Origin of the sequence: Agarivorans sp. 1_MG-2023 (assembly GCF_030548385.1) — a bacterium.
Classification (GTDB): Bacteria; Pseudomonadota; Gammaproteobacteria; order Enterobacterales; family Celerinatantimonadaceae; genus Agarivorans.
In genome coordinates this window covers 1-175,369 of the sequence record NZ_JAUOSJ010000011.1, presented here as the reverse complement: position 1 = coordinate 175,369, position 175,369 = coordinate 1, and the positions used below count along the sequence as shown (strand labels likewise).

The 175,369-nt window shown below is 44.3% G+C and carries 145 protein-coding genes and 1 pseudogene; 87 read left to right on the top strand and 59 right to left on the bottom strand.

What is annotated here, in order from left to right:
- Positions 1–177: 177 nt before the first annotated feature.
- The 6 genes from Q4592_RS16355 to Q4592_RS16330 all read right to left on the bottom strand — a co-directional run bounded on the left by Q4592_RS16355 (position 178) and on the right by Q4592_RS16330 (position 8,298).
- A complete protein-coding gene (locus tag Q4592_RS16355; protein WP_303515088.1) occupies positions 178–762 on the bottom strand; it encodes a Swt1 family HEPN domain-containing protein in 585 nt (194 codons plus the stop codon).
- Between the two features lie 3 nt (positions 763–765).
- Entirely contained in the window at positions 766–1,413 is a 648-nt protein-coding gene (locus tag Q4592_RS16350) for a DUF5343 domain-containing protein (protein WP_303515086.1), read from the bottom strand.
- A 454-nt stretch (positions 1,414–1,867) separates the two neighbouring features.
- Positions 1,868–3,364, bottom strand: coding sequence for a sodium/proline symporter PutP (gene putP / locus Q4592_RS16345; RefSeq protein WP_303515083.1), 1,497 nt, complete (start codon positions 3,362–3,364; stop codon positions 1,868–1,870).
- A gap of 49 nt (positions 3,365–3,413) precedes the next feature.
- Positions 3,414–4,118 carry a hypothetical protein gene (locus Q4592_RS16340; protein ID WP_303515080.1) on the bottom strand — a complete coding sequence of 235 codons (705 nt, stop codon included), beginning with the start codon at positions 4,116–4,118 and terminating at the stop codon, positions 3,414–3,416.
- 1 nt (position 4,119) lies between these two features.
- On the bottom strand, positions 4,120–7,272 hold the full coding sequence (gene putA, locus Q4592_RS16335) for a bifunctional proline dehydrogenase/L-glutamate gamma-semialdehyde dehydrogenase PutA (protein WP_303515078.1): 3,153 nt from the start codon (positions 7,270–7,272) through the stop codon (positions 4,120–4,122).
- 243 nt (positions 7,273–7,515) lie between these two features.
- Entirely contained in the window at positions 7,516–8,298 is a 783-nt protein-coding gene (locus tag Q4592_RS16330) for an AraC family transcriptional regulator (protein ID WP_303515075.1), read from the bottom strand.
- A 247-nt stretch (positions 8,299–8,545) separates the two neighbouring features.
- Here Q4592_RS16330 and Q4592_RS16325 point away from each other — a divergent pair, with 247 nt between their 5' ends.
- From Q4592_RS16325 to Q4592_RS16305, 5 genes are all read left to right on the top strand, one after another.
- Positions 8,546–10,198 carry an ABC transporter transmembrane domain-containing protein gene (locus tag Q4592_RS16325; RefSeq protein WP_303515073.1) on the top strand — a complete coding sequence of 551 codons (1,653 nt, stop codon included), beginning with the start codon at positions 8,546–8,548 and terminating at the stop codon, positions 10,196–10,198.
- 1 nt (position 10,199) lies between these two features.
- A complete protein-coding gene (locus tag Q4592_RS16320) occupies positions 10,200–12,251 on the top strand; it encodes a peptidase domain-containing ABC transporter (RefSeq protein WP_303515070.1) in 2,052 nt (683 codons plus the stop codon).
- 2 nt (positions 12,252–12,253) lie between these two features.
- On the top strand, positions 12,254–13,579 hold the full coding sequence (locus tag Q4592_RS16315) for an HlyD family type I secretion periplasmic adaptor subunit (protein WP_303515067.1): 1,326 nt from the start codon (positions 12,254–12,256) through the stop codon (positions 13,577–13,579).
- Between the two features lie 12 nt (positions 13,580–13,591).
- Positions 13,592–25,681: a VCBS domain-containing protein gene (locus Q4592_RS16310; RefSeq protein ID WP_303515064.1), complete on the top strand. Its 12,090-nt coding sequence runs from the start codon at positions 13,592–13,594 to the stop codon at positions 25,679–25,681.
- A gap of 187 nt (positions 25,682–25,868) precedes the next feature.
- Complete coding sequence (locus Q4592_RS16305) at positions 25,869–26,477, top strand: hypothetical protein (protein WP_137672751.1); 609 nt, start codon at positions 25,869–25,871, stop codon at positions 26,475–26,477.
- On the opposite strand, the gene Q4592_RS16300 is transcribed toward Q4592_RS16305, so the two are convergent.
- The 15 genes from Q4592_RS16300 to phnC all read right to left on the bottom strand — a co-directional run bounded on the left by Q4592_RS16300 (position 26,450) and on the right by phnC (position 38,900).
- Positions 26,450–27,682 carry an MFS transporter gene (locus Q4592_RS16300; protein WP_303515060.1) on the bottom strand — a complete coding sequence of 411 codons (1,233 nt, stop codon included), beginning with the start codon at positions 27,680–27,682 and terminating at the stop codon, positions 26,450–26,452. The genes Q4592_RS16305 and Q4592_RS16300 overlap by 28 nt on opposite strands.
- 13 nt (positions 27,683–27,695) lie before the next feature.
- Positions 27,696–28,343, bottom strand: coding sequence for a DapH/DapD/GlmU-related protein (locus Q4592_RS16295; protein WP_303515058.1), 648 nt, complete (start codon positions 28,341–28,343; stop codon positions 27,696–27,698).
- A gap of 22 nt (positions 28,344–28,365) precedes the next feature.
- The gene (gene phnP / locus Q4592_RS16290) at positions 28,366–29,118 is read right to left on the bottom strand and encodes a phosphonate metabolism protein PhnP (RefSeq protein ID WP_303515055.1); all 753 of its coding nucleotides are present in this window, start codon (positions 29,116–29,118) and stop codon (positions 28,366–28,368) included.
- Positions 29,115–29,720, bottom strand: a complete 606-nt coding sequence (gene phnN, locus Q4592_RS16285) for a ribose 1,5-bisphosphokinase (protein ID WP_303515053.1) — start codon at positions 29,718–29,720, stop codon at positions 29,115–29,117. Before phnN ends, phnP begins: the two co-directional genes overlap by 4 nt.
- Positions 29,720–30,856 (bottom strand): alpha-D-ribose 1-methylphosphonate 5-triphosphate diphosphatase, encoded by a 1,137-nt coding sequence (gene phnM, locus Q4592_RS16280; RefSeq protein ID WP_303515050.1) that lies wholly within the window; start codon positions 30,854–30,856, stop codon positions 29,720–29,722. The genes phnN and phnM overlap by 1 nt, the downstream gene beginning before the upstream one ends.
- 4 nt (positions 30,857–30,860) lie before the next feature.
- On the bottom strand, positions 30,861–31,562 hold the full coding sequence (gene phnL, locus Q4592_RS16275) for a phosphonate C-P lyase system protein PhnL (protein WP_303515047.1): 702 nt from the start codon (positions 31,560–31,562) through the stop codon (positions 30,861–30,863).
- A 38-nt stretch (positions 31,563–31,600) separates the two neighbouring features.
- Positions 31,601–32,437, bottom strand: a complete 837-nt coding sequence (gene phnK / locus Q4592_RS16270) for a phosphonate C-P lyase system protein PhnK (protein ID WP_303515045.1) — start codon at positions 32,435–32,437, stop codon at positions 31,601–31,603.
- Positions 32,430–33,320 (bottom strand): alpha-D-ribose 1-methylphosphonate 5-phosphate C-P-lyase PhnJ, encoded by an 891-nt coding sequence (locus Q4592_RS16265; RefSeq protein WP_303515043.1) that lies wholly within the window; start codon positions 33,318–33,320, stop codon positions 32,430–32,432. Before Q4592_RS16265 ends, phnK begins: the two co-directional genes overlap by 8 nt.
- The gene (locus Q4592_RS16260; RefSeq protein WP_303515041.1) at positions 33,307–34,407 is read right to left on the bottom strand and encodes a carbon-phosphorus lyase complex subunit PhnI; all 1,101 of its coding nucleotides are present in this window, start codon (positions 34,405–34,407) and stop codon (positions 33,307–33,309) included. The genes Q4592_RS16265 and Q4592_RS16260 overlap by 14 nt, the downstream gene beginning before the upstream one ends.
- Positions 34,398–35,003, bottom strand: coding sequence for a phosphonate C-P lyase system protein PhnH (phnH, locus tag Q4592_RS16255; protein ID WP_303515039.1), 606 nt, complete (start codon positions 35,001–35,003; stop codon positions 34,398–34,400). The genes Q4592_RS16260 and phnH overlap by 10 nt, the downstream gene beginning before the upstream one ends.
- Entirely contained in the window at positions 35,003–35,476 is a 474-nt protein-coding gene (gene phnG / locus Q4592_RS16250; protein WP_303515037.1) for a phosphonate C-P lyase system protein PhnG, read from the bottom strand. Before phnG ends, phnH begins: the two co-directional genes overlap by 1 nt.
- Complete coding sequence (gene phnF / locus Q4592_RS16245; RefSeq protein ID WP_303515034.1) at positions 35,473–36,171, bottom strand: phosphonate metabolism transcriptional regulator PhnF; 699 nt, start codon at positions 36,169–36,171, stop codon at positions 35,473–35,475. Before phnF ends, phnG begins: the two co-directional genes overlap by 4 nt.
- A 12-nt stretch (positions 36,172–36,183) precedes the next feature.
- On the bottom strand, positions 36,184–36,972 hold the full coding sequence (gene phnE / locus Q4592_RS16240) for a phosphonate ABC transporter, permease protein PhnE (RefSeq protein WP_303515031.1): 789 nt from the start codon (positions 36,970–36,972) through the stop codon (positions 36,184–36,186).
- Positions 36,973–37,041: 69 nt separating this feature from the next.
- On the bottom strand, positions 37,042–38,049 hold the full coding sequence (phnD, locus tag Q4592_RS16235) for a phosphonate ABC transporter substrate-binding protein (protein WP_303515029.1): 1,008 nt from the start codon (positions 38,047–38,049) through the stop codon (positions 37,042–37,044).
- 26 nt (positions 38,050–38,075) lie between these two features.
- Positions 38,076–38,900, bottom strand: coding sequence for a phosphonate ABC transporter ATP-binding protein (gene phnC / locus Q4592_RS16230; RefSeq protein ID WP_303515027.1), 825 nt, complete (start codon positions 38,898–38,900; stop codon positions 38,076–38,078).
- 299 nt (positions 38,901–39,199) lie between these two features.
- Here phnC and Q4592_RS16225 point away from each other — a divergent pair, with 299 nt between their 5' ends.
- The 5 genes from Q4592_RS16225 (at position 39,200) to Q4592_RS16205 (ending at position 44,336) form a co-directional block, all read left to right on the top strand.
- Positions 39,200–39,652, top strand: a complete 453-nt coding sequence (locus Q4592_RS16225; protein ID WP_303515025.1) for a hypothetical protein — start codon at positions 39,200–39,202, stop codon at positions 39,650–39,652.
- A gap of 163 nt (positions 39,653–39,815) precedes the next feature.
- Positions 39,816–41,603, top strand: a complete 1,788-nt coding sequence (secD, locus tag Q4592_RS16220) for a protein translocase subunit SecD (protein WP_303515023.1) — start codon at positions 39,816–39,818, stop codon at positions 41,601–41,603.
- Between the two features lie 8 nt (positions 41,604–41,611).
- Positions 41,612–42,508 carry a protein translocase subunit SecF gene (gene secF / locus Q4592_RS16215; RefSeq protein ID WP_303515098.1) on the top strand — a complete coding sequence of 299 codons (897 nt, stop codon included), beginning with the start codon at positions 41,612–41,614 and terminating at the stop codon, positions 42,506–42,508.
- The gene (locus Q4592_RS16210) at positions 42,505–43,596 is read left to right on the top strand and encodes a calcium:proton antiporter (protein WP_303515021.1); all 1,092 of its coding nucleotides are present in this window, start codon (positions 42,505–42,507) and stop codon (positions 43,594–43,596) included. The genes secF (Q4592_RS16215) and Q4592_RS16210 overlap by 4 nt, the downstream gene beginning before the upstream one ends.
- Before the next feature lie 65 nt (positions 43,597–43,661).
- Entirely contained in the window at positions 43,662–44,336 is a 675-nt protein-coding gene (locus Q4592_RS16205; protein WP_303515018.1) for a DedA family protein, read from the top strand.
- Between the two features lie 71 nt (positions 44,337–44,407).
- On the opposite strand, the gene yidA is transcribed toward Q4592_RS16205, so the two are convergent.
- On the bottom strand, positions 44,408–45,241 hold the full coding sequence (gene yidA, locus Q4592_RS16200) for a sugar-phosphatase (RefSeq protein ID WP_303515015.1): 834 nt from the start codon (positions 45,239–45,241) through the stop codon (positions 44,408–44,410).
- A 446-nt stretch (positions 45,242–45,687) separates the two neighbouring features.
- Between yidA and Q4592_RS16195 the strand changes: the two genes are divergently transcribed.
- From Q4592_RS16195 to Q4592_RS16185, 3 genes are all read left to right on the top strand, one after another.
- Complete coding sequence (locus Q4592_RS16195; RefSeq protein ID WP_303515013.1) at positions 45,688–46,263, top strand: YdeI family protein; 576 nt, start codon at positions 45,688–45,690, stop codon at positions 46,261–46,263.
- Positions 46,264–46,412: 149 nt separating this feature from the next.
- Complete coding sequence (locus Q4592_RS16190; RefSeq protein WP_303515011.1) at positions 46,413–46,910, top strand: GNAT family N-acetyltransferase; 498 nt, start codon at positions 46,413–46,415, stop codon at positions 46,908–46,910.
- Between the two features lie 66 nt (positions 46,911–46,976).
- A complete protein-coding gene (locus Q4592_RS16185; RefSeq protein ID WP_303515008.1) occupies positions 46,977–48,311 on the top strand; it encodes a bifunctional GNAT family N-acetyltransferase/class I SAM-dependent methyltransferase in 1,335 nt (444 codons plus the stop codon).
- A 96-nt stretch (positions 48,312–48,407) separates the two neighbouring features.
- On the opposite strand, the gene Q4592_RS16180 is transcribed toward Q4592_RS16185, so the two are convergent.
- The 3 genes from Q4592_RS16180 to Q4592_RS16170 all read right to left on the bottom strand — a co-directional run bounded on the left by Q4592_RS16180 (position 48,408) and on the right by Q4592_RS16170 (position 53,690).
- Positions 48,408–50,933: a glycoside hydrolase family 9 protein gene (locus Q4592_RS16180; RefSeq protein ID WP_303515006.1), complete on the bottom strand. Its 2,526-nt coding sequence runs from the start codon at positions 50,931–50,933 to the stop codon at positions 48,408–48,410.
- A 322-nt stretch (positions 50,934–51,255) separates the two neighbouring features.
- On the bottom strand, positions 51,256–52,278 hold the full coding sequence (locus Q4592_RS16175; RefSeq protein ID WP_303515004.1) for a YcjF family protein: 1,023 nt from the start codon (positions 52,276–52,278) through the stop codon (positions 51,256–51,258).
- The gene (locus tag Q4592_RS16170) at positions 52,275–53,690 is read right to left on the bottom strand and encodes a YcjX family protein (RefSeq protein ID WP_303515003.1); all 1,416 of its coding nucleotides are present in this window, start codon (positions 53,688–53,690) and stop codon (positions 52,275–52,277) included. The genes Q4592_RS16175 and Q4592_RS16170 overlap by 4 nt, the downstream gene beginning before the upstream one ends.
- A gap of 353 nt (positions 53,691–54,043) precedes the next feature.
- Here Q4592_RS16170 and Q4592_RS16165 point away from each other — a divergent pair, with 353 nt between their 5' ends.
- Both Q4592_RS16165 and Q4592_RS16160 read left to right on the top strand, forming a co-directional pair.
- The gene (locus Q4592_RS16165; protein WP_303515002.1) at positions 54,044–55,276 is read left to right on the top strand and encodes a MalY/PatB family protein; all 1,233 of its coding nucleotides are present in this window, start codon (positions 54,044–54,046) and stop codon (positions 55,274–55,276) included.
- Between the two features lie 689 nt (positions 55,277–55,965).
- Positions 55,966–57,684 (top strand): carbohydrate-binding module family 20 domain-containing protein, encoded by a 1,719-nt coding sequence (locus Q4592_RS16160; protein ID WP_303515000.1) that lies wholly within the window; start codon positions 55,966–55,968, stop codon positions 57,682–57,684.
- Between the two features lie 231 nt (positions 57,685–57,915).
- On the opposite strand, the gene Q4592_RS16155 is transcribed toward Q4592_RS16160, so the two are convergent.
- A complete protein-coding gene (locus Q4592_RS16155) occupies positions 57,916–59,076 on the bottom strand; it encodes a 3-phenylpropionate MFS transporter (RefSeq protein WP_161985120.1) in 1,161 nt (386 codons plus the stop codon).
- A 298-nt stretch (positions 59,077–59,374) separates the two neighbouring features.
- On the opposite strand from Q4592_RS16155, the gene Q4592_RS16150 reads away from it, so the two are divergent.
- The 4 genes from Q4592_RS16150 (at position 59,375) to Q4592_RS16135 (ending at position 63,905) form a co-directional block, all read left to right on the top strand.
- Positions 59,375–61,546, top strand: coding sequence for a bifunctional 2',3'-cyclic-nucleotide 2'-phosphodiesterase/3'-nucleotidase (locus Q4592_RS16150; RefSeq protein ID WP_303514997.1), 2,172 nt, complete (start codon positions 59,375–59,377; stop codon positions 61,544–61,546).
- A gap of 243 nt (positions 61,547–61,789) precedes the next feature.
- Positions 61,790–62,410 (top strand): ABC transporter substrate-binding protein, encoded by a 621-nt coding sequence (locus tag Q4592_RS16145; protein WP_303514995.1) that lies wholly within the window; start codon positions 61,790–61,792, stop codon positions 62,408–62,410.
- Between the two features lie 159 nt (positions 62,411–62,569).
- Positions 62,570–63,442, top strand: coding sequence for a methylated-DNA--[protein]-cysteine S-methyltransferase (locus Q4592_RS16140; protein ID WP_303515096.1), 873 nt, complete (start codon positions 62,570–62,572; stop codon positions 63,440–63,442).
- Positions 63,426–63,905 carry a GNAT family N-acetyltransferase gene (locus Q4592_RS16135; RefSeq protein ID WP_303514994.1) on the top strand — a complete coding sequence of 160 codons (480 nt, stop codon included), beginning with the start codon at positions 63,426–63,428 and terminating at the stop codon, positions 63,903–63,905. The genes Q4592_RS16140 and Q4592_RS16135 overlap by 17 nt, the downstream gene beginning before the upstream one ends.
- A gap of 65 nt (positions 63,906–63,970) precedes the next feature.
- Here the strand turns inward: Q4592_RS16135 and Q4592_RS16130 are convergent, their stop codons facing one another.
- Both Q4592_RS16130 and Q4592_RS16125 read right to left on the bottom strand, forming a co-directional pair.
- The gene (locus tag Q4592_RS16130) at positions 63,971–64,177 is read right to left on the bottom strand and encodes a cold-shock protein (protein ID WP_137672783.1); all 207 of its coding nucleotides are present in this window, start codon (positions 64,175–64,177) and stop codon (positions 63,971–63,973) included.
- 255 nt (positions 64,178–64,432) lie between these two features.
- Positions 64,433–65,089 (bottom strand): tRNA-uridine aminocarboxypropyltransferase, encoded by a 657-nt coding sequence (locus Q4592_RS16125; RefSeq protein ID WP_303514992.1) that lies wholly within the window; start codon positions 65,087–65,089, stop codon positions 64,433–64,435.
- A gap of 258 nt (positions 65,090–65,347) precedes the next feature.
- Between Q4592_RS16125 and Q4592_RS16120 the strand changes: the two genes are divergently transcribed.
- Together Q4592_RS16120 and Q4592_RS16115 are read left to right on the top strand one after the other, a co-directional pair.
- A complete protein-coding gene (locus Q4592_RS16120) occupies positions 65,348–66,460 on the top strand; it encodes a hypothetical protein (protein WP_303514990.1) in 1,113 nt (370 codons plus the stop codon).
- Positions 66,457–67,302, top strand: coding sequence for a hypothetical protein (locus tag Q4592_RS16115; RefSeq protein ID WP_303514987.1), 846 nt, complete (start codon positions 66,457–66,459; stop codon positions 67,300–67,302). Before Q4592_RS16120 ends, Q4592_RS16115 begins: the two co-directional genes overlap by 4 nt.
- 197 nt (positions 67,303–67,499) lie before the next feature.
- Here the strand turns inward: Q4592_RS16115 and Q4592_RS16110 are convergent, their stop codons facing one another.
- Entirely contained in the window at positions 67,500–67,865 is a 366-nt protein-coding gene (locus Q4592_RS16110) for a hypothetical protein (RefSeq protein WP_137672785.1), read from the bottom strand.
- Positions 67,866–68,042: 177 nt separating this feature from the next.
- Positions 68,043–69,653, bottom strand: coding sequence for a glycoside hydrolase family 43 protein (locus Q4592_RS16105; protein WP_303514983.1), 1,611 nt, complete (start codon positions 69,651–69,653; stop codon positions 68,043–68,045).
- 169 nt (positions 69,654–69,822) lie between these two features.
- Between Q4592_RS16105 and Q4592_RS16100 the strand changes: the two genes are divergently transcribed.
- Together Q4592_RS16100 and Q4592_RS16095 are read left to right on the top strand one after the other, a co-directional pair.
- Positions 69,823–70,620: a helix-turn-helix transcriptional regulator gene (locus tag Q4592_RS16100; RefSeq protein ID WP_303514980.1), complete on the top strand. Its 798-nt coding sequence runs from the start codon at positions 69,823–69,825 to the stop codon at positions 70,618–70,620.
- A gap of 125 nt (positions 70,621–70,745) precedes the next feature.
- Complete coding sequence (locus Q4592_RS16095) at positions 70,746–72,185, top strand: DUF2867 domain-containing protein (protein ID WP_303514977.1); 1,440 nt, start codon at positions 70,746–70,748, stop codon at positions 72,183–72,185.
- Positions 72,186–72,243: 58 nt separating this feature from the next.
- Here the strand turns inward: Q4592_RS16095 and Q4592_RS16090 are convergent, their stop codons facing one another.
- Positions 72,244–73,296, bottom strand: coding sequence for an aldo/keto reductase (locus Q4592_RS16090; protein ID WP_303514974.1), 1,053 nt, complete (start codon positions 73,294–73,296; stop codon positions 72,244–72,246).
- A gap of 163 nt (positions 73,297–73,459) precedes the next feature.
- Between Q4592_RS16090 and Q4592_RS16085 the strand changes: the two genes are divergently transcribed.
- Positions 73,460–75,829, top strand: coding sequence for a helicase-related protein (locus Q4592_RS16085; RefSeq protein WP_303514971.1), 2,370 nt, complete (start codon positions 73,460–73,462; stop codon positions 75,827–75,829).
- A 20-nt stretch (positions 75,830–75,849) separates the two neighbouring features.
- Here the strand turns inward: Q4592_RS16085 and Q4592_RS16080 are convergent, their stop codons facing one another.
- Positions 75,850–76,386 carry a cytochrome b gene (locus tag Q4592_RS16080; protein ID WP_303514968.1) on the bottom strand — a complete coding sequence of 179 codons (537 nt, stop codon included), beginning with the start codon at positions 76,384–76,386 and terminating at the stop codon, positions 75,850–75,852.
- Between the two features lie 206 nt (positions 76,387–76,592).
- Between Q4592_RS16080 and Q4592_RS16075 the strand changes: the two genes are divergently transcribed.
- The 9 genes from Q4592_RS16075 to Q4592_RS16035 all read left to right on the top strand — a co-directional run bounded on the left by Q4592_RS16075 (position 76,593) and on the right by Q4592_RS16035 (position 84,524).
- Positions 76,593–77,249: a vancomycin high temperature exclusion protein gene (locus Q4592_RS16075; protein ID WP_303514965.1), complete on the top strand. Its 657-nt coding sequence runs from the start codon at positions 76,593–76,595 to the stop codon at positions 77,247–77,249.
- Between the two features lie 7 nt (positions 77,250–77,256).
- Positions 77,257–78,204, top strand: a complete 948-nt coding sequence (locus Q4592_RS16070; RefSeq protein ID WP_303514963.1) for a serine protease — start codon at positions 77,257–77,259, stop codon at positions 78,202–78,204.
- Positions 78,205–78,281: 77 nt separating this feature from the next.
- Positions 78,282–79,328 carry a tRNA preQ1(34) S-adenosylmethionine ribosyltransferase-isomerase QueA gene (queA, locus tag Q4592_RS16065; protein WP_303514961.1) on the top strand — a complete coding sequence of 349 codons (1,047 nt, stop codon included), beginning with the start codon at positions 78,282–78,284 and terminating at the stop codon, positions 79,326–79,328.
- A gap of 92 nt (positions 79,329–79,420) precedes the next feature.
- Positions 79,421–80,545 carry a tRNA guanosine(34) transglycosylase Tgt gene (gene tgt, locus Q4592_RS16060; RefSeq protein WP_303514958.1) on the top strand — a complete coding sequence of 375 codons (1,125 nt, stop codon included), beginning with the start codon at positions 79,421–79,423 and terminating at the stop codon, positions 80,543–80,545.
- Between the two features lie 105 nt (positions 80,546–80,650).
- Positions 80,651–80,989 carry a preprotein translocase subunit YajC gene (gene yajC, locus Q4592_RS16055; RefSeq protein WP_137672795.1) on the top strand — a complete coding sequence of 113 codons (339 nt, stop codon included), beginning with the start codon at positions 80,651–80,653 and terminating at the stop codon, positions 80,987–80,989.
- Positions 80,990–81,017: 28 nt separating this feature from the next.
- A complete protein-coding gene (secD, locus tag Q4592_RS16050) occupies positions 81,018–82,871 on the top strand; it encodes a protein translocase subunit SecD (RefSeq protein ID WP_137672796.1) in 1,854 nt (617 codons plus the stop codon).
- A 49-nt stretch (positions 82,872–82,920) separates the two neighbouring features.
- Positions 82,921–83,832: a protein translocase subunit SecF gene (gene secF, locus Q4592_RS16045; protein ID WP_303515093.1), complete on the top strand. Its 912-nt coding sequence runs from the start codon at positions 82,921–82,923 to the stop codon at positions 83,830–83,832.
- A 49-nt stretch (positions 83,833–83,881) separates the two neighbouring features.
- Positions 83,882–84,253 carry a rhodanese-like domain-containing protein gene (locus Q4592_RS16040; protein ID WP_303514953.1) on the top strand — a complete coding sequence of 124 codons (372 nt, stop codon included), beginning with the start codon at positions 83,882–83,884 and terminating at the stop codon, positions 84,251–84,253.
- Between the two features lies 1 nt (position 84,254).
- Complete coding sequence (locus Q4592_RS16035; protein ID WP_303514951.1) at positions 84,255–84,524, top strand: hypothetical protein; 270 nt, start codon at positions 84,255–84,257, stop codon at positions 84,522–84,524.
- Here Q4592_RS16035 and Q4592_RS16030 read toward each other — a convergent pair.
- Both Q4592_RS16030 and suhB read right to left on the bottom strand, forming a co-directional pair.
- Positions 84,521–85,054: a hypothetical protein gene (locus tag Q4592_RS16030; protein ID WP_303514948.1), complete on the bottom strand. Its 534-nt coding sequence runs from the start codon at positions 85,052–85,054 to the stop codon at positions 84,521–84,523. The genes Q4592_RS16035 and Q4592_RS16030 overlap by 4 nt on opposite strands.
- Before the next feature lie 100 nt (positions 85,055–85,154).
- Complete coding sequence (gene suhB, locus Q4592_RS16025) at positions 85,155–85,958, bottom strand: inositol-1-monophosphatase (protein WP_137672801.1); 804 nt, start codon at positions 85,956–85,958, stop codon at positions 85,155–85,157.
- A 173-nt stretch (positions 85,959–86,131) separates the two neighbouring features.
- Here suhB and trmJ point away from each other — a divergent pair, with 173 nt between their 5' ends.
- The 20 genes from trmJ to Q4592_RS15925 all read left to right on the top strand — a co-directional run bounded on the left by trmJ (position 86,132) and on the right by Q4592_RS15925 (position 103,397).
- A complete protein-coding gene (trmJ, locus tag Q4592_RS16020) occupies positions 86,132–86,863 on the top strand; it encodes a tRNA (cytosine(32)/uridine(32)-2'-O)-methyltransferase TrmJ (protein ID WP_303514946.1) in 732 nt (243 codons plus the stop codon).
- A gap of 89 nt (positions 86,864–86,952) precedes the next feature.
- Positions 86,953–87,426, top strand: a complete 474-nt coding sequence (iscR, locus tag Q4592_RS16015; protein ID WP_137672803.1) for a Fe-S cluster assembly transcriptional regulator IscR — start codon at positions 86,953–86,955, stop codon at positions 87,424–87,426.
- A gap of 35 nt (positions 87,427–87,461) precedes the next feature.
- Positions 87,462–88,676: an IscS subfamily cysteine desulfurase gene (locus Q4592_RS16010; RefSeq protein WP_137672804.1), complete on the top strand. Its 1,215-nt coding sequence runs from the start codon at positions 87,462–87,464 to the stop codon at positions 88,674–88,676.
- Positions 88,677–88,707: 31 nt separating this feature from the next.
- Positions 88,708–89,091 carry a Fe-S cluster assembly scaffold IscU gene (gene iscU / locus Q4592_RS16005; protein WP_137672805.1) on the top strand — a complete coding sequence of 128 codons (384 nt, stop codon included), beginning with the start codon at positions 88,708–88,710 and terminating at the stop codon, positions 89,089–89,091.
- Between the two features lie 17 nt (positions 89,092–89,108).
- The gene (gene iscA, locus Q4592_RS16000) at positions 89,109–89,432 is read left to right on the top strand and encodes an iron-sulfur cluster assembly protein IscA (protein ID WP_137672806.1); all 324 of its coding nucleotides are present in this window, start codon (positions 89,109–89,111) and stop codon (positions 89,430–89,432) included.
- 12 nt (positions 89,433–89,444) lie between these two features.
- Positions 89,445–89,963: a co-chaperone HscB gene (gene hscB, locus Q4592_RS15995; protein WP_137672807.1), complete on the top strand. Its 519-nt coding sequence runs from the start codon at positions 89,445–89,447 to the stop codon at positions 89,961–89,963.
- 5 nt (positions 89,964–89,968) lie between these two features.
- A complete protein-coding gene (gene hscA / locus Q4592_RS15990) occupies positions 89,969–91,822 on the top strand; it encodes a Fe-S protein assembly chaperone HscA (protein ID WP_303514941.1) in 1,854 nt (617 codons plus the stop codon).
- 1 nt (position 91,823) lies between these two features.
- Complete coding sequence (gene fdx, locus Q4592_RS15985; RefSeq protein ID WP_303514939.1) at positions 91,824–92,162, top strand: ISC system 2Fe-2S type ferredoxin; 339 nt, start codon at positions 91,824–91,826, stop codon at positions 92,160–92,162.
- A 12-nt stretch (positions 92,163–92,174) separates the two neighbouring features.
- On the top strand, positions 92,175–92,375 hold the full coding sequence (gene iscX, locus Q4592_RS15980; RefSeq protein ID WP_137672810.1) for a Fe-S cluster assembly protein IscX: 201 nt from the start codon (positions 92,175–92,177) through the stop codon (positions 92,373–92,375).
- Between the two features lie 43 nt (positions 92,376–92,418).
- The gene (pepB, locus tag Q4592_RS15975) at positions 92,419–93,708 is read left to right on the top strand and encodes an aminopeptidase PepB (protein WP_303514935.1); all 1,290 of its coding nucleotides are present in this window, start codon (positions 92,419–92,421) and stop codon (positions 93,706–93,708) included.
- Between the two features lie 67 nt (positions 93,709–93,775).
- Complete coding sequence (ndk, locus tag Q4592_RS15970) at positions 93,776–94,201, top strand: nucleoside-diphosphate kinase (RefSeq protein ID WP_303514932.1); 426 nt, start codon at positions 93,776–93,778, stop codon at positions 94,199–94,201.
- 155 nt (positions 94,202–94,356) lie between these two features.
- The gene (locus tag Q4592_RS15965; RefSeq protein WP_137672813.1) at positions 94,357–95,475 is read left to right on the top strand and encodes a bifunctional tRNA (adenosine(37)-C2)-methyltransferase TrmG/ribosomal RNA large subunit methyltransferase RlmN; all 1,119 of its coding nucleotides are present in this window, start codon (positions 94,357–94,359) and stop codon (positions 95,473–95,475) included.
- A gap of 22 nt (positions 95,476–95,497) precedes the next feature.
- On the top strand, positions 95,498–96,271 hold the full coding sequence (pilW, locus tag Q4592_RS15960) for a type IV pilus biogenesis/stability protein PilW (RefSeq protein ID WP_303514929.1): 774 nt from the start codon (positions 95,498–95,500) through the stop codon (positions 96,269–96,271).
- Entirely contained in the window at positions 96,261–97,292 is a 1,032-nt protein-coding gene (rodZ, locus tag Q4592_RS15955) for a cytoskeleton protein RodZ (protein ID WP_303514928.1), read from the top strand. The genes pilW and rodZ overlap by 11 nt, the downstream gene beginning before the upstream one ends.
- Before the next feature lie 15 nt (positions 97,293–97,307).
- Entirely contained in the window at positions 97,308–98,399 is a 1,092-nt protein-coding gene (ispG, locus tag Q4592_RS15950) for a flavodoxin-dependent (E)-4-hydroxy-3-methylbut-2-enyl-diphosphate synthase (RefSeq protein WP_137672885.1), read from the top strand.
- 91 nt (positions 98,400–98,490) lie between these two features.
- Entirely contained in the window at positions 98,491–99,768 is a 1,278-nt protein-coding gene (gene hisS / locus Q4592_RS15945; RefSeq protein WP_303514926.1) for a histidine--tRNA ligase, read from the top strand.
- A gap of 13 nt (positions 99,769–99,781) precedes the next feature.
- Positions 99,782–100,417 (top strand): tetratricopeptide repeat protein, encoded by a 636-nt coding sequence (locus Q4592_RS15940; protein ID WP_303514923.1) that lies wholly within the window; start codon positions 99,782–99,784, stop codon positions 100,415–100,417.
- Positions 100,410–101,600 (top strand): outer membrane protein assembly factor BamB, encoded by a 1,191-nt coding sequence (gene bamB / locus Q4592_RS15935; RefSeq protein ID WP_303514921.1) that lies wholly within the window; start codon positions 100,410–100,412, stop codon positions 101,598–101,600. Before Q4592_RS15940 ends, bamB begins: the two co-directional genes overlap by 8 nt.
- Before the next feature lie 84 nt (positions 101,601–101,684).
- Entirely contained in the window at positions 101,685–103,154 is a 1,470-nt protein-coding gene (der, locus tag Q4592_RS15930; RefSeq protein WP_137672819.1) for a ribosome biogenesis GTPase Der, read from the top strand.
- A gap of 12 nt (positions 103,155–103,166) precedes the next feature.
- Complete coding sequence (locus Q4592_RS15925) at positions 103,167–103,397, top strand: zinc ribbon domain-containing protein (RefSeq protein WP_137672820.1); 231 nt, start codon at positions 103,167–103,169, stop codon at positions 103,395–103,397.
- Positions 103,398–103,441: 44 nt separating this feature from the next.
- On the opposite strand, the gene Q4592_RS15920 is transcribed toward Q4592_RS15925, so the two are convergent.
- Both Q4592_RS15920 and xseA read right to left on the bottom strand, forming a co-directional pair.
- Entirely contained in the window at positions 103,442–105,277 is a 1,836-nt protein-coding gene (locus Q4592_RS15920; protein WP_303514916.1) for an alpha/beta fold hydrolase, read from the bottom strand.
- A 214-nt stretch (positions 105,278–105,491) separates the two neighbouring features.
- Positions 105,492–106,826, bottom strand: coding sequence for an exodeoxyribonuclease VII large subunit (gene xseA / locus Q4592_RS15915; RefSeq protein WP_303514913.1), 1,335 nt, complete (start codon positions 106,824–106,826; stop codon positions 105,492–105,494).
- A 131-nt stretch (positions 106,827–106,957) separates the two neighbouring features.
- Between xseA and guaB the strand changes: the two genes are divergently transcribed.
- The 6 genes from guaB to rlmM all read left to right on the top strand — a co-directional run bounded on the left by guaB (position 106,958) and on the right by rlmM (position 114,253).
- A complete protein-coding gene (gene guaB / locus Q4592_RS15910; RefSeq protein ID WP_137672823.1) occupies positions 106,958–108,418 on the top strand; it encodes an IMP dehydrogenase in 1,461 nt (486 codons plus the stop codon).
- 74 nt (positions 108,419–108,492) lie between these two features.
- Positions 108,493–110,073, top strand: coding sequence for a glutamine-hydrolyzing GMP synthase (gene guaA, locus Q4592_RS15905; protein ID WP_303514909.1), 1,581 nt, complete (start codon positions 108,493–108,495; stop codon positions 110,071–110,073).
- A 228-nt stretch (positions 110,074–110,301) separates the two neighbouring features.
- Positions 110,302–111,468 (top strand): MFS transporter, encoded by a 1,167-nt coding sequence (locus tag Q4592_RS15900; RefSeq protein WP_303514907.1) that lies wholly within the window; start codon positions 110,302–110,304, stop codon positions 111,466–111,468.
- 436 nt (positions 111,469–111,904) lie between these two features.
- Complete coding sequence (locus Q4592_RS15895) at positions 111,905–112,831, top strand: transcriptional regulator GcvA (RefSeq protein WP_137672826.1); 927 nt, start codon at positions 111,905–111,907, stop codon at positions 112,829–112,831.
- Positions 112,828–113,199 (top strand): DUF423 domain-containing protein, encoded by a 372-nt coding sequence (locus tag Q4592_RS15890; RefSeq protein WP_303514904.1) that lies wholly within the window; start codon positions 112,828–112,830, stop codon positions 113,197–113,199. Before Q4592_RS15895 ends, Q4592_RS15890 begins: the two co-directional genes overlap by 4 nt.
- Positions 113,192–114,253, top strand: coding sequence for a 23S rRNA (cytidine(2498)-2'-O)-methyltransferase RlmM (gene rlmM / locus Q4592_RS15885; RefSeq protein ID WP_303514902.1), 1,062 nt, complete (start codon positions 113,192–113,194; stop codon positions 114,251–114,253). Before Q4592_RS15890 ends, rlmM begins: the two co-directional genes overlap by 8 nt.
- A gap of 69 nt (positions 114,254–114,322) precedes the next feature.
- Here rlmM and Q4592_RS15880 read toward each other — a convergent pair whose 3' ends face one another.
- A complete protein-coding gene (locus Q4592_RS15880) occupies positions 114,323–115,330 on the bottom strand; it encodes an isocitrate dehydrogenase (RefSeq protein ID WP_137672829.1) in 1,008 nt (335 codons plus the stop codon).
- A 192-nt stretch (positions 115,331–115,522) separates the two neighbouring features.
- Positions 115,523–117,409 carry a methyl-accepting chemotaxis protein gene (locus Q4592_RS15875; protein ID WP_303514900.1) on the bottom strand — a complete coding sequence of 629 codons (1,887 nt, stop codon included), beginning with the start codon at positions 117,407–117,409 and terminating at the stop codon, positions 115,523–115,525.
- Positions 117,410–117,581: 172 nt separating this feature from the next.
- Between Q4592_RS15875 and Q4592_RS15870 the strand changes: the two genes are divergently transcribed.
- Complete coding sequence (locus Q4592_RS15870) at positions 117,582–118,403, top strand: LysR family transcriptional regulator (protein WP_303514897.1); 822 nt, start codon at positions 117,582–117,584, stop codon at positions 118,401–118,403.
- A gap of 42 nt (positions 118,404–118,445) precedes the next feature.
- Here Q4592_RS15870 and Q4592_RS15865 read toward each other — a convergent pair whose 3' ends face one another.
- The 7 genes from Q4592_RS15865 to queF all read right to left on the bottom strand — a co-directional run bounded on the left by Q4592_RS15865 (position 118,446) and on the right by queF (position 127,143).
- Positions 118,446–119,477, bottom strand: a complete 1,032-nt coding sequence (locus Q4592_RS15865; RefSeq protein ID WP_137672832.1) for an HlyD family secretion protein — start codon at positions 119,475–119,477, stop codon at positions 118,446–118,448.
- Positions 119,478–119,480: 3 nt separating this feature from the next.
- On the bottom strand, positions 119,481–119,858 hold the full coding sequence (locus Q4592_RS15860) for a magnesium transporter (RefSeq protein ID WP_303514894.1): 378 nt from the start codon (positions 119,856–119,858) through the stop codon (positions 119,481–119,483).
- A 257-nt stretch (positions 119,859–120,115) separates the two neighbouring features.
- A complete protein-coding gene (xni, locus tag Q4592_RS15855) occupies positions 120,116–120,895 on the bottom strand; it encodes a flap endonuclease Xni (protein ID WP_303514891.1) in 780 nt (259 codons plus the stop codon).
- 27 nt (positions 120,896–120,922) lie between these two features.
- On the bottom strand, positions 120,923–122,284 hold the full coding sequence (gene ppnN / locus Q4592_RS15850) for a nucleotide 5'-monophosphate nucleosidase PpnN (RefSeq protein WP_137672835.1): 1,362 nt from the start codon (positions 122,282–122,284) through the stop codon (positions 120,923–120,925).
- A gap of 93 nt (positions 122,285–122,377) precedes the next feature.
- Positions 122,378–123,973, bottom strand: a complete 1,596-nt coding sequence (locus Q4592_RS15845; RefSeq protein WP_303514889.1) for a GGDEF domain-containing protein — start codon at positions 123,971–123,973, stop codon at positions 122,378–122,380.
- A gap of 114 nt (positions 123,974–124,087) precedes the next feature.
- A complete protein-coding gene (locus tag Q4592_RS15840; protein ID WP_303514887.1) occupies positions 124,088–126,265 on the bottom strand; it encodes a hypothetical protein in 2,178 nt (725 codons plus the stop codon).
- A gap of 14 nt (positions 126,266–126,279) precedes the next feature.
- The gene (queF, locus tag Q4592_RS15835) at positions 126,280–127,143 is read right to left on the bottom strand and encodes an NADPH-dependent 7-cyano-7-deazaguanine reductase QueF (RefSeq protein ID WP_303514885.1); all 864 of its coding nucleotides are present in this window, start codon (positions 127,141–127,143) and stop codon (positions 126,280–126,282) included.
- A gap of 60 nt (positions 127,144–127,203) precedes the next feature.
- Between queF and syd the strand changes: the two genes are divergently transcribed.
- Complete coding sequence (syd, locus tag Q4592_RS15830) at positions 127,204–127,746, top strand: SecY-interacting protein (protein ID WP_303514882.1); 543 nt, start codon at positions 127,204–127,206, stop codon at positions 127,744–127,746.
- Here syd and Q4592_RS15825 read toward each other — a convergent pair.
- Genes Q4592_RS15825 through Q4592_RS15815 form a run of 3 tightly spaced genes read right to left on the bottom strand, consistent with a single transcriptional unit; the run spans position 127,743 to position 129,863 of the window.
- Positions 127,743–128,516, bottom strand: coding sequence for a Zn-ribbon-containing protein (locus tag Q4592_RS15825; protein WP_303514881.1), 774 nt, complete (start codon positions 128,514–128,516; stop codon positions 127,743–127,745). The genes syd and Q4592_RS15825 overlap by 4 nt on opposite strands.
- A gap of 2 nt (positions 128,517–128,518) precedes the next feature.
- Positions 128,519–128,806, bottom strand: coding sequence for a hypothetical protein (locus Q4592_RS15820; protein WP_303514878.1), 288 nt, complete (start codon positions 128,804–128,806; stop codon positions 128,519–128,521).
- 10 nt (positions 128,807–128,816) lie between these two features.
- A complete protein-coding gene (locus Q4592_RS15815; protein ID WP_303514876.1) occupies positions 128,817–129,863 on the bottom strand; it encodes a DUF3549 family protein in 1,047 nt (348 codons plus the stop codon).
- Positions 129,864–129,996: 133 nt separating this feature from the next.
- On the opposite strand from Q4592_RS15815, the gene Q4592_RS15810 reads away from it, so the two are divergent.
- The 4 genes from Q4592_RS15810 to Q4592_RS15795 all read left to right on the top strand — a co-directional run bounded on the left by Q4592_RS15810 (position 129,997) and on the right by Q4592_RS15795 (position 133,881).
- Positions 129,997–130,311 (top strand): YqcC family protein, encoded by a 315-nt coding sequence (locus Q4592_RS15810; RefSeq protein WP_303514874.1) that lies wholly within the window; start codon positions 129,997–129,999, stop codon positions 130,309–130,311.
- Positions 130,308–131,069 (top strand): tRNA pseudouridine(65) synthase TruC, encoded by a 762-nt coding sequence (gene truC / locus Q4592_RS15805; protein ID WP_303514872.1) that lies wholly within the window; start codon positions 130,308–130,310, stop codon positions 131,067–131,069. Before Q4592_RS15810 ends, truC begins: the two co-directional genes overlap by 4 nt.
- Before the next feature lie 420 nt (positions 131,070–131,489).
- Entirely contained in the window at positions 131,490–132,782 is a 1,293-nt protein-coding gene (locus Q4592_RS15800; protein ID WP_303514869.1) for a carbohydrate porin, read from the top strand.
- A gap of 91 nt (positions 132,783–132,873) precedes the next feature.
- Entirely contained in the window at positions 132,874–133,881 is a 1,008-nt protein-coding gene (locus Q4592_RS15795) for a MalM family protein (RefSeq protein WP_303514866.1), read from the top strand.
- Between the two features lie 117 nt (positions 133,882–133,998).
- On the opposite strand, the gene lamB is transcribed toward Q4592_RS15795, so the two are convergent.
- Positions 133,999–135,294 (bottom strand): maltoporin LamB, encoded by a 1,296-nt coding sequence (gene lamB, locus Q4592_RS15790; RefSeq protein WP_303514864.1) that lies wholly within the window; start codon positions 135,292–135,294, stop codon positions 133,999–134,001.
- A 553-nt stretch (positions 135,295–135,847) separates the two neighbouring features.
- Here lamB and ptsG point away from each other — a divergent pair.
- Positions 135,848–137,281, top strand: coding sequence for a PTS glucose transporter subunit IIBC (gene ptsG, locus Q4592_RS15785; RefSeq protein WP_303514862.1), 1,434 nt, complete (start codon positions 135,848–135,850; stop codon positions 137,279–137,281).
- 62 nt (positions 137,282–137,343) lie between these two features.
- Here the strand turns inward: ptsG and Q4592_RS15780 are convergent, their stop codons facing one another.
- The 4 genes and pseudogenes from Q4592_RS15780 to map all read right to left on the bottom strand — a co-directional run.
- Positions 137,344–137,721 (bottom strand): DUF3461 family protein, encoded by a 378-nt coding sequence (locus tag Q4592_RS15780; RefSeq protein ID WP_137672848.1) that lies wholly within the window; start codon positions 137,719–137,721, stop codon positions 137,344–137,346.
- Between the two features lie 189 nt (positions 137,722–137,910).
- The gene (gene dapD, locus Q4592_RS15775; RefSeq protein WP_303514859.1) at positions 137,911–138,948 is read right to left on the bottom strand and encodes a 2,3,4,5-tetrahydropyridine-2,6-dicarboxylate N-succinyltransferase; all 1,038 of its coding nucleotides are present in this window, start codon (positions 138,946–138,948) and stop codon (positions 137,911–137,913) included.
- Between the two features lie 35 nt (positions 138,949–138,983).
- Positions 138,984–141,593: a bifunctional uridylyltransferase/uridylyl-removing protein GlnD gene (glnD, locus tag Q4592_RS15770; protein WP_137672850.1), complete on the bottom strand. Its 2,610-nt coding sequence runs from the start codon at positions 141,591–141,593 to the stop codon at positions 138,984–138,986.
- A gap of 26 nt (positions 141,594–141,619) precedes the next feature.
- Positions 141,620–142,429: pseudogene (map, locus tag Q4592_RS15765) on the bottom strand (type I methionyl aminopeptidase); the annotation flags it as partial.
- 293 nt (positions 142,430–142,722) lie between these two features.
- Between map and rpsB the strand changes: the two are divergent.
- The 18 genes from rpsB to tilS all read left to right on the top strand — a co-directional run bounded on the left by rpsB (position 142,723) and on the right by tilS (position 162,953).
- Positions 142,723–143,457, top strand: coding sequence for a 30S ribosomal protein S2 (rpsB, locus tag Q4592_RS15760; protein WP_137672852.1), 735 nt, complete (start codon positions 142,723–142,725; stop codon positions 143,455–143,457).
- Between the two features lie 101 nt (positions 143,458–143,558).
- Positions 143,559–144,407 carry a translation elongation factor Ts gene (gene tsf / locus Q4592_RS15755; protein ID WP_303514854.1) on the top strand — a complete coding sequence of 283 codons (849 nt, stop codon included), beginning with the start codon at positions 143,559–143,561 and terminating at the stop codon, positions 144,405–144,407.
- Between the two features lie 76 nt (positions 144,408–144,483).
- A complete protein-coding gene (pyrH, locus tag Q4592_RS15750; RefSeq protein ID WP_137672854.1) occupies positions 144,484–145,233 on the top strand; it encodes a UMP kinase in 750 nt (249 codons plus the stop codon).
- Between the two features lie 11 nt (positions 145,234–145,244).
- The gene (frr, locus tag Q4592_RS15745; RefSeq protein WP_137672855.1) at positions 145,245–145,802 is read left to right on the top strand and encodes a ribosome recycling factor; all 558 of its coding nucleotides are present in this window, start codon (positions 145,245–145,247) and stop codon (positions 145,800–145,802) included.
- Positions 145,803–145,870: 68 nt separating this feature from the next.
- A complete protein-coding gene (locus Q4592_RS15740; protein ID WP_303515090.1) occupies positions 145,871–146,662 on the top strand; it encodes an isoprenyl transferase in 792 nt (263 codons plus the stop codon).
- On the top strand, positions 146,655–147,497 hold the full coding sequence (locus Q4592_RS15735; RefSeq protein ID WP_303514852.1) for a phosphatidate cytidylyltransferase: 843 nt from the start codon (positions 146,655–146,657) through the stop codon (positions 147,495–147,497). Before Q4592_RS15740 ends, Q4592_RS15735 begins: the two co-directional genes overlap by 8 nt.
- A gap of 6 nt (positions 147,498–147,503) precedes the next feature.
- Complete coding sequence (gene ispC, locus Q4592_RS15730; protein ID WP_303514850.1) at positions 147,504–148,706, top strand: 1-deoxy-D-xylulose-5-phosphate reductoisomerase; 1,203 nt, start codon at positions 147,504–147,506, stop codon at positions 148,704–148,706.
- On the top strand, positions 148,703–150,055 hold the full coding sequence (gene rseP / locus Q4592_RS15725) for a sigma E protease regulator RseP (protein WP_303514849.1): 1,353 nt from the start codon (positions 148,703–148,705) through the stop codon (positions 150,053–150,055). The genes ispC and rseP overlap by 4 nt, the downstream gene beginning before the upstream one ends.
- A gap of 27 nt (positions 150,056–150,082) precedes the next feature.
- On the top strand, positions 150,083–152,512 hold the full coding sequence (bamA, locus tag Q4592_RS15720) for an outer membrane protein assembly factor BamA (RefSeq protein ID WP_303514848.1): 2,430 nt from the start codon (positions 150,083–150,085) through the stop codon (positions 152,510–152,512).
- A 23-nt stretch (positions 152,513–152,535) separates the two neighbouring features.
- Positions 152,536–153,045 carry an OmpH family outer membrane protein gene (locus Q4592_RS15715; RefSeq protein ID WP_303514847.1) on the top strand — a complete coding sequence of 170 codons (510 nt, stop codon included), beginning with the start codon at positions 152,536–152,538 and terminating at the stop codon, positions 153,043–153,045.
- Positions 153,046–153,047: 2 nt separating this feature from the next.
- Complete coding sequence (gene lpxD / locus Q4592_RS15710) at positions 153,048–154,073, top strand: UDP-3-O-(3-hydroxymyristoyl)glucosamine N-acyltransferase (protein WP_303514846.1); 1,026 nt, start codon at positions 153,048–153,050, stop codon at positions 154,071–154,073.
- 14 nt (positions 154,074–154,087) lie between these two features.
- The gene (fabZ, locus tag Q4592_RS15705) at positions 154,088–154,543 is read left to right on the top strand and encodes a 3-hydroxyacyl-ACP dehydratase FabZ (protein ID WP_303514844.1); all 456 of its coding nucleotides are present in this window, start codon (positions 154,088–154,090) and stop codon (positions 154,541–154,543) included.
- Positions 154,544–154,552: 9 nt separating this feature from the next.
- Entirely contained in the window at positions 154,553–155,341 is a 789-nt protein-coding gene (gene lpxA / locus Q4592_RS15700; protein WP_303514843.1) for an acyl-ACP--UDP-N-acetylglucosamine O-acyltransferase, read from the top strand.
- Positions 155,341–156,483: a lipid-A-disaccharide synthase gene (lpxB, locus tag Q4592_RS15695; RefSeq protein ID WP_303514840.1), complete on the top strand. Its 1,143-nt coding sequence runs from the start codon at positions 155,341–155,343 to the stop codon at positions 156,481–156,483. The genes lpxA and lpxB overlap by 1 nt, the downstream gene beginning before the upstream one ends.
- Before the next feature lie 37 nt (positions 156,484–156,520).
- On the top strand, positions 156,521–157,117 hold the full coding sequence (rnhB, locus tag Q4592_RS15690; RefSeq protein ID WP_303514837.1) for a ribonuclease HII: 597 nt from the start codon (positions 156,521–156,523) through the stop codon (positions 157,115–157,117).
- Between the two features lie 2 nt (positions 157,118–157,119).
- Positions 157,120–160,605, top strand: a complete 3,486-nt coding sequence (gene dnaE / locus Q4592_RS15685; protein WP_303514834.1) for a DNA polymerase III subunit alpha — start codon at positions 157,120–157,122, stop codon at positions 160,603–160,605.
- 12 nt (positions 160,606–160,617) lie between these two features.
- Positions 160,618–161,574 (top strand): acetyl-CoA carboxylase carboxyl transferase subunit alpha, encoded by a 957-nt coding sequence (accA, locus tag Q4592_RS15680; protein ID WP_137672867.1) that lies wholly within the window; start codon positions 160,618–160,620, stop codon positions 161,572–161,574.
- A gap of 56 nt (positions 161,575–161,630) precedes the next feature.
- The gene (tilS, locus tag Q4592_RS15675) at positions 161,631–162,953 is read left to right on the top strand and encodes a tRNA lysidine(34) synthetase TilS (RefSeq protein WP_303514833.1); all 1,323 of its coding nucleotides are present in this window, start codon (positions 161,631–161,633) and stop codon (positions 162,951–162,953) included.
- Here the strand turns inward: tilS and Q4592_RS15670 are convergent.
- The 6 genes from Q4592_RS15670 to rcsF all read right to left on the bottom strand — a co-directional run bounded on the left by Q4592_RS15670 (position 162,931) and on the right by rcsF (position 168,604).
- Positions 162,931–163,812: a GGDEF domain-containing protein gene (locus tag Q4592_RS15670; protein WP_137672869.1), complete on the bottom strand. Its 882-nt coding sequence runs from the start codon at positions 163,810–163,812 to the stop codon at positions 162,931–162,933. The genes tilS and Q4592_RS15670 overlap by 23 nt on opposite strands.
- An 81-nt stretch (positions 163,813–163,893) precedes the next feature.
- Positions 163,894–165,039, bottom strand: a complete 1,146-nt coding sequence (locus Q4592_RS15665; protein ID WP_303514829.1) for a patatin-like phospholipase family protein — start codon at positions 165,037–165,039, stop codon at positions 163,894–163,896.
- 104 nt (positions 165,040–165,143) lie between these two features.
- Positions 165,144–166,844, bottom strand: coding sequence for a proline--tRNA ligase (locus Q4592_RS15660; protein WP_303514827.1), 1,701 nt, complete (start codon positions 166,842–166,844; stop codon positions 165,144–165,146).
- Positions 166,845–166,904: 60 nt separating this feature from the next.
- Positions 166,905–167,525 carry an acyltransferase gene (locus Q4592_RS15655; RefSeq protein ID WP_303514825.1) on the bottom strand — a complete coding sequence of 207 codons (621 nt, stop codon included), beginning with the start codon at positions 167,523–167,525 and terminating at the stop codon, positions 166,905–166,907.
- On the bottom strand, positions 167,515–168,234 hold the full coding sequence (gene tsaA / locus Q4592_RS15650) for a tRNA (N6-threonylcarbamoyladenosine(37)-N6)-methyltransferase TrmO (protein WP_303514823.1): 720 nt from the start codon (positions 168,232–168,234) through the stop codon (positions 167,515–167,517). Before tsaA ends, Q4592_RS15655 begins: the two co-directional genes overlap by 11 nt.
- Positions 168,235–168,238: 4 nt before the next feature.
- Positions 168,239–168,604, bottom strand: a complete 366-nt coding sequence (gene rcsF, locus Q4592_RS15645; protein ID WP_303514821.1) for an Rcs stress response system protein RcsF — start codon at positions 168,602–168,604, stop codon at positions 168,239–168,241.
- A gap of 171 nt (positions 168,605–168,775) precedes the next feature.
- Here rcsF and Q4592_RS15640 point away from each other — a divergent pair, with 171 nt between their 5' ends.
- The 3 genes from Q4592_RS15640 (at position 168,776) to gmhB (ending at position 175,141) form a co-directional block, all read left to right on the top strand.
- On the top strand, positions 168,776–172,444 hold the full coding sequence (locus Q4592_RS15640) for an ATP-binding protein (protein ID WP_303514819.1): 3,669 nt from the start codon (positions 168,776–168,778) through the stop codon (positions 172,442–172,444).
- A gap of 102 nt (positions 172,445–172,546) precedes the next feature.
- The gene (locus Q4592_RS15635) at positions 172,547–174,547 is read left to right on the top strand and encodes a methyl-accepting chemotaxis protein (RefSeq protein WP_303514817.1); all 2,001 of its coding nucleotides are present in this window, start codon (positions 172,547–172,549) and stop codon (positions 174,545–174,547) included.
- Between the two features lie 36 nt (positions 174,548–174,583).
- Complete coding sequence (gene gmhB / locus Q4592_RS15630; RefSeq protein WP_137672877.1) at positions 174,584–175,141, top strand: D-glycero-beta-D-manno-heptose 1,7-bisphosphate 7-phosphatase; 558 nt, start codon at positions 174,584–174,586, stop codon at positions 175,139–175,141.
- The last annotated feature ends 228 nt before the right edge of the window (positions 175,142–175,369 follow it).

Sequence of the window (175,369 nt, the reverse complement as noted above, 5' to 3'; positions counted from 1 at the left end):
CATTCAAGTTTTCTATGCCGGTGCCAATCGGTAGGAATAGACTTGTGCGAGTTGACAGCGGGGATCATATCAACGCCTCGTTAAGAGGCAATAAAATAGTTGGCTAAAATTAGCGGCGAAGGAGCAAAAGCCAACCGTTTTTTGTCCTTTTAAACGACTTGTTAGAAGAATTTACACCTAGCTAACCAAACGAAACCAGTCTCTAAGAGCTAACTCTAAACGCAACTCTTCATCTTCTGCTAGTGGAGAGCAGTGAGCAATTGGATTTCGTAAAGAGTTTAAAGCAGACATAACCTTTTCCATTGCCTTTAGGTCGTTAAAAACCACCCCACCAAATAAAGACCAATTGGATTTAATTATTTCTCCTAACTCACCAAATGTTGTGTAATCAATAGAATCTGCCGACCTAGGTGTTACCGCGGATTCCTTTTCTCGTTTTATACTTTTTTTAGCATTAGCTTTAACGATTTCAGGAACTTGGTTTTCCCACCATTCTTTATCCCCAGATCCTTCAAACACATCAACAATTAATTGCCTGATTGATTTTTCTAAACAATAAAATAATTCGTAATGTGCTGACATTTTCTTGGCCTCAGCTCTTAAAGCAGAATCAAATTGAGGATAATATTTATCTTCAATTTTATTCCCAACTTGATTTCGCCGACCTAAATCCAACTGGTATTTATCTTCTATAGAATCTAAATCCGCTTCTAAAAGCATATTAGTCATACCAAACGACTTAATTACCGATGATCTTCTCATTGATCACTCCTGCATTAAATGTGTTTTAAGACTTTTAAAAATAGCATTAAAGACTTCAATATCCGTAGTAGCAGGAAGGTTGAGATTAATAGTATATGACAGGTTTATACCTTCATTTTTAGGTGCAGATTGTTGGTGGGTATGTTGATAAACGGGTTGTATAACAGGAGAAGTCTTAATTTCATCTTGTTCCACTTCAGTAGTCTCTTCTGAATTATTTTCAACAATTTCAAAATCAGCCATACTGCACAATGCCTGAAAAGTTGAAACTACTTTTTTTACAGGTGTTGAGCCTGGTTCTGCTCCTGTTGCTTCTACTACAAGAGCTTTAAGTTCAGCTGCTTCCAATTCGTACACATACTCATTCATTTCAAACAGTGTTTCGTATACTTCACGAATCGCATCAGCTATTGCTGGAGCAAATTTATTTGGATTTCTAATTTGTTTATAACGTTCAGTTGGAGTTCCATCAGCTGAAACTAACCCCATTTTTTTTATGAATGGAATAATAGCTCTGCCACTTCCACCTTTCATCAATAATTTGGTTGAAACAAAATCTGGTGAAAAATTATCAGGTACAGACGCTGTTTTTATCTTATTCAGCATTGTTTCTAAAGTACCTGCTCCCTGTGCATATGGTAAATTTGCCATTCGACAACTCCTTTTTATTTATTCTTCTAACAGCATATTAAGAGGAAAGTGTCCTTGTTTAAACAAGGAAATTTTCCTCTTATCATACATTTGATAAAAGACAGATTATCACCTTTTCTAAGCCTCATCAGCCGCCTAGCTCGGAAAATAACAAAAACATCAGCAGAAAAGGATGCAAGCACTTGTGGAAAGGAGGAATGACTAGTTATGTGTATATAGTTGCAGTGTTTTTGCACAGCCAAAGAGAGAAAAATTAAGGGTAAGTAAGTTTATCTGGAGTGTTTATGAGGGCTGCTGAAACTGGTAATGGTGCATGAGTGTGTTAGAAGTCGGTACTTGAGCGTGATGATGTTGTGCTTTTATAGCGAGGTGGATTGTTTTCGCTTTGTTGTAGATAACGGGCATAAAAAAACCGCTAACCCAAAGGCTAGCGGTTGTTCATTGGCTTGAGAATTTAGTCTAAGCTAATCAACTGTTTCTCGTATTCTTCGTGTGTTTTTTGCACTGAGGCTTCAGCGCCTCCAGTGGCTTTGCTCACGGCAATAATTGCAATACTGGCTAACATAAAGCCTGGAACAATTTCATAAATATCGAAAATGCCACCGCTAAGTTGCTTCCAAACCACCACTGTTACGCCACCTAATACTACACCGGCTAATGCGCCATTGCGGTTCATGTCTTTCCAGAACAGGCTTAACAATAAGGCGGGACCAAAGGCTGCACCAAACCCAGCCCAAGCGTAAGACACTAAGCCTAGCACTGAGCTTTCGGGGTTCATTGCTAACACCAGCGCTACAATGGATAACGCGACTACTGCTACGCGGCCTACTTTAACAATTTCTTGTTGGCTGGCTTGCGGGCGAAATACCTGCTTGTAAAAATCTTCTGCTAGGGCAGATGATGACACTAACAGTTGTGAATCGGCAGTACTCATAATGGCTGCTAGGATAGCGGCCAACAAAATACCGGCAATCACTGGGTGGAAGATAGCGTTTACCAACAACATGAAGATGGTTTCGCCATCTTTAATGCTGCCACCCAGTTGGGCATCTACGTAGGTAATGCCCACTAAGCCAATTAGCAGTGCGCCAGCCATTGATAAGGCTGTCCACGTTACTGCGATACGGCGAGCGGTACCAATGTCTTTATTGCTGCGAGTGGCTTTAAAACGCGCCAAAATATGCGGCTGGCCAAAGTAGCCCAACCCCCATGCCACTAACGAGATAATAGCAATGGCAGATAAAGGTTCGCCTTTTACATCTGTCCATAGATTAAGTAGCTCTGGATTTTTTAGTTCTAGAGCTTGGCTTAAATCACCAAATGAACCTTCCATCGCGGCTATTGGCACTATCATTAGCGCTGCCGACATTAACAAGCCTTGCACTAAGTCTGTCCATGATACGGCTAAGAAACCACCAAAGAGGGTGTAAGACACTACACAAACAGTACCCACTATTACGGCGGTGGTGTAGTCCAAACCAAATACGGTTTCGAATAACTTGCCACCTGCTACTAAGCCCGAGCTTGTGTAGAACAAGAAGAACAGCAGGATGAAGAATGCTGAGATTGATTGCAGCAGTTTTGATTTGTCTTCAAAACGGCGTGCAAAAAACTCAGGAATGGTGAGCGCATTGTCTACCACAATGGAATAGGTGCGTAGGCGTTTGGCGCAAATCAGCCAGTTTAACCATGTTCCTATTAACAGGCCGCCGGCTAGCCAGAAGGCTTCAATGCCTGCGGCGTAGGCGTAACCCGGTAAACCTAGCAGTAACCAACCACTCATATCTGAGGCGCCAGCAGATAAGGCTGCTGGCCATGGGCCTAAAGAACGGCCACCCAAGAAGTAGTCTTCAGAGTTTGAGGTGCGTTTATAAGCGTAAATACCAATTGATAGCATAACGATGAGATAGGCTATAAATGTGGCACTGATAGCGAAGCTATTTTCAATCATTCCTTGTTCCTTTTATTGCTCAAATGAGCATTTGGGGCTTTATCGGTTATTATTCGCCGCTGCCTAGCTCTAGCAGACTAGCGTTACCACCAACGGCGGTAATATTTATGGTGCGTGTACGCTCTGTGATAAAGCGTAAACACAAGCTTGAATCGCTCAACTGGCTAAAGTTAAGAGAATCGGTTTCGTAAATCAGCTGAGCCAGTTGCCCTTCGCGCTCTGCCAATATTTGGTTAAAGCGCTGGCAAGTTGCAGGTGCAGCGGCTAAGGCTACGCCCGCTAACTGCGGCTGTTTAGCTAAAGGCTCGCAGGCTTCTGCAGCCACTTGAGTGGCTACTCTGTTTGGGCAGCCCGCTCGCAGTAATTCACTAAGCAAGCTATCTAGCTCAATATTTGTGTTAGCTGCACTACAAATAACGGTATTGCCAGCGACTAAAGCGGCGCTAATTAAACCTACTAGTGCGGCGGTATTAGCGGCTTCGTCGGCAAACACTAAAAAGCTGCCACGGCCAACACAATATAGCTGGTTGGTTTCACCAGTAGGCCCTTGCAACGTGTGGGTCTGCGCTATTGTTGCTAAGGCTTGCTGGCATTGAAAGCGGATCATAGCAACGCTTTGGCTAAACTTATTATCACGCTGGTCTAACAATGTTGCCCAACGCTGAACAATAGCGACCCGTTGCTCCACACTTTGTTGTTGCCAAGTTTCTAATACCGCTAGGCTTTGGTTCAACTGATTCATATGCATAGTCATGTTATTGCTCCTCGCCGTAACTCAATGGAGTGACTTGCGCTTTTACAAAGCGATATAAGTAGTGTGGTCCACCGGCTTTAGGGCCTGTGCCAGATAAGCCTTGGCCACCAAAGGGTTGTACCCCCACCACTGCGCCTACTTGGTCTCGGTTGATGTAGCAATTACCCACACGTGCGCGTTGTTCTATGTGTTGATAGGTGCTTTCATTACGACTATGCACCCCCAATGTTAAACCAAAACCACTTTGGTTTATTTGATCAATTACCCTATCAAGTTGATTTGCTTGATATTTAATCACATGCAAAATAGGACCAAAGTGTTCTTGGTTGAGCTGGTAAATATTTTCGATTTCAAATGCACAGGGGGCAACAAAGGTGCCTTGCTCACATTGCTTGGGTAGCTCAAGCTGGTAAATAAGCTGGGCATTTTTCTTTAGCCACGCAACATGGGTAAGTAATTTGTTTTGCGCGAGGGCATCGATGACTGGGCCAACATCGGTACTTAAGCGCTCGGGGCAAGCCACGCTAAGCTCTGCCATCGCTCCTTGAATCAATGTAATAATTCGGTCTGCAATATCTTGCTGAACATACAATACTCGCAGCGCAGAGCAGCGTTGGCCAGCAGACGCAAACGCGGAGCGAATAACATCACGTACTACTTGCTCGGGTAGGGCGGTGCTGTCGACTAACATGGCATTTTGTCCGCCAGTTTCAGCAATAAATGGCACTGGCATCGCTTCTCGCTTAGCCAGTTGGCGGTTAATTGTTTGCGCCGTGGGAGTTGAACCAGTGAAAGCTACGCCGGCAATGCGTGGGTCACTGCTTAAGCTCTCGCCTAGTTCTGCACCACTGCCAATCACTAACCCAATAACAGAAGCCGGAATGCCCGTGTCTAACAAAAGCTCAATACATCGCGTTGCGATTAACGAGGTTTGCTCGGCGGGTTTGGCAACAACAGTATTGCCCGAGACAAGCGCTGCCGAGATTTGGCCAATAAAGATAGCCAATGGGAAATTCCATGGGCTGATGCATACAAATACGCCTCGCCCCTGATACTCCACATGTTGAGTGTGACCATTAAAGCCTGTTTGCTCGCAGGCCTGGCTAAAATTGGCGACTGCTTGTTGTGGGTAGTAACGTAAAAAGTCTACTGCCTCGCGAATTTCGTCGATGCTGTCTAATACGGTTTTGCCTGCTTCGCGATGACATAAAGCCACTAGCTCAGCCATGTTTTGCTCTAGTTTGTCGGCCAAGTAAAGCAGAAAAGCAGCACGCTGTTTAACCGGTGTATCTCGCCAGCTAGCAAACGCTTGTTGGCCGGCACTAATGGCTTGTTCTGCTTGTTCACTGCTCGCCCACATTACACTGCCAACATGTTGCTGGTGATGGTAAGGTGCGGCAATTTGTTTGGCTTCGCCATACTGCTTCTCGCCATTAATTATCGATTGCGCCTGCCATGTATAGTCACCTAAAAAGGCGCTTATTTGGCGCTCAAAGGGTTGCCATTCACTTTCAATATCGGTGGCTACACCGCTGGAGTTTTGGCGTTGCTCGCCAAACAACTGTGGAGGCTTAACAATTCTAGGGTTATGCAAACAGCTACGTGAGCGTAATAAAGTCACTGGGTGAATGGTTAGATCTGCTACTGGGCATCGCGCATCGACTAAACGATGTACAAACGAACTGTTCGCGCCATTTTCTAATAAACGTCTCACTAAATATGGCAGCAGATCTTTATGGCTACCCACGGGGGCGTAGATGCGTACATCGCTAGCCAATAAGCTTTTAGCATGGTTGTACAGGGCATCTCCCATGCCGTGCAAACGTTGAAATTCAAACTCTTTATGGTTGGCCATTGCTGATATGGCGGCAATGGTTTGTGCGTTATGGCTAGCAAACTGCGGAAAAATTAAGCCCCGTAAGTGCTCGCTAAGCAGCAGGCGAGCGCAGGCTAAATAGCTAACGTCGGTGGCTTCTTTGCGGGTATACAAGGGGTAGCCATGATGACCATGTTGCTGAGCAAGCTTTAGTTCGGTATCCCAATAAGCACCTTTAACCAAGCGCATCGGAATAACATCACCCTGTTTTTTAGCCAAACCTGCAAGCCACGCTATTACTGGCAATGCTCGTTTTGAATAGGCTTGCACGACCAGCCCAAATTTACCCCAGCCGCGCATGGCGGGATCTTGATACAGCTTAGCAAAAAGCTTGAGTGATATTTCTAAGCGGTCGGCTTCTTCAGCATCGATGGTGATAGCCACTTCTTGTTCACGAGCATGCACAAGCAGGGCTAACACACTGTTAAACATTTCGTTCATTACCCGGGTTTGATTGGCAGCTTCGTAACGCGGGTGCAATGCCGATAACTTAATCGATACAGAAGGGGCAGGAGCCGAATGCGTATTACCTTGTTGGCTTTGGGCTACTTGGCTAATAGCGTGGTGGTAATCGTTAGCATATTTGCTGGCATCTTCTGCGGTAAGTGCAGATTCTCCCAACATATCAAAGGAGTAGCTAAAGCCTTGGCTGCGTGGTTCATCACCATTTTTTAGCGCTTCTTGAATGTTCCTGCCCAGCACAAATTGATGCCCCATAATTTTCATGGCTTGGTGCATGGCTTGGCGAATAACTGGCTCAGAGAACTTGTTCACTAATCGGTTGAGTATGCTACTGGGTTGGCCGTTAGCGGGCTCATCTAAACTGACTACTTTACCTGTGAGCATTAAGCCCCAGGTAGAGGCATTTACAAATAATGAGTCTGAACTCTTAAGGTGAGACTTCCAATCGGCCACACTCATTTTATCGCGAATTAGCGCGTCGGCAGTGGCTGCATCGGGTACTCGCATGAGCGCTTCGGCCAAACACATTAACAATATGCCTTCGCGCGTATCTAGGCTGTATTCAAGCAGCAGGGCGTCGATCATTTGTACGGCTTTTTTGTCGGCGCGTACTCGCTCGATTAATTGAGTGGCTAGCACAGTGCTGGTGCTTAATTCGGTTTCGCTGGGCTGGGCGATAGGCAGCAATTGCTTTAACCAAGTGGACTCATCTACCGAATACAAAGGAGAAATATGCTGCCACAGCTGATCTACGGGTTGGTCGATAAATGAAGCGTGTAGCATTTGTTGAGCATCTAGGTGCGTTGAATTCAGCATGCTATGTCCTCGTATTGCCAACCTCTGCGAGGGGACAGAGGATGTTACGGCTTTGTTATTGAGCGACTGATTGTAGAGTGCTTTTTGCCTTGGGTATTTCGAAAAACTCCGAGATTTTTTAGAAAAACTCCGCTGATTAACAAACGTTGAACTGAAGTGTTAACAAATCCAAAGACTATTGCTGGCAGCTTTTAGCATTAAGTGTAGTAACGGCAAGCAATGATTAAAAACTCAGTGAGCTAATTAATGATGTTGGCGACGATAGCGCGCGGGAGATTGACCAAAAAAAGTGCCAAATGCACTGGTAAAGCTGCTTTGGCTAGCAAAGCCGCAACTATCGGAGATTTGCTGCAGGCTTAGGGTAACATCGGCCAATAGTTGTTTGGCCAATTCGAAGCGTTTACGCAATACATATTGGTGAGGAGTAATGCCATTTTGTTGGCGGAACCGCTGGTAGAATTGGCTTTCTGCCAAGTAAACACAGCCAGCGAGCTGGGTCACGCTAATTTTTTGATGTAAGTGCTGCTGAATGTAACGGTCAACAATATCCATTTGTAAACGGGCGCCACGCTGCTGATGGTTGTTTGCTAGGGCCAGTTGATTTTGCAGTACGCAGACTAAAGTATTGGCGCAAGCCTCGCCGAGTAACAAGTCTTGTGGTTGGCTAACAATTTCGTGGCACAGGGCAGCAATTAGTACTTGAGATTGGTTGGATAGCTGAAAAAAGGCCTTGCGTTCAAATAGCTGGCAAACTTTATCTTGATAGTTTTGCAGCGGGTTTACGTGCTGTTGATGTGACGGTAGGTTTACCACCAATATCTGATTGCGACCTAAGCCGGTAAAGGCGTGGTCTGTTGCTACCGGCACTAAGCAGCCTTGCCCCGGACCCACTAAATTACCTTGGCCCTGAATGTCGAATTCAGTCTGTCCTTGCAGCCCAATCACTACTTGGTAGTAGCTGTGGCTGTGATGGTGTGACTGGCTAGGGAGGGCCAGCACTTGCGCTAAGCTAGATGATTCATTCATATCTGTCTGTTTAACAAAGTGATATTAGTTATAAATGACTACTTAGTCATTCAGGATGAAGTCTTGAGCTGTTTACTGACTAAAAGATAGTGAATTAGTTTGTTTGATGTGTCAATTATGTTAATGAATATGTGGGGTGATTTCTCGAACACTCAAATAAACGCCAACTGAAAAAGAAAAAAGCAGATTATTTGCTAGGCTTATCAATAACTCATCGCAGTGTTTATTGAGAAAGGAAGCTAGCTAAATGAGGTATGCGTTAAGCCTGTTGTTTCGAAATCGGTCAGCAATAGATGTATTGCTTTCTTCTATGTTTATTAACTTACTTTCCCTCGCTCTACCTTTTGCAATGCTGCAGATTTACGACCGCATATTACCTAACCAAGGCTATGGCACTGCAACGGTTCTTATGCTCGGAGTAGCGGTGGCTATTCTGCTCGAATTAGTATTGCGATATGTTCGAAGTTGGTTGTTAGCGTCCGCTGCTGCTAATTTTGAATTACATACGACTATTGATGCAGTAAAAGCTTTATTAGCCAGCCGCTTTGAGCCGGTCACTAAACTTGGCAGGGGCGGTATTTTCAATGGCTTAAATTCGATTGCGGGGATGCGTGATCTTTATTCTGGTCAAGCTGCGTTAGCACTTATAGATTTCCCATTTGTCATTATTTTCTTAGCTTTAGTGGCTTACATTGGAGGAGCATTAGTATTTATCCCCATTGTTGTATGGGGCTTAATTAGTCTATTAGTCGTCCTTCTTGGTAAACAACTTTCACACGCAACTCAGGAGCTTGCGCTAAGTGAAGCAGAGCGTTCTCGTTTACTCATTAATGTCCTTTCAGGTTTAACTACTACTAAGGCTTTAGCCTTAGAGAATGGTATATCTAGCGATTATCGTGAGGTGAACTTCAAGCGTTTACAACAGCAGCAACAAGTGGACTGGCTATCGGCTAAGCTGCAAGAGCTTATTCAAGGAGCCTCGCAAGGCACCACCTTGGTATTGGTGCTGCTGGGTTGCTTAATGGTACTCGATGGGCAGTTAACAACCGGTGGTTTAGCTGCTTGTTCTATATTAGCGGGGCGAGCGGTGGCACCGTTAAGCGCTATTATCAGCTTGCGCTCCAGAATGGTCACTGCTAAATCTGCAATGCATCAGGTCAGTCAGCTTACTGCACTAAAAGGAGAGAACTTTAGTGCAGAGCGTTGTTACCAGCAAAAGCTACCTTTAGGTCCTGTTACCTTTAATCAGCTAAGTGCTCAAACAGCAGTTGCTACCCTCTGCCAAGCTAACTTTAGCTTGCCTGCAGGCTGCTTAGCGGTAGTGCAATCTAATCCTCTTAGCCATGCAAGTTTGGTGTTAAGTATGCTGGCTGGGTTTCATCAGCCTAAGCAAGGAAGCATCAATATCGCTGATGTGGAACTTAGTCAACATGATGCCAATGAGTATCGACAATCCGTTATTTATCTTGCTCCCTGGCCAACCTTGTTTGCTGGGAGCTTGATTGAAAATATGACTTTGTTTCGACCGGAACTAGAGGCACAAGCCATGGTTTTAGCAGAAGAACTTGGGTTAAGTACTGCTATTGCATTATTGCCTGCAGGTTATCAAACTCGAGTGGGGGATAGCGGGAATCAAATGCTTAACAAAGGCGCGATTAAGCTAATTGCTTTGGTGCGTGCTTTAGCACAGCAACCCTCAATTCTGTTATTAGATGAACCGATGCTGTCATTAGATGTTGATGCTCAGCAACGATTGTTAGCATTACTCAATAAGCTAAAGGGCGAGATGACAGTGATAGTCGCTTCGCACTTTGATGAAATAAAAGCCTATAGCGATATTCAACTACGTATTGCTGAAGATGGTTTGGTTAGCCTGCTAAACCAAACGAAGGAGGCATAACATGGAGCATCAAAATAGTGATTTGAAACCTACCTTAATCAACTTACTGCAGCAACTAGGTTTGTACTCGCAAGCGACCAATGTTGCCGAGGATAAGCGCGTAGATTCATTAAACGTTATGGATTTTGTCGCCTTGCTTAAAAAGCATCATGTAAGCTTTTCTGTGCATCGCCATCTACCTTCTTTAGTCTCCCAAACCGCTCACCCTTTTGTAATGATATCTGAACATCAAGCACCAACATTGTTGCGTCGACACGGTGAACAATTGGAGCAGTTTGACCAGCAGTGGCAGCCTTGTGACCCGGCTATTATCGGTGATGATTCTCACTTAATTATCATTGATAAAGTACCGCAACAGGGATCTTCTGCTAAAGCTTTTGCAGAGCAAGTTAGCAAGCGAAGTAAATGGTATCGACCCGTGTTTTGGCTAAGTTTACTGTCTAGTTTGACCGGACTCGCTGTGCCCTTATTCACCATGGCTGTTTATGACCGAGTGATTGGCGGGCAAACGCCAGAAGTATTACCGAGTATTGCCTTAGGTGCGGCGTTGGCCTTAAGTATTTTGGTTGCATCACGCTTAATTAGGGCAAAAGTCATGTCTTCGGCGAGTAATCGCATGGCGAGAGACTTATCAGAGTTAACCTTTCAACGCTTGCTCAACATGCCGTTAATGGTGTTGTCTCGAGTGGGTATTTCGAGTCATGTCGCTCGTATGCGCAATGCTGAAAAAGTACGTACTGTGCTGTCTGGTCCCGCTGCGGGAGGTTTGGTAGATTTACCGTTTACCTTTATTGCCTTAGCTACCATTACCTTGCTAAGCGGCTGGTTAGTGCTAGTGCCTTTGGTAATGTTGCTGGTGTTTTATTTGTTTATGCGTTTAATGCGTCGCTACATTCAAGGCGCGTCTCCCACTGTATCTAATGAATATCAGAATGCGCTTAACGAGTTAGCAAAAAATCTCACTCAATTAAAAGCGGCGGGCCAAGTAGACGCTTGGACTACCAAATTTGCCCGATTATGCCGTGAGAATAGCCGACAAAACTTCCGCTTTGCTGTACGCAACGGCTTAATGGCAGCGGTTGCTCATGCTTTGAGTTTATCAACAGCGTTAGTGACCGTTTTTTGTGGCATTTTCTTAGTACTCAATCAGGCAATATCCGCAGGGGCACTGATTGCTTGCGTTATGCTTATCTGGCGTATTACGGGCCCCGCGCAATTAGCATTTAGCTCTAGCCAAAAGTTCACCTTGCTTAAAGGGGCTGCTGAGCAATTTGACCGATTTATGCAGGTTAAAACTGAGAATAGTGAACTTCGATTAGATGTGCCGAATATGACTCAGCCTCCCAGTTTGTCCTTTCAGCATTTAACTCTACGTTATAGCGCGGAAATGGAACCTGCATTATCAGCCGTCAATGCTGAAATTGATGCAGGTGAAATAGTTGCAGTTATTGGCCCTAATGGCTGTGGCAAAACGTCGCTGCTGTTGTCAGCACTTGGCGTGATTGAGCCTCAAGCTGGCTATGTAGCATTAAACAACAAAAACATTCGCCAGTACGATCCTGAGCTATTGCGTTCATGGGCGGCTTATTGCCCCGCTGAACCTGACTTATTTCCAGGTACTTTGGCAGAAAACCTACGAGTAGCAAATGCTGATGCCAGTGATGAGCAGCTAATTGATGCTTTATTCGCAGCTGGCGGGCGAGCTTTATTTAGCGCGTTAAATGAACAGTTAGATGCGCCAATTGCTGGTGATGATAGTGCCATGCTGTCGGCGGTAGAAGGTGGCTACATTTCTTTAGCGAGAGCACTGCTAAAAGGTTCTCAGTATCTGTTATTAGATGAGCCTTTAGCAAACCGAAATCCCAGTGCCAAACGCCAGTTTATTCAAACGCTAGAAAGCTTGCGTGGCAAAGTTACCCTTATTTTCTCTAGCCATGACCAAGAACTAATTCAATTGGCCGATAAGGTAATAATTTTAGATAAAGGCACCGCTGCATACGTTGGCCCTATTCCTTCGCAGCAACCTCAAACCAATAGTGAAACGGAGCAGTAAATATGGAACAGCGTCAATTGGCTAATCGTATTTGGCCAGAACATGAGTTTACTGATGCCATTGAAGCACCTGCAGAGCGGAAGCTTATACGCCGTATTGCTTGGTTTATCGCACTTTCAATTATGGGAATGCTGTTGTGGGCGGTGTTTACGACAGTAGAGGAAATAGCCAAGGCTAAAGGGCAGGTTGTTCCCTTGGGTCACCGGCAAGTTATTCAAAGTCAGCTAGGTGGAACCTTAGCCTCTGTGAGTGTAGAGGAAGGTGATGTGGTTAAACAGGGCGATGTACTCGCCAATTTTGTGGCCATTGATAGCCAGTCTTTAGAGGAAGAATTAGCCAGTAAACAAGCCAATTTAGAATTACGTATTGAGCGTTATAACGCCTTTGTTGAGCAGCGCCAAGCTGACTTCTTGGCGTTTCAAACTGAGTATCCTAAATTAGTGGCGCAGCATGTTTCAGCGCTCAAAAGGATGAATGCTGAATTAGCTGCTACCTCAGCCTTAACAGAATCGGAGATAGCTAAGGCTAAAGCTGAATTGACTGCTGTAGAGAATGAAGTGCCAGCACTAAGTGACCAAATATCGGCCTCTCGTAAAACCATCAACATGATGAAATCACCAGGTGGAATTCAAGTGGTGTCTAAGCTACAAGTGCTTGAAGCTCAACAAAAGCTCGACTCTTACATAAGAGAGTTAAAATCTTTAGAGGGAAAGGAGCAAGTGTTAAGTAAAAGCCTAACCAATTTAAGCAAGCAGCTAGAACAGAAAAATGCCGCTTTGTTTAATCAAGTTGGCGAAAAACGTGCCGAGGCTCAAGCTGAGCTGTTAGGCGTTGAGGCGCGCTTAAAATCTTCCGGATCACAAGTTTCTCAAACTACCGTGTTAGCCCCGGTTGATGGCATTGTTCAATCTATTCCTACTACCTCTTCAGGCAGCGTTATTGCTCCCGGAGGAACGGTTGCAGTTATTGTCCCTACCACCAAAGAAGCACTGATTGAGGCTAAATTGTCTCCTCGAGATATTGGTTTTGTGGATGTAGGTCAAAGCGCAAGAGTCAAAATAGACGCCTTTGATTACAGCCGTTATGGGGCTTTAGATGGCATTGTTCAAAGAATCTCTCCTTCTACTGATACTGATGAGAAAGGGGGCGTTTTTTACAAAGTAAAAATAAGCATTGAAGAGCCGTTTTTTAACGATGATCCAGAGCGCTTTGGTTTGATACCGGGTATGACCGGTGAAGTAGACATTGTGACTGGCGATAAAACGGTATTTCAATATTTATGGAAACCAGTATTTACCAACATCACCACTGCCTTTGGCGAACGTTAAGGGAGTTTTATTATGAAAGATGTTCATAACAAGCCTAAAGATAAAGCAGTGAAAAGTGCTTCAGATAAGCAAAGCAAACCAGATAAAAGCATCAACAAAGCTAAACGCTTAGATCAAGATGTAGAGCGTTTGAAAGCTAAAGAACTGCGAGATGTTAAGGGGGAGGGGCTTAAAAATCAGGATTTAGTGGCTGATAAGTCCCATCAGCAACTTCTAAGTGAGCAGCAAGCCATCGAAAAAGAAGGTTATGTTACTCAAGACGTAGTCGATGAACCCTTGAACCCTCAACATTCTGATGCAACTTCGAACAAGGTAAATACTGAGGATCAGCAAAGGGCTGCTGAAGTTCCTGTTGCGCAACCGTCAGCTGCCGACCAACTGGCTGGTGCAGCACTTGAACTAACTGAACCTAATAACAAGGCCGCAGTTCAAGCTGATAGAGTTGGCCAAGGCGGTGGTTTAAGTGAACAGGGTTATGGTAACTGGTACTCACCAAGTTCATTGATTAAGCATGTTACACCTCATGTAACAGCGGACCATCAAGCGACCAATTCGACTATTGTACAAGCGCACCCTAGTTTGTCTGTTCATCAAAATAGCAATTTTCCGGAGACTGGCGCCCCTGTTCTTCATGCTGAAGGCAGTCAACAACAAAGCGGTACGGTTAAAGAAGATAATGTTAGTGAAGTAAGTGGCAATTTACATGTGGCTGGAGCAGGTTCATCAGCCGCTGTTTGGTCGGTAGAGTCTGGTGCAGGTTTGTATGGTCAACTTACTGTGGATCCTAGCACGGGAGAATGGCGCTATAGGCTAGATAATTCGCTAAGCTCTACCAACGCTTTAGCTGAAGGAGAGCATCACACCGAACAGTTCGTGGTGTTGGCTAAGGATAGTTCGCAGAATCAAGTGAAAATGGTAGTGTCTGTCGAAGTTGAGGGCAGCAATGATAAACCCCAAATTTCTGGTTTACATCATGCCAATGTTACTGAGATGGCTGCACTTTCAGAAGTTGATGGCCAGTTGTTCGCGAAAGATCCTGACCATAATGAACAACTACAATGGGCAGTTAGCCACTCTCTAGGTCAATATGGCCGATTAACCATTAATCCAGATAATGGCCAGTGGCAATATCAGCTTGATAACAAACAACCAGCAACACTTGCTTTAGTAGAGGGGCAGAAGAGTGTTGAGCACTTTGTTGTGAGCGTAACCGACAGTACTGGTGAAATGGTTAAGCAAGACCTCAGTATTCAAGTTGTTGGCACGAATGAACACGCAGTTATTGGCGGAGGGTATAGCGGCGTTCTCACCGAAGATAAAGATGTTCATTCAGGGCAATTAAGCGTTGCAGGCGCACTCACCGTCACTGATGTCGATAACGGCCAAAACCAATTTCAAGCGGAATCGATTCAAGGCCAGTTTGGTACCTTTTTAATTAGTAATATCGGTCATTGGACTTACACCGCCGATAACTCACAAACGGTCATTCAAGGCTTAAAAACTGGTGACTCGATTACTGATACTGTAATGGTTCACTCGGTTGATGGCACGACTCAGAAAGTCATCGTGACCATTAACGGTACTGACGATAAAGCGGTGATTGCAGGTACTTCAACTGCCAGTCTTACTGAAGATAAAGACCTTCACTCAGGGCTATTACGTGTTGATGGTGCGCTCACCGTCACCGATGCAGATAACGGCCAAAATCAATTTCAAGCGGAATCGATTCAAGGCCAGTTTGGTACTTTGAGTATCAATAGTTTAGGCCATTGGATTTATACAGCAGATAATTCACAAACCAGTATTCAAGGCTTAAAAACTGGTGACTCGGTTACTGATACTGTAATGGTTCACTCGGTTGACGGCACATCGCAAAAAGTCACCGTGACCATTAACGGCACTGACGATAAAGCAGTTATTGCAGGCACTTCGACAGCAAACCTTAGTGAAGATAAAGACGTTTATTCAGGACAATTGCGTGTTGATGGCGCACTCACCGTCACTGATGAGGATAACGGCCAAAACCAGTTCCAAGCCGAATCAATTCAAGGCCAATTTGGTACCTTAAGTATCAATAATCTCGGCCATTGGACTTACACCGCCGATAACTCGCAACCTGGCATTCAAAGCTTAAAGACCGGTGATTCAGTTACTGATACTGTGCTGGTGCATTCGGTTGACGGCACTGAACAAAAAGTTTCTGTCACCATTAACGGCACTGACGATAAAGCGGTGATTGCAGGCACTTCAACCGCTAGTCTTACCGAAGGTAAAGACCTTCACTCGGGACAACTTCGTGTCGATGGTGTATTCACCGTCACCGATGTGGATAACGGCCAAAACCAATTCCAAGCTGAATCGATTCAAGGCCAGTTTGGTACTTTGAGTATCAATAATTTAGGCCATTGGACTTACACCGCTGATAACTCGAAAACCAGTATTCAAGGGCTGAAAACCGGTGACTCGGTCACTGATACTGTAATGGTTCACTCGGTTGACGGCACATCGAAAAAAGTTACCGTGACTATTAACGGCACTGACGACAAAGCCGTGATAGCAGGTACTTCAACTGCCAGAATTACCGAAGATAAAGACGTACACAGCGGTCTATTACGCGCGGATGGCGCGCTAACCATAACCGATGTCGATAATGGTCAAAACCAATTCCAAGCTGAATCGATTCAAGGCCAATTTGGTACCTTAAGTATCAATAATCTCGGCCATTGGACTTACACCGCCGATAACTCGCAAACCAGTATTCAAGGGCTGAAAACCGGTGACACGGTTACTGATACTGTAATGGTTCACTCGGTTGACGGCACATCGGAAAAAGTGACAGTGACCATTAACGGTACCGACGATAAGGCGATAATTGCTGGTGTAGATACCGCAAGTGTGGATGAAGGGCATGGACATTACTTTGATATGTCACCTGACTATGGCAAAAGCCAGTTAACTTCCGAAGCGCTTTATGCCGATGGGAAATTAGACATCACCGATCCAGATTCGGGTGAAAATAAGTTTGATACCCATGGCGGTGGTTATAGCTACAGTGGCCAATATGGCCGTATTAATCTGCATGAAGACGGCACTTGGCACTATATGGTTGATATCGGCCATAATGGATTTACCAGTGGCACAGCGACTACCAATGTCGGTACAACCATTGATAAATTAGGAGATGGTGACTCGTTAACGGATACCATCACTGTCTACTCAAAAGACGGTACAGCGCACGATATTGTGGTGACCATTCATGGTGATAATGATGCCCCGTATTGCTCATCTGAAGTTCAATTAAATTCAGGCAAAGAAGATATTGCTCAAACCTTAACGCTAAATCAATTACTGCAAAATACAGTAGATGTTGATACAAATGATGCGGGTCAGCTAGCTATTGCTAACCTACAAGTTGATCACGGTTCAATTGCAATAAATACCGATGGCACGTTTACCTTCACACCTGCTAAAGATTATAACGGTCCCGTCCATTTTAATTACGATGTAAAAGATGCACACGGTGGGGTAACGCATACGGGGGCAAGTCTTGATTTAGCTGCCGTTGATGATGCTGCAATAATCTCAGGCCAATCAACCGGTGATGTGGATGAAGGTTATGGTACTTTTGGAAACAGGTCTCCAGATTATGCCCAAGCTGGCATGGCGAAAATAGGGCAAGGTGCATTAACAGCCGATGGCAAGTTGGATATTGTTGACCCGGATACTGGTGAATCTCAGTTTGACCCTAAAGGCGGAGCTTGGAATAACTCCTATCACGGGCAATATGGGCATTTACTATTAAATACTGATGGCACTTGGCATTACGATGTCCCCGTAGGCAGTGTTGATTGGGTTGGTAATCGTAAAACAACAGTCGGCACTACCATAGATAAACTCGGTGAAGGGCAGACGCTCACTGATACAATCACCATTCAATCTAAAGATGGCACAACTCACGACATAGTGATTACCATTCATGGTGATAACGATAAACCTTATTGCTCATCTGAAGTTCAGCTAAATTCAGGTAAAGAAGATACTGCTCAAGTATTAACGTTAAATCAGTTATTACAAAACACAGTGGATGTTGATGCTAATGACGCAGGCAAGCTCACCATTGAAAATTTACATGCGGACCATGGTTCAATTCTCGATAACAAGGATGGCACGTTTACCTTTACCCCAGCTAAAGACTACAACGGTCAAGTTAACTTTAATTACGATGTTAAAGATGCGCATGGTGGTGTAACACATACAGGGGCAAGTCTTGATTTAGCTGCCGTTGATGATGCTGCCATCATCAGTGGCTTAGACACCGGCGATATTAACGAAAGTAGCAGACCTGACCGCTCTCCCGATCATGCACATCCAGGCATGGGGGAAATTACCAATGATCTTTTATATGTTGATGGGAAGCTCAATATTATAGACGGTGATAGCGGAGAAAATACCTTTGATAGCAAAGGCTTAGGTTATGCTTATCACGGCCAGTATGGCAATCTCATGTTACTCAAAGATGGCACTTGGCATTATAATATCGAAGTAGGTCAACAAGCTTCAGGTGTTGGCAGAGCAATTGATAAATTAGGGAAGGGAGAATCATTAACTGATACCATCACTGTCTACTCAAAAGACGGCACAGCGCATGATATTGTGATTACCATTCATGGTGATAACGATAAACCTTATTGCTCATCTGAAGTTCAGCTAAATTCAGGTAAAGAAGATACTGCTCAAGTATTAACGTTAAATCAGCTTTTACAAAATACCGTGGATGTTGATGCTAATGATGCCGGTCAACTCACCATAGAAAATTTACATGCGGACCATGGTTCAATTCTCGATAACAAGGATGGGACCTTTACCTTTACCCCTGCTAAAGATTACAACGGCGACGTACATTTTAATTATGATGTAAAAGATGCGCACGGTGGTGTAACACACACTGGCGCAAATATGACTTTAGCAAGCCAACAAGATGCGGCAACCTTTAGCGGTGTTGACACTGGAAATATCACCGAAGATAAACATGTTGGGCATAGCTCGGCGCAAACGATTGCGGTGTCTGGTTCTTTGGCGGTTACCGACCCTGACGCAGGACAAGATCATATCGACTATTCCCAGTTAGGCGAACAAGCTATTCATGACCCATTTCATGGAAGCTTACACATAACCCCACAAGGTAGTTGGGGCTACTCGGTTAAAAACAGTGCCCTTCAATACCTGCATGAAGGTGATGTTGAAAATGTTGTGTATCGCGTTTACTCCGCAGATGGGACATCTCATGATATTACAATCACAGTGACTGGGACTAATGATGCACCTGTACTAGCAGCTCAAACACAGTCCGTTATTGAAGATGGTAGTGCGCTTCAAGGGCAAATGCAGGCGACTGATGTCGACTACAATTCGCATCCGATTCTTTCTTATGAGATTGCAAACCCTGTGGATGGTTTGACCTTTAATGCCGATGGTAGTTATACCTTTGACCCAACTCATGCTTCATACCAACATCTGGGCGCTGGCCAGGAGCAAACGATTACTATTCCTGTGACGGTAAAAGATGAGGTAAATGCAACATCAACACAGAATTTAACGATTACCGTTCATGGCACTAATGATGCTCCCACAATCAGTGGAATCGATACTCACATATTAAAAGAAGATGTTGGTGTTAATCCTCAGAGCCATAATCTGACTGCGACGGGCAAATTAGATATTGCTGATATAGATGCAGGTGAAAGTAGTTTTGTAGGCCATGGGTTTAACAAAACCGCCCTACAAGGTCATTACGGTCATTTACAAATTAGTCCCGATGGTAGCTGGGGTTATTTTGCTGATAACTCGCAAACCGCTATCCAAACGTTAGGTAACAATGAGTATTTAACTGACACGCTGCAAGTCACTTCTATAGATGGTACAACTCACGATATCGTCATCACCATAAATGGCACCAATGATGCGCCAACAATTACCCCTGTAGCAACGCAAACCGTAACAGAGGATGGCAGTAAAACCATTACCTTCCATGCAACGGATGTGGATACCACAGATACACTAACACCAAGTGTTTCTGCAACACATGGTACTGCTGCATTGAATGCCCAAGGTCAAGTCGTCTTTACACCTGATGCTAATTACAATGGTCCCGCTACGGTTGTACTTTCGGTTACTGATGGTCAAACAAGCACCAGTCAAACCATTACTGTTGATGTTACATCTGCAAACGATGCCCCTGTTATCAATACAATTGCACCTATCAGCGCAACCGAAGATGGCTCAGTAGTCACAGGTCAAATCGCTTCAACCGATACCGATACGGGTGATACAGCTTCGTTTAAAACCACATTTACAAAGGGTGGTTTTACATTAACTACCGATGGTAGTTACAAGCTCGATCCGACCGATGCGAGTTTTCAGCATCTTAAAGCGGGCGAGATAGAAACCTTAACTATTCCTGTTACTGTGACTGATTCAGCGGGGGCAACGGATACCAAAGATTTAGTCATTACGATAACAGGTACCAACGATATACCTATAATCACTGGCGTAGATACAGGCAGTATTACAGAAGATATCAATGTTCAAGGTATGCAGCATGTATTGGCATTTGATGGACAGTTACAAATAACCGATCCTGATACAGGAGAGTCAAAGTTTGACCCTAACGTGGTTAAAGATGCAGCAGGCACACATGTTGGTTACAGCTCAAGCTTAGGGGGTAGTTTACTCATTGACCCTGATACTGGTGATTATAGCTACCGTATTGATAATGCAAATCCGAAGATTCAAGAATTAAAAGCCGGAGAAACCATTATCGACCATATAACTGTAAGTTCAGTTGATGGCACTTCACATGAAATTTCCATAACGATACATGGTACTAATGATGCGGCAGTAATTTCAGGAACTGACTCTGGGGCTGTTACTGAGGATTTAAATTCAGCCCACTCTGTTGCGGGCACCCTTTCTATTACTGATGCTGACACCGATGAAGCGCATTTCTCTAACACAGATATACCAGGTTCTTTCGGCACACTGCACTTAATAAAATCTGGAGCTTGGGTATACGATTTAGACAATAACAACCCAGCGGTGCAAGCTTTGGGGAAAGGCACAACTGCAACTGATATTATCACTGTCACTTCGGTAGATGGTACAACACATCAAGTGACGATTACCGTTAACGGGACTAATGACAGCGCGCTTATTTCAGGTGTTGATACTGGTACTCTCACTGAAGATATAACAACCTCAAATAATAATTTGATAACCAGTGGGCATTTGACTGTTTCTGACAGTGATACTGATGAGGCAATTTTTCAAGTTAGTGGGACGGGGAATGGTGCGCAGGGAATCCGTGAAAGGGGGAGCTTAGTCGTTAGTGATACTGGCTTAGGCAGTTACCGAATGCATGCTAATGGTGAGTGGGATTACACCGCGAATAACCATAATCCAAAAATTCAAAGCTTGGCTGCCAATGAAGTGTTACAAGATACACTCACCATTCACAGTGCAGATGGCACTGCACATACAATCACTATCAATATCCACGGCACTAACGATGTACCAACACTTTCTGTCACGCAGACTACGCCAACAACAGGTACGCTGACTGAAACAGATATCGATTTAACAGACACGCATTCTTTCTCTGTAGTACACCCTACTGGGCAATTTGGCGTTCTATCGGTTGATCCAAACTCTGGCGCTTATGTTTATACGCCAAACGCTTCTGTTTCAGGCATGAGCTATAACTCTGCCACTCACACCTACCATGGCGCAGATGTGTTTGAAGTTAAAGTTGTAGACAATCATGGCGGCGAGTCATCAAGGTTTGTTACTTTTGATACTAATGGACAGGTTACATCGACTAATGGACAGCCGCCTAGTATCTCTACAACCGTTCCACAAAACCCAATCGTGACTACGGCACAGCCAACTCTCCCAGCAGGCACTAATACGCCACCAAGTAATACGGTTACCGTCGATTTAGCGGCATCAACAGATACTGGAACATCTGATACTGATAACCTGACGAATAACAATACGCCAACCATAACCGGTCAAACTGATATTCCCTATTCGCAAGTCACGATTTACGATGGTTCCATCCCAATCGGACATGCAGTGTCTGACGCATCTGGTCAATACAATGCCGTAGTAAGCAACTTAGCCGATGGCGATCATAATCTATCGGCTAAAGCGCTCGCACCTTCATCAGTACTACCGGCAACATCTTCACTGCTTTCTGTTCATGTTGATACCACGATTGCCCCGCTGACAATCGAGTTAACTCATGACACAGGAAGCAGTACTTCTGACTTGATTAGTAGTGATGGCGCATTAACAATTAGCGGACAAGAAGCAGGCGCAGCCGTAGAGTATTCAACAGACAACGGACAAACATGGACGTCGAGCTTTACGCCACAACCAGGCTCAAACACCGTTAGCGTGAGACAGACGGATATTGCGGGGAATATATCAACTTCGACATCATTAAGATTCACTCTTGATGACCAAATTGCAGCCCCTTCTATTGATTTGAAATCCTCTACCGACTCAGGTATTTCCGCTACAGATAATCTCACTAATATCCATACACCAATCATTACCGGCAGCGCAGAAGCAAACTCTATCATTACCATTACCGATGAAACAGGCAAAGTGATTGCGACAGGTACAGCTAATAACAATGGTATTTATCAGCTCACCACATCCGATATTACTGAGGGAAAACATACCCTAACAGTAGAAGCCACTGATATAGCTGGCAACCATCAAAGCAATGCTCTGGCACTTGAAGTTGATTACACTGCGCCAAATATCTCTAAAGTAAACTTAAAAACAGAAACCACCCATCAACCAACATTCAGTGGCACGGTTAGTGTAGACACAGCCCATGTCGATATTGTCATTAAACAGGGTAATACGGTAATAGAGACCTTGCATGCTAGCCTTGATGGCAAAGGAAGCTACAGTGTTGATGCCAATAATTTACCCGATGGACATTACACCGCTTATATTCATGCAACAGATAAGGCAGGTAACCAAACTCCTTCCGGCTATAATGGCGAATATGATAATTTTTCTGTGGATACACACGCCAAAGCGCCAACCATTACCTTTGAAAGCACTGGCAGCGATAATAGCTACAATGCAGCTGAAGTTGCGGTAGGTGCAGCCAATACCATAACTGCCAGTATTCATCTTCCCGATGATGTCTATGCAGCAGATACATTAATAATCAATGGCGTGTCCCATGTGATTAGCAACACTGATTATGTTGCTGGGCTAGTGAATGTTGAGGTTTCGCCGGGCTCAACTCTCAGCGCGAGTATTATTGATTCAGAGGGCAATCAATCCACACTCATCAGCCAAATTGCTCCCGTAGCTGACTTGAGCGCTGCCCCTTTAACCCTGTCTTTAACCCATGACACAGGAAGCAGCACTGCCGACTTGATCACTAACGACGGTACATTAACGATTAACGGCCAAGAAGCAGGCGCAGCCGTTGAATATTCGTCTGACGGTGGACACACATGGACATCAAGTTTCACGCCGCAACCCGGTGCGAATAATGTTAGCGTGAGACAAACTGATAGCGCTGGTAATATTTCTCCGACAAGCTCATTGAGTTTCACATTAGACAATCAAGTTACCGCACCAAGTGTGAGTTTACGCAGCGATACCAGCGGCGAGCTTCATCCAACGGCTGACCTTGTAACCCAAGATGCTCGCTTGTCAATTCAGGCTGAAGCGGGCGCGCAAGTTGAGTATTCTAATGACGGTGGTCATAGCTGGAGTAGTATGTTCAACCCAGTAGAAGGCGTAAATAACCTACTGGTTAGGCAAACAGATATCGCTGGCAACCAATCGGCAACGACCCATTTCAGCTTCACTTTAGACACGACTCCAGGCACCGTTTCGGTAAACCCAATTTCAACAGACAATGCGCTTAATGCCGTTGAAAACAATCAAGCATTAGTCATTACAGGAACCACCTCCAATATTGCAGCAGGAGATCGCGTATACCTCAATTTCGGCAACAATCATTTTCGTGAAGCGAGTGTGCATAGTGATGGGACTTGGAGCTTAACGGTCAGTGCTAGCGATCATCAAAGGTACTTTAGTGCCGATGGAAGCTACCCCATTAAAATTGGTACTGTCGATCTTGCAGGAAACGCGACCCCTGAGATATCAACTCACTTAATCGTGGATACTCAAAATCCTATCCCGCATATTAGTGTCGACAGCGTGACTCGCGACAATATAATTAATCTTGCAGAGTCAGGACAGAACATTGATATCACAGGGCATGTCAGCGGTGACTTTAATGTAGGAGATGTTGTCAGTCTCAGTGTTAATGGCGCAACGATAAGCGCCTTAACAGGTGTCGTCGATAGCCAAGGCAATTACAGTATTTCTGTTCCAGCTCAAACGCTTATAAAAGCGAATATTCATAGTATTTATGCCTCTGGCCAGCAACCCGTTCATTCAATTGAAGCCACTGTTATCACCACAGATCAAGCCGGCAATATTGGTAGTGCCACAACCGGTACCCAAGCATTCTCAATCGATAAGGTCGCATCCGCCAATATTCAACTTGATCCTGTCACCGCAGATAATGTGATTAATGCAGCTGAATCTAATCACAATGTCAGTATTACAGGCCATGTGAGTGGCGATGTGCAGCAAGGAGAAATTGTCAATATTCTTGTAGGGCAGCAGACACATACAGGCATTGTTGATCAACACGGGCAATTTAGTATTGATGTCGCCGGCTCAGAGTTAACAGCACAAACGGTGATAACAGCAACGGTGGACACAACCGATAATGCAGGTAACCTCGCTCATGCGAGCCAAACCTTAAGTTACGCTGTCGATACCCAAGTCGATATGCCCACCATTACCTTCGAGAGCCCAGGTAGTGATAATGCCTATAGCAAGGCAGAAATAGCACAGGGACATGCAGGCACTATAACCGCAACGGTACATGCCGCAGCGGATGCAAAAATTGGCGAGCATATCAATATCAATGGTGTTGACCATATAATTGATGCCAATAGTTTAAGCCATGGTATTTCGTTGGAGGTCGCACCAAGCACTATCGTTAAAGCCATCATGACTGATGAACATGGCAACGTAAGCTCTAACTTAAACATCGCAGCAGGTGCCAAACCTGAGCCAATTGTCGTTAAAGCGCCATCTGGCAGTCATCAAATCAGTGCATCTTTAGGCATACCAACGTTAATACCGACACAAACTCCAGTCCCTGTTGCTGAACAAGGCTGGAAAATTTTAGTCAACGGACACTACGAAACAACCTATAACAGCCAATGGGGAACCCTGTCGATACACCCTAAAACAGGCGAACTCAGTTACCATGAGCATGCCAACACTTACACTGGACCGCACGGTTCAGCGCAAAGTGTAGGCATACACGAAGACAGATTTGAAGTTGCGCTGCAAGGTTCTCATCATGATGACGTCATTATGCATGTTCAAGTGAGTATTTTAAGTCATGGGCCAGGGCATAGCGGGAAGTTAACCCTAGGCTCAGAAGTACTCGATATGACGGTTACCCCAGTAGTTGGCCACCATGCTCAACCTTCGGCTGCTGCAAATGCCAGCGATGCTCCCTTAGACGATGATGTTGTGGATGTTGACCTAGTTTTAGCACCAAGCGATGAGTTCGTAAGTGGTGAGCAGGTTGAGCAGCTGGATCACCATCACGAGTCTAAAGATGAAATGGCTGCTTCAGAGTTAGTTATTACTGTCCAGCATGTTGCTTCACCAGTAGAACACTATTTTCAAATGGTGGGTATGAATAGAGATGAGCTGTCTTTAGAGCCTGTAAGCAATCAGCAAGCTGAGTCTTTGCCTGAATTGAACCTAGATAATCCCTTAGCTGATGATGCCTCACTTGCTGCTCAATCGACAGATCCTTTTGATAATCCCTTGGCTGCTGATGAACACCATCACCAACTACTTGATGATAGTGATGAGTCAAATCATATGAACGATGATAACGCTAATGTAGATAACCATGATGATGAGTTATTACATTCGGCGCTCAATAATATGCACAATCAATGGTAAGTATGGAGAGTGTTTTGTTAGCTAAAGATATTATCTATATATTGCAGTAATATACGGCTATTAGTTAATTTTCAGCAAATTAAACTAAATAGACCTGCTTGATTAGCTTTTTCTCTTGGCGTTAAACAATGCTCATGGCAGAATGCCGCCTTACCCTCATAGATGTTGTTTAGTTAAAGGACTCACCATGAAATTTCGCCTAGCGATTGGCGCTGCAATGTTCGCTGCACTTCCCGTTCAAGCTGATTTACTTGGCCTGACTGTTGCCAGCCACTTAGCTCAAACCAATACCGACCCTAAAGCCTCTTCGGCATGGCAAGGTGATATTGAAGTACGCTTTAAGCATCCTATCCCGTTAATTCCAAATGTTGCTGTTGGCGCTAACAAGCGTAAACAAGGCGATGCGGCTGACGGTTCTAGCTACCAAGGTGAGCTTTACTACAACTTATTTGATACTGCCGGTTTGTACTTAGACTTAGGTGCAGGTTACGAAAGTTGGGACAGTGCTGATTCGTTTTTAGCGGGTACCGACTCTGGCGAGCAAGTATATGCGGTGGGCCGCGTAGCGTGGCGTTTCCCTGGTTCAGGTCTTGGCTTAGAAAGTGATCTTAAATTGTCACTAACTGACGAAGATTACAAAGCAAACCGTTTTCGTGCGGGTGTTAACTACGAATTGTTTGATTTAGTGGCGAGCACTATCGACATTTCAGCCGGTTATCAATACGAAGACATTGCAACACGTAGCTACAGCACAAGCGACAGCGGTGCTTACCTAGGTTTAGCAGTTAACTTCTGATAACTGTTGGTAGTGGCAGTGTGTTGAAAATAACATGCTGCCATTGCGACTAAGCCCAGCAGAGCACTGAGATTAATGACCGCAAAAATGGCCTGCTGTTGGTGTAACTGCCAAACAAAAGCGCCTAAAAATGGCGCGCTGGCAGTAGCGAGCAAATAGGGTACCGCTAGGTAACCAGAAATAGCGCCAAAGTTTTCGCTGCCTAAGAGTTGTTTGGTGAGCACCGGCCGCATAATGCTAGTAACACCATAAGCCGCACCCTGTAGCACTACCACTCCCCATATCACTATTTGCCATTGCGCTAACCACCACATTAATGTCGCCGCACTAAACATACTGATAAAACACAGCATTGCTATCATTGGATTGCTGAGTCGCCTGTCTACACTCATCATCACAATCCTGCCAATGACTTGCATTGGGCCAATCATCGACATCACTAATACTGCCTTGTTGGGCGAGAAGTTTAGTGCGTGCATGGCGGGTAATAAGTAGTTCACTACAAGAGTATGGTTAAGCGCACTAAGTGAAAATGCGATAGCAATTAGCCAAAAGCTGAGGGTTTTAAGCCTACCAGACGCTGACGTAGAAGCTTTATGATTGTCTTTATTAAACCCAGCTTTGTTAGCTTTTTGAATGCTGACGCTGCTAAACCACAGCAGTGGCAAGGCCACAAACAACACCACAAACCCTAGCGTACTTACCGTAAACGGCCATGAAAAGTGACTAACCAAGTAAAAACACGCGGGAAAACTAATGGTACCGGCGAAGCCAGCATAAAGCGTTACTTTGGTGATTGCCGATTTAGCGTTTGCGCCAGTATAACGGGTTAAAAATGCAAAGCAGGGCTCATATAAACAACCCGCGCTGGCGCAGCCGATGAATGCCCACACCACATAAAACTGCCAAAGTTGTTGAACTTGTCCAAGTAACAGCAAACCCAAGCCGCCGGCAGCGGCACTTAGTGCCAATACCTTTGCGCCCAAGCCTTGATCAATTAAGCGGCCAATTAACGGCGAACAAATTGCCGACATCACTAAGGCGAGCGTAAAGGCTAATGATAAGTCGGCTAAAGACCAATTAAGTTGAGATTGCCAGGTTAATAGCAAGGCAGGAAAACTGTAATACAAGCTTGCCCAAAGTAAGGTTTGGGCAATGGCCATAGCGTGAGTGGCAAAGCGAAGCTTTTGCGCGCTGACTAGCACCTTACTGGGCTCATTACACCGTTTCCGCTTGCTGCTCGTAGTGCTCTAAAAAGGCGAGGCAGTCTTGTTGGAACAAGGGCAAGGCTTGGGCTAGTTGCTCGTGAGACCAGTTCCACCACGCCAGTTTGTCTAAGCGCTCGCCAATGTCGGCCTGTTCAAAGCGCGACCTAAGCACTTTAGCTGGGTTGCCCACCACGATATGCCACGCTGGAACGTCTTTCGTTACAACGCTACCAGAGCCTACAATGGCGCCATTGCCAATGTTGACTCCAGGCATAATGATTGCGCCATGACCAATCCAAACATCATGACCAATACTCACTTTGTTGTCGGCTCGCCAGCTAAAAACCTCATCGTCAACACTGTTCGCCATGCCATATTTTTGCGGACGATAACTAAAATGATGCAAGCTAGCGCGCCACCAAGGGTGGTTGCTAGGATTGATCCGCACGCTAGAGGCAATGGAGACAAATTTGCCTATATCGCACAGGGCTAAGTCGACATCGTTTTGGGCGTAGCTATAATCGCCAAACATTACATTGTCTAATAAGCAGCGTTCCCCAATCTCTGTCCATAGGCCTAGTTGGCTGCTGCTAATTTTGGCGCTTGCTGCAACTGATGGGGACGAGCTTAGGTTGTTTCCAGGATCAACAATGGCCATCTTGGCCTCCTTGCAGTATTAGTTAAAGGATTAGCTGCATACCGTCTGCACCCACTTGGACATTGGCACTCAAATAGTCGGGATGCTGCATCAGGTAGTGGTCTAGCTCATGACTAATGTGGGTAAGCACCCACTGGCTGTCGGGTAGGGCATGCGCCAGTTCTAATACATCACTTAAATTATTATGGTTACTAGAGCGATGCAGCGGCGAATGGCTGCAATCAATGACCACATAATTAGGAGGATGGCGAAGCAGTTGCTGCCAGCTTTGGTCTGGAATACCCAAGGTATCGGTAAGGTAGGCGATACGGCCATGCTCGCTGCAAAATAGATATCCCAAGGTGGGTTTTGAGTGATGTAAGGCCAGTGGAATAATGTTGATGTTGGCTAACTCAAAGGCCTGGTTTTCACTTAGTGGTGGCTGAAACTGCAATATGCCCGGATGTTTGAATAAATCGTCACAGCCTTGTTTATCATTGGGTTGGTAAACAGCAATGGGCTCAGCCACTCCCCAGCGCAGTTCAAACAGGGCTTGGACATGATCCATGTGGTAGTGAGTGAGAACAATGGCATCAATTGAACCGGCTGGAAATAGGCTTTGCAATTGCGGGTGGTTAGCATCTATGAGTATCTGTTTACCATTAACTTCTAGTACCGCAGAACATAAATGCCTGGCTTTGCTAGGGTCTTTAACCGCTCGCTGGCAGGCTAAACAGTCGCAGCCATACAGCGGACACGCTTGCACATTGCCAGTGCCTAACAAGGTTAACTTCATTGGATATACAACTCTGTGGTTTGATTGTCGATGTATTTAAGCAGCTTGTTTACAGTGTTTTCTATGCTGCGATTATTGTCTAAGCGCCAGCATTGCTCGGGCAAGTTTGCTTGAAATTTGGCGCTGCGGCGCAAGCGCGCTTCAATATCGCGTTGCTGTTCGCGACCTCGTTTTTGCAAGCGCTGGGCGAGTATTTCTGGTTCAACATCTAAGGCTATCACTCTAAGGCGCTCGCCAAACAGCTCTTCCGCTAGGTCAATGTGTTGACGAGAGCCGTTAAACAACACCGAAAAACCCATGCTTAGCCAAGTATTTACCTCGTTACCCACGGCGTAATTGCAACCATTGGCTTGCCAATCCATGGCGAATAAGCCGCTGTGTTTACGGTGGGTAAATTCGGGCACACTTAAGGCAATATGGTTTTCACCGCTGTCATCCACTGCTCGCGTTATATAGCGATGAGCAATTAATAAATTGCTGTTAGTTTGTAGCTGGCTACGCAACAAGTTAATAATACTGTCCTTGCCTGAGCCAGAAGGACCAACCAAGTAAAATAGCTTGGCTTCGCCGCTTAGCTCAGTGGGTTGGCTGAGAGTAATCATTAAAACACTCGCTCTCCTTCGCGCCATACTTGCATTACTTGCAAGCGGTCGTCATTGGGTTTTGCTAGCACTAAGTCGGCGCGCTTGCCTTCGCAAATGCTGCCTCGGTCATCCATACCTAAGGTTAGCGCAGGCGTTAAGCTCACCATTTGAATCGCTTGGCAAAGGTCGTAATGATTATCTTCCATATTGGCCACTTGGTAGGCGGCATCTAACATGCTCATGGGGTAATAGTCTGAAGAAAGAATATCTAATACACCTTCGCGCGCCAGCTCTGCTGCCGCCACATTGCCTGAATGAGAACCGCCGCGAACAATATTTGGTGCGCCCATCATCACTTGTAAACCACCTTCATGAGACGCTTTAGCTGCAGCGACGGTAGTTGGGAATTCGGCAACTGCACAGCCTAGTGCTGCTGACTCAAGCGCGTGTTCTACGGTGGCATCATCATGGCTGGCTAAGGCTATACCGCGTTCTCGTGCCGATGCAGCAATGTGTTTGCGATTCTTATCAGACCATAGTTCTGAAGCCTCGGTTTGTTCAGCTTCAAAACGTGCCATCTCTTGGTCGTTAAGGCCATATTTGCCCATGTAGTAGGTACGGTATTTTTCACTATCTACAAATTGGCGTTGCCCAGGTGTGTGATCCATTAGTGAGACCATGGCTACTGGCCCTTGCTCTACTAAGGTTTCGAAGATGTTGGCGGTATCTGCATTGGGTAACTCACAACGTAAATGCAGTAAATGCTCTGCGCGGTTATCTCCTCGCTGCTGGCTATTTACAATGGTATGTAACATCCGTTCTAGGTTGGCCAAACGGGTGCCGTGGTCATTAATGTAACCAAGTGCGATAGCGTCTAACACCGTAGTAATGCCACTCGATACCATCAGCGCATCATGACTGGCCATGGCTGAACCGCTGGGCCAATTTACTTTTGGCCGAGGGGTAAAAAACTTTTCTAGATTGTCGGTATGTAACTCAATTAAACCCGGCAGCAAATAAGCGCCATCGCCATTAACTGCGCTGCTGTGTTGGCTAAGCGTATCGCTAAGTGCCACAATTCGGCCTTCGCGTACTTCTAATGAACCTTTCACAACCTCGTGTTCCAGAATCATATTTACATTGGTAATAATCATGGGTTTATCCTGCTAGTTGAGAGGGTTCTTGCATGTTGTGCAATCGGTCGGCGACTAACTCTCGCACCCATACATCATGGAAAATTCCCACAATGGCTGCACCACGTTGTTTTGCGGCAAGTATCAACTCAACCACTTGCTGGGCATTGTGTTTGTCTAGTGATGCTGTAGGTTCGTCGAGTAATAAAATTGGATAGTCGAGGGCAAAGCCACGGGCAATATTCACCCGTTGCTGCTCGCCACCAGAGAAAGTAGCAGGCGCTAAGCTCCAAAGGCGCTCGGGCACGTTAAGTTGGTGCAGTAAGGTTTGTGCTTTGGGTTTGGCAAGGTGCTCGCTAATGCCGTTCTCTAGCATTGGCTGCATCACAATATCTAGGGCTGACAAGCGAGGAATAACCCGTAAGAATTGGCTTACCCAACCTATGGTATTGCGTCGCAGTGTAATAATTTGGCGTGGCTCAGCCTTGGCCATATCTAGCCATTGCTCGCCTTGGCGAATCAGCAGTTCGCCTTGGTCTATTTGATAGTTGCCATAGAGCGAGCGTAATAAGCTCGATTTACCTGAACCAGAGCTGCCGTTTAGTACTAGGCATTCTCCGGCAAAAATCTCTACATTTTGTTGGCGTAAAACCGGTAAGCGTGCAGCCCCTTGGTTGTGTAACACAAAGGTTTTGTCGATGTTTTTAGCAATCATTAGCGGTTCCATGAAAACTCCTTGTTAGCTAAGCGTTATTGTTGATGTACCTATTGTTGAAGTACCGATGAAACCAGTAGTTGTGTATAGGGGTGACGCGGGTCATCTAATACTCGGTCGGTAAGGCCACTTTCTACAACTTGGCCTTGTTTCATCACAATAATTCGATGTGCCAACAACCTCGCTACCGCTAGGTCATGAGTAACGATAACCACCGCGAGTTGCAGTTCGGTGACTAAATTGCGAATTAAATCTAACAAGCGCGCCTGTACCGAAACATCCAATCCGCCGGTGGGTTCGTCCATAAATACCAGCTTGGGGTGAGTGACCAAGTTGCGGGCAATTTGCAGGCGTTGTTGCATGCCGCCAGAAAAGGTGAGGGGCATGTCGTCGATGCGACTTTCATCAATCTCAACGGCTTTTAGCCAGGTGAGTGCTTGTTGGCGAATGTCGCTGTAATTGCGCGCGCCCACTTCCATTAAACGCTCACCAATGTTGCCACCCGCCGATACGCGAGGGCGTAAACCGTCCATGGGGTGTTGGTGCACAATGCCAAAATTTTCGCGAATTAAGCGACGGCGCTCGGCTTCGGATATTTGATAGAGTGAGGCTTCACTGTTTGCTTCAGCGTTAAAGCCAACGCTGCCCGTTTGCGGCGCTAAACGTCCCGACAAGGATTTTAACAAGGTGGTTTTGCCTGAACCTGATTCACCAACAATGGCTAATACTTCGCCGGGGAATAGCTCCAAATCCACCGCTTCAAAACCCTTGCCTGGCGCATATAACATGCTTAAATTAGTGGTTTTTAATAGCGGAGTTTCCTGCTCTGCGTATAGCGCTGCGGCTTGTGGTGTATTGGTGTTCAATGCGCTGGCTAGCTTAGTCATGATTAACTCCTTGTGCTGCGGCTTGCTGCTTCTGGCAGAAGTCGGTATCCGAGCAAATAAACATGCGTTGGCCTTGGTCGTCGATAAGTACTTCATCTAAAAAGGTATCGTGACTGCCGCACAAGCTGCATGGCTCGTCCCACTGCTGAATGCAAAATGGATGGTCTTCAAAATCGAGACTGTGCACATCGGTATAGGGCGGTATGCAGTAAATGCGTTTTTCACGACCGGCACCAAAAATCATCAAGGCTTCCGATTGATGTAACTTGGGATTATCAAACTTAGGGATTGGCGAGGGATCCATTAGGTAGCGACCATGCACGTTCACTGGGTAGGCGTAGCTGGTGGCAATGTAACCGTACTTAACAATGTCTTCGTAGAGCTTTACTTGCATTGAGCCGTATTCCTCAAGCGCGTGCATTTTCTTGGTTTCGGTTTCGCGTGGCTCAATAAAGCGCAAAGGCTCAGGAATAGGCACTTGGAACACCAAGATTTGGTCATTACTTAAGGCTTGTTCTGGAATGCGGTGGCGGGTTTGAATGACGCTGGCTTGCTCGGTTTTTTCGGTGGTGGCAATGTCACACACTTTGCTAAAAAACTGGCGAATAGACACAGCATTGGTGGTGTCATCGGCGCCTTGGTCAATCACTTTTAGCACATCAGTTTGGCCCAATATGGAAGCGCTAAGCATTATGCCGCCAGTGCCCCAACCGTAAGGCATTGGCATTTCTCTCCCACCAAATGGCACTTGGTAGCCCGGAATCGCGACGCCTTTTAGTATGGCGCGGCGGATCATCCGTTTGGTTTGCTCATCCAAGTAAGCAAAGTTGTATTGCTGAGTATCGTTGTTTAACGCAGCTGCTTGTTGGCTATAGCTGGTCATGGTTTGCTCCTTGCTGGCGCATTTTGCGCAGCAGTTCTAATTCAGATTGGAAATCAACGTAGTGCGGCAGTTTTAAGTGGGAAACAAAACCAGCGGCTTCTACGTTGTCGGCGTGAGCCAATACAAATTCTTCATCTTGAGCGGGGCTGGTAACGGGCTCGTTATATTTCTCGGTTTGTAGCGAGCGGTCTAGCAGCGCCACAGCCATGGCTTTACGCTCGCTAAAGCCAAACGCTAAACCATATCCACGGGTAAAGTGGCTGTCTTCATCCTCTGGGCTAACAAAACCGTTTACCATTTCACATTCGGTAAGGGTGATACTGCCAATTTCTATAGTAAAACCCAGCTCATCAGGGCATATCTCTATGGCCACTTCGCCGCTGCGAATTTCACCAGCAAAGGGGTGGTTACGGCCGTATCCGCGCTGAGTGGAGTAGGCTAGTGACAGCAAAAATCCCTCGTCGCCTCGGCTGAGTTGTTGCAAGCGAGCTGCCCGCGAACAAGGGTAACTAATGGCTTGCTGAGTAATGTCGGCGGGTTCATCGCCTTCATCTACTTCGGGCTTGGCTAGGCCTTGTTGTTCTAACAAGGAGAATACTTTGCTAAAGGCTTGTTGTGAGTTATCACCTTGGATTGAAGCCCCAGCCGCTGGCGGTTCAGCCTTGTTGTCGGCTTGTTGCTCAGCCAGTAAGCTAAAGTCCAATAAGCGGTGGCTGTAATCGTATGTCGGGCCCAGTTGTTGGCCGCCAGGCAAGTCTTTATAGGTGGCTGAAACGCGCCTTTGTACCTGCATGTTGTTGGTATTTAATGGCTCGCATGTGGCCAACAGTGGCAAAGTAGTACGATAGGCGCGTAGTAAAAATATTGCTTCGATTTGATCGCCACTGGCTTGCTTAATCGCCAGCGCTGCCAGTTCACGGTCGAAAATACCACCTTCGGTCATTACGCGTTCAACCGCTAAGCTGAGCTGTTGGCTAATTTGCTCAACGCTTAATTCCGCTATATCGGTGTCTCCACGGCGGCGCTCGGCTTGCAGTTTATGGGCTGCTTCGATGGCTTTTTCGCCACCTTTTACCGCTACATACATGAGATTAACTCCAGCTTGGTGGTACGACTAATGGCCACCAGCGACTGCTGATGGCAGAACATAAAATCAATACCGAGAGGGTAGCGATGGCTGGGCTTAAGCAAGTAGTTCACTAGGCTGTCACTAAGTTCACCCAGTTGTAGCTCTACGCTATGTTTAATGCCGGGTCCGCTTAAGCGAAAACGAGGCCCCTTATCAAAACCGGTAGTTTGAACTAATACGCTGGCACTCAGCTCGGGGCTGGCATCTGTGCCAGCCTTAACACGTTGTAAGTTAAGATCTTCAATGCCACTGACCACTAGGTAATCGGCTTCCTCCATAGGCGTTGAGGAAACGCCATTGTGAAAGGCCAAATTATGCCAAGCTTGCTCTAAACCGTCTCTTGATTCGGCAAGTGCTGAGCTTAAATACACGCCCGTTTGCTGGTCGCACAAGCTCATTATTATTTGGCTCGCGGCGGCATTTAGCGGCGAAAAACCGGGGTGTTTGTTTAGCGTAACCACGGTGCCAGGCTCGCTTAAGGCTTTAAGGATGTAACGAAAGCATTGTTGGGCATTATGTATGCCGTCGATAAATCCAGATTCAATGTGCTGCATTAATCTTCTCCTCTTACAACCGTGAAGAAATCGACTTTTGATTGGGCTGCGTGTTCAGCCGTTTTATGTTTTGCTTGTTGCTGTAGTTCGGCCAGCGGCTGAATTACCGCCTCCTGCAAGCTAGGGGCGTATTCTCGGTTTTGCATTAGGGCATCAATAACCGCCGACAACAGTGCGTGTTGCTTGGCTCGACCGCGTAAATAGCCATAACCTAGCGTGCCATTAGGTAAACGCACCGCAGCACGAGTAATGGTGGTATCGCCTAAATTAAAGCGTTCGCCAGTGCCGCCAACGCGCCCTTGCAAACGGGCTAGGCCAACTTCTGGCTGGCGAATTATTTCGCACTCAGGGTCTAAGTTAAGCTGTTGCCAGCGGCTAACTAACGCTGGGTAAGAAGCATTAGCTAAAACGGCCATCCAGTGCTGACGTATTGAATGTTCGGATGATGGTTGCTGGGTTTGTGAGTGGCTCATAAAGGGTGCTCCAGGCTAAGCTCTACTAGCTCAGCTCTAATATGAGAAATGGAAAATTCAAAGGCTTGATGTTGCTGATCTACATTGACGGTTTGCAGGGTGAGCAAAGGATTACTGGCATCAATTTGCAAGCAGGCTTGGTCTTCATTGTTAGGCAGTTGCGCCCCAACAACAGTTTGCTGACGACGCAGTTCTATATTGCAGTGTTGCTTTAGAAAACTGTGTAACGAGCCTTGTTGGTATTGGCTTAAATGTGCCTCGTGCTCGCCTAAACGCAGATGGTGAAACACAATACTAATCGGTACTTGGTCGATAAAACGTAGGGTTTTAAGCTGAATAACCGGGCTGGCCAACTCCACGCCTAAGCCTTTAGCGACCGGTTGATTGGCATTGGTGCGAATAAAGCTTAATAGGCGGCTATTGGGTTTAGCACCTGCGCTAAGTAAGTTATCGGTGAACTTAGATCCCGAATGCAATGGGTAGCGTACTGGCTTACTCAGCACCATTACCCCTTTGCCTTGTTGGCGCAGTAGCCAACCTTTTAGCACCAGTTCATCAATGGCGCGTCGCAAGGTGTGGCGATTAACCTGATAGCGCTCGGCCAAACGTTGCTCGGGCGGCAGGTATTGGCCCGCTTGATACGCATGGCTAATTTCTTTTTCTAAGCTCAAGGCTATTTCTTGATAACGAGGCATGGTTCAGTTCACCTAAATAAACAGTTTTCTAACGCGTTGTGAGGCAAAGTCCAGCAGGCTCACGGTAGCCACAATAATGATCATCACGGCGCAAGTTTGCGGGAACATAAATCCTCGAATGCTTTCCCACAAAATAACGCCAATGCCTCCCGCGCCTACCATGCCTACAACGGTGGCGGAGCGTACGTTAGATTCGAAACGATAGAGGGAGAACGAGATCCATAGCGGCAGCACTTGGGGGATGACTCCGTATACAATTTCTTCTAGCTTATTGGCACCAGTGGCGCGCACGCCTTCAACTTGGCCAGGGTCTATCGCTTCAACGGCTTCTGAGAACAGTTTGGCAAGTACCCCGGTGGTGTGAATAAACAAGGCCATTACCCCAGCAAATGGACCTAGACCCACGGTGACCACAAACAACATGGCAAATACCATTTCGTTAATCGCGCGAGCGGCATCCATGAGGCGGCGCATTGGTTGATATACCCACGCTGGCACCATATTCTCGGCACACATTAAGCCAAAAGGAACCGACAGGAATATTGAGAAAATAGTGCCCCAAATAGCGATATGCAGGGTGATTAACATTTCTTCTAGGTAGTAATTTAAATCGCTAAAGTCTGGCGGGAAGAAGTCACTGGCTAACTCCGCCATATTGCCGGCGTCGTTATAAATTTTCATTGGCGCTATTTCTGCGCCTTGCCAACTCCAGGCTAAACCTGCAATGGCAATACCCCAGAATAGTAGGCTCAACCAAGAGGGTTTAGTATTTGGATTAAGAATGCTTGCTTCGATATTCATTTCACGCTCTCAACATGTCTAGATAAGTTGGCTTTAAAAAAGCTGGGCTTTCACCCAGCTAGCTTTTAACTATTTAGCCATCGCGGTAATTGCGCTCTGCTTGCGGTTTAAATCAGCAAGTTGGGCGTCGATAACGGCTAGCTCTGCCGCTTTTTCTGCTTTCGACATTTTGCTGTCGTTTTCAGTCACGATGCGGTTTTTGAACAATACCAATTGGCGAATAGGCAACAGTTGAAGGTCGCTTGAGGCTTTGAACGGGGCCCACTGTAGTGCTTCTAGTACGGCTAATTCTTTAGCATCACCAGAGGTGCCGTATTCCATGAAGAAGTCGTAAACTTCGCCTTTCACACTTTCCGGTAGGTTTTTACGCCACACGATCGGGTCTGAAGGAATAAGTGGAGATTTCCAAATCACTTTTAGCTGCTCAAATTTCTTTGGTGCAGTAATTTCTAGGCGGTCCATGTTTTCGGTATTGCCTGTTGCTACATCTACTTGCTTAGCGGCTGCGGCTAAAGCATTGGCTTCGTGGCCCGAGTTCATGCTGCGTTTAAAGTCAGACACTGAAATGTTGTTTTGGGCAAATACGTAGTATGACGGGACTAAGAAACCAGAAGTAGAGTTTGGATCGCCGTTACCAAAAGTGAGGTCGCTGCGCTTAGCAATAACGTCTTCAAGCGTATTTAACGGGCTGTCTTTATGGGTAACCAAAACACTCCAGTACCCTGGGTTGCCAGAAGCATCTACGGTTTGTGCGAAAATTTCGCCGCCAGCGCGGTCAACTGCTTCCATCGCAGATTTGTTGCCGTACCAAGCTACGTCTACTTTGTCGAAACGCATGCCTTGAATAATGCCGGCGTAGTCAGGAGCGAAAAAGGCTTTAACTTTAAAACCTGTTTTTTCTTCCATCGCTTCTAGAAACGGTGTCCAAGTGGTTTTTAGGTTTTGCTGAGACTCAGTAGAAATAATCCCAAAGTTGATGGTGTCCATCGCTTTTTCAGCAGCTGAAACCATGGTTGAACTTACTGCTGCGGCAACTACCGCAGTTGCAAAGGCTGTCTGCTTGATTAGCTTTAACATGCCATCTATCTCCTTATTAATTGGGTTTAGGCCATCTGTGGCCATAATTGAGGTACTGCTTGGTCTTGGTTATCGGTTGTTTCAAAGTTGGCTTTTGAACCATATAAAGCCGCTAACTGGGCTTCATCTAATTGTTCACTGGGGCCGTCGTAAAATACTTCGCCCAGTTTTAAGGCCACTACTCGTGGGCAATAACGCTTGGCGTAGTCAACTTGGTGTAAGGTCACCACTACTGCGATGCCTTCTTGTTGATTAATGTCGGTGAGAATTTCCATCACAATACGTGACGATTCGGGATCTAATGACGCAATGGGTTCGTCGGCTAGAATGATTTTGGCTTTTTGCATCAGTGCACGAGCAATGGCTACTCGCTGTTGTTGGCCGCCCGATAAGGTGGATACTCGTTGCAGGGCAAACTGCGCTAAACCTACCCGTTTTAATGCTGCTAGTGCCTGGCGTTTTTGCTCAAAGGTGAAGCGACCAGTAAGGCTGCGCCAACTAGGCGTGGCACTTAGTGCACCAATTAATACGTTTTGCAGAACGCTTAAGCGGCTGACTAAATTAAACTGCTGGAAAATGTAGCCCGTTTGGCTGCGGCTCTTGCGTACTGTTTTACAAAACTTTCCGTCGCGCTGCACAGGTGTGCCGAGCACTTCAATGTAACCTTTGGTGTTTTTGTCGCTGCTCACTAGGCCGTTAAGGTGGCGTAGCAGGGTGGATTTACCTGAGCCCGAAGGCCCAAGCAATGCTACCATTTCACCTTGTTGAACACTGAGGTCAACACTCTTTAACGCGTGGTTAGACTCAAAGTGCTTATTCAACTGCTGTACTGCGATTACTTGATTGCTCATAACACGATCCTGCCGTTGTTTTGAACAATAAATTAGGCTCCAATTATGACAACCAGCTTATCTAGACATGTCAATTGGGTGACTTATTTATGGCAAATAGGTTACCGAGCAAACAAAAAGCTAAGTGAAATGTCATTTTTTTAGCAGGTTTTAGTGGCGAGGGTTAGGGTTCGAGTTTTGCGTTTACTCTTTATTTTCTTTGTTTGTTGGTTTTTATTTTTAAAATATGTATCAAGGTCAAAATATTGTGTTGTATCCGTGGTATCTTGCAGCGTCTTTACTATTTATACAGAAAATAATTGCTTAGATATTGGTACCAACTTTTCATCGCGTTACTATTTTCGCTGTGTGTAAACATGGTGAGCGCTGATGAGTACCTATCACATAGTGAAAAATGGCATGATGTTGAGACTCCGCTGGTTTTGGAAGAGGCTGTTTTTACTCACCCGGAATCTGCCCCTTTAACTGATGAACATGGCCCCTTACTTAATTCAACATCGGGTCATTATTTTCTATCTATATCCAGAAAGTTGGTGAGTACAGACAACTGTGCTGACCAAGGCGTAGTGCCTGAATACTTCTTATTAATTGCTTTTCTTAGTCCACCATTACTACAGCTAGCGACCCAAGCCCAGCGGCCGCTTGCCACTCAGCTTCATTGGACCAGTCATACGGCTCAGTCTCGCTCTCGCTTATCCGGCTGGAAAGAAGCCAATACGCTTTATTCTCAAAAGCATACTCGCCCTAGTTAACTCTCACTTCAGGTTCAGTTGAACCCAAAATACTTGCACTAAGACCGCATTAAGTAGCACCTATCAAGGGGTTTATTGTGTGCCTAAGAGCGACGCTCAAATTGATGAGTGTTGTGGCTTAGTTGTCTGCGTGTACTGATTTTTTCGTTTGAGAGAGTTTCCATTGAAAACACACAATCGACCTACCATTAATCGCTATGCGAAATGGAAGTACATCGTTCTTGCCTTTACTTTACTGGTGATGTTGCTAAGCGCTTTGCCCTCACTGTATGGAGAGCAGGCTGCTTTGCATATTAATCATCGTGGGCAAGTCATTGACGCCACCGAAGTCGCTAGTTACTTGAAGAAACAAGGAATAGTGCCGGCTGCGATTAACCAACAAGATGATCGCACCGTTGTGCTGCTAAACGACCAAAGTGAGCAAGCTAAGGCGCAGTCGGCACTGATACCGCACCTTCCCGAAAACACGACAATAGCTTTAGCTATGGACCCTGCGGCTCCGCAGTGGTTACTTAACGCTGGCTTTTCGCCCATTGCCCTAGGGTTGGATTTACGCGGAGGTGTGCAGTTTCTGCTGGAAGTAGATATGGAGCCAGTATACCAAGCGCATCGGCAGTCGGTGATGGATGCCTTTAGTGCTGATATTCGAGCAAGCAGAAGCCGACAAGTAAATGATGCCGTACAGGTCACTGTATACAATGACGAGCAGGTAGCAGCCGCTCGTAATTTAGCTCGCCAGCAATTCTCGCACTGGGATAGCCGATTTAGCGGCAATACGCTGACCTTGTCTTTATCGGACGATGAAAAGTCCACCTTACGCCAGTTAATTGTGCAACAAAACCTGCAAATTATGCGTGGTCGGATTACCGAGCTGGGCATTACCGAAGCCTCGGTTCAGCGCCAAGGTCTAGATAGGATAAGAATCGAGCTACCGGGTGTGCAAGATCCCGCAGCAGCAAAAGATGTGATTGGCGCTACTGCATCATTGTCGTTTCACTCCTTGCCTGAAATGCGCTCGCTGCATACCCAAACGGTGCCCGATAACAGTGGCGCTCTTTTAGAAATAAACCGCCAAGCGATTTTAGGGGGAGAGCACATTATTGATGCGCGGGCCAATCTAGGTGAAATGGGCGCAGCCGAAGTAAATATCTCTCTCGATGGCAGTGGCGGTAGAAAAATGTCGCAGTTTTCGAGAGCGAATATCGGCCAGCCAATGGCTACCTTGTACAACGAATACAGCAGGGATGCTAATGGCGAGAGCCAGCAAGTTAGCCGAGTGATTAGCGTAGCAACAATTCAGTCTCAGTTGGGCAGCCGTTTTCGCATCACTGGGGCGGGGAGTATGCAAGACGCCCAAGAACTCGCTTTACTGCTAAGGGCGGGCTCACTTACTGCTCCGGTAACCATTATTGAAGAACGCACCATTGGCCCTTCTTTAGGTGCGGAGAATGTTCAAAATGGCTTTGCTGCATTGGCTTTGGGTTTGGCGCTTACCCTGAGCTTTATCGCGGTTTGGTATAGAAAAATGGGCTGGGTAGCAAACCTAGCACTGCTGGCAAACATGGTTTGTTTGTTTGGTTTAATTGCGTTACTGCCAGGGGCGGTGCTTACCTTGCCCGGTATTGCAGGAATGGTATTAACCGTGGGCATGGCGGTTGATACTAACGTGCTTATTTTTGAGCGAATTAAAGACAAAATGCGCGAGGGCCGAACCTTTGCTCAAAGCATAGACAAAGGCTTCCAAAGCGCTTTTACCTCTATTTTTGACGCCAACCTCACCACTATGATTGTGGCTTTAGCCTTGTATGCCATTGGTAATGGCCCGGTGCAGGGCTTTGCCGTAACTCTGGGCTTAGGCTTGTTGACCAGTATGTTTACCGGTGTGTTTTTATCACGAGCGATCATCAATCTCATTTGGGGGCGTGATAAACGCCGTGACGTAAAGGTTTAATTATGACTATTTCTCATTCATTACTGACGCGTACTCGATTAAGTATGTCTGCCATATCGCTATTACTGTTTGTGGTGGCCACCGCCTTTATTGCGTTTAAGGGCTTAAATTGGGGGCTCGACTTTACCGGTGGCGTGGTGGCAGAGGTTCGCTTAGACCCTCACTTAAGCGCCAGTGAGCTAAGCCCTTTGCTCAATCAAGCTCTGCAGCAAGATGTTCAGCTAATTAGCGCCACAGAGCCCGGGCGCTGGATCCTTCGTTACAACCAAGTGGGTGAACATAGCCAAAGTTTGATGCTTACTCTTGGCTCGTTTAGCGATTCAGTAGAAGTGCTAAATAGCAGCATTGTTGGCCCGCAAGTGGGGCAAGACATGCTTGAACAAGGTGGTTTAGCCATTCTGGCGTGCTTTGTATTAACCATGCTGTACTTAAGTTATCGCTTTGAATGGCGATTGGCTCTGGGGGCGTTGGTTGCCCTAGTTCACGATGTGGTGATTGTATTAGGTTTGTTTTCGGTGACTCAGTTCGAGTTTAACTTAACCATTCTTGCGGCGGTTCTTGCGGTGCTCGGCTACTCACTGAACGACTCCATTATTATCGCCGACCGAGCTCGAGAGTTGTTTAAAGCCAAACCCAAAGGCAGTGCCAATGAATTGATTAATGATGCCCTTCGCGCATCGTTCTCAAGAACCTTAATCACCTCGGGTACCACCTTAGTCACGGTGTCGAGTTTGTGGTTACTGGGTGGGCCAGCTTTAGAAGGTTTTGCCATTGCCTTGTGTTTGGGCATCGTGAGTGGAACTTGGTCGTCTATCTCCTTAGGCGTAACGCTACCCCAGTTAATTGGTATTGATCCTAAACATTATCAGCTAGTCGCTCGTAACCCAGAAGAGGCCTTGCCATGAGCCAATATTTGAAAAAAGAATGGGTATTGTTGTTGGGGGTTATCACCGTTTTACTGTTTAAAAGCGGTGGCGATGGTTTGCTGCAAAATCATATGAGCGCTTGGCCTGGTATGGTGCTTACTGCTGGACTGTTTGTGGTGGTAATGGCGGCGATATTTGCAGTGGTGAGGCATTCTGATGCCTTGGCGATAAAGCTTGGTGATCCATACGGTACTTTGATTTTAACTTTGTCGGTGATCTTGCTTGAAGTGGTGATGATTTCGTCGGTGATGCTCACCGGTGAAGCTAACCCTGTACTGGCGCGAGATACCATGTTTGCCGTTGTGATGACGGTATTCAATGGGCTGGTGGGGATAACGTTATTGCTGGGTGGGCTGAAGTATCACACTCAGAAATACAATTCCGAGGGCTTGAAATCTTACCTTGTGGCGATTATCCCCTTGGCCTTGTTGTGTTTGGTATTGCCTAACTTTACTAGCACAAGTGCGCTAGGCGCTATGTCGGCCCCGCTCACTATTACCTTAGTGTTGGCTTCAGTGGGTTTGTATGGTGTGTTTTTGTTTATTCAAACCCGCAGCCATACTCACTTTTTTATGGACGAAGACCACCAAGATGAGCACGACTTTCATGGGCCGCTAGGCAGTAATCTTTACCACTCAATTATGTTAGTAGGCTATTTGTTGGTGGTGATTTTATTGGCAAAAAGCTTAGCTTTTCCAATTGATAGCACTGTGAGCCTACTAGGTGCGCCACCAGCCTTGGGGGGACTTATTGTTGCGGTGTTAATTTTAGCGCCAGAAGCGGTAGGCGCCGCCAAAGCCGCCTTAAACAACCAGTTACAGCGGGCTCTTAATCTGTTTTTCGGTTCGGTGTTAGCCACCATTGCGTTAACGGTGCCGGCGGTGTTACTCATTTCTCATGTTATCGCGCAACCGATACAGCTCGGCTTAGCACCTGCTGAAATGGTGTTGTTGGCAATCACCTTATTGATGGCTAGCGTGAGCTTTAGTAGCGGCAGAACCAATTCGCTTAATGGGGTTGCTCACCTGATTCTGTTTGTTGCTTACATAATACTGATGTTTGAGTAATACCCATTCTCGCCTTGTGTCTATTAGGCACAAGGTTGTTTTCATTTTTGAGGATACCGTGCGTTATGCAAGACATATTTATTGCGATTTGGCACCACGATTTCGATACCTTACAACAAGTGAGTTCACTAAAAGGTTTTTTGTTACTGCTGGGGTTTATTTTATTACTTGAATCAAGTTTTGTATTTCTGCCTTTACCCGGCGATAGCTTGGTATTGTTTGTTGGTGGCTTAGTTGGGCTAGGTATTTTGGATTTCTACCCAGCAGCTGGCGTACTTTGTTTAGCGGCGTCTTTAGGCAGTATTAACGCCTATATACAAGGCCGATATTTGAATAAAACTAAATTGGTTCCCTTTCTACATCGGGTACTTCCAGATGAGTCTTTACCCAGAGCCAAAGGTCTGTTGCAGCGATATGGATTTTTGTCACTGTTTGTCTCGCGTTTCATCCCGTTTGTGCGAGTATTAACGCCGATGCTAATGGGTTTATCTAAGCTGAGTGTTTGGAGAACTTTTTTTATCAGTATGACGAGCTCGGTAACCTGGTGTTTAGTTTTATTATTGAGCGGAAAATGGTTGATGATTCATCCCAAACTCAGCCCTTACCAAGCACTGCTATCAAAAACACTGCTATTAGTCAGCTTGATGTTGATGTTGGTTGCAATTGTTACTTTGCTTGTTCGTTATTACGCGTCTAAAAATGTGACGATGGTAGGGTGTGAAGATAAGGGATGTGATTGAGTTCGATTAAAAACAGTATATTAAAAAGGAGCACGGTATTGTCTGTACTCCTTTTTAATGTTTGTGGCTATTTAATTGCTGCTATTGGCTACGCACAGCGCATTTAACACCTTTTCTTCAATCGCAACGGCTACGCCATCTTCTTTATTACTTGGTGCAATGTAGTTTGCCATGGCTTTGATCTCTTCATCGGCGTTGCCCATGGCCACTGCTAACCCAGCGTATTGCAGCATATGACGATCATTGTCGGCGTCACCTGCACACATCACTTGAGAAGCATCCAAGTTTAGTATTTTGGCAAGCTGCTCTACACCCACACCTTTGTTGCTGTTAATGTTTAAGAACTCTAGGAAGAAAGGCGCGCTACGAACCACGGTGTATTGCTCGCGTAACTCTGCAGGTAAATTAGCAATCGCTTTGTCTAATACACTTTCTTCTGCAACGAACATAATTTTAGTTAATGCATCGTTGGCATCTAAACTAGCAAAATCAATTTCTTTTACGTCCATGCCATTAATTGATGATTCAATGTCTGTCCATGGGTTGTGTTGCTGGGTAATGAGGCCGTGTTCAGCCGAAAAGGCGTGAACAAAAACGCCCAACTGCTCAGCAATACGAGCTAAAAAAATACCATCGGAACCAAGTAACGTGGTTTTATGAATCACTTCACCGCTGCCCACTCGCTGCACTAATGAGCCATTGTAAGAGATTACAAAGTCTTCATCACTGGTCAGTTCTAATTGCTCAAGGTAAGGGCGCAAGCCTTGTAGTGGGCGGCCAGAGGCAAGCACTACTTTTACACCCGCTTGTTTAGCTTGTTGAATAGCTTGATAAGTACGAGGGGTAATTTTTTTCTCGTCATTGAGAAGTGTGCCGTCCATATCTAGGGCAATAAGTTTAATCATATTTGGGGCAAACCTTTGGTAAGAGCTAAACCAGACAGCGTTAGCTAACAGCGAACATTGCATAAACGAGCGGCGATTTTACACTAAAAATATGACGACTGTATAAACTAGATCAATGCTTAATAACTCAGCGCCGAGCAGAGTGCTTAAGTCTAAAAACAAGCAGCGATTCTGTATGGCTACTGTGTTTACATATCGAGTGCCGTATCGTTCGTTCTTTTTCCTGCGCATTCATACTTTAATCTATTCATAGTTGATAATTTTCAGGCAGTTAAGATATTCTGAACATCATAAACTGGATCGTTAAGTGCGCATGAATATTTTTGTTTCTAGATAAAAAGACACTTAAATTTGTTACGGTGACGCAAGCATGAGCTTTACGCACGGCCAAACACTTCGGTTTAATTCTCTGTTAGCGGGATGGGATACCAAAGAGACCTTCATTTATGCCTGAGGCAGATTCATTGAACACTATGTCATTTGCTACACCCCAAGATCTTGGCGATTGGCTGCGACTAAACCACGATTCCAAAACTGAACTTTGGGTAAAGATATTCAAGAAAAATAGCGGAATTGAGAGCGTGGCATGGAATGATGTTGTTATTGAGGCGCTATGTTGGGGATGGATTGATGGTATTAAGAAGTCCATCGATGAGCAGGCTTATGTTCAACGCATTACACCTAGAAAGAAACGCAGTAACTGGTCTAAAAGAAACACCGAGCATGCAGAGCGCTTGATTGCGGAAAACCGCATGATGGAAGCTGGGCTTGTGCATATTCGGGAAGCTAAAGCTGACGGGCGCTGGGAAAGCGCTTATGTGGTAAGTGAAATGGAAGTGCCAATAGATTTTCTCGAAGCACTAGAGGACAAGCCTCAAGCGAAAGCGTTTTTTGATACCCTTACTAAATCGAGTCGTTATGTTATCGCTTATGGATTAATCAGTGCCAAGAAACCTGATACCAGATTAAAACGGTTTACTAAGTACTTGGACATGCTTATCCGCAAAGAAAAGCCCAAGTAACCATCATTCGACTTACCAAGTGTTGAACGGATGTTGTTGTAAAAAACCGCATGCCTATTCTTAGTTACTGACACCGAATGACTTCACCATCGTGATTCAACTCATCTCTACCAAGTTAGCGAGAAATCCGCATTACAAAAGGAAATATAATGACCTTATTCCCAATTCGTTCTTCGCAAGATATTCAAACTGTGGCTGCGCTGGCCAGAGAGATTTGGCTTGAGCACTTCACGCCGATTATTGGGAAAGACCAGGTGGAGTATATGCTGGCTAACTATCATTCTTTAGACAGAATTAGTGAGCAAATTAAATCAGAGAATTACCACTATTACTTATTGCAACAGAATGGCGATAACGCGGGGTACCTGGGTATTCAATTGACAGGAAGTGGTTTATTTTTGAGTAAACTGTATGTGCGTCATTCGGCGCGTGGTTTAGGTGTGGGAAAAGCGGCAATGGCGTTTGCTCAGCAGTTTGCTAAAGACAATGGTGCTTCAAACGTAAACCTTACAGTAAACCGACATAATCACGACTCAATTGCTGCTTACTTAAAAATGGGCTTTGTTAAAGTAAGAGAAGAATGTGCAGATATTGGTCAAGGTTACGTGATGGATGATTGGATTATGGAACTGAACATTAAGCCATAGCGTTGTTTTGTGTAGTTGTTTGGCTACGTAAAGGTATTGCTGCTTAGCCTATAACAAGGACTTGTTGTGAAAACTATTGCTGATGATTTATTGCTTCAACATAGCTGGTCTGAAGAATACCGTGTAGCGGTTGCCGAGCTTTACGAGCAGGCTTTTGGACAAAAGTTTGCTTTGGCGATTAACCAACAGAGTGTGCGGGTTAAGGTATTAGCTGAGGCGTTTAATCCGGAGTATTCGTTTGTTGTGATGCATCAACAAAAAGTGGTGGCTGTCGCGGGTTTTCAAACACCGCAAGGTAGCTTTACATCAGGTATTGCTTGGGCTGGTTTATCCCGAATTCTGGGCACGATTAAAGGGCTTTGGGCTGCAGCGGTGTTTAGTTTGTTTGAACGTAAAGCGAGCGCAAAAACCTTAGTAATGGACGGAATTGTTGTTGCCGAGGATTATCGTGGCTTAGGCCTTGGCTCTATGCTTCTCGATAAAATTGTTGAGCATGCTACAGAGTTAGGGTTTGAACGGGTTCGTTTAGACGTTATTGATAGCAACCCAAGAGCCAAAAAGCTTTACCTAGCAAAAGGCTTTGAAATTGTTAGCTCTGATTATTACCCCTACCTAAAATGGTTACTGGGTTTTAGCGGTTCTAGCACATTAGAATACCTAACAGCTGCACCCTCTCTTTCTCCACAAACAGAGCCATTGATGAACAAACCTGCAATGTATTCTACTTACGCCAAAGAGTACGATTTGGCGATTCAAGACAATATTTATAACGCCCATTATGAGCGACCTTCTTTACAAGCCATGTTGGGAGATGTGCAGGGTAAACATGTGCTTGATTTAGGGTGTGGCTCTGGCGTTTATGCTGAATATTTACTAACAAATGGGGCGAGTGTCACCGCGATTGATAACTCAGATGAAATGGTGTCACTGGTTAAGCAAAAGCTGGGATCGCAGCTTAAGGTGTATCAACAAGATTTAGCCAAAGGCTTGCCGCAAGAGCAAGATCAGCAATTTGATGTGGTGATTTGCCCACTGATGCTTCATTACTTGGAAGATCTAAATCCTTTGTTTGCCGCCGTTAAACGGGTACTTAAACCGCAAGGGTGTTTTGTATCTTCAACTCATCATCCATTAATTGATTTTGAGGCCAGCCCCAGTGGGAACTATTTTGCGACAGAGCTGATTACCGAAGAGTGGGATACAGTAGGTAAACCGGTTTCTGTGAGTTTTTACCGCCGTTCTTTATCTGCCTTAATCTCTGCCCTTACCAATAACGGGATGTTGCTGAGTGAGCTTAGCGAGGGTAAACCCAGCGAAGCTTTAAAAGAATTATCTCCAGAGCATTTCTTGCGCTTGTCTCAGCATCCGCAGTTCATTTTTGTAAAGTGTATTTTGGCTTAATGTTGACTTTAAAAAGGCCGCCAATAGGCAGCCTTGGTTAGGTTTACGTTTCAGCGTTAGCGAAATGCTATCTGAAATTAGGGTTACGCTTTTTAATTACTTTACGCTACAGCTAGGCTTAACAAAACTCTGATTAGCATCGTAAGTTCCTTGGAAGCCAAACTCTGTTACGCCGTTGGTTGCAATGACCCCGTTATAGCTTTTGTTGCTCGCCGTTATTGAGGTAGCCTCACTCACAAAATCAGCATTCCAGCTATTGTTTACTGCTACAGGCAAAGCAAAATCTACTTGTACCTGCCAGTGTTTACTGGCCTGCTTGCCTTGGTTATTTACTTCAACATAGGCCACAAATCCGCCAGTCCAATTGTCAATTCGCTTGACTGTACAGCTGATAAGCGGGTCTGTTGCTGGGTCAACTGGGTCAACTGGGTCAACTGGGTCAACTGGGTCAACTGGGTCAACTGGGTCAACTGGATCTATTGGACCTGCGGGCTCACTTCCCCAAATTATCTTGCCTTCAGCATCGTAAAGCACAATGTATTCAGCAGGGCTAAAGCTTTCTGCGTTTAAGCCTTGGCTTGACGGATCGTTAGTGAAATCCCAACCGCTTTGAACGTAATCACCCATGTATAACTCTAACTGAGCGCTTTTTTGGCTGTCGCCTACCGGAGAAATTACGCCTCCTAAGCCCTCAATATAATACAAGCCATTTTCACTTCCCCAAGCATGTAGTGGGAAGCTTTTGTTCAGTTGGTTCGAGTCATAGTAAGCGGATATCACTAATTGCTCGGCACTAAAACCTTTGGCTATTTCATCGCTCATATCAAAGTAATAGCGAAAACGGATATCGCTTAATTCTTGAGGAGGGTAGGCCGTTTCATTAGTTAGGCGTAGGTTGATTAAAGCGCCAGAGGTATTGCCGTTACCACTAGGGTAAGCAATTTTTGCGTCTATTCTCGCTCCGCTGTTGCCACGCGCTTCAGGGGTAGGGAAATCAACTAAACCTTGGCCACCATATAGATCTACCATACCAGCTAAAGCGCCGGTAAACCCTGCATTCATATCGGTGGCTACTTCTGTCATTGGGAAGTCAGCGCGATCACTTGAGAAGTTGTCGTTATCATCAGGCCCACCCGCTAATGCGCCATACAAAATGTGTTTGGGAATAGTGGGGTTGTTAATATCATTGGTGCTGCTGCCATGCGATGAGCGGTGGTGTGCTGCGGTTTGCCAGTTGTCGCCGTAACCCACCATGTAGCTAATTTTGTATGGGTTATCACCCAAAATGTAGTTGATTTGATTGGTGGCGAAGTCGGCGAGTTGTTGCTGAAAACCAAGTTGTTGCTGAGTCTTGTCTAAATGGTTTCTATGAACCAATGCAAGCATAGCGGCCATTGCTGATGCGCGCGCAGAAGCAAAACCATCCAGATAGACCATGCCGCCGGGAGTATAACGTTTGTTATTTAGCATTTGCTCAAGGTAGTTAGTGCTATGCAGTTGGTAGTCATAAAAGCCGTTAACGCGGTCGCTAGCGCTAAGGCTTGAGTCTTCAAGATAGCTGTCTTGAGTGGCAACGGTTTGCATTAAATAATAAACCGCGTTACGAATGTCGTCCCAAGCTGGGTACCAAGCAAAGTGACCGGTGTTGTCGGCAATCGCGGTATAGCCGGCTTCTGCCTTATGTAAATAGTCGACTTTTTGGGTCGCTAAATATAACCAACCTGCCGCCCACGGGATCTCATCTTTAGCGCCAGACGTTGAGTTATAGTAGCTTTCTGCGTAGTTGTTCCCCAGGTCGTCTATTAATGATTTGGTGTAAGTGCCTGGGTTACCTTTGCCATTGTGATCAAAGTCTTTAGTGGCATAGGCGAAGCTAAATAATTGCTCTGCGTGTTTAAGTAGCTCGGCAGCATATTCAGCATCTTTGGGGTTGTTGATGCTGTTTTTCTTAAAAATGATTGAGGCAATAGTCAGTGCCGCAGCAGTTTGTCCCACCAAATCGGCGCCCGGTTTTTCTAAGGTAAGTTTTAATGCAGGGCGGTAGCTTTCTTTGCCATGAAGGCGTTTTAACTCTGGCCCTTGAACCTCTGGTGGAGCCCACAAAGAGTGATCTATTTGACCATCACCCACTTGAGCGTAAAATTCGTTCTCTGCTACGTGCGCTTTAAGAAAGTAATCACTTACCCAGCGCATGTTATCGAGTGCATAAGGGAGCTGGCCTGATTGTTCATAAGCATCCCAAAACTCCAAAATACCCCAACCAAAAACACTGGCAGAAAATGCCATCGGCAAGCCAAACTTAACGTGGTCGCCTGCATCACTCCAACCACCGGTTAAATCGAGCGATATTTGCTGTTTGAATTGGTTGTATTGGCCATCATCTAAATAAGAATCGCCCCGCCATTCTACTCGGTTGGGTAAAAAGCCATTATGGAGTGGGTTAGCAAGAAAGCTGTTATCTTGGCGAGGAAGGGGGCCAGAGCGTTGGGTATCGTAAAAGTATACGGATTTTTGTAGTGCTTCGGCGTAGTTATGATTTGCGTCGACGGCGTATAACGAGAAGCTACACATAGTGAAACAAGTACTGATAATCGCAGGGATTACCTTCGGTAAAACCGACATTCGAAAACTCCTTTTAATAGTTCAGCCCCAATATTATTGACGCTAATAGTGATACAAATTTACTTTGTGCTATTAAAAAGAAAGCTTATTGATTTTTTTGTTTTTAATGGTATGGGTTTATTTTTAGGCTTGCAAGAATTAGTTTCGACTAAAAGGCTGATTGAAGTCATTGAGGTAAATTAGCGTGTTTTTTTTACACTGAATTAACAAAAAAGTCTTATAGATGAGATGTTTGCCTCTGCTTTTTCTCGGTTTATCTCAAAAAGAATAAGAGTGAGCAGCCTGGATTAGCTGCTCACTTGATAATTAAATATTACTAGCTTCAAGCACTCAGTTTTTGTTTCACTCTTTCAATCAAAATGTTCTTGAGTTGCTTGGTTTTAGGTTTGTTATTTAAAGTCCACGGTACTGGCCTGCATTGTTCCATGGTTTTGAAGCCCAAGCGTGCGGTAAGTAAACCTGCGCCAATACCTTGGGCGGCTTTACCCGAGAGCTTTGCAGTAAGCTCTGCGCCTAGTAAATCACTGCCCACATCGGTGATTACCTCGCTTGCGGCGGCATAAATCATATTGGCAAACACCGATTTAATTAAGCGGATCCGGCTTAAGTAGCCCAGCTCAATGTCGTATATTTGAGCCACTGACTCAATCATTTTTATGTTACGCCAAAAAATGATAAGCATGTCTACCAAGGCTAAGGGGCTTATCGCCACTAGCACTGCGGCTTCGCCAGACCATTTACTTATGGCTTGTTTAGCACGGTTGTCTAAAGGTGTTAGCACGGTGTCGCTGTACAAGCTGACTATTTCACTGCTGCTATGGCTGTCGTTTAGCCAGTTTTTCCAGGTTAGGTATTCTTGGCTATCACTTAAGCCTTGTAGCTTAGAGAGGTTTTCACAATAGGTTGTGGCTTTGCTGCTGTCGCTAGTTGCTTGTTCTAGGTAATGTTCGCCAAGTTGATGCTCTTTTTGGAACTTTTTTAAACGGCGCAATTTTGCCAATTCTCTCACTGCAATGGTCAGTAATCCGCCAACAATACTGGCTAATACTACGCTATAAATGGCGGCGCGAGTGGGCGAGCTTTGCCATAGTTCAGCAAGGCTTAAGGCGAGTTCACCTATTGCAATAACGACGGCTGCGCCAAACCCATATTTTAACCAAGGGCTGGTTTTTTGTGGCGTGAGCTCTATATCTAAGGGCTCTAGGTCGGCAATCTCGGGATCTTGTTGCCAATCTGTATCGTCGATGACTTGTTTGCTGGCTAGGGGCGCTTCTTCCTGATTGAGGGGAGTGTTTGCATCTTGTTCTGCGTTAAGCACTTGGCGTTGTTTAATCGGCGGATTCATTTAAATTTATCTCCTAGCAAAAACTCAATAGCTTGGTCGATGCGAATATGGGGTAACGCTTGATAAGGGCTAGCTTGCGGCGGCTGGAATGGGCTAAATTCAAAACCTTGTTGCTGCCAAAATGTGTGTTTGGGCAAACTGGCCGGCACTTCTCCGGGAAACAAAGTGGTTAACTGCTGGCTATCGACATCATTTTGTAAAATGCCCTTAATTGCGTTAATGGTGTGGCCATTGAGTTGGGCTTTGCCTGTTTGGGTGGCTTTGATAGACGCCAGCGCCATAATCTCGGTATTAATGCCTTCAAATTTTACGTGGCGTTTTCCTTCGGCAACCACTTCGCCGAGTAGGTTTACCAAGCGTTGATGCTGCTCGGGGGTTACGTGATCTGCTTTGGTAGCGGCAAACAACAGTTTATCTATTTTTGGGGAAAATAAGCGCCTCAACACCCCTGATTGACCGTAGTTAAAGCTATGTAGAATTTGGTTTACTGCTAGCTGCATATCGCAAAAACTATCGTGACCGCTGTTTAGTGGACTAAGGCAATCTACCAATACGATTTGGCGGTCAAACTTTACAAAATGCTGTTGATAAAACTGTTTCACAACATGTTCTTTGTAGTATTCGAACCGTTTAATCAACAAGGCCAAATTGCTGTTTTTATTGGTTACTTTTACCTTAGCAAGTTCTGGTGAAATGGGGAAAAAGGCGAGTACGGGCGCACCAGCTAACTCCCCGGGTAATACAAAGCGGCCAGGTTGAATATGATGCATGCCTAGCTCGGCTTTGCATTGATGCAAATATTCTGTGTAGTGCTGGGCTATGTCTGCCAGTTGGCTTTCATCGGCATTATCGTTAAGCGCTAAGGCTTGAGCCATTGCTTGCCATTGCTCGGCTAATTGAGCTTTGCGTGAATCTTTGAGGCTTAAAGCAATATGCTCACTCCACTGGGCGTAATTCATATTTAACAGCGGTAAATCTAATAACCATTCACCAGGATAATCGACAATATCAAGATTAAGCGTGGCGGTGTGGTTGAGTTTTCTCCATACCAACGATTGCGGCTTGTAGCGCAGTTTTAATCTAATTTCACTTACCCCATGAGTTGGCGAGGGCCAACGAGGAGGCTGGCTTTGTAGCGCGTCCATTCCGCCTTGATAATCAAAACTGGCTAAATGTAAGTGAGGTTGTGGAGTACGTTTCGAACCCAAAAAACGGTGTTCACGGGCTAGTTGCCAGAGTGGCAATTGGTGGTTTTCGGCTCCCAATAATAGCTGGTTAACTAAAGAGGTGATGAATGCCGTTTTGCCTGCGCCACTTAAACCTGTTACCGCTAGGCGCAACTGTTTATCCATGGTGAGCTTGGCTAAGTCATCGGCTTTAGTTTTGATGCTCGATAGTCGAGAAAAATTCATGAATGCAGCAACAACCTTTATTAGAGTGGTTAATAATCAATATCGGGGCGAAGTGAGCAAGAATCAAGTTAGCAACAAACGGCACTGGCCTTGCTCAACAATGCCTAGGGGGTAAATGTATCAAATATTAACAAATGATTAGATTAAACTTTGTTCATGTTGTTTTGAGTCAATGGCTTTGTGTTGTGGGCTAAAGCGTTGCGCTGTTGGTTGTCTACAGATACTTGAGGGTATTTATTTCGAATTAGTTGGAAATATATTTTGACATTGCAGTCTTATAAATCTATATTTCCGGAATATTCGAAATAATAGTTGCTCACACACCGTATTAACGCCACTAAACGGAGAAACACATGTCTGTATTTAACGATTCATCAAACTATGGTGAAGACAGCTTTATTAAAAACAAAGCCGAGATGCTCAATAATTTTTACAGTACTAGCGATGTTTTTCCTTATTGGGTTGCTGACATGGATTTTCAGGTAGCAAAACCGATTAGCCAAGAGCTACAACGCTTAGTGGATCGTGGTGTTTATTCTTATGAATTTAATGAAAGCGCAGTATTTCGCGCATTGTCGGCTTGGTATCAAAAACGCCATGGCTTACCCCTGAATGAAGCTAATTTTGCACAAGTGCCTGGAGTGTTGTCGGGTATCGCCGTATTGCTGCGTCAGTTTACGCAAGAGGGTGATGGAGTATTGATCCACACTCCGGCTTATCACCAATTTGCTAACTTAATTAATAAGGCGAATCGCAAGGTCGTGAAAAGTGAATTAGTAAGCGATGGCTCTCGTTACCAAATAGATTTTGAGGATTATGAGCGCCAAATTGAGCAACACAGTGTTAAAGCTGTCATCTTCTGTAACCCACATAATCCAACTGGCAGAGTGTGGAACAAAGCTGAATTAGCCCAGTTAGTTGAGATTTCGCAGCGCCATAATGTTCTGCTAATTAGTGACGAAATCCATTCTGACATTATTTATTCTGGCCAAGGGTTTACCAGCTTAACGAGCTTTGATTATGCCAACGTTATTGCTTTGATTGGCTCGCCTGCTAAAACCTTTGGTATGCATAGCATTGCTAACGGGTATATTTATAGCCATAACTCATCGCTGCTGGCGAATGTTAAGCAACAGGTAGCAGCAATGTATCTTGATCATGGTAATGCCTTTAGTGCGTTTGCCACTGTTGCAGCCTTTGAAAAAGGCGAAACATGGTTAGATGAAATGCTGGTTTATTTAGAGCAAAGTGTTAGTTGGATCAGTGATTTTATTGAACAATATATTCCCCAGATAAAAATGTACCAGCCTGAGGGGACCTACCAAATTTGGTTTGATTTTTCAGATCTTGGTTTACCGGAAGAGCAATTGAAAACCTTAGTGTTTAAACAAGCCAAAATGGGTTTGACTCCAGGAAGTTGGTTTGGCGCTGAAGGTGTTAACTTTATGCGAATGAACATTGCCACTTCTCGTGAAAACATCATCGAGTCTTTTGGTTTACTCAAAAAAGCGCTTGAGGATGTTAAGCCAAATCAGTGCAATCTAAAGGCTGCTGGTGAGGAAAAACCTAGTCAATCTTGTTGTTAATAGCCTGCAGAGGCCTGTTTTATTGCAGACTTTAGCGCTCAGACTCTAGTGTTATTTCATTCCGTCTCAATGCTGGAATACCTGAACAACATAAGCCCTAGTTTGGCAGAAGTACGCAGTTTGTGTCGCTTAAATGCGCACACTGCGTCGATCCCATTTGTATGGCGATTGCGGAATATAATACTAACAAAGGGCGTTTTTTAGGGTTAGGTGCTTTTAAGGAGGCGTGTTATTTACTCAAACTAAACGTTACTCTGGTTTGTCCAGTGTCACAAATGTAAGCCAGAGATAAGCCTTATCACCCTGTTGGCTCACACTTTAGAACATCCTTTTTTCCCTCCATTGACACCAATCCATGAGTTAGTAAATTACCTCGTGTTGATGTTTTGTTGATTTTTATCGGTTTCAGCAAGGCGTTCAACAACATTTGTAACATACGCTAGATTGACCTCAAGGACTGATGATTTGCGCAGGAATGGTGGGGATCTCCACAATACCGACAGCATAGTTTTATTGGTGTTCATGTGAGTGACTGACATGATTTTATAAATAGTAAACACCAATCTTCACCTGAGCTAGGTATTGATGCTCCTATTGTTCTGAAAGGTACATTTAAACTAAACGCGCATTCTACCAATCGGTCTTTGTGTTCATTCAATATAGTAATCAAGGGAAAGGATATACTAATAATGAAATGTAAAACCAAAGCGAATGCAATTAATACGTGCCTACTTGGCACCTCACTGGCTGTGTTTTCACAACTGGCTAGTGCAGATGTAATTTTACATGCATTTGATTGGCGATATTCAGACGTTGCCGCTAGAGCAGCAGAAATCGCAGAGATTGGCTATACCAATGTATTGGTGGCACCACCATTAAAATCTGATAGCAGTAACTCACAGTGGTGGGCCCGTTATCAACCACAAGATTATCGCGTGATTGACAACAACCGTGGTAATAAAGAAGATTTTCAAAACATGATTAACGCATTGAATGCTCATGGGGTTAACACCTATGCAGATATTGTGATTAATCAAATGGCCAATGAGCGCGGTAATTCTACCTACTTCCCTGGCTCAGAAACGCTCAGCGAGTATTCAAATAACAGTGAGTACTGGAATCGACAAAAATTGTTCGGTGATCTAAGCAATAACTTATTTACCCCCGGTGATTTTCACGATGGTTTCTGTATCACTAATTGGACCAATGTTTGGGAATCAATGAACGGCCGTATTTGTGGTGGTAATGGTGACCCAGGCTTACCCGATTTAGATCCAAGTAACTACGTGCGTGAGCAGCAACGCAACTATGTTCAAGCAATTAAAAACATGGGCGTAAGTGGCTTCCGTATTGATGCCGCCAAGCACATGACGACTTGGCACATTAACCAAGTGTTTAACGATACTATTAAACAAGATATGTACTTATTCGGCGAGATTATTACTGGTGCTGGTGCGGGTAATGCTGATTACGATACTTTCTTAGAACCTTATTTACGTGAGACTTCACACAGTGCTTATGACTTCCCACTACTAAAAACACTACGTGATGCTTTTGACGTAAATGGTAGCTTAGAGGCATTAGCCAACCCTAAATCTTGGGGTGGAGCGATTGACGGCATCCGCGCCTTAACTTTCACCATCACCCACGATATTCCAAGTAATGACGGCTTCCGCTATCAAATTATGAGTGAAGGCAATGAACATCTTGCTTACGCTTATATTCTTGGGCGTCAGGAAGGTGTGCCAATGGTTTTTAGTGATGCAACTGGTGTTGACGGTGGCCGCTGGGTTGATGACTACAAACAAGATAACTTGAAAGCTATGGTGAAGTTCCACAATGGCGTACAAGGTGCCGATGAAGAAGTATTGTATACCGACCAGTGCGCAATTGTTTTACGTCGTGGCCAGGCTGGTCTACTAGGTATTAACAAGTGTGGCTATGATAAAGACATTAGCGTTAATGCGAGTAACTTAAATCACTCTAAAAACTATGTTGACGTATTCACCGGCTCAAGCTTCCAAGCAAGCGGCAGCAATTATACCGTTAATGTACCTGCTGGCTCAGCAAGAATGTGGTTAGCAGAAACTGGTGTGATTATTGACCCAACAGGTGACGTTAATGTGAGCTTTACCTGTAACAACGGTAATACCAACATGGGTGATAGCGTTTATGCGGTAGGTAACAATAGTGCATTAGGTAACTGGCAAGCAGCCAATGCAGTGCAGCTAAGCCCTACGAGTTACCCAACTTGGACAGCTACTATTAAGCTTCCTAAATCAACAGACATTGAATGGAAGTGTATTATTCGTAACGAAAGTGATCCTAGCAATGTGATTCAGTGGCAATCGGGTGGTAATAATTCTGTTAATACTGGAACAGGTGCATCAACAACCGGGAGTTTTTAATCTCCTTGATGCTTGTTAGCGAAAATGTAGAAACTTAAGCGAGAGACGCTAGCCAATAAGCTGGTTTATCGAGCAATTACGTTTACATTATCGCGCTAACATTGATTTAAAGATAACAAAATCCGAGTGTGCTTAGTTGCACTCGGATTTTTTTATAGGCGTGTATCTAGGAGTCAGCGCTTTGTTGGCGCAGTAGAGTTTGTGTTATCAATAGGCTCGTCAACTAAAGCCTTAACGGTTAACATTGGCCGAACGTGCGTTTAGCAATAGCAGCGGTATTGCTAAGGCAGATAAACCACCCATTATTAGGAATACACCAGAGCCCATTGGTTCGTATAAAGCACTGCTCAAAAAGGTGAGTAGTGCAGTCCCCATGTTTAAGGCGATGGCTGAGTACAACGCTTGTAGTGGAATAGCCTGAGAGCTTGGCGCTTCTGAGGCTATGTACTTAATAGCCGCCAATTGGGTTAGTGCAAAAGTAAGGGCGTGCATGCCTTGCGACAACATCATTAATGGCAGTATTTCGGTACTACCAAATATTCCCCAACGTAATACGCCACCTATAGCAGCAAGCAAAAACATTTTGTTTGCATTCCAATGCTTAAACCATTTACTGCCAAAAATAAGAATGCTCATTTCGAATACCACGCCAATCGACCATAAATAACCAATGGTCGATTCTGCATATCCAATACTTTTCCAATACAGTGTGCTGTAGGCGTAGTAAGCTGCATGTGAGCCTTGGATTAAAGCGGTGACAGTAATAAACAGCAGAGTGTTCTTTTGTTTTAGTACCGCCCATAAGCGATGGTTAGCGGGTTCGTTTTCACTGGTTTCATCCACTAAAGGTGAAGCTGGGGTGAGTAAACTAAGGCCCCACATTAATACTAGCGAGCCGATGGTGGCATACAAAATGAGCGAGTGAGAATAATAGGTGAGCCCAATACCCAGCAGCGTTGATGAAACAATAAAGGCGATAGAGCCAAATACTCTAACTCGACCGTAATCTAAGCGCAGTTGGCTAACCCATTTGGTGGCAACGGCATCACCTAAGGGAATGAGTGTAGCAATGAAGAAGTTTGCCGCTAGGGTGAGCACCGTTAGCCAGAAATAACCCTCTAACCAACACAAACCTGATACCACTAGAATGCTGGCGAAACTCACCCAGCGGATCCCTGGGAGCAAGTGTTTAGCCGATTTTATTCGTGGCATAAGTAACATATTGCCCATGAATCGGGCCAACATACTAAAGCCTAATAACAAACCAATTTGGCTAGGGTCTAAGCCTTCACTTTCTAACCATAAGGCCCAAAAAGGTAGAAATACTCCCCAGGCAAAGAATAATCCTGAAAAATACAAACTTATCCAACTGGCTGCTTTGGGTTTAATCACTTTGCCGAACCTTATACTGCTTAGTGGCCGCATTATAGCCTTTATCTCCAAATAACATAGCGGATATTAAGCGGGATTTAGTCGCTAGTTTGCATCACTGTATTGATATTGATTTGATGGTTTTGTGTGGTCGGATCTATATAGGGCACGTAACTAGGCTTTCTAGTCGCTATAGCTGGTGATGCCATTAATCTAAAACTTATATTTCAAAAATACTTTATTTATCAATTAATAAAACTGAAATGAGCTCTACATAAGGTGTAGTCGTTTTTTACACTACCTTAACTTAGAGATTGAAATGGATAATCATTTTCCGCTAAAAAAGATGTTGATTGCTTCGGCTATTGCCGTGAGTTTAAGTGCTTGTTGGGATAACTCTAGCAACAATTCTTACAACGAATTGTCGATGGAGCTTCGTTTAATGGAAACGACCGACCTCCACTCAAATATGAAACCTTACAACTACTTCGCCTCTCCAAAAGACAATGCCTTAGGTCCTCAAGACTATGGTTTGGCTCGCACTGCCGTGTTGATTAAAGAAGCGCGAGAAGAAGCCCAAAACAGTATGTTGTTTGATAACGGTGACTTAATTCAAGGTAGTCCAATGGGAGATTATGTCGCTAATTTAGGTACCTCATACTTAGAGCGAAATATTCATCCAGTGTACAAAGCGATGAATTACTTAGCTTACGATGTAGGGAACATTGGTAACCATGAGTTTAACTATGGTTTAGATTATTTAGCTGCGGCTATCTCGGGAGCTAACTTCCCTTATATTAATGCCAACGTTTATCAGTTTGAAGGGAAGCAAACAACTAACAATGTGACGATTAATGAACAGACCTGTGCGGTAGATATTGATAAGCACTTTGCTGGTAATTACGCTGCTTTCTTTGAGCAATTTGACCCTTACTTTACCCCCTATGAGATTCTAGAGCGTAACTTTACCGCTACCAATGGCACTACTCATACAATAAAAGTAGGGGTTATTGGTTTTACGCCACCTAATATTCTGAACTGGGATAAACGGTACTTGGAATGTAAGGTGATGCTGGCAGACATTAAAATGACTGCTGAGCATTATGTTCCCAAAATGAAAGCGGAGGGGGCCGATATTATTGTGGCGATTCCTCATTCTGGTTTGTCGGGTGGCGATCGTGATGGCGAGTTTATGGACAATGCTTCTTGGCAGTTAGCTCAAATTGATGGCATTGATGCTTTAATGTTTGGCCATGACCACAACAACTTCCCAACCGATAGTAATACTTATGACGGGATGGAAGGTGTAGATGCACCCAACGGCAAAATATTTGGTAAGCCAGCGGTTATGCCGGGATTTTGGGGGAATCATTTAGGTGTGATTGATTTAACCCTAAGAAGCTCCAATGGAGGGGAAACATGGTCGGTTAAATCGAGTAGCGCTAGTTTGCGGGCACTTAAGGATGACCCCAACCTGCAAGATGAAATGATTAACTACTTAGTCAGTTCAGATCACGATGGCACTTTAGATTTTATGGCTGAAGAAATTGGTAACATTGACGAGCCAATAAACAGTTATTTTTCAGCCGTTGAATCAGACATATCAGTGCAAATTGTAAACGAAGCGCAGTATTCACAAGGCTTGGCGTGGCAAGAGGATGGCGTGTTAGATGCAAGCATTACTATGCTATCGGTTTCCGCTCCCTTCAAAGGTGGTCGTGGTGGTAGAGAGGATTACACCAATATTGACGGTGATGCGCTAACTCGAGCCAGTGTTGCTGACTTATATGTGTTTGATAACAATACACCAGCGGTGCTTGAACTGACGGTGGCAGACCTTATTGAGTGGATGGAAGTAATTGTTGCTCAGCAATATCAAACCGTAGCAGAAGATGGCGACAGGTTATTGCACCAGCAATTTCGCAGTTATAACTACGATGTATTTTTCGGTGGCTTTGATGCCGATGGAGAAAGCTTGTTAACTTATGACATCGATGTAAGCCAAGCTCCTCGCTATCAAGTAAACGAGTTAGGTGAGTTGGTATACGATGAAAATGGCGAGTTAATTCAAACCAATAGCCGCCGTATTGGTAATGTTCAATATGCTGGTGAAAATTTAGAAAACCAACTAACCAAAAAGCTGTACGTGGTAACCAACAACTACCGAGCTTCGCAAAGTTGGATGCCGGGCGTTGCTAACGCCACCGTCGCTCATGAAGATGAAGTAGAGTCTAACCGCGATTTAGTTAATCACTACTTGAATGCTAAATCGAACGATTTAAATGACCCTAATGATATTTTGGAGTTTCCAAATGCCCACAACTTCACTTTAGTTGGCCCTGTTGGCCTTAGTGTTGAGTTTCTATCATCACAGTTGGAAGCCGCAGAAGGTTTTGCTAACCAGTATTTGCCGCGGGTAACACCTACGCAAGAGTTTGATGATGTAGCTGATAACGAGGGTTTTAGAGTGTTTACCTATACCTTTGATTAAGTGCATGTAATGACTTAAAGGTTTAGCCCCAAGTAAAATAGTAAAGGCGCACAGAAGTGCGCTTTTTTTGTAAGAAAGTTGCCAAAGGCTAGTCTAGTATTATTGTAGAACCTACGGTTTTTTATCGTTAAGTAAAGCAATAAAGGGAGCGACTGCATTCGCAAATTTACTTTTCTCTTAAGCCTATTTTTTTGTTCTTCTGTTTTAGCCGAAGGGCCTTATAGGTATGCGGCTATAGAGCATTTGTTTGAACAAAAAGTGGGTATTATTGTGCTCGATGCTGTTTACAAGAAACTTGGGCTGAGCATTGACGTTAATTCCTTACCAGCCAAGCGAGCTCAATCAGAGGCTAGTAATGGTTTGCTGGATGGTGAAGTAATGAGGATATGGAGTTATGGAGAACGAAACAGCCAATTAATTAGGGTGCCTACACCTTATTACTCATTAAATACCACCGCGTTTTATTTAACTGAGCGAGATTTGGCGGTGGCTACCTTGTCAGACTTAGCGCAATACAAATTGGTGATAGTAAGAGGGGTTAAACATACTGCCGATGTAACCGCCAGTTTTAGTGAGGTTGAGCAACTCAGAAATACCGATAAGTTACTAGAGTTTGTGAGCCGTGGAAGAGCAGACGTTGCGCTCACCAATAAAATGGACGGATTAATTGCTCTAGAGCGGTTAAAGCTAAACGAGCAAATTACCTCTTCTGCGCCACTGGCTGTATTTCCTCTTTATCATTACATTCACCGCCGAGAGTTTCATCTGGTTAAGAAGGTCGATAAGGTCATTCAAGATATGCTTAAATCTGGCGAGTTAGCCCAAGTGATTGAACAGGCTGAACAGAGGGTGTTGAGCCAATAACCTTAAAGCCAGTTCCTTAAGCTCAAGAAGTGTCTCGCAGTAGCTGTAAACCCAATAATATAGACGTGAAATAAAGACGATGCTGGCTTAAGCAAATATCGGGTCGAGTCAGTGATCTATTTCGGGTAGAGTGGCGCTTAAACTATAGGAGGATAAGTGATGGAGCAACACTCACTGCAATCACACCGAGAGTATCAGCAAATTAGCCAAGCTATGGCCTACTTGCTTGAACATCAACAGCAACAGCCTGAACTTGCCGAACTATCTGCAACACTTGGTTTTAGTGAGTCACACATGCAGCGTTTGTTTAGTCGTTGGGTGGGGGTTTCTCCAAAACGCTTCTTACAATATCTTACCTTGCAACGAGCGCAGCAACAGTTGGCTGAGTCTAACTCGGTGTTAGAGTTAGCTTACGATTTGGGCTTGTCTAGTGCAGGGCGTTTATACGACTTGTTTGTGAATATTGCCGCAGTCACTCCCGGTGAAGCAAAGAGCTTAGGTGCTGGTATTCAAATATTTTATGGTTGGGGGCCGACTCCTTTTGGTTGGGCGTTTGTTGCCAGCACCACAAGAGGCATTTGTCAGTTAAGTTTCTGCGAAACAGAACATGACTCAGCTCCCTTAGATGAGTTGAATAAAGCCTGGCCCAAGGCGCAATGTTGTTTAGATGAGACGCTTGGTCAGCAACTATTATCTCAAGTGTTTGACGGTGGAAATAGTCAACAACCCTTGTCGTTATGGCTAAAGGGAACAAACTTTCAGTTACAAGTGTGGCAAGCCCTACTTAAGCTGCCTTTTGGCAGTTTGTGTTCTTACCAATTTTTGGCTGAACAGGTGAGTTCTAGTAATGCGACACGTGCAGTCGCGAGTGCGGTGGCGAAAAATCCGATTGCTTTTATTATTCCCTGCCATAGAGTGATTCGCAGTAGTGGAGCCTTAGGTGGTTATCGCTGGGGCTTAGAACGTAAGCAACTAATGATGGGCCGAGAAGCCGTGTTTAGTGAGAGAGCATTGAATGACCGAGCGAGTTAAATTACAAACTATTAGTAGTGAGTTGTTAGCCGAGTTATTGGCATTGCAAGTAGGTGAAGCACAACAACATTTTGTTAAACCCATTGCGCGGGTTTTAGATGAATTAAGCGCCCAGCAAACGGCACATTTAATCTTAGCTAACAAGCAGGTGGTGGGCTTTTTTGTTATTGATGCCCAATACCCTTATCAGGCTGAGTTACCCTTACAGCAAAGTGTTTTATTACGTTCATTTTTTGTGGCTAGTCAGTTTCAAGGCAAAGGTTATGGCTTTGCAGCAGGCGCGCAATTAGGAGCTTATGTAGCGGACCTAAATCCGTCTTTTCAACATTTGGCGCTTACCGTAAATTGCCGAAATAATGGGGCGCAAGCCTTGTATAAAAAGTGTGGTTTTGTAGACAGTCAAAAGTTGTATAACGGCGGGCCAGCAGGGCCACAACATCTTTATTTTTTGGATTTACAATAAGGATGGGATAGAAGGAAAATAGGAAGCATAACCTAATCCCAGGTTATGCTTCTTCTTGAAGTTACTTAGGCAACTTCAACATTGGCGGCTTGTGGGCCTTTTTGACCGTCTTCAACGTCAAATGCTACTTTCTGGCCTTCTTCAAGTGATTTAAATCCATCCCCCAAAATTGCACGGAAGTGAACAAACACATCAGCGCCTGACTCTTGAGAAATAAAACCAAAACCTTTCTTTTCGTTAAACCACTTAACGGTACCAGTGCTCTTAGACATTGTGTCTCCTGAAACAATTGAAATATTACTCTATTTTTTAGTTTGCTTGGGTTTCGCAGCACTTAGTAATTTGTACAAATTATGCGCTGTCTCTTCAAGCGCAATCATCATAACAACAACTTATAGGCTAGGCATAGTGACAAAAGCAAGCAAAACAACTTTTGCTTGATAACGTTTTCAATCACGTGATGCATCTCACGAAAGTGGTAGATGAAAAGGTCTGTAAATTGAGTAAAAACTGGTGGATTTGGCTACTTAATGGTTTCGTCCAGCAAGGGTTTGTTGAGTAAAAACATTAAAGCGCTGCTCTAAAAGTTTAGCGTTGCTTTCTTCGCCACTCATTGCCAACAATTGAGCCGCTACCTCAGCGGTGGCCCATTGGCCTTTTATTGGTCGAGATCGCAAGCCGTAACGGGATGCTTGTTCAGGTTGAATTGAAATAACTGGAAATTGATCAAGCCAGGGACTTTGGTGAAACATCTTGCGCGCTTCGCGCCAACTGCCATCAAGCATTATAAAAAGTGGTTTGCATTTTGGCTCCAGCTCTACTTGGTAATGTACTCGCTCAGGCTGGCTAAAGCTTGCTGGAAAAACCACATAGGGTTGCCAATGTTCTTGTTGGCACAGCTCAAGTAGCCCTTGGCAAGGCTCTTTGCGTTGCCAGATAAAAGCGTGGGTATCTGGAATTAAGTCAGCAATAAATCGGCCAGTATTGCTTGGGCGTAGCACTTCCATGTTGTGCATTAACAAAGCAAAACCACATTCACTATTTTGCAAAATAGCTTGCTCACAAAAGCAGTGTTGCTGAGGCATTTGGCAGCTGGTGCAGCGCACACGACGAGCCCCACGGCCTTTAAATTCAGTGGTGGCGGCAGCTTTGCGTTGAGCATAGAGTGTTAGGAAACGATTCACGAGTTATACGGTGCAAGTAAAAAGAATGGGAGTATACGCTAAGCCTTAGCCTAAAACGAATGCGCTGCAACTAGGGGCGTTACTGATTAAGCTAGAACGCAATTCAATTTATGACAACTGACGTAGATGATAGCGCTTTCATTCACACCTTTAAAATTCACCTTGTATGATTATCTACGTTTAATCATGGGTTTATTGGTTTTGTTGAGCTTTTTGTTAAGCTTTCTTGGTTGAATTTTGTCGTACAAGGAAGTGATTATGATTAAAGCTCCCAGTTTGTTTTGGTGGGGAATCTTTACCGGGGTAATTGGTATGTTGTTTTATGCCAATTTTAGGGAGCCCCAAATACTGTTTGATGCGCTTCCGGCCTATCAGTGGATAAAGTTTTCTGCAAATCCCATTACACTGCCTCGGTATGCATCAGAGTGGTTCCCTAGCTTTCTTCACGTATTGGGCATGAGCTTGTTCACCGCAGGTTTATTAGGAACTGCAGGAAAACGTTGGTTAGCAATACCGATATGTTGGTTAGGTGTTGATCTCGCTTTTGAGTTTGGTCAAGCTACCGAGGTATTAGGGGTGTTGAGCTATGGAAATTTTGAATGGATGGATATAGCAGCACTTGTTATTGCCGCTATTTTCTCTAGCTTTATTCTGCTGCTTCATACTAACAAGGCAACCATTAAGCCAAAGAAAGCACGATTTGCTGTTCCCGTCGCTGTCATTGTGGGTAGTGGAATGATGCTAGGCAGCTATCAATCGCCAACTGTTGATCAACAGGCTAGATACATTTGTACTTACCCCGATCAAAGTGAAGCTATTTGTGCTATTGAGCCAATATATTTGGACTGGGAAAGCTTTAGGGGTGAGAAACAAGTGAGTTTTAGCGCTGAAAATAGCAATGCCTTAACACAAGCTTATATCGATGCTGGCTCAAGGGTCGAAGAGTTTATCGGCTTAGAGAATTCCGGAAAGATTTACCTTTACCAGCATTACATGTTTATTATTTCTGAGCTGCGAGGAGTCTACATTTTCGATAATACTCATCGTGAAGCGCCTGTATATTTGGGCTTTGTTCATGTAAATGGTGCTTCTGATGTATTGGTTCACCAAGGCATGCTGGTTGTTGCTGCCTTAATGGATTTAGTTCTGATTGATTTTAACAATCTAAATAGCATTTCTACTCAAGAGCTCGCTTTAAGTTACCCAGACTATGATCGCTTGTCTCCTCAAGCCACAATATTTGCAAAGTTTAGTGACGGTTCTGAAGAGTATGAACCCGTGTACTTAGATTACGAAATTGGTTTGGTGATTGGTTACAAGAATGCCGATGGTAAATCCTTCTACTTTTGGTCATTAGAGGAGCTGCTATGAAAATGCTTATTAAAAGACTTAGTGTACCTATTGCGATAGTACTAATGGCTGCCTGTGGCTCAGAGTCAGGCTCAAGTGGTGGCACCGTAGTTTATAGCGGAACAGGCCAGGTTGGTTCCCTTGCCGCTTTAGTAGAGTTTCAAGGCGATCTTCATGCAATAAACATGAGCCAATCTGTTTCGATACTTCGCTCCGAAGAGTTTCTATCAACTGATTATGTTAATCGCCACTCTTGGGGAGCTGAAACATTACACGTGTATGAAAACAGCCATGTGATGGTCGGCCATGCAACAGGTGTAGACATTTATCGTTCCACTGGTGACCTAGATTATCCCGTCGAGTTTGTCGCGCGACTAAGTCATCTTGTTGCCTATGATCCTGTTGTTGCTCACGACGGAGTGGCTTATTACACCACCAGAGATGGTAGTAACGAAATCACCTTTCGGGATGGAATATTTGTTGAAAACATTAGCGATATCCTAGCTTATGTTCCCCCATCTCAAGAAGAAATTGATGAAGGCGCTTCTAGTGAACGACCAAACAGTACATCAATGGCTGAGTATCGAGAACTCGCTGATCCCATTGGCTTAACACTTCGAGAGGGCACGCTTTATGTTTGTGATGCTGCAGAAGGACTGGTTTCCTTAGCACTGGAAATCAATCCTGACGATGCTGCTGAATTTAGTCATTTATTGGTTAAGCAAGAGCTTAATGATGTATTTTCTTGCAACGACGTTATTGCCACCGAGCAGGGCCTAATGTTAGTGGGTGAAAATGGCGTTTATCAATTAGATGTTAGTGATTCAGGTTTGAGCGTGGTGAGCCATATACCTACCACATAGATTTAAAACGAGCGGGTGAAGCGATTGCTTCTCCTGCCATCTATCAATTAAGGGAGGGACTAACAGGTTGAAAGTTTGGTAGGTGATTTTATTGCGTGGCTTTAATCGTGTGCTATTAATCACATCCACTCTGGTGAGCTAGTAGAAATCTGGCGACTTGCTGCTTTCGAAAAATCTACAGTGCAATCAATAAGGCCCTAGCGAAACAAATACTGCCTTGGGTAACCAAAATAGCGGCGAATTCGGTAATGCTGAAATAACATGGCGCTAGCAAAATGTAGTAGTGCGACTACGCCTAAAATAGCAGCCATTCGTAGCCAAGGTTGGTCGTATGCGCTGCGAATTACATAAATCTCTGCCAAGGTATTAATCCATTCTGCAGTGAGCAATAACATGGCGCATTGGTTTAAACGTAAACAAATGGGGTGTCGAATTAACACGCTGAAGAAGCCCATTACACAAAGGATTACGTAGATTTGTTGTTGGGCATAGTAGAAATGAGCAGCACTAAGCAAAAAACATATGCAGCAGGGGGCCAAAAATAAACGAATGGAAGATTGCATAACAAACTGCTCAGTGGTTAAAAATGATGCAGCGAGTGTGTCAATGTATAGCTAGTGAGATAATGATTTAAATCAACTTAAAGATTTTTAGTTGCGTTGAATGAGAAAAGTAAGAGTTAGATCGCACTACCTAAGACCGCTTAAGTAGTGCGTTAAGCTAATGATTTATAAACTTAATTAATCTAAGGTCTTGTATTCAAAGTAATCAAAATCTGCTGCGATATGCTTGCCTGTTAAGTCACAAGCAAACAAACCAAGCAGAGTACCGGTGAAGCGGAACACGTCTTTACTGCCTTCATCAGATAGGTCGGTGGCATTAAGTGGCTCACCAATGTTTAGCCATGTTGTGCCATCGAGAGAGTAACTAAACTGATACCAATGGGTGTTGAGTTCCAATCGCATGTAAACACGCTCACAGTTACCAATAACGATTTCATCGGTGTACTCAAGGTACTTGTCATCAATATCACCAACAAGTTGAATTGTTTGTTCACCTTGGTCATTAGCGGAGGTTTTTAGGAAGTAGTGGCCGCCACGTGAGTAATAGGCTACTAAGCCAGCCATTTGCCTTGGCGAACTTGGCGCAAACTCTACTGCTGTCTCGCTCGCACAGTTAAATGCAGTTAGGCGCTGTGCTAGCAGGCTTTGATTGTAGCGAGAGTATAAGTAGTCGCGACCGACTAAACGCGCATAACCTGGACGTCTGCTTAATGATATCCATGATTCTTCAAACGGGTCTTTAAGTGACTGGTACTTAGGTGCAAATTGGGTTTGGTCAAAGTCATCACGGCTTGCTTCTACCGGCCAAGGGTGTGCGGCCAGTTTAGGCGCTTGAATCTCAACGCGTGGTGTTGTGCCACCTACAACGTAAGGCCATCCGTCGCGCCATTCTACATTTTGCAAGGCGGTTTCGCGGCCAAGAGTACAGCGACCTTGCCCATAGTCCATAGAATAGCTTGGGTTTTCTGGATCGTTAATTGGGCGACCGCATAGGTGAGATAAGTACCACTCACCATTTTGAGTTTCTACTAAAAATCCGTGGCCTGCGCGCTGAAGTTCAGCTTCATCTTGATGACGAGAGGTAAGAATAGGGTTTTGTGGGTGAAGATCGTAAGGGCCCCAAATGCTCTTAGAGCGACATACCGTGACGGCATGATCATAAGATGTACCGCCTTCGGCTGTAATGAGGTAATACCACCCCTCTTTTTTAAGTATTTGTGGACCTTCAGTACAGCCTAACTTAGTGCCGCCGAAAACTATCTTTTCTTCACCGACCAACTCACCTTTATCGGCATCAAATTCTTGAAGAATAATCCCACCAAAGTAGTCGGTTTTTTTACGCCCGTCCCACACCATGTTTACCATGTACTTTTTGCCGTCGTCATCGTGAAACAACGAAGGGTCAAAACCGTAATCTCCAATAGAGGCAGGTTTGCTCCAAGGGCCTTCAATATTTTCCGCACTGACTACGTAAGCAGGAGTAGACATCCAAGTGCCGCCACGGCAAGAGCGAACATTGGCGAAACAGCACCAAAATTTTCCGTCAGCGTAACTTAAGGCTGGGGCGTAAACTCCTTCAGAATTATCCATGCCACGCATATCTAAATGCTCTACGGTATTAAGCACGTGGCCAACTATTTGCCAGTTAACCAAGTCTTTGGAATGGTGAATCATAATGCCGGGAAACCATTCAAAGGTAGAGGTAGCAATATAATAATCATCACCCACACGGATGATGGAAGGGTCTGGTCGAAAACCAGTAAGGATAGGGTTAGTTATCGTTGCCATAATTACTCCTGAAGTCTGTATTGTTAATTTATTGCTTTAAGAGGGGGTAATATGTAAGGTTTGATCTTGTTTATATGAAATTATTGCTACTATGCCTGCGCACGCTCTCAGTTTTGAAAACATTCACCTGCCACAAGGCAAACCTTATTATTTAAGGCGCTTTCATATTGTGGATGAACCGAAGATGGTTATTCCTACCCATTTTCATATGTTGGGCGAGATCATGCTCTTCAAAAAAATTGCTGGGCAAGTGGAGATAGATGGTCAAGCCATTGAACTAGGCCGTAACGTTTTGGTGTTTATTCCTTCTTTAGGTATGCATGCAATAGACATGGACGGGGACGACCGTGAATTTAGTTTATTGCAGTTTGAGCGCTACTTGCTGAGTGAGCTAAATCTACTGGAATTCACCAGCCAACTAGAGCGCCCATTGGTGATCCAACTCGATGAGCAACAAGCGGGCTTTTTGCATAGCCAGTTTGCATGGCTAGAAAATGCCGATGCCAAGAGTGAAGATAGAAACTTAGCCTATAGTTTGCTGCATACCATCTTTTTATTTCTTGCTCAGCAGCATAAGGGATGTTTGTTTAACGCCGAGCAATCACTGGTAGCAGCGAGGGAAAACAAAGGTCTCTCTAAGTTAATTCCCTTGTTACACCACCTCGAAAATCAGCAAACCCTTAACTTGAATTTGCAGCAGGCTGCCGATATATGCGGGATGTCTAAGTATCACTTTTCTCGCTTATTTAAATCCTTGTTTGACCAAAACTACAAAGATTATATTCTTAAACGCAAAATCAATACTGCCGTAGCGATGCTTAGTGAAAGCCGCCAAAGCATCACTCAAATTGCTTATGCCTGCGAATTTTCTGATAGCGCCTATTTTTGTGCCAAATTTAAACAGGTAATGGGAATGTCACCGGGCAAGTTTAGACAATCAACTCAAACTGTATTGTCATTCAATTAGGCTGTTAGTCATTACCTTTAAATCTTATTTAATTTAGATAGTTATTTGAGTTACTGAACTCATTACTGTGAAAATCAACTACGCTAGTAATGAGTTTACGTTAATGAGAATTGGAGTTAAAAACGATGCGAATTTTGGTGATTGGCGCCTTTGGCACTATTGGCAGAAAGTTAGTTCCTGCATTAGTAGAGGCGGGTCATCAAGTTAGTGTATCTTCTCGCGACCCTCATAAGGCAGCTCCGTGGCAAGAGCTTGATTGTCCTCGCTTTACTTTAGATTTACTTGAGCCAGATAGTCTGCCAGATGCCTTAGCCAAGGTAGAATTAGTTTATTACTTAATGCATGGCATGAGCGACGGGCAAGCGCATAGTGAGCTTGAGGCGATTGCGGCTAACAACTTAGCGAATGCCGCCAGTAAAGCCGACATTACACGAATTATCTATATGGGTAGCTTGGTATCGGCTAAACCAAAATCAGAGCACATGTTAGCGCGAGTGGCCACAGGCCAAGCGCTAGCGTCCAGCGGAGTGGCTGTTACCGAGCTGCGCGCTGGCATTATTATCTCTCCAGGCTCTGCCGCTTTTGAGGTAATGCGAGACTTAGTTGGCCACATGCCGTTGGCTTTTGTGCCCAAAGCGATTGGAACCAAGGCACCACCTATCGCCTTAGAAAACGTGCTTTACTATTTGGTTAAATTAGCTGAGATGCCAGAAACCGCAGGTATGGTACTGGACGCAGCTGGCCCAGAGTGGTTGAGCTATCGCGAGTTGATGCTAAAAATTGCTAACCATTTGAATAAAAAAATAAAGATTATGGTGTTACCGGGTTTGCCTATTCAGTTGGCCTGCATGGTACTTGGGGTAATAACGTCGGTACCACAAAGTTTAGCTAAGGCCTTAATTGCAGGTTTAGCTGAGCAACTGCAAGCAAACCCAGAGCCCTTGCGTGAGTTAATTCCACAACCGCTGATTAGTTTGGATCAGGCCATCGAGCAATTGCTAAATGAAGAGCAAGTACACACTTACCCTAAGCGCTGGCAAGATGGGGTTCCTACTTTTCGTAACTTTTCATCTTTACATGGCTTTTATGCCAAGGCCGCAAAGAAAGTGGTTACCGTGCAAGCAAGTCCGCAAGCCCTGTGGCAAGTGATTAACTTGCTAGGGGGTAAGCATCGCTATTTTTACTTAAACAGCCTATGGGCAATGCGCGAGTGGATGGATTTTGTTGTGGGCGGTAAAGGTCGAGAACATGGCCGAACCGATTACCGGCAGCTAAAAGTGGGTGATAGAGTCGATTCATGGACGATTTTAAGCGCGGAAGAAAACGACTGTTTAGTGATGCGCTTTGGCATGAAAGCACCAGGCGGGGGCGGCATGCAATTAAGTATTGAGGCCTTGGATGCCGATACCTGTCAATTAGAGGTGGCGTTGTATTGGCACCCTGCAGGCTTTTGGGGCTTGGTCTACTGGTATTTTTTTGCTCCTTGGCACAGTTGGTTATTGTATGGAATGACCCAACAAATGGGTAAGTTGGCTGAGGATATTGAACAAAGGCAGTCTGCCTAATAAAAAGCCACCTATTAAGGTGACTTTTTTGTTGTGACGTTTTGTTGGGCGAGGGTGACTAATAAGGTGCTGGGTAGCGTTTAAATACGTCTGCTATGTCGGCTAACGCTCGCTCACTTAATGGTTGCGAAAATGCATCAATATCTTCTTTTAGCTGGGCTACGCTGGTGGCGCCAATAATGGTAGAAGTCACACCATTGACTTGGTCACACCAAGCTAACGCTAATTGCGCAGGAGTATAATCATACTCTGCAGCAATTTTTGCGTAATCAGCTACCGCTTTGTGGGCTAACTCCGTATTGCGGAAAATGCCATTGCGCTGCATTAAGGTCCAACGGCTGCCAGCAGGGCGTGCACCATTGGCGTATTTACCACTTAACATACCGCTGGCCAATGGTGACCAAGGCAAATAGGCAATATTTTCTTGCACGCAATTTTCAATTAAGTAAGCCCAGTCTTTAGCGTGTAGCAAACTAAATTCATTTTGAATCGATACCATACGTGGCAAGTTATGTTGCTCACTCAGCTTCAAATAGGTGTTAATGCCCCACGGTGTATCGTCGGACAAACCGCAGTGGCGAATCTTTCCTGCTTCAACACAGCGCTGTAAGCCTTGGAGTATGTCTAGCATCTGCGCTTGATGATCTGCTGCATCTAGCTCAGTGGGAGTAATTTGATTGGGCCAATGTTTACCAAAGTGCGGGGTAGAGCGGTTAGGCCAATGTAGTTGGTATAAATCGATATAGTCGGTTTGCAAGCGTTGTAGCGAAGCATCAACCGCTGCTACGACAGCATCTCCGGTGATGGGCCCGCCATTACGCACCCATGGTAATCCAGCACCGGCAATTTTGGTGGCTATCACCACATCTTTGCGCTGCTGCTTATTGGCTGCTACCCAGTTACCTATAATGCTTTCGGTTTTGCCATAGGTTTCAGCGGAAGGCGGTACTGCGTACATCTCAGCTGTATCAATAAAGTTTACGCCCTGGCTAAGGGCATAGTCGATTTGCTGGTTAGCATCGCTTTGGTTGTTTTGTAAGCCCCAAGTCATGCTGCCTAAGCAAACTCGTGATACCGATAAATTACTGCTTCCAAGTGTAGAAAAATTCATGTCGATTCCATTAAACAACGTTAGCGAAGAGGGACTTAGCTTATGCTAAGCGCAGCTAAATTTGCAAACCTTGCTGAGTGAGTAATTTGTAAGCTAGCGCGTTTTTGCTGGTAGCTGTAGTATTTGCCATGAAAATTCAGCGAACAACTATTTTGGAATTCACGTGAGCGTAAGTCAGCTAAGCCCTTTACCTATTGATTCAATAAAGTCTGCTTTTATGAGTGAATTACATCAGCATCACCTAGTTATTGAAGCGGCCACCGGCTCGGGTAAGTCAACCCGTTTACCGCGTTGGGCAACAAGTTTGGGTAAGGTGTTGGTGGTTCAGCCGCGTCGAATTGCCTGTGAAGCCTTGGCTAGTTATGTTGCAGAGCAAGCTAAGTTGGCAGGAGAGCCTCATAAGGTGGGTTACTCGATTCGCTTTTATTCAACGGTAAATGAACATACCAATATTGCTTTTGTTACTCCAGGAATCGCCTTGCGCTGGTTGGCGGAAAATAAGCTTGGCGAATATGCGGTGATTATTATTGATGAATTTCATGAGCGGCGTTGGGATTCAGATTTATTACTGGCTCTAGTAAAGCAACTGCCGATTCGAGTAGTGGTTACCTCAGCGACTTTGGAAGGTAATAAGCTCTGTGAATATTTAGCGGCGAAACCATTGAAAACTGAAGGCCGTGAGTACCCGGTAAGTTTAAGCTATGAAGCGCGGGAATCGCATCATCTGCCAGATATTACTCGAATCACGGATGCCATAAAAAACGCCGTGAACAAGGCAATGGAAAAAGATGATGGTGATATCTTGGTATTTTTACCAGGCCGTGGAGAGATTCAACGTAGCCTTGCGAGCTTAACGGATATAAATGCCGAAGTATTGGCCCTTCATGCCACGATTAGCGCTGAGCAACGTCGATACCTATTGGATGATTCATCGACAAAAGCTCGGCCTCGTCGAGTGATTTTAGCCACTAATGTGGCAGAAACCAGTTTAACTATTCCCCGCATAAGTAGTGTAATTGATTCTGGTTTAGAGCGCCGCACTAAACAACGTGCAGGGCGAACGGTGTTAAGTCTGGAGCGTATTTCTCGGGCCAGTGCCGAGCAGCGCAAAGGCCGAGCGGGTCGAGTTAGAGCTGGCCATTGTTACCGTTTATGGGGAGAGTTTGCGCCGCTAGAACAGGTTACGCCACCACAAATGCAGCGTGAAGAATTGCTTGAACCTATGTTGTTTGCTGCTAGTTGTGAGCAAACGTTAGCTAACTTAGCTTTTTTAGAAGCCTTGCCTGAAAAGTCTCTAAACATTGCGACCGAGCGTTTAACAAGTATGCGAGCGCTTACCAGCCCTGCGAAGTTGAGTGAGCATGGGCAACGTTTGTTAGCACTGCCTATTGACAGCTATTTTGCTCATCTTGTGAATCTTATGTCGTCGCAAGCAGAGCGCGAAGCCATGTTGGATCTCGCGGCGGCACTCAGTATTAATAAAGCGATATTTCAAAAACCTAAGTCAGAACACGGTTTAAAGCAACTGAGTGAATGGCAGCCGCTGCATTGTGATATGACATTATTGCTGGATTTAATGCGCGGTAAAACTTGGCCAGAAGAGCTACTGGTTAATCAAGAGGCATTACATCAAGCTCAAGAGTTAGCCGAGCAGCTACGCAGTGTAATGGCAATGAATGACTTGGCCGAAGCCGCTCCCTATCAAAGAGATAAGCTGATTACGGCCATTTTAGTCGGCGCTAAGGAATTGGTATATGTGCGACGGGAAAAGCGCCAAGATGCCATGGGGAACGGGTTTTCTGAGCTACAAATTGGCCGAGAAAGCCTGTTGGCTAACGAGCAGTTGGCAGCAATAGCCTTTGATGTTTACAGCATGCCCGGTCGAGGCCTTAAGCAGTTAATGAATATTGGTTTGTGTTTAGTGCCAGTGCCTATCGCTCTGCTGGCGGAGCAGCAATTTGGTGAACTGGAGGCTAAAGGGCATATTGATAAGCAGGGGCGTCAGCCAGTGCAACGTGTCTATGCTGGACGAGTGATTGCTAATGAAACCTTAGCCGCTAACCCTGAGCAGTATCGGCTCGGTTTGGCTAGGCGCTTATTGGCGAAACAGCAAGCAAGGTTTAAGCAATTAAGCCTACAAAATGACATAGACGCTTGGAACTTGTGGGTTAGTCTTGGTATTAAGCATGGAGGCGGTGAAGGCAAGGCAATCGAAGCATTAAGCTGGTTGAGTGATTACTTACTGCAACTTGGTGTTGAAAACGCCGAAGATTTGGAGCTAATAGAGCCTAGTGACATCGTGTTTGATGGTATTCCTGAATGGCAACGTTCAGATTTCGAACAACGCTTCCCTCAGCATTTGGTATTAGCTGATATCAAACTTGATGTGGAATACCTAGGTCGCTCTAAACAAGTGATTGTTCACTATCACTCTGGCGCTAGAAAAGGCGGACCAAAACGTTGGGAACTGCCTAACTGGAGCGGTTGGCGGATTTTCTATAAAAAGGCCAGCAAACGCGTGGCCTTAACTTAGCTTTTTTCGCTACTGGATCGCTATTTGGACGTCATACGTTTTATGGTGTCGTCTTTTAACAAAAAGTGGTGATAAAGCGCGGCGCCAACATGAGCGGCTAATACCACATATAAGGCTTGCGCAGCGTAATAGTGCACCTCTGAGGCAATCCCATTTAACCATTCGTTTTTCTCAGCAAAGCCAGCAATGGTGAATAAGTCGAAGAAGTTAATTGCGTGGCCGCCGGCTAATGACATGATCATGCCCGAAATAGGCATTGCCAACATCAGCAAGTATAAGGCTATATGTCCGGCGTGAGCCATTTTCAATTTAATGCCTTCGCCAATAGGTGAGGGAACCTTGGTTATACGGTGCCAAATAATTCTTAAGAAGATAGAGGCTAAAGCAATAACACCCAAGCCTTTATGGAGGGAAAATAGTTCAGACTTTTCTGCTCCCCTTGGTAGGGTGTCCATATATAAGGCGATAGCCACCAAAGCGATGATAAGTGCCGCCATAAGCCAGTGAATAAGCTTACTGACTAATCCAAATTGCGTTGAGTTGTTTTTTACGTTCATGGTTAATTGCCATTAAATTTTGTGTGGGTAAACTAACAAAATTGCAACTATTGTAAATTGCCTTTACGCATTTTTACGATCCGTCTCAGTATAGGCAAGATATTGTAGCTTGGGCACTTTTGGCAAATGGCTTGGGTGATGTTTGGTTGGCGGCAATGGCTATGCTAGCATGGCTGAATGAGTAGTAGATGGTCGGAGATTAAGCATTGAAACGATTCCTTAGCGTAGTGTTGCTGATGGCTATCGTCATGCTTTTGGGCTTATTTGCGATAGACCGCTATATCTCTAATCAGGTCTCGGGCCAGTGGTTTCGAGATATGCAACAAGTCCCCGCGCAACCAGTGGCTTTGGTGCTTGGCACCAGCAAGTATGTAGGTAAACGCCTCAACACTTATTATACTTTTAGAGTAGAAGCCGCAGCTAAGCTCTATCACACCAATAAGGTTCAAGCCTTAATCCTCAGTGGCGATAATGCTACCCGCTATTATAATGAACCTGTAACGATGCTAAATGATGTACTGCGCTTAAACGTGCCCAGAGAGCATATTGCGTTGGACTATGCAGGCTTTAGAACCTTTGATTCCATTGTTCGGGCACAACAAGTGTTTGGCCAAAACGCAATCATAATTGTGTCGCAACAGTTTCACGTAGAAAGGGCGCTATATATTGCCAATCAATATGGCATAGAAGCCTATGGTTATGTAGTGGATGATGCGCCTAGAGAGTTTCACTGGCGGGTACGCTTACGTGAAGTACTCGCAAGAACCAAAGCCTTAATCGATTTACATATATTAAAAACTCAACCGCATTTTTTGGGTGAGCCTGAACAAGTTAATACTCGTAGTCCAGAAAGTGAAGTGTAGGTGTGTTATGAATCTAAGAACGTGGCTACTGGCCATACTGTGTGGTTATAGTTTCAGCTCTTTCGCGAGTTCTAACACAGAGATCACCCCATTTATTGTTGGTGGCAACGATGCTACTCAAAACTATCCGTGGATGGCTCAGGTATTTGTTGGTAGCCAGCGTTGTGGTGGTGTACTGATTGGTGAGTCTTGGGTGCTTACTGCGGCGCATTGCACCTACGATGTAAATGCTGATGAAAAACACCTCGCCCCGTCTCAAGTGAAGGTAGTACTGGGTGTTTATGAGATGGTTAACAGTAGTCACGCCGGTGCTGTAGCCGTAAGTGAAGTATATCAGCACCCTAATTATGTAAGCCCATCTAGCTCGGGAGCGGCATTTGATTACGATGTTAGCTTACTGCGTTTAGCTACGCCGCAAATTATTACTCCACCGCTTATCAATGCGAGTCAGGTTACCGATGCCTTAAATAGTGGTGGCTTTATGAGTGTTATTGGTTTTGGGCGGGTTAATAGCGATCCATCAAACCCTGAATATCCAGAGGTACTGCAACAAGGTAATTTAAGCCTGTATGATACGTCGTCTTGCGCTAGCCGATGGACCAATTCCACCATTACCGAACGTATGTTTTGTGCCTATGGCACTGACCAAGATGCTTGTTCGGGCGATAGTGGTGGACCGGTGTTTGTTCGTGAAGGCAGTGACTATCGCTTACTCGGTTTAGTCAGTTGGGGCAGTATTGGTTGCCAGAACCGACCTGGCGTTTATGCCGATGTAGGTAAAGTGTGCACTTGGGTGACCGATACCGCCAGCTTAGCGGGTGACAATAGTCTGCAATGTAATCAAACTCAGCCAGCTATTTCTAGCGGAGGCGGGACAAGTTTCTGGTTGTTATTAATGGTCTTTCCACTTGCCTTGATTCGCTATCGATTCCCACGCCACCTTTTACTGCGCTAATCCTTGCTATTGCTGGCCGCAATCACTAAAATTGCGGCCTTGATAATAATCCAAAATCCCACAGAGTTTTGAGTCCCATGCGTGTTGCCGATTTTTCTTTTGATCTTCCTGATGAGCTAATTGCTCGATACCCAAAACAGCAACGCCGTGACAGTCGTTTACTTTACCTAAATGGCAACTCTGGTGAGTTACAGCATCAGCAATTTCCTGATTTACTCGATCATATTCAAGAAAATGATCTTTTGGTGTTTAACAATACTCGGGTTATTCCGGCGCGTTTATTTGGCCAAAAATCCACTGGTGGTAAGTTAGAAGTATTAATCGAGCGTGTATTAGACGATCACCGCGTGCTTGCGCATGTTCGCTGCTCTAAATCCCCTAAACCCGGCAATCAACTGCGTTTAGCTGATGCTTTTGATGCAACTATGGTTGCACGCCACGAGGCCTTGTTTGAGTTGCGCTTTGACGATACTCGCACTGTGTTAGAGCTGTTAGAGAGTTATGGCCATATGCCGCTTCCTCCCTATATTGACCGCCCTGACGAAGATGCAGATAAAGAACGCTACCAAACAGTTTATAACGAAAAGCCCGGCGCTGTTGCTGCGCCTACTGCTGGATTGCATTTCGACGATGCATTGATGCAACAAATAAAAGATAAAGGGGCAGACACTGCTTTTGTCACTTTACATGTAGGCGCAGGAACTTTTCAGCCAGTAAAAGTTGAATCGGTTGATGAGCATGTGATGCATTCAGAGTATGCCGAAGTTGGTCAAGAAGTAGTGAGTAAAATTGCCAAGGCTAAAGCGGCTGGTGGCAGAGTCATTGCTGTAGGTACAACTTCGGTTCGCTCTCTGGAGAGTGCCGCTAAAGATGCCAAATCAAAAGGTGTAGAGTTGCAGGCCTATGCAGCTGAGACCGATATTTTTATCTTTCCTGGCTATCAATTTGAAGTGGTAGACGCCATGGTGACCAATTTTCATTTACCGGAATCCACGCTAATTATGCTGGTATCGGCTTTTGCCGGTAAAGATCATGTTACTCAAGCTTATCAAGCAGCAATCGACAATCAATATCGCTTCTTTAGTTACGGTGATGCCATGTTCATTACCCGTAAAGACGCATAACAAGACCTATGTTGAATTAGCTTAAATCAACATTATAGAACAACACACTAACTCAATCTGAATCGGACTGTTTTTCCGATCTGAGGTGAACTATGAAATACCAATTATTGGCTCAAGACGGTAAAGCCCGTCGCGGTCGTTTAGAATTTGAACGCGGTAGCGTAGAAACGCCAGCATTCATGCCTGTAGGAACTTACGGCACCGTTAAGGGCATGACCCCTGAAGAGGTGAGCGAAACCGGCGCAGAAATTTTACTGGGTAATACTTTTCACTTGTGGCTACGCCCTGGTCAAGAAGTGATGAAAGCCCATGGCGACTTGCATGACTTTATGAACTGGCAGGGGCCTATTCTTACCGACTCTGGTGGCTTCCAAGTATTTAGCTTGGGTGATATTCGCAATATCACCGAAGAAGGAGTGCATTTTCGCAATCCTGTAAATGGCGATAAGATTTTCTTAACCCCTGAAAAGTCGATGGAAATTCAAAACGACTTGGGGTCAGACATTGTGATGATTTTTGACGAATGTACGCCTTATCCGGCGACTGAAGCAGAAGCGGATAAATCAATGCAAATGTCTTTGCGTTGGGCCGCGCGTTCACGTCAGCGTCACGATGAACTCAACAACAAAAATGCGCTGTTTGGGATTATTCAAGGTGGTGTTTACGAACACCTGCGTGATGTTTCCCTAGAAGGCTTAACTAACATTGGCTTTGACGGATACGCGATTGGTGGTTTAGCTGTAGGCGAACCTAAAGAAGATATGCACCGTATTTTGGATTATGTTGCACATAAAGTACCCGCCGATAAGCCTCGTTATTTAATGGGGGTGGGTAAACCAGAAGATTTAGTGGAAGGTGTACGCCGTGGTGTAGACATGTTTGACTGTGTAATGCCAACCCGTAACGCGCGAAATGGCCACCTTTTCACCGGCGAAGGCGTGGTTAAAATTCGTAATGCGCGTCACCGAGAGGACACTAATCCACTAGATAAAGAGTGTGATTGTTATACCTGTCAAAATTATTCTCGTTCCTACTTGCATCATTTAGATAAGTGTAATGAAATCCTTGGCGCTCGTTTGAATACCATTCATAACTTGCGTTACTACCAGCGTGTAATGGAAGGTATACGTGAAGCGATTGCCGCTGGTAAGTTTGACGATTTTGTAGCAGATTTTTACGCCAAATTGGGTCGCGAAGTACCACCTTTGGCGGAATAATGCCCGATTGACCAAGCAAAGCCTTGTTTTTGCTCGGTCAGTCTCCATTTAATAAGATAGTTGTATTTTAATCTTAAGTTTTTTAATTTTTTAGTGAGGGTAACAATGAGCCTATTTATTTCTCCAGCATTCGCCGAAGGCGGCGCAGCATCATCAGCTGGCGGCGGCATGGAACTGATTTTCATGATGGTCATCTTTGCGGTGATTTTCTACTTCATGATTTACCGCCCACAATCTAAGCGTGTAAAAGAGCATAAAAACTTGATGACCTCGTTATCGAAAGGTGACGAAGTGCTAACAACGGGTGGTTTAGTCGGTAAAATCATTAAGATTTCTGAAGAAAACGACTACTTCCAGTTAAGCCTAAGTGATGACACAACAGTTACACTTAAAAAGGACTTTGTTTCAGCGGTTTTGCCAAAGGGCACGTTGAAGTCTCTGTAGTTGTAACTCGGTCACTAGGGATAAGATTTTGTTAAACAGATACCCTTGGTGGAAGAATGTGATGGTGGTCGCTTTGATTGCCATCGGTTTTCTTTACGCCATGCCAAACTTATACGGTGAGGATCCTGCCGTACAAGTTTCTGGCACTCGGGGCGCTCAAGTAGAGCTTGCCCAACTAGATAATATTCGCAACCACCTAACAGCACAATCTATCGACTTTCGCTCGGTTGGCTTTGAAGATGGATTGGCGTTAGTACGCTTACGTAACGATGCCGACCAACTTAAAGTAAAGAGCTTATTACATGATTTGTTAGGTGATGATTACATTGTTGCCTTAAACCTTGCCCCCGCTACACCGGGTTGGTTAGATGCCATTGGCGCGGCCCCACTAAAGTTGGGCTTGGACTTACGTGGTGGTGTTCACTTCTTAATGGAAGTGGATATGGACGCTGCGATAAGCAAAGCGCAAGAAGGCATGATTCAAGATTTTCGTAGTGACTTACGCGAAGAAAAACTGCGTTATGCAGGGGTTCGCGCGCAAGGTGACGCGGTAGTGGTTCGTTTTCGTGATGAAGCAACCCTTGATAAAGCGATTAGTTTCTTAGACCGTAAATATAACGAGTACCAGTTTAGTGATGCTAGCCAAGGCGACCAATTCCGTCTAAGCGCTAAAATGACAGAAGCTAAACTAAAAGAAACTCGTGATTACGCACTTCAGCAAAACATTACCATTATCCGTAACCGGGTAAATGAGTTAGGTGTTGCTGAGCCACAAGTGCAGCGTCAAGGTTCAGAACGTATTGTTGTTCAGTTGCCAGGTGTTCAAGACACTGCGCGCGCCAAAGAGATTTTAGGTGCTACCGCTACGCTTGAATTTAGAATGGTAAATACTGACGCCGATTTACGTGATGCCGCGGCTGGTCGTGTGCCTCCTGGTTCTCAGTTAGCTAAGCGTGTAGACGGTTCGCCAGTAGTATTACGCAATCAAGTCATTTTAACCGGTGACCATATTGTTGGTGCTCAATCTGGTTTTGATGAATACAGTCGCCCACAAGTAAATATCAGCCTTGATAGCCAAGGTGGCAGTAAAATGGCTGGCTTTACTAAAGACAATGTTGGCCAATCTATGGCTACTCTGTTTATTGAATACAAACCTACCGGTGAGAAAGATGCCGAAGGTAAATCAATATTACAGCGCCAAGAAGAAGTGATTAACGTTGCGACTATTCAGTCTCGTTTAGGTCGAAGCTTCCGTATTACCGGTATTGATTCGCCTTCAGAAGCGCAAAACTTAGCCTTGCTATTACGTGCTGGTGCCTTGATTGCACCGATTCAAATTGTTGAAGAACGCACCGTAGGTCCAAGCTTGGGTCAAGACAACATCGACAAAGGCTTTATGGCCATTGTAATGGGCTTGTTGGCGCTGCTTGTATTTATGCCTTTGTACTACCGTAAATTTGGTCTAGTGGCCGACTTAGCCTTAGTGGCGAACGTAGGGGTAATTATTGGCTTTATGTCGATGATACCAGGCGCAACACTCACCTTACCGGGTATGGCGGGTATTGTTCTTACCGTAGGTATGGCGGTTGATGCCAACGTGCTTATTTTTGAACGTATTCGTGAAGAGCTAAAAGATGGACGCAGTCCTCAGCAGGCTATTCACCACGGTTATAGCAACGCGCTTTCAACTATTTCTGATGCTAACATCACCACCTTTATTACCGCGCTTATCTTGTTTGCGATTGGTACGGGTGCTGTAAAAGGCTTTGCGGTAACGCTAGCTATTGGTATTGCCACTTCGATGTTTACCGCTATTGTTGGCACCCGTGTGGTGGTTAACTTGGTTTGGGGCGGTAAGAAAATAGACAAATTGTCTATCTAGGAGCGACGACGTGTTTTATTTGTTTAAACCTAAAGACACTGTGCGTTTTATGTCGCACCGAAAACCATTTATTTGGTTTACTGTATTGCTAATGATTGCCTCTGTAGCAAGTTTAGCGATTAACAAAATCAACTGGGGCTTAGACTTTACTGGCGGTACCTTAATTGAAGTAGAGTTCTCGCAACCTGCTGATCTTACTGAAGTCCGTGACGTAATGAACAACAATAGCTACCCAGATATTGTTGCTCAGTACTTTGGGTCACAAACCCAAGTATTGCTGCGTATGATGCCGCGCGAAGGTGTTGATAGCGAACACCTTGGCGATAGCATTATGGGTTTGCTGCGCTCTGAAGTAGATGCCGACGTTGAAATGCGCCGTATCGAATACGTAGGGCCTACGGTAGGTAAAGAGCTAGCAGAGCAGGGTGGTTTAGCCATTATTGCCGCGTTAGGTTGTATTTTACTTTACGTTGCAATGCGCTTTGAGTGGCGTATGGCATTAGGTGCTGTATTAGCCTTGGCACACGATGTTATCGCAACATTGGGCTTGTTCTCGTTGTTACAGTTAGAGTTTGACCTAACGGTAATCGCCGCCTTGTTGACGGTAGTGGGTTACTCCTTGAACGATACCATTGTTGTATCCGATAGGATTAGGGAAAACTTCCGTAAGTTACGTAAGGGCGACCCGGAAGAGATTATCGATGTATCGTTAACTCAAACCTTTAACCGAACTATTGTGACGTCATTAACTACCATTATGGTATTGATTTCGCTCTTCCTATTAGGTGGCGAACTTATCCATAACTTTGCAACAGCATTGTTGTTTGGTGTGTTTATTGGTACTCACTCTTCTATATATGTTGCTAGTACGCTAGCGCTCTATTTAGGTATTAAGAAAGAAGACTTTATGCCCAAAGAGTTGGAAGAGAAAGAAGGCGCCGACCAAGACCCAATCATGTAAATATCCAAACCCGCTTCGGCGGGTTTTTTGTTCTTAAGGAGAAGATAACATGGCCCATAACCCCCGCTTTTTAGCCTTAGTAGACGATTGCCGAAAGCGTATTAAGGAATGTGATGTTCACCAAGTGCAGCAATGGCTAGCGCAAGGTCTCGAGTTCAAACTGATTGATAATCGCGAGCAAGACGAATGGCAAAAGAGCCGCATTCCTGGTGCCCAATACATGGGACGTGGGGTGTTGGAACGTGACGTTGAAACATTGATCCCAAATCTGGATAGTATGATTGTGATTTATTGTGGTGGTGGCTTTCGCTCTGCATTAAGCGCAGATAACTTAGTGAAGATGGGGTATACCAATGTTACCTCTATGGATGGTGGCATTCGAGGCTGGAAAGACGCTAACTATCCTTTAGAAGGGGCATAAAATGAACGAGCTTAGTCACTTAACTGTCCACTCTTTCGATATAGCTGAGAACACTCACTATTTCTTAGATAAAGCTCAAGCTGATTTAGCCTATCAACACGCTGAAGATAAAAACGATTATCCAGAGTGGCGCGAACCTACTCCAGTGTTGCAACTGTTAGAGATAAAAGATGCTTTGTTAGGCGAGTTTGCTAAACGCATCGCTTTTCTTGAGCTGCAACTAGAGCGCGCCGAGTTAGGTTCCGATAGTTTTGATTTGGGAGCTAGTTAGTCGTCTAAGTCCCAGCCCAATTCTTGGTTAAATTTATCAAGGTGAGGTTTAACCAAGTCTATATCGCTTTGTGGAACAGCTTCTAACTGATTAATCCACTGATCGCTAACCTCAAACATTTGTAGCATTTGTTGCTTCTGCTCAGCACTTAGTTCGGGATTATCTAGCAGCTCTTGTTTCATGGTTTTGTATTGCTCAAGTTGCGCCATATTGTCTTCAGCGCTAGCAGCCATGGCAGCAAATACCACTTGCTCAGTAGTTTGTGCCCAGCTTTCAATGTTTAAATCATGTTTAGCTAGTATCGCTGTCACTTCATCACTTTTACTACTGCGGCTTAATTGACTCGCCATTTCATCAGCAAACTGACTCGGGTTATTAATATCTTGGAAAGTATTTTCTTGTTCTATTTGTTCAATGACGGGTACTAGCTGTTTGCTGGCACTAAACCAACTGTTTAACTGTGACTCGGTAAGGTTCGCCGCATGGGCAATACCGCTGACAAAAAACAATAAAGAAAAGAGGAATTTCATACCGTTACCTTAAATTTATACTTTGTATATAAGGTAGAGGCATTGCAGATAAAAATAAAGCGGGCATTGCCCGCTTTATTTTCAGTATTGGTTTTTTCGCTTAACCTTTTAAAGCGTCGGTTAAGTGAGGGCGGAATGTGGCAAGCATGTGCTTGAGTACTTTAGGGTTAGCACAAACAACATTACCCGTTTGGTAGAAGTCAGTATTACCCGCGATATCTGCAACAATAGCACCGGCTTCGCGAGCCAGTAGTTCACCTGCGGCTACTTCCCATGGCTTGAGGTTTAATTCAAAGAAACCGTCGTGACGGCCAGCAGCAACATAAGCTAAATCTAATGCTGGGCTTCCGCTACGGCGAATGTCGCTACACTCAGCAAAAACAGCACCAAACATAGCTAAGTAGCTTTCGGTGTAATGCTTGCGGCGGTATGGGAAACCCGTGGCGATTAAGGTGCCTTCTAAATCTTTGGTTTTATTTACACGTAAACGGTAACCGTCTAGCTGAGCACTTTTTCCGCGAGAAGAAGCAAATAGCTCATTACGCAAAGGATCGTACACTACGCCGTGTTCGGTTTTTCCTCGAACGCGTAAGGCAATAGATATAGCAAAGTGGGGAATACCTTTAATGAAATTGGTGGCTCCATCCAGTGGGTTAATAACCCATTGATATTCGTCATCCGTGCCTTTGCTCAAACCATTTTTCTCTGTCACGAAAGAGTGCTCAGGGAAAGCGTTACGTATGGTGTCGACGATGCTTTTTTCAGAAGCCGCAACAACGTTTACTAGATAGTCGTTAGCGCCCTTTGGCGTCGCGTCAACTTTGTCTAATTGCTCATAAGCTTGAGTTACAACTTTACCTGCGTTTCGCGCAGCGCGAACCGCTATGTTTAGCATAGCATGCATGAATTACCACCAATTTGTAGAAAGAACATAAAAAATAACCGCCGGATTATAGTGAATAGTGTGCGCAAACACAATTTATTATAGACAACAGATTTAAACTTTTTCCAATCTAGCGACTAACACTAGGGCTATGTTACAATCCTGCGCATTAAATTTAGGGTGAAGTAATACTAATGTTGGAAAATGTTCGAGTGGTTTTAGTTGGCACCAGCCATAGTGGCAACATTGGTTCGGCAGCACGCGCCATGAAAACCATGGGCATCACTGATTTATGTTTGGTTGCTCCAGAAGCTGAAATAGACGGTAAGTCGGTAGCGTTATCGGCAGGCGCCTCCGATGTACTAGGCGGAACCACTATTGTAAATGAGTTGTCTGAAGCTGTAGCTGATTGTCAATTAGTGATCGGTGCTAGTGCTCGCTCACGTACATTAGATTGGCCAATGCTTGATGGACGTGAAGCTGGCGTAAAACTGGCTAGCGAAGCCCAAGAGGCCAAAGTCGCCATTGTATTTGGTCGAGAGAATAGTGGCTTGAACAATACCGAGTTACAGCAATGCCACTTCCATGTCTGTGTGCCAGCCAATCCAGAGTACAGTTCGCTTAACCTCGCTATGGCGGTTCAGCTATTAAGCTACGAAGCTAGAATGGCTTTTTTGGATCTACAAAACGTCCACCCTGAAAGCCCCGTTGAAGACTACCCGCATGCTGATGATCTAGAGCGTTTCTATCAGCATTTTGAGCAGAGTATTGCCGATAGCGGCTTCATCATTAAACCTCACCCAGGTAAAGTGATGGAAAAGGTTCGCCGAATGTTCAACCGTATTCGCATGGAAAAACAAGAGCTTAACGTGATGCGTGGGATACTCACTGCATATGACAAACACATCTCTAAACCAGAAAAATAAACCTGACTAATTTACTAGGTTTTATACTTGACTAAATTAGTCGGATATGGAAAGATTGTGACCAAGTTCACGCGATAAATGGGTTGGATATGCGCTTAACTTCTAAGGGACGCTACGCGGTTACAGCAATGTTAGATGTTGCTCTTCATATGGAAGAAGGGCCGGTTTCTCTAGCTGATATTTCTGAAAGACAAGGTATCTCGTTGTCTTACCTAGAGCAACTTTTTTCAAAATTACGTAAACATGGCTTAGTCACTAGTGTACGTGGCCCTGGTGGCGGTTACCGACTAGGTATGGATGCCGACGATATTGCAGTGGGTATGGTGATTCACGCAGTTGATGAGTCTATTGACGCCACGCGTTGTCATGGCTCAGCAGATTGCCAAGGTGGTAAACCTTGCTTGACCCACTCGTTATGGAATGACTTGAGCGAGCGTATCGCTGACTTCCTCGATAATATTAGCTTAGGCGGCTTGATGCGCGAGCGACAAATTGTAAATGTTGCTCATAACCAAGACCAGCTTCAGCATGTTGATACCAACACGATACAAATTAGTTTATGACGCTCGCTTTCACCGAGTAGTAACGGAGAACTTTAATGAAATTGCCAATTTATCTTGATTACTCAGCAACTACCCCTGTAGATCCACGCGTTGCTGAGAAGATGATGCAGTACCTTAGCGTAGACGGTATCTACGGTAACCCGGCTTCACGTTCACACCGTTTCGGCTGGCAAGCAGAAGAAGCGGTAGATATCGCTCGTAACCAAATTGCCGAGTTGGTAAATGCCGACCCGCGCGAAATTGTGTTTACTTCTGGTGCCACAGAATCAAACAACCTTGCAATTAAAGGTGCTGCACACTTTTACAACAAACGCGGTAAACATATTATTACCTGTAAAACTGAGCATAAAGCAGTACTTGATACTTGCCGCCAGTTAGAGCGTGAAGGTTATGAAGTCACTTACCTAGACCCAGAAAGTAACGGCGTAATTAGCTTAGAGAAACTAAGCGAAGCCTTACGTGAAGATACGGTGCTAGTAAGCATTATGCACGTTAATAACGAAATTGGCGTGATTCAAGATCTTAACGCAATTGGTGAGCTTTGCCGTTCACGCAAAATTTTATTCCATGTAGATGCGGCGCAAAGTGCCGGTAAAATTGAAATTGATTTACAAGCCTTGCCAGTAGATATGATGTCGTTTTCAGCGCACAAGGTTTACGGCCCTAAAGGCATTGGCGCGTTGTACGTGCAACGTAAACCACGTATTCGCTTAGAAGCACAAATGCATGGTGGCGGCCACGAACGTGGTATGCGTTCAGGTACTTTACCAACTCACCAAATCGTGGGCATGGGTGAAGCGTTTGCCATTGCTAAGCAAGATATGGCGAAAGACAACGAACATATCCACGCGTTACGTGACCGCTTTTGGGCTGGCATTAAAGATATCGAAGAAACTTACGTTAACGGCGACTTTGAGCAACGTGTAGTAGGCAACCTAAATGTCAGTTTTGCTTACGTAGAAGGTGAGTCATTGATCATGGCACTTAAAGATCTTGCTGTATCGTCAGGGTCTGCGTGTACTTCTGCCAGCTTAGAGCCTTCTTATGTGCTACGAGCCTTAGGTTTAGATGACGAGCTAGCGCATAGTTCAATTCGCTTCTCGTTTGGCCGTTTCACTACAGTAGAAGAAATTGATTACGCAATTAAAGTGATTAACGAAGGAATTGGCCGCCTCCGCGAGATGTCTCCATTGTGGGACATGTTTAAAGACGGAGTGGACCTAAGTCAGGTCGAGTGGGCTCACCACTAAGTATTATAATTAACGGATTTGGAGAGATATCATGGCTTATAGCGAAAAAGTAATCGACCACTACGAAAACCCACGTAACGTAGGTGCGTTTGAAGATAAAGAAGACAGTCACATTGGTACTGGTATGGTTGGCGCACCAGCTTGTGGTGACGTAATGAAGTTACAACTTAAAGTAAGCGATAGCGGTATTATTGAAGATGCTCGCTTTAAAACTTACGGATGTGGTTCAGCTATCGCGTCTAGCTCATTGGTTACCGAATGGGTAAAAGGCAAAAGCTTAGATGAAGCGCAGTCGTTAAAAAACACTGATATTGCTGAAGAACTAGCTTTACCACCCGTTAAAATTCACTGCTCAATTTTGGCCGAAGACGCCATTAAAGCAGCAATTGCAGATTACAAAAAGAAAAACGCTTAGAGCTTTAAGGATCCGTTATGGCTGTATCACTAACCGAATCAGCGGCAACCCATGTTGGCCAGTTCTTGAATAACCGCGGCGCAGGCGCTGGGGTTCGCTTAGGTATAAAAACCTCAGGCTGTTCGGGTATGGCTTATATTTTGGAGTTTGTTGACCAACTCGCTGATGACGACCAAGTTTTTGAAAGCCACGGTGTTAATGTCATCGTAGATGAAAAAAGCTTGTTGTACATCGACGGTACTGAGCTGGACTTTGTTAAAGAGGGCCTGAATGAAGGTTTTGTATTTAACAATCCGAATGTATCCGGCGAGTGTGGTTGCGGAGAGAGTTTTAGCGTTTAAATGGAACACGCTATGAATCATTTTGAATTATTCTCTCTACGCCCTTCATATCAGCTAGACCTGCAAGGTTTAGCTGATTGTTATAGAGAGCTACAACAGAAATACCATCCTGATAATTTCGCTGCTGATGCCTCTGAGAATCAAGCTCAAGTGATGCAAAAAGCCGCGCAAATTAATGATGCTTATCAAACCTTGAAAGATCCCCTTTCACGCGCCCAATATTTGTTAAGTCTGCAAGACATAGAGCTTGGTGGAGAGCAACAAACCATTAACGACATTGAGTTTTTGATGGCGCAAATGGAGCTTAGAGAACAGCTAGCAGAAATCGAAAATGCTGCTGATCCTGAGCAAGCTCTTGAGGATTTTTCCAAACTACTTAAGCAGCAACGAAGTGACTTGAGCTCTAGCTTTGAAAAAGCCTACAATGAGCAAAATTTTACTTTTGCTGCGGACCAGGTTCGTAAGCTCAAATTCTATGCACGTTTGCAACAGCAGTTGCTCCAACTCGAAGAGAAGATTTTAGATTACTAATCTATATGGCATTACTACAAATTGCAGAGCCTGGGCAATCGGCTGTTCCTCATCAACATAAACTCGCAGTAGGTATCGATTTAGGTACGACTAATTCTCTGGTTGCTACGGTTCGTAGTGGTAAATCTGTTACTTTAGCTGATCATGACGGCGGCATTCTGTTACCGTCAGTCGTTCGATATCATGCGCAAGGCGTTGATGTTGGTCAGTCAGCTAAAGCCCACGCTGTGACCGATCCCAATAACACGATTACCTCAGTTAAGCGTTTATTAGGTAAAAATATTTCTGATATCGACCTTAGCGGATTACCTTATAATTTTACTGAGGCTAGCTCACCTCAAATCAAAACGGTAAGTGGTGTCGTTAATCCTATTCAAGTATCTGCAGAAATTCTCAAAAGCTTGGCTAAGCGAGCTACCGAATCTTTACAAGGCGAGCCTGATGGTGTGGTAATTACCGTTCCAGCTTACTTTGACGACGCTCAGCGCCAAGGTACCAAAGACGCAGCCCAATTAGCCGGTTTACATGTACTTCGCCTGCTGAATGAACCTACTGCAGCGGCTATTGCTTATGGCTTGGACAGTGGTGATGAAGGCGTTATTGCTATTTATGATTTAGGTGGCGGAACCTTTGATATCTCTATTTTGCGTTTATCAAAAGGGGTGTTTCAAGTACTCGCTACTGGCGGCGATTCTGCACTAGGTGGTGATGATTTTGATGACGCTTTGGTTGAGTGGATTGCTGAGCAAGCAAAGATCACTGGCCAGCGTTCAGCCAAGTTACAACGTGAATTGTCGCGCATTGCTAACCAAGTAAAAGTAAACCTATCGGAACACTCACAATCTGATATCGAATTAGATATTGATGGAATTCATTGGCAGGGTTCTATTAGTCGTGAATTGTTTGACGAGTTAATAGAAGGTTTAGTTAAACGTACTATTCGCGCTTGCCGTAGAGCATTACGCGATGCCGAGGTTGAGCTCGAAGACGTTAACAATGTAGTAATGGTGGGGGGCTCTACGCGGGTACCTAAAGTACGTAGCGATGTTGCCAACTTTTTTGCTAAACCGCCATTAACGAATATTGACCCAGACCAGGTGGTGGCTATTGGTGCGGCTATTCAAGCAGATACCCTAGTAGGCAATAAAAAAGACGGTGAACTGTTGCTACTGGATGTAACACCACTATCTTTGGGCATTGAGACCATGGGCGGTTTGGTGGAAAAAGTGATTCCTCGAAACACCACTATCCCTGTGGCGCGTGCTCAAGAATTTACCACCTTTAAAGATGGTCAAACGGCCATGGCTATTCACGCTGTGCAGGGTGAGCGTGAATTAGTAGATGATTGCCGCTCTCTCGCCAAGTTTGCCCTTAAAGGTATTCCGCCTTTAGCTGCTGGTGCAGCGCATATTAGAGTGACTTTTCAGGTAGATGCCGATGGTTTGTTATCGGTAACTGCTATGGAAAAATCAACGGGTGTACAATCCTCTGTTGAAGTTAAGCCTTCCTATGGCTTAGAAGATGCAGAAGTGGCGCGTATGCTGAAAGATTCAATCACTAACGCAAAGCACGATGTTACGATGCGTATGTTGCGAGAACAACAAGTTGAAGCGGCTCGCTTTATAGAAGATATGAGCGCAGCGTTAGCGGAAAGTGGTGAGCGATTATTGGATGCAGCCGAGCGTCAGCAAATTAAACTGGCGGTAGACGCGTTAGCGCTTGTAGCTACCGAAGATAGCGTACCTGCGATTGAGCAAGCCATTAAACAATTAGATAGTATCAGCCAAGATTTTGCTGCAAGGCGAATGGATGATTCAATTAAACAGGCTTTAACAGGCCAGCAAGTGGATAGGATTTAAGATGCCTAAAGTGATTTTCTTACCCAATGAAGACTTATGTCCAGAAGGGTCTGTTGTAGAAGCCAAAGAAGGCGAAAGCGTACTTGATATTGCATTGCGCCAAGGTATAGACATTGAACATGCTTGTGAAAAGTCGTGCGCCTGTACTACATGTCATGTAATTGTTCGCGAAGGGTTTGATTCTTTAGAAGAAAGTGACGAACTGGAAGATGACATGCTAGATAAGGCGTGGGGTTTAGAGCCTGAGTCACGTTTAGGTTGTCAGGCTTTAGTTGCCGATGAAGATTTAGTAGTAGAAATTCCAAAATACACGATTAATATGGTGTCTGAACAACATTAAGGAATCTTGCTAATGGGGTTGCGTTGGATAGATGTAGAGCAAATAGCGATAGAACTGGCCGAGCAATTTCCTGAGCAGGATCCGAAACAAGTTCGGTTTACCGATTTACACCAATGGGTTTGTCAGTTGGACGATTTTGAAGACGAGCCCCAGCATAGCAACGAGCGCATTTTGGAAGCAATTATTTTAGCCTGGATGGATGAACTAGACTAAATTCCGGTGGCTTGTTGTCAATTAGTCAAATGAGGAAGTATTGATGACCGCCGTAATGGATCTCGTATTATGTGCAAAACCAGCTGCAGCCCACTGGGGCGATAACGCGCTGATAAGTTTTGAAGCCAACCAAGTAAACGTTCATGTTACCTCTCAAGGCGCTTCTCGCCTGCAAGATATTCAAAAAGCTGCCCGTAAACTGGATGCCCAAGGTTTAAAACACCTTTCTTTTATTGGCGACAGTTGGGACGTAGAAGCCTGTTGGGCTTTTTACCAAGGTTATTACAATGCCAAGCAAGATAATCAGCTAGAGATAGTTGTACTAAGTGATGCTGACCTGGCTAAGTTTAATGCGCTAAAAGCAGCTGCAGACTGGACCCGTAAAACGATTAACCTTGGCCCTGCGGCTATCTATCCTCAAACATTATGTGAATCCGCAGCTAAGTTTTTAACTGAGCTAGCACCAGAGTACGTATCTCATAACATCATTTCTGGCGAGGATTTGTTATCAGAAGGATGGGTTGGTACCTATCAAGTAGGTAAAGGCAGTAGCCAAGCGCCTGCCATGTTACAGCTTGATTATAACCCTTCAGGAAACCCAGATGAGCCTGTAGCTATTGCGCTGGTAGGTAAGGGCATCACGTTTGACTCTGGTGGCTACAGCATTAAACCATCTGATGGCATGTCGATTATGAAAAGCGACATGGGCGGAGCTGCAACCGTGACTGGCGGCTTAGGATTGGCTATTGCAAACGGCTTAAACAAGCGCGTGAAACTGTTTTTATGCTGCGCTGAGAACATGGTATCAGGTGATGCTTACAAACTGGGTGATGTTATCACCTACAAAAACGGCGTAACGGTAGAAGTACTAAACACTGATGCTGAAGGACGTTTAGTGTTAGCCGATGGCTTAATCGCCGCGAGTGAATTAAAACCTGGAAAAATCATTGATGCTGCAACGCTAACTGGCGCGGCAAAAATGGCTTTAGGCCGTGACTACAATGCGGTGTTTGGTTTTGATGATGACTTAGTTCATCAAGCTCTACAAGCTGCTAAGGCTGAAAACGAAAAAGCGTGGGCATTGCCATTGGAGCCATTTCATAAAGGCCAAATTGGCTCTTCATTTGCAGATATAGCAAATATATCCTCTGGTGAAGGCATGGCTGGTGCTTCTACTGCGGCAGCTTTCTTAGCTCACTTTGTTGAAAATGCAGAACAAAACTGGCTGCACTTTGATTTGTCGGGTTCTTACCAAAAATCGGGTAACGCACTGTGGGCAACGGGTGCAAAAGGTCACGGTATTCGTACCATTTCACGGTTGTTAAGCGAGTAGAGCTACTTTATCATTCTTAAAGGTTACCAATTGACTGGTATAACTAATTTTACAATGGAGCTAGTAAATGGCGTTAGAACGTACTTTTTCTATACTTAAACCTGATGTAGTGGCTAAAGATGCGATTGGTGCGATATACGCTCGCATGGAGTCTGCGGGTTTACGCTTGGTAGCAGCTAAAATGTTGCATTTGTCGCAAGAACAAGCCGCAGGGTTTTACGCGGAGCATGACGGCAAACCATTTTATGCACCTTTGATTGAGTTCATGACCTCGGGTCCAATCATGGTTCAAGTACTTGAAGGCGAGAATGCCGTGCAACGTTACCGTGATTTACTGGGTGCGACTAATCCAACAGAAGCGGCAGCAGGTACCTTACGTCACGATTTTGGAACGGCTATGCCGCCAAATGGCACCCATGGCTCTGATTCACCGGAGTCTGCGTCTCGAGAAATAGCCTATTTCTTTGAAGACAATGAAATTTGTCCAAGATAATAAAAGGGGCTTAGGCCCCTTTTTTAATAAGCGGATAAAAGGTGATTGATTAATAGTTAGCTATTTACGCTGAGTGCCGAGATTAACTGGCTTTCTGTTGTCATAATTTGTACAATTCGGCGCTTTTTTTAAATGGTCAGTCGTGGAGTTAAGCGATGAGTGAAAATAAAACAAATTTACTTGATTTGAACCGAGACGGATTACGTAAGTTTTTCGCAGAGATCGGGGAAAAACCTTTCCGCGCCGATCAAGTAATGAAGTGGATCTATCACTTTGGCGTAGACGACTTCGATCAGATGAACAATATCAATAAAGCGCTGCGCGAGAAGCTTAAAAAACAGGCCGAAGTAAAAGCGCCAGAAATTAGCACTGAACAACGCAGTGCCGATGGCACCATTAAGTGGGCTATGTTGGTGGCGGGGCAAGAAATTGAAACGGTTTATATCCCAGAGGGTGACCGAGCAACTTTGTGTGTATCTTCACAAGTAGGTTGTGCCTTGGAATGTACTTTTTGTTCTACTGGACAACAAGGCTTTAACCGTAACCTAAAAGTGTCTGACATTATTGGCCAAGTATGGCGCGCAGCGCAGGTAATTGGTCATAAGGGTGTTGAAGGTAAGCGACCTATTACTAACGTGGTTATGATGGGCATGGGTGAACCTCTGCTAAACCTGAGTAACCTGGTACCTGCTCTAGAGCTGATGCTGGATGATAATGGTTACGGCTTAAGTAAACGTCGCGTTACTGTTAGTACCTCTGGTGTAGTACCTGCCTTAGATAAACTAGGTGACCAGATAGATGTAGCCTTGGCGATTTCATTACATGCTTCTAACGATAAACTTCGTAGCGAAATTATGCCGATCAATGATAAATACAACATTGAAGCATTTCTAGCCGGCGTTAAGCGTTACATTGATAAGTCTAATGCCAACCGTGGCAAGGTAACGGTTGAATACGTGTTGCTAAATGGCGTTAACGATTCAATGGAGCAAGCGCACGAACTCGCCGAAGTGTTGCGCGATACGCCGTGTAAGATTAATTTGATTCCGTTTAATCCATACCCAGGGTCTCCATTCACCAAACCAAGCAACAGCCGAGTGGATCGCTTCAGTAAAGTGTTGATGGAGTATGGCTCTACTGTGGTAGTGCGTAAAACTCGCGGGGACGATATTGACGCCGCTTGTGGGCAGTTAGCGGGTGACGTTGTCGACAGAACCAAAAGAACAATGAGAAAACGGATGCAACAGCAAGAAATTTCAGTCACAATTCAATAACTAACCTTATCGTAGGATGGATATGAAACGCTGGTTGTACTTGTTTTTGGCGGTGTTTTTAGTGACCGGCTGTGTCACTGAAACTCGCGTTGATGGCCAAGAAGTAAAGAATAAAAATAATCAACTTGATAAAAATGCAGCGGCAAAAACCCGCATTAGCCTTGCACTCCGTTACCTTGAAGCTGGCGATGCCGAGCAAGCTAAACGTAATCTTGAGTTAGCTCAAGAGCTTTCCCCTAATTTGGTCGATGTGTATATTGCCCAAGCTCACTTTTATCAGCGGGTTCGTCAACCCGACCGAGCGCTTGACGCCTATAAGCGCGCAAAATCGATTGAACCAAGAAATGGCGACGTATTAAATAACTACGGCGCTATGTTGTGTCAGCAAAAGAAATACGATGAAGCTGAATCGCTATTCAAACAAGCACTCGCTAATCCAGAATATGTGCAAGTGGCGGGTACAAATGAAAATGCTGGTTTATGTGCGCTTAATGCCGGCGATTTAGACAAAGCACTAAAATACTTCACCAGTGCACTAGCTTACAATATTCGTCGTCCTGCATCATTGCTTGGTGCGAGCGAGATTTACCTGCAAAAAAATAAACCCGAGCAAGCCCGCTTATATCTACAACGGTATGATAGTATGGCTCAAACAACTGCTGAGAGTGCCTTTGCTTGGGTTCGCCTAGAAAGCGCTGCTGATAACTTCGCAGAAGAAGCGCGCTGGGGATTAACGCTTCAACAGCAATTTCCTAAATCTGAACAGACTAAACGATATATAGCTAATGACTATTAAAGCCGAAATTGAGCCAGCTGAGCTAAGCGAAGACATTGAAGTTGTTAGCCCTGGCCAAATGCTACAAGAGGCGAGGGTGGCCGCTAAGTTGAGCCAAGGCCAAGTAGCCGAGCGCTTAAAGTTACGTTTGCAGGTAATTGTAGACATTGAAGCCGATAGTTTTGATAGTGGGCTGTCTACCACCTTTGTGAAAGGCTACTTGCGAGCGTATGCACGTTTGCTGAATGTATCAGAAGATTTAGTATTATCTAGTTATACCCACCTACATGATGCTCAAGAGCAACGCACTGAAATGCAAAGCTTTTCGGGGCGTATCAAGCAAGAAACTCACGATAGCCGATTAATGAAGTTCACTTATTTAGTGGCTTTTGGCATCGTTGTGTTATTGGTCATGTGGTGGTGGCAAGAAAAGAATCAACAAAGCTTGTTTGATTCGCCAGAGCCGTCTGTGGTTGAAACCAGTGACAGCCCGATAATAGATCCGATTGCCCCGACTCTTGAAAACCAAGATGCACTAGAGCCCCAATCAGAAAATTTCTTAGAACCTCTGCACAGTGAGACGGTATCTGAAGAGTCGGCGAGCGTTGAGCAAGTCACAGAGCCTGTTGAAGTAGAAACTCAAGCTGAAGCATCACCAGAGCAAGCTAAGTCTGTGAACACTCCAGTTAACGATACCGATCAGGCTGAATCACAACCTGCTGAACTTAACACTGTTGTTGAGCCAGTCAATCAAGTGCAGTCTGCGGCGGAAGAAACACAGCAAACACCGGCCGCTAACTTTACCGCGCTTACCATGAGTTTTGACAATGAATGCTGGGTGGAAGTGCGCGACGCCGATGGCAAACGCCTAGTTGCAGATATTAAAAAGGCAGGCCAAAGCCTGTCAGTGAGTGGTCCAGCACCTTACAGCATTGTGTTAGGCACAAATGCTGGCGTTAGTGTGAAATACGGACAAGAGAACATCGATTTATCGTCATTTAAAGGCGGTAAAGTGGTGCGAATGACAATACCTAACAACTAAGACCTTTCGAGTATGATGAACCAGCCAACTCCAATTAAACGCCGTAAATCAACTCAGATTATGGTGGGTAATGTACCTGTAGGCGGAGGCGCGCCTATTACTGTGCAGTCTATGACCAATACCCGTACCGACGACGTAGCTGCTACGGTTGAGCAAATAAACCGTATTGCTGCAGTGGGCGGTGATATTGTTCGCGTATCGGTACCCACTATGGATGCTGCAGAAGCCTTTAGAAAGATAAAGCAGCAAGTGTCTATTCCGGTGATTGCAGATATTCACTTTGATTATCGTATTGCCCTTAAAGTGGCTGAATACGGCGCTGATTGTTTACGTATAAACCCAGGTAACATTGGCAATGAACAACGGATCCGCTCAGTGGTCGATGCCGCTAAAGACCGTAATATTCCGATTCGTATTGGTGTAAATGGCGGTTCTTTAGAAAAAGATCTTCAAGAAAAATATGGCGAACCTACGCCAGACGCCTTGGTTGAATCTGCCATGCGCCATGTTGATATTCTTGACCGCCTTAATTTTGATCAATTTAAAGTAAGCGTTAAAGCATCAGATGTGTTCTTGGCGGTTGGTGCTTATCAAGGTTTGGCTTCGCGAATTGACCAACCTTTACATCTCGGCATTACCGAAGCTGGCGGCTTGCGCAGTGGTTCGGTTAAGTCGGCAGTGGGCTTGGGCATGTTATTGTCGCAAGGCATTGGTGATACATTGCGTGTATCGCTGGCAGCTGATCCCGTTGAAGAAATTAAAGTCGGTTTTGATATTCTTAAATCGTTACGAATACGTGCTCGCGGAATTAATTTTATTGCTTGCCCAAGCTGTTCACGCCAAGAGTTTGATGTAATTGCCACTGTTAATGCCCTAGAGCAGCGCTTGGAAGACATTGTAGAGCCAATGGATGTGTCTATCATTGGTTGTGTAGTTAATGGGCCAGGCGAAGCGCTTATCTCCGATTTAGGCATTACTGGCGGCAATAAAAAAAGCGGTTACTACCAAGATGGCGTGCGTCAAAAAGAGCGTTTTGATAACGACGATTTAGTGGATGCGCTAGAAGCAAAAATACGCTCGCGCATCGCTGTTAAAAACATTAGCTAATCGCGCAACCGCAAATAATTTACCTCTATGGTTAAAGGCCCTATAATCGAGGGCCTTTAATAGTTATTGACCTGTTTTATTCGAGATTAATGTGGCTAAACAAATACAAGCAATACGTGGCATGAATGATTGCCTTCCAAGTGATACACCTGCTTGGCAAAAGGTAGAATCAGTTATCCGTGAAGTGGTTGCCGCTTACGGTTACAACGAAATTAGAATGCCAATTGTTGAAAGTACAGATTTGTTTAAGCGCTCTATCGGTGAAGTAACCGATATCGTTGAAAAAGAAATGTACACTTTTGACGACCGCAATGGCGACAGCTTAACCCTGCGCCCAGAAGGTACAGCAAGTTGTGTACGTGCAGGTAATCAAGCAGGTTTACTGTATAACCAAGAGCAACGCCTTTGGTATATGGGACCAATGTTTCGGCATGAGCGACCGCAGAAAGGCCGCTATCGTCAGTTTCATCAAGTAGGTATCGAGTCGTTTGGTATTGCAAGCGCTGATATTGATGCTGAAGTGATTATGTTGTCGGCGCGTTTTTGGAAAGCCTTTGGCTTAGAAAAGCACGTTACACTGGAGCTAAACAGTTTAGGCTCTAACGAAGCGCGCGCTAACTACCGTGATGCTTTAATCGCTTATCTAGAATTGCATAAAGACGCGCTGGATGAAGATGCTAAACGTCGCATGTACGATAACCCTCTACGTGTATTAGACAGCAAGAACCCAGAGGTTCAGGCGGCATTAGCTGATGCACCGAGTTTAAATGAGTACCTCGATCAAGAAAGCGTAGAGCACTTTGATAAATTACGTTCTTTGCTTGATAACGCGGGTATCGAGTACACAATAAATCCTCGTTTAGTACGAGGTTTAGATTATTACAACCGCACCGTATTTGAATGGGTAACAAGCAGCCTGGGTTCACAAGGTACGGTGTGTGCTGGCGGTCGATACGATGGCTTAGTTGAGCAACTAGGTGGTAAAGCCACTCCTGCTGTTGGTTTTGCCATGGGTATGGAGCGTTTAGTATTACTGCTGGAAACGCTGGAACTATTGGGTGATTTACCGACAGGCGCCGATGTTTATGTGATCAATGCTGGAGAAGGGACACTTGGAGCAGCATTTTCATTAGCTGAACAATTGCGAGATGCGTTACCCTCTGTGCGGGTGATGAGCCACTGTGGCGGTGGTAACTTTAAGAAACAATTTAAGCGTGCTGATAAATCAGGCGCGAAAGTAGCGCTAATCATCGGCGATGATGAGTTGGCCAATCAGCAGGTTACCGTTAAGTACCTGCGTAAAGATATTCAACAGCAGTGCATCGCTCAATCTGAGTTAGTTGCTTTGCTTAATACCGTATTAGTTTAGTTAAGGAGAGACAGTGGACATTTATTCTACTGAGGAACAGCAAGTTCAAGCCATCAAAGATTGGTGGAAAAAGAATGGAACATCAGTGATCGGCGGTTCTGTATTAGGTTTAGCAGCAGTATTTGGCTGGCGTTATTTTGGTGAGTATCAGGTTAGTCAGCAAGAAGCTGCTTCAGATGCCTACGAGCAAGCTGTTACTCAATTAGCGCTTAATTCAGAAGAACTCACTCCTTTAGTTAATTATGTCGCTGCTAATCAAGGCGACAAGAATTATTCAGTGTTTGCTTCTTTGCTGTTAGCTAAAGAGTTAGTAGCTAAAGAAGATTTTGCGCAAGCCCAAACACAACTTCAGTTGGCTTTAGATGGTGCACCTGAAGAGCTGAAAGGTATGGTTTATACACGGTTAGCACGTGTACAGGCTCAACAAGCTGCATTTGATGACGCGCTAGCAAGTTTAGAGTTGGTCAGTGAGCCGGCTTTAGTGGCGACCGTTGAAATTATTAAAGGTGATATTTACCTTCAACAAGGTGAAAACGCAATGGCTCGTCAAGCATACCAAGCAGCAGTTGCTGCTGGTGCCGCAGAGCAAGACCCTAGCGTAAACCTTAAATTGAACGACCTAACTGAAGTTGAGGCCGCTAATGGTTAGAGCTTGGCGTAGTGTTAGCTTAGCTTGTTTACTTGTTGGTTTGTCAGCTTGTTCTTTGTTCAACTCTGAAGAAGATGTTGTGCAAATGGCACCCGTGCCAGAGTTTAGCAACCAGTTTACGGTGGCTAAGCAGTGGGAAACTCGAGTAGGCGATGGTGTAGAGAAATACTTTTCGGCCTTGTCCCCGGTGGTGGCTTACGATTCCGTATTTGCTGCCTCCCGTTTTGGCGAGATCCGTGCTTTTGACTTAAATGGTAAACGCCTATGGCAACAAAACCTTTCCAAAGTTGAAAGTAACAATCGCTTCTCAGGTAACACGCCTAATGCGCGTATTTCTGGCGGTTTAACCGCAGCTTACAAACGTATTTATCTTGGTACTGAAAATGCTGATGTATTTGCCTTAGATGCTGAAACAGGCGACATTGTTTGGCAAGCCGCCGTGTCTGGCGAAGTACTAGCAAAACCTGCTGTAGAAGATAGTGTGGTAGTGGTGATGACCAGTAATGGTCATTTAGTGGCTCTCGATGCGCACAGTGGTGAGCAAAAGTGGGACATTAAAATTGACCAACCTTCGTTGTCATTACGAAGTAAAGCGCCAGCGGTTATTTCTAATGGCGCAATCATTTTAGGCCGTAGCGACGGTAAAATTGGTTTGTACTTGTTAGAAAGTGGCCAGTTATTATTTGAAAGCAAGCTTGCTCAGCCTAAAGGCTCTACTGAAATTGACCGCATTGTCGATGTAGATAGTCGACCGGTGTTAGTTGGCTCGCAGCTATATGCTGTAGCTTACAACGGCAATCTTGTGTCGGTAAATTTACGCAGTGGTGAAGAGCAATGGAGGCGTAGTTACTCAGCCTACCAAAACTTAGCAACTGCGGGCTTAAGCTTGTTTGTTACCGATGTGAGCGACAATGTTTATAGCATTGAGCGCAATAATGGTGTTGAACAGTGGACCCAAGGTGCACTGTCTTACCGCATTGTTACCGCACCAGCGATAGACGGTAATCAAATCATCGTTGGCGACAGCGAAGGTTACTTATATTGGATAAACCGAGAAACCGGTGAATTTACTAGCAAAATGTTAGTAGATAAAAGCGGCTTATATGTTGCGCCTGTGGTAACCTCCGACAAAATTATCGTTCAAACACGAAATGGTAAGCTAATTGCGCTAGATCGCAGTTAAGTTGTTATAATTGTGTACAAAAGGCTCATGATTAGTTGATCATGAGCCTTTGTCATGTCATGTATTCTAAAAAATGAGGCCCTTATGCTTCCTGTTGTTGCCTTAGTGGGACGCCCAAACGTTGGCAAATCTACATTATTTAATCGCCTTACACGCAGCAGGGATGCGCTAGTAGCCGACTTTCCTGGACTTACTCGCGACCGCAAGTACGGACAAGCTAAAGTAGCCGAGCAAGAATTCATTGTTATTGATACCGGTGGTATCGATGGTGATGAAGAAGGTATCGATGCGATGATGGCACAGCAATCTTTGCAAGCCATTGAAGAAGCTGATGCCGTGTTATTTTTGGTTGATGCTCGTTCGGGCATGACAGTTGCGGATGAAGCGATTGCGCATCATCTACGCAAGCAAGAAAAGAAAATTTTCTTGGTGGCCAATAAAACTGATGGTATTGATGCTGATGCAGCTTGTGGCGAGTTCTACGCTTTAGCCCTTGGTGAGGTTCACCACATTGCAGCGGCTCATGGCCGCGGCGTGAACATGCTACTCGAAGAAGCTTTACGCCCGTTTGTTACCGAGCAGGCAGAGCTACAATCTGATGAATTAGAGCCTAGCTTAGATGAGACTCGCGAGATGAGTGAATCTGAACTGGATGAGCTCGCTCAGAAGTTTGCTGATTTGCCGATTAAGTTAGCGATTGTGGGTCGCCCGAACGTGGGGAAATCTACGCTAACAAACAGGATTTTAGGTGAAGACCGGGTTGTTGTTTACGACATGCCGGGTACCACACGTGATAGTATTTACATACCGATGCAGCGTGAAGATCAAGACTACATTTTGATTGATACGGCGGGAGTACGTAAACGTGGCAAAGTGACAGAAGTTGTTGAGAAGTTCTCAGTAATTAAAACGCTTAAAGCCATTGAAGATGCTAACGTCGTTATGTTGGTGATTGATGCTAAAGACGGTATCTCTGATCAAGACTTAAGCTTGTTAGGTTTTGTACTTAATGCTGGGCGTGCTTTAGTTCTTGCAGTGAACAAATGGGATGGTTTAGACAACGACCATAAAGAGCGTATTAAAACAGAATTAGATCGCCGTTTAGGCTTTATTGATTTTGCACGTGTTCATTTCATCTCTGCTTTGCACGGTACTGGTGTTGGTCACTTGTACGAAAGCGTTCAAGAGGCATACAGTAGCGCCACTAAGCGCGTTTCTACTTCGATGTTGACACGTATCATGCAAATGGCTCAAGACGACCACCAGCCGCCGTTAGTGCGCGGTCGTAGGGTTAAATTACGTTATGCTCACGCAGGTGGTTACAATCCTCCGCGCATTGTGGTTCATGGTAATCAGGTAAACTCGTTGCCCGACGCATATAAGCGCTACTTGATGAATTACTACCGTAAAGCTTTAGAGATTATGGGGACACCTATTCGCGTAGAATTTAAAGAAGGCGAAAACCCATTTTCAGAGAAGAAGTCAAAACTTACTCTGGCGCAAGAACGTCGCCGTAAAAAGATGCAAACTGTAAGTCGGTACAAAAAGAAATAATTGGAGTTAGCCATGAGTATTGAAATTGCTTGCCCAGAATGTGACGGCGAACTGCAGCACGAACACGACCATTGGTTGTGTGGGGCTTGTCATCATCAATTTTTACAACGAGTGCACTGTGATAAATGTGATGCCGAGTTGGAAAAGTTAAAAGCCTGTGGCGCAGTGGATTACTTTTGTAATAGCTGTAATGAACTGAAGTCTAAGCGGGCCGTGATACGGCGGTTTGAGCGTTTAGCTTAATAAAAAAGACGGCCATGGCCGTCTTTTTTATTGTATGTTTATAACTAGCTTTTTCGCTTGGCAATACTTTCTAAGATTGCAGGCCAATGTTGATAAATCATGTAATGGCCTAACTCAGGTATCACCTCTAAACGTGCATTTTCTGCGCGAGCAATAAAGCGTTCTGCTAAGGTTAGCGGTATATGTTTGTCGTTTTCGCCATGAAAGAGTTGGGTAGCTACTTTTACATCTTCAATCTCAAAGCCCCAAGGCGCCATTACTTGGCGAACCTCATCGGAAAAGGCATTACCGCCTTGGACTTTCGATTCCATTAAATAACGGCCAAACTTTTCTTTGAACATTGGGCTTTCAAACAGCTCTACATCGGTTCCCTCTAAATCGCGCGCGAGCACCTTAAACAGTTTGTTAGGATCTTTGTGTAGGCCTTTGTCCAAAATGTTGGTGAATAAGCGGTGCATATTAGGGAAGTCACGTGCTAGTTTCATATGCATACGATAAAGCTTAGCGGTAGCCTTATAGTCACTATCATAAGTTAGTGCATCACCTGAGCTAACGATAGTTAAATGGCTAACCATGTCGGGAATTTTAGCTGCGCTACAGGCCGCATAAACCCCACCAGTGGCATACCCCAATAACTCAACCTTAGCGAGGTTTAAGTGCTCTAGCAGCGCTTTTAGATCCGCGGTCCATTGCACAAAACTGTAACTCTCATGGTAGTCAGAGCCACCAAAGCCCGGTCGGTCGATAGAAATCAATCGAATTCCCAGTTGAGCAGCGATATCTACTTGGTCAAAAAAGTTTTCTAAGCGACAACCTAAGATGCTGTGGCAATACACCACGGGTTTGCCTTTTGGGTCACCGAACTCTTGATAACAAAGTTTGCGCTCATCAGGAAGCCTGAAGTAGCGTGCATTGCTGTCTTGAGGTGTGCCAAAATCAAAATGACGGCTACTTTGCGATAGCATTCCCCATGGACCAGTTAACACTAAACTGGCAAGTTCACTTTGGCTGCTTACACCGGTTTTTTTGAATACCGATTTTAGCTGTGTTCGCACCGTGTTGTAGCTTACAAATATCTTGTCAGCAATGTCGGGTGGAGACATACCTTGGGCGATGTAATTAACAATTCGCGCTTCTTTAGGCGTGAGCTTGTAACCATCGGCAAAGGCGGCTAAATCGAGCTCTACATCTGGGCGAGAAGGGGAAATAAATACTACGACGCTGGCATTACGCTCAAGTAAGGGATCTTGAAGGTGATTGACTGGGCTTAAAATAACCATGGTTTGCACGTCGGTCTCGTTGTTTACCTGAATAGGTAAACCTCGACTGCTTGATTCGTTAGGCCCTAACGAAGACAATTCTTCAACATATTGCTTAAGTAACTCAGTAGATTCGCTTTGCTGGGTCACCAAGTTTTTATTCTTTTGATATAAACCTTGGCCAAGCTGCAGAGTTTCTTCTGCTAGCTCGTTGGTAAGCAAAATTTCACTTTGAGCATTAACTAAAATCACGCCGACCGGAATATGATCAAGTAGTGAATTTAGTGAGTGATTTTTTTCTTCAAGCTGATAAATGCGTTTAGCAATGTTTAAGGCTTGATTGAAGTGCTCCAACAGCAGTTGATTGCGTTCAGAGTACTGGCTTTGGGCCATCGAGAGTTGCGGCGAGACTGCGTCCAACATTTGGCTCAGTTTTGCCGAGGAGTTATCTTGCTTACCAGGGGCTTCAGTTCGCTGAAGTTCTGGCATCATATAAAGGTGCTCTAGCAGGTCAGGCCAATATTCAGGTTCTGCTGCCGCTCGATAAATCATACCGATCAACTGTTCCCTGTTATCAACGCTGGTTAGCTCACGCTCCTTGGTGCTATCCAATGAATTCATAGTATTGCTGCTAATTTTCTTTATTTAATGGCTAGTTAGTTACCAAGAATGGTCGCTTCGCCTCTTTAGCGGGCTTGGTCGTCCTTCCAGTTACACTTCAAACCAACTAGATGTCCGGTTTAGTCCCCCTAATCTTATGCCAGTTTTAGCTATAATCCCATTAATTTTGACATTTGAATCACTAGTTGTGAGCTAGTGTTTAAAACAATTAGTGTTAGGAGCAAATAGTCGCATTAAGGTTATCGTCCGAAAATTTCAGTTTTACTACGTCGCCATGTTTAAGCTCTGCCGCATGCTTAACCAATTTATCTTGGTGAGTCACCAAGGTAAAACCGCGATCTAGCACCTTTAATGGGCTGAGACTATCTAATTGGCGACAAATGCCGGCGAGTTGCTGCTGCTGTTGGTCAATCAGTTGTTGGCTAGCGTTAAGCAATCGCTGTCGCTGCTCATATACACGTTGTTGCTGTCGTTCAACTCTTCGTTCAAGTAGCGAGTGTTTTAAACGCGCCTTGAGTTGACCATAACGAAGCTCACCATTAGAGACTTGTTGATTAAGTGAAAGGCTTAAACGATGTGCTAGCTCATCAAACCTTTGCTGCTGCTGTTCTAATACATGAACTGGCGATAGGGCTTGAATACGATGATTGAGCTGAGCCAAACAAATTTGCTGTTGTCTAAAGCTGTGCATGGCATGCATTGCTAGTTGTTGCTTTAAATGCGTCATGCGCTGAGGGATGTGACTGGCTTGCTGGCTTACAATTTCTGCTGCCGCTGATGGGGTGGCTGCTCGTACATCGGCCACCAAATCACTAATGCTGTCGTCTACCTCATGGCCTACCGCTGAGATAATCGGTATATTCGAATCAAAAATAGTTCTGGCCAGTTGCTCATCATTAAAAGCCCATAAGTCTTCTTTAGAGCCTCCACCACGGCCAACAATGAGTATGTCGGTTTCGTCTCGCTGATTAGCCAGTTCTATCATCTCAATAAGCTGTGGAGCCGCTAGATCGCCTTGCACTGATGCCGGATACACAATCACTTTGGTTGCTGGTGCACGGCGCTCTAACACCGTTAGAATGTCTTGTAGCGCAGCCCCTGACGCCGAACTAACTACACCAATGCAACTAGGATATTCAGGGAGCGTTTGTTTCTCGGCATCAGCGAATAGTCCTTCGGCGGCTAGTTTCATTTTTAGCTGTTCGTAGGCCTGTTGCATCGCGCCATCACCCGAGGGGTGAATAGCTTCTGCAATCAGCTGATAGTCACCACGAGGCTCGTACATGGTTATTTTGGCTTTCACCAGCACTTTCATGCCCGACTCGGGCTTGAATACTACCTTGCGGTTAGCACCTTTAAACATTGCACAACGCACCTGCGCTGAGTGGTCCTTTAAACTAAAATACCAATGCCCCGAAAATGGCGTAGAAAAATTAGATATTTCACCTTCTAACCAAATCGTACCGATAGAATTTTCTAGTAAACGTCTAACTTGCTGGTTTAACTGACTAACACTCAGAACATTATTGGTTATTTGACTAGATTTCATCAGTTAACTCGAAGGAAAGTAGAAAATAATGTAAGAAAATAACATTTTTCGTTTTACCTTGGCCAGCTTTATACCTATAATCCGTCCGCAATATTTTACCTCTTTATTAACTGATTTAGGCGAATGTTGCTATGTTGAGAATTTCCAAAGAAGCCTTAACCTTCGATGATGTACTACTACTTCCTGCTCACTCAGAAGTACTTCCAAATACCGCCAATTTGGCGACACGTCTAACCAAAGATATTCCGCTAAGTATTCCTATGGTATCTGCCGCTATGGATACTGTAACTGAAGCAAACTTTGCTATTGCACTGGCTCAAGAAGGCGGTGTTGGCTTTATTCACAAAAACATGAGCATTGAGCAGCAAGCTGCTGAAGTGCGCAGAGTGAAGAAGTTTGAAGCGGGTATTGTACTTGAGCCTATCACTGTAACGCCTGATTTAACCTTAGGACAAATTGCTGAGCTACGTCAGATACATGGTTTTGCTGGCTTTCCAGTGGTAACAGAAGCAAACGACTTAGTCGGTATTGTTACTGGGCGTGACTTGCGTTTTGAAACTGACTTCACTAAAACCGTTTCTCAGGTTATGACGCCAAAAGAGCGTTTAGTTACTACCACTGATACCTCACGTGATGTAGTTGAAAAAATGATGCACGAGCACCGCATTGAAAAAATGTTGGTGGTTGATGACGCATTTAAATTGACCGGTTTGATTACCGTAAAAGATTTCAAAAAAGCGGAACGTAAACCAAACGCGTGTAAAGACAGTTTTGGCCGTTTGCGTGTTGGTGCTGCTGTTGGTGCTGGTGCGGGTAACGAAGAGCGAGTAGATGCCTTGGTTGAGGCTGGCGTAGATGTATTGCTGATAGACTCTTCACACGGTCATTCTCAAGGCGTGCTCGATAGAATTAAAGCCACTCGAACTAAATATCCTGATCTCGCCATCGTTGGCGGAAACGTAGCAACGGGCGCAGGTGCTATAGCCCTAGCAGATGCTGGTGTAAGTGCCGTTAAAGTGGGTATTGGCCCAGGTTCAATTTGTACTACGCGCATCGTAACCGGTGTAGGTGTGCCTCAAATTACTGCTGTATCTGACGCAGTAGAAGCACTAAAAGGCCGCGATATTCCGGTTATCGCTGATGGCGGCATCCGTTTCTCTGGTGACATCGCTAAAGCCTTAGTGGCTGGTGCGTCGTGTGTGATGGTTGGCAGCATGTTTGCGGGGACTGAAGAAGCACCTGGTGAGATTGAGCTGTATCAAGGTCGTTCGTTTAAGTCTTACCGCGGAATGGGCTCTTTAGGCGCTATGTCTCAAGGTTCATCAGATCGTTACTTCCAAACCGATAACGCTGCCGATAAATTAGTGCCAGAAGGCATTGAAGGCCGAGTAGCTTATAAAGGCCCTGTTAAGGCGATTATTCACCAGCAAATGGGCGGTTTACGTTCATGTATGGGGCTAACTGGTTGCGGCACGATTAACGAACTAAATACTAAAGCTGAGTTCGTTCGCGTAACCAGCGCGGGTATGGGTGAGAGTCATGTTCATGACGTTACCATTACTAAAGAAGCCCCTAACTACCGTATGGGCTAAGTCCGTTACCTTATATGCCACTAAGCGCCGAGAGGCGCTTAGTTTTATCAGCCTCTTTTAAAAAGTAAGTGATTATGAGCAGAGATATCCACGAACATCGTATTCTAATTTTAGATTTTGGATCGCAATACACCCAGCTTATCGCACGTCGCATTCGCGAAATTGGTGTTTATTGTGAATTGTGGGGATGGGATGTTGAAGAAGCCGACATTCGCGAGTTCGCACCAAACGGCATAATTTTAGCCGGCGGACCAGAAAGTGTGACGGAAAATAACTCGCCACGCGCGCCAGAATACGTGTTTAACGCGGGTGTGCCAGTATTAGGCATTTGTTACGGCATGCAAACCATGTCTGAGCAGCTGGGCGGTGCGGTAATCCAAGGCGAAGGCCAGCGTGAATTTGGCTACGCACAAGTTGAAGTGGTAGCTGAATCGTCATTGTTTAAAGCCATTGAAGATGCGGTAGCGCCAAATGGTAATGCCTTGTTAGACGTATGGATGAGCCACGGCGACAAAGTATCGGCTATCCCTGAAGGATTCACTACCGTAGCGCAAACACCTAGTTGTGAATTTGCGGCAATGATGCACCCAGAAAAGAACTTTTACGGCGTGCAATTCCACCCAGAAGTTACGCATACCCGCCAAGGCTTACGTATGCTAGAGCACTTTGTTAAAGACATTTGTGCTTGTGAGGCTTTGTGGACGTCTGAATCCATTATCGAAAACGCGATTGCTCAAATAAAGCAGCAAGTGGGTGACGACGAAGTGATTCTTGGCCTCAGTGGTGGGGTAGACTCATCAGTGGTTGCGATGCTTATTCAACGTGCTATAGGCGATAAACTTACCTGTGTATTCGTAGATAATGGATTATTGCGTTTAAACGAAGGCCAACAAGTCATGGACATGTTTGGTAACCACTTCGGTCTTAATATCGTTCACGTAAACGCAGAAAATCGCTTTTTAGAGGCAATGGCCGGTGAGAGCGATCCAGAGAAGAAACGTAAGATTATTGGCCACGTATTCATTGATGTATTTGATGAAGAATCGAAAAAGCTAAAAAATGCTAAGTGGCTAGCACAAGGTACTATTTACCCAGACGTTATTGAGTCAGCGGCTTCTAAAACCGGTAAAGCACATGTGATTAAGTCTCACCATAACGTGGGCGGTTTGCCAGACGATATGGACATGGGCTTGGTAGAACCTTTACGTGAGTTGTTTAAAGATGAAGTGCGTAAAATTGGCCTAGAGCTAGGTTTGCCTTACGACATGTTATACCGCCACCCGTTTCCTGGGCCTGGTTTAGGTGTTCGTGTACTAGGTGAAGTGAAGAAAGAGTACTGTGACTTATTGCGCCGTGCAGACGCTATCTTCATTGAAGAGCTACACAAAAACGATCTTTACAATAAAGTAAGCCAAGCTTTCACGGTGTTTCTACCAGTCCGTTCGGTAGGAGTAATGGGTGATGCGCGTAAATACGATTGGGTAGTATCGCTACGAGCTGTAGAAACTATCGACTTTATGACAGCGCATTGGGCACACTTGCCTTACGACTTCTTAGGCCATGTGAGCAACCGAATTATCAATGAAATAGACGGTATATCACGCGTGGTTTACGACATCTCTGGAAAGCCACCAGCTACCATTGAATGGGAATAATAACTCCCTATTAAAACAGGCGCCTTAAGGGCGCCTTTTTTATATCTATTTCAAATTCGTGCTTTTACCCAGCTTTAAACGATGACCGTTTGCTTGGGTTTCGCACTATTCATCTTAATGATTCGTGCGCTGGGTGTTAACAAATAAGGCTTTTTAGGCAGGGTGAAGAATACAGCCTTCGTTTAACCAATGTTCTATAGTGATGGCTTAATTGCAGGGAAGGGTATTTTGAATATATTTGTATGGATGTTGGCTATATGCCAAGCCTTGCTCACCACGGGCAATATATTGTTGGTAGCCGTAACCGGCTTGATTGGCCAACAGCTCGCGCCTTCTGCTGGGTGGGTAACCTTTCCTGTTGCGATGCAGTTTTTGGGATTAATGTTAGCGACGATTCCTGCTTCTCTTATTATGGGCGTTACTGGGCGCAAGAAGGGTTTTGTTCTGGGTAACTTAGTGGGTATTAGCGGTGCAGTGTTGGCGGTGTATGCTCTGTACCAACAGCAATTTATGTTGTTTAGCTGTGCGACCTTTTTACTTGGGATAGGAATTGGCTTTGGAATGCTTTACCGCTTCGCAGCAGTAGAGCTTTGCTCTGAGGGGCAACAACCAAGAGCCATTTCTGCCATTATGGCTGGCGGTGTTATTGCGGCAATCATCGGGCCGAGCCTCGCAGTTTATAGCCAGGCCTGGTGGCCTAAGCAGCCTTTCATTGGCGCCTTTGTCGGTTTGCTTGGTCTTTACATTATTGCCCTAATTTTGCTACTGATGATTCGCTTCAATGATGAAACAGCTAGCAATCAACACTCAGTAGCCGCTCGGCCTTTAAGGGACATTATTGGCTCGGCGAATTACATAGTGGCAGTGGTGGCGGGCGTAGTTAGCTACTTTGTTATGAACTTACTAATGACAGCAACGCCTTTAGCGATGCATCACCATGGCTATCATTTTGCTCAATCTGCGTCCGTTATCGAGTGGCATGTATTGGGTATGTTTGCTCCTTCGTTTATCACGGGGCGTTTGATACTGCGTATTGGCTTGTTTCCAACCATGTTATTGGGATTAGGGCTAATGGTTGCTTGTGTCATGGTGAATCTTCTAGGGACTAGCTTTAACCACTTCGCTATTGCCTTAACCTTGTTGGGTGTTGGTTGGAACTTCATGTTTATTGGCGCTACCCAAATGCTTACTCAGTCTTATCAGTTGAATGAAAAAGCGAAAGCGCAGGCAGTTAACGAATTTGTGGTGTTTTCTTTGGTGGCAGTGTCGGCTTTATCAGCTGGTTGGTTAGAGCAAAGCTTTGGCTGGCGAGCAGTGAATTACAGCGCTTTGCCTATTTTGTTAGTTGGTTTGCTGTGTTTGGTTTTTTACCAACGTCAACATAAAGGGCAATGATCTTTTAAGCGTTTACAGCGCCGAGCGTTTTTATGCGTAAAATCAAAGATTATTTTTTTTAATGCTAAAACCTTATGAATATTGTTGGTTTAGTTTGCTTAATAAGCTAGCTAGCTTTCTCATGCTCTTGAATTTTAGGCAAAAAAAAGCCATCGCATAAAGCAATGGCTACAAATTCTTTTTGACAGACAGGGTCAAAATAAGAAACAGGGAAGTCAGCAAAAGGCCGACAAATGCAAACACAACATAGCAATCAAAGTAATTACAAATCCGGTAACTACTTAAAGAGGCCTGACATAACACCTTGATATTAGGCGCTCTGTCAGACCCCTTCGCTTGATTGCGTGTGCATATTAATCTGCAACTGGTCGTACAACAATAGATAATTTATAATGCCTATAGATTAGAAAAACTTATCCGTTAATGAGATGTTAATATGGCGCGTCGTTTGCCCCCCCTAAATGCATTAAAAGCGTTTGAAGCTGCTGCTAGGCACCTCAGCTTTACTCGAGCTGCAGAAGAGTTATTTGTGACTCAAGCCGCAGTTAGCCACCAGATCAAAGCCTTAGAAGAGTTTTTGGGTTTGAAACTTTTCCGCAGAAAAAACAGAGCCTTACTGTTGACCGAAGAAGGCCAAGGCTATTTCCTTGATATTAAAGATATTTTTATATCTTTAACCGAAGCGACTGATCGACTACTTGCTCGTGGCGCTAAAGGAACGATAACAGTTAGTTTACAACCCAGTTTTGCTATTCAATGGTTAGTACCACGTTTATCCCAATTTAGTGAGATGCATCCCGATATTGATGTTCGAATAAAAGCGGTAGATTTGTACGAAGGCTCATTAACCGAAGATGTCGATGTTGCTATTTATTATGGGCGAGGTAATTGGTCTGGTTTACGCGCCGATAAGCTTCACACTGAGTATTTGGTTCCAGTATGTTCGCCGAGCTTATTGGTGGGCGATAAAGCCTTAACTAAGCCTGAAGATTTGCAGTTTCATACGTTATTGCATGATACCGCCCGCCATGACTGGAAAGAATGGTTTAAGTTGGTGGGTTTGCGCCAAATGAATGTTAACCATGGACCTATCTTTTCTCACTCAACCATGGTGTTGCAGGCGGCAGTTTATGGGCAAGGTGTGGCGCTGGGACACAGTGTGCTGGCTAAGCCAGAGATTGAAGCGGGTCGCTTGGTATGTCCTTTTGAGCAGGTTTTACTGAGTAAAAATGCCTATTACATGGTATGTAAACCGAGCCAAGCAGAGCAGGGCAAGTTAGTGGCGTTTCGTGAATGGATGATTTCGCTGGTTGAGCAAGAGCAGCAGGAATTTGCGAATGAAGGTTTGGTAGACGCAGAATGAGCAATCAAATCAACGCCAGTTGGCCAATTCGTTTATTACTCGCGATAAGCGGCGGATTTACCGTGATAATGGGGGCGGGTGCCGCGCATGGCTTTAGTCGGTTTTTAGGTGACGCACAGCTTGGCTGGATAGAAACGGGCGTGTTCTACCAACTTATTCATTTAGTGGCGGCGGTCGCTGTGCTGAATAAGTATCGCCTTAGTGCAATATTGTGGATTATTGGTGGTTGGTTATTTGCCGGTAGCTTATACTGCTTGGCTTTTTTCGGCGCTAAAATATTTGGGCCAATGACTCCGCTCGGTGGAGTGGTGTTGATTATTGGCTGGTTGTGTTTAGCGTTACCTACAAAGAGTATAAGTAATGAGTAGTATCATCCTTTATTGTCGCTCTGGTTTTGAGAGTGACTGTGCCGCCGAAATCCAGTTTCATGCCGAGCAGTTAGGCTATTACGGGTTTGCCAAAGCAGGTGATGGTAAAGGGTTTGTAGAGTTTAGCTGTTTCCAAAGTGAGCACTCAGTAAGTCTTTATCAAAGCATAGATTTTCGCCAGTTGGTATTTGCTCGGCATTGGTTTTTAGCCTTGGCAGAAATGCAGTTAGATGAAGCGAACCGAGTGGCATCTATTTTAGCGCTAGAGCAGAAGTTGCCTCGATGCGGGAGTTTGCGTTTAGAATACCCTGATACTAACGACGGAAAAGCACTATCAAGTTTTTGCAAAAAATTTACTCGCCCGTTAGAAAACGCGCTAGTTAAACACCAATGGTTGACTAAAAAAACCAATCCAAAACTGCCGGCTATGCAGCTATTTTTCGTTAGCGGTACCCATTGTTGGCTAGGTTACTCTGATACTCGTAATGGTAATGCACAGCCTAATGGCATTCTGCGTTTAAAATTTCCATCTGAAGCGCCTAGCCGCTCAACCCTAAAGCTTGATGAAGCCTTTATGATATTGCTGAATGAACAAGAGCGCGAGCAATACATTGAAAACGGCCAACATGCGGTTGATTTAGGGGCTTGCCCAGGTGGTTGGACTTATCAGTTGGTTAGGCGAAATATGTTTGTAGCTGCAGTGGATAACGGCCCTATGGCGCAGTCTTTAATGGATACTGGCCAAGTGCAGCATTATCGAGAAGATGGGTTCAAATATAAACCTGAGCGTGACAATGTAAGTTGGTTGGTGTGTGACATGGTTGAGCGCCCGGCTAAAGTATCGCGATTAATGCTTAAATGGTTAGCCAATGGTTGGTGTCGCTACGCCATGTTTAATTTGAAGTTGCCAATGAAGCAGCGATTTACTGAAGTTAATCAAGACTTGGAACTATTGCGAGAAGGCTTAAGTGAGTTAGGTTTCAAACATGAAGTAAGAGCCAAGCAACTCTACCATGATAGGGAAGAAATCACGGTTTTTGCACGAGTTTATTAAAATATCATTGATGTAGTGCTAAGCGATAAAAAGGCAGCCTAGGCTGCCTTTTTTGAATCGATAATAAGTTTATAAACGATCTAAAATCGATTGAGTAAACTCTTTGGTGCCAGCTGTGCCACCTAAATCACGAGTGGTACGGTCACCACTTGCTATTACTTCGGTAAGCGCTTTTAAAATGTTAGCGGCTTTGTCTTCCATACCTAGGTATTCAAGCATTTGAATACTGGCTAAAATAACCGATGTTGGGTTAGCAATATCTTGTCCTGCAATATCAGGTGCGCTGCCGTGTACCGCTTCAAAAATTGCTGCACGTTCACCAATATTAGCGCCAGGTGCCATACCTAAACCGCCCACTAGGCCAGCACATAGGTCAGACAATATGTCGCCAAATAAGTTTGTGGTAACCATTACGTCAAAGCGCTCTGGGTACATTACTAGGTTCATACATGCGGCATCAACGATCATTTCTTCCGACTCAATATCGGGGTATTGCTTAGCAACTTCACGCGCTACTTCTAAAAATAAACCAGAAGTTGATTTCATGATGTTAGCTTTATGAATGGCGGTGACTTTCTTACGGCCTTCACGGCGCGCCAATTCGTAAGCAAATTTTACGATGCGCTCTGCGCCATCTTTTGTAATAACACTCATCGCTTCGGCGCTAGTGCCGTCTTCGCTACGTTTCTGACCAATACCTGAGTACATCCCTTCGGTGTTTTCACGAACGGTGATGATATCAATGTTCTCGTAACGCGCTTTAGTACCTACAAAAGAGCGTACTGGACGAATGTTAGCGTAAAGGTCGAAATGTTTACGCATTGAAACGTTGATAGAGGTGAAGCCGGTACCCACAGGTGTTGTGAGTGGGCCTTTTAGTGCGATGCCATTTTGTTCGATGAGTTGTAGGGATTTCTCAGGTAACAGGCTGCCATCACTTTCTAACGCAGTAAGCCCTGCGTTGGCAAAATCATATTCAAAACCACAACCCGCTTTGTCCATGATAGCGATTGCACTTTCGATAATACTAGGGCCAATACCATCTCCTGGTATTACGGTGATTCGTCTTGTTGACATATCTCTTCCTAATTCGTAGGCATTTTTTATTATCTAAGGGGAGGAGGTAACACTCCGTGTTATTGCCCGACAATTGAGGTCTTCGGGCAACACAGAGTTTACATTTTTTTAACTCAATACTCAAAAGGATTCAGCTAATACTAAGGTATTAGCTTGATTTTAAGACTAAATTTTAGCCAGCTTTGTTAAGGCTTATAATTTGAAAACCTCAATGGATTTATTCAGTGTATTGGCAATTTCAGTGAGCTCCTCAACCATTTTGGTATTGTTCTCTGAGCTATCGAAAGTACTTTTTGCTAAATCGTTGATGCCGACAATACTGGTGTTAATTTCTGCCGCTACTAGGGTCTGTTCCTCAGCGGCTGTGGCAATTTGGGTATTCATGTCATGAATCACTGACACTGAGCTACTTATGGCTTCTAAGGCTTGATTTGCTTGGTCTGATTTTTCTGCGGTGAGTTGAGCATCTTTGGCGTTGGTTTGCATTAATGATACGGAATTTTTCGCCTCGGTTTGCAGCTTGGTAATCATCTCTTGAATTTCATTAGTGCTATCTTGAGTCCGATTAGCGAGATTACGCACCTCATCAGCAACCACCGCAAAGCCTCGGCCTTGTTCGCCTGCGCGTGCTGCTTCAATCGCCGCATTAAGCGCTAGTAAGTTGGTTTGTTCAGCAATGCCGCGAATTACCTCTAATATTCGGCCAATGCCCTCTGTTTCCATTTCTAGCTTGTTAATCACCTCCTGAACTTTTTCGATACCGCCAACTAGCAAGTTAATGTTGTTGTTCATTTCGTTGACTACGCTAATGCCTTGCTGAGAGTGTTCGTTGGCTTCAGTTGCTGCCGTTGAGGCTTGAAGTGCGTTACGTGCTACTTCATCTACAGTTACCGTCATTTGGTTCATTGCCGTTGACGTTTGCTCCAATTGCATCATTTGTGACTCAGAACTGGTGTTTACCGTTGAGGCTGACTCGTGAATAAGGGATGACGATTTATTTAACTGCTCGGTGGCGGTGTTAATACCGGTAACGATGCTGGTGAGGTTTTTGACCATGGCCAGCACCGCATGATAAATCCCGGTTTCACTTCCAGTTTGCTGCTCCGAATAGCGTAAATCACCTTTGGCAATGTTTTGCACAATGGTTTCTATGTCTGAGGGTTCGCCGCCAATCGGTGCATACATTAATCGGATGACCACAAAGTAAGTAATCACTAAGGCGACAATAATTAGCACTACCGCGAGAGAGGCGGTGATCATAAGGTTACGGTTAGAGGCTTGGTTTATACTATCCCATCGGTCCCACGCCCATACTGTCCAGTTGAGTGTGGATGCTTTTGCTGAAACCACGGAATACTCGTTACCATCAAAATCATAGTCATGCTGGCTTGAGTCCATTGTATTGTACTGTTTATAGGAGGGGCGTAATTCAAACAGGTTTTTGCCAATGTAATCAGTATATTTAGCCGCAATAATGAAACCGTCTTCTCGGCTTACAAACAGCTGATTTTGTTCCGATAAGCCATCAATAAACGTTGTTATCTGATTTAAGGCAAGGTTAACCGCCAAAATGCCTATCGCTTTGCCATCGCGCTGCACAGGAACAGCTACCGCCATTACAACATCACCGGTGCTGCTGGTATAAGGAGTGGTAACAATTTTAGCTTCATTCGCCATACCACGGGTATACCATTCGCGATTGAGCTTTTTAGCGTTGAAGTTAGGAATAATGCCATTATTGCTGGCAGCGTAAGTGTCTCCACTAGCCAAACCGATGTAGGCATTAAGCACGCCTAATTTTTTCTTCATCGCATGTAGCGACACCATTAGTTGTTTTTCATCTACTTTGCCAGAGGCACTCACTGGAAGTTCGGCGGCCTTTAAATCCAAGGCATCAAAATAACGGTCCATTTTTTGTTCAATCGCTTTCGCGATAAGGAACGCTTGATCGTCCAATTGGGCGGTGTAATTGACTACAGAAGCGGATTTAAAGTTAATAAATCCTACGGCGGAGATGAGTAAAATTATAATGGAGAACAACAAACCCATTAAATAGAGGATCTTTGCCTTGGCGCTCATTTATATTTCCCTATATTTATTTTCATCTTCTGCAAAAGCTTGGCCTTATTGGACAAGCTTGTATGCATGCGACTAAATAAACTATAGATCAAAAAACTACTTTGAATGGTTTAGCCAAGAAGACTTTTTTAAGGTAGCTTTAGCTAAATGTTATGGGATAACCAGAGCTTAGATGAAAGATTTAAATGCTTTACACGTTTTTTTAGCGTTAATGCACACTCGTTCTACCACTAAAGCCGCGCGTAAATTAGGGCGGTCACAATCTTATGTTTCAAAGGTGTTGGCTCAGTTAAGAGAGCAATTAGACGATCCTTTGTTTGTGAGGCATGCTGGAGAATTACAACCTACTGGTTATGCCGAATCCATTGCTCCTAAATTAAAGCGCGCTTTGGTAGATGTAGATCTTGCTCTTGAACCCGATGAATTTGACCCATCAAGTGTCAGTAAAGTGACCTTGCATATTGTTGAGCCTTATTTGATTACCTTAGGCAAACAAATCATCGACGCGATAAGAGAGCAAACATCAGCAGTGATTGAGATGAGGCAGTGGGGCGCTAATAGCGAATCGCTTATTTTACGCGAAGAAGTAGACCTTGGCTTACATGTTATCAATGATAAACCTCAGTCTTTTTACCAAAAAAGAATTCACTCTGGGGCGGGCTATTTTCATGGTAATCAATCTGGCGAGTACGTGAAGTTTCTAATCTCGGGAGTAAACGAGCATCAAGACCATTTTAAGGCACTAGATCCCACGATAGAAGTAGGCATTATTGTTGATAGCCATATATTGTTAGATCAACTGATGGGCAATTGTTTCACTTTAAAATACGAACCTTACTATGAAAAAAGCCAACAGCATCAGTTGAATATTGATGTTGCATTGATCATGAAAAGCTCGCTTCGTTATTCGGCTAAACAGCAATGGCTATCAAATCTGATTTCGTCAATTATCGATCGACACAATAGCGAATGGTTAGCCTTACAGGGCGAGTAGTAGAGTAGCGAAGGGAGCGCTACTCTAGGTTTGTTGTGGCGTTTAAATCGCCGACAAATATGATTTAAAGGCTTTTAAGCGTACAGTTGCCCCACCAATAATATCCATAAAACCAAGCGCTGGATGTGGTTTGTTAGCCGAAACCCAGCCTGAACCGGTAGCGCCAATAGGCACGTTGTAACCTTCTGGCTCTTCGAATTCGATGACAATAGTTCGACCGTGTGAGCCCATGTTATTACCCACGTGTCGGCGAACTTGCTGTGAGCCGTTTATTACTGAAACGCGCGCTTCACCAGTACCCGTTGTTAAGCTATGCACTCGACCGCGGAATATTTCACCAGGGTAAGCATCAACATAAAATTCAGCAAACTGACCCACTTGTATGCCGCGGTACGTTTGATCGGCAATTCGCATTTCTACAAATTTCTTGTTGGTATCGTATAAGTGCATATTACCTACACGCGTGCCGTTTACGATATTGGTAATCGATAACTGACCATCAAAAGGCGCACGAATTTCTCGGCGCTCGTTCTGCCAATTAGCATTGGTCATTTGCGCATCTAAGCTTAGCATTTGGGCTTTTACCGACAATACGTTCGCTTCGGTTTGTTCAATTTTGGTTCGTAAATCATCACGTTGATACTCTTGTGCAAATTCACTTAAGTTCTCTAAACGTTGAAGGTTCTTCTTGTCGTTATTGATTTGGTAAATCAAAGCCAGTATTTCTGCTTCGGCAGCTTTCTTCTGCGCTTCTAAACCGATAACTTGAGATTCAGTGTCTTCGGTTTTAAGGGTGTAAATAAGATCGCCTTTCTTAACCATTTGGTTATGTACAACAAAAACTTCTTCTACCTCTTGCCCAAATAAAGGGCTTAGCACAGCGTGTGGTGCTTTTACGGTTGTACTGTCGGTAAGGTCGGCTGGTGACCAAAAACGGTGTGCTGTAAATAAGGCCGCTGCCAACATTACGCCGATACTTACGGTGATAACCGCATTACGTAAGGTCCACTGAATAACCCCTGTTTTTACCAGTATCCAACAGATTAAAATATACGGGAGCATAATCTCTTTCATGATTTATTCCTCCACACGCTTAGTGATAGCGCGACCATTGCGAATAATATTAGATAGCTCTTTAGCTAATACGTCCCAACGCGCAAAGGCGATGATGATAGCGAGTACCCACCAGGTTTTATCGATGAATAAACCACATAGAGAAAGAGCAAAAATGATTTGGGTATGGGCGCTCGACATTTTGGCTGCTTTATGTACAGCGACCTCATGTAGGCACCAGAATAAGTAGGCAAGGTAAACCAAAATTGCCACTGTGACGAAAAAGACAAAACCCATGAATATTTCAGAATCGAGTAACTTCAAGATGGTTGGATAACCTTGAGAAAAATAGTCCTCTGGTAAGGCTTTACCATGAATAGTTGCTAGTTTAGATAGCAGCACTGATGAGCCAATTAAAATACCTAGGGCCGCAGCTGTTTTAATAAGACTTTTGCAGGTTTTTATCCCAATCCTTAAGAGTTTTTTTGGCAACGATTCATTTCGTTGTATATGAGTTGAATTATTAGACATCTAGCATTTGCCTTTAAAAGATAAAATCATCTAAATCTTATCTAAAAGGTAGGGTTTATTTGGAATATCCAATATTCCAAATAACCTTATTCAAGGTTTAACAAATACTTGGTAGTGAACGATGAGGCTTAGGGAGTGGAAGCTTGATAGCGAAGCTGCTTGAGAGAGAAGCCTAGTTTTAAGTCTGTTTTAAGACTAAGAAGCTGTTTAGCTAATAACAACGCACTACTATTGGCTTGTACTTTGGCGACTAACTTGTCTGGTTGGGCTTCTGCGAGGATATCTGCGGTGTTAGTGTAGCGTTCCAATAACGTTTGAGCGCTTTTATTGCCAACACCCGGAACACCACTTACGTTTACGCTGTTAATGCCGACTAAAGACCAGTAATCACCGAGCTGATTTATTCTAATACCAAACTTTGTTTCAACCTCATCGATAGATACATAATCGCGGCGAAAGTAGTCGTACAAACTTATACCTTGGGCAAGCAACGAATAGTAACCACGATCTGTTGAGATAATGGTAACAGGGTAGTTCGCCTTAGCGGCTTTACTGGCTAGGGTGGCACAAATATCATCAGCTTCCTCATTAGGGGCTGAAATGGAGTCGATGCCTATGTCTAGTAAATGGTCTTTTAGCGTTTCAAGTTGCTCGGCGAGCGCTATTGGCATTGGCGAGCGGTTTTGTTTATAGGCGGGATATAGGTCTTCGCGCCAAGCACAGCGGTCACCGTCAAACACGGCAATAATATGTGACGGTTTTAGAGTTGTGATGATTCGCTTACAGGCGCTGGTTAGTGCTTGCTCTGTCGCTTTGGCTAAGGATGCATCAGGTGTACGTTGCTGCTGCACCGCATAAATACGACGAATCAAGTTTAAGGCATCAATAATGACCAGTTGCTTAGCCACGCTGATGCCCCTGTTGCCAAGGGGCTATCACTTTGCTTTACCTATTTTATAACAAGGCTCATAGTGGCTACCGGGAAGTTTCATTCGATGTTGAGCAACAAAGTCCTGTAGTAGTTTGTCTAACATTTTCATTATTTTAGGGTCGCCGTCAATAATAAAAGGACCATGTTTTTCGATTTGTTTTATTCCCTCATCTTTGACATTACCACTGACAATGGCAGAGAATGCGCGCCGTAAATTTGCTGCCAAATCTTGCGGCGCTTGATCAAAGTGTAAGTTAAGCTTCTCAACATTTTTGTGTAAAGGCTCAAAGGGATGCTGGAAATCGCTGTCAATTTTTAAACTCCAGTTAAAAGAGTAAGCGTCGCCTATCGCCCGGCGGTAATCCTTCACTTTTGGCATCATTTGTTTGATGACTTGAGCTGCTCGAGCAGAATCGTCAATGATGATTTGATAGCGTTGCTGAGCTTCATGGCCTAAAGTTTCGCCAATAAACTCATCAATGCTTTTAAAGTACTCTTCACTAGATTTAGGGCCGGTTAAAACTATCGGTAGCGGTTGGCGGGCGTTTTCTGGGTGCATCATAATGCCAAGTATGTATAGCAGCTCCTCAGCGGTTCCTGCGCCCCCTGGGAAAATGACAATGGCATGCCCCATACGAACAAATGCCTCTAAGCGCTTTTCAATGTCGGGCAATATGATGAGTTCGTTGACGATAGGGTTAGGTGGCTCAGCGGCGATAATACTTGGCTCTGTTAAGCCAATATAACGGCCATCATTTACCCGTTGCTTAGCGTGGCCTACCGCAGCACCTTTCATTGGCCCTTCCATGGCGCCAGGCCCACAGCCGGTGCAAATATTTAACTCTCGTAAACCCAATTGGCTGCCAACCTCTCGAGTATATTGATACTCAACTGCATTTATAGAGTGACCACCCCAGCAAACAACTAAGTTTGGCTCGGTGCGAGGATGGATAACCCGCGCATTACGCAGCATTGAAAACACTAAATTGGTGATGTGGGATGATTGGTTTAGATCTAAATGAGCTTGTTCTTTGATTTCGTTAGAGACATAGAGAATGTCACGTAACACGCTAAACAAGTGTTCTTGAATACCACGAATAATTTCGCCATCTACAAAAGCATCTTCTGGCGCATTGGCAAGTTCTAATTTAACCCCTCGCTCGCGGCTCAGGACGTTAATTTCGAAATCTTTGTAGCGCTCTAAAATTTCTCGGCTGCTATCTGTTTTACTACCAGAGTTGAGCACAGCAAGACTACAGTTTCTATAAAGGAGATAAATATCTTCGGAGGCACTTAAGGTGAGTTGGTCTACTTCAAGCTTCGACAGTAAGTTCATACTGCCTACAGGATTTATATGGGTAATCATCAACACCTCACGGGTAATTTTGCAATTTGCATATTACAGTATAGCGTGAGGTGTGATGTAAGCGTTGTGTTATTCCTCTTTAGTCGAAACTAACTAGCTGATTATGTTAACTTTGTCACGGCCGCTGCTCTTGGATTCATACAAGGCTTGGTCGGCGCGTTCAAAAGCATCTAAGGGCTTGTCGCTTTCTTTGAACAGGGTTGCACCAATAGAAACAGTAATCGATACTTGTTGGTCTTTAAATCTAAAGGGGAGGGCTTTTATTTGCTCTCGAATATTATCTAAAGGCACTAGTACAGCGTCGGGCGAGATATTTGGCATAAGTAACACAAACTCTTCACCACCAAAACGAGCTAAGAAGTCTGTGTCTCGTAAATTATTTTGTAGGGCCCGGGCAATCACCTTAAGCGCTTTATCACCAGCCATATGCCCAAACTTATCATTAATAGATTTGAAGTGGTCGATGTCAATAATTGCCATGCCTAAGTTGTAGCCGTAACGCTTCCAACGTTTGTACTCGAGTTCCAAGCGTTCGTCTAAAGCTGCGCGGTTGTAGACCTGGGTGAGGCTGTCGATAAATAGCTTATGTTTATGAGCATTTAAGCGCTTTTTGTACTCGTGAGTTTCTTCACGCACTAAGCGTAGTTTTAGCTCAACATCAGTCAGTTGTTCGAGTAAATCTGTAGTTTTTTGCTCTAGTTGTTCTTTTTCTTTAAAGACGTCGGCAATTTGAATCAGTCGGCTTTGAATTGAGTTTTTTAGGGCGTCTAAGTCGTTACTTGAACGTACTTCGGCTCCCAACTCTAACAAGCGGCTTTTAAGTAAGCCATCGCTTTGCTTTTGATCTTTATGAATTGATTTAGATTGGCTTAGTGAGTCATTAAACTGATCGTGAACCCCTCCTAAACTTTCGTTTAATGAGTACAAGAACTCTTGCGAGGCCTTGCGTTCTTCACGGCTACCTTCAATGACGAGCTGAATAACCTTAATGCACATGCTTGGCAGTTCATCAGGCTCTACACCTACCAGTAAATCGGAACGTACTTGGCCAAGTTTGGTGCCAACATCGCCACTGTAATCAAGCTCAGTAATTAAGCGCTGTAGGTCATCACAAATTCGCTTGTGTAAGCGACTATTAAGCACACTCTCTTTGGGTTTTACTGATGCAACATTATCGGTGCTTCCTGCTGGAGCTCCACCAAAAGCTGGCTTGTTCAGTAAGGCTTGATAATAGTAATTTAACAGCTGCTCTAAGCGTTGCTGATTATCGCCATGTGAATAAGCGGGTTCTTGTTCCAAAAAATCAGTGAGTTTGCGACGCAGCTGGGGCGGTAAGCCGTTAATGCGTTTTAAAGATTCACCAGAAGATTTAATGATTCGTTGATTATGAGCGAGTAGAGTTTTTAAAGTCTCGCCGTGTTGTTTAAATAAGCCATCTAATTCGTTTTGGTATTGAGAGATAGCCGACAGGTCATCGTTTTGTTCAACATCTTCGATAAGTTGTTGAAGTTTTTGATCGAGCTGTTCGTCTAGGCCATAACAAATTTTTGATAGGCGTGAAATTAGCTGGCTTATTGCTTTTTTTTCCATTCTAACCTTTGCATCTTGGTCTGAAGGATTGTTGTTGGAACTGTCTATTTCGTTTCTCACCAACGCAAGTCGCTTCTTAATAGTGATGATATCGCTCATCGTTAAAACCAATACATCCTAGCGTGCCTAACATAAAAATTTAGCATAACACGAGATATTCGATAACTACAGATACTAACAAGTCATTAATTGTAGTTGAGTGTTATCAAAAGTTTACCAATTAATGAGGCTCTTATCAGCAGATGCATTTACTTTCACCAAGCCTTTAGAAATGGCTTGTTTTACATCTTGAGTCACATCGCTACAAAAGAATGCGGCGTGTGATCCACTCATTGCAGTGAGCTCGACCCACTGATTATTATTTGTTTGTGTACAGAGTTGCTGAGCACCTTCAAGAGCTAACCATACAACTTCAGTCATACCTATATCGTCAATTGCATCTTCAGCTTTAGTTAAAAATGGCAACATACAGCTACCAATAGCTAAGATTAGTTCAATTTTTTGCGTTTCAGCGCATTTTTCAGCGCGCTCACTTAAATGCTGACTCAGTTTTTGAGGCGTATTACGACCTTGCTCGATACACAATACAATTTGCTTATCGTTAATGTGCCCTAGGTGGAAATCGCCGTCTAAATCAGTAATAAGCTCTTCAACGAACAACTTGATTAAATCCCGATGAGATTTAAAGCCCAGCGTTTGATGGTTTACTAAACCGATTTTTTCGATAGATAACATAAGCAAAATACGGGGCTGCTGTTTGTTTTCTTGATTATCGCGCAAGCACAGTAAAGGTGTTTCACTATGCGCTAACTGTTGCCAACCGGTAATAGGGTGGTGATTAAGTTTTAACTTCAGCTCTTTGAGTGATGCATTGCGGCTTAATAGCTTTTGTCTTGTGACTAAAAATAAGAACAGCAGCATAATGCCAAAAACGCAGACCAATACTAAAATGAGCTGCTGAAAGTTACTTTGTTGCGAGATAATGGCTTTTTCTCGAGTTAAATCAGATAGCTGCTGGGCTTGTTCTATATATTGATAGTGTTGCTTGAATTGTTCTCGTTTTAACTCATTTCGAATTTGCTGATAACGCTGATTTAAGCTGTGATAAACCTTAAATTGCTCTAAGGCTAGGGCGTAGTTACCATTTTCTTCGTAAGCTTGAGTGAGTAACTTATACACTTTACTGTGGCTGCTGGTTAAGCCCATGGTATTGGCGAGTTGCTCGGCTTTTTCCAGCTGCAAAATGGCCAAGCCATTCTCTTTATTGTTGATGTGTAGCTCACCCAATAGTAAAAGGCTGCGTAATAGCTTATTGGGTTGATTCAAAGTGGTATAAAGCTGCCGTGAAATCTGAAGGTGCACTAAAGCTGGCGTATAATTCGATAGTTCCATATAGGTTTGACCTAATTGCAGCTCTACATCGGCTAGCAAATGGAGGTTATTATTCGCTTTGGCAATATCTTTAGCGTTGAGGTAGTGCACTAAAGCTGCATCAATATCGCCAGTCAACTCTGCCATGTTGCCAAGAGTAGCGATCTCCTCAGCTTGTAGGTCTAGGTTGCCAAGTGTTACTGCGTATGCGATGGCATCTTGTTGAATTTGTTCCGCAATGGCCAACTCACCCTGGCCTAAATATACTCGGGCAATATTGGCTTTTAATAAGCTGCTTAGGAGTAAAGCTTCATTGGTTTTTACATCCGCGTCATCAAGTTCAGCCTCACTTAAATGACTTAGTGCTAATTCTGGCTGGTTGTTTATTAGGTAGTAGTTGGCTAGCAAAGCTTCTGACCAAGCTCTTAATATGACTGATTTACTGGCGTAAGCTTCTTCTTTTGCTTTTAATAAGTAGCTTTTAGCTTCGTTGCTTTTACCTTGGCTTTGATAAAACAACGCCAGTACTTTTTGTAACTGGAAGCGCATGTTTGGCAGTGGAAAAATCTTTAGCTTTTCAAGATTAGATTGCGCTAATTCAATGTAGCTTCTAGTTTCTACAGCTCTGTTGGGATCGCCACTTAATACCAACGCGGCAATAATATAGGCTTGGGTTAGATGGGCTTGATGCTGTTGTTGTTTTGCTAGATAAATGGCGTGGTCAATATAGCTCTGAGCTTGCTTGGTATCGCTAATACGATAAGAACAAAGCGCGCCAAGTTGTAATGTGAGCAGTTCAATGCTCTTCGACTCAGGACTTTGTTTGGTGCTGTTTTGCTGTTGCTCTAAGCGCTGTTTAGTTTGTTGTAGACACATTCTAGGGTTAGCAATGAGTAATTGGCGTAGCGGCTCTAAGGCTTTTGGAACATGTACAAATCCATGTTCGTAAGCCTGGGTATTAGCCGACAGTATGCCGCAGATTAAAGCCAATAAACGCCAAATACTAAAATGTGCTTTCAAGAAACTAAATATCCTCATTGACGAAGCAAGCGCCAATTTCCTAAGCGAGCGGTAGCTTCAGGATCGTTACTTCGCATAGGATTAATATCTAAGCCGCCGCGGCGCGTATATCGAGCATAAACAGTAAGCTTGCTGGGTTGGCAATAATGCATTAAGTCGGTGAATATACGTTCCACACATTGTTCGTGAAATTCGTTGTGCTGACGAAATGATATTAGGTAGCGAAGCAGCGCTTCTTGCTCAATTTTAGGTCCATTATAATGGATGTAAACACTGGCCCAATCTGGCTGATTAGTGACTAAGCAGTTAGATTTTAACAAATGGCTGTTTAGTGTTTCCGTTACTCGCTGATGGTGGTCGCAAGCGTTTTCTAACAAGCTTGGATCCAGTTCATAGTTGTCGATAGCGATATCTTGATTATCGATATTATCGCCAGGCATCGCTGAGTTATCCATTGCGCTTGAAATGGGCAAAATAGTCACCTCTACTTCACCTTCAGCACAGTGGCTTAAATCTTTTTCAAGTATTTTCTCTACAGCAGAAAAGTCACTAAAGTGGCTTTGATTAAAACTGTTTAAATAGAGTTTGAAAGATTTGGATTCAATTAAGCAACGCGAACTAGCAGCAATTTTAACTTCAGCTACTGCAACAACAGGTAAGCCATTATCGTTTAGCCACGATAGTTCGTATAAATTCCACAAATCGTAACCATTAAAAGGCAAGTCTTGGCTTTCGTCTAGGCGTATTTGTTGGCGATTAAGTGTACGTGGCACACCTTGCAATAAGCTGGGTGAGTAATGGCTAATATAGTCGGTAGGTTTACCGAGGCTCAAACTGTCTTTTAATTGTTCTGAAGTGTTTAGGGGCTGCTTTTTCATGGTGTTGTTACATCGAATTGGTTAGGCTTAGTCTATCTCAATTCTAAGTGAAACACATCTATGAGCAGCGTGATATCAAAGCCTTTAACAGCAGTTTTTTCCAAGTTTGAGCGTGAGTGGCAAAATTCGTCTTATCCACAAGTTGAATACGACAACGATTGGTTATCTCCTTGTACCGTGGGTGAGCCTGTTGATGAGCAAATACATTGGCACCCGGTACTAAGGGAGCAAACTGGGGATTTTTCTGGGATTGAAGCTGCGCTTGAGCTAACTCTTCACCCCAGTATTCGAGCGTTTTATGGTGATTACTTTTCTGAAACTCTAGCGGTTGATTTTCAAAATAATCGTATTGAGCTGGTACAAGCTTGGAATGAACAAGATTTCGATATGCTACTCGAAAACATTATTGGCCATGTGTTAATGCAACGCAGATTAAAGCAGAATGAGACCGTATTTATTGCTAGTACTGACGATGAAATGCAGGTTGTGAGTATCAATAATGATTCGGGTGAAGTGGTGTTAGAGCAATTGGGTAAAGGCATCGACCGTGTATTAGCGAGTAGCTTAGACGACTTTTTAACCCAATTGACCCTAGCGAGTTAACGTTTGAAATCCCATGATATATTTGACACCAAGCGACAGCTATCGCATTTAAAATCAAATATATCATGCTCAACCTCTTCTAATCTCCATTGGCCTCCACAACTTGGGCAAGCTCTAGCCTTCTCAGCGGATAAGCTTTCACCGCCAACGCGATACAAGTATAAGTAGGTGGGGGTTTTAGTGAGGTATTCCAGCCGCTTGCATAAGTCGCTACCACGTTTAAACAAGCGACTTTTGGTACTGCTCATTTCCACTAGTGCACCATGTTCAAGAATGCTGCCATTCATTTGTAATTGATCGCAAGCTGACCAGTCCTCTTGCCATTTTACTAATTGTTTGTGATCGCCATTGGCTACTGCGGGTAGGTGATACAAAGGAATAGGTGTGAAATGGTCGCCACAACGCAGCGGTGAACAGCTTTGTAAATAGTTGGTGTACAGCACTTGCCAAGAGGGCGATTCACATAAGTCGCTGTCATCAGAATTAATATCTCGGCCCAAACTTTTTATTTTTGGGCTAAGTAAACCTACATCACTCAAGGCTTGTTTAGCACGTTTAACCTGTGCGCTTTGGTGGCTTTCTAGCAAACTATTTTCTTCAGGGCAAACTACTCGAGTACTAAAGGTTGCGTCTTTTATTACCACTGGGAATTCTCGGCCAATAATTTGTCCGTTATAGCGCCAGCAATCGAGTACTTGGTTTATGGCTTTTTCAGCTTGGCTAATAGTGGTATCTGCATAACACTCAAACTCTATGGTCGTTAAATACATGCTTAGTGGCTGGCTTCTAGTTGCGTTACGCGTTTTAGTAAAATTGCTACTTGAGACTCAAGCTCTGCAACGCGCTTTTCCAAAGATAGAGTATTGGTAGGAGTAACAGTTGGCTCTGCTGGGGTCAAACCCTCAATAATACTAGGGTCACGTTTATAGGCATTTATTGCCTCAATGACCAATGGCATGGGTTGTCGAGAACTTAAACGGCCTTTTACTAAAGCTAAAGTAGGTTGCTTATTATCATCCACTAAAGATTTAATGGCTAACAGAACAATTTGTTGAGACATCTATGTTTCCCTAATGGCGGACAGGTGTTTGGTATAAGTCTAGTAGCTGCTGAATAGCGACTTGTAGCTCTGGGGAGTTACTCGGATCTCTAAGCTGTGCCAATACAAAACTACGTAGACTTGGAATAAATACTAAGTCAGTAAAGATCTGTTGAAACAACTCAGGATCTTGTTGTTTGGATAAGGCTTCGAGAAACGCTTTAAGCATGTTTGGTTCAGCGAGTTGTTGCCACAAACGACCAGCTACTGCAATAAAGCTATGAATTGACGCCGCATTTTCTAACTGAAGCATAATGGATTTGTTGATTTGTTGAGTAACTGACGACCCAGCTAAGGCTCTTAAATATAGGCTAGCTAATTCTTCATCTTTTTCTAATTGTTCAGCATGGCTTTGGGCTACGCATTGGCTCAGTTGTTGATCGATGCTGGCATGTTCTAGCAACTCTAGCGTTTTATTGGCCACTTCAATGGGCAACTTATGGAATGCAGCACTTAATAATTTACTATTCTCATCTCTATCTAAACGCGCAATAACATCTGCTACACCTTGCAGAGCGAGGGCTTGCCAGTTATCCCATGAGCTATCCGCACTTAAGTAACGGCGAACGGCTAGGTAATGCTCTGAAGGTGGTAACTGACAGTCTTTCTTATATACAGCATTAAAATATGCCAGCTTTTCTTCGATAGGTTTGTAGATGTATTGATTGTTGGCTAATGCCTGCTGTTGCTCTTCCGTCGGTTCTTGGTTGAGTTGATGACCCATTGCATCAATCACTAGTTGTATAAACTGATCACGCGCTCCTAGGTTAATAAAGCCTTGTTCATCAACCGGAAGTTGTAGAAACCATATATAAGGTGTATCAGATTGCTGCTTTTGCCAAAAGCATAAGGCAAAGCGGGCATGCTGCTGAATAGGGGCTGGGTAGGGCTGTTTTGATGTTTCTATTTGATAGAAGTCTTGATTGGATATGTGATGTATCTGTCGACCCATTTCATAAACGCGTAGCTCACTCCCCGAGAGCTGGAGGATTTCGCTTAATGTAGTTATTTTTTTCATGTTCTTAGACTTCAGTCATCAATGTGGCGTAAGTATCCACATTTATAGGCTTTAGGGCAATCAATAGGCTTAACGGTGCCAGCTGTGTAAAGCAGTGTTACAATGTTGCTTTTAATAGAAGCTTCTTTTAGTTATGCCTGACTCTGTTTTACTGTGCCTAAATCAATTAGAAACCAGCCTCAAGAAATGTAATTGTTGGCAAATGTCTGAGCCAAGTGCAGCCGCTCTCGCAAGTTCACAACCTTTTTGTGTTGATACCTTAAGTTTGCCGCAGTGGTTGCAGTTCATACTCATCCCTCGAATGCATGCGTTGATAGAATCTGGTAGTCAATTACCGCAGAAAGTCGACATATACCCTTATGCCGAAGAGTCTGTTAAACAATTAGATATTGATACTGGTGAGTTACTCACCAGTATCAAGGCTTTTGATGAGTGCTTTCCTCAATGAATGACATTATTGAAACTGCTGAAGATCACATCGAGCCCATTCCCGCCGAGTTAGATATTTTGTATCAAGATGAACATTACGCAGCGATTTATAAGCCTGCGGGTTTACTTGTTCATAGAAGTTGGATTGCCAAAGAAGCCACTCAATTTGCGATGCAAATGCTACGTGACCAGCTGGGCCAATATGTTTACCCGGTTCACCGTTTAGATCGACCGACTAGCGGTGTGCTAATAATGGCTAAATCTTCAGAAGCTGCGAAACATTTAGCAGTGTTATTTGCCGAACATGTAATAAAGAAAACCTACCTTGCTGTGGTGAGGGGCTATATAGAGGGTGAACATGTACTCGATTACCCGCTAAAAGAAAAGCTAGATAAAATGGTAGACGGTAAAGCTCAGCAGGATAAGCCTGCTCAATCAGCCATTACTCGCTATAAAGGTTTACAAAAATCTGAACTTCCATACCCCTCAGGAAAATTTACAACATCTCGTTACAGTTTGGTGGAACTTAAACCGGAAACTGGAAGAAAGCACCAGCTTCGTCGACATATGCACCATTTAAGTCATCACATCATCGGTGATACCACTTATGGCGATGGCCGCCATAACCGCTTATTCCGTGATTTGAACCATGCCGGTTTATGGTTAATTGCTAATCAATTAAGCTTTGCCCATCCCTATACAAAGCAGAATATCAGCATTGTTTGTCCCCGACCTGAGCGGTGGAAACAGATGTTTAAGCTAATGAACTGGAAATAGTTCCACTTTTATTGGTGATCTATATCACATTAATGAAACCTAAATGGAACTTTGAAAAGGGTTTCAAGGTCGTGTAAAAAAATTACTTTTTTTATACCTTAACCTTAAATATTAGTCGATATTTCCTATTTTTTTAGTAATTAACCTACTGAAAGCCTTTTCTTTGTGATTGAAAGCATTTTCATGGCTTTTCTTATGGTCATTTGATGATGTGATCCACAGCTTGTTTTTAGCTGTGAAACCCCTGTTTTCAAGCGATTTTCAGAAAAAGCATTCTGTGATCAGGTTCAAAGTTGTGTCTGTGCAGCCTCCCTATAATCCATCTCAGTTAGCGGATATAAGCACTCTTAACAAATGCACCGCTGGCTCTTACTTAAAAAGGTAAGGGACTTAGTAGTTCTAAAGGAAAAGGAAAGGATTATGAAACTGAAAACACTTGCTGTTGCAGTTACTGCGGCAACAATATCTTCAAGCGCTTTCGCTCTTGATTTCAATGGTTACTTCCGTGCGGGCTTCGGCTTGAACGCTGACGGTGGTTCACAGTACTGTTATGGCGACGGTGGCCCTAACGCTCACGTTGTTGGTCGTTTAGGTGATGAGTGTGATACTTACGCTGAATTATCTTTGAGCCAAAATGTTGTTGAACGTAATACTGGTGAAAAATTCTCTATTCACACTTTGGTTGCTTACGGCACTCAAGAAGGTAATACCGACCAACGCGGTAACTCATGGCAAGGTGTAGGCGAAGCGACTGACCCATGGTCTGGTCAACGTCTATCTTTCCGTGAAGCTTACGCTAAGTACACTATGGCTAGCGGCACAGAAATCTGGGCTGGTAACCGTTACTACGGTCGTAAAGATGTTCACATCAACGATTGGTACTACGTAAATGGTTCTGGTTACGGCGCTGGTGTTGATAGCATCGATGTAGGTTTCGCTCGTCTAGGTATTGCTGTTCGTCATAACAAATGGCATGACGTAGCTGGTGGTGCTGATAGCAGCAACCCATACACTTCAACTCCACAATTGGATGTTCGTTTAAGCGGTATCGATATCGGTTTAGGTTCTATTGACCTAATCGCTATGGGTGGTAAAGCGAACTTGAGCGATGCTCAAGAAGACGCAACTACTGAAGGTAGCTACAACGACAAAACTGGCGTTCAGTTAACTGCTGAATGGGCTGTAGGCCTACCTGGTGGCTTTAACAAATTAGTAGCGCAATACTCTACTGAAGGTTATGGCTGGTCAGGTTACGGTATGAACAACCACCTAGGTGATTCATACAATGTTGGCGGCGGCGGTGACTTAGGTCGTAAATCATGGCGTATCATTGACCACGGTGTGGTTAAATTTGGTAGCAATGTAGATATGGGTTGGTCTGCTTTTTACTCGCAACTTGATCAAGACGATGCGGGTGACAACAACAAGAGCGATGGTACTCGTTACGGCGTAACATTACGTCCACGTTACTTGTGGAACAACACTATGAGCACAATCCTTGAAGCAGCATACTACAATGCTGAAGACCCATGGATGAGCGAAAGTGCTGACCTTAATAAGGTTGCTTTAGCTCAAGCTTGGTCTCCTCTTCAAGAAAAAGGTGGCTTCTGGGCACGTCCTGAAATCCGTATCTTCGTAGCGAAGTTCGGTGGCGACATGGCTCAAGAGAAAAATGACCTAATGTACGGCGCTCAAGTTGAAGCTTGGTGGTAAACACCGCATTTTAACTTAATTAGTTAGAACGCTAGTCAAGACCCTTAAAATACTCTATTTTAAGGGTCTTTTAGTTTTTTAGGAGGTAGTAATGGGAACTAAACTTGGTGTTGTAGTTTTAGCGTCGATGGTCGGTTTAGCTGCATGTAGTTCGGGAACAGATGACTCTTTGCTATCTGGTAGTGCCGATACTCGCTATCTTTACGCTGATACGCTTGTTACTGAGCGCACATTAGATGCTGCACCAGTTTGTTGTAATAGTTTCGAGCAAATTGATTTCAAATCGATTAACTATGATTACCAATCTGAAGAAGCAATCGATAACTCTAGGCAGGCTTTTCAGTTTAACTCTGGAAAAAGCTTTATCGTAGCTTATGAGTTGCCGCGTTTAGGTGAAGACATTCCAGTAACTTTAGAGGCAGAAATTGGAGAGACAGTTTTTGCTCCAACCGTTGTGCTTTTGAATGAAAATTTCCAAGTATTACGTGTGCTGCCATCAGACTTTTTTAAGTATGTTGAAGCAAAACACTTTAAACCGAACGTATTAGCTGGTTCATTTAAAGTTCGTTTGGCTTCAGGTTTACCGGAGGAGCGTGAGCGGTATATGGTAGTTTATACTACTGACCAATCACTAAGCGAGAAGACTCAAATTGTTCACCCTGCGAGAACCTACGCAAAAGCTCAAGCTAAGGCCGATCCTGGATTACCTGATCCATTAATTCCGCACTCTGTAATGGGTATGCTTAGTGTTGCGTTTAACTCTTCTGCTTCTACCGTTTTTTCCGATAATGCATGGTTTGGTGGTAAGAAAGAGGAACCATTACCGGCACCATCAAACGATGCCAGTGTAGCGGCTGTTAGTGCAACTAGCGCCGCAGCAGTCACATCATCCAGTAACTCTGCGAATGCGGTAGCAGTAGACAGTCGTAGCCTGAAAAAAGCGATGCTACCTGAAACCGAATCTTTCTATAACAATCTTATCGAAGATATGGTGTCTAGAGACGAAGTGGAAAAAGCACTGAAGTTAGTAGAAGAAGCAGAGTATGCCGGTTCACGTTCAGCGCGTAATACCTTTATTGAGGCAGTTAAGAACAAGTAGAACTGTTCTATCGTAAAGTTTAATTAGCCAGCTGATGTAGCTGGCTTTTTTGTGCCTATTAAGTATAAAAAAGCCCTCTTGCGAGGGCTAAAAACAGGCATTTTTTAGGCTATTGGCTTACCACCAAGCTTCCGCTTGGAAACCAAATGTTACTTCATCTTTCGAGCTTGAATCGCGAGAGATATATTGGTCAGATTTCGCGTAAGTAGCAAATGCGCGCAGGGCAGGGCGAGCGAATACATTTGGACCCGCTTGCCACTGTTGCGCTACGGTAATTTTAGCTAATTTGTTGTCTTCACTACCGTTAGCGATGGCCGCATCTTGAAATTCTACAATGTCGTAGCCAAGGTCAAGGATAGTAGACAGGTTGTTGTTCCAGTTGTACTGAGGGCGAACACCTACAGTGAATAGCGTAGAACCTTTATTGTCATCTTTATCGTAGTTTTCGTAGTTAACAACATAAGAAAGTGCGGCGGCGTCAGTTAAATCTACAACACCCCAGTTTAGTATACGGTACCAGCTACCTTCGTTGCTTTCTGCCAGGTAAGAACCGCTGTCTAAAGGCGCAACTTCTACTTCTTCGTAAGAGAAACCTCGAAGTTGACCACTTGCGCCAATACCTGCCATTGCGTCTGAGGCATAGGCTACAGAGAGTTTATTGAAACCACCGAAGAAGTTACCTTGAGTGTGCTCAGCCATCAAGAACACGCCGCTGTCTTTTTGGTTTTCTACACGGAAGTCTTGGTCATCTGCTTCTGAGTATGTGCCGTAGATACCTACTAGGCCTAACTCGCCATTGCTGTTGGTATTGATACCATCTAGGCGTAAATCTAGGTTGTTACCAGAGAACTCAGCCATCTGCTTGCCTTCGCCGGCAATGTTAGCATCAAACAAGGCTTCAGAGGTATTACGTACCCACGCTGCCGATAGCTTAGCAAAGCCTAGGTCGATGTTTTCAATACCCGCACCTGCACCAGCATTAGCTAGGTAATAGTAATCAAGTTGATGAACATCACGACGTTGGTAGAAACGCTTACCAGCCCAAAGGTTAGAGCCTTCGAAAGATTCAACCATGTTTTGACCTGAAACATACATTTCACGTACCGCAGATGGGCTTTCTTCCCAATCGTTACGTTGGTCTACAGAGTGAGCTAGTAAAGTATGCACACCCATTGATTTGTTGCCTTCTTCATATAAAGGCGCAGAAAGGGCTATTTCTGCATAAGTTTCACATTCGTTACCCAAGCGGTGCTTGTAAGGCGAACCATCGGCTTGAAAGCACATTTGATCGCCGCCAGAACCAGTTGCGCCAATACCTGAACGCATGTAGCCGTTAAACTCTGGAGTTGCTGCTATAGCTTGAGAAGACATCGCGGCGGTAGCGATGGCAATAGAAAGTGTTTTTAATTTCATTACATAAACCTTATGTGTATTAATTTCCAAATATGGACATAAATAAGCACCCTGTTCTGTAAATTCCAATTCCTGCGGAACATTATGTCGAAAGTATTGTCGCAGTAGATTTAGATTTTGTCGTGTGAGCCTCCTCACATCAACGGCATGAAAATGGTTTCAAGTGCTTTTTTTGTTGATTTATGCGAAATTTTATTTCTTATTTTTACTTTATTTTAATATTTTATGTTGCTGTGGTTTTTCTGGACGGATGTGCGGGAAATTACTTAAGGAAGCAGGAAAACGCGGGATGTAAACAGGCTTGTTACCAGATGTAAGCTTTATATCGACAATGAAAATAAGTGTTACAAAGCGTTACAAAAAGTGCGGGTTAACTTGTGCCAAATCGCATTTTTCTGTTGCGTAAGTCCCTAAACTAAGCCCTGAAATCGTAATAAAACGAATTTAGCGACTACTTCATAATAATTAACTATAAGTCGCTCTAAAATTGGCCTTTTTAAGGAAAATGGCTAAGGCTTTATTCAGTACACTATCAGCCCACTAGGAGCTAACTATGTTTGGAAATTTGTTTGCACAAGCGCAAAAGGTAGGAAAGGCACTGATGCTACCCGTATCAGTACTACCCGTTGCGGGTATTTTACTCGGGGTCGGCGCGGCTGACTTCAGTTGGATGCCGCATATTGTATCTCAGTTAATGATGAATGCTGGTGATGCAGTATTTGGTAACATGGCATTGTTGTTTGCCGTAGGTGTTGCCTTAGGCTTTACCAACAACGACGGTGTTGCCGCATTAGCAGCGATTGTTGGCTTTACCATTATGGAAAAAACATTGACCGTTATGGCGCCAGTTATGGACGTTGAAACGATCAATACAGGTGTGCTTGGTGGGATTCTCGCGGGTGCCGTTGCTGGTTGGGCATTCAATCGCTTCTTCCGTATTCAATTGCCTGCATACTTAGGTTTCTTCGCGGGTAAGCGTAGTGTACCAATCATCACTGGCTTCCTCACTATTTTCCTAGGTGTATTACTTGCATTTATTTGGCCACCGATTGGTAGCGGCATTGCAGCGTTCTCTCACTGGGCAGCAGAGCAGAACCCGACCTTAGCCTTTGGTATTTATGGTATTGTTGAACGTTCATTGATTCCATTTGGTTTACACCATGTATGGAACGTTCCGTTCTTCTTTGAAGCGGGCCAGTGTACAACTGCCGCTGGCGATGTGGCTAACGGTGTATTAACTTGTTACCTACAAGCTGACGAAGCATCTCGCGCTGCCGGCAATGGCTTTGGCCAACTAGCAGGCGGTTACATGTTTAAAATGTACGGCCTACCTGCAGCCGCTATTGCAATTTGGCATGCCGCTAAACCAGAGAACCGCGCTAAGGTAGGCGGTATCATGATTTCAGCCGCTTTGACTTCATTCTTAACCGGTATTACCGAACCAATTGAATTCGCATTCCTATTCGTAGCTCCAGTGCTTTACGTTATCCACGCGCTACTTGCTGGTTTAGCATTCGTAATCACTAACTCTTTAGGCATGGTTCACGGTACGTCATTCTCTCACGGTTTGATTGATTTCATCGTGCTATCTACTAATGCTCAGAAGTTCTGGTTATTCCCAGTAATTGGTTTGGGTTACGCAGCTATCTACTACACCGTATTCCGCGTAGTAATTGCTAAGTTAGACTTGAAAACACCTGGTCGTGAAGATGAAGATGATGCAACTGCAGCAGTTGCGGTATCTGAAGATGAAATGTCTAAGAGCTTAGTAGATGCCTTTGGTGGCAAAGCTAACATCGTAAGCTTAGATGCGTGTATCACACGTTTACGTATTCAAGTTAAATCTGTTGAGTCAGTTGACCAAGCTAAGTTGAAAGGCTTAGGGGCTGCGGGCGTAGTGATTGCTGGTCAAGGTGTTCAAGCTATTTTTGGCACTAAATCAGACAATCTTAAAACAGACATGGAAGCATACTTACAAACTGTTTAACGGTTAAAAATGCTTAAACAAAAAGGAGGCTTAGGCCTCCTTTTTTAATGGTTTATTAGAACTTAAAGCCGTTCGAGTTTTGCTTCTATTTCGGCAATCTTATTTGTGACTACCTTTTCTAGGTGTTTCAGTTCTGCAAGCACTTGTTGTTTAGTATCTTTCTCTTGTTGTTCCCTACGGGTAATTTTATCTAACTCTTCAACAATAAAGCGCAGGTTAGGATTGATCTCAGTGGTATCTTTGTAAGTCCCTCTGCCACCATCAACTAATACTGTTTTTTTCTGTCGCGGGTATTTAAATTTTACACTGCGAGTAAGAAAATCACCTTTTTCCTTATGGAAATAGATTTTGAGGGTGTCTGAATTAGCTTCTTGACGAAGGCTATAGCGCTCAATATCACTTGGATTGGTGATCCCAATACTCTTTAAGTTTTTATACATAGATTTTCCTTCGTAGCGAGTCGTTGTTCTAGTGCTGAATACAGTAACCGCGGTAATCATCTGCAGAGTCTGTATATAGCAGCATAGCCCAATAAAAATAGAAGGAGTGTGAACTAAGAAGGTTTTTAACAAGGAAGAGTGATAGGGGGCTAAACTCGAACAGCAAAGGCTGCTCGAGTTTACAATTGATTAGTTGTGAGCGTGTAGTTCTTCGTTTAAGGCAATAGCTGTTTTATTGGTTAAACATTCAATCGCGCCACTGATGCTGTTGCGGCGGAACAATAAGTCAGACTTGCCAGCTAATTCACGCGCTTTAATTGTTCCAGCTTGCTGTTTGTTTTCATCTATCAGGATAACTTTGGTCCCCGAGGTGATGTACAAGCCAGATTCAATGGTACAGCGGTCACCCAATGGGATGCCAGTTCCTGCGTTTGCGCCAATCAGTGATTCTTCTCCTACCGAGATGATAATGTTACCACCACCAGATAGGGTACCCATGGTGGAACAACCGCCACCTAAATCAGAGCCTTTTCCTACAAATACACCAGCAGAAATACGACCTTCAATCATACTGGTTCCGGCAGTTCCCGCATTAAAGTTACAGAAGCCTTCATGCATAATAGTAGTTCCTTCGCCAATGTAAGCACCAAGGCGAACACGTGAAGTCGCAGCAATACGCACGCCACTTGGGACTACGTAATCAGCCATTTTAGGGAACTTATCTACCGAGGTAACCTGAAGCAGTTCGCCTTTAGCACGTGCGGCCAACTGGCGGCTTGGTAGTTCGGCTAAATCAACAGCACCTTGGTTAGTCCACGCCACGTTTGGAAGAACTGCAAAAATGCCGCTCAAATCTGTTCCGTGAGGTTTAACTAAGCGGTGAGACAGCAAATGAAGCTTCAAATATGCTTCAGGAGTCGACTCTGCAGCGTTATCTTCACTTAATAAGCAAAGAACACGTGGCTGAGTGCTACCTAATAAAGCTTGGTAAACGATAGCTTGTTCTTTAAGGCCTAGTGCTTCTGCGTTGACGATTAGGCGGTTTAAGGCTGCGTCGTCTAGTTCAATGTCTTGTTTGCCATTGTTGTAAGCTAAATCTTTGGTTAGGGCGCTTATTTCTGCTTCACTTGGGTTTAATACAGGAGCAGGATAAAAAACTTCTAGCCATTGGCCCTTTGCGTTTTTACTTCCCACACCAACGGCGTAACTAAAAAAGTCTTTAGACATGATTGTCTCCAAATAGTGGTTGAGCTTGCTAAATATTATTGTTTGAGTGCTTGTTCCAGAATGCTTTTTAGCTGTTGCTTTTGCTCTGGGCTTAGCTTTTCACGTTCACAATTGCTAATGCTGAAAAAATCTTCAGCCTTTTCACCAATAGTGGTGACTTTGGCAGCGTGAATCGTGTAATTAAAGGATTGAAATACGGCGCTTATTTTAGCCAATAAGCCTGGCTTATCCAAGGCCACAACTTCAATCAGGGTTCGATTGCCTTTGGTGGGTAAAAACTCCACGCGAGGGGCAATAGAGAATTGTTTAAACTGTCGAGGTAATCGGCGTTGCTTTAGATCGATGGGCACAGCAACATGCAGCTTTTCAGCAAGTCTTTGTTGTAACAATATCCCGCGCTCTACCGATAGTGGTTCGCCATCTTGGTCAAGTACCACAAAAGTATCGAGTACAAAGCCGTCTCTGCTCGACATGATTTGCGCATCATGAATGTTAAGATTCTTTTGGTCCAACTCTGCGGCAACAGAAGCGAATAAATGCGGAATGTCTTGGCAGTGAATAAATATTTCGGTGCCGCCTCGAGTGGCTCTGCGACTTACTAATACTAGAGGTTCGTCTTCACTGTGTCCCCATAAGTGGTCACTATGCCAGGCAATTTGTTGCGGGGTATGACGCAAGAAATAATCAACTCTAAAACGTTGCCATAGGCCACGAATTTGCTCTTCAGAATATCCTTTAAGGGCTAAGCGCTGAATGGCTTTCTTCTGCTTGTCACGAATAACACCGCGGATATCTACTGGGTTTTCTAAGCCGCGTCGTAGCGCTTTTTGAGTAGAATTATAAAGTTCACTGAGCAGTGTACGCTTCCAACTGTTCCAGGTGTCATCGTTGGTAGCGCAAATATCCGCTACCGTTAAACATAACAGCATGTCTAAATGGCGCTGATCGCGCACCACTTTAGCAAATTCGGTAATCACTTCAGGATCGTAAATATCGCGTTTTTGCGCGGTCACCGACATTAATAGATGATGTTTAACTAACCACGCTACCGTTCTGGCCGAAGGTTTACTAAATCCATGGGCTAAACAAAACTCCTCGGCGTCTACTGCTCCTAGTGTGGAATGGTCGCCTTTGCGGCCTTTGGCTATGTCATGAAAAATGGCAGCCAATACCAGAATGTCTGGTCGTTCTAAACGTGGATAAACCTGACAACAAAGCGGGTGGACTTCTTTTGTCGCGGGGTCTTTAAAAGAGTGAATCTTTCTTACCAAACGATGGGTGTGTTCATCAACAGTAAAGGCGTGGAACAAGTCAAACTGCATCTGACCAACAATGCGGCTCCAAGCCGGGAAGTAGGTGGACAACACCCCGTAGCGGTGCATTAAGGTTAGCGGTAAACCCGTTACATTGGGGTGTTTGATTAAACGCCTAAAGTATCGGCGACATTCAGGTAAATCTTGTAGCCAATGAGTCAAACGACGCCTTGCTTCACGCAACTGACGTAAGGTGGCCGAATAAATACCGGTAATTTTGGGGTTGTCTGCAATGTGTAAAAACATCACCAAAATTTGTTCTGGTTGCTCTAGGAATAGTTGCGAGTCAGCGCTATCGATTAAATTGCCACGCAGCATGAAATTTTCATCTACTGGCTGCACATCCATGGCGGTATTGCCGAGAATAGCTTCATCAAATAGCTGCAGCAGCATTTCATTCAGTTCAGAGATTCGGCGAACGGTTTGAAAGAAATGCTTCATTAGGCGTTCAACCGGCGCGTTATGGTCACCGCTATACCCTAAAGATTGTGCGACCGCTAACTGGCGGTCAAACAGCAATCGGTCGTCACTTTTGGTTAAGTGGATATGCAGAGCAAAACGTACTCGCCACAAAAAGTCGCGACAATCCTGCAGCTCTCTACACTCAGCTAGGGTGAGGAAGTTTTGTTTGGTCAGTTCTTCTAAATCACTACTGCCAAAGTGGCGTCCGGCTACCCAACAAATAGTTTGTATGTCGCGCAGCCCACCGGGGTTGGCTTTAATATCTGGCTCTAACGAGTACGAGTTGCCCTTGTACTGACGGTGACGGGATAACTGTTCGTCTTTTTTGGCGCGAAAAAAAGCTTCGCTAGGCCAAAAACTATCGGCGCAAACCGCCATACACAGCTCTTGATAGAGATTCTTATCGCCAAATAGTAAGCGTGATTCTTGCAAGTTGGTGGCAATTGTAATGTCTTCTAAACCGAGTTCTAGGCATTCCTCTAAGGTACGCACACTTTGGCCTACGTCGAGGCGGATATCCCACAACAGGGTGATGAACTCACCAATCTTCTCGGCGATTTCGGGTTTTACTTGTTGGCGGCTAAGAATAAGAATGTCGATATCGGAGCGAGGGTGCAACTCACCTCGACCATAACCTCCCACTGCAAGTAAGGATAGTTCTGGGTATTCAGCGAGTCCAAAATGTTGCCACAGACAGTGTAGTAATAGATCCATTTGCTGAGAGCGCGATTGCACTAACTCAACAACATGCACACCTTGGTTAAATTGATCAGCCAAGTACTCTTGGAGTTTATCTAAGTATTGCTTACTGCTTTTTAGTGAAATTTCTTCAAGGCAGGGCAAAGGCGGTGCTGCTAGCGTCGTTTCCATGACTAAACCTCTGTGACCGTTGTTGACTAGTGCTTAATAATGCGCGGTAGTTCTTCTTCATCACGAAGAGTCAGTACTTCTACGCCATCGTTGGTCACCAATAAGGTATGTTCCCATTGCGCTGAGTTTTTGCCATCGTTAGTGCGGGCCGTCCAACCATCGTCATCATCAACCCAGTTGCCTTTTTTACCTTGGTTGATCATCGGTTCAATGGTAAAGCACATGCCGGCTTTTAATACGGTTCGGTCGTTGTTGCGGTAATGCATAATTTGCGGATCTTCGTGGAAGCCTTCGCCAATGCCATGGCCACAAAAGTTATCTACAATACCGTAGCGGTAGTTCCCCTTTTTCAAATACTTTTGAATGGCATTACCTATATCACTGACCTTGTTACCGGGCTTAACAACTTTAATCGCTTGATAGAGCGCCTGTTGAGTCACACGGCATAGTAATTTGTCGGCAGGTGTTGAGTTACCAACCAAAAACATTTTTGAGGTATCACCATGGTAACCATCTTTGATGACGGTGATGTCAATATTAATAACATCGCCATCTTGCAAAATATGGGTGCTTGAGGGGATACCATGACAAACCACATCGTTTACTGATGTGCAGATAGATTTAGGGAAGCCATGGTAATCAAGCGGAGCAGGTATGGCACCTTGCTCGTTCACTATATAGTCATGGCAGCGTTGATTAAGCTCTTCTGTGCTTACGCCCACTTTTACAAAGGGGCCAATCATGGTGAGAACATCGGCAGCTAATTGGCCGGCAACGCGCATTTTTTCAATTTGTTCTGGGGTTTTTATTACTATGCTCATGAGTCTGTATAGTTGAGTGTTTAGCTTGGTCTTGTGGCTAGTTTACCGTAAGGGGGAGGGGAGTTGTAGTAGCTAGAAGAATTAACAAAATGTTAGTCCTTTCCTTTATCAATTTCGCTAGATGTGGTATAAAGCGCGCCGTAAGTAATTACTCTGGATTTTCGAATTAGAGCCGATGCTTACATTAATTAAATATTTATATTTTAATCACACACACACATCGGCACGTTTTCCGGGGTGCTGAGCGTTATAGCTTGGTCGGTAAAATGGGATGTGTGGAGGCCTAACCCCATTTGAGGAAATTTATAATGGCAAATGTTTCAATGCGCGATATGCTTCAAGCAGGCGTACACTTCGGTCACCAAACTCGTTACTGGAACCCAAAAATGAAGCCTTTCATTTTCGGTGCACGTAACAAAGTTCATATCATTAACTTAGAAAAAACTGTACCTATGTTTAATGATGCAATGTCTGTTCTTAAGAAAGTTGCATCTAAGAAAGGTAAAGTTCTTTTTGTTGGTACTAAGCGCGCCGCTGGTGACACCATCAAGACTGAAGCACTTCGTTCAGATCAATTCTACGTTAACCACCGTTGGTTAGGTGGTATGTTGACTAACTGGAAAACAGTTCGTCAATCTATCAAGCGTCTAAAAGATCTAGAAGCTCAAAGCCAAGACGGTACTTTCGAAAAGCTAACCAAGAAAGAGGCGCTTATGCGTACTCGCGAAATGGAAAAGCTTGAGAAGAGCCTTGGCGGTATCAAAAACATGGGCGGTCTGCCTGACGTATTGTTTGTAATTGATGCTGAACACGAGCACATCGCTATTCGCGAAGCAAACAACCTAGGTATTCCTGTAATCTCTGTTGTTGATACCAACTCTGCACCAGACGGTGTTGATTACATCATTCCTGGTAATGACGATGCTATCCGTGCAATTAAATTGTACCTTGGCGCAGCTGCTGATACCGTACTACAAGGTCGTCAAGACGACATCGTTGTACAAGCTGAAGAAGATGGTTTCGTAGAGGAAGCTGCTGAGTAATAAATGCAATAAACTGCATTTATTCTAAGTGAGCTTGATGAATAGCAGGGGACAAACTTGTCCCCTGAGTTTTATCCGATAAATAATCGAGGATCGAACAAATGGCAATTACTGCTGCCCTAGTAAAAGAACTGCGCGAACGTACCGGCGCAGGCATGATGGATTGTAAAAAAGCGTTGACTGAAACTGATGGTGACATCGAGTTAGCGATTGAAAATATGCGTAAAAGCGGTGCGGCTAAAGCTGCTAAAAAAGCGGGTAATATCGCTGCTGAAGGCGCAATTATTATTAAAGAAGGCGCAGGTTTTGCTGCCTTGTTAGAAGTTAACTGTCAAACTGACTTCGTTGGTAAAGATGCAAGCTTCTTAGCGTTCGCTGAAAAAGTTGCTGAAGCAGCTGCGGCGGCTAAAACTGACATCGATTCTTTGAAAGCTGATTTTGAAGAAGAACGTGTTCAGTTAGTAGCTAAAATTGGCGAAAACATCTCTATCCGTCGTGTTGAGTACTTAGATGGTGCTTCAATCGCTTCTTACCGTCACGGCGAGCGCATTGGTGTAGCCGTTGCTGGTGAAGCCGACGCAGAAACGCTTAAGCACGTTGCTATGCACGTTGCTGCTTCTAAGCCTGAGTTCTTATCTCCTGAAGATGTTCCAGCTGACGTAGTAGCGAAAGAAGAAAAACTTCAAATCGAAATCGCGATGAATGAAGGCAAACCAGAAGAAATCGCTAAGAAGATGGTTACTGGCCGCATGAAGAAATTCACCGGTGAAATCTCTCTTACTGGTCAAGCGTTCATCATGGAACCTAAGAAAACTGTTGGCGCAATCTTGAAAGAGAAAGGTGCTTCAGTAGCCGGTTTCATTCGTCTAGAAGTTGGCGAAGGTATTGAGAAAAAAGAAGAAGATTTTGCTGCAGAAGTTGCTGCACAAATCGCTGCAGCTAAAAAGTAATTTTAGTTGTACTTCAGGTTGCGGTATCATGCCGCAACCTTCTTATATTCTTTATTAATGAGAGAACATCATCGCTATGAGCACCAACCCTAAACCTGCATATCGCCGTATTCTTTTAAAACTTTCAGGTGAAGCCCTAATGGGTGACGAAGGTTTTGGTATTGACCCTAAAGTATTGGATCGCATGGCTCTTGAAATTAAAGAGTTAGTAGAGTTAGGTATCCAAGTTGGCTTAGTTATTGGTGGCGGTAACTTGTTTCGAGGCGAAGGCCTTGCTAAAGCAGGTATGAACCGTGTTGTAGGCGATCACATGGGCATGTTGGCCACCGTAATGAACGGTTTGGCGATGCGTGATGCGCTACATAGAAATTTTGTAAACGCCCGCCTAATGTCGGCCATTGAGCTGAACGGCGTGTGTGATTCTTACAACTGGGCAGACGCTATTAGTAACCTAAAAGCAGGTAAAGTAGTTATTTTCTCAGCGGGTACCGGTAATCCTTTCTTCACTACAGACTCTGCTGCTTGTTTACGTGGTATTGAGATTGAAGCTGAAGCCGTGCTTAAGGGCACCAAAGTTGATGGTGTATACACCGCCGACCCAGTTAAAGATCCTGCTGCTACTTTATATAGCGAGCTGGATTACAACGAAGTATTAGACAAAGAATTAAAAGTGATGGATTTAGCTGCATTCACTTTGGCCCGTGACCACAACTTACCGATTCGTGTATTTAACATGAATAAGCCTGGTAGTTTGAAAAATGTTGTAATGGGCTATGACGAAGGCACTACGATTTGTCACGTATCAAATAAAACAGAAACAGAGTAGGGATAGTTATCGTGATTAACGAAATCAAACAAGATGCTCAAACACGTATGGGTAAAAGCATTGAGTCTTTAAAAACTCAAATGTCTAAAGTACGTACCGGCCGCGCGCACACTAGTCTTCTAGATGGTATTGTGGTGCCATACTACGGGGTAGATACTCCGTTAAATCAAGTGGGTAACGTTTCAACTGAAGATTCACGCACACTGACTGTTACTGTATTTGATGCCAGCCTAATTAGTGCTGTTGAGAAAGCAATTATGAGCTCAGATTTGGGTTTGAATCCTTCTTCTGCTGGCACGTTAATTCGCATTCCTTTACCGATGCTAACTGAAGAACGCCGTCGTGACCTAATCAAAATTGTTCGCGCCGAAGCTGAACAAGCTCGTGTAGCTATTCGTAATATTCGCCGTGATGCCAATGGCGATGTGAAAGAGTTACTGAAAGAAAAAGAGATTGGCGAAGACGACGACCGTAAAGCGCAAGATGACATTCAAAAAATCACTGACGCTGCAGTGAAGCTAGTGGACGAAGCTTTAGCCGCTAAAGAAGCGGAATTGCTTGAAGTTTAAGCGATTAATGAGTTAAAAATAGCCGTGTCTAGTTACACGGTTTTTTTTTGTAAGAACGAGTAGTGAATATGACCTTACCTGAAGCGCAGCAGTTAGCCGTAAAAGATGCTATGCCTAAACACGTTGCTATTATTATGGATGGCAATGGACGGTGGGCTCAGCAGCGCGGGAAATTGCGTATGTTTGGACATCAAGCAGGGGTGAAGTCGGTAAGACGCGCAGTTAGTTTTGCCAATCAACTTGGCGTAAAATCATTGACCTTGTTTGCCTTTAGTAGCGAAAACTGGCGCCGTCCTGAAGAAGAGGTGTCAAGCTTGATGAACTTGTTTTTGACAGTTTTGCAACGTGAAGTTAAAAAACTGAAAAACAATAATGTACAACTAAGAATAATTGGGGATACTTCCCGCTTTAGTGACAAGTTGCAAAAACGCATTGCATTAGCTCAAAATGAAACCGCCAGTAATAATGGTTTGGTGTTAAATATTGCCGCGAACTATGGTGGTCGCTGGGACATCGTTAACGCTACTCAGCAACTGGCTCATCAGGTGAGCAAAGGCCGGCTCAATGCAGAAGACATTAGCGAAGAGCATATTTCTGCAGTTATGGCTTCTGATACAGTTGGTGACGTAGATTTGTTGATTAGAACCGGTGGGGACCATCGCATAAGCAACTTTTTACTGTGGCAAACGGCTTATGCAGAGTTGTATTTTAGTGACGTATTGTGGCCTGATTTTGATGACGAAGCCTTTGGTAAAGCCGTGGCCGCGTTTGTTAGCCGAGAGCGCCGCTTTGGGTGTACCGGGGAACAGGTACAAGCCCTAATAAAAAATAAACAAGAAAATGAGGACCATTTTGCTTAAGCAACGAATCATTACTGCATTGGTACTAGCGCCGCTTGCGTTAGCTGCCATCTTCAAATTACCTTTATTTGCCCTCGCGGTAGTATTTGCTTTGGTACTGGTACTGGCTGCCAGAGAGTGGGCGCGCGTTGTTTCTAAAGACAACACTAAACGCGCTATTTTTATTGTAGTATTTGCTTTGGTTTTTGGGCTGAGCTTATGGCAACTTCCCTTAGATTCTTTAGCTCAATCAAGTTGGTTCAGCGCTATGCTAAGCGTTTCGGTGTTCGCTTGGTTAAGTAGTTTGTACTTGTTAGCGACTTATCCAAAAGCCGCTACTTTTTGGCACAACAGTTCCTTATTTAAGGTAATTATTGGCCTCATTGTATTACTTCCGTTCTTTTGGTCTTTAATATTTCTTCGCTCAATCGACGCCACCAACCCTCTTGTAGGTGGTGCTTGGGTGCTGTATGTGTTGATGTTGGTTTGGGCGGCAGACACCGGTGCTTATTTTGCGGGTAAACAATTTGGTAAGCGCAAACTAGCAGAAAACGTTAGTCCGAAGAAAACCATAGAGGGTTTGTTGGGCGGTTTTGGTGTTGCAGCTTTAGTCACTATTACTGCTTTGTACCTTCTTGATATCCCAGAAGGTAAAGCTTGGATATTGGTGCTTGCCAGTGGGTTCACAGTGCTTGCGTCAGTAGTCGGTGATTTGGTCGAGAGTATGTTTAAGCGACAAGCGGGCATTAAAGACAGTGGAAGCTTATTGCCTGGGCATGGTGGCTTGTTGGATAGAATCGACAGTTTAACTGCTGCAATGCCCGTATTTGCTTTCTTTTTCCTTCACTGGATGTAGGCTAGCATGAGCAAACAACTGCTTATCCTAGGCGCGACAGGATCTATCGGTAGCAGTACGCTAAAAGTCCTTCGTGAGAACCCAGATAGTTTTTCTTTATTCGGGGTAACGGGGGGGAAAAACGTATCTGCGATGCTCGAAATTTGTCGAGAGTTTGCCCCTAAATTCGCTGTAATGGCTGATCCAACTAGTAACCAAGAGTTACGCAAAGCGATTTTAGATGCTTCTTTAACTTGCGAAGTGCTGGCAGGCGAAGACGCAATCACACAGCTGGCCGCTGAACCCGACGTAGATCTTGTTATGGCCGCGATTGTGGGGGCAGCGGGTCTGTTACCCACTTTGTCTGCGGTAGAGGCTGGTAAAACGGTCTTGTTGGCCAACAAGGAAGCACTGGTGATGAGTGGAGCCATTTTTATGGATGCCGCAAAACGTAGCGGTGCCCAAGTATTGCCTGTCGATAGTGAGCACAATGCGATTTTTCAATGTATGCCTGAAGCCGTGCAAAACACATTGGGATATTGTGATTTAAAGGCCGCAGGCATTAGTAAGATATTACTGACTGGTTCTGGTGGCCCTTTTCGATACAACTCACTTGATAGTTTAGCTAGTGTTACTCCTGAACAAGCATGTGCTCACCCCAATTGGTCGATGGGTAAAAAAATATCGGTAGACTCAGCGACTATGATGAACAAAGGTTTAGAGTATATTGAAGCCAAGCGCTTGTTTAATACTCAGCCTAAACAAATTGATGTGATTATCCATCCACAATCGATCATTCACTCGATGGTGCAATATTGCGATGGTTCTGTATTGGCCCAGATGGGACAGCCGGATATGGCGACTCCTATTGCACACGTGATGGCCTACCCAAAACGGCAAACGTCGGGAGTGGAAGCGTTGGATTTCTTCTCTATTGGTGAACTTAGCTTTATCCCCCCCGATTACTCTCGCTACCCTTGCCTCAAGCTTGCGATTGATGCTTGTTATGATAGCCAAGCTGCTACTACTTGCTTAAATGCTGCAAACGAAATTGCCGTTGACGCTTTTTTAGCAGGGAGAATAAAATTCATCCAAATTGCTGACGTTGTAGCCAGTTGTTTAGATAAACTCAGTTATATTGGCCAAGAGACTGAACTTTCAGTTTTACTCGAGGTCGACCAAAAGGCGCGATTGCATGCTGGTGCAGCGGTTAAAAGGATCTGTGCATGAACGAAGTAATTTGGAATACCTCATTTTTTATTATTGCCTTAGGCATTTTGGTCACGGTTCATGAATTCGGCCATTTTTGGGTAGCACGTCGTTGCGGCGTTAAAGTAGAGCGCTTTTCTATTGGTTTTGGCAAGGCTCTATGGCGTAGAACCGCGAAAGATGGCACTGAATATGTTGTGGCGATGATTCCTTTAGGTGGCTACGTAAAAATGCTCGATGAGCGAGTTGCTGAGGTGCCAGAGTCACTTCGTTCCCAAGCATTTAACAACAAAAGCTTAAGCCAGCGTAGTGCAGTTGTTGCTGCTGGACCTATTGCCAACTTCTTGCTAGCAATTTTAGCCTTCTGGATTATGTTTGTTATCGGCGTTCCTTCGGTCAAGCCGGTACTAGGTGGGGTTGCTCCTCATAGCATTGCCGAACAAGCAGGCCTTCGTTCAGGGCAAGAGATTGTTCAAATTGCGGGCCAAGAAACACTTGATTGGGAAAGTGTTAATTTGGCATTAGTGGGTGAGTTAGGTGGTGAAACGTTGCCTATCCAAGTTGTTGACACGGAAACGTCGCAAAGCTCCACTGCGTATTTGGACATTCGGCAGTGGCAGCTAGATAGCGAGCAGCAAAGCCCTATATTGAGTTTAGGCCTAAAGCCGTTTAATCCGACAATATCTTTAGCAGTAGCTAAAGTCGTTGAAGGAAAACCCGCTGCAAATGCTGGGATTAAAGAAGGTGATGTTTTAGTTGCTTTAGATAGTGTTAGCTTGTCTTCGTGGCAAGATTTTGTGGATTATGTCCAAGCTCGCCCTGAAGAAAATATTCGCCTAGATATTTCACGCGATGGAAATGCCTTACAAATGGATTTAGTGCCCGAGGCACGCGAATATCAAGGGCAGATTTCGGGTTATGTCGGACTCGCGCCAGAAATTGGCGAGTTTCCGGAAGAGTACCGTATCGACTTACATTACGGATTTGTTGAATCAATAGGCAAATCCTTGGAACGAACTTGGCATTTAAGCAAATTGACCGTATCTATGATCGGTAAATTGGTGACAGGGGTGGTTTCATTAGATAATCTTAGCGGTCCAATATCTATAGCCAAAGGCGCTGGAGCGACTGCAGATTATGGCTTAGTGTATTTCTTGGGCTTTGTCGCTTTAGTTAGCATTAATTTGGGCATTATTAACTTGTTTCCATTGCCTGTATTGGATGGCGGTCATCTGGTGTTTTTTGCCATCGAAGGGATTACTGGTAAGCCTGTTTCAGAACGTGTGCAGGAAATAGGATTTCGAATCGGTGCAGTATTAGTTATGGCTCTTATGAGCCTTGCTATTTTTAATGATTTTATGCGCTTATAACAATTAAATAGGACGTTCTTTTTTCTTATGTTCAAAAAGCAGTTGGTTGTTGGACTTTTTCTGGCCTGCATTAGCGGTACTACTTTAGCGGAAGGGAATTCTTCTTTCACTGTAGCTGATATTCGCATCGAAGGTTTACAGCGAGTTTCATTAGGTGCCGCCTTGTTACAAATTCCTTTGCGGATTGGTGACGATGTCTCCAGTTCCGAAGTGAGTGACAGTATTAAACGCCTTTATAAGAGCGGTAATTTTGAAGATATTCAAGTTTATCGCGATGGCGAAGCATTGGTATTTAAAGTCTTGGAACGCCCTACCGTGAGTAACATTGAGTACTCAGGCAATAAAGATATTAAAACTGAGCAGTTGGAGGAGTCTTTACGCTCTTCAGGCATCAAAATAGGCGAGCCTCTTGATAAAACTAATCTTCGAAATATCGAAAAAAGCTTAGAAGACTTCTATTACAGTGTGGGCAAGTACAGTGCGCGTGTTAAAGCGATTGTTACACCACTTCCGCGCAATCGAGTTGATTTGAAGTTTAACTTCCAAGAAGGCCTATCAGCTGAAATTGAACAAATAAACATCATTGGTAATGAAAAGTTTTCATCGGGCGAGTTGTTAAAACGCATGAGCTTGACCGACAAAGTGCCTTGGTGGAACGTTCTCGGTGATAAAAAATACCAAAAGCAGAAGCTAGCTGGTGATTTAGAAACTATCAACAGTTTTTACTACGACCGTGGTTACATTCGCTTTAAAGTTGATTCCACTCAAGTAGCTCTGACTCCCGATAAAAAGGGTATCTACATTACCCTTAATGTCGAAGAGGGGGACATCTACAATGTAGAGAAAGTGGAACTGGCTGGTAACTTGTTAGATAAAAGTACCGAACTCAATGGATTAGTCAGTATTAAACCTGGAGATATTTACAGCGGCGCTGAAGTGACAAAAACCGAAGATATGTTATCTAAGTTTTTAGGTCGCTATGGTTATGCTTACCCTCAGGTGAATGTTTTTCCGGTGATTAATGACGAAGATAAATCTGTAGTGTTAAATATTAACATTGACCCTGGTAGTAGGGTTTATGTTCGCCGAATTAACGTAAGCGGCAATACAATCACTAAAGACGAAGTAATTCGTCGAGAAATGCGTCAAATGGAAGGTACTTGGTTGTCAAGCCGATTGGTTGAGCAGTCTAGAGCGCGCTTAAGTCGCTTAGGTTTCTTTGAAACTGTGGACGTTGAAACAACTAAAATACCAGGTTCTGATGATCAAGTTGATGTGAGCTTTGTCGTTAAAGAACAACCTTCAGGCTCATTTAATGCGGGCGTTGGCTTCGGTACTGAATCAGGTTTAAGCCTCTCTGCCGGTGTTCAGCAAGACAACTTTTTAGGGACAGGTAATAGAGCGGGTATTAATGTTAGTACCAACAAATACTCTAAAAACTTTGATGTAAACTTTACTGACCCTTACTTTACTAAAGATGGCGTGAGTTTCGGCGGCCGCTTTTATTACACTGACTTTGAAGCGTCTAAAGCCGACATTGTTGACTATAACAATGAAACGATTGGTTTACGCGGTACGCTAGGTTTTCCTGTAAATGAATATAACCGCTTAAGCGCGAGTTTAGGTCTTGAGCAAAACAAAATTTCTCAGTTAAACGCTTATGCTCAGATTCAACAATTTTGGGATATTTATGCACCACACCGAAATGACGATGGCTCATTAACCTTTGGTTCTTTAGATACCACCTTAGGTTGGTCTAGAAATACTTTGAACAATGGCTCGATGCCAACCGCGGGTTCTTCGCAAAAGTTTGATACCAAGATTACTATTCCAGGTTCAGATGTTCAGTACTTCAAAATGAGTTTTGATACTCGACATTTCTTCCCGATCACTACCAACCATGACTGGGCTTTCGCGGTGCGTGGTAAAGTTGGTTATGGTAATGGTTATGGACAAATTGAAGGTAACGACCAAATCTTACCTTTCTTTGAGAACTTTTACGCAGGTGGTTATTCCACCCTACGTGGCTTCCGTTCGAATACAGTAGGACCGAGAGCACTGTATTTAGTTGATAACAACGGTAGTTCTTATGTGACTGCTTCCGATGACTCAGTTGGTGGTAACGCACTAGCCGTTGGTTCTGCTGAGATCATTTTTCCAACACCTTTTTTAGATGAAGCCTATATTCGACAAGTTCGTACTACTGCGTTCATTGATTTTGGTACTGTTTGGGATACTGAGTTCGATTATGAACGCTTTAGTCAAATGCAATGTATTAGCTACTGTGACCGATTGGGCGATTATTCTTCACCCGACCGAATTCGAGCTTCGGTTGGTGTATCTATTCAGTGGTTCTCCCCTATGGGGCCATTGGTATTCTCATTTGCTAAGCCAATAAAGAGTTACGAGGGTGATCGTTCTGAGAACTTCTCGTTTAACATTGGCCAAACCTTTTAACTGTTTATTTTAGGAGTATTCTTTTGAAAAAATTAATCGCTGCAGTTGCACTTGCTGTAACTATGATGACCCCAAGCTTCTCTGCTCTAGCAGAAGCAAAAATTGCTGTAATTAACATTGCTGATGTTTTTCAACAATTGCCACAACGCGATACTTTACAAAAAACACTGAAAGATGAGTTTGAAGTTCGTGTACAAGAAGTGCGCGGTTTAGAGGCTGAAATGCAGCGTCTTTATGATAAGCGTGAAAAAGACGGTGAGCTATTAGGCCAGCAAGAAGTGACAAAAATAACTCGCCAATTAGAAACTATGCAAGCTGAGTACAAACTGAAGCGCAAAAACCTAGAAGAAGATCAGCGTCGTCGCGGTGCCGAAGAACAACAGAAATTGATGGTTAAAGTTCAGGAGGCCATTGTTGAAGTATCTAAGTCTCAAGGCTACGATTTAGTATTGCCTTTAGATGCAACAGCCTACGCTTCGGATTCTTTTGATATTACCAAGCTAGTTATTCAACAAGTTAGTAAGAGTAAGTAAATATGTCTTTGAGTCTTGGCCAAATAGCTGAGCAGCTCGGATTAACCCTTGTTGGTGACGCCGAGCTAATTATATCTCGTATTGCCCCCTTTGAAAAAGCGGGTGATGAAGAGATAAGTTTTTTAACTAATGCTAAATACAAACCATTATTGGCGAGTAGCAAGGCTGCAGCGCTTATCTTGTCTAAAGAGCATGCTGAAGAGTTTGCGGGCAATTCGTTGATTAGTGACGACCCATACGTGAGCTACGCACAATTAGCGCAATTGCTGGATTCAACACCCGCTTGTGCTAAGGGTATTCACTCTAGCGCTGTAATAGATAGCAGCGTGAAATTAGGTAGCGACGTTAACGTTGGTGCCAATGCATTTATTGAAGCGGGTGTGACGCTTAACGATGGCGCTCAAATTGGTGCGGGTTGTTTTGTGGGGCAAAATGCCACCATAGGCTGTAATACTAAGCTGTGGGCAAATTGTACGATCTATCATGAAGTAGAAATTGGTAACAATTGCCTTATCCAAGGTAACACTGTGATTGGTTGTGATGGATTCGGGTATGCAAACAAGCAAGGTCAGTGGATAAAAATACCCCAACTTGGCACCGTAATTATTGGTGACAACGTTGAAATTGGTGCGTCGGTTTCTATCGACCGAGGAGCACTGGATAACACTACTATTCACTCTAATGTGATTATCGATAATCAAGTGCATATCGCACACAATGTAACGATTGGTTCTGGTACGGCTATAGCGGGTGCTACAGGCATTGCTGGAAGTACTAGCATAGGACGTTATTGTGTTATTGGTGGCAGTGTTGGCATAAATGGACATATAGACATTTGCGATCAAGTTACCATTACCGGTTATTCCATGGTGACTAAGTCAATTACTGAACCTGGTGTGTTCTCATCTGGGATGCCTGCGCAACCCAATCGCCAGTGGCGTAGGTCAATGACTCGACTCTCTCAGATTGACGACATGTATAAAAGAATTGTTAGCTTAGAGCGCAAACAAAGCGCTAAGCAAGATTAACCTAGGAAAAGATTTTGACTAAACAACTTAACCGCTTAGAAATTCAAGACATAATGGAATTGTTACCACATCGCTACCCATTTTTGTTGGTTGATCGTGTGCTTGATTTTGAAGTGGGTAAAACGCTACATGCCGTTAAGAATGTTACTTTTAATGAACCATTTTTTACTGGTCACTTCCCGCAGCAACCAGTATTCCCTGGCGTACTCATTTTGGAAGCGTTGGCACAATGTACTGGTATTTTGGCGTTTAAATCAACGTCAAAACCTACTGAAAATGAGCTTTACTACTTTGCAGGAATCGATAAAGCGCGATTTAAAAAGCCAGTTGGCCCAGGTGACGTTTTGCATTTAGAAGTTGAACTACTGCGCGATCGTCGTGGTGTTGGTAAGTTTGACTGTGTAGCCAAAGTAGAAGATGAAGTAGTATGTAGCGCAGAGATTATGTGCGCTCGCAGAGCCTTCAAATAGGTGAACCTTATGATTGATAGCACGGCTAGTATCCACTCTACTGCGATTATTGAAGGTAATGTAAGCATTGGCGCTAACACTACTGTAGGGGCGTTCACCATTATTCGTGGTGAAGTTACCATTGGCGATAACTGCCAAATTGCCTCTCATGTTGTGATTAAAGGGCATTCTAAAATTGGCAATAATAACCGAATTTTTCAGTTCGCTTCAGTAGGTGAAGATTGCCAAGATTTAAAATATGCTGGTGAAGATACCTATCTGGAGATTGGTGATAACAATACGATACGTGAGAGCGTCACTATTCACCGTGGTACTACTCAAGATAAGGGCTTAACAAAAATTGGCAGTAATTGCTTATTTATGATTAACGCGCACGTTGCCCATGATTGTGTTGTTGGTAATGGTTGTATTTTTGCCAACAATGCCACCCTTGCGGGCCACGTCACTATTGGTGACAACGTTATTTTTGGTGGGCAAGCAGCAATTCACCAGTTCGGCAAAGTAGGTTCTTATGCCTTTGTTGGCGGTTGCGCAGCTGTAAATAAAGATGTTCCACCGTATGTTATGGCTGTTGGAAACTACGCCAGACCTGTCGCTGTGAATACCGAAGGTTTGTTACGCCGTGGTTTTAGTAAAGATGCAATCAAAGCCATTCGCCAAGCCTATAAAACCTTGTACCGCAGCGGAAATACTTTAGACGAAGCGCTTAGCCAAATAGAACTCTCTGCAGAGCAATTTCCCGAAGTGAAACTATTCGCCGATTTCTTAAAAGAAAACGGTCGAGGTATCGTTCGCTAATGGCGCAATCTTCTTTGCATATTGCCATCGTCGCCGGGGAAGTCTCCGGCGATATTTTAGGTGCTGGCCTTATATCTGCGCTTAAAAAACAATATCCTGATGCGACTTTTTCCGGAATTGCTGGTCCGCTGATGCAAGAGCAAGGATGTAAGGCCTTGTTTGAAATGGAAGAGTTATCGGTAATGGGCTTGGTTGAGGTCTTGGGGCGTTTGCCTAGAATCTTAAAGATCCGTAAACAGCTACTTCAGCATTACCAGAATTCTCCGCCTGATGTTTTTATTGGTATCGATGCACCTGACTTTAATTTGGGTGTTGAGCATAAGCTACATGCTCAAGGCATTAAAACTGTTCATTATGTGAGTCCTTCGGTTTGGGCTTGGAAACAGAAGCGTGTTTTTAAAATTAAAGAAGGCTGTAACAAGATTTTAGTCTTTTTGCCCTTTGAAAAAGCATTTTATGATCGCTTCGACGTGCCATGTGAATTTGTAGGCCATACCTTGGCTGATCAAGTTCCAATGGATAATCCTCAAGCGCCTGCTGTTCAACAATTGGGCTTGAACCCTGAACATAAGGTATTAGCGATTCTACCAGGCAGTCGTAACGCCGAGGTGGGATTACTAAGTCCGGTGTTTTTAGAGTCTGCTAGGCGCTTAGTAAAGCAGTTTCCTGGACTACAGTTGGTTGCCCCCTTGGTCAATCAACGGCGCCGTGAGCAGTTTGAAGCTTTAATAGAAGAGCATGCTCCTGACTTAGATATTAAGGTTGTTGATGGTCAAGCTCGAACGGTGATGACCGCAGCTGATGCGATACTGCTAGCGTCAGGCACTGCAACGCTTGAAGCTATGTTAGTCAAACGACCTATGGTTGTAGCCTATCGCTTTAAGCCACTGACTTACCGAATCGCAAAACTTATTGTTAATGCCAAATTTGCAGCATTGCCAAACTTGTTAGCTGACGAGATGATTGTTCAAGAGTATGTGCAAGAAGACTGTACTAGCGATAATATTGTTGCTGAGCTAAGTCGCTTGTTAAGCACCGACAATAGCGCGTTGTTAGATAAGTTTTCTGAGTTACACCAACAGATTCGTTGCGACGCTGATAATAAGGCTGCTCAAGCAGTTGTCGACGTTATAAATAGCTAGTTTCCCCTAGTAAGTTTTGCCCTTCAACGGAGTAGTAATGACACCATTTATCTATCCTTCTGGTTTTTCTTTGTTTGCAGGTGTCGACGAAGTGGGGCGGGGCCCTTTGGTGGGCGACGTGGTCACAGCGGCGGTCATTCTAGACCCCAATAAACCTATTTCCGGCCTTAACGATTCCAAAAAACTATCAGAAAAAAAACGACAAATGCTAGCTGAAGAAATTAAAGCCAAGGCACTTTGTTGGGCATTAGGTCGCGCTAATCCGCTAGAGATAGACCAGCTTAATATTTTGCATGCCACCATGTTAGCAATGACTCGAGCAGTAGAAGCCTTAAGCGTTACCCCTGAGTTTGCTCTAATTGACGGCAATAGAGAACCCACTTTAAGTATTCCCTGCCAAGCTATTGTTAAGGGCGATGGCCTAGTGGCCGAAATCAGTGCTGCTTCTATTATCGCTAAGGTGGCTAGAGATCAAGAGATGGAAGAACTAGATGCCCGGCACCCAGAATACCAGTTTGCTAAACACAAAGGTTACCCTACCGCTGTGCATTTAGAGATGCTAGCGAAGCATGGACCTATTGATGAGCACCGCCGCAGCTTTAAACCTGTTAAACGTGTTTTAGGAGAGTTGTAGTCTTGTCTGAGATTACTCAAACGCCTGCTTTTATCCACCTTCGGGTTCACTCCGATTTTTCCATGGTGGATGGACTAAAAAAAGTTAAGCCGATTGTCGCTAAGGCGGCAGAGCTTAATATGCCAGCGATCGCTTTAACCGATCAAACTAACTTTTGTGGTTTAGTGAAGTTTTATGGCGAAGCTCATAACCAAGGAATTAAACCGATTGTCGGTTGTGATTTTTATGTGCAATCGGAAGAGTTTGGCGACGATTATTTCCGCCTGACTTTGCTAGCAAAAGACAATCAAGGTTATCAAAACCTTACGATGCTTATTTCTCGCGCTTATTTAGGTGGGCAGCATCTTGGTAAGCCAGTTATCCAAAAACAATGGTTAAGTGAGCACGCCGAAGGCGTTATTGTTCTGTCTGGAGCGCGCGAAGGCGATGTAGGCAAAGCCTTGCTAAAAGGCAACCAAGATATCGTAGAGGCAAGCCTTAGCTTCTATCAGCAATATTTTCCTGACCACTATTTCCTAGAGTTAATTCGTACAGGGCGACCTGACGAAGAAAATTACTTGCATATGGCGGTAGCTTTAGCGGCAGATAAAGGCTTGCCGGTGGTGGCTACCAATGAGGTGGTGTTTCTAGAAGAAGACCAGTTTCAACCTCATGAAGTGCGAGTGGCGATTTATGACGGATTTGCAATCGATGATAATCGTCGCCCTAAAAAATATAGCCCTCAGCAATACTTGCGTAATGAACAGGAAATGCTGGAGTTATTTGCCGATATACCTGAAGCATTACAAAACTCTGTAGAAATTGCTAAGCGCTGTAATGTAACTGTTCGTTTGGGTGAGTACTTTTTACCAGACTTCCCCACAGAAGGGCTGCCCATTGAAGAGTTCTTTTGTAAGGTGTCTTGGGACGGCTTAGAAGAACGCTTAGAGTTCCTATTCCCAGATCCTGAAGTACGTGCCGCAAAACGACCAGAGTACGATGAGCGTCTGCAAATTGAGTTAGACGTAATCAACCAAATGGGATTCCCCGGTTACTTCCTAATCGTAATGGAGTTTATTCAGTGGAGTAAGGATAACAATATTCCGGTTGGCCCAGGGCGAGGCTCTGGTGCGGGATCTTTAGTTGCCTATGCACAAAAAATTACCGATTTAGATCCATTAGAATACGATTTACTGTTCGAACGTTTCTTGAACCCAGAACGGGTATCAATGCCCGATTTTGACGTCGACTTCTGTATGGATCGCCGTGACGAAGTGATCGACCACGTTGCCGAGCTCTATGGCCGCGATGCGGTATCGCAAATTATTACATTCGGTACCATGGCCGCCAAAGCGGTAATTCGGGATGTAGGCCGAGTAATGGGTCATCCCTACGGCTTTGTGGATAGAATTTCCAAGCTGATTCCACCTGATCCTGGGATGACTCTTGAAAAAGCCTTTGAAGCAGAACCTCGTTTACCGGAGTTATATGACGGTGACCACGAAGTTCGTGAACTTATCGATATGGCGAGGATCCTTGAAGGGGTCACGCGTAATGCGGGTAAACACGCGGGTGGGGTGGTTATCTCCCCAACCACGATTACCGATTTCGCCCCCTTGTATTGTGACGCCGAGGGTAAGAACCCAGTTACTCAGTTCGACAAAAACGATGTTGAGTATGCAGGGCTGGTAAAGTTTGATTTCTTGGGCTTGCGTACCTTAACCATTATTCAATGGGCTTTGGATATGCTTAACCCAGTGCTTGAAGCTAAAGGTGAGCAGCCAGTAGATATTGCGGCAATTTCTACCACCGATCAAAAGTCCTTTAAATTATTACAAGACTGTAAAACAACGGCGGTATTCCAGCTGGAATCTCGTGGTATGAAAGACTTAATTAAACGTCTCAAGCCCGACTGTTTCGAAGACATGATCGCATTAGTGGCATTGTTCCGTCCGGGACCCTTACAATCAGGCATGGTAGATAACTTTATCGAACGTAAGCACGGTCGAGAAGAAGTGTCTTATCCCGACGAAACTTGGCAACACGACAGTTTACAGCCGATCCTAGAACCTACTTACGGCATTATCTTGTATCAAGAACAAGTGATGCAAATTGCTCAGGTCCTTGCCGGTTATACCCTTGGTGGCGCCGATATGTTACGACGGGCCATGGGTAAGAAAAAACCCGAGGAAATGGCCAAGCAACGAGCAGTGTTTGAAGAAGGTTCTATCAAGAACGGAGTTGATGGCGAGTTGGCCATGAAGATTTTCGACTTGGTGGAAAAGTTCGCAGGCTATGGCTTCAACAAGTCTCACTCGGCAGCTTATGCATTAGTGTCTTACCAAACACTATGGATGAAAACGCATTACCCAGCCTACTTTATGGCGGCGGTAATGTCGGCCGATATGGACAACACCGACAAAATTGTTACCTTGGTTGACGAGTGTAGCAATATGAAATTGAAACTGGTTCCGCCCGATGTGAATACGGGCTTATTCAAGTTTTCGGTCAATGCCGACGAAGAGATTGTTTACGGCATTGGTGCTATTAAAGGTGTGGGTGAAGGCCCGATTGATGCGATTTTGGCCGCGCGCGAAGGTAAACCCTTCATTGACTTATTTGATTTTTGCTGTCGACTCGATTTAAAGAAAATAAATCGACGAGTGATTGAAAAGCTTATTATGGCGGGCGCTTTAGATAAACTAGGCCCTCACCGAGCAGCAATGATAGCTAACTTGCCCACTGCAATGAAGGCGGCTTCGCAGCATGCTCATGCCTCCGCACGGGGTCAAGAGGATTTATTTGGCGTTATTGCTGAAGAAGATGATGTTCGCCCTGAATTTCTTCCCGCAGAAAAATGGACCGAGAAAGTATGGCTAGAAGGGGAGAAAGAAACCCTAGGCTTATATTTAACCGGCCATCCCGTTAATCGCTATGTGAAAGAGTTTCGTCACTATACTACTGGTCGTCTGGTGGATATTCGCCCAACAGCCAGAGGGAAAACCTCCACAGTGGCCGGCTTGGTGCTCTCTACTCGAGTGATGATGACCAAACGTGGTGCTAAAATGGGCATTCTGCAGTTAGATGACAGAAGTGCCCGATTAGATGTTATGTTCTTTAGTGATGCCTACGACACTTACCAAGATTTATTAGAAAAAGATCGCATGTTGGTGATTCAAGGAGAGGTCAGCGTTGATGATTTCTCCGGAGGCATTAAAATGACAGCTCGTGAAGTCATGGATTTGTCGATGGCCCGCGAACGTTGGATGAAAAAGCTGCGTTTGAGCATGTGCCGAGATCAACTTGATGAGGTGTTCTGGCAGCGATTTTACCAAGTATTGGAGCCTTACCGAGCGGGAACCTGTCCGGTAACAATAAGTTATGAGGGCGATCATGCCAGCGGCATGTTAAGCTTAGGCACCGATTGGCGAATTACGCCAAGTGAAGATTTAATAGAGGCGTTGACCCAACTATTGGGGCAACAGCAAGTCACCCTAGAATTTAATTAAGAAAAAGATTATATGAATCCGAATTTTCTAGAGTTTGAGCAGCCGATTGCTGAGCTGCAAGCGCAAATCGAAGAATTGTGCATTGTGAATGAAGAATCTGGCGTAGATGTAGATTTACAGGAAGAAATCTCTCGTTTGCAACAAAAGCAAAACGATTTAACACAAAAAATATTCTCAGACTTAGGTGCTTGGCAAGTGGCGCAACTAGCGCGTCATCCAAATCGTCCTTACATGTTAGATTATATCGAACACATCTTTACTGATTTTGATGAACTAGCAGGCGACCGCGCTTACGCAAACGATGAAGCGATTATTGGCGGTATGGCCCGTTTAGACGGTAAACCTGTAATGGTTATTGGCCAACAAAAAGGCCGTGAAACCAAAGAAAAAATTCGCCGTAATTTCGGTATGCCAAAACCTGAGGGTTACCGAAAAGCGCTGCGTTTGATGGAAATGGCTGAGCGATTCAAAATGCCTATCATCACGTTTATCGATACACCCGGAGCATATCCTGGAGTAGGCGCTGAAGAACGGGGCCAAAGTGAAGCTATTGCCAAAAATCTGTTAGTCATGGCCGGTTTAAAGGTGCCAACCATTTGTACCGTTATTGGCGAAGGTGGCTCGGGTGGCGCGTTAGCTATCGGTGTGGGCGACCGTGTAAATATGTTGCAATACAGTACTTACTCGGTAATTTCTCCTGAAGGTTGTGCGTCTATCTTGTGGAAGAGTGCTGATAAAGCGCCAGTAGCTGCTGATGCCATGGGCATTACTTCAGAACGCTTGAAAGAGTTGGATTTGATTAACGATATCGTTGCTGAACCATTAGGTGGCGCGCATCGAGACATTCCAACTATGGCACATAACCTTAAAGCAAAATTAACCAGTGACTTGGATGCACTATGTGCGCTAGATGTTGATACCTTGCTTGAGCAGCGTTACCAGCGTTTAATGTCTTACGGTTACTGCTAAACACAGTCTCAAGGCATTGAGTTGTTTAACTCAATGCCTATTAATGAGGTTTCTTTTTGTCTATCCAATCTCTCTTTAATCACTCCTTCAAACAACTTCCCATATCTATTACTCGTATTGTGGTTGCTTACAGCGGCGGCTTAGATTCTCGAGTATTGCTCCATTTAGCTGCTGAATTTGTACGTTCGCAAGCTGATGTTGAACTGCTAGCTGTGCATATTAATCACGGTTTACAGCATTCTGCAGCGCAATGGCAAGAACATTGCCGTCTACAAGCGAATGATCTGTCGGTTGAATTTGTTGCTGAACAAGTATCGGTTGAAGTGAAACCAAGAGAGAGCTTAGAAGCGGTGGCGCGTGAAAAACGCTACGCTGCGTTAGCAAAACATATAGATGCTAAAAGTTGCTTGCTTACGGGTCACCATGCTGATGATCAGTTTGAAACTTTTACCTTGGCATTAAAAAGAGGCAGTGGATTACAGGGCTTAGCGGCTATGCCGCCATGCCGCAGTTTTGCCAAAGGTGTACTGCTGAGACCACTATTAATGTGCAGCAGGGAAGCGCTAGAAACCTACGCTATACAACAGGGCTTAACTTGGGTAGAAGACCCCAGTAACCAGAGCTTAGAGTTTGATCGTAACTTTGTTCGCCATCAAGTGTTACCAACATTAAATAAACGCTGGCCACAGTGGCTACATACAGCGCAAAGAAGTGTTCAGCACTTACAAGAAGCCGTGAGTTTACTTGATGAGCTGGCCGAGTTGGATTACCAGAACTGTATTAACGACCATGCTTTGGTGATTGCGTCACTAACAATGCTTTCACAAGCGAGACAAAAGAACTTAATTCGCTTTTGGTTTAAGCAGCTAGATTGGGACTATCCAAGTCAAAGCCAGTTAGCGCAAATTATGCAGCAAATCGAGGCTAAGGACGACGCTAAAGTCGCGATTACCTTTTCTGAAGGGCAGCTGCGTAGGTTTAAAAATAAACTGTATTTGGTGAACTCTAAAACACTCGTTGAAACGGAGTCCACCGTAGCTTGGTTATGGGATACGCAAAGAGCCATCAATCTTCAGAATAATAGTCAAATTAGTTGGCAAGCCGGCGGCAGTTTATTGCCACCTAGCAAAAATCAGCAGGTAACTATTCGTTTTAGACAACAGGTAGAGCAGGGTAGCTTTGATGCCTTAGAGCGTAATGGGAATCGCAGTATTAAAAAGCTGTTGCAAGAAGCCGGGTTAGCACCTTGGCTGCGTAATAGAATCCCCTTTGTTTTCTATAATGATGATTTAGTGGCGATTGGCAATTTGTACACCCATCGCCAGTTCAGTTGCACTAATAATCAGGGCATTACACTTAACTGGCAGTCGGCTTGTTAGCGTAGAGTTGTTCATCGGCGAGTTGAATGAGTCGCTCGCTGTTACAACCCGGCGCCCATTCACTCACACCTACACTGGCAGATACATCGTATTGCGCTAGTTGTGGCGACTCTTCTAGTTTGGCGTGTAAGCGATTAATCACTTTCTTGGCTGATTGTTCTGTGGCTGGTCGCAACAACATGGCAAACTCATCACCGCCAATCCTAAATGCTTGGTCGCCGCTACGAATCACGGTTTTTAGCACTTCGGCAAAATTGATCAGTACTTGGTCGCCAACAGGGTGGCCTAGTGTGTCGTTTACTTGCTTAAACTTATTCAAATCCAACAGCATTAATACCAAACCACCTTGCTCTCTGTTTTGGCGAGTTTGCTGTTCAATAGAGGTGTGTAAGGATTCATCAAAATGTGCTCGGTTACCAATTCCTGTTAAGTAGTCGTTACGCACTCGTTCCTGTAAGCGTGCAATTTGTAGTGCATGTTTAAGGGGAGCTTGTAAGATCTGGCTTAACTGACGCAGTTGTTCAATTTCACTGCGCTGAAAGGGGGTATCACGTGTAAATGTCGCAATCGCTAAGGGTTGATTGTTGTGATTTAAACTAAAGCTGCGGTAGTAGCGTTGTCCTTCAAACAAATTCACTTCTGTTTGAATAGCATCGCTGACTAAGCGGATAGCGGAAAACTCTACATAGTTGGTTGCCACTGCGGCAAAGTTTTGCAGTAGCTCGTCGAGCTGCAAGCTGTCCTGCAAAGACTCAATTATATTGAGTTTTTGTGCCGGGTTAAGCTGAACTGTACTAGAAAAATGTGATATTTTTCTTGGGCTTACCACGTTACTTTGAGCCAATTGTAATGAATCCATACTTACTTTACTCTTTGTTTAAACATCCAACGAGGTGTCAAAAAACACCACTGCATGAGAGTAAAGCAAATACTAGGCCAGCTAGTTTTCTAAAAAAGCCAAAATTTTGTCAATTTGCTTAAGCGTATCCTGATAGCCCTCTCTTATCAGATAGTTAGTGTAGGCCTGCTCGAACATTAAAAAGCTAGTAATTGCCGAAGGTTTATCTTTTTTAATACCAAGCGTGGCTAGCATTAAGCGCACGCTAAGCGGAAGGTGTGAGTAGTGATCGTGAGCGATTTGCTCAAAATCTATCTTAGGTTTAATACTTAAAGAGGTGACAGGTCTGAGATCCAATTGCTGTTGTTGTTCTGCGTTGAGAAGCTCAATGGTGCGGTTAATTCGTTGTAAGCGTTCCAAGTCTGAATTAAGCGTATCAGAAAAAATAGAATCCAGTAGATGACCAGCAATAGCCGCACTGTTTGGTGGGGGGCAGTCTATTGCACACGCTGGCTTTCTTGGCTGTTCCAAGTGAATCGCCAGTATTTTGTCTGCGCCTAAATGAATTGCCGGGCTAAGTGGGCAAAGCTGGTGAATTGACCCATCACCATAATAATCTTGACCTACTTTGGCTGCAGGGAAAATGAGAGGAATAGCTGTGGATGCCATTAAATGGGTGGTATGGATCTGCGTTTTTTTGCCGTGACGCCGGGCTCGTTGCCAGTCTTGCTGTTGCTGAGTAGCTTGAAAGAAAGATAGAGACTGGCCATCTTGGTAGTTAGAAGCTGTGACCGATAAAGCATCTAAGTAATTACGGGCAATGTTTTGATCAATACGCTTATAGTTTAGGTAGTTATTTAACAGCTCTTGCAATGGTTCATTGTTGAGTAATGAGAAACCGTTTCGTTTACTGTAGTCAGCATGTAGGCTTTTACACAGCATTGAAGATAGTTGTTTAGCAATGGCTAGCCCATCGGTTCTAAAAACTTGCTTACATTGGAAGTTACGCCAAATATATTCGAGCTTTTTAACCCCAAGGCGAAAGCAAGAAGCATATACCGCCAGTGCGGTTGCATTGATTGCCCCAGCAGAAGTGCCACATATAACAGAGAAAGGGCTAGCATGATTGCGAGGGTATTGTTCGGCAATGGCTTTTAGTACGCCAACTTGATAAGCAGCCCGTGCGCCACCACCTGTGAGAACAAGCGCGACTTTTTGTTTGGATTTTGCTCTAGGCTTTTGATTCATAATTATATGTTAGCACAGCGGTATTTGGCCGCTTGTCAGAATCATCACACACCAGAAACAAAAAAGCTGGCTATAGCCAGCTTTTAGTTGAAGCAAGTATAAACTTAGAATTGATTGAAGATGTCTTCAATTGCTACTTCTATTTTCTCGCCGCTACGGCGGTTTTTGTATTCGATCACGCCTTTGTCTAAGCTGCGGTCACCAATCACGATAACGTGAGGAATACCAATTAGCTCGATGTCTGCAAACATTACTCCAGGACGTTCTTTACGGTCATCAAACAATACATCGATGCCTCGCTCTTTGGCTTCTTCATAGAGTTTGTTGGCTACTTCCTGCACGCGATGAGACTTATGCATATTCATTGGCACAATCGCCAGCTTGAACGGTGCAATACTGTCAGGCCAAGTAATTCCGTATTTGTCATTGTTCTGCTCTATAGCAGCAGCCACAATTCGAGATACGCCAACACCGTAACAGCCCATGGTTAGGGTTTGATTTTTACCCTGTTCATTCAGTACCGCTGCATTCATTGATTCCGCGTAAGCTTCACCTAATTGGAAGATGTGACCGACTTCAATACCGCGTTTTATCGCCAAGGTACCTGAACCGCAAGGGCTTGGGTCGCCTTCAACTACATTGCGTAGGTCTGCAACTTGGCCTAGCGCTACATCACGCTCCCAGTTAATGCCAAAGAAGTGTTTATCATCAACGTTAGCACCTGCGCCAAAATCACTACAATGCGCAGCTGCGTAGTCTACAACAACAGGCATTGGCAAATTAACTGGGCCTAAAGACCCCGGTCCGGCACCTACTGCTGCTCGTATTTCTTCTTCGCTAGCGAACTCTAACGGAGAGGCTACATCGGCTAACTTCTCTGCTTTAATGTCGTTTAGTTCGTGGTCACCACGAATGATCAAGGCAATAAGCTGATGCTCAGATTCTTCGGTGGCTTTAACAATCAGCGTTTTAACTGTTTGTTCAATTTTTAGTTCAAATTGCTCAATCAGTTCAGCAATGGTTTTAGCATTTGGTGTTGCAATTTCTTGCATCTCTTGGCTTGGCGCTGGGCGTTCGCCTGCTGGTGCTATGGTCTCTGCTTTTTCGATGTTTGCCGCGTAATCGCTACCATCAGAGAATACAATGGCGTCTTCACCTGATTCTGCTAATACGTGGAACTCATGCGATACACTGCCACCGATGCTACCGGTATCAGCCAATACAGGGCGGTACTCTAAACCTAGACGTTCAAAGATACGGCAATAACCCGCATACATTTCATCGTAGGTTTTCTGTAAACACTCTGGAGATAAGTGGAATGAGTATGCGTCTTTCATCAAAAATTCACGCGAGCGCATTACACCAAAGCGTGGGCGAACTTCATCACGGAACTTGGTTTGAATTTGGTAAAGGTTAAGTGGTAGCTGTTTGTAGCTGTTAACTTCTTTACGCACTAATTCTGTAACAACTTCTTCGTGGGTTGGGCCTAGAACAAAGTCGCGCGAATGACGATCTTGAAAACGCAACAGCTCTGGGCCAAATTTGTCCCAGCGACCTGTTTCTTGCCACAAGTCTGAAGGTTGAACGGTAGGCATGTGGATTTCGATAGAGCCACAGGCGTTCATTTCTTCTCTTACAACTTGTTCTACTTTATGCAGAACTCTCACCCCATTGGGTAGCCAAGTATATAATCCAGAGGCTAATTTTCTGATCATGCCGGCACGCAGCATTAGCTGGTGAGAGACAACCTCGGCATCACTTGGCGTTTCTTTCTGAGTTGCCAGAAGATATTTGCTAGAACGCATATCTATCCTATCATTTTTGCTATTAAATTCCGGCGATTGTAGCAGGCAAATTTCGCTCTGTCAGGCCTTGTCACGACGGTCGCCAATGATTTTTGCAGGGTTACCTGCAACGATGGCCCATTCTGGTACATTTTTAGTCACCACTGACCCCATTCCTACCACTGCGTGGTTGCTAATATTTACGCCATCAGTGATACAAACATTTGCGCCAATCCACACATCTTCACCAATGTTTATACCTTGTGACTGACTGTTTTGTTGCCATATAGGTTGGTCGGGGTGCATGCCATGATTAAAGGCATAAATTTTCACCCCATTCGCTATTCTAGAGTTTTTGCCAATGCTGACACCCTTTTGACCGCCATCAATGGAGCATCCGTGATTAATTGCTACATGTTCGCCAATAGATAAAGGCCCATGCAAAAAGCACTGAGCGGCCACAAACGAGTTTGCTGCAATATCGATTAAGCGACCTGGCTCAGCAAATAACTGCGCATCGGGCGCGATAAAGCAGTCCTCGGCCAAGGTGACTGTTTCAACAGCTTGTATGTGTTGTTGAATTGCTTGCTGCCAAGGCTTCGCCCATTCAAGGTGCTTATCTTTTAAGCGGTAGTACAACCACGGCATCCAAGCCAAGCGTTGTTTGTGCTGTTGCTGGTAATCTTCAGGGCTAAGTGGCATAACTCACCGACATCACTGTGATGTATTGCTGCCCCTGCGGGTTAATGCCTACTTTCCAGCGAATGTTTAAATCAAACAAAGCCACGCCATATTCTTTATCATCTGCTTTATGTTGTTTGTAAGCAGGCCGAGGGTCTTGTGCTAAGACTTGCTCAATCACCCGGTATTGCTGATCGCTCAGTGCCAAGGCTTGAGATTGTTGGTTGGCCTGAGGAGAAAAGCTCACTGGTAATAAAACTGACGGTGCTTGCTGAGCATAACCTGCCAATGCATCGGGTTTACTGTCTGAGTAAGGTAAGTAGGGTTTAACATCGTAAATAGGTGTGCCGTTAACTAAGTCTCCACCTCTAAAGTGCAGAGTAGGGCTTTTCGTATCGCGCTCTACGTGGCTCAGTTCCATTAAGGACAAGCCTAAATGGTTAGGTCTAAAACTAGAGCGAGAGGCGAGTACACCCACTTTTTTGTTACCGCCTAAGCGGGGAGGGCGCACTTTCGCTTTCCAGCCTGCCGCTATATTTTGATGAAAAGCGAAGATTAACCATAAGTGGCTGAACTGTTCTATTTCAGCCAACATGTCTAGATCGTTAAATGGTTCACACAAGACTAATTTACTGCTTGTTGCGGTGACTAAATTGGCTTGTCTAGGCACCGAGAATTTTTCTTGGTAAGGGGAATGAATATGTCCCAAAGGTTCTATGGTTAAGGTCATAAGCTTAAATTTTGTAGGCCTTACCAAAACAGCTCATCATGGCGATACACGCAGCGGGATCTTTAATGGGGTAGCATTGCTGTACCGTTACCGCGTTTGCACCAATACTAGCCGCTTGAGCGCGTAAGTCATTACGGGCGTCCACTTCTTGAGGTGGCGCTTGGTTGGTTTTTTCTTGGCAGCTTACCCCCTCTACAATACCTATATATTCAGCATTCAGTGGGTCAATATCCTCTGCTTGATACACTGTAACGTCGGCCGCGGGTACGTAGTTCTCGAAGTTCTCTTTATCTACGTTGGTATTGAATGAGTAATTGCCACTGCACCCTAAAATGCTAAGGCTTAATACTGCTGTTAAAATGAAGCGCATAACTATCCTATTGATAAAATACTTGAAGCTGGTCATTGGCTGGTACAATTGACATATACTTATTGATAATACAGGGTTTATTATAACATCACTTACTTTCGCTTGCTGTTTCTAGTTTCATGCTGAATAGCGAAAATAATCCTGTAAGGATGGTTTACCAAGGATAGGGTAATGTTTAAACCTTGTTTCAGCATGTTCCAATCTCTCGATCTGGCTTGGCGTCATAGCGTAGGCTTGCTTTTTTCACTTGTGGTGGTGGTGGCGTTAGCCTTTTGGGGGCAAAGCGTTGACGCTACTGTGCCGCCGTTGGCCTCGTTGCTTGTGGCCGTATTCAGTATTATTTTGCCTTTATCTGTTGGCTTTATGTGTCGCAGATTTTATCGAAAAAAATACAGCTATACCATGTTGGTATTTGGTGCTGCCTTCTTCTCCGTCACGGGTTTAGAACTGTGTTATTTCGTGCTTCACCACCAATCCTTTTTATCGCCATTACCTCACTCTTCTAACATCGTTGCAGTATGGGCTGGGTTAATCACTCGCGGTTTTTTAGCGGCGGTACTCTTGATATGCGGAATATTGCTGAGTCGTTATGAACGTTTAGCTAATGGCGGCAAAATGAGCATTTCGGTATTGGCCATTGGTAGCATTATTTTTGCTGTGCTCAGTGTGGCTTTTCTCTATGTTGTTTCGCTACCTTTCATGCAAGTTACCTTAGATCATTTACGTTCGGTACTTGAACTGCTTGTTACGGTTATTTTTGCCGTAGCAATCGCCTATTTTGGTTGGCGAGGTCGATGGTTACATTGCACTTTAGAGTGTGGTGTTTTTGCCTGTGTTTGCATTCAATTTATCTTGTATTTTTGGCCTGTTTCGCCAGAACTTGGTGCTAACAGCTTAGCGGTATTCTGTTTGGCGCTCATTAAACTCTTAAGTTACTTAGTGGTGAGTATTGCCATTTATATTGAGCTTAAAGCGCCAGCCCCGATGAGTGACGTTGAGCGAGAGCATCGACGAGAAGATCGTTTAATTCGTTTAATGGAGAGGGCAAGAGGGAAGAATCACTCTTGGTTTACACGTACCAAAAGCTCGATTAGCACCTACGTTACTTTGCTCAGTGGCTGCTTGGTAGTTGCTGGAGTGCTGGTTACTTATCTGATTTTCTATTTTTCTTTTGTGTCTAGTTTAGAGCTTGAGCGTAAACAGCAGCTGAGTTTGCACAATGCTATTCAAGTCGAACGTTTAGACCGTGAAATAGACCACGCCTATGAAGAAATTCAACATTTTGCTGAGCCAGCGTTGCTTAGTGGCTTTATTCAACAGCAGTATGTTGACGGGCAGTTTTTAAATATCGAACCGGCTTTTTGGAAGTCGCGAATAGAAAATGATATTCGCCACGAACTAAAGCGTGAAAAAGCTCTCGTTGCAGTACATTTAGTGGTCGTTGCTCAGGGACAACAAATTGATTATTTGTCAGTGGGTAAACAATATGGTCAAGCCTTACCTAAAACCTTACTAAAAAAGGCAGAGCTAGCACCTAATGCGGCCCACGCTCAAACCATTCGTCAAGCTAACCAAGGTTTTTGGTATTTAGCGCATGGTGTGCAACACCATTCTGGTGAAGTGGCTGCGATTTGGTTATTTCAATATCAACTAGACGAACTGTTCAAATCCTCTCAACGTAACTCTGCTTATGGACTGCTTGGTGAAGCCAATCAACATAGTGGTGGTCCGTTATTGGTGTTTGATGTAAATGGTGAACGGTTGTGGCGAAGTAAGCTGAATAAAAACGACAGTGGCAGGTTTCAGGCGTCTGAATACCAACGTTTGAAAGAGTTAATCGACTCACCCGTTAAAGATGTAGCCAATCAAGTGATAACCTTTGGCTCCTATATACTCAGTATTCAGCGGCTTTCTTATTTCGTTAATAATAAAAAGGAATATTTGGATTTAGTCCAAATAGCTAATTACCAAGATACTATTGCTGCATCACAAATGGCGGCTAAACAAGCGTTGCTAGCGGCAACAGTAGTGACGGGTTTAATGGTGTTGGTCGGGTGGTTTTTTGCGCACACCATTGTATCGCCGCTACGTTATATTACTAATGCGACCTTATTATTCGGTGAGCGTAATATTAGAGTTACCTTGCCAGAAAAATCTCACGACGAAGTGGGCGTGTTAGCTAAAGCAATTGGTCAAATGACAGAAAAGGTAGACGCTCGCACCGATCAGCTAAATAATGAAATTGCTCAGCATCAGAAAAGTCAAAAGCAACTATCTTTAGCGCAAAAAGAAGCAGAAGCTGCCTCGTTGGCAAAAAGTGATTTTTTAGCCATGATGAGCCACGAAATCCGTACTCCCCTAAATGGCATTATAGGTATGGCGCAGTTACTGAGTGCTTCTTCACTGAGTGCTGAACAAACCGAACATCTCAATACTATTCGTTTATCAGGTAAGGCCTTACTGGTGATAGTGAATGATGTACTGGACTTTTCTAAAGTTGAAGCTGGCAAAATGGAGCTACGTTTAGACGCCTTCAACTTAAAACTCACGTTGTTAGAGGTGGTTAAGCTATTTTCACCTCAAGCGAAGTCTAAGCATATAAAACTGCAGTTAGATTACCCTGAACACTTGCCTGCTGTGTTTATTGGAGATCAGGGGCGAGTGCAGCAGATCTTCATAAACCTTGTTAGCAACGCCATTAAATTTACTGAGGTTGGAACTGTAAACCTAAGCGTAGAATATTATCCTGATGCCAGCATTGAAGAGACAGTTGTTCTAAGAGTTACCGACAGCGGTATTGGCATAGCCGAAGAAGCCATTGCCGATTTGTTTACTCCCTTTGCTCAAGCTGATAATTCAACCACTCGTCGTTATGGTGGTACTGGATTAGGCTTGGCTATTTGTCATCGTATTGTGTCATTAATGAACGGTGACATTAGTGTGCAATCTGGCTTAGGTGTGGGATCTGAGTTTCGCGTTAGTTTGCCCATGCAAAGTGTAGAAGATGATGTGTTGAGTGTTGGGACTAAGGAGGAGCGAGAACACATCGAACTTAGTCGCTTAAGTGGTCATGTACTTCTAGTGGAAGACACTCTAGTAAATCAACGCGTAGCAAGTCATATGCTGAATAGTTTTGGTTTGAAGGTGATGATCGCCAGAGACGGCCATGAAGCGATAGACTTGTTCAAGCGCTGGGGCTCTAAGTTGTCGCTGATCCTCATGGACTGCTTGATGCCAGATATGGACGGTTATGAAGCCACTACAGTGATCCGCGAGTTAGAAAACCACGCACAGCGTATTCCTATTGTTGCATTAACGGCCAGTGTTAGTGTTGAAGCCAAGCAAGCTTGTTTTGACGCAGGCATGGATGATTTTGTCACTAAACCTTTTGACCGCGTTGGCTTATATGTTTGCCTGCGTAAATGGTTGAGCGCGCGTAACGAGCGAGGGCGCAAATTATCTAGCCATCAAATGCCTGCCCCAAAAGACTACCAATACATCACTGCGGCTGATCTAGATAACTTAAGCTCAAGCATGGGAGAAGAGTTTGAGTCATTGCTACATGAGTACAAAAAAGGTGCTGAAGCCATGATTGTTGAATTGACCCAAGCGTTAAATGCAGAGCGCTATCAAGAAGCGATTCGTCTAGCCCATGGTTTAAAATCAAGTAGCAGCTATTTTGGTGCCAGCCGTTTACAGCACTTGTGTTTTCAACTTGAAGAAGGATTGAAAATTAAACCGATAACACAGGAAATATTAGGACTTGCTGCTGCTTTAGAGGCTAACCTTCAAGAAACTATGCTGGAAATAGAACAGCATATGCGCTTATATTCTAAGTGATACCTATTTGGGTTTACCGGATGTAAACCCAATCGCTGGATAACGCCTCCAAGGTCTTGGCTTATCTTCAGCATCTTCATTTCAATAAAGGGAGCTTCGTCAGTGTCTATTTCCAATAAACTATTATCAGCATTTGGCTTTATGGCTGTACTAATGGTTATTTCTGCTTTCATCGTATTTGTTCAATTAGGCAGTATTACTCAAAAGGAGCGGCAAATAGTTGAAGTTAGTGTTCCTGTTGTTGCCCAAAGCAAAGAAATTGAAAGCCAGTTGCAGTTAACCGTTAGTTCGCTGCGTGGTTATCTTATTCATGGAGCCGACAAACAACGTGCCGAGCAGTTTCAACAGCTGTTTGAGCAATCATGGCAAAATATTGCGGCTAGCCTAGAACACCTTCAAGCTTTAACCACTGCAGGTGTGCCTGAACAAACAACCGCGAGTTTTGAGCAGCTCAAAGCGTTACAGCAACAAATTATCAAGATTTCAAACAGTGAAGACAACTTACCTGCTCATGCTCTGTTGTTATTTGATATAGCGCCCTTAGCAGAAGAAGCGATGAACCAAGTGTCTAGCGCTGTTACCGAAGAGGTATCACAGTCAGGTCTTTACAGCCCTAAAAAACGAGTACGTTTGTTGGCTGATATGAGCGAAGCACGTAATGAACTGGCTAATGCTTTAACCAGTTTAAGAAGTTTTATTATTACCGGCGATAGTTACGAGCAGGAAAAATATCAAGAATACTTTGCTAGACATAAGCAACGGGTGGCAGATGTAGAGGCTGCCAGCAGTCTGTTTACAGAAGAGCAAGCTAGGCTTTGGCAACAATTTGTAGAGTTGGTTGATATATTCGTCCCCTTGGTAGATGAATTGTTTGTGATTCGCGCAGCCGAGGATTGGAATATCGCTAACTATAGAATGGCTAATGATGTTATCCCGCTGGTGGAGGATATTCAGGTTCAGCTAGATAGTTGGAATCAACAGCAGCAGCAACAGTTAGAAAGCCACCAATCGCAATTGGAAACTCTTGGTAAACAAATCGTATTTGTGGTGTTTGCTGGCGCCGCTATCGCGGCTTTGCTCGGTGGCATAGTGGTTTTATGGTTAACGCAGCAGATTAAAACGAGCTTGGGCTTGGTTAATCAGAGAGCCGTAGAAATTGCTAATGGTAATCTGTCTAACCCACCCTTAAAGGTAACAAATAAAGACGAAGTAGGATTATTGACCACCTCAGTTAACGCTATGGCGGAGCAGTTAAAGGGGCTCATCGCCGAGGTTAATCAAACGGCGGCAGACGTTAGCCAAAGCAGTGTTCAAGTATTTGATAAAAGCAGCGGCATTGGTGCAGCGCTAGATGAGCAACGCTCAAAAGTAGACTCTGCAGCCACCGCGATTGAAGAAATGTCGGTTGCCGCTCGAGAAATTGCACAAAATACTTCGCAAGCAGCTGACCACGCTAGAGAATGTGGAGAGGTAGCCGAGCAAGGTGGTGGCGTAGTGACTGATACCATTTCCATTATGAAAAAAATTGAAGGTTCAGTAGGGGACAGCAATCAGCATATTGCCAAATTAAATCTAGCAGGGGCAGAGGTTGAGAAAATTACCGATGTTATTGCAGGTATCGCTGAGCAAACTAATCTTCTCGCCTTAAACGCCGCAATTGAAGCAGCTCGTGCTGGTGAGCAAGGGCGGGGTTTTGCAGTGGTGGCCGACGAAGTGAGAAGCCTAGCTAGCAGAACCAGTGAATCTACAGAAGAAATTGCACGTATCATTAATCAGATTCGCAGCCTCACAGAAGCCGCAAACCAAAGTATGAGCCAAAGTACCGAACTGGTATCTAGTGGTAGAGAAGTGGTAAATAAAGCTGGAGATGCTTTACAACAAGTCATTGGCACTACTCAGGGGGTAACTGAAATGGTGACTGCAATTGCCGCTGCTACTGAAGAGCAATCTGCAGTAGCAACAGATGTTGCCTCTACGTTAGAAACTATTGCTTTGATTGCTCAAGATTCGGTTAGCGAAGCTCAGTCAAGTGTCAATGATGCTAAAGCCTTAGAAGAAAAGTCGATTCAATTGAAACAACAAATCCAACGATTTGTATTGTAGAATTGGCGCTTAGATAATTAACAGTAGAACTATGTAATGAAGCAGCCCGCTATTTTTCTCGACCGTGATGGTGTAATTAACCACGATCGTGGTTATGTTTCTAAGGTCGACGACTTTGAGTTTATCGACGGCGCTATAGAAGCAATGCAACAACTAAAGAAAGCTGGTTGGCTTTTAGTGGTAGTCACCAATCAAGCGGGTATTGCTCGAGGCTATTTTAGCGAAGAGCAATTTGTTAGTTTGACCGAATGGATGGATTGGTCATTAGCAGATCGCGGCGTAGATCTAGATGGTATCTATTTTTGCCCACATCATAGTAAATATGGTGACGAAACTTACCGTCAAGATTGCGATTGTAGAAAACCACAACCAGGTATGTTGCTAGAGGCGGCCGCTGAACTAAATATCGACTTATCTAAATCTTGGTTAGTAGGTGACAAAGCATCTGATCTTCTCGCGGCTAAAAATGCTGGTGTACCTAATCGATTATTGGTTGAAGGCCAGTATCCAATATCAGAACAAGAAGCAAAGCTAGCCATCGCCAAAGTTGCTTCTCTACAAGATGCTGCAGTGTATATTCAACAGCAGGGTTAGCTCATTAGCTAAATGATGCGTTTTCCATACCGTTATCTCTTTTGGCTTGCGCAAACTCTCTTTTTAAACTTACTTTTGTTGTATTTTTAGTCAAAAATGGTGGTTTTGTTTAGAATGTGAGCAAACGGTGCGGTAAAGCGCATTTTTGGCAAAAAAACGCTTGCACCAAAATCGCGGATCCCTATAATGCGACTCCACTGACACGGCAAGCGGCGCTGCAAAGCAAGG

Excerpts from the sequence above, each read along its gene's own strand:
- Q4592_RS16355 (WP_303515088.1), bottom strand. The coding sequence starts at position 762 with ATGAGAAGATCATCGGTAATTAAGTCGTTTGGTATGACTAATATGCTT.
- Q4592_RS16350 (WP_303515086.1), bottom strand. The coding sequence starts at position 1,413 with ATGGCAAATTTACCATATGCACAGGGAGCAGGTACTTTAGAAACAATG.
- putP (WP_303515083.1), bottom strand. The coding sequence starts at position 3,364 with ATGATTGAAAATAGCTTCGCTATCAGTGCCACATTTATAGCCTATCTC.
- Q4592_RS16340 (WP_303515080.1), bottom strand. The coding sequence starts at position 4,118 with ATGACTATGCATATGAATCAGTTGAACCAAAGCCTAGCGGTATTAGAA.
- putA (WP_303515078.1), bottom strand. The coding sequence starts at position 7,272 with ATGCTGAATTCAACGCACCTAGATGCTCAACAAATGCTACACGCTTCA.
- Q4592_RS16330 (WP_303515075.1), bottom strand. The coding sequence starts at position 8,298 with ATGAATGAATCATCTAGCTTAGCGCAAGTGCTGGCCCTCCCTAGCCAG.
- Q4592_RS16325 (WP_303515073.1), top strand. The coding sequence starts at position 8,546 with ATGAGGTATGCGTTAAGCCTGTTGTTTCGAAATCGGTCAGCAATAGAT.
- Q4592_RS16320 (WP_303515070.1), top strand. The coding sequence starts at position 10,200 with ATGGAGCATCAAAATAGTGATTTGAAACCTACCTTAATCAACTTACTG.
- Q4592_RS16315 (WP_303515067.1), top strand. The coding sequence starts at position 12,254 with ATGGAACAGCGTCAATTGGCTAATCGTATTTGGCCAGAACATGAGTTT.
- Q4592_RS16310 (WP_303515064.1), top strand. The coding sequence starts at position 13,592 with ATGAAAGATGTTCATAACAAGCCTAAAGATAAAGCAGTGAAAAGTGCT.
- Q4592_RS16305 (WP_137672751.1), top strand. The coding sequence starts at position 25,869 with ATGAAATTTCGCCTAGCGATTGGCGCTGCAATGTTCGCTGCACTTCCC.
- Q4592_RS16295 (WP_303515058.1), bottom strand. The coding sequence starts at position 28,343 with ATGGCCATTGTTGATCCTGGAAACAACCTAAGCTCGTCCCCATCAGTT.
- phnP (WP_303515055.1), bottom strand. The coding sequence starts at position 29,118 with ATGAAGTTAACCTTGTTAGGCACTGGCAATGTGCAAGCGTGTCCGCTG.
- phnN (WP_303515053.1), bottom strand. The coding sequence starts at position 29,720 with ATGATTACTCTCAGCCAACCCACTGAGCTAAGCGGCGAAGCCAAGCTA.
- phnM (WP_303515050.1), bottom strand. The coding sequence starts at position 30,856 with ATGATTATTACCAATGTAAATATGATTCTGGAACACGAGGTTGTGAAA.
- phnL (WP_303515047.1), bottom strand. The coding sequence starts at position 31,562 with ATGGAACCGCTAATGATTGCTAAAAACATCGACAAAACCTTTGTGTTA.
- phnK (WP_303515045.1), bottom strand. The coding sequence starts at position 32,437 with ATGACTAAGCTAGCCAGCGCATTGAACACCAATACACCACAAGCCGCA.
- Q4592_RS16265 (WP_303515043.1), bottom strand. The coding sequence starts at position 33,320 with ATGACCAGCTATAGCCAACAAGCAGCTGCGTTAAACAACGATACTCAG.
- Q4592_RS16260 (WP_303515041.1), bottom strand. The coding sequence starts at position 34,407 with ATGTATGTAGCGGTAAAAGGTGGCGAAAAAGCCATCGAAGCAGCCCAT.
- phnH (WP_303515039.1), bottom strand. The coding sequence starts at position 35,003 with ATGCAGCACATTGAATCTGGATTTATCGACGGCATACATAATGCCCAA.
- phnG (WP_303515037.1), bottom strand. The coding sequence starts at position 35,476 with ATGAGCCACTCACAAACCCAGCAACCATCATCCGAACATTCAATACGT.
- phnF (WP_303515034.1), bottom strand. The coding sequence starts at position 36,171 with ATGCCTCGTTATCAAGAAATAGCCTTGAGCTTAGAAAAAGAAATTAGC.
- phnE (WP_303515031.1), bottom strand. The coding sequence starts at position 36,972 with ATGAATATCGAAGCAAGCATTCTTAATCCAAATACTAAACCCTCTTGG.
- phnD (WP_303515029.1), bottom strand. The coding sequence starts at position 38,049 with ATGTTAAAGCTAATCAAGCAGACAGCCTTTGCAACTGCGGTAGTTGCC.
- phnC (WP_303515027.1), bottom strand. The coding sequence starts at position 38,900 with ATGAGCAATCAAGTAATCGCAGTACAGCAGTTGAATAAGCACTTTGAG.
- Q4592_RS16210 (WP_303515021.1), top strand. The coding sequence starts at position 42,505 with ATGAGCCAATATTTGAAAAAAGAATGGGTATTGTTGTTGGGGGTTATC.
- Q4592_RS16205 (WP_303515018.1), top strand. The coding sequence starts at position 43,662 with ATGCAAGACATATTTATTGCGATTTGGCACCACGATTTCGATACCTTA.
- yidA (WP_303515015.1), bottom strand. The coding sequence starts at position 45,241 with ATGATTAAACTTATTGCCCTAGATATGGACGGCACACTTCTCAATGAC.
- Q4592_RS16195 (WP_303515013.1), top strand. The coding sequence starts at position 45,688 with ATGCCTGAGGCAGATTCATTGAACACTATGTCATTTGCTACACCCCAA.
- Q4592_RS16190 (WP_303515011.1), top strand. The coding sequence starts at position 46,413 with ATGACCTTATTCCCAATTCGTTCTTCGCAAGATATTCAAACTGTGGCT.
- Q4592_RS16180 (WP_303515006.1), bottom strand. The coding sequence starts at position 50,933 with ATGTCGGTTTTACCGAAGGTAATCCCTGCGATTATCAGTACTTGTTTC.
- Q4592_RS16175 (WP_303515004.1), bottom strand. The coding sequence starts at position 52,278 with ATGAATCCGCCGATTAAACAACGCCAAGTGCTTAACGCAGAACAAGAT.
- Q4592_RS16170 (WP_303515003.1), bottom strand. The coding sequence starts at position 53,690 with ATGAATTTTTCTCGACTATCGAGCATCAAAACTAAAGCCGATGACTTA.
- Q4592_RS16165 (WP_303515002.1), top strand. The coding sequence starts at position 54,044 with ATGTCTGTATTTAACGATTCATCAAACTATGGTGAAGACAGCTTTATT.
- Q4592_RS16160 (WP_303515000.1), top strand. The coding sequence starts at position 55,966 with ATGAAATGTAAAACCAAAGCGAATGCAATTAATACGTGCCTACTTGGC.
- Q4592_RS16150 (WP_303514997.1), top strand. The coding sequence starts at position 59,375 with ATGGATAATCATTTTCCGCTAAAAAAGATGTTGATTGCTTCGGCTATT.
- Q4592_RS16140 (WP_303515096.1), top strand. The coding sequence starts at position 62,570 with ATGGAGCAACACTCACTGCAATCACACCGAGAGTATCAGCAAATTAGC.
- Q4592_RS16135 (WP_303514994.1), top strand. The coding sequence starts at position 63,426 with ATGACCGAGCGAGTTAAATTACAAACTATTAGTAGTGAGTTGTTAGCC.
- Q4592_RS16130 (WP_137672783.1), bottom strand. The coding sequence starts at position 64,177 with ATGTCTAAGAGCACTGGTACCGTTAAGTGGTTTAACGAAAAGAAAGGT.
- Q4592_RS16120 (WP_303514990.1), top strand. The coding sequence starts at position 65,348 with ATGATTAAAGCTCCCAGTTTGTTTTGGTGGGGAATCTTTACCGGGGTA.
- Q4592_RS16115 (WP_303514987.1), top strand. The coding sequence starts at position 66,457 with ATGAAAATGCTTATTAAAAGACTTAGTGTACCTATTGCGATAGTACTA.
- Q4592_RS16110 (WP_137672785.1), bottom strand. The coding sequence starts at position 67,865 with ATGCAATCTTCCATTCGTTTATTTTTGGCCCCCTGCTGCATATGTTTT.
- Q4592_RS16105 (WP_303514983.1), bottom strand. The coding sequence starts at position 69,653 with ATGGCAACGATAACTAACCCTATCCTTACTGGTTTTCGACCAGACCCT.
- Q4592_RS16095 (WP_303514977.1), top strand. The coding sequence starts at position 70,746 with ATGCGAATTTTGGTGATTGGCGCCTTTGGCACTATTGGCAGAAAGTTA.
- Q4592_RS16090 (WP_303514974.1), bottom strand. The coding sequence starts at position 73,296 with ATGAATTTTTCTACACTTGGAAGCAGTAATTTATCGGTATCACGAGTT.
- Q4592_RS16080 (WP_303514968.1), bottom strand. The coding sequence starts at position 76,386 with ATGAACGTAAAAAACAACTCAACGCAATTTGGATTAGTCAGTAAGCTT.
- Q4592_RS16070 (WP_303514963.1), top strand. The coding sequence starts at position 77,257 with ATGAATCTAAGAACGTGGCTACTGGCCATACTGTGTGGTTATAGTTTC.
- queA (WP_303514961.1), top strand. The coding sequence starts at position 78,282 with ATGCGTGTTGCCGATTTTTCTTTTGATCTTCCTGATGAGCTAATTGCT.
- tgt (WP_303514958.1), top strand. The coding sequence starts at position 79,421 with ATGAAATACCAATTATTGGCTCAAGACGGTAAAGCCCGTCGCGGTCGT.
- yajC (WP_137672795.1), top strand. The coding sequence starts at position 80,651 with ATGAGCCTATTTATTTCTCCAGCATTCGCCGAAGGCGGCGCAGCATCA.
- secF (WP_303515093.1), top strand. The coding sequence starts at position 82,921 with ATGTCGCACCGAAAACCATTTATTTGGTTTACTGTATTGCTAATGATT.
- Q4592_RS16040 (WP_303514953.1), top strand. The coding sequence starts at position 83,882 with ATGGCCCATAACCCCCGCTTTTTAGCCTTAGTAGACGATTGCCGAAAG.
- Q4592_RS16035 (WP_303514951.1), top strand. The coding sequence starts at position 84,255 with ATGAACGAGCTTAGTCACTTAACTGTCCACTCTTTCGATATAGCTGAG.
- Q4592_RS16030 (WP_303514948.1), bottom strand. The coding sequence starts at position 85,054 with ATGAAATTCCTCTTTTCTTTATTGTTTTTTGTCAGCGGTATTGCCCAT.
- suhB (WP_137672801.1), bottom strand. The coding sequence starts at position 85,958 with ATGCATGCTATGCTAAACATAGCGGTTCGCGCTGCGCGAAACGCAGGT.
- trmJ (WP_303514946.1), top strand. The coding sequence starts at position 86,132 with ATGTTGGAAAATGTTCGAGTGGTTTTAGTTGGCACCAGCCATAGTGGC.
- iscR (WP_137672803.1), top strand. The coding sequence starts at position 86,953 with ATGCGCTTAACTTCTAAGGGACGCTACGCGGTTACAGCAATGTTAGAT.
- Q4592_RS16010 (WP_137672804.1), top strand. The coding sequence starts at position 87,462 with ATGAAATTGCCAATTTATCTTGATTACTCAGCAACTACCCCTGTAGAT.
- iscU (WP_137672805.1), top strand. The coding sequence starts at position 88,708 with ATGGCTTATAGCGAAAAAGTAATCGACCACTACGAAAACCCACGTAAC.
- iscA (WP_137672806.1), top strand. The coding sequence starts at position 89,109 with ATGGCTGTATCACTAACCGAATCAGCGGCAACCCATGTTGGCCAGTTC.
- hscB (WP_137672807.1), top strand. The coding sequence starts at position 89,445 with ATGAATCATTTTGAATTATTCTCTCTACGCCCTTCATATCAGCTAGAC.
- hscA (WP_303514941.1), top strand. The coding sequence starts at position 89,969 with ATGGCATTACTACAAATTGCAGAGCCTGGGCAATCGGCTGTTCCTCAT.
- fdx (WP_303514939.1), top strand. The coding sequence starts at position 91,824 with ATGCCTAAAGTGATTTTCTTACCCAATGAAGACTTATGTCCAGAAGGG.
- iscX (WP_137672810.1), top strand. The coding sequence starts at position 92,175 with ATGGGGTTGCGTTGGATAGATGTAGAGCAAATAGCGATAGAACTGGCC.
- pepB (WP_303514935.1), top strand. The coding sequence starts at position 92,419 with ATGACCGCCGTAATGGATCTCGTATTATGTGCAAAACCAGCTGCAGCC.
- ndk (WP_303514932.1), top strand. The coding sequence starts at position 93,776 with ATGGCGTTAGAACGTACTTTTTCTATACTTAAACCTGATGTAGTGGCT.
- Q4592_RS15965 (WP_137672813.1), top strand. The coding sequence starts at position 94,357 with ATGAGTGAAAATAAAACAAATTTACTTGATTTGAACCGAGACGGATTA.
- pilW (WP_303514929.1), top strand. The coding sequence starts at position 95,498 with ATGAAACGCTGGTTGTACTTGTTTTTGGCGGTGTTTTTAGTGACCGGC.
- rodZ (WP_303514928.1), top strand. The coding sequence starts at position 96,261 with ATGACTATTAAAGCCGAAATTGAGCCAGCTGAGCTAAGCGAAGACATT.
- ispG (WP_137672885.1), top strand. The coding sequence starts at position 97,308 with ATGAACCAGCCAACTCCAATTAAACGCCGTAAATCAACTCAGATTATG.
- bamB (WP_303514921.1), top strand. The coding sequence starts at position 100,410 with ATGGTTAGAGCTTGGCGTAGTGTTAGCTTAGCTTGTTTACTTGTTGGT.
- der (WP_137672819.1), top strand. The coding sequence starts at position 101,685 with ATGCTTCCTGTTGTTGCCTTAGTGGGACGCCCAAACGTTGGCAAATCT.
- Q4592_RS15925 (WP_137672820.1), top strand. The coding sequence starts at position 103,167 with ATGAGTATTGAAATTGCTTGCCCAGAATGTGACGGCGAACTGCAGCAC.
- Q4592_RS15920 (WP_303514916.1), bottom strand. The coding sequence starts at position 105,277 with ATGAATTCATTGGATAGCACCAAGGAGCGTGAGCTAACCAGCGTTGAT.
- xseA (WP_303514913.1), bottom strand. The coding sequence starts at position 106,826 with ATGAAATCTAGTCAAATAACCAATAATGTTCTGAGTGTTAGTCAGTTA.
- guaB (WP_137672823.1), top strand. The coding sequence starts at position 106,958 with ATGTTGAGAATTTCCAAAGAAGCCTTAACCTTCGATGATGTACTACTA.
- guaA (WP_303514909.1), top strand. The coding sequence starts at position 108,493 with ATGAGCAGAGATATCCACGAACATCGTATTCTAATTTTAGATTTTGGA.
- Q4592_RS15895 (WP_137672826.1), top strand. The coding sequence starts at position 111,905 with ATGGCGCGTCGTTTGCCCCCCCTAAATGCATTAAAAGCGTTTGAAGCT.
- Q4592_RS15890 (WP_303514904.1), top strand. The coding sequence starts at position 112,828 with ATGAGCAATCAAATCAACGCCAGTTGGCCAATTCGTTTATTACTCGCG.
- rlmM (WP_303514902.1), top strand. The coding sequence starts at position 113,192 with ATGAGTAGTATCATCCTTTATTGTCGCTCTGGTTTTGAGAGTGACTGT.
- Q4592_RS15880 (WP_137672829.1), bottom strand. The coding sequence starts at position 115,330 with ATGTCAACAAGACGAATCACCGTAATACCAGGAGATGGTATTGGCCCT.
- Q4592_RS15875 (WP_303514900.1), bottom strand. The coding sequence starts at position 117,409 with ATGAGCGCCAAGGCAAAGATCCTCTATTTAATGGGTTTGTTGTTCTCC.
- Q4592_RS15870 (WP_303514897.1), top strand. The coding sequence starts at position 117,582 with ATGAAAGATTTAAATGCTTTACACGTTTTTTTAGCGTTAATGCACACT.
- Q4592_RS15865 (WP_137672832.1), bottom strand. The coding sequence starts at position 119,477 with ATGAAAGAGATTATGCTCCCGTATATTTTAATCTGTTGGATACTGGTA.
- ppnN (WP_137672835.1), bottom strand. The coding sequence starts at position 122,284 with ATGATTACCCATATAAATCCTGTAGGCAGTATGAACTTACTGTCGAAG.
- Q4592_RS15845 (WP_303514889.1), bottom strand. The coding sequence starts at position 123,973 with ATGAGCGATATCATCACTATTAAGAAGCGACTTGCGTTGGTGAGAAAC.
- queF (WP_303514885.1), bottom strand. The coding sequence starts at position 127,143 with ATGAAAAAGCAGCCCCTAAACACTTCAGAACAATTAAAAGACAGTTTG.
- syd (WP_303514882.1), top strand. The coding sequence starts at position 127,204 with ATGAGCAGCGTGATATCAAAGCCTTTAACAGCAGTTTTTTCCAAGTTT.
- Q4592_RS15825 (WP_303514881.1), bottom strand. The coding sequence starts at position 128,516 with ATGTATTTAACGACCATAGAGTTTGAGTGTTATGCAGATACCACTATT.
- Q4592_RS15820 (WP_303514878.1), bottom strand. The coding sequence starts at position 128,806 with ATGTCTCAACAAATTGTTCTGTTAGCCATTAAATCTTTAGTGGATGAT.
- Q4592_RS15815 (WP_303514876.1), bottom strand. The coding sequence starts at position 129,863 with ATGAAAAAAATAACTACATTAAGCGAAATCCTCCAGCTCTCGGGGAGT.
- Q4592_RS15810 (WP_303514874.1), top strand. The coding sequence starts at position 129,997 with ATGCCTGACTCTGTTTTACTGTGCCTAAATCAATTAGAAACCAGCCTC.
- truC (WP_303514872.1), top strand. The coding sequence starts at position 130,308 with ATGAATGACATTATTGAAACTGCTGAAGATCACATCGAGCCCATTCCC.
- Q4592_RS15800 (WP_303514869.1), top strand. The coding sequence starts at position 131,490 with ATGAAACTGAAAACACTTGCTGTTGCAGTTACTGCGGCAACAATATCT.
- Q4592_RS15795 (WP_303514866.1), top strand. The coding sequence starts at position 132,874 with ATGGGAACTAAACTTGGTGTTGTAGTTTTAGCGTCGATGGTCGGTTTA.
- lamB (WP_303514864.1), bottom strand. The coding sequence starts at position 135,294 with ATGAAATTAAAAACACTTTCTATTGCCATCGCTACCGCCGCGATGTCT.
- ptsG (WP_303514862.1), top strand. The coding sequence starts at position 135,848 with ATGTTTGGAAATTTGTTTGCACAAGCGCAAAAGGTAGGAAAGGCACTG.
- Q4592_RS15780 (WP_137672848.1), bottom strand. The coding sequence starts at position 137,721 with ATGTATAAAAACTTAAAGAGTATTGGGATCACCAATCCAAGTGATATT.
- dapD (WP_303514859.1), bottom strand. The coding sequence starts at position 138,948 with ATGTCTAAAGACTTTTTTAGTTACGCCGTTGGTGTGGGAAGTAAAAAC.
- glnD (WP_137672850.1), bottom strand. The coding sequence starts at position 141,593 with ATGGAAACGACGCTAGCAGCACCGCCTTTGCCCTGCCTTGAAGAAATT.
- rpsB (WP_137672852.1), top strand. The coding sequence starts at position 142,723 with ATGGCAAATGTTTCAATGCGCGATATGCTTCAAGCAGGCGTACACTTC.
- tsf (WP_303514854.1), top strand. The coding sequence starts at position 143,559 with ATGGCAATTACTGCTGCCCTAGTAAAAGAACTGCGCGAACGTACCGGC.
- pyrH (WP_137672854.1), top strand. The coding sequence starts at position 144,484 with ATGAGCACCAACCCTAAACCTGCATATCGCCGTATTCTTTTAAAACTT.
- Q4592_RS15740 (WP_303515090.1), top strand. The coding sequence starts at position 145,871 with ATGACCTTACCTGAAGCGCAGCAGTTAGCCGTAAAAGATGCTATGCCT.
- ispC (WP_303514850.1), top strand. The coding sequence starts at position 147,504 with ATGAGCAAACAACTGCTTATCCTAGGCGCGACAGGATCTATCGGTAGC.
- rseP (WP_303514849.1), top strand. The coding sequence starts at position 148,703 with ATGAACGAAGTAATTTGGAATACCTCATTTTTTATTATTGCCTTAGGC.
- bamA (WP_303514848.1), top strand. The coding sequence starts at position 150,083 with ATGTTCAAAAAGCAGTTGGTTGTTGGACTTTTTCTGGCCTGCATTAGC.
- lpxD (WP_303514846.1), top strand. The coding sequence starts at position 153,048 with ATGTCTTTGAGTCTTGGCCAAATAGCTGAGCAGCTCGGATTAACCCTT.
- lpxA (WP_303514843.1), top strand. The coding sequence starts at position 154,553 with ATGATTGATAGCACGGCTAGTATCCACTCTACTGCGATTATTGAAGGT.
- lpxB (WP_303514840.1), top strand. The coding sequence starts at position 155,341 with ATGGCGCAATCTTCTTTGCATATTGCCATCGTCGCCGGGGAAGTCTCC.
- rnhB (WP_303514837.1), top strand. The coding sequence starts at position 156,521 with ATGACACCATTTATCTATCCTTCTGGTTTTTCTTTGTTTGCAGGTGTC.
- accA (WP_137672867.1), top strand. The coding sequence starts at position 160,618 with ATGAATCCGAATTTTCTAGAGTTTGAGCAGCCGATTGCTGAGCTGCAA.
- Q4592_RS15670 (WP_137672869.1), bottom strand. The coding sequence starts at position 163,812 with ATGGATTCATTACAATTGGCTCAAAGTAACGTGGTAAGCCCAAGAAAA.
- Q4592_RS15665 (WP_303514829.1), bottom strand. The coding sequence starts at position 165,039 with ATGAATCAAAAGCCTAGAGCAAAATCCAAACAAAAAGTCGCGCTTGTT.
- Q4592_RS15660 (WP_303514827.1), bottom strand. The coding sequence starts at position 166,844 with ATGCGTTCTAGCAAATATCTTCTGGCAACTCAGAAAGAAACGCCAAGT.
- Q4592_RS15655 (WP_303514825.1), bottom strand. The coding sequence starts at position 167,525 with ATGCCACTTAGCCCTGAAGATTACCAGCAACAGCACAAACAACGCTTG.
- tsaA (WP_303514823.1), bottom strand. The coding sequence starts at position 168,234 with ATGACCTTAACCATAGAACCTTTGGGACATATTCATTCCCCTTACCAA.
- rcsF (WP_303514821.1), bottom strand. The coding sequence starts at position 168,604 with ATGCGCTTCATTTTAACAGCAGTATTAAGCCTTAGCATTTTAGGGTGC.
- Q4592_RS15640 (WP_303514819.1), top strand. The coding sequence starts at position 168,776 with ATGTTTAAACCTTGTTTCAGCATGTTCCAATCTCTCGATCTGGCTTGG.
- gmhB (WP_137672877.1), top strand. The coding sequence starts at position 174,584 with ATGAAGCAGCCCGCTATTTTTCTCGACCGTGATGGTGTAATTAACCAC.